Here is a 176,438-nt window from a genome sequence, read left to right as displayed (position 1 = left end):
GGGCAAATCCCTACAAGCAGGCCTTCGAGCGCGGCGTGAAGCTGATCGGTGCCACGGCGCACTACGTCACCGAGGATCTCGACGAAGGTCCGATCATCGAGCAGGACGTCGCGCGCATCACCCATGCGCAGTCGGCGGAGGATTATGTCTCGATCGGCCGCGACGTGGAGAGCCAGGTTCTGGCCCGCGCGGTGCACGCCCATATCCATCACCGTGTGTTCATGAACGGCAACAAGACCATCGTCTTCCCGCCGAGCCCCGGTTCCTACGCGTCCGAGCGCATGGGCTGATATCCGCCTCCGCATGGCCGTCCTTCCGCGCATGGCGGGACGGCCCGCAGGAGTGCCCACCGGGTTGATGAAAGTATCCAGTCCGGAGAACCGCGCAAAAGCGTTGCCTCTGGAAATTGGTTTGTGGTGGCTTCGCTTTCGCGCGGCCCCAGGCGTTCTTCGGAGGTGGTCTCGCCTCCTTCAGGCGTGGTGAGAGCTTCGCTGCACATTGTCCTCGCATGCGCCTTGTCCGAAAACCGCTGACGCACTTTTCGGGGGCATGCGCCGGCAATGCTTGCATGGCGGACCCAAACCGACCCCGCGACCCGGGGAAGGGGAAAGCCTTTCACGCCACAGGGTGATTATCCCCACAGCGCGTCCCACGCCTCTTCCGCTTGCTGCCGCACGTACCGGCCATCCACGAAAGCGCCTCCTCCCGCCCGCATCGACACGTTACGCGATCCGTCCGGCGGCGGAAGGATGCTCAGGATAGGGGAGGTTTTGGGGGTGGGGAAAATGGGGAGGGTAAATTTTTCGGAATGGTGCGGAGAACCCCCCTCTTGCCTGCCGGCCATCTCCCCCACAAGGGGGGAGATTGGATGGAGCAACGTCCCGCCCATCACAGAGGGTAGAGTTTGGGCGCTGTTCAGGCCTCTTGCCGATCTCCCCCCTTGTGGGGGAGATGCCCGGCAGGGCAGAGGGGGTATCTACGCTGACTACAGCCCGAAGGCATCCTTGAACTGATACCACCACGAGCCAATCGTGGAGTACTGGGCACGGAACATGCGGCCGCCGGGGAAGGGGATCCACGGCAACTTTTCGAACTGGCTGAAGCGGGAGAGGTCGCCGTGGATGGCTTCCGAGAGGATGCGGCCGAAGAGGTGGGAGCCGGTAACGCCGTGGCCGCTGTAGCCGTGGGCGAAATAGGTGTTCTTGCCGATCTTGCCCATCTGCGGCACACGGGAGAAGGACAGTGCGAAATTGCCGCTCCAGGCGTAATCGATCTTCACGCCCTTCAGCGAGGGGAAGACCTTTTCGAGGTTCGGGCGGATTTTTGCGCGCACGTCGGCCGGATCAGTGCCGCCGTAGACGGTGCCGCCGCCGAAGATCATGCGTTTGTCGGCGGACAGGCGGAAATAATCGAGGATGTAGCGCACGTCCTCGACGCACATGTCGGAGGGGATGAGCGCGTCGGCGCGATCGCCGAGCGGCTCGGTCGCGACCATCTGGGTGGAGACCGGCATGACGCGCGAGACGAGTTTCGGCACGACATGGCCGAGATAGGCATTGCCGCAGAGCACGGCGACATTGGCGGTGACGCTGCCCTTCGCCGTGTGGATCACCGGCTTTTCGGCCTCGTGCTCGACGCGGGTGACGGGCGACTGTTCGTAGATCACGCCGCCGAGCGATTCCAGCGCCTTGGCCTCGCCGAGCGTGAGGTTCAGCGGGTGCATGTGGCCGCCGGTCGTGTCCAGCATGCCGCCGACATAGGCGTCCGTGTTGACGAGCTTGCCGATCGCCGCCTTGTCGAGCATCTGGTGGTCGTCCATGCCATAGCTCTTCCAGAGCGCCTTCTTGTGCTCCAGGTCCTTCATATGGGCGGGCGTATAGGCGGCGTAGATGTTGCCGACCTTCATGTCGCAATCGATGTCATATTGCGAGACGATGCGGCGGATGATCTTGCCACCTTCCTGCACGAGGCCGCCGACGAAGGCGCCGGCCTGGTCGCCGTAACGGCGCTTGATGGTGTCGAGGCTGGCATTGAGGCCGTTGACGATCTGGCCGCCATTGCGGCCCGACGCGCCCCAGCCGATGCCCGCACCTTCGACGACCACGACCTTGTAGCCCTTTTCGGCAAGGTGGATGGCGGTCGAGAGGCCGGAATAACCGGCGCCGAGCACGGCGACATCGGCCGTCACCGCGCCTTCGAGCACTTTCGGCATGCGCACGATGTTGCGGGAGGCGGCGTAGTAGCTGTCGGGATAGGTGCCGTTGCCGGCATAGGATTCATTCGTGGCCATCAGACGATTTCCAGGTAGGCGCTGAATTCGAAGTCGGTCACCTGTTCGGCGAAACCGGCGATTTCCTGCCGCTTGCAGGCGATCAACATGGAGCGAAGGTCCGCGTCAAAAATTTCCGAGACGATCGAGCCGTTTTCGAAGGCGGTGACGGCGGAACCCCATTCCGAGGGGATGCGCGGCAATTGCGAGAGATAGGCGCGGCCCGAGACCGGTGCCGGCGGCTCCCACTTGTTGCGGATGCCGACGAGGGCGGCGCCGAGAATGCCGGCCATGACGAGATAGGGGTTGGCGTCGGCGCCGGCGACGCGGTGCTCGATGCGGCGCGCCTTGTTGCTGCCGCCGGGAATGCGGATGGCGGCGGTGCGGTTCTCGTAGCCCCAGGAGACGGAGGTCGGTGCGTGGGTATCGGGGCGCAGGCGGCGGTAGGAGTTGAAATGCGGTGCGAAGAGCAGGGTCGATTCCGCCATGCCGCGCGTGAGCCCCGCGACGGCGTGTTTCATGATGTCGGAGCCTTCCGCGCTGCCGTCGTCGAAGACATTGTTGCCGTCGGCGTCGATCAGGCTGAAATGCATGTGCATGCCGGAGCCGGAGCGCATGCCGTAGGGTTTTGCCATGAAGGTGGCGGCAAAGCCGTGCTTGCGCGCGATGCCCTTGACGATGCGCTTGAAGAACAGCGCGTCGTCGGCGGCCTTCAACGGATCGTCGGAATGCATGAGGTTGATTTCGAACTGGCCGATGCCGTTTTCCGCGACGGCCGAATCCGCCGGCACGTTCTGGCGCTCGCATTCCGCATAGACATCGGAGAAGAACTGGCCGAAATCGTCGAGCTCGTCGATCGACAGGATGGCGTCGGAATCGAGCCGCTTGCCGGTATAGGGCGAGATCGGCGGCTGCGCGTGGTCGGGCTCGGCGTCGATCAGGTAGAATTCCATCTCGGAGGCGACGACGGGGCGAAGGCCGAGTTCGTGATATTGCCGGACGATGTTGGCGAGCGCCTGGCGCGGATCGGCGAGGAAGGGTTCGCCGTTCTCCTTGAACAGCCAGAGCGGCACGACGGCGGAGGGTTTCAGCGTCCAGCTTACCGGTAGAGCCCCGCGGCCGGTGGCGGCGCAGATGCCGTCCATGTCGCCCGAGGCGAAGACGTGGCTGGAGCCGACGATGTCCTCGCCCCAGACGTCGACGCCGACGATGGACAGCGGCATGCGGATGCCGCCCTTCAGCACCTTTTCCGCCTGGCCGACGGGCACGCGCTTGCCGCGCAGGATGCCGTTCAGGTCGCAGACGACGGCTTGAATGCTCTCCACGCCGTCGGCGGTGATCAGCCAATTGGATTCTTCGCTCGGGGTCATCGTTTTTTCCATATCACATAATTATTTTTGTGATCACATTTCGAAAATATGCACACTTTCTTGTCGCCGGTCAAGCTGCTAGAACCTGTTTCGGGGGATAGGATAACATCCGCAAGCCGGTGACAGGAGGGATGGATTGGGCAATTTGGCGCTTGAGCCGCTGGACCGGCCGGACGGCATGACGACGCATGAATATGCGCATCGTCGGCTTCGTCAGGCGATCATGGTGGGCTCGATCCGGCCGGGCGAATCGCTCACCATCCGCGGCATTGCCGAAGCCATGGAAAGCAGTCCGACGCCGGTGCGCGAGGCGCTGCGCCGGCTGAGCTCCGAAGGGGCGCTCCGGGTGCTCGACAATCGCCGCATCATGGTGCCGCGCATGACGGCGGACCGGTTCGGCGAGCTCGTTTCGCTGCGTTCCGTTCTGGAGCAGCATGCGGCGCGGCGCGCCGTGCCTCATATCACCGAGCGCCGCATCGACCGGCTGGCCGAGATCGACAAGGCGCAGGACGAGGCGATCCGGCGCAAGGACAATGCGACGGCGCTGCTGTTGAACCAGGAATTCCATCGCACGCTCTACAGCGCCAATCCCGAGCAGGTGATCATGCCGATGGTGGAGAGCATCTGGCTCCAGCTCGGTCCCTTCCTCGGCATCGCCATGGAACATGTGGCACAGCTCTATTTCGTCGATCGCCATGTGGAAGCCATCGAGGCGCTGCGCAAGCGCGACGAGGATGCCGTGGCGGCGGCAATCAAGGCCGATATTTCCGAGGGCATCGGCGGCTTCGAGCGCGCGGCGATCGAAAACCTGCTCAGGCTTGCCGGGCAGTCGGTCACTTAGTCGACGGTCACGGCATCGCCGCGGCTTATGCGGCCCGGGCCGACCACCTTCGCCAGAACCCCGAAACCGCCGCCGCCATGTTTGGCGATCGTGTGAAGCACGTCCTTGTCGAAGGGGATGCCGGGCTGTCCGAGCGCCGTGAAGGCGCAGCGGGTGCAGGGTTCGGTGATTTCGACGGTCGCACCGCCGATGCGCAACGCTTTGCCGATCAGACCCTGTTCGACGAAATCGATGTCGTTGTCGTCGGTTTGCACCAGGATGTTCGGGCGGAAGCGCTTGGTGTCGATGATTGCTGTCGGCAGCAGGGCCTGCAGGCGCGCGAGCGATGCGGTGGTGAGGATGTGCAGGTGGCCGCGGTCGTAACGGGGTGCGGCGTCCGCCTCGCCGAAGGGCCGGAAGCGGACGGGAAAGCCGAGATGATCCGACGCCGCTTTGTCGGCGGGCGGCGAGGGGACGGGATGCCATGTCGTGCCATTCTGGGTGATCTCGGGGCCGTCAGCGCCTATCCGGGATCGAAGGCCCGGGACGGCTCGCCAGCGCCGTTCGCTTTCCGGTGCGGCCACCGCGGCGCTGTCCGCGTCGAAGAGGCCCCATTGCCGGTCGCCGGCAATGCCGGTGTCGTCGAGGTTGGCGGTTTCGAGCCTTTCGCCCGTCAGCGAACTGACCGGGTAGCGCCAGAGTTCGCTTGCCGTGCCAAAGCGCATGCCGTGTCCTTTCCGGTCTCTCGTCGTGGCGCGAGGCTATCGTCCCGGCCGCCTGCGTCAAGGCGCTTTGCCGCAAGCAAGCGGCTTGCATCCCGCATTCGGGCCATGCAATGGATCAGGGACGTGAATGTGGACTAGGGGCAGCACATGAAGACGGATGTCATTGTTCTCGGCGCAGGCGTGATCGGCATTTCGACCGCGATCCATCTGGCACGGCGCGGCAAGTCGGTGGTGCTCGTCGATCGGCGTGGTGCCGCGGAAGAGACCTCCTACGGCAATGCCGGCCTCATCCAGCGCGAGGGTGTCTTCCCCTATGGTTTCCCGCACGATTTTGGCGCGCTCTTTCGTTATGCGCTGAACAACACGATCGATGCGCATTACCACCCGTCGGCCATTCCCGGCATCATTCCGTTCCTGGCGCGCTACTGGTGGCATTCCGGCTTCCGCCAGCACCAGAGCATCGCCCATCTCTATGCGCCGCTGATCGAGAACTCGATTTCCGAACATGCCGACCTGATCGCCGCCTCCGGTGCGGACGATCTCATCCGCAAGGACGGCTGGATGAAGGTGTTTCGCACGGAAAAGGCGCGTGACGCGGCCTATGCGGATGCGGAAAAGCTGTCCGCCAATTTCGGCGTCAACCACCAGAAGCTGACGACGGCGGAGGTGGCTGCGGCCGAACCCTCCATCCGCGCGGAGCTCACCGGCGGCCTGCGCTGGACCGACCCCTGGTCGATCCTCGATCCGCAGAGCCTGATGAAGCGCTACCTCGCCTATTTCCAGTCGCTTGGCGGCACGCTGCAGTCGGGCGATGCGGCGACGATCGAACATGTGCTGGAAGGCGAGGGCTGGCGCATCGCGACGCCCGAAGGCCCGCTCGAAGGCAAGGAAGTGGTGGTGGCGCTCGGCCCCTGGGCCGATACGGTGACGCGCAAGCTCGGCTACCGCTTCCCGCTCGCCGTCAAGCGCGGTTACCACATGCATTACGGGGCGGAAGAGGGCGCGCATCTCAACAACTGGGTGCTCGATGCCGAACGCGGCTATTTCCTGGCGCCCATGCAGCGCGGCATTCGCCTCACCACCGGCGCCGAATTCGCCAAGCGCGACACGCGCAAGACGCCGGTGCAGCTGCGCCGGGCGGAAAAGGTGGCGCGTGAATTCTTCCCGCTCGCCGAGCGGCGCGACGAGGAACCGTGGATGGGCTGCCGCCCCTGCACGCCGGACATGATGCCGATTATCGGCAAGGCCCCGCGCCATTCCGGCCTCTGGTTCGCCTTCGGCCACGCCCATCACGGCATGACGCTCGGGCCGATCACCGGGCGCGTGCTGGCGGAAAAGATGCTGGGCGAGCGCACGGTCATCAATATCGGGCCGTACCGGCCGGAGCGGTTCATCGCCTGATGGCGGTGATGTGAGGGCAACGCACTCCACCCTCCGTCATCCTCGGGCTTGACCCGAGGATCCACGTTTCACGGCACGCCTGGAGTTTGTGGCATGGATCCTCGGGTCAAGCCCGAGGATGACGGAGGAGAGGTTGCGGGTCGTGGTTGTAGGTCGTTGAGGCCGCAGGCAATCACCTACCGCCTGATCCGCGTCGACAGGATGATCGACGACAGCGTGCGTTCCACGCCCTCGATTTCGCCGATGCGGTCGATCAGGTGGTCGAGTTCGGCGATGGATGTTGCTTCCACGATGGCGATCAGATCGAAGCTGCCGCTGACGGAATGCAGCGTGCGCACGGCGGAGATGGCGTGCAGTTCGGTGGTGATGCGGGCAAGCGTCTTTGGCGCGATGGTGATCAGCACATGGGCTTTCACCATGCCGCTCTCATAGGCGTCCGAAAGCTTGACGCCGTAGCCGGCGATCACGCCGTCGCGCTCCAGCCGGTCGATCTTTGCCTGAACGGTCGTGCGCGACAGCCCGAGCTTGCGGGCGATGGTCGCGGTCTGTTCGCGGGCGTTTTCGCTGAGGATGGCGAGAAGCTCGCGATCCTTGGCGGCTAGCGTCGTTATGCTCATATCTGTCGTCATTCTGCCGATATCGATGATGTATTATGCCAGATATGGCGCTTTAAATCGACACCGCCCGCCGGCAAAATAAGTGCATCAATTCATGCCGGAGGGAAATCACATGAAGGACATCGTCGTCATCGGCGCAGGCAAGATCGGCTCGACCATCGCGCGCATGCTGGCTCACAGCGGGGATTACAGCGTCACCGTCGCGGACCGTTCGGACGAGCAGCTCGCCGCCGTCGAGCGCCACGCCGCCGTCTCCACCAAGGTCGTCGACATTGCCGACGCTGCCGCCATGAAGGACCTGCTGACCGGCAAGTTCGCCGTGCTTTCCGCCGCGCCGTATCACCTGACGGTCGCGATCGCCGAAGCGGCAGCCGCTGCCGGCGTGCACTATCTCGACCTCACGGAAGACGTCGAATCCACCCGCCAGGTCAAGCGTATCGCAGAGACCGCCAAGACCGCCTTCATCCCGCAGTGCGGCCTGGCACCGGGCTTCATCTCCATCGTCGCCAACGACCTCGCCAGCCGCTTCGATTCGCTCGAAAGCGTGCGCATGCGCGTCGGCGCGCTGCCGCAGTACCCCTCCAATGCTCTGAACTACAACCTCACCTGGAGCACGGACGGCGTCATCAACGAATATATCGAGCCCTGCGAGGCGATCGTCGAAAGCGCGCTGATCGAGGTTCCCGCACTCGAAGAGCGGGAAGAATTCTCGCTCGACGGCGTCACCTATGAGGCCTTCAACACGTCGGGCGGCCTCGGCACGCTCTGCGAATCGCTGAAGGGCAAGGTGCGCACGCTGAACTACAAGACGATCCGCTATCCCGGCCACGCCGCCATCATGAAGGCGCTCTTGAACGACCTCGGCCTGCGCCATCGCCGCGAAGTGCTCAAGGACATTTTTGAGAACGCCCTGCCGACCACCACGCAGGACGTCGTCATCGTCTTCGTGACCGTTTCGGGCCGCAAGGGTGGCCGCCTGATCCAGGAAACCTACGCCAACAAGGTCTACAGCGCGCCGATCGCCGGCGTCCTGCATTCCGCGATCCAGATCACGACGGCCGGCTCGATCTGCGCCGTGCTCGACATGCTCGCCGACGGCACGCTGCGCGCCGAGGGTTTTGTCCGCCAGGAGGAAATTGCGCTGGAAGCCTTCCTCGCCAACCGTTTCGGCCACTATTACGCCCAGGAAAACCACGGCGCCCGCGCTGCCTGAGCCGAAAAACCTCTTTCAGACGCCCCGGCATCGTCCGGGGCGTTTTGTCATCTGCGGCATACTCCGCGGGGAAGAGAGACGCCCGGCAAGGGCGCGAACCATAAAAATGGGGCCTCACAAGAGGCCCTTTTTCTTTTGCGGTCAGGCGACATTCGGCCGCCAGGCGATGACGCCTTCCGTGCGCGATCGAACGGCGGGTGTTGCGAGGCAGGTGGCCACGGCCTCGTAGCCGCGTGCGCCGGCATGGGGCACGACGAGGAAGGGCACGTCGTGGTTGGCCGGGCAGAACAGGATGCTTTCATCGGCCGTCATATCGTCGAGATCGAGCATCGAGGACGACCGGGTGAGCAGGAAAAGCGGCGGTCCGTCAAAACGCCGGTTGCGCAGATGGGATCGTACCGCCTCCTGCGTGGCCTGATCCAGCCCCTGCTCGACCATGTCGATGACAAGCGTTGCGGTTCTGGCGGCCTCCAGGGTGACGAGCAGTGCCGTCAGGGCCGGTGACGCGGTCGCGCCCTCCTCGGCGAGCCAGAGGAGGATCGGTTCGAGTCGGGCTTTCAGCGCCGGCTCGGCCTCAAGCCGCGCCATCGCCGCCGCGCAGCCATTGTCCAGCCGATCGAGGCTGATGAAGGCGGCGTGCGGGATCGTTTCGGCCAGCGCATGCGCCAGCCGGGTCTTGCCGCTTCCGAGCGGGCCAGTGATGTAGGTGATCGGCTTGGGGTGCGGGAGCTCGAACCGCTCGCCGCCCCAGGGCCAGGGAAGATCCAGTGCAATCGTCGCCTTGGGCAGCAAGCCGGCGATCGTTATGGCGGGCGCTGTGCCGGCGGCAAGGCTTGCGCGCGTCGCCTGCACGGTCCTGACGGTTTCGGCGATCTGGTGAAGCTGGCGTTCCAAATGGGCCTGATGCGTTGCAAGCGCCAGGTCGAGGCTGTCGGCATCGCCCTTGAGGGCACGCTTGACCTGGGCGAGGCTGAGGCCGAGCTTCCGCAGGGCGACAATTTCGTCGGCCCGGGCCATTTCCTGTGGGCCATAGGCGCGCCAGCCGGCAGCGGTGCGCGGCGTCGCGAGCAGCCCGTGGCGCTCGTAGAGCCGCAGGGCCTTTGCCGATATGCCGAGCCGTCTTGCCGCCTCGGAGGGGGTCAGGTGGGGAGCGGAATTGCGCACGAATCACCTCGCTTGTCATGAACCGCCCTTCTATGGGGCCGGCCCCAGGGCCCGGGTCAAGGGAACGGGTCAAGCGGGATGGTTCGGCGCAAGGAAAAACCCGCCGCAGACGGGCTGCTGGCGGGTTTTTGTTTGCGTGGGTCGCGGCTCAGGCGAGCTTTGCGCAGGCGTCCGCGATGCGCTTCAGCGCTTCCGTCAGTTCCGCTTCCGACGTGGCGTAGGAGATGCGGAAGAAGGGGGAGAGGCCGAAGGCGGAGCCGGGGACGACGGCGACGTGGGCGTCTTCCAGGAGATAATCCGTGAAGTCGCTGTCGGCTTCGATGCGTTTGCCCTTGGGCGTCGTCTTGCCGATCACGCCGGCGCAGCCGGAGAAGGTATAGAAGGCGCCTTCCGGGGTGCGGCAGGCGAGGCCGGGGATGGCGTTCAGCGCCGAGACGACGAGGTCGCGGCGGTGCTTGAAGCTCGCCTGGCGGTCCTTCAGAAAATCCTGCGGGCCGTTCAGCGCTTCGACCGAGGCAGCCTGGCTGACGGAGGAGGGGCAGGAGGTCGCCTGGCTCTGGATCACGGCCATGGCCTTGATCAGCGCCTTCGGGCCGCCGGCATAGCCGATGCGCCAGCCGGTCATGGCATAGGCCTTCGAGACGCCGTTGATCGTCAGCGTGCGGCTCTTCAAGCGCGGTTCGATGGCGACGGGGGTGACGAATTTAAAGCCGTCATAGACGATGTGCTCGTACATGTCGTCGACCATCAGCCAGACATGCGGATGGCGGAGCAGCACGTCGAGCAGCGGGCGGTAGTCGGCCTCGCTGTAGGCGGCGCCCGAGGGGTTGGATGGCGAGTTCAGCAGCACCCAGCGGGTTTTGGGCGTGATCGCCTTTTCGAGCTGGTCGGCCTTCAGACGGAAGCCCGCTTCGGCATCGCAGGGGATCAGCACCGGCACGCCGCCGCAGATTTCCACAATGTCGGAATAGGAGGTCCAGTAGGGCGTCGGGATGATCACCTCGTCGCCCGGATTGATCGTCGCCATGAAGGCGTTGAACAGGATCTGCTTGGCGCCGGTCGCGACGGTGATTTCGTCGAGCGCGTAGTCGACGTTGTTTTCGCGCCGGAATTTTTCGGCGATCGCTGTCTTGAGGTCCGGCGTGCCGTCGAGCGCGGTGTATTTCGTCTCGCCGCGGTCGATGGCGGCCTTGGCGGCTTCCTTGACATTGTCCGGCGTGTCGAAATCGGGTTCGCCGGCGCCGAGGATGATGACCGGCAGGCCGTCCTTCTTCATGGCGCTCGCGCGGGCGCCGATCTGCAGGATCTTGGAGACTCCGATGGCGGCGATGCGCGAGGCGGGCGTAAAGCCCGCCTCCTCGGTTTTGGATTGGCTATCCATGGCTGCTTACTCGATATCGAAGGAGACGCCCTGGGCGAGCGGCAGGGCCTTCGAATAGTTCACCGTGTTGGTGGCGCGGCGCATATAGGCCTTCCAGGCGTCGGAGCCGGATTCGCGGCCGCCGCCGGTTTCCTTCTCGCCGCCGAAGGCGCCGCCGATTTCCGCACCCGACGTGCCGATGTTGACATTGGCGATGCCGCAATCCGAACCGTCGACCGAAAGGAAGCGCTCGGCTTCCTGGACGTTCAGCGTGAAGATCGACGAGGAGAGGCCGGCGGCGACCGCGTTATGGTCTTCCAGCGCCTTGTCGAAGTCGGAATATTTCATGACGTAGAGGATCGGCGCGAAGGTCTCTTCGAGAACCGGGCCGGCCTGCTTCGGCATTTCGACGATGGCGGGCTTCACGTAATAGGCCGTTTCCTTGCCGGCTTCGGTGACGCGTTCGCCGCCGGTGACGGAACCGCCTTCGGCCTTGGCGGCTGCGAGAGCCTTCTGCATGCCGTCGAAGGCCTGCTTGTCGACGAGCGGGCCGACCAACGCCGAGGTTTCCAGCGGGTTGCCGACGGAAACGCTGGTATAGGCCTTCTTCAGGCGCGGCACCAGCTGGTCGTAGACGCTGTCATGCACGAAGAGGCGGCGCAGCGTCGTGCAGCGCTGGCCGGCGGTGCCCATGGCGCCGAAGGCAATGGCGCGCAACGCCATGTCGAGATCGGCGGAGGGGCAGACGATGCCGGCATTGTTGCCGCCGAGTTCGAGGATCGAGCGGGCGAAACGCTTTGCGAGACGCGGGCCGACTTCCTTGCCCATGCGGGTGGAGCCGGTGGCCGAGACGAGCGCGACCTTGGTGTGGTCGACGAGGACTTCGCCGATGGCGCGGTCGCCGATGAGGACCTGGGAGAGGTTCGCCGGGGCTTCGCCGAAGCGGGCGAGCGCACGCTCGAAGATCGCCTGCGATGCAAGCGCGGTGAGCGGGGTCTTTTCAGAGGGCTTCCAGACGGTGGAATTGCCGGCGACGAGCGCCAGCGCGGTGTTCCACGACCAGACGGCGACCGGGAAGTTGAAAGCGGAGATGATGCCGACGACGCCGAGCGGGTGCCAGGTTTCCATCATGCGGTGGCCAGGGCGCTCGGTAGCGATCGTCAGGCCGTAGAGCTGGCGGGAGAGGCCGACGGCGAAATCGCAGATGTCGATCATTTCCTGAACTTCGCCGAGGCCTTCCGACGTGATCTTGCCGGCTTCGATGGAAACGAGGCGGCCGAGATCGGCCTTGGCGGCGCGCAGTTCCTCGCCGAGCAGGCGCACGAGCTCGCCACGCTTGGGGGCGGGCACGAGGCGCCATTCCTTGAAGGCGTCATGAGCGGCTTCGATCGCCTTGGCGGCGTCGCCGGCCGAGACGGTCTTCAGCCTGGCGATCTCCTCGCCGGTGACCGGGCTGTAGGAGGCCATGTCGCCGCCTTCCCAGGCGCTGCGCGGCACGCCGAGCTTGTCGAGAAGGGCGGCAGTTTCCTGTTTCACGTCGACTTTTGTCATGGGTATTCTCCCTGGTGTCTTATTAAAAGGTCATGGCGCCGAGCGGGCCCGGCGAGGTGATGGTCTTCAGCCCGGCCGCCAGCTTGCGCAGGTCGTCCGGGGTGTATTTGTCGTAGAAGGCCTGGTTCTTGCGGCCGATCGCGTGTTCCGCGCTGAAGCTGCCGCCGAACTGTTCGACCGCGACGGTGAAGACCCAGTCGCGCAGGTCCATCTCGAAATCGGGATCGGTGAGCCGCGCATCGTCCTTGGCGACGACGAGGTTGAAGTGCACGCCGCCATCGCCGATATGGCCGAAATCGCAGATCGTCACGTCCTCGAAGTGATCCGGCATCTCCGCCTTCATATGGGCAAGGAAGGGCATGATGTCACCCCGGCGGAAGGACAGATCGAAGGCGATCAATCGCCCGCTATGTTTCACGCCTTCCGACAGCGCATGGCGCAGCGCCCAGATCTCGTGCGGCGGGCCGACGAAGGCATCGGCGAGCGGCGCGTCCTCGCGCTCCCAGATGGCGGCGAGCACCTCTTCCAGCACGGCGTCGAGCGGCTGTTCGCCCTCGCGCGGGGGAGTGGAGCGGGAGATTTCGGCGAGGATGACGAAATCCGGCACGATGCCGCCCTGGAAGGGATTGCGCAGGGACGGCATATGGTCGAGCGCGGCGCGCACCGCATTACCGGACATGCCCTCGAAAGCGGAGAGGTAGCTGCCGAGCGCATCTTCCATGGCGACGAGCAGGGTTGCGACCTGTTCGTTCGAGGCGGGGACGAGCAGGGCGGTGGCGGACTGTTTTGGCGCGGGCTCCAAGTTCAGCACGCATTCGGTGACGATGCCGAAGGCGCCGGAGGTGCCGATGAAGAGCTGCTTCCAGTCGACGCCGGTGTTGTTCTTGCGCAGGCCGGAAGAGAGGTCGAGCACGGTGCCGGCTTCGTCGGCGAGCACGATCGTCAGGCCCAGCGTGTTGCGGCGCACGTCGCCGTAGCGCAGGAACCGCGAGCCGCCGGTGTTGGTCGCGATCATGCCGCCGAGGCGGGGGTCGGCGCCGAGGTCGATCGGGAAGAACAGGCCGCTTTCTTCCAGCTTGCCGTTGAGGTCGGAGAGGCGCAGGCCGGCGCCGGCCTTCACCGTGCGGTTCACGCGGTCGAGCGCGAAGGGGGCAGTGAGGCGGTCGAGGCTCAGCACGCCCTGGCCGCCGCTCGTGTCGGGCGTGGAGCCGGAGACGAGGCCGGTATTGCCGGATTGTGGGATGAGCGCGATGCCGTTTTTCACGCAATAGGAAACCGTGGCGGAAACTTCCTGCGTCGAGGCCGGGCGGGCGACGAAGGCGGCGCGGCCCTTGTCGTAGCGCGCGCCGGTCTCGTAGGCGGCCATGTCGCCGGGCGCGGTGAGAAGACCCTTCTCGCCGAGCAGGCTTTTCAACGTTTCGATATGGCGTGCCTCGACCATCTGCTTGTCCCTTACTCCGCAGCGGCCGCCATGTTGACGATGCCGAGGCACATTTCAAGCGAGGCGCGCTGGATGCCGGCATAGTGGGCGAATTCGTCGAGTACCGTCGCGCCCAGGTCGCGCTCGAACATCACCTGGTTGGGGCTTGCAACGAAATCCTGCGCCGCGTCGTCGCCGAGGTTCGACTGGAAAATGCCGGCGGCGCTGACCGGCAAAAAGTCTTCGTAGACGATCGGGTCGAAGCGGATGAGGCCGGCTTCGATGGCGGTTTCGAGATCGGCTCGGCGGCCGGAGACGTTTCTGCCCTTTTCGGTCAGCGAGTAGCTGAAATAGCCGAGGCCGGCCTTGCGGATGCCGTCCCAATCGTCCGGGAAAGCCTTGAAGACATCGGCAAGGGCTGCCTCGTATTCGGCTGCGTTGGAGCCATCGGCGGCTGGGCGCACGCGGGCGCGGGTGTCGTTCAAAAGTTTGTCGTAGAGGGCGCGGCCCTTCGGCGTCAGCGCTATGCCGCGCTGTTCGATCTCGCCGAAGCGGGCCGTGTGCGAACCCTTCTGCCAGCTGCCGTCGGCGCCGATGAAGGAGACGGCCTCTTCCAGCGCCTTGAACGAGGTCTGGCGCAGCAGGATCGGGCATGCGCGGGTGGGCGGGCCTTCGACGATGGCCTTGGGCGCGATGCCCTCTTCCGGCATGCGGGCCTGCACCTTGTCGATGTCGAGCGTGCGCGGCGTCAGGTGGTTGATATGCGGGCCCTTGAAGGAGACGACATCGGCGATGAGGCGGTGCGCATCGTGCAGGCGCTTGTACATGTCGGTGCTGACGATGGCGTGGTCGTGCCAGCGGAAGGTTTCGAGCACTTCGCTCACAAGGCGGGCGGCATCGGCGGCATCGAGGCCACCTTCATACTCCGCCCTTTCGACGAGCGCGACGGCTTCGTTGGTGAAGATTTTTCGCGCTGCAAGCACCTCGGCGGCCTCATGGCGCAGCGCTTCGTCGGCGATCAGATCGAGACGGAGCAGCGAGGTGAAGACGCGGAACGGGTTGCGGCTCAGGCTTTCCGCGCCGACCGGGCGGAAGGCGGTGGAGTGGACGGGAACGCCGGCCGTCGAGAGGTCATAATAGCCGACCGGATACATGCCCATGACGGCGAAGACGCGGCGCATCATGGACAGCTCTTCGCGCGTGCCGAGGCGGATGGCGCCGTGGCGCTCTTCGGAGATGCGGTCGAGCGAGTCGGTCGCTTCTAGGCGATCCTTCAGATGGGGATCGGCGGCGAGCGTTTCCGCGTTCACCGTGGCGACCAGGGACATCAGCGTGCCATAGGCCGGAACCTCGTCCCGGTACATGGCGGACATGGCGGCGGAGAAATCCGAGCGGATCTTGTCGGCGGAAACGTGCGAATTTGCTTTCATGGGAAGCGGTCTCATCTGTTTAAACGCAATTCCGGATGGAAAACCGTTTCACACTTTTCCTCGAATTGCTTTACAAGGGGGGAGGCCCTGTTCATTCTCAAAACGGATCATACCGGATCGTTTTCTTGAGCGATTGCGACCGTTCTGACTATGTTGATGCGAGGAAAGAATGAAGCTCAGTCGAAGGCTGATCCCGGACGTCACCACGCTGCAGGCGTTCGAATGCGCCGCGCGTCATGGCAGCTTCACGCAGGCCGCCCACGAGCTGAACCTTACCCAGAGCGCCGTCAGCCGGCAGATCAAGGACCTGGAGGAACAGCTCGGCGTGCTGCTGTTCGAGCGCGTGCGCCAGCGCGTCGTGCTGTCGGAGGACGGGCGACGCTTCCTGCCGGAGGTGCGCAAGCTCTTGCACCAGACGGAAGAGACCATGCTGCGCGCCATGGCGTCGGCCTCCTCCGAACACAGCCTCTCCATCGCGACGCTGCCGACCTTCGGCAGCCGCTGGCTGACACCGCGCATTCCGGCCTTCCTCGCCCAGCATCCCGGCACGATCGTCAACATCGCCTCGCGTTCCGCGCCGTTCGATTTCGACGAGGAGAATTTCGATCTCGCGATCCACTATGGCCAGCCGGTCTGGGCGCGGGCGGCCTGTTCCTATCTGTGCAGCGAGGTCATCCTGCCGGCGGCGAGCCCGGAGCTGCTGGAGTCCTGGAACCTTTCCGAGCCGAAGGACCTGGAGGCCGCGCCGCTGCTGCATCTCGCGACACGGCCGAAATTATGGGCGCAGTGGTTCGAGCTGAATGGCGGCGCGTCGGACACGGCCTATCGCGGCCACCGCTTCGACCAGTTCGCCATGGTGATCGAATCGGCCGTTGCAGGCCTCGGCTTCGCGCTGCTGCCGCGCTACCTCATCGAGCAGGAACTGGCGAGCGGCCGGCTCGCGGTGGTCTTCGACCGGCCGATGGAGACGCAGAACAGCTATTACCTCGTCCTGCCGGAGGGAAAACTGGAAAACCCGCTGAGCCAGGCTTTTCGCGCGTGGATTGCCAAGGAAGTTCCCTGAACGCGCGTGTCATGCGGGCGGGGCATGACCCCGTTCGCAATTTTTGCTTTAGTCCCGGTGCCGCATCGCCGATGGTGCGGCCAGAAAATTCTCCTCCGGAAAAGACAGACGCCCATGCTCAACGACCCGCGCTCCCATGGCCTTTGGGAGATGACCGCTCCGCCCGCACCCGAAACCGTCGCCTTTTCCGGAAAGGCGGAGGCGGATGTGGTGATCGTCGGCGGCGGTTACACCGGCTTTTCGACGGCGCTGCACCTGGCGGAGCGCGGCACGCGGGTCGTGCTGCTCGAAGGGGCGGAGATCGGTTATGGCGGCTCGGGGCGCAATGTCGGCCTCGTCAATGCCGGCATGTGGGTGATGCCGGACGAACTGCCCGGCGTGCTGGGCGAGCTGCATGGCGGCCGGCTGCTGGAGCTTCTCGGCAATGCGCCGCGCGCGGTGTTCGACCTCGTCGAGAAACACGGCATCGACTGCGAGATCAACCCGGTCGGCACGCTGCATTGCGCCGTCGGCCAGTCGGGCCTCGACGAACTGAAGCAGCGCGCCGAACAATGGGCGCGCCGTGGTGCGCCGGTGCGGCTGCTCGATGCGGCCGAGACGGCGGTGAAGGTCGGCACGGACGCCTATGCCGGCTCGCTGCTCGACCTGCGCGCCGGCACGATCCAGCCGCTCGCCTATGCGCGCGGCCTGGCACGGGCGGCGATTGCGGCCGGGGCACAGGTTTTCACCGCAAGTCCGGTGACGGGCGCGGAGCGGACGGGCAAGCGCTGGACGGTCAACACCGCGCGCGGCTCGGTGACGGCGGACTGGGTGGTCGTCGCCACCAACGCCTATACGGTGGCGCCGTGGAACGAGGTGCGCGCCGAACTGCTGCACCTGCCCTATTTCAACTTCGCCACGGTGCCGCTTTCGCCCGAGATGCAGGCGAAGATTTTGCCGGAAAAGCAGGGTGCATGGGATACGAAGGAGATCCTCTCCTCCTTCCGCTTCGACAAGCGCGGCCGGCTGGTGTTCGGCAGCGTCGGCGCCCTGCGCGGCACCGGCACCGGCATCCACAAGGCCTGGGCGCGGCGCGCGCTGAAAAAGCTGTTTCCGGAGATCGGCGACATTGCCTTCGAGGCGGAATGGTACGGCAAGATCGGCATGACCGCCGACAACCTGCCGCGCTTCCACCGCCTTGCCGAGAATGTCATCGGCTTTTCCGGCTATAACGGCCGCGGCATCGCGCCTGGCACCGTCTTCGGCCGCACGCTGGCGCAGCTCGTTTCCGGCGAGATCGCGGAAAAGGACCTGCCCCTGCCGGTGAGCGAACCGGAGGCGCAGTCTTTCCGCTCGGTGCGCGAGGGCTATTACGAGCTCGGCGCGCAGATCGCGCATTTTGCCGGGGCGCGGATCTGAGATTTTCCTGCAATGAAAAACGCCCGGTCTAAGCCGGGCGTTTTTTTTGTGTCTCAGTGCTTGCCGGGCAGGCGTGGCAGCAGGATCGTCAGGATGCCGAGCAGCGGCATGTAGGAGCAGATCTTGTAGATGAAGTTGATGCCGTGCGTGTCGGCGAAGCCGCCGAGCACGGCGGCGCCGAGGCCGCCTGCGCCGAAGGCGAAGCCGAAGAAGATGCCGGCGATCATGCCGACGCGGCCCGGCACCAGCTCCTGCGCGAAGACGACGATGGCGGAGAACGCCGAGGAGAAGATCAGGCCGATCAGCACCGTCAGCACGCCCGTCCAGAAGAGGTTGGCATAGGGCAGCAGCAGCGCGAAGGGGATGACGCCGAGGATCGAGAACCAGATGACGAAGCGCGTGCCGAAGCGGTCGCCGATCGGGCCGCCCATGAAGACGCCGACGGCCGACGCGCCGAGGAAGAGGAATAGCATGAGCTGGGCATCGCGCACGCCGAGGCCGAAATTCTCGATCGTGTAGAAGGTGAAGTAGCTGGAAAGGCTGGAGAGGTAGACGTTCTTCGTGGTCGTCAGCAGCACGAGCACGGCGAAGGCCCACATGACGCGGCCGCGCGCCAGCGGCAGTTCGCGGCTGACGGCCGGGCGGCCGGCGGCAAGCCGGCGTTCACCGGCATACCAGTTGCCGACCCAGGTGAGCAGGACCATGCCGACCAGTGCGACGGCGGAGAACCAGGCGACGCTCGTCTGGCCGAAGGGCAGCACGATGAAGGCGGCGAGCAGCGGGCCGATCGCCGTGCCGGCATTGCCGCCCACCTGGAACATCGACTGCGCGAGACCGTGGCGGCCGCCCGAGGCAAGGCGCGCGACTCGCGAGGATTCCGGATGGAAGATCGCCGAGCCGAGGCCGATCAGGCAGGCGCCGAAGACCAGCATGGGGAAGGAATGCGCATAGGCGAGCAGGATGAGGCCGACAAAGGTGCTTCCCATGCCGACCGGCAGCGAGAAGGGCATCGGCCAGCGGTCCGTGACGATGCCGACGGCCGGCTGCAGGAGCGAGGCCGTGACCTGGAAAGCCATGGTGAGCAGGCCGATCTGCACGAAGTCGAGCGCGTAGTTTTCTTTCAGGAGCGGATAGAGCGACGTCAGCAGCGACTGCATGATGTCGTTCAGCATGTGGCAGACGCTGACGGCGACGATGATGGAATAGGTGGTGCTGGCAGCGGCCCGGGGCGCTGCGGGAACGACAGTGGACATAATGGCCTCGAATGATCCGCCCGGTATGGCGTCTTTTGCCGCTCTCATACAAGGATTGCCTGCGGCCTGCTTTTGTGCTGAGGTCCATTTCTTACGCGAGTGGGCCAAAGATGGAAAAACTCACCCAGGAGCGCCTGCGGGCGCTCGACGACGATCACATCCGCACGCATTCGCAGATGGAACAGTCCAACGAGGATGTTCTCATCCGCAGTTCGGAGATTCCGGGCGGGTATGTCGTGCCGCCGCACCGCCACCGGCGCACGCAGTTTCTCTGCGTCTTTGCCGGCGTCGTGCTGGTCGGCACGGAGCGCGGCCGCTGGATGATCCCGCCCGGCCATGCCCTGCTCATTCCGCGCGGGCTGGAACATTCCGTCGAGATGTACAGCGATGTCAGCATGCGCTCGGTCTATATCTATTCGCCGGAAGGGCTGGCGGCCTCGCTGGAGCCGGCCGTGCTGGAGGTAACGGATCTTGCCCGCCAGCTTATCACCGAGGCGGTGCGGCAGGGGCCGGTTCCCGAAGAGCGCGGGCGGGCGGAACTGGTGATGGCGCTGCTGCTCGACGAGATCGGCCGCCTGCCGGAACGCCGGCTCGGCCTGCCCTTTCCGGCAAGCGGGCGGCTGGCCGAGCTTTGCCGCGATTTCGTCGAGCAGCCGTCGCCGACGGCGAAGATCGACGACTGGGCAAGACACCTCAACATGAGCCGGCGCACCTTCACGCGGTTCTTTCGCGAGGAGATGGGCGTGAGCTTCGTCACCTGGCGGCAACAGGCGTGTCTGTTCGCCTGCCTGCCGCGGCTTGCCGCCGGCGAGCCGGTGACGCGGGTGGCGCTCGACACGGGTTATGAAAGCGTGCCGGCCTTCACCACTATGTTCAAGCGCATGCTGGGCGCCTCGCCCCGCGCGTACCTCACGAGCCGCGCAGCGGCTTAGGTCTCAAAAAGACCGGCAAAGGACGCGTTTCGGGGACTGTTTTCCGCCGGCTTTTGGGATTAGGAAGGGGTGCGGGACCCAAATCGGGCCGCAAACCGGGAGCGGATGCCGCACGGGAGACGGAATTTGAGAAAACTACTGGTCATCGGGATCGGCGCGGGCAATCCCGAGCACATGACAGTTCAGGCGATCAATGCGCTGAACCGGGCGGATGTGCTCCTTATACCGACCAAAGGCGACGAGAAGGCCTTTCTCGCCGACGCGCGCCGCGAGATCTGCGACCGGTTCCTGACCAATCCTGCCTGCCGCATCCATGACTATGCCGTGCCGGTGCGCCGCGCCGACGGTTCCTATGAGGACGGCGTGCAGGACTGGCACCGCGCCATCGCTGCGGTCTACGAACGCACGCTCGTCAACGAGGTTGGCGAGGACGAGACACTCGGCCTGCTCGTCTGGGGCGATCCGATGCTCTACGACAGCACGCTGCGCATCGTTGAGCATGTCCGCGCCGCCGGCCGCGTCGCCTTCGAGACGGAGGTCATTCCCGGCATTACGAGCGTGCAGGCGCTGTGCGCCAGCCACGGCATCGCGCTGAACCGCATCGGCCTGCCGGTGCAAATCACCACTGGCCGCAGGCTTTCCGAAGGCTGGCCGGAGGGCACGCGCGACGCGCTGGTCATGCTGGATGGCGTGCAGGCCTTTCGCACGGTGGAGGATGCGGAGGCGGATATCTGGTGGGGCGCCTATCTCGGCACGCCGCACGAAATCCTGCTCTCCGGCAAGCTTGCCGAGATAGCGCAAACCATCAGCGACACCCGTCGCGATGCGCGTGAAAAACACGGCTGGATCATGGACACCTACCTGATCCGCCGCCCGGCGACCGAGAGCGAGGAGGGCGCGGCATGACGGCGACCCTCGCCCTTGAGCGCACCGCCCTCCGCCGCGGTGCCTGTCCGTCCATTGCGACGCCGATGCAGACAGGGGACGGCCTGCTGGTGCGCCTGCGGCCCGTCGCGACAGCGCTCACCGCGCAAGACCTGCATGCGCTTACCGATCTCGCGCGCGAACACGGCAACGGGCTGATCGAGATCACCGCCCGCGGCAATGTCCAGCTTCGGGGCCTGAGCGCGGATACGGTGCCGCGCCTCGCCGCGGGCCTTGCCGCCGCCGGCATCGTGCCGCAAACGGGTGTCGCGATCGAGGTGCCGCCGCTTGCGGGCATCGACCCATCTGAAATCGCCGATGCGACTCTGGTTGCCGAAGCGCTTCGTCGCGCCATCGTGGATGCGGGGCTCCGGCTTGCGCCGAAACTCGCCATTGTCGTCGATGGTGGTGGTCAGCTTAATCTTGCCGACATGGTTGCCGATATCCGGCTCGATGCCGTTGTGCAGCCGGAGGGATTTGCCTGGCGGCTCTCGGTGGGCGGAGACCGGACGACCGCGACGGCCGTGGCCCTGCTCTCTCGTGAAGCGGTCATCGATGGCACCATGACGGTGGTCAAGGCTCTTGCCGCTATCGGCCCTGCCGCGCGGGGCCGTGATCTTGACCCGGAGGCGCTGGATGCGGGTCAGGTGCCGCTTGCTCTTCCCGCCGCATCGTCGCGGCATCCGCTCGGCCTTCACGACATCGGTGGCGAAACCGTGCTCGGCCTTGCGCCCGCCTATGGCCAGATGCATGCAGACCATCTGGCTGCCCTTCTGGACGGGCTTTCCGCCTGCGGTGCCGTCGAATTCCGCCTTGCACCCCACCGCACACTTCTGGTCCGCGGCCTCTCCGAGGCGACGCTTGCCGCTGCGCGGGCGCATGCGGATCGCGAAGGGTTCTGGAGCTCGGCCGATGCGCCGGGGCGCGCGATCTCGATCTGCGCCGGGGCCGCCGGCTGCGCTTCCGGCACCTTCGACACCCATGCGGCGGCCGACGCTATGGTGGCCCATGCGGGTGCCCTGCTGGATGGTTCCGTCGACGTGCACATTTCCGGCTGCGCGAAGGGCTGCGCCCATCCGGCCGTCGCCGCCGTCACGCTTTGCGGCACGGTAACCGGCATCGGTCTCGTCGCGCATGGCCGGGCTGGCGACATGCCCGCGGCAACGGTTTCGCCCGATACGCTGGAGTCTGCCATCCAGCGTATCGGCACCCTCCTGCGCGCGCGCCGCGCGGAAAACGAGACGGCCAAGAGCCTGCTCGACCGCACCGCGCCCGCGACCCTCGCTTCCGCATATCAAGGCCTCACATGACCGAGTACGACTACATCAAGGATGGCAACGCCATCTATGAAAAATCCTTCGCCATCATCCGTGCGGAGGCCGATTTGTCGCGCTTCTCCGAGGCGGAAGCCGATGTGGCGGTGCGCATGATCCATGCCGCCGGCTTGGTCGAGGCGGCACCGCATTTCGTCTTCTCGCCGGATTTCGTCGCCTCCGCACGCGCAGCCCTTCAGGCCGGCGCGCCGATCTTCTGCGATGCCGAAATGGTCGCGCGCGGCGTGACGGCGGCGCGTTTGCCGGCGAACAATGACGTCATCTGCACGCTGCGCGATCCGCGCACGCCAGAACTTGCCGCGGAAAGCGGCAACACACGCTCGGCGGCCGCCATCCGGCTCTGGCTCGATCGCATGGCGGGCTCCGTGGTGGCGATCGGCAATGCGCCGACGGCGCTGTTCTACCTGCTCGAACTGCTGCGCGACGGCGCGCCGAAACCGGCTGCGATCCTCGGCATGCCGGTCGGTTTCGTGGGGGCTGCGGAATCCAAGGATGCGCTGGCGGAAAATTCCTATGGCGTGCCCTATGCCATCGTGCGCGGCCGCCTCGGCGGCAGCGCCATGACAGCGGCCGCCCTCAATTCGCTGGCGAGGCCGGGACTATGAACATGGTGGCGACGGTGACGGGACGACTTTTTGGCGTGGGCACGGGGCCGGGCGATCCGGAACTGCTGACATTGAAGGCGGTGCGGGCGATCGGCGAGGCGGATGTGCTCGCCTATTTCGCCAAGGCCGGCCGCACGGGCAATGGGCGGGCGATCGTCGAGGGGCTGTTGAAGCCCGGCATGGTGGAGCTGCCGCTCTACTATCCGGTGACGACCGAAATTCACAAGGACCACGACGACTACAAGAGCCAGATCACGGCCTTCTACGATGCCTCCGCGGCGGCGGTCTCCGAGCATCTCGCAGCCGGGCGAACGGTGGCGATCCTGTCGGAAGGCGACCCGATGTTCTATGGCTCCTACATGCACCTGCATGTGCGGCTTGCCGATCGGTTTCCGACAGAGGTCATCCCCGGCATCACGGCGATGTCCGGCTGCTGGTCGCTTTCGGGCCTGCCGATCGTGCAGGGCGATGACGTGCTGTCCGTGCTGCCGGGCACGATGGGCGAGGAGGAGCTGTCGCGCCGGCTCGTCGATACCGAGGCCGCCGTCATCATGAAGGTCGGCCGCAACCTTCCGAAAATCCGCCGGGCGCTGTCGAATGCCGGCCGGCTCGGCGAGGCCGTCTATGTCGAGCGCGGCACCACGCCGGTGGGCAAATCCATGCGGCTTTCGGAAAAGCTCGACGATACGGCGCCCTATTTTTCGCTGGTGCTCGTGCCGGGCTGGAGCGGGCGCGAATGACCGGAAAACTCTTCGTCATCGGCACCGGCCCGGGCAATCCGGACCAGATGACGCCGGAAGCCCTGCGCGCCGTCGAGGCTTCGACGGAATTCTTCGGCTACTTCCCCTATATCGACCGGCTCAATCTTCGGCCGGACCAGATCAAGGTCGCCTCCGACAACCGCGAGGAGCTGAACCGCGCGCAGGCAGCACTTGAGCGGGCGGCGGCGGGGGGCAATGTCTGCGTCGTCTCGGGCGGCGATCCCGGTGTTTTTGCGATGGCGGCGGCGGTCTGCGAGGCGATCGATGCCGGGCCGGAGACGTGGAAGACGGTCGATCTCGTCGTCGTGCCGGGCGTTACGGCCATGCTGGCGGTCGCAGCCCGCATTGGCGCGCCGCTTGGCCATGATTTCTGCGCGATCTCGCTTTCCGACAATCTGAAACCCTGGGAGATCATCGAGAAGCGGTTGCGGATGGTGTCGGAAGCCGGCCTCGTTATCGCGCTCTACAATCCGATCAGCAAGGCGAGGCCCTGGCAGCTCGGCCGGGCCTTTGAAATCCTGCGCGAGGTGCTGCCGGCGGAAACGCCGGTGATCTTCGGCCGCGCCGCGGGCCGGCCGGATGAGCGAATGCTGGTCATGCCGATCGGCGAGGCGGAGGCGGAGCGCGCCGACATGGCGACCTGCGTGGTCATCGGCTCGCCGGAAACGCGGGTCATTGCGCGGCCCTCGCTGCCGGCTCTCGTCTATACGCCGCGGTTCCTGAAGGATGCCAGCAGATGATCGGCGAGCCGCAGCGCGTCCTCGACCGTTTCGGCACGGTGGCCTTTGCCGTCTTCGGCTCGATCGACGAGCACGACGGGCAGGCCGAGAATGCGCGCGGCGACGATCTTGCCATGGGTGGCGTCGCCGCCGGAATTCTTGCTGACGATCACGTCGATGCGGTGGTCTCGCAGAAGCGCAACCTCCGCCTCCACGGCGAAGGGGCCGCGGGCGAGCAGGTATTCGACATGTGGCGCGTCCAGCGGCGGATCGACCGGATCGACGCTGCGCACGAGATAATGGTGCTGCGGGGCGGCATCGAAGGTTTTGGCCTCCTGCCGGCCGATCGCCAGCAGCACGCGGCGCGGTTCGTCACCCACGGCCGCCACGGCCGCATCGGTCGAGGGGACGCGGGTCCAGCGGTCGCCTTCGGTCTCGTCCCAGCCGAGGCGTTCCAGCCGCAGCAGCGGCACGCCGGTCGTGTGGCTCGCCGCGTGGGCATTGGCGGAAATCTGCCGGGCGAAGGGATGCGTGGCGTCGATCAGGAGGTCGATGGCCTCATCGTCGAGATAGGCGGCAAGTCCCTCGACGCCGCCGAAACCGCCGCTGCGCACGGGCACGGGCTGCGGGGCGGGATCGAGCGTGCGGCCGGCGAGCGACAGCGTGACGGCAAGGTCGGGTCTTCCGGCAAGCCGGCTTGCGAGATCGCGGGCCTCGGTCGTGCCGCCCAATATGAGGATGCGTCGCTTGTCCACGCCTGATCAGTCCCTTTCGGCCGCCCCGTGGCTTTCCATCGTCGGGATCGGCGAGGATGGTCTAGCGGGTCTGGGTGACGAGGCCAAGACTGCGATCGGTGCGGCCGAGATCGTTTTCGGCGGCGCGCGGCATCTGGAGCTTGCCGATGCGGCGATCCGCGGGGAGCGGCAGGTGTGGCTCAGCCCGTTCGAGCGCTCCGTCGAGGCGGTGCTTGCCGCTCGGGGCCGGCCCATCGTCGTGCTCGCGTCCGGTGATCCGTTCTTCTACGGCGTCGGCGTTACGCTGTCCCGGCGTATTGCGCGGGCGGAGATGCGCGTTTTCCCCGCACCCTCGGCCTTCAGCCTTGCGGCATCGCGTCTGGGCTGGGCCTTGCAGGAGACGGTCTGCGTCTCGCTGCATGGCCGGCCGATCGATCTCATTCGCCCGCATCTGCATCCCGGTAGCCGGATTCTGGCGCTGACCTCGGACAGCGACGGGCCGGCGGCGCTGGCTGGCCTGCTGGCGGAAAGCGGTTTTGGCGGCTCGACGATGACCGTTCTCGAAGCGCTCGGTGGTGCGCGGGAGCGGGTGAGCAGCCATCGGGGGGACCGGTTTGCCCTCGTGGGTGCGGATATGCTGAATGTCTGTGCGGTCGAGGTCGCGGCCGGGGCTGACGCGCGGGTGCTGGCCTTTACGCCGGGGCTCGACGAGGGGCTTTTCGAGCATGACGGCCAGATCACCAAGCATGAGGTGCGGGCGCTGACGCTCTCCGCCCTTGCGCCGAAGCGTGGGGAACTGCTGTGGGATATCGGTGCCGGTTCGGGCTCGATCGGTATTGAGTGGATGCTGGCAGATCCGTCGCTGCGCGCCATTGCGATCGAGGGTCATGCGGAGCGTGCCGCCCGCATCCGGCGGAATGCGCAGAATTTTGGTGTGCCGGGCCTGTCGGTCGTCGAGGGGGTGGCGCCGGGGGCGCTTGCCGGATTGGCGGCGCCGGATGCCGTCTTCATCGGCGGCGGCGGCAGCGAGGCTGGGGTGATGGAGGCGGCGCTGGCTGGGGTGAAACCCGGCGGCCGGCTCGTTGCCAATGCGGTGACGACGGAGATGGAGGCGGTGCTTCTTGCGCATCACGCGCGGCTCGGCGGCTCGTTGATCCGCATCGATATCGCGCGGGCATCGCCCGTAGGAACCATGACGGGTTGGCGGCCGGCCATGCCGGTCACGCAATGGCGCTGGGTGAAGCCGGCTAAACATATTGAGGATTGAGACATGACCGTCCATTTCATCGGCGCCGGACCGGGTGCCGCCGATCTCATCACTGTGCGCGGGCGCGACCTTATCGGCAAATGCCCGGTCTGCCTCTATGCCGGCTCGATCGTCTCGCCGGAGCTTTTGCAATATTGCCCGCCCGGTGCGCGCATCGTCGATACGGCGCCGCTCTCGCTCGACGAGATCGAGGCGGAGTTTTTGCGCGCGGCGGAGGCGGGGGAGGATGTGGCGCGGCTGCATTCCGGCGATCTTTCCGTCTGGAGCGCCGTCGCCGAGCAGATCCGGCGGCTGGAAAAGCATGGGCTGACCTACACGATGACGCCGGGCGTGCCCTCCTTTGCGGCGGCGGCGGCGGCGCTTGGCCGGGAACTCACCATTCCCGCGGTGGCGCAGAGCCTGGTGCTCACCCGCGTTTCCGGCCGCGCCTCGCCCATGCCGAACCGCGAGACGCTGGAAAATTTCGGCGCGACGGGGGCGACGCTTGCCATTCATCTGGCGATCCATGCGCTGGACAAGGTCGTCGAGGACCTGACGCCGCTCTATGGCGCGGATTGCCCGGTGGCGATCGTCGTCAAGGCGTCGTGGCCGGACGAGCGCGTGGTGCGCGGCACGCTCTCGGACATTGCGGCGAAGGTTGCCGAGGAGCCGATCGAGCGCACGGCGCTGATCTTCGTCGGCCGCACGCTCGCGGCGGCGGATTTTCGCGAGAGCTCGCTCTACGATCCCGCCTACCAGCGCCGTTTCCGCGGCCGGGGCGAGTGATTATTCGGCGGCGGCCATCGACGGTGCGGGCACGTAGTTGAGCACCGGGCCGAGCCAGCGCTCGACCTCCATCACGGACATGCCCTTGCGCCGCGCATAATCCTCCACCTGGTCGCGCTCCACTTTGGCGACGCCGAAATAGTAGCTCTCGGGCGAGGCGATGTAGAGGCCGGAGACGGAGGAGCCGGGCCACATGGCGAAGCTTTCCGTCAGCGTCACGCCGATTTCCTTCTCCGCATCGAGCAGGCGGAAGAGCGCCGTCTTTTCGGTGTGGTCGGGCTGGGCGGGGTAGCCGGGTGCGGGGCGGATGCCGGCATAGGGCTCGCCGATGAGGTCGGTGGGGGCGAAGGTCTCGTCTGGCGCGTAGCCCCAGAGTTCCTTGCGCACCACTTCGTGCATGCGCTCGGCGAAGGCTTCGGCGAAACGGTCGGCGAGCGCTTTGACGAGGATCGAGTTGTAGTCGTCGTTCGCCCGCTCGAAACGTTCCGCGATGGCGATCTCGCCGATGCCGGCGGTGACGACGAAGCCGCCGAGATAATCCTGTTTGCCGCTGTCAACCGGGGCGACGAAGTCGGAGAGCGCGACGTTCGGGCGGCCGTCGCGCTTGGAAAGCTGCTGGCGGAGCGTGAAGAAGGTGGCGAGTTCCTTGTTGCGCGCTTCGTCGGTGAAGAGGCGGATGTCGTCGCCCACGCTGTTTGCCGACCAGAAGCCGATGACGGCTTTCGGCGTGAACCATTTTTCGGCGATGATCTTTTCGAGCATTGCCTGCGCATCGGCGAAGAGCTGGCGGGCCGCCGGTCCCTGCTTTTCGTCGTCGAGGATTTTCGGGTAGACGCCCTTCAGCTCCCAGGTCTGGAAGAAGGGGGTCCAGTCGATATAGCGGGCGAGGTCGGCGAGGTCCCAGTCCTGCCAGACGCGGGTGCCGAGGAAGGACGGCGTCTTCGGCTGGTAGGCGGACCAGTCGGCCTTGAAGGCGTTGTCTCGGGCCTTGCCGATCGGCAGGCGCTGCTTTTCCGCTTCGCTGCGGGCGTGCGCGTCGGCGACCTTGCGGTATTCCGCCTTCAGCGTCTCGACGTAGCCGGGCTTCATGTCGGCCGACAGCAGGCTGCCGACCACGCCGACGGCGCGGCTGGCATCGGTGACGTAGACGGTCTGGCCGCGGTCGTAGCGCGGGTGGATCTTGACGGCGGTGTGCACGCGGCTCGTCGTGGCGCCGCCGATGAGGAGGGGGATGTCGAAGCCTTCGCGTTCCATTTCGGTGGCGACATGCACCATCTCGTCGAGCGATGGGGTGATGAGGCCGGACAGGCCGATGATGTCGACTTTTTCGGCCTTCGCCGTCTCAAGAATCTTCGTTGCCGGCACCATGACGCCGAGGTCGATGATCTCGTAATTGTTGCAGGCGAGCACGACGCCGACGATGTTCTTGCCGATATCGTGCACGTCGCCCTTGACGGTCGCCATCAGGATCTTGCCCGCACTCTGGCGTTCGCCGCTGCCGCCGTTCGCGCGCTTTTCGGCCTCCATGTAGGGCAGCAGCACGGCGACGGCCTGTTTCATCACGCGGGCGGATTTCACCACCTGCGGCAAAAACATCTTACCCGCGCCAAAAAGGTCGCCAACGACGTTCATGCCGGCCATCAGCGGGCCTTCGATGACGTGAAGCGGGCGCTCGGCGTTCTGGCGGGCTTCCTCCGTGTCGGCCTCGACGAATTCGGTGATGCCGTTGACCAGCGCGTGCTCCAGCCGCTTTTCGACGCCCCAGTCGCGCCAGGCGAGGTCGCGCTCCTTGGCTTCCTTGCCGGCCGCACCCTTGAAGCGTTCGGCGATCTCCAGCAGGCGTTCGGTGGCGGTGCCGCCGCCCTTGGGCGCGCGGTTCAGCACCACGTCCTCGCAGGCTTCGCGCAGGTCCGGTTCGATCGTGTCGTAGACGGCGAGCTGGCCGGCGTTCACGATGCCCATGTCCATGCCCGCCTGGATGGCGTGGTAGAGGAAGACGGCGTGCATGGCTTCGCGCACCGGCTCGTTGCCGCGGAAGGAGAAGGAAAGGTTGGAGACGCCACCGGAAATGTGGACATGCGGCAGGGTGGAGGTGATTTCGCCGGTCGCCTCGATGAAGTCGACGCCGTAATTGTCGTGTTCCTCGATGCCGGTGGCCACCGCAAAGATGTTCGGATCGAAGACGATGTCTTCCGGCGCGAGGCCGGCGACTTCGGTGAGCAGCTTGTAGGCGCGGGTGCAGATATCCACCTTGCGCGCCTTCGTGTCGGCCTGGCCGGTCTCGTCGAAGGCCATGACGACGACGGCGGCGCCATAGGCGCGCACCAGTTTCGCATGGTGCAGGAAAGCCTCTTCGCCTTCCTTCAACGAGATCGAGTTGACCAGCGGCTTGCCCTGCACGCATTTCAGGCCGGCCTCGATCACCTCCCATTTCGAACTGTCGATCATCAGGGGAACGCGGGCGATATCCGGCTCGGCGGCGATGAGGTTGACATATTCCGTCATGGCCCGGGCGGAATCGATCAGGCCCTCGTCCATGTTGATGTCGATGATCTGCGCGCCATTCGCCACCTGGTCGCGCGCGACGTCGAGGGCGGCGGCATAGTCGCCGGCGGTGATCAGCTTGCGGAATTTCGCCGAGCCCGTGACGTTGGTGCGCTCGCCGACATTCACGAAGGGAATGGCGTCGGTCAGCGTGAAAGGTTCGAGACCGGACAGGCGCATATGGCGCGGGATGTCCGGGATTTCGCGGGGCGCATGGCGCGAAGCGGCCGCGGCGATGGCGCGGATATGGTCCGGCGTCGAGCCGCAGCAGCCGCCGACGATGTTGACCAAGCCATCGCGCATAAAACCTTCGATCTGGGCGGCCATCTCGTCCGGCGTCTCGTCATACTGGCCGAAGGCGTTCGGCAGGCCGGCATTGGGATAGGCGCAGACGAAGGTTTGCGCGACCGAGGAGATTTCGGCGAGGTGGGCGCGCATGGCGTTGGCGCCGAGCGCGCAGTTGAGGCCGATGGAGAAGGGATCGGCGTGGCGCACCGAGTTCCAGAAGGCTTCTGGCGTCTGGCCGGACAGCGTGCGGCCGGAGAGGTCGGTGATGGTGCCGGAGATCATGACCGGCAGGTGGATGTCCTTTTCCTCGAAGACTTCGCGGGTGGCGAAGATCGCGGCCTTGGCGTTCAGCGTGTCGAAGATCGTCTCGATCAGGATGATATCGGCGCCGCCGTCGATGAGGCCGCGGACCTGCTCGGCATAGGCGGTGCGCAGGTCGTCGAAGGTGACGGCGCGGTAGCCGGGATTGTTGACGTCCGGCGAAATGGAGGCGGTGCGGTTCGTCGGGCCGAGCGCGCCGGCGACGAAGCGGCGGCGGCCGTCCTTTTCCTGCGCGCGCAGGCCGGCGCGGCGTGCAAGGCGCGCGCCGTCGCGGTTCAGTTCATAGACCATGTCCTCCATGCCGTAATCGGCCTGGGCGATGGTGGTGGAGGAGAAGGTGTTGGTTTCGAGGATATCGGCGCCGGCGAGCGCGTAGCGATAGTGGATGTCCTCGATCGCGCCGGGCTGGGTCAGCGTCAGCAGGTCGTTGTTGCCCTGCTGGTGGCAGGCGCAGTCGCCGAAGCGGTCGCCGCGAAAATCGTCTTCCACCAGCTTCAGCGTCTGGATTTCCGTGCCCATGGCGCCGTCGAGCACCAGGATGCGCTCGCGGGCGGCAGCCTGCAGGGCGGCGAGGACCTCGCTTCCGTCGCGGCGTGGCAGTTCGGGGCCGAACAGGGTGTCCAGGTGCGAATTGGCCATGGCAAAGCCCTCCGGTGTCATCATACTACACCGGAGATCACATAAAGATATCTTTATGTCAATATGTCTTTATGCGTTAAGCCGTCAGTGCACCGCCCCGCGCGCGCCGGCAAGCGAGGCGAACAGCGCCCTCAGACGCACGATATCGGGATCGATGCCCTCGTAGCGCGCGAGCTTGCGCACTTCCTTCAGCGCTTCGACGGCAAGATCGGCGCCGCGCGGTTGCCAGAGCAGCCAGGAGATGAAGATGAATTCCGGCTTTCCGGTGCCGGAGAGGCCGTGGTCGGTATTGGCAAGCATTGTTTCCCCAATCGGTGAATTGGGGGATGACCGGACGCACGCATGCGGGAGCAGGCGCACCCTTGGGACACCCCGCCCATGGACGTTACAGCTGTCAGGGCAGGTCTCCTGGCTTGCGGGTCGTCGCTCCTGTCTCGCCTTCCCGGTGTAAAAACCAGTGGCATCCTTCGACAGAAACTCGCCGTTCACAGTTGCGGGGGCAGCGCCGGTCTTGATGCTCGATCTGGAGCATCGCACCGGCTTCCCTCTTAGCCTCCGAGCCGTTTCGACTCGGAAGACCCTGACGGCGCCAAGCTGGCGTGGCGGCGCCGCCGAGTCAATGGCGGGATCGGGCTTCGCACGAGGTCCGGAACTTTTCCCCATGTCATGCATTTGGCATCCGCCTGTCCTATGCGCTCGTGCGGCCCCATCCGGGTCGTGCGATTCACCAAAACCACAAATGAGGGTCGATGCTGCGCCATCCGGTCATGTTGACATGTTGCAAGTCTCTGTCCTTGCGGCTAAAAAATGCCGTTTTCATGCACCACGCGGCCAGGATGCCAAGCAGCGTGTCGCCTGAGCCATGTCCATTCCATTCGCGCCATCCGGGCGCCGTATGGTCTCATGGCTGATCGCGGCACCGAGATGAAGCCTGCCCGCAACAAACCGTTCGGCGCAAAGGCCGTTGCCGGATGGTTCCATATGGCCGGATCCAGAATCAGAAACATGCCCCTTCACAATACGCCGCAAGCCCCTTCGCGCGACGCCGACGCCAAGCAGATCGATTATAACGATTCGATCCGCGCCACCTATCTGTCGCTCGAGGAGCTCGCCGATTGCGGTGAAGCGCTGGCGCGCGACAAGACCGCGGCGCTGCCCGGCTTCCAGCCCTTCGAATTCCGTGCCCGGCACAAGGAAAACGAGAAGGAAATCTTTCGCGTCTACCAGGCGACGGCCAAGGATGTCGAAGCGGGCGCCCAGATCACGCCTGCCGCCGAATGGCTGCTCGACAACTATTATGTCGTCGAAGAGGCGATCCAGGAGGTCCGGCGCGACTTCCCGCGGCGGTTCTACCGCCAGCTGCCGACCATCCAGATCGAAGGGCAGGTGGTGCCGCGCACGCTGGCGCTCGCGTGGCTCTATGTCGCGCATACCCATAGCGGCGTCTCCCATGAGGGCCTGACATCCTTCGTGCAGGGCTTCCAGAAGCTCGACGCGCTGAAGATCGGCGAACTCTGGGCGCTGCCGTCCTTCATTCGCTTCGTGCTGCTCGAAAACCTGCGGCGCATATCAAGCCGCGTCGAGCGCTCGCGAAAAATGCGCTTCAAGGCCAACGAGGTGGCCGACGAGCTGATCCGCCTCAACGATCCGGAAAAGTGCATCGCGCATCTCCAGTCGATGGAGAGCTTCGTCGAGGACAACACCTTCGTCATCCAGCTGCTCTATCGCCTGCGCGACGGCCTCCAGGCCTCCGGCGCGGTGATCCAGTGGCTGGAGCGCAAGATCGAAAGCCGCGGCACGGATCTCGAAGAACTGATCGTCGCGGAGAACAACCGGCTTTCCTCCGGCAACGTGACGATGAGCTCGCTCATCAAGAGCCTGCGTTCGGTCGACGACACGGAATGGCCGGTCTGGTTCGAAAGCGTCAGCCGTCTCGACGAGGCGCTGCGGCAGGGTTCGGACTATAGCGACCTCGATTTCGGCTCGCGCAACAAATACCGCAACACGATCGAGCGTTTTGCCCGCCGTTCCGGCAAGACCGAGCTGGAAGTCACCGAGATCGCGCTGGCCATGACGGCGGAAGACGCCGCGGCCCATGCGGACGATCCGGAATATCAGGCCAATGTCGCCTCCTTCCTCGTCGGCAAGAAGCGCAAGCTGCTCGAAAAACGCATCGACTACAGCCCCTCGATCGTCCAGCGCGTCGTGCGCTTCGGGCGCCGGCTCGACTGGTTCGCCATTGCCGGGCCGAACATCATCCTGACGCTGCTCGCGATGATCGCGGTCTATTATTTCCTCGATCAGCTCGACATTCCGGACGGCGCCTGGCTGATCATGCTGATCCTCTTCGCGCTGCCGGCCTCCGAAGGGGCGACGGGCCTGTTCAACACGCTCGTCACCTTCTTCGTGACGCCGTCGCGCCTCGTCGGCTATGAATTCAAGGACGGGATTCCGGAGGATGCGCGCACGCTCGTCGTGGTGCCCTGTCTGATTTCCAAGCGCGACCATGTCGACGAGCTGGTGCGCAATCTGGAAGTCCACTATCTCGCCAATCCGCGCGGCGAGATCTATTTCTCGCTGCTCAGCGACTGGGCCGACAGTTCGTCCGAGGAATCTCCCGCCGATCTCGACGTGCTCGACTATGCCAAGCGCGAGATCGCCACCCTTTCGGCACGCTATGCCTATGACGGCCGCACGCGCTTCTACCTGCTGCACCGCCGCCGCCTGTTCAACCCGTCCGAAGGCTGCTGGATGGGCTGGGAGCGCAAGCGCGGCAAGCTGCACGAGCTGAATCTGCTTTTGCGCGGTGATGGCGACACGACCTTCCTGCCGGGCGCCAACATCGTGCCGGCGGACGTGAAATACGTCATGACGCTCGATTCCGACACGCGCCTGATGCGCGATGCGGTGACGAAGCTCGTCGGCAAGCTGCACCACCCGATCAACCGCCCGGTCGTCGACGCGGACAAGGGCGAAGTCACCGCCGGCTACAGCATCCTGCAGCCGCGCGTGACCCCTTCGCTGACGACGGGCAAGGAAGCCTCGACCTTCCAGCGCATCTTCTCCGCCGACCGCGGCATCGACCCCTATGTCTTCACCGTGTCCGACGTCTACCAGGACTTCGTCGGCGAAGGCACCTTCACAGGCAAGGGCCTCTATCACGTCGACGCTTTCGAGGCGTCGGTGAAGGGCCGCATCGAGGAGAACTCTGTTCTCAGCCACGACCTTCTCGAAGGCTCGCTGGCGCGCTGCGCGCTGGTGACGGATGTCGAGCTGGTGGAGGATTTCCCGACCCGCTACGGCGTCGAAACCTCGCGCCAGCATCGCTGGGCGCGCGGCGACTGGCAGCTTCTGCCCTATATTTTCGGCCCGTCGAGCGGCATTTCCATGCTTGGCCGCTGGAAGATGTACGATAACCTGCGCCGCAGCCTCATCCCGATCGGCTGGCTCGTCGCCTCCGTCATGGGCTGGTACTATATGGAGCCGCGCCAGGCACTGATCTGGCAGCTCGTGCTGATCTTCCTGCTCTTCGTCGCCCCGACGCTGTCGCTGATCTCCGGCGTCATGCCGCGCCGCAACGACATCGTCGCGCGCGCCCATGTGCACCGCGTCTTCTCCGATATCCGCGCGGCCAATGCGCAGGTGGCGCTGCGCATCGCCTTCATCGCCCATTCGGCGGCGCTGATGGCGGATGCGATCGTGCGCTCGCTCTATCGCACCATGGTCAGCCGCAAGCTGATGCTGGAATGGCGCACGGCCGCGCAGGCCGACAGTGCTGCGCGCGGTGGCATCCTCGCCCATTACAAGTCCATGTGGCAGGCGCCGGCGCTGGCGGTGCTGTCCGTGGCGCTCGCCATGATCTCGGATACCGGGCTTCCCTATATCGGCATTCCCTTCGCGCTCGTCTGGGCGCTCTCGCCGATGATCGCCTGGTATGTCAGCCAGACGGCGGAGACCGAGGACCAGCTCGTCGTCTCCGACTATGTGGCGAGCGAGCTGCGCAAGATCGCGCGGCGCACCTGGCGCTATTTCGAGGAATTCGTCACCGCCGAGCAGCACTACCTGCCGCCGGACAACTTCCAGGAAACGCCGCAGCCGGTGCTTGCCGAACGCACCTCGCCGACCAATGTCGGCGTCTATCTGCTCTCGGTGATTTCCGCGCGCGATTTCGGCTGGATCTCGTTTGAAGAGACGGTGCGCCGTCTCGAACAGACGATCGCCACCATCGACGGCATGCCGAAATATCGTGGCCATCTCTACAACTGGTATCGCACCAACACGCTGGAAACGCTGGGCCCGCGCTATGTCTCGGCGGTCGACAGCGGCAACCTTGCCGGCCACCTCATCGCCATCTCCTCCATGTGCCGCGAATGGGCGGAGGCGCCGTCGGCGCATCTGCAGGGCAGCCTGGACGGCATCGGCGACGTCGCCTCGATCCTTTCCGAAACGCTGGCGCAACTGCCGGACGACCGCAAGACCGTGCGGCCGCTGCGCCGACTCATCGAGGAGCGCATCGCCGGCTTCCAGAATGCGCTCGCCGCCGTCAAGCGCGAGCACGAATTCGCCTCCATCCGTGTCATCAACCTCTCGGTGCTGGCGCGCGACGTCAACAAGCTGATCGTCAACCTCGACCACGAGATCAAGTCGGCCGAGAGCGGCGAGCTCGTCAAATGGGCGGGTGCGCTGGTTGCGACCTGCGAGGCGCATATTGCCGATAGCGTCTTCGACCTCGGCAGCATCGAGCCGTTGCGCGACCGCCTGGTCGTGCTGCGCGACCGTTCACGCGACATCGCCTTCTCGATGGATTTCGGCTTCCTGTTCCGGCCGGAGCGCCGGCTGCTGTCGATCGGCTACCGCGTCGAGACCAACGAGCTCGATGAGGCCTGCTACGACCTGCTCGCCTCGGAAGCGCGCCTGACGAGCCTCTTCGCCATCGCCAAGGGCGATCTTCCGACCGAGCACTGGTACAAGCTCGGCCGTCCGGTGGTGCCGGTCGGTTCGCGCGGCGCGCTGGTCTCCTGGTCCGGCTCGATGTTCGAGTACCTGATGCCGCCGCTCGTCATGCAGGAGCGCCAGGGCGGCATCTTGAACCAGACGAACAATCTCGTCGTGGTGGAGCAGATGAACCATGGCCGCCGGCTCGGCACGCCCTGGGGCATTTCGGAAGCGGCCTTCAACGCCCGCGACCATGAGCTGACCTACCAGTACACCAATTTCGGCGTGCCGACGCTCGGCCTGAAGCGCGGCCTCGGCCAGAATGCGGTGATCGCGCCCTATGCCTCGCTGCTCGCGGCGCAATATGCGCCGAAGGAGGCGCTGGAAAACCTCGAACGTCTGCGCAAGCTCGGCGCCCTCGGCGTCTACGGCTTCCACGATGCGGTCGACTTCACGCCGACCCGCGTGCCGGAGGGCAAGACCTGCGCCGTCGTGCGCAACTACATGGCGCACCATCACGGCATGTCGATCGCCGCCGTCGCCAACGTCGTCTTCAACGGCGCGCTGCGCGAGCGTTTCCATGCCGACCCCGTCATCGAGGCGGCCGAGCTGCTGCTCCAGGAAAAGGCGCCGCGCGACATTCCGGTCATCAACGCCAAGCGCGAGCCGGAAACCGTCGGCAGCACGCAGGCCGACCTGCTGCGGCCGGAAATCCGCATCATCAAGGAGCCGTTCAACAAGGAACGCGAGACCGTCTTCCTGTCGAACGGCCACTATGCGGTGATGCTGACGGCGACCGGTGCCGGCTATTCGCGCTGGAACGGCCAGTCCGTGACGCGCTGGAAGCCCGATCCTACCGAGGACCGCTGGGGTTCCTTCCTCTTCCTGCGCGATACCGCGACGAACGAGTGGTGGTCCGCTACCGCCGAGCCGAAGCGTATCGATGGCGAGGTGACGAAGACCCAGTTCGGCGACGACAAGGCGGAGTTCATCAAGACCGTCGGCACGCTGACGAGCGAGGTCGAATGCATCGTCGCCACCGAGCACGATGCCGAAGGCCGCCGCCTGACGCTGCTCAACACCGGCACGGAAGACCGCTTCATCGAGGTGACCTCCTATATGGAGCCCGTCATCTCGACGGATGATGCCGACAGCGCCCATCCGATGTTCTCGAAAATGTTCATCAAGACGGAGATCGGCAAGCGCGGCGACGTCATCCGCGCCGAGCGCCAGAAGCGCAATCCGAACGAACCGGACATGGTGATCGCCCATCTCATCGTGGACAATGCCGGCCCGTCGCGCCGCACCGAGATCGAGACCGATCGCCGCCGCTTCATCGGCCGCGGCCGTTCGCTGACGACGGCCGCCGCTTTTGATGCCGGCGCGCAGCTCTCCGGCACGGACGGCTTCACGCTCGATCCGGTCATGGCGCTGCGCCGCGTCGTGCGCGTGCCGGCGGGCAAGAAGGTCAAGGTCATTTTCTGGACCATCGCGGCGCCCAGCCGCGCCGAAGCGGACGCCGCGATCGACCGTTACCGCCATCCGGACGTGTTCAACCACGAAATGATCCATGCCTGGACGCGCTCGCAGGTTCACATGCGTCATGTCGGCGTGACCTCGCAGGAGGCTGCAAGCTTCCAGATGCTCGGCCGCTACCTGATCTATCCGGACATGCATCTGCGTGCCGATACCGGCACCATCCAGACGGGGCTTACCGCCCAGTCGGCGCTCTGGCCGCTGGCGATCTCGGGCGACTTCCCGATCTTCGTTCTGCGCATCAACGACGATATCGACCTCGATGTCGCCCGCGAGGCGCTGCGCGCGCAGGAATATCTGCGCCACCGCGGCGTGACCGCCGACCTGGTGATCCTCAACGAACGCGCCTCCTCCTATGCGCAGGACATGCAGCACGCGCTCGACCAGATGTGCGAGAACCTGCGCATGCGCGGGCAGTCCGATGGCGTGCGCCAGCATATCTTCGCGGTCCGCCGCGACCTGATGGAGGTTTCCACCTGGCAGGCGCTGCTTGCCACGGCGCGCGCCGTCTTCCATGCCCGCAACGGCTCCCTTTCGGACCAGATCGCCCGCACGGTCGCTCTGTTCTCCACGCCGCGCGGCGACGAGGAGACGAAGGCCGATCCGACCTTGCCGAAGCCTGCTGCACCACCGGCCGGCGAGCCGGTGACGATCGATGGCGAGGGCCTGACCTTCTGGAACGGCTTTGGCGGTTTCAACGGCGAGCGCCGGGAATATGCCATGCGGCTGCGCGGCGGCGAAGCGACGCCGCAGCCGTGGATCAACGTCATCTCCAACCAGCATTTCGGCTTCCACGTCTCGGGCGAGGGCGCCGGCTTCACCTGGAGCCGCAATTCGCGTGATTTCCAGCTGACGGCCTGGACCAACGACCCGGTGATCAACCGCCCGGGCGAGGCCTTCTATGTGCGTGATCGCGATCGCGGTACGGTGATGACGCCGTTCGCGGCGCTGTCGCGCAAGCCGACGGTGAAGTTCGAGACCTGGCATGGCCTCGGCTACAGCGCCTTCCGCAGCTGGGAGGACGGCATCGAGCTCGATCTCGTGCAGACGGTCGACGCCGAGGAACCGGTCAAATATTCCCGCCTCGTCGTGAAAAACACCGGCGAGACGGAGCGCAGCCTCACGGTCTACGGCTATGTCGAATGGGTGATGGGCAACAACGCGGCAAAGACCGCGCCCTTCGTGCTGACCAGCCATGACGAGGAGGGCGGCGCGCTCTTTGCGACCAACCCCTACAGCTTCGATTTCGCCGGCCGGACCAGCTTCTTCGCCGTCGATGCGCCGCTTGCGGGCTTTACCGCCAAGCGCCGCGAATTCATCGGCCGCGGCGGCGATATCGTGCTGCCGGGGGCGGTGGTGAGCGGACAGGCGCTCTCCGGCTCCGCCGACGGCATCGGCGATCCCTGCGCGGCGCTCGCCGTCGACATCACGCTGAAGCCGGGCGAGAAGCGCGAACTGATCTTCGTGCTCGGCGACACCGAGGATGCGGACGGTGCGCGAACGCTTGCGGACAAGAGCCGGACGGCCGATTTCAACACGGTCATGAAGGCGATTCGCGGCTATTGGGACGATTTCACCGGCACGCTTCAGGTCAAGACACCGGATGCCGCCCTCGACCGCATGGTCAACGACTGGCTGCCCTACCAGGCGCTCGGTTGCCGTATCCTGGCGCGCACCGCCTTCTACCAGGCGAGCGGCGCCTATGGCTTCCGCGACCAGTTGCAGGACACGCTGGCCTTCATCCTGCATCGTCCGGAACTCGCCCGCGGGCAAATCCTCAACGCCGCCGCGCGGCAGTTCGTCGAAGGCGACGTGCAGCATTGGTGGCTGCCGGACAGCGGCGCCGGCGTGCGCACCGCGATCTCCGACGACGTGGTGTGGCTGGCCCATGCGGTCGAATATTATTGCCGGGTCACCGGGGATAATACGGTGCTCGACGAAAGGCTCGCCTTCATCGAAGGCCAGCCGCTCGCCGAAGGGCAGCACGATGCCTTCTTCAAGCCGGGCCGCTCGGCGGAAGAGGCGCCTCTCTACGACCATTGCGCTCGTGCCCTCGATCTGGCGCTTCAGCGCACCGGGGAGAACGGCCTGCCGCTGATGCTCGGCGGCGACTGGAACGACGGCATGAACCGGGTCGGCGAAGCCGGCCGCGGCACGAGCGTCTGGCTCGGCTGGTTCCTGGCCGGCACGCTGCGCGGCTTCATCCCGATCGCCCGCACGCGTGGCGATCACGGCCGCGCCGATCTCTGGGAAGGCCATCTCGGCCGCCTCCGGCAGGCGCTGGAAACAGTCGGCTGGGACGGCGCCTATTATCGCCGCGGCTATTTCGACGACGGCACGCCGCTCGGCTCGGCCGGAAATGCCGAATGCCGCATCGATTCCATCGCGCAGAGCTGGAGCGTGCTCTCCGGCGAGGGCGATGCGGACCGCGCGCGCCAGGCGATGGATGCGGTCATGGCTGATCTCGTCGACCGGGAAAACGGCATCATCCGCCTGTTCACCCCGCCCTTCATCGAGACCCCGCAGGAGCCCGGCTATATCAAGGCCTATCCACCGGGCGTGCGGGAAAACGGCGGGCAATATACCCATGCCGCGACCTGGGTCGTGCTGGCGCTGGCCCGCCAGGGCCGGGCCGAAGACGCCTGGACCTGCTTCAACCTCCTGAACCCCGTCAACCATGCCAAGAACCCGGAGGCGGCCGAGCTCTACCGCGTCGAGCCCTATGTCGTCGCAGCCGACGTCTATGGCGAAGGCGAGCGGACGGGGCGCGGCGGCTGGACCTGGTATACGGGCTCGGCCGGCTGGCTCTACCGGGCCGCCGTCGAGGGCATTCTCGGCATCCGCCGGGAGGGCGGCCGTCTCTTTATCGAGCCGGTGCTGCCCGCAGCCTGGAACGGCTACGAGGCGACGCTCGTTCTCGATGGCCGCACGCTGGAAATCCGCGTCGAGCGTGGCGGCGACGGTGGATGGCAAGCAAGTGTGAACGGAACTGTCATCAAATCTTCAAACGAGGGTTATTTGGTCTGATCCACCCCCATCGTGGACCAGAGCAGACATGACTGACAGACATGGACCGGGGGGCGTCGTGCCGCAGACACGCGACACGCGCCTCGACGTCTTCCGGGCGCTTGCCCTCCTGACGATCTTCGTCAACCACGTTCCCGGCCAGTACCTGGAACACCTGACGCACAAGAATTTCGGCTTTTCCGATTCGGCGGAAGCCTTCGTGCTGATTTCCGGCATGTCGGTCGGGCTTGCCTATGGCGGGCGTTTTGCCGTCGGCGAGCGGCTGGCGGTGACCCTTCGCATCCTGCGCCGCGCGCTGACGCTCTATGTCGCGCATATCATGACGAGCGTCATCACCTTCGCGATCTTCGCCGGCGGCGCGCTGTGGTTCTCGCGGCCGGACCTCTTGTCGGAAATCAACCTGCGCGCCGTCGTCGACCGCACGGAACAGGGCGTCGTCAGCATGGTGCTGCTCGGCCACCAGTTCGGCTACAACAACATCCTCTCCATGTATGCCATGCTGTTCCTGATGCTGCCGGGCTTCCTGTGGCTCTACCAGCGTAGCGTACGCCTGCTGATCGCCGTCTCGGGCACGATCTGGCTTTGCGCCGGGATCTGGCGGATCGCGCCGTCGAATTTTCTCGACGACGGCTACTGGTTCCTCAACCCGCTGTCCTGGCAGTTCCTCTTCGTCATCGGCTTCGTCGGCGTGCTGCGCGCCAAGGGCAAGGGCTTTTCGCGCAATCCCGTGCTGCTGGCGCTCTCGGCCACCTATCTCGTGGTCTCGATGCTGTGGGTCGTGCTCGCCTGGTGGAACATCGACTTCTCCTATGGCCTGCCGGCGGTGCTGACGGGCTTCGACAAGACGTTCCTGTCGACGACGCGGCTGCTGCATGTGCTGGCCGGCGCCTATCTGGTGGCGACGATCCCCGTTCTGTCGAACTGGGCGGCCCTGCCGATCAGCCATCCGCTGGTGGCGGTCGGTCGGCATTCGCTGGCGGTCTTCATCTTCGGTACGATCCTCGCCATGGCGGGGCAGGTGCTGATGTTCGTGACCGGCAAGAACCCGGTCCTCGGCACTCTCTATACGCTTGCCGGCATCGCGCTGCATTTCGCTTATGCGCGCTACCTCGACTGGCAGGCCTCCATCACCGGCCCCAACGCAAAACGGCAGGGCATGCGTGCCCTGCCGGTTGAAGGGGGCGACGCCCCGAAGTGATGACGTCGATCAGGCGGCGGTGTGGCTCTTGCGCACGTCGTCGTCCGTCAGGATGCCGCTTGCCCGGAGCAGCGCGGCAAAACGGCCGTTGCTCTGGCTGAGATCGTTGAACGTGCCCATCTCTGCAATCTGGCCGTGATCCATGAACACGACGAGGTCGGCCTCGCGCACCGTCGACAGGCGGTGGGCGATGATGAAGGTCGTGCGGTTGCGGCGAAGCTGGTCGATCGCCGACTTCACACGGGCCTCGGTCTCCACGTCGAGCGCGCTGGTTGCCTCGTCGAGCACGAGGATCGGCGCGTTCTTGAGGATCGCGCGGGCGATCGCGATGCGCTGGCGCTCGCCGCCCGACAGACGGTTGCCGCGCTCGCCGACATGGGTCTCGTAGCCGCTCTGGCGCGAGGTGATGAAGTCGTTCGCCGCTGCCGCCTCGGCCGCCGCCTCGATTTCCTCCTGCGTCGCGCCCTCGCGGCCGAGACGGATATTGTCTGAGATCGAGCGGTTGAGCAGGCCCGCATCCTGGAACACGGTGGCGATCGACCGGCGCAGCGACTTGCGCGTCACCGTGCCGATATCGACGCCGTCGATGAGGATCTGGCCGGAACGCGGCTCGTAGACGCGCTGCAGCAGGTTGACCAGCGTGGTCTTGCCGGCGCCCGTCGGGCCGACGATGGCGACGGTCTGGCCGGCTTCGACGGTGAAGGAGACGTCGCGCACGCCCTGGGTGGCATTGGCGAAGTCGAAGCAGACATTGCGGTATTCGACCCTGCCTTTGACGTCGCCGAGTTCGCCGGCCGTCGACGGCTCTTCGCGGTCCTTGACGGCATCTTCCAGCGTGAAGAAGTCTTCAAGCTTGGCGCGGGCCTCGAAAATCTGCGTGGCAAAGGCTTTCATCTGGTCCAGGCGGCCGATGAGCAGGCCGGCAAAACCGATGAAGGCGATGACGTCGCCGACGCGGATTTCGCCGCGCTGCACCAGCACCGTGCCGATGACGAGGATGGTCATCATCGAAATGGTCGACGCGATGCGGTTGAGCGCGCTGGCAATCGCCCACCAGTCGAGCACCGGGAACTGCGCATTGATCAGCCGTTCGGCAAAGCGCTTCAGTTCGCGCGTCTCGGCCTCGATGCGGTTGTAGCTGTGCACGACCGAAACGTTGCTGATGGAGTCCGACACATGGGAGAAGACGGTGTGGTAGTGGTTTTCCACCGAGGCCTGGCCCTCGCGGGTGCGGTTCATCACCACCTTGCCGATGATGACATAGAGCACACCGAGCACGACCAGCACCAGCGACAGGCGATAATCCATCACGAAGGCGGTGGGGATGAGCAGCACCAGCGCGATGGCGGTGGCCAGGTGCGTGCGCATGAATTCGAGCCAGAGGCCGAACAGCGTTTCGCAGGCGCGCAGCAGCGTGTGCAGGGCATTGGAGGTGCCGCGCTGGCTGTGCCAGGAGAGCGGCATGGAGATGATGCGGCCGAAGGCTTCCGTCAGGAGGCTCGCGCGCCGGCCATGGGCCAGGCGGTCCGCCTCGCGGGCGACGAGCACATAGGCGAAGGTGTTGAACAGGCCGAAGCCTGCCCACATCAGGAGCATCGGCGTTACGTCGCCCTTGGAGGAAATGGCGTCGATGATGCGACCGAAGAGGATCGGCTCGGCAATGGTGATGACCGCGAGCACGATATTGGCGACAACCACCGAACCCACACGAATCTTGTAGACCCCCAGATAACTGAGAGCTCTTGCATAGACCTGAAACAAAGACACGGAATAAGGCCTTTCCGGCGATACCTGTTGTGCGGTGCAGCGAAAGCACCCGTTTTCTTTGCAGTGCGCTGTTAATCAGCGGAAGGGGCAAAAGTTCGTGGACGACGTGCAAATTTCATGACTCACATGAAATGTTGCGTGATTTTCAGTTTTGCGCGTCACGACGTCCCTTAGCCGATTGATTTTCATCATGCGATCCTGCCAATTGTATGCGGGGCAACATGAATGGGACATGACTGGTCAAAAGAGGGCCAGCTTCATTTCTTCTGGATATGGAATGGGCGCATAAAGTGCAGGGCATATGAAAATCAACCTGCTGGTACAGTTTCTTGCGCTGATCGACGAATTGCGGGGCCGGGAGGAGACGACGGCCGAGTTCGAACGTCTGCTGACGCATTACGGCTTCGACTATTACGGTCTCATCCAGGCGCCGAAGCCGGTGGAGAGCCCGTCGAGCCTGCTGCTGGCCGGCCGCTGGCCCAAGGGCTGGCCGGAAACCTATCTGCGCAAGCGCTACATGCAGGTCGATCCGACCGTGCGTTACCTCGGCCATGCGCAGGCGGGGTTTCGCTGGCGCGATACGCTCGGCGCCTTCCGCCTCAGCCCGCACCGCAAGCGCATGGAGCGCATGATGGTGGATGCGCGCCAGAACGGGCTGGAGGACGGCTACATGCTCCCGGTGCACGGCCGGCGCGGCCTGCTCGGCAGCCTCAGCCTCGGCGGCCGGCCGGTCGAGCTGGAAAGCGTCGAGATCGGGCTTTTCGACAGCATCGCCCGGCAACTCTACTGGAAACTGCTGCTGGCGGCCGATCCGGAAGCGGCGGCGCGGCTTTCCGCCATCGTCGATGTCGAATTGACGCGGCGCGAAATGGAGGCGCTGAGCCTGCTTGCCGAGGGCATGACCTCGCATGACATCGGCCGCGTGCTCGGTATTTCCAGCCACACGGTCGACTGGTACATGAACGGCATCCAGGAGAAGCTCGGCGCGCGCAACCGGCACCACGCGGTCGCCATCGCCTTCCGGCTCGGGCTCGTTTCCTGAGCCTCGACGGCGCAATTCTTTTGCCGGATGACGACTCCAAAATTGAACTTTGAAAATAACCCGCTAATAATTCTCTTCGCGGGTGCAGCAATTCCCGTTTTCAAGTCATGAGGAGTCCGACTTGCCCATTTCTAAGATCCTTGTCGCCAACCGGTCCGAAATCGCCATTCGCGTGTTCCGCGCAGCCAACGAACTCGGCATAAAAACGGTGGCGATCTGGGCGGAAGAGGACAAATTGGCACTGCACCGCTTCAAGGCGGATGAAAGCTACCAGATCGGCCGCGGCTCGCATCTTTCCCGTGACCTCGGGCCGATCGAAAGCTACCTGTCGATCGAAGAGGTGATCCGCGTTGCCAAGCTTTCGGGCGCCGACGCCATCCATCCGGGTTACGGCCTGTTGTCGGAAAGCCCGGAGTTCGTCGATGCCTGTGACGCCGCCGGCATCATCTTCATCGGACCGCGGCCCGATACGATGCGCCAGCTCGGCAACAAGGTGGCCGCGCGCAATCTTGCGATTTCCGTCGGCGTGCCGGTCGTGCCGGCGACCGATCCGCTGCCGGACGATGCCGATGAAATCCATCGGCTTGCCGAAAGCATCGGCTATCCCGTTATGCTGAAGGCCTCCTGGGGCGGCGGCGGGCGCGGCATGCGCGCCATCCGCGACCCGAAGGACCTGCTGCGCGAGGTGACGGAAGCCAAGCGCGAGGCGAAGGCCGCCTTCGGCAAGGACGAGGTCTATCTCGAAAAGCTCGTCGAGCGCGCCCGCCACGTCGAAAGCCAGGTGCTGGGCGATACGCACGGCAATGTCGTGCACCTCTTCGAGCGCGACTGCTCCATCCAGCGGCGTAACCAGAAGGTCGTCGAGCGCGCGCCGGCACCCTACCTCAACGAGGCGCAGCGCAAGGAACTTGCCGACTATTCGCTGAAGATCGCGCGTGCCACCAATTACATCGGCGCCGGCACGGTCGAGTACCTGATGGATGCCGATACCGGCAAATTCTACTTCATCGAGGTCAACCCGCGCATCCAGGTCGAGCACACCGTTACGGAAGTCGTGACCGGCATCGACATCGTGAAGGCGCAGATCCACATCCTCGACGGCGAGGCGATCGGCACGCCGGAATCGGGCGTGCCTGATCAGGCGGACATCCGCCTCAACGGCCACGCCCTCCAGTGCCGCATCACCACGGAAGACCCGGAGCAGAACTTCATTCCCGACTATGGCCGCATCACCGGCTATCGCTCGGCCTCGGGCTTCGGCATCCGCCTCGATGGCGGCACGGCCTATCCGGGGGCGGTCATCACCCGCTTCTACGATCCGCTGCTCGTGAAGGTCACGGCCTGGGCGCCGAACCCGGTGGAAGCGATCACCCGCATGGACCGCGCGCTGCGCGAATTCCGCATCCGCGGCGTGGCAACGAACCTCACCTTCCTTGAAGCGATCATCAGCCACGAGCAGTTCCGCAACAACACCTACACGACCCGCTTCATCGACACGACGCCGGAGCTGTTCCAGCAGGTGAAGCGCCAGGACCGCGCGACGAAGCTGCTGACCTACCTCGCCGACGTCACCGTCAACGGCCATCCGGAGGCCAAGGGCCGCCCGAAGCCGCCGGCGGATGTCGCCAAGCCCGTCGTGCCCTTCATCGAAGGCACGGTCCAGGCCGGCACCAAGCAGAAGCTCGACGAACTCGGCCCGAAGAAATTCGCCGAATGGGTGCGCGGCGAAACGCGCGTCTTGATGACCGACACGACGATGCGCGACGGCCACCAGTCGCTGCTCGCCACCCGCATGCGCACGCATGACATCGCCCGCGTCGCCGGCACTTATGCCCGCGCGCTGCCGCAGCTCTTCTCGCTGGAATGCTGGGGCGGGGCGACCTTCGACGTCTCCATGCGCTTCCTGACGGAAGACCCGTGGGATCGTCTCGCCCGTGTGCGCGAAGGCGCGCCGAACCTGCTGCTCCAGATGCTGCTGCGCGGCGCGAACGGCGTCGGCTACAAGAACTATCCCGACAATGTCGTGAAATACTTCGTGCGCCAGGCGGCCAAGGGCGGCATCGACGTGTTCCGGGTGTTCGACTGCCTGAACTGGGTCGACAACATGCGCGTCTCGATGGAGGCGGTGGCGGAAGAGAACCGGATCTGCGAGGCGGCGATCTGCTACACCGGCGATCTCCTGAATTCGGCCCGTCCGAAATACGATCTCAAATATTACACCGCGCTCGCCGCCGACCTCGAAAAGGCCGGTGCGCATATGATCGCGCTGAAGGACATGGCGGGCCTGTTGAAGCCGGCGGCGGCGCGCGTGCTGTTCAAGGCGCTGCGCGAATCGACCGACCTGCCGATCCATTTCCACACGCATGATACGTCGGGCATTGCGGCCGCGACCGTGCTTGCCGCGGTCGAATCCGGCGTCGACGTGGTGGATGCGGCGATGGATGCGCTCTCCGGCAACACCTCGCAGCCCTGCCTCGGCTCGATCGTCGAGGCGCTGAAGGGCACCGACCGCGATCCGGGCCTCGATCCGGAATGGATCCGCCGCATCTCCTTCTACTGGGAGGCCGTGCGCTTCCAATACGCCGCCTTCGAAAGCGACCTCAAGGGGCCGGCCTCCGAAGTCTACCTGCATGAAATGCCGGGCGGCCAGTTCACCAACCTCAAGGAACAGGCCCGCTCGCTCGGGCTTGAGACCAAGTGGCACAAGGTGGCCCAGGCCTATGCCGACGCCAACCAGATGTTCGGCGATATCGTCAAGGTGACGCCGTCCTCCAAGGTGGTGGGCGACATGGCGCTGATGATGGTTTCGCAGGACCTCACCGTCGCCGACGTGGAAAACCCGGCCAAGGACGTCTCCTTCCCGGAATCGGTCGTCTCCATGCTCAAGGGCGATCTCGGCCAGCCTCCGGGCGGCTGGCCGGCAGCACTCCAGAAGAAGGCGCTGAAGGGCGAGGAGCCCTATACCGCGGTGCCGGGCTCGCTGCTGCCGCCGGCCGATCTCGACGCCGAACGCAAGGCAGTCGAGGAGAAGCTGGAGCGCAAGGTCGACGACTTCGAGTTCGCCTCCTACCTGATGTATCCGAAGGTCTTCACCGACTATGCGCTCGCCGCCGATACCTATGGTCCGGTGAGCGTTCTGCCGACGCCGGCCTATTTCTACGGTCTGTCGCCGGGTGAGGAGCTGTCGCCCGAGCTGGAAAAGGGCGTCTCGCTCGTCATCCTGCATCAGGCGCAGAGCGAGCCGGATGCGCAGGGCATGGTGAAGGTGTTCTTCGAGTTGAACGGCCAGCCGCGCCTCATCAAGGTACCGGACCGCAACCGCGCGGCGACGTCCACGGCGCGGCGCAAGGCGGATATCGGCAATGCCGCCCATCTCGGCGCGCCGATGCCGGGCGTCATTTCGACGGTCTCGGTCTCGGCCGGCCAGGCGGTCAAGGCCGGCGACGTGCTGCTCTCCATCGAGGCGATGAAGATGGAAACGGCGCTGCATGCGGAGAAGGACGGCACGGTCTCGGAGGTGCTGGTCAAGGCCGGCGACCAGATCGACGCCAAGGACCTGCTCATCGTTTACGGCGCCTGATACGTCAAACGTCGCTTGAAAGCCAAACTAGGATATGGGATGGGACGACCCATCCCATATCCGGAATATTCAGGCTTTCCATGAGCTTCGTCATTCGCACCGCCGACCTCGGCGACATTGCCGCCTTCACCGAAATCTATCGCGAATCCGTGCTGAACGGGGTGGCGAGCTACGAAATCGACCCGCCCTCGCTCGACGAGATGGCGGCGCGCTTCCAGGCGATCACCGACAAAGGTTATCCCTATATCGTCGCCATCGAGCAGACCGGGCTCATCCTCGGCTACGCCTATGCGTCCGCCTTCCGCACGCGGCCGGCCTATCGCTGGCTCGTCGAGGATTCGGTCTATCTGGCGCCGGAAGCGCGCGGCAAGGGCGTCGGCAAGGCGCTGCTGGCGGAGCTCATTCGCCGCTCGACGGAGCTCGGCTTCCGCCAGATGGTCGCCGTCATCGGCGGCGCCCATCCGGCCTCGATCGCCGTGCACGCGGCTGCGGGTTTCGAACATTCGGGCCGCATGACCGCCACCGGCTTCAAGCACGGCCGCTGGCTCGATACGGTCTTCATGCAGCGCGCGCTGGGTGACGGCGCCGAAACGGAGCCGTCTTCGGCGACCTATCCGGGGACGATGGCCTGAATCAGGTCTCGATCAGCCGCAGCACCTTGTCGAACACCTTGAGCACCTGGTTGAGCTCATGGCCGCGCTTCAAAATGGTGCCGTGCTGGTTGACGACGCTGTAGGCGCCCTGTTTGGCGGCGAGTTTGGGGTTTTTCTCGATGCGGTAGAGCGGCATTTCGCCCGAACGCTTGAAGACGGAGAACACTGCCTTGTCGCGCATATGGTCGATTGCGTAGTCGCGCCATTCCCCTTCGCCGACCATCCGGCCGTAGACCCAGAGGATTGCATCGAGCTCCCGTCGATGGAAGGTTACAGGCAGCGGATCCCGGCTGCTCTTATATTCCTTAAGGTCGACCACGACATTGGAAGCCTGCAAATCCGGCTGATCAGTCATCGAATCTCCGCACCTCGTCTGTGACGGCTGGGTGACAGTGTGCCTGAGCAAAACGGAAATGCAAGGCGGATGGGCGAAGACTTGCGTTTTCGCAAAAATCCTTCTCGCCGCAATTCAGACAAACAGACGCCCAATTTACGGGAGAAAGTCCGCCAGTCGCAGCCTCTACCTGCCTGCTGCCTTGTGCGGGAAGCAGGTATTGTCGGGGTGCGTCTGTCGAAGTTGCCCAGTATTCCGTTGCCGGTAGCTTCGTCTCGGTCCGGTCCGTCTTTCTTCGAACCCTCAAGCCCCAGCCCCTCGAAGAAGCCGGACCGGACCTCCCCCAAAAAAGGGGGAAAGACGTTCATCGCGAAGCTTTATCACCCGTCAGAACGGTCGCGCCCAAAATGGCGCCCGGCGTATCGGCGGTGCGCATGCGCTGCAAAAGCACGGCGCAACCGCCGGATTTCTTTTTCTTCTTCAGCATGTCGGCCGGCAGGACCAGGTTGGTCTCCTTGCCTTCCCACATGCCGATCGTTTCCATGTCGGTGACGGCGTGCCAGTAATTGACGCGCTTGCCGCGGTTTTCGCCCTTGTCGATGTCGATCGTGCGTTCGCGCTCGAAATAGGCGATGACGATATTGGCCTTGCCCTCGCCGGGGCCGACGCGGATGCGCAGCTCGTCGTTCTTCACCTCGACATCGACCGGTACGTTGAGCCCCTTGCCCTCGTTCGGCATGGCGCCGATGCGCGAGCGGATGCCGGAAATATCGGCGCCGTTGATATGTTCGCGGCCGTTCAGCACGGCTTGCGGCGTGTAGACGCCGCTGCGGCCGAACATGCGGGCATAGGCATATTGCCGGTCGGTATTGTCCTTGGAGGCGAGCGTGTCGGCCCAGCCGAGATAGTTCCAGTAGTCGACATGGTAGGAGAGGGCGACGACCTCGCCTTCCTGCGCCAGTGCGGCGAGCGCCTTGTCGGCCGGCGGGCAGGAAGAGCAGCCCTGGCTGGTGAAGAGCTCGACGACACCCTTGGGCTTGATGGATTGCTTGGTAGTGGATTCCTGGGCATGTGCAGCCCCTGCGCCGGCTCCGAGCGCAAGCAGGATCGCCAGACATTCCAGTATGTGCGGTCTCGGCATGATCATTTCCAATGGAGTGGCGGCGGGTAGCCAGCCATTTGAGCCCGTCATACGCGCTTGCCGGTTCAACAGGAAGTCACGATGGAGTGAGACTCATAGCTGAGAAAAACGCTCCGGAAAACGAAAAATGCCGGGGTTTTGGCCCCGGCATTTCGCATTTTGACGCTAAAAACGATCAGGCGGCGAGATCGCGCAGAACGGTCTGGAGAATGCCGCCATTGTTCATGTAGGTCACCTCGTCGAGCGTATCGATGCGGCAAAGGAGCGGAACCTCCTTCACCGTGCCGTCGGCATAGGTGATCTTGGCGATCTTCTTCTCGCGCGGCTTGATGTCGCCTTCGAGGCCGTCGATCGTGACGACTTCGTCGCCCTTCAGGTCGAGCGTCGCCCAGGTCGTGCCGTCCTCGAAGACGAAGGGCACGATGCCCATGCCGACGAGGTTGGAACGGTGGATGCGCTCGAAGGACTGCGCCACCACGGCCTTCACGCCGAGGAGGTTGGTGCCCTTGGCCGCCCAGTCGCGCGACGAGCCGTTGCCATATTCGACGCCGGCGAAGATGACGAGCGGAACGCCCTCGGCCTTGTACTTCATGGCCGCGTCGTAGATCGACATCTCTTCCTTGGTCGGATAGTGGATCGTGTAGCCACCTTCCTTGCCGTTCGGGCCGAGCATATGGTTGCGGATGCGGATATTGGCGAAGGTGCCGCGCATCATCACTTCATGGTTGCCGCGGCGCGTGCCGTACTGATTGAAGTCGGCGACGGCGACACCGTTGCCCGTGAGGTACGCACCGGCAGGCGATGCCGCCTTGATCGAACCGGCCGGGGAAATGTGGTCGGTGGTGATCTTGTCGCCGAAGAGACCGAGGACGCGGGCACCCTCGATGTTCTTGAGGCCCGAGCCGGTCTTGCCCATGCCGACGAAGTAGGGCGGGTTCTGCACATAGGTCGACTGGTCGTCCCAGGCATAGGTCTGGCCCGCCGGCACCTGCACGGCCTGCCAGTTCTCGTCGCCCTTGAACACGTCGGCATATTTCGCGGCATAGAGCGCGCGGGTGACGTATTTCAGGATGAATTCCTGGATTTCCTGCGAGGTCGGCCAGATGTCCTTGAGGTAGACCGGGTTGCCGTCCTGATCGTCGCCGATCGGCTCCTTGGTGAGGTCCTTCTGGACGGAACCGGCCAGCGCATAGGCCACCACCAGCGGCGGCGAGGCGAGGTAGTTCGCCTGCACGTCCGGCGAGATGCGGCCTTCGAAGTTGCGGTTGCCGGAGAGAACGCCGGCGGCAATCAGGCCCTTGTCGTTGATCGTCTTGGAGATCGGCGCCGGCAGCGGGCCGGAATTGCCGATGCAGGTCGTGCAGCCGAAGCCGACGAGGTTGAAGCCGAGCTTGTCGAGATCTTCCTGCAGGCCGGACTTGGCGAGATATTCGCCGACGACCTGAGATCCCGGTGCGAGCGACGTCTTCACCCACGGCTTGGTCTTCAGGCCCTTGGCGACCGCGTTGCGGGCGAGCAGGCCGGCAGCGATGAGCACCGACGGGTTGGAGGTGTTGGTGCAGGAGGTGATGGCGGCAATGGCGACGTCGCCGTGGCCGATATCATAGTCGGTGCCTTCGACGGCATAACGGTTCGAAAGCTGGCCGGGCTTCTTGTAGTCGGTGTCCATCGAGCCGGCGAAGCCGGAGGCGATGTTTTCCAGCGGGATGCGGCCTTCCGGGCGCTTCGGGCCGGCCATGGCGGGCACGACGTCGCCGAGGTCGAGTTCCAGCGTGTCGCTGAAGACGAGGTCGGCGCCGTCGCCGTCACGCCACATGCCCTGGGCCTTGGAATAGGCTTCGACCAGCGCGATGCGCTGTTCTTCGCGGCCGGACATGGTGAGGTAGTTGACGGTTTCGCCGTCGACCGGGAAGAAGCCGCAGGTGGCGCCGTATTCCGGGCCCATATTGCCGATCGTCGCGCGGTCGGCGAGCGTCATGTTGTCGAGGCCGGGGCCGAAGAATTCGACGAACTTGGAGACGACGCCCTTCTTGCGCAGCATCTGCACGACCATCAGCACGAGGTCGGTCGCGGTGACGCCTTCCTTGAGCTTGCCGGTCAGCTTGAAGCCGATGACCTCGGGCAGAAGCATGGAGACCGGCTGGCCGAGCATGGCGGCTTCCGCCTCGATGCCGCCCACGCCCCAGCCGAGAACGCCGAGACCGTTGATCATGGTCGTGTGGCTGTCGGTGCCGACGCAGGTATCCGGGTAGGCGATGATCTCGCCGTCTTCTTCCTTGGTCCAGACCGTCTGGCCCAGATACTCCAGATTGACCTGATGACAGATGCCGGTGCCCGGAGGAACGACGCGGAAATTCTTGAACGCCTGCTGGCCCCATTTCAGGAAGCGGTAGCGCTCGCCGTTGCGCTCGTATTCGAGCTCGACGTTGCGGGCGAAGGCGGTCGGCGTGCCGAATTCGTCGACGATGACGGAGTGGTCGATGACGAGGTCGACGGGAACGAGCGGGTTGATCTTTTCCGGATCGCCGCCGAGCGACACCATCGCGTCACGCATGGCCGCAAGGTCGACCACGGCCGGAACGCCGGTGAAGTCCTGCATCAGCACGCGGGCCGGGCGATAGGCGATCTCGTTTTCGACCGTGCCCTTGTTCGTGAGCCATTCGGCGACGGAAAGGATGTGCTCCTTCGTAACCGACCGGCCGTCCTCGAAGCGCAGCAGGTTCTCCAGAAGCACCTTCATCGAGTAGGGGAGCTTCGAGACGCCCGCGAGGCCGTTCGCCTCGGCCTTGGGCAGGCTGTAATACACATAGTCGGTGTCGCCCACCGTAAGGGTCGAACGACAATTGAAGCTGTCTAGGGATTTGGACACTGTATACCCCGTTCCGTCTGGTCGCCAGAAAACTGACGTACGAACGCCCGTGCGCGTTTAGCGCGAATGGGATGCGGGTGCGGCCATTTCCGCTGTCCGTACGCGAGAATCATTCCCGTGTTCGGCGCTTGGATGAAATTCACGCCGACCGCTGGCGTGTTGCGGGCGTTATAGATAATTTCCACCAAACGTTCCAGAGCGCTTATAGGCAAATCGGGACAATTTTTTTGCGTTGCGACCAAGGTCGTAAAGGGAAAGTGAACAGCCATGCGGCTCGTGGCCGAGGGATTGAGCGCCACGCGCGGCGAGGACCTGATTTTCCAAGATATTTCCTTCGAAATCGCCGGCGGCGAGGCGCTTGTCGTCAAGGGGCCGAACGGGTCCGGCAAGTCGACGCTGTTGCGGGTCCTGGCGGGTCTGCTTCCAGCGGAATCCGGCACGGCGAAGCTGCTTGCTGCACCGCACCCGGTGGAACGTCTCGGCGAGGCCTGCCACTATCTCGGCCATCGCAATGCGATGAAGCGCGAGCTTACGGTCGACGAGAATCTGGCCTTCTGGAAGGACTTCTTCGGCGATTTTCCCGGCGATGCGGGCGTGGATGTCGATGAGGCGGTCGAATCAGTCGGCCTCGGTGGCATTGCGCATCTTCCCTTCGGCTATCTCTCCGCCGGCCAGCAGCGCCGCATGGCTATGGCCAAACTGCTGGTCGCCTGGCGGCCGGTGTGGATCCTCGACGAGCCGACGGCGGCACTGGATGTGGCGGCCGAGACGATGTTTGCGGGGTTGGTGATGGCGCATCTCGGCCGCGGCGGCATTGCGATTGCTGCGACGCATCAGCCGCTGGGGCTGGATGGGGTGAAGGAGTTGCGGATGACGGGGTTTGCGGGCGTGGCGGAGACAGTGTGGTGATGCCTATGCGCTTCGCGCCCCCCCTCTGCCCTGCCGGGCATCTCCCCCTCAAGGGGGGAGATTGGCAAGAAGCGCGCTGGTTGCCTGGTTTTCCTCGCCTGAGTTTGGCGAGACGTTGCAACGATTCGATCTCCCCCCTTGAGGGGGAGATGCCCGGCAGGGCAGAGGGGGGTGAGCCACGCCCACCCCGTACGAGGATGCAGGCATGATCGCCCTCCTCGCCCGCGACCTCAAACTCTCCGTCCGCGCCGGCGGCGGCGCGCTCATCGGCGTCCTCTTCTTCATGACGGTGGTCGCCGTCATCCCCTTCGGCGTCGGCCCGGACCTCAATCTCCTCGCCCGCATCGGCCCGGCCATCCTCTGGATTGGCGCCCTGCTCGCCTCGCTGCTCGGCCTCGACCGGCTGTTCCAGGCCGAGCGCGAGGACGGCTCGCTCGACCTGCTCCTGATGCAGGAAACGCCGCTGGTGCTCACGGTGTTCGTCAAATGCATCGCCCATTGGCTCGCGACCGGCCTGCCGCTCGTCATTGCCGCGCCGCTGCTCGGCCTGTTCATGAACATGGACGAGACCGCGATCGCGGCCACCACGTTGACGCTGCTTGCGGGCACGCCGGCCATCACGTTCATCGGCGCGGCGGGGGCGGCGATCGCCGTGGCGCTGCCGCGCGGCGGGCTGCTTGTCTCCATCCTCGTGCTGCCTCTTGCCATCCCGGTGCTGATTTTCGGCGTCAGCGCGGTCTATGCGGCGATCCAGGAGCCGGCGCCCTTCCTGCCGCCGTTCCTCATTCTCGTGGCCCTCAACCTGCTCTTCGCCGTCATCGGGCCGGTTGCCGCGGCGGCGGCGTTGCGGCTTTCGAGCGACTGACACGAATGTGATTGCGGCAGATCAATTGAAGATGCCGGTCTGACACGTTAAAGAACCATCATGAGCGAACCGAGCCTTGCCATCCGCAAATTCAGCGATCTCGCCAACCCGACGCGGTTCCTGGCGCTGGTCGCCATCGTCTGGCCCTGGCTTGCCGGGCTGACGCTCTGTCTGTTCGCGGTCGGGCTCTACCTTGCCTTCACCACGGTGGGCGATTACCAGCAGGGCGAGACGGTGCGCATCATGTATGTGCATGTGCCGGCCGCCTGGCTTGCCATGATGTGCTACACGGTGATGGCGCTTTCCGCGCTCGGCACGCTGGTCTGGCGCCATCCGTTGGCCGATGTCTCCGCCAAGGCCGCCGCTCCCATCGGCGCCTGCTTTACGCTCGTCGCCCTTATAACCGGCTCGCTTTGGGGCAAGCCGATGTGGGGGACGTGGTGGGTGTGGGACGCCCGGCTCACCTCCGTCTTCGTGCTGTTCCTGATGTATCTCGGCATGATCGCGCTCAACCGCGCCATGGACGACCCGACGCGGGCCGCCAAGGTCAGCGCCGTTCTGATCCTCGTCGGTTTCGTCAACATCCCGATCATCAAGTTTTCCGTGGAATGGTGGAACACGCTGCACCAGCCGGCGAGCGTCATCCGCCTGGATGGCCCGACGATCTCGGCCGAGTTCCTTCGTCCGCTGCTCGTCATGGCTATCGCCTTCACGCTGCTGTTCTTCACGCTGCACATTCTCGCCATGCGCAACGAAATCCTGCGCCGCCGCATCGCCGTGCTGCGCCGCCATGCCGCGCGCGCCGCCGGCCGCGAGGGAGATGCCGCATGAGCCACGCCTTTTACGTCACCGCATCCTATATTGCCGCCTTCTCCGTCAGCATCGGCCTGATCCTCTGGGTCTGGCTCGATCACCGCGGCCGCCATCGCGAACTGGAGCGGCTGGAAGCAGCCGGTGTGCGGCGCCGCTCGGCGCGCACCGAGGACGCCCGATGAGCGAGACGGAAAGCAATGCCGAAGGCACGGGCACCCGCACGCGCGTCGTTCTCGCCGCATTGCCGCTGGCGATTTTCCTCGGCCTGGCGCTGATCTTCTGGACGCAGCTCAATTCCGGCCGCGACATTTCCGAGATCCCCTCCGCGCTGATCGGTACCAAGGCGCCGTGGCGTGATCTCGAACCGCTCGCCGGCGCCGTGAAGGATGGTCTGCCGATGCCGGCGCTGACGGCGGAGGGTGCCAAGGGCAAGCTGACGCTGGTCAATTTCTGGGCGTCCTGGTGCGTGCCCTGCCGGCAGGAGCACCCGGTCATCCTGTCGCTCTCGAAGGACCCGCGCCTCAATGTCGTGGGGGTCAACTACAAGGATGGCAGCGAGAACGCGCTGCGCTTCCTCGGCGAGCTTGGCAATCCGTTCTCCGCCATCGGCCTCGATCCCGTCGGCAAGATGGCGATCGACTGGGGCGTCTACGGCATTCCGGAATCCTATCTCGTCGGCCCGGACGGCACGATCCTCTACAAGAAGGTCGGCCCGTTCGACGAGAACAGCCTCAAGAACGGGCTCTTTCCGGCCATCGAGAAGGCGCTCGGCGCGCCTGCAAGCTGACGCTCAGGGCGCCTTGCCCTCTTCCGGCGGCTCGATTGAGTGGCGCATGATCAGCGGCATCTGCGAGAGCGTGAAGAGGATGGTGATGGGCATGGTGCCCCAGACCTTGAAGGCGACCCAGAAATCATTGGCCGCCTTGGCATCGGGAAAATACCAGGCACCGGCGCCGCGCCAGACGATCTCGTTGAGAACGGCGAGAAAAAGGAAGAAAACACCCCAGCGGATCGTCAGCTTGCGCCACCCGGCTTCGTCGAGATTGAAGGCGGCGTTGAAAACATAGCCGAGCAGCGACTTGCCGAAGAAGATTCCGCCCAGCAGAACGATACCGAACAGCGTGTTGACGATAGTCGGCTTCATCTTGAAGAACAGGTCGTCCTGCAGCCAGATACCAAGCACTCCGAAGACGATGACGACGATGCCGGAGACGAAAGGCATGAGAGGCAAATGCCCGAGGATGATCTTAGAGACAACGAGTGAGACGACGGTAGCGACCATGAAAAGGCCGCTCGCTATGAACAGCGGACCACCAAGTACTGACAGAACCGGGAACGTATTCGCCAGCCACTCGCCGCGCAAGTTCGCGAAAAAGAAGACGAGAAGAGGGCCGAGTTCGAGTGCCATCTTGAGGAGGGGGCTGACCTTCTCCTCGGCCTTGGCCGGCACTTCCAGCGTTGCCTTGCTCATGCTTCAACTCCTGCGATCGCCTGCGCGAAATCCTTGGCCTCGAAGGGTTCGAGATCGTCGATCCCTTCGCCGACACCGATGAAATAGACCGGCAGCTTGTGTTTGGCGGCAATCGCCACAAGGATGCCGCCGCGGGCCGTACCGTCCAATTTTGTCATGATCAGGCCCGTGACGCCCGCGACGTTGCGGAAAATCTCGACCTGGTTCATCGCGTTCTGCCCGGTGGTGGCGTCGAGCGTCTGGAGAACGGTGTGCGGCGCGTCCGGATCGAGCTTGCCGAGCACGCGCACGATCTTTTCCAGCTCCGCCATCAGCTCCGTCTTGTTCTGCAAACGGCCGGCCGTATCGACGATCAGCACGTCGCTCTGCTTCAGCTTCGCCTGTTCGTAGGCCTCGTAGGCAAGCCCTGCGGCATCGGCGCCGAGTTTGGAGGAGACGATGTCGGAGCCGGTGCGCTCCGCCCAGATTTTCAGCTGCTCGATGGCGGCCGCGCGAAAAGTGTCGCCGGCGGCGAGCATGACCTTCAGGCCGGCACCCGAGAGTTTGGCGGCGAGCTTGCCGATCGTCGTCGTCTTGCCGGTGCCGTTGACGCCGACGACGAGGATGACGTGCGGCTTGTGGTTGAGGTCGAGTTCCAGCGGCTTGGCGACCGGCGACAAAACCTTGGTGATCTCGCTTGCCATGATGCGCGAGACGTCGGTGCCGGTCACGTCCTTGCCGTAGCGCTCGGAGGCGAGCGTATCGGTGATGCGCAGCGCCGTCTCCACGCCGAGATCGGCCTGGATCAGCAGGTCTTCGAGGTCCTGCAACGTCGCGTCATCGAGCTTGCGCTTGGTGAAGAGGCTGGTGATCTGGCCCGTCAGCTGAGAGGAGGTGCGCGACAGGCCTTCGCGCAGGCGCTGGAACCAGGTGCGCTTCGGCTGCTGTGCGACGACTGCCTCGACCGGCGTGCGCTCGGCGGTGGCAAAACCCTTCGGCAGGACCGGCGTTTCGGCCTTCGGTTCGATGCGGGCCGCTTCTTCGAGCACGGGGTCCTCAGCTTCGGCGGGCGCTTCCTCCACCGGGGCGATCTCGTCTTGCGCTGCCGCGGGTTCTTCCTCGACGATTTCTGCGATCGGCTCCGCGGCCGCGTCTTCCGGCGCCGCAGGCTCTTCCTCAATGACCTCTTCTACCGGCGCGGCAGCCTGTTCCTCGATCGCCTCGGCTTGCGGAGCGACGTCGTCATCGGCCGGCCCACCGGCCGTCTCGATTTCAGCCGGCGAGACGGGGTCTTCTGCGACCGGCAGTGCGGGGGCGTGCGGCAGCGGATAGATATCCGGCTCGGCTTCGGCCGGGACGTGATGGGGCGCCTCTGGATTGGCGGCTTCCGCTTCTTCGAGCAGAGCATCGCGCTCTTCGGCGATGGCTGTCTTCGGCGTCTCGATAACCGGTTCCGGCACCGTCTCGACGACCTGCGGCTCGGCAAGCGGCGCCTCCGTCTCGGGTTCGGCGGCGGTGTCTTTTCCGAATGTAAAAATCTTCTTGATGAAGCCGAAGGCCATGAAATGTGTCCGCTAGTTGCGAAGGGAGGCGGTGCCGGCAAGGATCGCTGGCCGCATCGTCAGGTGTTTTCCATTGTGGCCGGTGATGGTCACCGGCACAAGCGCACGGGGCTTGAGACCCGCGGCGTCGACGAGCGTAAAATTCTCGGTATGGGCGAGGCCATTGTTCTCGACCAGGATTTCCTGCGTGCTGCCGACCATCCCGTCGAGATGGGCCTCGTGCAGGCGTTTTCCCGTGTCGCGCAGGCGGCCGGCGCGCTCCTTGACCAGCGCCCGGTCGAGCTGCGGCATGCGGGCGGCGGGGGTGCCGTCGCGTGGGCTGTAGGGGAAGACGTGCAGGTGCGCGATGCCGCAATCCTCAGCGTGCCGCGCGGCGTTGGCGAACATCTCTTCCGTCTCCGTCGGGAAGCCGGCGATCATGTCGGCGCCGAAGCTTGTCTCCGGACGCAGGGTTTTCACGCGCTCGCAGAAGGCAACGGCGTCGGCGCTGGAATGGCGGCGCTTCATGCGCTTCAGGATCATGTCGTCGCCGTGCTGGAGCGAGAGATGCAGGTGCGGCATGAAGCGCGGCTCGTCGGCGATCAGGTCCCAGAGGTGGTCGTCCGCCTCGATGCTGTCGATCGAGGAGAGGCGCAGGCGGCTGATTTCCGGCACCTGCTTTAGCAGCGTCTTTGCGAGCTGGCCGAGGCTGGGCTTGCCCGGCAGGTCGCCGCCATAGCTTGTGGCGTCCACGCCGGTCAGCACGATTTCGGAATAACCGCCCTCGACGAGTTTTCGCGCCTGCTCGACGACGGCGCCCATCGGCACGGAGCGGGAATTGCCGCGGCCATAGGGGATGATGCAGAAGGTGCAGCGGTGGTCGCAGCCATTCTGCACCTGTACGAAGGCGCGCACATGGCCGTCGATGAGTTTTACCATCTGCGGCGCGGTCTCGCGCACGCTCATGATGTCGTTGACGCGCAGCTTTTCTTCCGCCGAGACGCCGAAATCCGGCAGCGCGCGATAGGCGGCGCTTTTCAGCTTCTCCTCGTTGCCGAGCACGGCGTCGACTTCCGGCATTTCGGCAAAGGTGTGCTTCTCCGTCTGCGCGGCGCAGCCGGTGACGATGATGCGGGCATGCGGATTGTTGCGGCGCGCGCGGCGGATCGCCTGGCGGGCCTGGCGCACGGCCTCGCCGGTGACGGCGCAGGTGTTCACCAGCACGGCATTGTTGAGCCCCGCCTTTTCGGCTTCCGCGCGCATCACTTCCGATTCGTAGGTGTTGAGCCGACAGCCGAAGGTTATGACCTCGACGCCGCTCAAAGGGCGGCCGCCTCGGCGTCGTCCCGGCGGAAGGCGCCGGTCGCGGGGTCGAGCGTGCCGGACCATTCCCATTCGGCGGGCCCGGTCATGATGACGTGGTCGTCGTCGCGCCATTCGATCTGCAACGTGCCGCGGTTCGGGCTGCTGGCCACGGTGATGGCCACCTTGCGGCCGGTGCGGCCGGTGCGCGCGCCACTGACACCGGAAGCGCAGGCGGCGGAACCGCAGGCGAGCGTCAGCCCGGCGCCGCGCTCCCAGGTGCGGGTCGTCATCGCGGTGGGCGAGGTGACCTGCGCCAGCGTGATGTTGGCGCGTTCGGGGAACATCGGGTGGTTTTCGAGGAGCGGGCCGAAACGTTCGAGATCGTAGGACATCACGTCGCGGTCGACCCAGAAGACCGCATGCGGGTTGCCCATCGAGGCGACGGAGGGCGAATGCAGGATCGGCGCGTCGATCGGGCCGATCTGCAATTCGATGCGGCTGGTGTCGTAGAATTCCTCGGCGAGCGGAATCCGGTTCCACTCGAAGATCGGCTTGCCCATGTCCACCGAGATCGTGCCGTCCTCATGCTCGACGGCGTTGAGGATGCCGGCGACGGTCTGGAAGGTGAAAATTTTCTTGCCCGTCTCGGCGGCGAGCGCCTGCACGACACAGCGCGTGCCGTTGCCGCAGGCCTGCGCCTTCGAACCGTCCGAATTCAGGATGTCGATCCAGGCATCGGTGCCGTCGACCTTGGGGTCGTGGACCGCCATGATCTGGTCGAAGCGGGTGGCGGGATCGGCGTTGAGGGCGATGGCCGCGGCGGGCGTCACGACATCGGCGCGGCCACGCATGTCCACGACCAGAATCTTGTTTCCCAGCCCGTTCATCTTCGCGAAATCGACCGTCTCTGTCATCACGTCTGCCCGTCTCGGGCCGAAAGGCCCCTTTGGGGGCTATATGGCGGAAAAGCCCGCGGATTTCCAGTGTCTTGCATCAGGCCGTGGCGGCGGGAACCTCGAAGACCTCGCCGGGCCGCAGCGCGCGGAAGCGCTCGCGGGCGATGCCGGCTGCGTCGAGGGCGGTTTCGAGTGCTGCCAGCGGTTCGTCCACGCCTTCGTTGGTCAGCCGGAACGTGCCCCAATGGTGGCCTGCCACATAGGCGGCGCCCGATGCCGCCATGCCCTGCACCGCCTCGTCGGGGTTCTGGTGCTGCGGGCGCATGAACCAGCGTGGCTCGTAGGCGCCGAAGGGCAGGTTGGCTAGGCGGATTTGCCCGTGTTTCTCGCGGACCGCCCGGTAATTGATGCCCTGGTGAAAGCCGGTATCGCCGATATGGTAGATCTTTCCGCCCGGCGTTTCGATGAGGAAGGCGGACCATAGCGCCATGCGGCGATCGCCGAGGCCGCGGGCCGACCAGTGGTGGCAGGGCTCGCAATGGAGGGTGACGTCAGTCGTCAGGGGCGTGCTGCCGCCCCAGTCCATGGTCGTGATGCGCCCTTCGCCGACGACCGGTCCCATGATCCTGTCATTGCCGAGCGGCGTGAAGATCAGGCAATTGTCACGCTCGGCCAGCGCCTTCAGCGTCGCGAGGTCGAGATGGTCGTAATGATTGTGCGTGACGAGCACCACGTCGATCTTCGGCAGGTCGGCGAGCTTGATGCCCGGCGGATTGACGCGCTTCGGCCCGGCAAAGGAGAAGGGGCTTGCCCGGTCGCTCCAGACGGGATCGGTCAGGATGTTGAGCCCGGCCGTCTGGATCAGCAGGGCCGCATGGCCCGCCATGGTCACGACCAGGCGTTCGCCCTCGACACGCGCTTCCGGCACGGCCGGCGGAAACGGGCTCGGCCAATCGGCGGGCCAGGCCGCGCGCCCGCCGCCGAACTGCCAGCGCATCAGCTCGAAGAAATTGTTCGGCTCCTCACCGTTCGGATTGAAGAAATGCGTGCCGTTGAAATGGTCGCTGACCGGGCCGTCATAATACCGGTTCGCCGCCAGGCTGCGGCTCGCAAACGCACCACCCGCGAGCATCGTGAGGGCGCCTATACCGGACCATTTGAGAAACTTGCGACGGTTCATTGACGGAAGATAAGCGTCCACACCCTTTGCTGCAACGGGTCGCCGCGGGCTCGCGGAAATGTGACGAGAGGCGGGATTTGCCCGATGTCCTTGACTTTCCGGCCCCGATGGGGTTTAAGCCGCGCCATCTGTGACAAGTGAGACGACTTGAAGCCACCGACCGGGACCCAAAGCGGTATAAACAGATCCCGGAGGTCAACACCCGACAGCGCGATGCGCCCTCGGGTGCTTTTTGGCTTTGCGTCTTGTTTTTGTCACCGATGGCACCGACGTTTCCGCTACTTGCGGAAACAAGAAGGATGACGTGATGTTTGAAACACTCCAGGACCGCCTTGGCTCCATTCTGAATGGACTGACAGGCCGTGGCGCGCTTTCCGAGGCCGATGTCTCGGCGGCGCTGCGCGAGGTCCGCCGTGCGCTGCTCGAAGCGGACGTGGCGCTGGAAGTGGTGCGCTCCTTCACCGATGCGGTGCGCGAAAAGGCCGTCGGCGCGGAAATCCTGAAGTCGATCAAGCCCGGCCAGATGGTCGTCAAGCTCGTGCATGACGAGCTGATCTCGATGCTCGGCTCGGAGGGCGTGTCGATCGATCTCAATGCGGCCGCCCCCGTGGTCATCATGATGGTCGGCCTCCAGGGCTCGGGCAAGACCACCACCTCGGGCAAGATCGCCAACCGGCTGAAGACGCGCGACAAGAAGAAGGTCCTGATGGCCTCGCTCGACACGCGCCGTCCGGCCGCGCAGGAGCAGTTGCGCCAGTTGGGCGTCCAGGCGGGCATCGATACGCTGCCGATCATCGCCGGCCAGTCGCCGACCGATATCGCCTCGCGCGCCGTGCAGGCCGCAAAACTCGGCGGCCATGACGTCGTCATCCTCGATACCGCCGGCCGTACCCATATCGACGAGCCGCTGATGATCGAGATGGCGGAGATCAAGCGGAAGTCCAATCCGCATGAAATCCTGCTCGTCGCCGATGCGCTGACCGGCCAGGACGCCGTCAACCTCGCCCGCAATTTCGACGACCGCGTCGGCATTACCGGCCTCGTGCTCACCCGCATGGACGGCGACGGCCGCGGCGGTGCGGCCCTTTCCATGCGCGCCGTCACCGGCAAGCCGATCAAGCTGATCGGCGTCGGCGAAAAGATGGGCGAGCTGGAAGAGTTCCATCCCCGCCGCGTCGCCGACCGCATCCTCGGCATGGGCGACATCGTTTCGCTCGTCGAGAAGGCGGCGGAAAATATCGACGCCGAAAAGGCGGCTGCCATGGCCGCCAAGATGGCCAAGGGCAAGTTCGACCTGAACGACCTCGCAGACCAGCTGCGCCAGATGCAGAAGATGGGCGGCATGGGTGGCATCATGGGGCTGATGCCCGGCATGGCCGGCATGAAGGACAAGATGTCCGCCGCCGGCCTCGACGACAAGCTTTTCGGCCGCCAGATCGCCATCATCAATTCGATGACCAAGGCCGAGCGCGCCAATCCGGACCTGCTCAAGCATTCCCGCAAGAAGCGCATCGCGGCCGGTTCCGGCACCGATGCGGCCGACATCAACAAGCTTCTGAAGATGCACCGCCAGATGGCGGACATGATGAAGATGATGGGCGGCAAGAAGGGCGGCGGCATGATGAAGCAGATGATGGGCGGCCTTGCCGGCAAGATGGGCCTCGGCGGCCTTGGCGGCGGCATGGGCGGCATGCCCGATCTGTCGAAGATGGATCCGAAGCAGCTCGAAGCGCTCGCCAAGCAGGCGGAAGCGGCCGGCATCAAGCCTGGCAGCATGCCGGGCCTGGGTGGCGGCGGTCTTCCGGGCCTCGGCGGCGGGCGTCTTCCGGGTCTTGGTGGCCTGCCGGGCCTTCCCGGCCTGCCGAAGAAGAAGTGAGGGGTTGAGGCATGACGATCGATCCGAAGGTCAAGCAGCAATTGGGAGAATACCGGCAGTCGATCGACAATATCGATGCTGCCCTTGTGCATATGCTCGCCGAGCGCTTCCGCTGCACCCAGGCGGTGGGCGTGCTGAAGGCGACGCATGAACTGCCGCCGGCCGACCCGGCGCGCGAGGAATACCAGATCGAGCGCCTTCGCCGCCTGGCGAAGGATGCCAATCTGGATCCGGATTTCGCGGAGAAGTTTCTGAACTTCATCATCCACGAGGTGATCCGGCACCACGAAGCCATTGCCGCTGAACACAGCGGCGCAAACCAGAATACCGCCTGAAACAGGCGGTCACCCACATCCAAGGAGAAATGACATGGCACTGAAAATTCGTCTCGCCCGCGGTGGCTCCAAGAAGCGTCCGTACTACCAGATCGTCGTTGCCGACGCCCGTTCGCCGCGTGACGGCCGCTTCCTCGAAAAGGTCGGTTCGTGGAACCCGATGCTCGGCAAGGACGACGCCAACCGCGTGCAACTCGACGCCGACCGCATCAAGGAATGGCTCTCCAAGGGCGCCCAGGCGACCGACCGCGTCGCGCGCTTCCTGGACGAAGCCGGCGTCGTGAAGCGCGAAGCCCGCAGCAACCCGGAAAAGGCAAAGCCCGGCAAGAAGGCGCTCGAGCGCGCTGCCGAGAAGAAGCAGAAGGAAGAAGACGCCGCTGCTGCTGCCGCCGAATAATCGACGGCGACATTCTTTTGAAGCGGGCGGCGTGTTTCATGCCGCCCGTTTTCGTTTGGAGCGGGACGCGGAACATCGTAAAGCGATTTCGCGCAGCTGAAGTTTCAAGGAACGCACGGAAGCAACCATGGTGAAACTGGAAAATCCCGTCCTCATGGGCACTGTCGGTGCGGCCCAGGGCCTGCGCGGCGAAGTCCGTGTGAAATCCTACACCATCGACCCGACGGCGATCGGCGATTACGGCCATCTCCACACGGATGACGGCCGCGCCTTCGAGGTGCTGGAGGTGCGCGAGGCGAAGAACGTCGTCGTCGTGCGCTTCCGCGGCATCAACGACCGCAACGCCGCCGAAGCGCTGAACGGCACCGACCTCTATATCGAGCGCGACAACCTGCCGGACGAGGAGCTCGACGAAGACGAGTTCTTCTACGCCGACCTCGAGGGTCTGGAGGCCGTCGATGCCGAGGGCCGCAGCCATGGCACGGTGACGGGCATCTTCGATTTTGGCGCTGGCGACCTGCTGGAACTCAAGGGCCCCGGCAAGCGGCCGGTGCTCATTCCCTTCTCCGAGGCAGCCGTGCTGGAAATCGACGTTGATGGCGGGCGCCTGGTGATCGATCCGATCGCGGCCGGCCTCGAAGAAGAGGAAAAGGACGGGCCGGGCAGCCGGCGCCGCCGTCCGCCTGAAGAAGACGGCGGGGAATGACGTGGCTTTCCGCGCCACCATATTGACGCTCTATCCGGAAATGTTTCCGGGCCTGCTCGGCCAGTCGCTCTCCGGCAAGGCTTTGGCGCGCGGGGACTGGGCGCTGGATTGCGTGCAGATCCGCGATTTCACCACCGACCGCCACCGCACTGTCGACGATACGCCGGCGGGCGGCGGCGCGGGCATGGTGTTGAAGCCCGATGTTTTGGCGCGCGCCATCGATCACGCTTCCGAGGGGGACAATCGCCCGCGCCTGCTGATGAGCCCGCGGGGCCGGCCGCTGACGCAGGCGCGCGTGCGCGAGCTTGCGGCCGGCGAGGGCGCCATCGTGGTCTGCGGCCGGTTCGAGGGTGTCGACCAGCGGGTCATCGACGGGCGGCAGCTCGAAGAGGTTTCGATCGGCGACTATATTCTTTCCGGCGGCGAACCCGCGGCGATGATCCTGCTCGATGCGATCGTGCGCATCCTGCCCGGCGTCATGGGCAATGCGCTGTCCGGCGAGCATGAGAGCTTCGAGGGCGGCTTGCTGGAGCATCCGCATTATACGCGGCCGCAGGTCTGGGAAGCGCAGGAAATCCCCGGCGTGCTGACCTCCGGCAACCACGCGGCCATCGACCGATGGCGGCGCGAGGAGGCGGAAAAGCTGACGCGCGAGCGCCGGCCGGACTTACTCGACGCTCAGCCCGTCACGAAATAATAGACCGTCAGCGCCGCACCGACCGCGACCACCAGGCCGCGGATCACCGGTTGCGGCACGCGCCGCGCCGCCCACACGCCGGACCAGCCGCCAAGCGCGCCGGCCGGCACCATGACGGCGGCCTGCGGCCAGCCGACCACGTCGCCGCTGGCGAAGACGATGATCGCGACCGCGGCGATCACCACGGCCAGGAAATTCTTCAGCGCATTGAGGCGGTGGTAGTCGCCGCCCTTGGTGAGGCCCAGCACGGCGAGCATCATGATGCCCATGCCGGCGCCGAAGAAGCCGCCATAGATCGAGGTCAGGAATTGCCCGACGAAGCCGAGCGGCGAGACCGGCGTTTCGGCGTGCAGCGTCTTCGGCTTGAGATAGGGGCCGGCGGCGAAGATGATGGTGGCGGCAAGCAGCAGCCACGGCACCAGCGCGCGGAAGGACGGGTTGTCGAGCGAGAGCAGCAGCAGCGCGCCGGCAAGGCCGCCGACGAGCGAGATGCCACCGAGCAGCGCTGCCTCGCGCCAGTCCGCCCGGATCTCCTTGGCATAGGCGAGCGAGGAGGTGACGTAGCCCGGAAACTGGGTGATCGAGGAGGTGGCGTTGGCGACGATCGGCGGCAGGCCGGTCAGCGTCATCGCGCCGAAGGTGAGGAAGGTGCCGCCGCCGGCAATGGCATTGACCACGCCGGACAGGAATCCGGCGACGAAAAGCAGTATGGCATCGGCTATGGACATGATACTCCCGGCGGCAATGGTCGTGCCGCTTCTCCCTGTCCCGCGTGATAGCGTGGCGGTGAAAGGCGGGCAAGGGCCGAAAACCGGCTCTTTCGGGCGGATTCTTTCGGCCTTGGGGATGACAAGCAGGTTCGATTGGTGTATTGGCCCGCACGGATTTGGGATTACCCAGCCGACCTGCAAGCAAAGAATGGCGAATCCGCTCCGCCCGGTAACGGGCTAACCTTAGAGGCATGACCTTGTAAGGTGACCGTCGAGCGCTCTGGCTGTTTCAGAAAAACCAGAAGGTTAGACCGATGAACATCATCCAGCAGCTCGAAGCCGAACAGGCAGCGAAGATCGAAGCCAAGCGCCAGCTTCCGGAATTCTCCCCGGGCGACACCGTCCGCGTCAACGTCCGCGTGACGGAAGGTTCGCGTACCCGCGTACAGGCCTATGAAGGCGTGTGCATCGCCCGTTCGGGTGGCGGCATCAACGAGAGCTTCACCGTTCGCAAGATCTCCTACGGCGAAGGTGTCGAGCGCGTATTCCCGGTTTACTCGCCGCTCGTCGAAGGCGTCGAAGTCGTCCGCCGCGGTAAGGTCCGTCGCGCCAAGCTCTACTACCTGCGCGATCGTCGCGGCAAGTCGGCTCGTATCGTCGAGAACACCGGCACGCGCGCCCGCAACCTGAACGACGCCGAGCGCGCCGCCGTTGCCGAGGAAAAGGCCCGTCTCGAAGCCGAGAAGGTCGCAGCCGCACAGGCGCTCGCCGCTGAAAAGGCCGCAGCAGAAGCCGCCGAGAAGGCCGCTGCAGCAGAAGCTGCCGAAGCCGCAAAGGCTGCAGAAGCCGCCGCCGAATAATCCGGCAGCTGCACGCATTGATCGAAGCCGTCGGCCCTGGCCGGCGGCTTTTTGTTTTCGGGAAAGGCGGTTGCGCACAAGCGCCGTGCTTGCCTCGCTGCCCGCTCCTGTGACAGTGTTCCGCCGCCACAATCCAGGAGCTTGAAGCCGATGTTTTCCCGCCGCGCCGTCCTTGCAGGCCTTGCCGCCGCTGCCCTCATGCCCGCCGCCGCCTTCGCCGCGGACCTGCCCGATCTCGGCGGCAAGTCCGTCGTCGTCGTGACGGAGAACGCCTATCCGCCGCTGCAATTCGTCGATCCGAAGACCGGCGAGCAGATCGGCTGGGAATATGACGCGATGAACGAGATCGCCAAGCGGCTGAACTTCAAGGTCGAGTACCAGAACACCAGCTGGGACGCGATGATCCAGGCGGTCTCCGACAACCAGTACAACATCGGCATGACCGGCATCACCATCAAGGACGACCGCAAGGAGAAGGTGGACTTCTCCGCGCCCTACATGCGCTCGCAGCAGTTCATGCTGGTGCGTGGCGACGAGGCCCGCTTCGAGGATGCCAAATCCTTCGCGGCGCTGACGGACGGCCTGGTCGCCGCCCAGCCCGGCACCTCGCCCTTCTACACCGCCGTCTACGAAATCCTCGACGGCAACGAGCAGAATCCGCGCATCAAGCTGTTCGAGACTTTTGGCGCGACCGTGCAGGCGCTCCAGGCCGGCGACGTCGATCTGGTTTTGACCGACGGCGTTGCGGCCAAGGGCTATGTCGATGCCTCGGGCGGCAAGCTCAAGGTCGTCGGCGAGCCGCTCGGCACGGAGGATTTCGGCTTCATCTTCCCGAAGGGCTCCGATCTCGTCGCACCAGTCAATGCCGCGATTGCCGCGATGACGGCCGACGGCACGCTGGAGGCGCTCAACAAGAAGTGGTTCCTGGACTACAAGATGGGTCAGTAGCGGGCGCATGGCTCCCGTTTCCTCTGACGCGGCAAAGGGCGACTATCCCTGGTGGCTGGTCGTTCTTGCCGTGATCGCGCTGGCGCTTGCCGGCGTGATCGTCGCCAATGATCTCTACGCCCAGGTCTTCGGCATCGTGCTGAAGGGGCTCTGGGTCACGATCTTCGTCACTCTCGTCGCCTTCCTGCTCGCCACGCTGGCCGGCCTCGGCCTTGCGCTCATGGCGCTGTCGGACAGCAAGGTGCTGCGCCAGGTCGCGCGCTTCTACACGGAGGTGATCCGTGGCGTGCCGATCCTCGTGCTGCTGTTCTACATCGCGTTCGTCGGCGCGCCGGCGCTGGTGGCGCTGGTCAATCTGGTGATCTCGCCGCTTGTCAGTGCCGGGTTCATCGAGCCGATGCAGGTGCGCGACGTGTCGCTGATGTGGCGGGCGATCATCGCGCTGATGATCGGCTATTCCGCCTTCATCGGCGAGGTGTTTCGCGCCGGCATCCAGTCCGTCGACAAGGGGCAGATCGAGGCGGCCAAGGCGCTCGGCCTGTCGCGCTTCCAGCGCTTCCGGCTCGTCGTCTTCCCGCAGGCGGTGCGCGTCATCCTGCCGCCGCTCGGCAATGATTTCGTGGCGATGGTCAAGGATTCCTCGCTCGTCTCCGTGCTCGGCGTCGCCGACATCACGCAGATGGGCAAGGTCTATGCCTCCGGCTCCTTCCGGTTCTTCGAGACCTATTCCATCGTCGCCTATGTCTATCTCATCCTGACGATCGGTCTTTCGCTCGGCCTGCGCGGCCTGGAAAAGCGGCTGCGGCGGACGTGAGGCTTTACGTGCGCGAAAGGATGATCAGGCGGTCGGAGGGATCGAAAGTCACCTTTTCCGACTTCGCCGGATTGACCACGACGCCGCCCATGTTGCGCGGGTCGTGGCCCGCCCGTTTCGCGTGGCTGTAGCCGAGCGCCACCTCGCCGCGGATGAGGGCCGCGAGGTTGACGGTGTAGAAATTCACCGGCCGGTCGATGGCGATATAGTCGGTCACCGGGCGCATGTAGATTTCCGAGCCGTCCTCGTCGAGCAGTTCGTCGAAGATCTGCGCCATCAGCTCGTTTTCCGAGGCCTGCGCCAGCATGAGGCTCACCAGCTTGTTGCTGACGACGAAATCGTCGGCGCGGGTGACGGCGGCGAGGTTGCGGTTGCGCACGTCGATCATCTCGCTGACGATGCCGATATGCTGGTTGGCGGCGTCGGCGATCTTGCGAAGCTGCAACAGTGTCACGAGCGTTGCCGTATCGGCCGGCTGGGCGGCCATGTGGTCGCTGTAGCCGAGCACCAGCACATGATCGTAGGCGGGCACGTCGAGCGCATCGAGGGCCGCGCGGTTCGACGTATCGATGACGGTGCAACGAACGGAGAGGTTTTCCTTGATAAATTGGAGCTTGGCGACATCCGCCTCGAATTCCGGCGTGTCGGCGGCGATCGTCAGCTCCGAGCCGGGCGCGACGTAGCGCGACAGTTCCTGCGTGATGATCGGCCCGCGCCGGTTCCAGCCGAGCAATAGCGTGCGCTCCGGCCCCGGCTCGCGGTTGACGCGCGGGCGCACGATCTCGCGGTCGACCTCGAACTCGGCCGTGCGGAGCTTGATCGTCGCGTCGTCCTCGGCAATCAGGATCGCCCGTTCGCCGGCCAGCATGATGCGGTTCGTCGGCGGGTTGAGATGCACGACGCCGTCGGTGTCGCAGATGCCGATCAGCGTCGACGTGTCATAGGCCATGACCGCATTGCCGAAGGATTTTCCGGTGAGTGCCGGCTGCTCGACGGCGTAGATTTCCGAGCCGTCGAAATCGAGCAGTTCGGTATAGACGGCCGAAAGGCCGGCCTGCCGGCTGGAGCTGACGACGATGCGCGAGATCAGCTCGTCGGCGAGCACCAGTTGCAGCTCGGAGCCGCCGACGATGCGGGCGACCTCGGCATTCTTGGCATCGCGGATCTCGGCGGCGATCCGGTAGGGCTCCTTGCGCCGCTCCGGGTCGTTGACCAGGGCCAGCACGGTCTTGATGACCTGCGAATCCGCATAGTCGCTCTCCGGCGAGAGCACGATGATCGAGCGGGAGGCCTGCGGGTTGACGATGTTGACGTCGTAGAGGTCGGTCGGGTCGCCGCTGCGGCAGATGATGCGGGTGTTGCCGAGGTCCGCGATCTTGTCGGCGATCTCGTCCTCCATCTCCACCTTGTCCTTGGAGGCCATGATGACGATGCGCGGGTTGCGGCGGCTCTGGTTGGCGATCACCAGCTCGGAAATCACGTCGAAGATCGAGGGCGACCAGTTGAAGATGATCGTGTGGTCCTTTTCCAGCACATGCGAGCGGCCCTTGCGCAGCTCGTCGAGCTTCTCGTCGAGGCCGGAGCTCAAGACGCCGATCAGCGCGGAGAAGACGAAGATGCCCGCGACGGTGACGGCGAGCGAGACGCCGCGGAAGCTCCAGCCCACATCGCCGCCCATCGTGCCGGCATCCATGGTGCGCATCAGCGATTCCCAGGCGCCTTCGATGAAGGACACGGGCTCGCCGCCATCCGGCTTGATGCCGGTCAGGGCGAGGAACAGGCCGGCGACGAGGATGACGACCAGCGAGATGACCGCAAGCCAGCCGATCAGCGCGATTGGCCCCGCCGCCATGCTCTTGTCGAACTGGTAGCGCGCGCGGTCGCGCCAGGTAATCGTCTTCATGTAAGTCCCCTCAAGCCGACGCTTAGCCGGATACGTATACCGAGTGTCAAAAATTCGGGGCTGCGGCAAGGAGGCGCACGGGAAATTTTAGGAAGAGCGTAAACGGCGGTGCCGGCCGGCAACTTGCCGAGCGCCGCAAAAATCGTTATATGCGGGCCATGGAATCCAAGTTCGGATGCACGGAAAAGCATGTCGTCGTGCTGCAGGATCATAAGCGCCTGCCGGCACGCTTCTTTGCGCGCGTCTTCGGGGCGCTCACCAGCCGCCTAGCCTGATCGCTTGCGATCCTTGCGAGCGTTGCGCTCGCCGATTTCCAGTACCCCAACACATGCCAAGCGGATGAAGAGCCATGAGTGCACCCCGTACCCTCTATGACAAGATTTTCGACGATCACATCGTCAGCCGCCAGGAAGACGGAACCTGTCTTCTCTACATCGATCGTCACCTGGTTCACGAGGTGACGAGCCCGCAGGCCTTCGAAGGCTTGCGCATGGCCGGCCGCAAGGTCCGCGCGCCGGAAAAGACGCTCGCCGTCGTCGACCACAACGTGCCGACCTCGCCGGATCGCGCCCAGGGCATCAAGAACGAGGAAAGCCGCATCCAGGTCGAGGCGCTCGCCAACAATGCGGCGGAATTCGGCGTCGAATATTACTCCGAAAAGGACGTGCGCCAGGGCATCGTGCACATCGTCGGCCCGGAGCAGGGCTTTACGCTGCCGGGCATGACCATCGTCTGCGGTGACAGCCACACCTCCACGCACGGCGCCTTCGGCGCGCTGGCGCACGGCATCGGCACGTCGGAAGTGGAACACGTTCTGGCCACCCAGACGCTGATCCAGAAGAAGGCGAAGAACATGCTGGTGCGCGTCGACGGGACGCTTCCGCCGGGCGTCACTGCAAAGGACATCATCCTCGCCATCATCGGCGAGATCGGCACCGCCGGCGGCACCGGTCACGTCATCGAGTTTGCGGGCGAGGCGATCCGTGCGCTGTCGATGGAAGGCCGCATGACGATCTGCAACATGACGATCGAAGGCGGCGCGCGCGCCGGCCTCATCGCCCCGGACGAAAAGACCTTCGAATACATCAAGGGCAAGCCGCGCGCGCCGAAGGGCAAGGCGCTGGACATGGCGCTGGAATACTGGAAGACGCTCTACACCGAGGAAGGCGCGCATTTCGACCGCGTCGTCGTGCTCGATGCCGCCAACCTGCCGCCGATCGTTTCCTGGGGTTCCTCGCCGGAAGATGTCGTCTCCGTGCAGGGCGTCGTTCCGAACCCGGACGAGATTGAGGACGAGACGAAGCGCTCCTCCAAGTGGCGTGCGCTCGACTATATGGGCCTGAAGCCGGAAACCAAGATCACCGACATCGCCATCGACCGCGTCTTCATCGGCTCCTGCACCAATGGCCGCATCGAGGACCTGCGCGCCGTCGCTGCCGTCGTCGAGGGCCGCAAGGTCGCCTCCACCGTCGACGCCATGATCGTTCCGGGCTCCGGCCTCGTGAAGGAACAGGCGGAGCGCGAAGGTCTCGACAAGATCTTCAAGGAAGCCGGCTTCGACTGGCGCGAGCCGGGCTGCTCCATGTGCCTCGCCATGAACGACGACCGCCTGAAGCCGGGCGAACGCTGCGCCTCAACCTCGAACCGCAACTTCGAGGGCCGCCAGGGCTTCAAGGGCCGCACGCATCTCGTGTCGCCGGCCATGGCCGCTGCCGCCGCGATCGCCGGCCACTTCGTCGATATCCGCGAATGGAAATGATCACGGCCGCATTGGCGTTGTGATAAAAGGCCGGGAGCATGCTCCCGGCCTTTTCTTTTGAAGGAGATTTCCATGAAACGCCTTCTCCTCCTGCGTCATGCAAAATCGGCCTGGCCGGATGGGGTCGAGGATCACGACCGGCCGCTCGGCGACCGGGGCCGCCGCGATGCCCCGCGCATGGGTATCCATATGGCCACCGCGGGCCTTGAGCCGGATTTCGCGCTGGTATCATCCGCCCGCCGCACGCAGGAGACCTGGGCGCTGGTCGCGCCGGCCTTTGCGAGGCCCTGCCCATCGCGCACCGTGCCGTCGATCTACGAGGCGGCGGCGTCGGCCATTCTGGATGCCATTCACGCGGCGCCGGACGAGAGCGGGACGCTTCTGGTCATCGGGCACAATCCGGGTTTTGAGGAATTGGCGACGCTTCTGGCGCCGCAGGGCGAGGCGGAGGCGCTCGGCCGATTGCGCACGAAATATCCGACGGCGGGGCTGGCGGTCATCGCCTTCGATAGCGAGCGCTGGGCGGATATCGCACCCGGCTCAGGCCGGCTTGAAGCCTTCGTCACGCCGAAGACGCTGGCTTAAAGAGGACGGGCGGCTAAAGCCGCCCGCCGTAAGGGTCAGAAGCTCGCCGTCATCGGGTCCGGGCCGATGCGCTTGCCGCCTTTTTCGAGGCCGGCAAAGGTCTGCATGTCCTCGTCGTCGAGCTTGAAGTCGAAGATCTTGACGTTTTCCGCGATGCGCGAGGGCGTCACCGATTTCGGGATGACCACCAGGCCGTTGTCGATGTGCCAGCGGGTGATGACCTGGGCCGGCGTGCGGTCGTGTTTTGCCGCGATGCCGGCAACGACGGGGTTTGTCAGCAGCGTGCCCTGGCCGAGCGGGCTCCAGGACTCCGTGATGATGCGGTGTTTCTCGTGGTAGGCGCGGGTTTCCTTTTGGGGGAAATCCGGGTGCAGCTCGATCTGGTTGATGACCGGGGTGATGCCGGTCTCGTCGATCAGGCGCTGCAGGTGTTCGGGATAGAAGTTGGACACGCCGATCGAGCGGGCGCGGCCTTCCTTCTGCAGCTGGATGAAGGCCTTCCAGGTGTCGACGAACTGGCCGCGCTTGGGCGCCGGCCAGTGGATGAGATAGAGGTCGACATAGTCGGTGCCGAGGCGCTTCAGGCTGGCGTCGAAGGCCTTCAGCGTCGCATCGTGGCCCTGGTCGCCGTTCCACAGCTTCGTGGTGAGGAAGATTTCGGCGCGGTCGACGCCGGAGGCGCGGATGCCCTCGCCGACGCCCTGCTCGTTCTCGTAGATCGCCGCCGTATCGACATGGCGGTACCCGCTGTCGAGCGCCGCCTTGACCGCGGTCACGGCCGTGTCGTTCGGGGTCTGCCAGACACCGAGGCCGATCTGGGGAATGCTGTTGCCATCATGAAACAGTATTGTTGGTTGATCGCTCATCAGAATCTCTCCGTGAAAAAGGTTTGGCGTGCTTGAACCCGGACGGGTTTCCCGTGGCGCCTTGCAGCCCGGCGACGGTCGAGGCTGATATAGGTCCCGCAGCGCAGCATTTCAGCCCGCCCGCCGCCAAAATCGTCAGAGCACGCGCACGACCGTGCCGCGGCGCAGATGCGGCAGGATGCGCAGCATGTCGCGCTTCGCAATGGCGACGCAGCCGGCCGTCGGCTCGTAACCGGGGCGGATCAGGTGGAAGAAGATCGCCGAGCCCTTGTTGCGGCGGCGCGAGGTGACGTTCCAGTCGAGCACGAGGCAGATGTCGTAAAGTTCGTCCGCGCGCCGCATCTCTTCGTGGCTCGGTTTGAACGGCGCGCGCACGAGGCGGTTGTAGCTCGGGTGGCTCGGCGAGTCGCACCAGAGCATGGAGGGCCGGATGCGGCGGAAGGGCAGGGTGGTCCCCGGCAAGGCCACGCGGTCGCCGCGCACAAAGCCGGAGAGCAGCGGCATGGCGGCGATGGGGGTTGCGCCGTCGCCTTCGCGTTTGACGCTGGTACGTCCGGTGCGGCCGATCGCGGCGGGGATGCGCAACGAACCGACCTGCACGATGGCGCGGGTCTTCCGGCCTGGTGCGGGGCGCACGAGGATGGTCTTCACGCAATGTTTAGGAGATGTGATCCGGCTCATGTCATTCCGCCATATTCGCGCCTTGTGGCAACTTGACTGGCTAAGCCATGGACGGGCTTGCCAAAAGCGCCAGTTCCCTTACTTTCAGAGGAATGCCGAGAGGTAAAGCATGACATCCCGCACCATCCTTCTTGTCGATGACGACAACGACCTTCGCGAGACGCTCGTCGAGCAGCTTTCGCTTTACGAGGAATTCTCCACGCTCGAGGAAATGACCGCCGGCAAGGGCATCCAGACGGCGCGCGCCAACCAGATCGACCTGCTTATCATGGATGTCGGCCTGCCGGATATGGACGGGCGCGAAGCCGTAAAACTGCTGCGCAAGGGCGGATTCAAGGCGCCGATCATCATGTTGACCGGGCACGACACCGATTCGGACACGATTTTGGGTCTCGAAGCCGGCGCCAATGACTATGTGACGAAGCCGTTCCGCTTCGCCGTGCTGCTCGCGCGCATCCGCGCGCAGCTGCGCCAGCACGAGAGCAGCGAGGACGCCACCTTCACCGTCGGCCCCTATACATTCAAGCCGGGCCAGAAACTGTTGACGCTCGAAAACGGCCAGAAGATCCGGTTGACGGAAAAGGAGGCAGCGATCATCCGCTACCTCTACCGCGCCGATCAGAAGGTGGTGACGCGCGACGTGCTGCTCGAAGAGGTCTGGGGCTACAATTCCGGTGTCACGACCCACACGCTGGAGACCCATGTCTATCGTCTGCGCCAGAAGATCGAGCGGGACCCTTCCAATGCGGAGATTCTCGTGACAGAGAACGGCGGCTACAAGATCGTACCGTAAGGTTTTTACCGTCCCGGAATTGCTTTTGGAGGGATGCCCACCGTGGCTCTCAGCGACGACATCGCCCTGCTTTCCCGCGTGCCGCTCTTTGCAGGGCTCGCCGACGACAAGCTACGGCTGATGGCCTTTGGCGCGGAGCGTCGCCGGCTGGTCGAGGGGCAGACGCTGTTTCGCGAGGGTACGTCCGCCGATTGCGGCTTCGTCGTCGCCTCGGGCGCGTTCGGCCTCACCTCGACACTTCGCGACGGCTCGACGCGTGACGAAGGCACGGCGCAAGCCGGCACGCTGCTCTCCGAACTCGCGATGATTTCCGCCGTCGAGCGCAAATATACGGCGGTGGCGACCGAAGACAGCGAGGTCATCCGCATCAACCGCCCGCTCTTCCGGCGCATGCTGGAGGAATACCCGGACGTCGCCGTGCTCGTCGACGCCCGCATCCGCGAAAACCTCGCGGCGATGATCAGCGAGATGCGCAGCCTCGCGGGGCGCTTCGCCTGAGGCGACGCCCCTCATCCGGCCTGCCGGCCACCTTCTCCTCGTAAACGGGGCGAAGGAGATGTGCCGCGCCGGCTTGCTCAACCAATGACCGTTTTCGGGGCACGTCCCCTCTCCCCGCTTGCGGGGAGAGGGTTAGGGTGAGGGGCAAACCTCAATCAGAAATCAAATTCCGCGATCACCGGCACATGGTCGGACGGCCGTTCCCAGCCGCGGGCTTCGCGGATCACCTTGATATCGGTGAGGTGCGGTTCGAGGTCGGCGGAGGACCAGATGTGGTCGAGGCGGCGGCCCTTGTCGGCGGCGACCCAGTCGGCCGAGCGGTAGCTCCACCACGTATAGAGCTTTTCGTGCGCGGGCACCTTGCGGCGCATCAGGTCGATCCAGGCACCTTTGGTCATCACGTCGATCAGGCCTTCGGTCTCGATGGGCGTATGGCTGACGATCTTCAGGAGCTGCTTGTGCGACCAGACGTCGTGCTCCAGCGGCGCGATGTTGAGGTCGCCGACGAGGATCGACGAGATGCCGGCCTCGGCTTCGGCGTGCAGCAGCTTCATTTCCTCGATGAAATCGAGCTTGTGGCCGAATTTCTGGTTGATCGTGCGGTCCGGCTCGTCGCCGCCCGCCGGCACATAGAAATTGTGCAGGCGGATCGACTTGCCCCGGTGATGGAAGACGACCGAGATATGGCGCGCGTCACCCACGCCGCAATAGTCACGCCGCTCGACGATCTCGGTCAGCGGCAGGCGGGAAATGGTCGCCACGCCGTGATAGCCCTTCTGGCCGTGAAAGACGATGTGCTCGTAGCCGAGCGCCTTCAGCGGCTTCAAGGGGAAGAGGTCGTTCGGACATTTGGTTTCCTGCAGGCACAGGATATCCGGTGAGAAGGTCGTCAGGAAATGTTCGACGAGCGGCATGCGCAGCCGCACGGAATTGATGTTCCACGTCGCAATCGAAAGTGCCATGCCTGCCCCCGGAAATCTGTCCGGGGCGTCTTAGCGCATGCATGACGAAACGGAAACGGCTTTCTCAGTTCGCGCCCTTGTTGCGGACCTCGTCATAGGGGATCGAGAAGACCTTCTCGTCGAGGGCGACGCCCGTCTTGACGTTGAAGATCATCACGGACGTGTCCTTGCCCTGCGCGTCGGTGATGGTCCACTGGCGCAGGTCATAGGTCTTCGGATCGAACATCATGGTGATGGTCGAATCGCCGAACATATTGCGGTCACCGAGCACGATGGTGGTCAGATCCGCCTCTTCCTTGACGTTGCGCACCATCTTGGCGGAGAGGTCGATCTTCTCGCCGAGCAGCAGGTTGAGCGGGGTCTTGGAGAGCGGGTAGATATCCCAGGTCTTGAGCTTGCGGTTGCCGATGACGACGGACTTGCCGTCGGCGATCACGCGCATCGGCGAAGGCTCTTCATAGTTGAAGCGGATCTTGCCCGGACGGTTGATGTAGAACTTGCCGCCGGTCTGTTCGCCGCGCGGGCCGAACTGCACGAATTCGCCGATCATCGTCTTCACGGAGGCGAAGTGGTCGGCGATCTTCTGGGCGGCGCCGCTTGCCTGCGCCGAGGCATCGGCGGGCGCCAGCGCCGAAAGGCCGGTTGCGAGCGTGAAGGCCATCAGGCAGGTGAAGCCACGGCGGGTCAGCATGCCGGTCGCGTGGCCTTTCTCGGATGGGATCATGTTGGTCTCCTTCATCTGCGTGTCATGCGGGCCAAACACGGCGCCATAATGGCATCCGGCCCTGACGCGGAACTTGCGGGCGGAACGCCGCAGACGGCGCCCCGTTCCCGGTCGTCGTTCCGAAATTTACTCTTCCGTCGGCACGAGGATCTCGCGCTTGCCGGCGTGGTTGGCGGGGCCGATCAGGCCCTCCTTCTCCATGCGCTCGATCAGCGAGGCGGCGCGGTTGTAGCCGATGCCGAGGCGGCGCTGGATATAGGAGGTCGAGGCCTTGCCATCGCGCAACACCACGGCCACGGCCTGGTCGTAGGGATCGTCCGAATCCTCGAGGTTTGCGGTGCCGGCCGGGCCGCTGCCGCCCTCGCCATCCTCGTCGTCGTCCTGGGTGATCGCGTCGAGATATTGCGGCGAGCCCTGCGTCTTCAGATGCGCGACGACGGCCTCCACTTCGCCATCCGAGACGAAGGGGCCGTGCACGCGCTGGATGCGCCCGCCGCCGGCCATGTAGAGCATGTCGCCCATGCCGAGGAGCTGTTCGGCGCCCTGTTCGCCCAGGATGGTGCGGCTGTCGATCTTCGAGGTCACCTGGAAGGAGATGCGGGTCGGGAAGTTGGCCTTGATCGTGCCGGTGATGACGTCGACCGAGGGGCGCTGCGTTGCCATGATGACATGGATGCCGGCGGCGCGCGCCATCTGGGCGAGACGCTGGACCGCGCCTTCGATGTCCTTGCCGGCGACCATCATCAGGTCGGCCATTTCGTCGATGATGACGACGATATAGGGCATCGGCTGGAGATCGAATTCCTCCGTCTCGTACATCGCCTCGCCGGTCTGCCGGTCGAAGCCGGTCTGCACGGTGCGGCTGATCTGCTCGCCCTTGGCCAGCGCCTGCTCTACGCGGCTGTTGAAGCCGTCGATGTTGCGCACGCCGATCTTCGACATCTTCTTGTAGCGCTCCTCCATCTCGCGCACCGTCCATTTGAGGGCGACGACCGCCTTCTTCGGATCGGTGACGACGGGGGAGAGCAGGTGCGGGATGCCGTCATAGACGGAGAGTTCCAGCATCTTGGGGTCGATCATGATCAGGCGGCACTGTTCCGGCTTCAGCCGGTAGAGCAGCGAAAGGATCATGGTGTTGATGGCGACCGACTTGCCCGAGCCGGTGGTGCCGGCCACCAGCAGGTGGGGCATCTTGGCGATGTCGGAAATGACCGGCTCGCCGCCGATCGTCTTGCCGAGCGCCATGGCGAGCTTGGCCTTTGAGGTCTCGAAATCGCGGCTGGCGATGAGTTCGCGCAGGTAGACGGTCTCGCGGCTCTGGTTCGGCAGCTCGATGCCGATGGCGTTGCGGCCGGGCACGACGGCGACGCGGGCGGCGATCGCGCTCATCGAGCGGGCGATGTCGTCGGCAAGGCCGATGACGCGCGAGGACTTGATGCCGGGTGCCGGCTCGAGTTCGTAGAGCGTGACCACCGGGCCGGGGCGGACATGGATGATCTCGCCCTTGACGCCGAAATCCTCCAGCACGCCTTCCAGCATACGGGCGTTCTGCTCCAGCGCGTCGGCCGACAGCGTGGTGTCGCGCACCTGGCCTTTCGGCTCGGCGAGCAGGTGGATCGGCGGCAGCGCAAAACCGTCCGGGCCGACGAAGGAGGTCTGCGCCTCGCGCTCGATGCGCTGGCCGGGTTTGGGCCGGGCGGCGGGCGGCACGACGCGGGCTGTTGTGGCGGGCAGCGGCTGGCGGGCCGGTGCACGGCGCGGCGCCCAGTCGGCGGCGACGTCGTCGGCATCGTCGTCCGGCAGGATGCCGCTCGGGCGGCGCATCGGTTCGTCGTCCCTGTCGAAGGGCAGGTCGTCGTCCTCGTCGCCTGCCATCGGCGGGGCGACGACGACGCGGCGGCCGTCGAGCGACGGTTCGACGCGCTCGGAGGCGCCGCGGGAAGGGGTGCGGGCGCGCACCGGCTCGTTCAGCGTGCCGAACTCATCCTCGTTGAAATCATAGGGCTGCTCGATGCCGCGCGCCTTGCGGCGCTGGTTGGCGAGGCCGAAGAGGCGGCGCATGCGGGCATGGCCGGTGTACCAGGCATGCGTCATGGCGCCGGCGAAGACCGTGAGCGGGCCTTCCCGGTCGTCGTCGTCCTCGTTTTCCTCGGCGATGGTGCGCGCGCGGCTCGGTGTGGGGACGGGAGCGAAATCCTCTTCGTCCTCGATCGTGACGGAGCCGATGAGACCGGCGGCGAAAACCATCAGCCAGGCGGCGGGGATGGCGATGATGCCGCCGAGGATGCTGGCGAAGAGGCCGGTCGGGTAGGCGCCGGTGAAGAGGGCGGGGAAGCGCAGGATCATGTCGCCGAAGACGCCGCCAAGCCCGGTCGGCAGCGGCCAGGTGACGGGTGCGGGCACGCAGGCGAGCGCCGCGGAGGCGAGAATGGCGCCGCCGAGCCAGGCGCCGGCGCGCTGCGGCACGCGGTTGAAGCGCCGGCCGCTGATCAGCGCCAGTCCCCAGGCGACGACGGGCAGCAGCGCGATGACGCTGGCAATGCCGAAGAACTGCATGAAGATATCGGCGAAGACGGCGCCGGGATAACCGAGGATGTTGGCCGGCGCGCCGCTCGAGGCATAGGAGAGGCTCGGGTCGGAGACGTTCCAGGTGGAGAGTGCGGCGACCGCGAAGGCAAGGCCGAGGAAGGTGCAGAGCCCGAACAGGATTTGCAACTGTCGCCAGACGAATGCCGACAGAACGAAGCGGTCGTGACGGTTATCCAGTCCTGCCGAGATGCTTCTGCTCATGGTTACAGCCTATAGTCCGTCCAAGGAAAACCGCACCGATTCCGCGCGATTCGCGGATGTGCCTGACTGTGAACCCTACGAAGGAAGCCTTAATGGCATGTTAACCATGCCGCTTTCGTGGCCCCGGTTTCGGCCTGGGACACGAAAAAGGCCCGGACTTTTTAGGTCCGGGCCAAGGGCGGCATAGTTTCCTATGACCGCGACGGGACGTTTTGCGGCGGCTGCTGGAGCCGCCACGAAGCCCTTAGGAGTGGTAGGCCGCTTCGCCGTGCGAGGAGAGGTCGAGGCCTTCGCGCTCGGCTTCGACGGTGACGCGCAGGCCGACGATCATGTCGACCACCTTGTAGAGGATCGCCGAGACGATGCCGCACCAGGCAATGGTGATGACGACGGCGGTGAGCTGCGTCATGAACTGCGAGGCGATCGAGAAATCCGCGCCGCCCGTGCCGCCGAGCGACGGGGCGGTGAAGATGCCGGTGCCGAGCGCGCCGATGAGGCCGCCGATGCCGTGCACGCCGAAGACGTCCGCCGTGTCGTCGTAGCCGAACTTGTTCTTCACGACGGCGACGAAGAAGTAGCAGACCGGCGAGACGATGAGGCCGAGCACGATGGCGCCGAACGGACCGACGGAGCCAGCAGCCGGGGTAACGGCGACGAGGCCGGCGATCATGCCGGAAGCCGCACCCAGCAGCGAAGCCTTGCCGCGGGTGAACGTCTCGACGAGCGACCAGGCGAGGATTGCGGCGGCCGTTGCGACGAAGGTGTTGACGGTGGCGAGAACCGCGCCGCCCGAAGCTTCAAGGTTGGAGCCGGCATTGAAGCCGAACCAGCCGAACCACAGCATGGCGGCACCGACGAGGGTGAGCGTCATGGAGTGGGGAGCCATCATGTCCTTGCCGAAGCCGGTGCGCTTGCCGACCATGATCGCGCCGATGAGGCCTGCCACGCCGGCATTGATGTGCACGACGGTGCCGCCGGCGAAGTCGAGGGCGCCCATGCCGAAGATCAGGCCGTTGGCGTCCCAGACCATGTGGGCGATCGGGAAGTAGACGAAGGTGGCCCAGAGCGCCGTGAAGAGCAGGACGGCCGAGAACTTGATGCGCTCGGCGAAGGCGCCGATGATGAGCGCCGGGGTCAGCGCGGCAAAGGTCATCTGGAACAGGATGAAGATATATTCCGGAATGACGACGCCGTCGGAGAAGGTTGCGGCCGTGCTATCGACGGTCACGCCCGACAGGAACATCTTGGCGAAGCCGCCGAAATAGGCGCTGGTCGAGCCGCCAAAGGCGAAGGAATAGCCGTAGACGACCCAGATGATCATCATCATGGCGCCGATCACGGTGCACTGCATGAGCACCGACAGCATGTTCTTAGCGCGCACCAGGCCGCCGTAGAAGAGTGCGAGACCCGGGATCAGCATGAAGAAGACGAGCAGCGTCGACAGGAACATGAAGACGGTATCCGCCTTGTCCGGAACGGGGGCTGCGGCGACGGCTTCGGTGGCGGCGGGCGCGGTTTCCTGCGCGAAAGCGACAACCGGCGCAAGCATGGCCGTGGTGGCAGCAGCCACGCGGGCGAGGGTATGAGAAGGCTTGAATGACGACATTTTGAAAATGCTCCCTGAATATGCCGGTTGCTTAGAGCGCTTCGGAATCGGTTTCGCCGGTGCGGATGCGCACGGCATGGTCGATGGAGTAGACAAAGATCTTGCCGTCGCCGATCTGGCCGGTCTTGGCGGCAGACGCGATCGCCTCGACCGCCTTGTCGACGAGGTCGGCAGGCACGGCGATCTCGATCTTCAGTTTCGGCAGGAAGCTGACGGCATATTCGGTGCCGCGGTAGATTTCCGTATGCCCCTTCTGGCGCCCGTAACCCTTCACTTCCGTCACGGTCAGGCCCTGGATGCCAACGGTGGTGAGGGCCTCGCGCACCTCATCGAGTTTGAACGGCTTGATAATGGCCATCACAATTTTCATCTGGTTTCCCATCCTTCGTGCTTGTTCCCCCAGCCGGGGCCATCTCTCCTTGCCGTTGGCAACCTTCGCCGCAACGACTGAGAGCTACACATTCAAGGGGCGTGCCAGATTCGAACGGCGTCTCTAATCAACTGAAATGATTGCAATAAAAATACACGCCATGCTGCGGCGCAAAATTTCACCAGCGCATATGGTCAAAAAATAGGCGCTATTGGAATAATGGGCAAAATTTAGTCAGTTGCCTTTTTCCGAATCAGCCCTTCCTGGGCCACGGAGGCAATGAGGGTGCCGGTACGGGTGAAAATTGCGCCACGGGTCATGCCGCGCCCGCCGAAGGCCGAGGGGCTGTCCTGGCTGTAGAGCAGCCAGTCGTCGAGCACCGGCGGGCGGTGGAACCACATGGCATGGTCGAGGCTCGCCACTTGCAGCGTGCGGTCGAGCACCGAGGTGCCATGCGCGAAGAGCGATGTGTCGAGCAGCGTCATGTCGGAGAGATAGGCGAGCACCGCGGCTTGCAGGTGGCGCTCGGCCGGCACCGGGCCGGTGGTGCGCACCCAGATGTTCTGGCGCGGTTCCAGCTTGTCACGCGAGAAATAATGGTCCAGCGAGACGGGACGCAGCTCGATCGGCCGCGGGCGCTGCCAGTAGGCGCGGATATGGTCCGGCGCCTCGGTCATGAAGCGTTCCTTGAGGTCCGCTTCGCCGAGCAGGTTTTCCGGCTGCGGCACGTCCGGCATTTGTGCCTGGTGCTCGAAACCGTCCTCGTCGTCCTGGAAGGAGGCGGTCATGAAGTAGATCGGCTTGTCGTGCTGGATGGCGACGACCCGGCGCGTGGCGAAGGAGCCGCCGTCGCGGATGTTTTCCACGTCGTAGATGATCGGCACGGAAGGATCGCCCGGCCGCACGAAATAGGCGTGCAGGGAATGCACGAAGCGGCCTTCCTTCTCCACCGTGCGCGTCGCCGCAACCAGCGCCTGGCCGATCACCTGCCCGCCGAAGACCCGCTGCCAGCCGACCTGCGGGCTCTTGCCGCGAAACAGCCGGGTTTCCAGCCGTTCGAGGTCGAGCGTCTCCAGCAGGAGGTCCATGGCGGGGTTTTTTGCGGGCTGGCGCGACATTTGGACGTGGCTCCCCAAGGTAGGAATACGGTACTTCCTCCTCTATATAGAGGGGCAGGAGACCTCAAGCGGCCAGGAGAAGACCATGTCTGAAGGCACCATGCTCGACGTGCTTGTCGCCGGCGGCGGTTATGTCGGCCTGTCGCTCGCCGTCGCCATCAAGAAAGCCGCGCCGCATCTCGCCGTCGAAGTCGTCGACGGCGCGCCGGACCATGTCTGGCAGAAGGACGAGCGCGCCTCGGCGATTGTGGCCGCCGCGCGCAACCTGCTCGACGTGCTCGGCGTGTGGAGCGAGATCGAGCCCGAGGCGGAGCCGATCCGCCGCATGGTCATCACCGATTCGCGCACGGCCGATCCGGTGCGCCCCGTCTTCCTCACGTTCGAAGGTGCCGGCTCCGGCGACGATGGCCAGCCCTTCGCCCATATGGTGCCGAACCGCGCCATGACGGGCAGCCTGCTGCGCCAGGCCGAGGTCCTCGGCATTGCCGTGCGCTGGTCGACCTCGGCGGAGGGTTTTGCCACCGGCCTGCACGCGACGACCGTGCGCCTCTCCGACGGTTCCGAGCGCCAGACCCGCCTGCTCGTCGCCTGCGACGGCGTGCGCTCGAAGCTGCGCGACATGGCCGGCATCAAGACCGTGCATTTCGACTACGGCCAGTCCGGCATCGTCACGACGGTCGAGCACGAGCGCCCGCATGACGGCACCGCGGAAGAACACTTTTTGCCCGCCGGCCCCTTCGCCACCCTGCCGCTCACCGGCAACCGCTCCTCGCTGGTCTGGACCGAGCGCACGGAGGATGCCCGTCGCCTCGTGGAAAGCGACGACCTGGTCTTCGAGGAAGAGCTGGAGCGCCGCTTCGGCCACAAGCTCGGCCCGCTCAAGGTCGCCGGCGGCCGCCGCGCCTTCCCGCTCGGCCTGACGCTGGCGCGCGCCTTCGTCGGCCCACGCTTCGCGCTTGCCGGCGACGCCGCGCACGGCATCCACCCGATTTCCGGCCAGGGCCTCAATCTCGGCTTCAAGGATGTGGCGGCACTCGCCGAAACGATCGTCGAGGCCGACCGTCTCGGCCTTGATATCGGCGCGACGTCGGTGCTGGAGCGCTACGAGACCTGGCGCCGCTTCGATACGGTGCGCATGGGCATCACCACCGATGTGCTGAACCGTCTGTTCTCCAACGACGTGACGCCGCTGCGCGTGCTGCGCGATGTCGGCCTCGGCGTCGTCGATCGCCTTCCGGGCCTTAAATCCTTCTTCATCCGCCAGGCCGAAGGCACCTCCGGCGGCGGGCATCCGCGCATGCTGATTGGCCAAAGAATCTGATTCACGGCTTATTGCTCAAGCCCGCTATCTATCGCCGTCATCCTCGGGCTTGACCCGAGGATCCACCCGGCACTCGCGGCATGGATGGTCGGGTCAAGCCCGACCATGACGGAGGAGAGCTGACGAGCGACACTCAATCCTTGATTTCGCGGGCTTCCGATATCAGCATGATCGGAATGCCGTCGCGGATCGGATAGGCGAGTTTCGCTTTTTCGGAGATGAGTTCGCCGGTCTTGGCATCGTAGCTCAGCCGGCCCTTGGTCAGCGGGCAGACGAGAAGTTCGAGCAGCTTGGGATCGACCCGGCTGGTGCTAGCATTCATCGCGGGCACCCTATTGCAGCATCGTGTCGACGTCGCCGTATTCGCGCGCCAGCACGATCTCGGTGATGGCGATCAGGGTTTCCGCGCGCGTCTTCAGGTCCGGCGCTTCCAGCAGCGCCTGTTTTTCCGCCGGGCCATAGGGCGACATCATCGCCATGGAATTGACCAGCGTGGTGTTGCTGGCGCGCTCCACGCTCTCCCAGTCCGCCTCCAGCTTGTTGGCGTCAAGATAGGCCTTGAAGGCGGCCAGCAGCGCGTCGCGGTCGACGCTCTGTTCGTCGTCGCTTGCCGTCAGGTCGGTAATGAAGGGAGCGATGTGGAAGCTGCGATAGGATTTGTCGTCGCGCCGCTCTTCCAGGAGCCGGTAACGGCACACGCCGGTGAGCGAGACGATGTAGCGCCCGTCGCCCGTTTCGGCAAAGGAGGTGATGCGGCCGATGCAGCCGACCTGGCAGAGCGCTGGCGTCTCGCTCGAGGCATCGTCCACCTTGTCGGCGCCGAAGACCGGCTGCACCATGCCGATCAGCCGGTGCGAGGCGAGCGCGTCGTCGAACATGGAGAGGTAGCGCGGCTCGAAGACATTGAGCGGCAGCTGCCCGCCGGGCAGCAGCAGGGCACCCGTCAACGGAAAGACGGGGATGGCCTCAGGCAGGTCCGCCGGCTTCAGATAACGCGCATTTCCCACATGCATGGCATTGCCTTCCCATTCCGCGGCCCATTCCGCAGCACGGCGAAACATCGCCCGCCCTTCGCCATGGCGCCTCCCCGCAATGTGGGGTAGGCGCGACGTTTCTCAAGGGACCCGTGCCATTCCGCGGCAAAAAAGCCTCAGGAAAACAGGATCGACGACAGCTTGCGCCGGGCGGCGATCGTCGCCGGATCCTTCGGTCCCCAGACCTCGAAGAATTGCAGCAGCTCGCGGCGCCCGCCATCGTCGTCGAAGGTGCGGTCGTGTTTCATGATGTAGAGCAGGTGATCGGCCGCCGCCTGGCGGTCGCCCTCGACATTGCGGATCTTGGCAAGCTTCAGCCGCGCCGCATGGTCGTCCGCGTTCAGCGCCAGCGCCTGTTCGAGCGCGGCCGGATCGCCGAGCTTGCGCGCCTCCTCGATCTGGTCGAGCTTCTTGAGGACCGCCGCGACGGCCGGATCGGCGGCAACCGCCTCCGGTGCATTGGCGAGGATCTGGCGGGCGTTTTCCGGCTGGCCGGCGGCGATCATGCATTCGGCGATGCCGGCCAGCGCCAGCGGGTTCTCCGGATCGGCCTGAAGCAGCGCACCGTAGAGATCAGCAGCACCGGCAAGGTCGCCTGCGTCGAACAGGGTTTTGGTTTCGGCAAGCAGCGCCTCGATCTCGGCCTTCTCGTCGGCGCCCGCGGGGCCGGCGACTTTGTCGATGAATTCGCGCACCTGGCTTTCCGGCACGGCGCCCATGAAGCCATCGACCGGCCGCCCGCCGACGAAGGCGATGACGGCGGGGATGGACTGGATGCCGAGCTGGCCGGGAATGGAGGGATGGTCGTCGATGTTGAGCTTGACGAGCTTCACCCGGCCGGCACTCTCGCGCACGACCTTTTCGATGATCGGCTGGAGCTGCTTGCACGGGCCGCACCAGGGCGCCCAGAAATCGACGAGCACGGGCTGCTGGCGCGAGGCCTCCAGAACGTCACGGGAAAAATTCGCCGTTGTCGTGTCCTTGACGCTGTCGTCCACCGCCGGTGCCGCGCCGCCGCCATAGCTCGCCGAAACGTTCATCTGCCCGCCATAGGACGATGCATAGGGGTTGTCGCTTGCACTCATGGTCTGCTCCTGTGGCGCGCGCGTCGCGCCTTCGATCCTCATGTCCGGCCCGGAAAGTACCGCCCCTCAAATCGTATGTCAGGACGTGACTTTCAAGACAAGCGGCTCGTGTCCCGTCGCCTCGATGAAGCGCAGAAGATCCTTCGAACCGATCGAGGTCGTCGCGTCGTTGCGCAGCGGATGGCCGTTGATCGTATCATAGGCCATCAAGTCGGCGTCGATGATGATCTTCACCTGGCCTCCCGCATCGTTGATCACGCCGAAGGCGGTGACGGCGCCCGGAATGACGCCGAGATATTCCATCAGCTTCTCCGGCCTGCCGAAGGAAACGCGGCTCGACGCGCCGATGATCGTGTGCACCGTCTTCAGGTCGACAGTCGCATGTTCCTCGACGGTCATCAGGAAATAGTTGTCCTTCTTGTCCTTCACGAAGAGGTTCTTTGTATGGCCGCCGGGGATCTCGTCGCGCAGCGCCACTGATTCGGCGACGGTGAAGACCGGCGCGTGCTCCTTGGTGCTGTGGGCGATGCCGAGCCCATCGAGAAACTGGAAAAGATCCTTGTCGGTCTTCGGCTGCGTGTCGGTCATTTGGCGCGTCCCGGCATGATTTGGTCCTGCCCGCTGATAGGACGTCCGCCGCCCGCGCGCAACCGCCTGAAAATCCGCGACTTTGAAAGTCATCGCGATTTTTTCTGCAAAAACTGACATTTCCCTGTTGCATTTGGAAAGGGCTTGAGCGATATAGCGCCCGTCGCCGCAACGCAGCGACCTTCGGCCACCGACTACCCCAGGCCGTCGACGATGAGCGGGTGTAGCTCAGGGGTAGAGCACAACCTTGCCAAGGTTGGGGTCGGGCGTTCGAATCGCCTCACCCGCTCCATTCTTCCAAGACGTGTAAGCCTCGGTTCGCCGGGGCTTTTGTGCGTTTTGGCCTTCGGTGCGGCTGGCGTCAAGGCGACCCGCTTGACTTCGATGTTGTTTCGGGCATATACCCGCATTATGTCGGCACCGTGTTATTGCAATCGTTTGAGGATGGCCAATCGGAAGTTGAGTGCGCTCTATGATGATGCGCTTGAGCCGATGGGGATCAATATTGCGCAGTTTTCGCTGCTCCGGAATGTCGAGCGGCGGCAGCCGGTGAGTTTGACGGAGCTGGGGCGGCAGCTGGAGCTGGATCGCTCGACACTGGGACGCAATGTGCGGGTTCTTGAGCGGATGGGGCTGGTCCGGTTCGGGCAGGGGGACGATCATCGCGAGGCGCTGGTGCTGTTGAGCGAACGGGGGGTGGAGACGCTTCGGGCTTCGGTGCCGCTGTGGGAGGCTTGCCAGGACGATGTGGCGGGGCGTCTGGGGCCGGAAAAACTGGCGCTTCTGACGGAATTGAATAGCCTGCTGTGATTTTTTGGCGTTGAAGCGGGTATCTACCCGTAGATTGGATGTTTCATGCAGAACGACATGTCTTTCGCCGGGACGACGGCGCTTTCGCGCTTTTGCGCCCGGCGCGGCATTCACTATGGCTGGGTGGTGGCGGCGGTCACCTTCCTGACGATGCTGGTGACGGCGGGGGCGGTTGGTACGCCGGGCGTGCTGATCGGTCCGCTGCAGCAGGAATTCGGCTGGAGCACGTCGGAGATATCCTCCGCGCTTGCCATTCGCCTCGTGCTGTTCGGGCTGATGGGGCCGTTTGCGGCGGCGTTCATCAACCGGTTCGGGGTTCGGCAGGTGGCGAGCGCCGCACTCCTTCTAATCGGCGCGGGCATTCTCGGTTCCTTCGCCATGACGGAGCTCTGGCAGCTCATGCTGCTGTGGGGCGTCGTCGTCGGGTTCGGCACGGGGCTTACGGCGCTGGTTCTCGGGGCGACGATCGCCACGCGCTGGTTTGCCACCCGTCGCGGTCTCGTCGTCGGCCTGTTGACGGCGAGCACGGCGACCGGGCAGCTGGTCTTCCTGCCGATGATGGCGTCGCTGACGGAAAGCCTTGGCTGGCGGGAGGCGCTCACCGTCATTCTCGCGATGCTGTTCCTGGCGATGATCGCGGTGCTCGTCTTCATGCGCGACTATCCGGCCGATGTCGGCCTTGTGCCCAATGGCGCAACAGGCGGGCTACCGACGGCGCCTCCGCCGCGCCAGACGTTTTCGGCGATGCTGGCCTCTCCCATCACGGCGCTGATGGAGGCGGCGCAGACGCGCACCTTCTGGGTGCTGTTCGGAACCTTCTTCATCTGCGGCGCCAGCACGAACGGGCTGGTTCAGACGCATTTCATTTCGCTGTGCAGCGATTTCGGCATGGCGGCGGTGGCGGCGGCCGGCATGCTGGCGATCATCGGCATTTTCGACATTGCCGGCACGATCGGCTCCGGCTGGCTCTCCGACCGCTTCGACAGCCGCTCCCTGCTGTTCTGGTATTATGGCCTGCGCGGGCTGTCGCTGGTCTACCTGCCGTTCACCAGCTTCAGCTACTTCGAATTGTCGATCTTCGCGGTGTTCTACGGGCTGGATTGGGTCGCGACCGTGCCGCCCACCATCAAGCTCACCATCGATCGCTTCGGGTCTCGGGCGCCCATCATCTTCGGCTGGGTCTTCGCCGGCCACCAGCTGGGCGCCGCCTTCGCCGCCTGGGGCGCCGGGTTCACCCGGACGGCCTATGAAACCTACCTGCCAGCCTTCTTCATCGCCGGCCTGCTCTGCCTGATCGGCGCGCTCGCCGTGGTGACGATCCGCGAACCCAAGGTGCCGGAAGCACAGCCGCAGCCGGCCTGAACGCGAAAGGGCCAGCGAAGAACTGGCCCTTTTTCTTGCCTCAGCCCTTGCGGAATATGTAGTCGGTTTCTTGCCGCAGCGTCTCGCCGGGCCTGAGCACGGCGTTCGGGAAGTTTTCGTGATTGATGGCGTCGGGCCAGGTCTGGGTTTCCAGGCAGAAGCCGGCGAACGGGCCGTAACGGCGGCCGTCGAGGCCGGGTACGGGCGGGGCGACCTTCGCGCCGGTGTAGAGTTGCACGCCGGGCTCGGTCGTCAGCACGGAAAGCGTGATGCCGGAGAGGGGGCTGCGGACCTCGGCCACCGGGCGTTTTGCCTGCCGCGCGGTCGAGAGGCAGAAATTGTGGTCGAAGGCCACGCTGCCTTCTTCGGTCTGCCGGCGGAGCGGGGTCCAGTCGCGCAGGTCGAATGGCGTGCCGGCGACGGGGCGGATCTCTCCGGTCGGGATCAGGTTTTCGTCGACGGGCAGGTAATGCTCGGCCTGGAGGCGGATCTCGTGGCCGAGCGCGTCAAGGCTGGCGTCGAGGATGAAATAGCTGTGCTGGCAGAGATTGACGGGCGTCGGCGCATCCGTCGTCGCTTCGTAGGTGACGGCGAGCACGCCATCGCCCGAGAGCCGGTAGGTGCAGCTGAGGGCGCAGGTGCCGGGATAACCGGCGCGGCCGGCGGGATCGGTCAGCGTCAGCGTGACGAAGTCGGCGCCCTGGCCGGCGACGTGCCAGTTCTGTCGGCCGGTGCCATCGCTGCCGCCATGCAGGTGCGTGACGCCGCGCTCATTGCGTTCGAGCTGGAAATCCTGGCCGTCGATCGAGAACCGGCCGCCGGCGATGCGATTGGCGCAGCGTCCGGGCGTCGCGCCGAAATAGGGGGAATGCTCGCGGTAGGCGACGAGGTCTTCGAAGCCGAGGACGAGCGGTGCGTCGTGGCCTTCGAGCCGGAGGTCCTGGATGACCGCGCCCCAGGTGAGCACATGGGCGGTGAGCCCGCCGCCTTTGATCGTGATGCGCTCGACCGTCTCGCCATTTTCCAGGCGGCAGAAGATTTCATTGCCTGCACCCACGCTTGCCTCTCCTCCGCCGGCTTTCAACGCGCGGCAACCTGCTGCAATTCCCTGTCGCCCGCAACCGAAAAAATCATACTTTTCGGAGGGGCCTTCAGAAGGATTTCTGGTAGATGATGAAGGGCGTCTTGTCGGCGATGCGGTCGTAAAGCTGGCGCGCCGTCGCGTTGAATTCCTGCGTCATCCAGTAGACTTCCGGCGAACCCGCTTCCTTCGCCTTGGCATAGACGCCTTCGATCAAAGCCCGGCCGATGCCGGAGCCGCGCACTTCCGGGTCGGCATAGAGGTCCTGCAGATAGCAGACATTGCCGACCGTCCAGCACGAGCGGTGGAAGAGGTAATGGGCCAGGCCGACCGGCTTGCCATCCAGCGTGGCGATGAGGCCGCGGAACTCGCCGTCGGCCGTCTCGCCGGTCAGCCGGGCGAAGGTGGTGGCGAAAATCTCTTCCGGCAGCACCATCTCGTAGAAGGAGAGATAGGCGGTCCAAAGGCGCCGCCATTCGCCTTCATCGTCGGTGTGCAGGGGGCGAATGACGACACGACTCATGATCGGGCTCCTGTTCCGATGTTTTCCAGATCATAGGGCGTGGTCTGGTAGATTTCATTGATCCAGTTGCCGAAGAGCAGATGCGCATGGCCGCGCCAGCGGTTCTGCGGCGGCAGCGACGGGTCGTTGTGCGGAAAATAGTTCTTCGGCAGCTTGATCGGCACGCCAGCCGAGACATCACGGAAATATTCGTCGGCAAGCGAGGTCGAATCATATTCGACATGGTTGAAGATGTAGAGGCGGTTTCCGGCCTTCTCCTGCACGAAGCAGACGCCCGTCTCATCGGAATCGAGCAGGATGTTGAGCCCGGGCACCGCATGGATGTCCTCGATGCGGACTTCCGTCCAGCGCGAGACCGGCACCTCGAAATTGTCGGAGAAGCCGTTCAGATAGACGGAGGACGGTTTTCTGTTGTGGTGGCGATACACGCCAAAAGCCTTTTCCTCCAGCGTGTGCTTGGGCACGCCGTGGAAATGGTAGATCGCCGCCATCGCGCCCCAGCAGACATTGAGCGTCGAATGCACGTTGGTCTCGGTCCAGTCGAGGATGCGCTTCATCTCGTCCCAATAGGTGACGTCCTCGTAGTCGAGCGTCTCCACTGGCGCGCCGGTGATGATGAAACCGTCGAACTTGCGGTGCCGCACCTCTTCCCACGTATCGTAGAAGGCGAGCAGGTGGTCTTCCGAAGTGTTCTTCGCGCGGTGGCCGCCGACGCGCACCAGCGACAGCTCCACCTGGAGCGGCGAGGCGCCGACGAGGCGCGCCATCTGCACTTCGGTCTTGATCTTGTTCGGCATGAGGTTGAGCAGCCCGATCTGCAAGGGGCGGATATCCTGGCGGATCGCCACCGTCTCGGTCATCACCCGCACGCCCTCGTTGACGAGGGTTTCGAAGGCGGGAAGCGTATCGGGAATCTTGATGGGCATGGGTCACTCGATCGAAAAACAAAAACCGGCCGCAACAGTGTCGCAACCGGTCCACGTAAGGTCTTCCTCGCGCGGCCCTTTAGCAACTTGTTTAACGTGGCTGCAAGCCGGCCGGCCAAATCACCACGAGCGTTTTAGATAGCGCTAGTTTCCGTGCGAATCAATCCGTCCCCGGAAACGGGCAAGGCCCGGATGCGGTCGGCATCCGGGCCTTGCTCCTTCAAAGCGTCAAGCGCTTAGTAGTAATTGTAGTGGCGCTTCTTGTAGTAGACCTTGCCGCCCCAGTGGCCGCCCCAACGGTGGCCGTAGTAGCCGCCGTAGTGACGCTTGACGCGGTAGTGCCGGTTGTAGCCATGGTGGCCGTAGCCGTGGCTCTTCCAGCCGTAGCTCTTGTGACCGTAACCGTAGTAGCCGGCCTCGGACGGGGCGGCGAAGGAAACAGCAGCGACGACGGCGACGACTGCAGACATAATGAACTTGCGCATGGGACTCTCCTGATCTCTTTCGGGTTACAGGATGAGCTCCTCTCATCCAGTGATCAGACTTTCCCACATCGCCCTTATCTGCGCTGTTTCGAATGGAACAGGCCTATATCAGCCCTCCAGCTCCTCGCGCAGCATCTCCAGTTCCAGCCATTCCTCTTCCATCTTCGTGAGGGACGCGCGCAGTTTTTCCATCTCGGCGGCAAGCTTGTTGAAGGTGGCGGGGTCCTTGGTGAAGAGCGCGGGATCGGCCATCTTCGCCTCGCGGGCGGCGATTTCCTTTTCCGTCTTCTCCATCTCCTTCGGCAGGTTTTCGAGCGCGAATTTCTGCTTGTAGGAGAGTTTCGCCTTGCCCCTGGCTTCCGCAGGCGCCGCGGTGTCGACCGTTTTCGCCTTCTCGGCCTTGTCCGCCCGGCGCTTCTCCTCGATTGCGCCGCGGCGCTGCGCCATCATGTCGGTATAGCCGCCGGCATATTCGATCCAGCGGCCGTCCGGGTTTTCCGGATCGGCAGGCGCGATGGTCGATGTCACGGTGCGGTCAAGGAAGTCACGATCGTGGCTGACGAGCAGCACGGTGCCGGCAAAGCACGCGACGATCTCCTGCAACAGGTCGAGCGTCTCGATGTCGAGGTCGTTGGTCGGTTCGTCGAGGATCAAGAGGTTGGTCGGGCGTGACAGGATGCGCGCCAGCATGAGGCGGGCGCGCTCGCCGCCGGACAGGTTGCGGATCGGCGTGCGGGACTGTTCGGGCTGGAACAGGAATTCCTTCATGTAGCCGGTGACATGGCGCTGCTCGCCGTTGACGAGCAGCGTCTCGCCGCGGCCGTCGGTAAGATAATGGCCGAGCGTGTCGTCGAGGTTCAGGTCCTCGCGGCGCTGGTCGAGCGTGGCGATTTCCAGGTTGGTGCCGAGTTTCACCGTGCCGCTGTCGGGCGCGAGCTGGCCGGTCAGCATCTTGAGCAGCGTCGTCTTGCCGGCGCCGTTCGGGCCGACGAGGCCGATGCAATCGCCGCGATGCACGCGGATCGAGAAGGGCGCGACGATGGTGCGCTCGCCGTAATTCTTGGTGATCTTTTCCGCCTCGATCACCAGCTTGCCGGATTCCTGGGCGTCGGAGGCGCTCGCTTGCACGCTGCCCTGTGGCCCCTTGTGGCCGCGATAGCGCGAGCGCAGGTCGTGCAGCGCACCGAGGCGGCGCATGTTGCGCTTGCGGCGCGCCGTCACGCCGTAACGCAGCCAGTGCTCCTCGCGCTCGATCGCCTTGCCGAGCTTGTGCTGTTCCAGCTCTTCGGCTTCCAGCACCTCGTCGCGCCAGGCTTCGAAATGGCCGAAACCGCGGTTCAGCCGCCGCGACTGGCCGCGATCGAGCCAGACGGTGGCGTTGGAGACCTTTTCGAGGAAACGGCGGTCGTGCGAGATGACGACGAGGGCCGAGCGGGTCGATTGCAGCTCGCCTTCCAGCCATTCGATGGTCGGCAGGTCCAGATGGTTGGTCGGCTCGTCGAGCAGAAGGATGTCCGGCTCCGGGGCCATGACGCGGGCGAGTGCGGCGCGGCGCGCCTCGCCGCCCGAAAGCGATGCCGGGTGCTCGGCGCCGGTGAGCCCCAGATGTTCGAGCAGGTAGGTGACGCGGTAGGGATCGTCGCTCGGGCCGAGGCCCGCTTCGGCATAGGCGGCGACCGTCTCGTAGCCGTCGAAATCCGGCGCCTGGTGCAGGTAGCGGATGGTGGCGGACGGGTGGCGGAACACCTCGCCGGACTGCGCTTCCGCCAGGCCGGCGGCGATCTTCATCAGCGTCGACTTGCCCGAGCCGTTGCGGCCGACAAGGGAGATGCGGTCGCCGGGCTCCACTTGCAGGCTGGCGCCGGCTAGCAGCGGCGTGCCGCCGAAGCTCAGGAAGATATCGTCGAGTTTGAGGATGGGCGGTGCCAAGGGTCAGGCTCCTGAAAGGTCATAGGGCCGGGCGATGAAGATCGCGCGGCCGGAGGCGAGCGAAAGGCGAACCGGGCCTTCCGCGACGTTGGAAATGGTGCGCGACGAGCCGAAGGGCAAGGAAAAGTCCTTCAGCGGATAACGCACGTTGCCGATATCGAGGCCGGCAAGCGGCGAGAGGCCGAGTACGGAAAACAGGCTGCCCTTCGGCAGGTCGATCTCGCGCGTGCCGGGCAGGAGAGGCCAGGCCTCCTCCGTGCCGGAGGTGAGCTTGATGGCAAAACCCTGCTCTTCCAGCGAGACGGCATGGATGAGGTGCATCAGCGCATGGTCGGAGCGCTCGCCGCCCAGCGCGCCGGCCAGCACGATCTTCCTGGCGCCGCGCTCGATGGCGACGGAGACGGCGATGGCGCCATCGGTCTCGTTCTTGGCGACGGGATAGGGCTGGCGCTCGATATCCGGCCAGGCGTCGAGCAGTTCCGGCGGGGTGGAATCGAAATCGCCGACCCAGATTTCCGGCCTCACGCCGAGTGCTGCCGCATGGCGCATGCCGCCATCGGCGGCCACGAAACGCGCGCCCGCAACATCCGCGGCAACGCGCGGCGTCGCCTGGAGCGCGCCTCCCAGGAGGACGACGAAGAACGGGTCTGTCGGTGCGGGCATGGTCATGGTTGATGCCCTTAGCGCATGTTCTCCAGAAAGGGAAAGATTTTGGCGGTATCCTGTCGTAACCGCAAACGGCAAAGGACCCGGATGCAGGGGACATCCGGGCCTTCGGGGAGGTCAGCGGCGTAAGAAGGCTTACTTGCAGACCTTGATCTTCTTGATGATGACGTTGCCGTAGTAGTCGTAAGACTTCACCTTCTTGATGAAGCAGTGCGGCTTGTAGCCGTAGCTGTAATAGCCGGCCTGGGACGGGGCGGCGAAGGAGATGGCGGCGACGGCTGCGATGGCGGCGGAAATGATGAACTTGCGCATGGGGTTTCTCCTGATCTCTCTAGGGATGAGCCTCTCTCATCCAGTGATCAGACTTTCCCACATCGCCCCGCCGCCCGCTGTTCCGCATGGAACAGGGCCTTGCCTCTTGCGCCGCGCTGAAAGCGGGATTATGCCTTGCCTTGCTCTAACGGGGTGCCACGCGGGTTTTCGACCCACTGGCTGAGAGGCGGTTTCGCCAACCCGAAGAACCTGATCCGGCTCGTACCGGCGGAGGGATTAGACGGCACATTCCAGCGCCCTATTCCCGTTTTGTGAACAGAAGTTTTGTGAACAGACTAGGGAGGCGCCGATGCGCAAGACATTCCTCACCTCGATTGCGGCCCTTGCCGTTTCCTTCGCCTTGCCCGCGCTGGCGCAGGAAAAGACGCTGACCGTCTATACCTATGAGAGCTTCGTTTCCGAATGGGGACCGGGGCCGAAGGTTGCCGAAGCCTTCGCCAAGACCTGCGGCTGCAAGGTCGAATGGGTCGGCGTCGCCGATGGCGTCGAGCTGCTGACGCGCCTCAAGCTCGAAGGCGACGGCACCGAGGCCGACGTGGTGCTCGGCCTCGACACCAACCTCATCACCGAGGCGAAGGCGACGGGGCTCTTCGAAGCGCATAACCTGAAGCCGGAAGGCCTGACGGTGCCGGGCGGCTTTTCCGACGACACGTTCCTGCCCTACGACTACGGCCATTTCGCCGTCATCTACGACACCGAGACGATAAAGACGCCGCCCACGAGCCTGAAAGAACTGGTCGAGGGCGATCCGGCGCAGAAAATCGTCATCGAGGATCCGCGCACGTCCACGCCGGGGCTCGGCCTGCTGCTCTGGGTGAAGTCGGTCTATGGCGACAAGGCGGGCGAGGCCTGGGGCAAGCTCAAGGATCGCGTGCTGACGGTCACGCCCGGCTGGTCGGAGGCCTACGGGCTCTTCACCAAGGGCGAGGCGCCGATGGTGCTGTCCTATACGACGTCGCCGGCCTATCACGTCATCGCCGAAAACACCGAGCGCTACAAGGCGGCCGCCTTCTCCGAGGGGCACTATGTACAAATCGAGGTGGCGGGCCTGACGCGTACCTCCGACGACAAGGATCTTGCGCGGCAGTTCCTGACCTTCATGACCGGACCGGATTTCCAGTCGATCATTCCGGAGACCAACTGGATGATGCCGGCCGGCAAGACCAAGGACCCGCTGCCCGCCGCCTTCGACACGCTGGTGAAGCCGGAAAAGACCTTCCTGATGTCGTCGGACGAGGTGGCGGCCAACCGCAAGGCCTGGATCGACGAATGGCTCGCCGCCATGAGCGCCAAATAAGGTGATGTTCTTCGCCCGCGCCGAACGCCGGACGTTGCGTGCCGCCGGGGGGCTTGCCCTCGGCGTCGTGCTCGTCTTCGTCGGCGCGGCGACGGCCATGCTTCTGGCGCATGCGGGTGGCGGGGGCGGTGCGACGCTCTTCGACGCCTATATCTGGCGGGTCGCGCAGTTCACGCTGCTGCAGGCGACGCTGTCGACCCTGCTCTCCATCGTGCTCGCCATTCCGGTCGCCCGGTCGCTCGCCCGGCAGCGCACCTTCCGGGGGCGGGTCTGGATCATCCGGCTCTCGGTCGTGCCGCTCGGCCTGCCGGCGCTGGTGGCAGCACTCGGCGTCATCGAGATCTGGGGGCGGCAGGGCGTCGTCAACGATCTTTTGCGGCTCGCCGGGCTGCAAAATCCGGTCAGCGTCTATGGCCTCACCGGCATCCTGATCGCCCATGTCTTCTTCAACCTGCCGCTCGCCGCGCGCTTCCTGCTCGCCGCCCTCGATCGTATTCCGCCGGAATACTGGCTGAGCTCGGCCAATCTCGGCATGGGCAACGGCGCGGTCTTCCGGCTGATCGAATGGCCGGTCATCCGGCGCGTGCTGCCGGGCATAGCGGGCCTCGTCTTCATGCTCTGCGCGACGAGTTTCACGATCGTGTTGACGCTCGGCGGGGGGCCTGCGGCCACCACCATCGAGGTGGCGATCTACCAGGCGCTGCGCTTCGATTTCGATCCCCAGCGCGCCGTGCTGCTCGCCTTCCTGCAAATCCTGGTCACGGCGGCGCTGCTCTGGCTGATCTCGCTGTTCGGCCGGCCGCCGGACGAGGGGGTGACCGCAGGCCGCGCGATCCGCCGTTTCGATGGCCGCCGCCGGCGTCTTTCCGATGGTTTCGTCATCCTCGCCTTCACGCTGTTCACCGCGGCGCCGCTCGCCGCCACCCTCGCCTCCGGCCTTGCCGCGGATTTCGGCCGGCTGGCGGTCGATCCGCTGCTGCACAGGGCGCTGTTCACCAGCCTCGCCATCTCCTTTGCCTCGGCCAGCCTCAGCCTTGCGATCGCGCTGCCCATCGTGCTTGTGCCGCGCCTAGCCGAGACCGGCGATGCCGGCATCGCGACGCGGCTGATCGGCCGGGCGCTGCCGGCCACGGGCTCGCTGATCTTGCTCGTGCCGCCGGTCGTCGTCGCGACGGGCTGGTTCCTGGTGCTGCGCCTGTTCGGCGAGACCGGGCGTTTCGCGCCGGCCGTCATCACCGTCATCAACGCGCTGATGGCGCTGCCCTTCGTCGTGCGCGTGCTGGAGCCTGCCTATCGCACACACCTGTCACGCACCGCGCGGCTGGCGCTGAGCCTCGGCGTCACCGGCATGCATCGCCTGCGATGGATCGACTGGCCGGCGCTGAAGAAGCCCTTCCTTACCGCCTTCGCCTTCGCCATGGCGCTGTCGCTCGGCGATCTCGGCGCCGTCGCCATTTTCGGTGCGGATGGTTTCGTGACGCTGCCCTGGCTACTCTTTTCCCGCATGGCGAGCTATCGCACGGCGGATGCCGCGGGCATCGCACTGATCCTCGGCGTGATATGCCTTCTGCTGACGCTGCCTTCGACCGCAGCGGACCGAACGACCGAAAGACCTGCCGCCGATGCCTGATACCGCGATCCGCCTTTCCGACGTCACCGTGCGTTTCGACGAGAAGCGGCTCGCCTTCGATTGCGCCATTCCCGCCGGTGCCGCGGTCGCCGTCGCAGGCCCGTCGGGTGCGGGAAAGTCCACCCTGTTCAACGTGATCGCCGGCTTCCAGAAACCGGCGACGGGCACGGTCGCGCTGCTCGGTCAGGACATGGCGGCGCGCGATCCCGCGGAGCGGCCGGTCTCGATCATCTTCCAGGACAACAATCTCTTCGCGCATCTGAGCGTTGCCGAAAATGTCGGGCTCGGCATCGATCCGGGGCTGAAGCTCGATACGGCGGCGCGCCAGCGCGTGTTTTCGGCGCTGTCGCGCGTCGGGCTCGGCGGTTACGAGCGGCGCATGCCGGGCTCGCTTTCCGGCGGCGAGCGGCAGCGGGTGGCGCTTGCCCGCGCGCTGGTGCGGCGCCGGCCGATCCTGCTGCTTGACGAGCCTTTCGCGGCCCTCGACCCGGCCATGCGGGCGGACATGGCAAAACTTCTCTCGGAGCTGCGCGCCGAGACGAAGAGCACCCTGCTCTTCATCACCCACCAGCCGGAGGATATCCGCCGGCTTGCCGACCGGGTGATGTTCCTGGAGGCGGGCGCGATCCTGCTCGATGCGCCGGTAGATGAATTCCTCGTGAGCCGGCATCCACCAGCCGTTGCAAAATTCCTCGGTCATTCCGCGATTTAGCGGGCTGGGGCTGTTTTTGCCCCGCCACCCCGCCACAATTTGGACGCCCCCCTGTGTCACCGGAGCCACAAGGGAACCGTTTGTCGAATTGGGGAGTTGCCGGCCGGGTATGGTGCGTCTATCTCATCCATTCGAAGGCGCGAACATGGGTGTTTCGACTGCACCTAAAGGTTGCGGTTCGGGCGTGGACCCTTTAGGGCTGTGGGCAGAAGAGATGGCGAAAGCAACGCAGGAAGCTGCAATGGTATCCGGGCGCGGGGTTTTGAGACCTGTCGCGGCGCTGGTGCTTGCCGGCATGCTGCTGTCCGGCTGCCAGTCGATCATCGAGCAGACCTATGAGCCGACGATCTCGCCGTCCTCCAATCCGCAGATCGTCGAAGAGGTGCAGAAGAACGATCCGCGCGCCCAGATGGGTGCGCGCGAGCATCCGCGCATCGTCGCCAGCTATGGCGGCGAATACAAGGACGCCAAGACCGAGCGGCTCGTCGCGCGCATTGCCGGCGCGCTGACGCTCGTCTCGGAAAACCCGAACCAGTCCTATCGCATCACCATCCTGAATTCGCCGGCGATCAACGCCTTCGCGCTGCCGGGCGGTTATCTTTACGTGACGCGCGGCCTCTTGGCGCTCGCCAACGATGCCTCGGAAGTGGCGGCCGTGCTGTCGCACGAGATGGCGCACGTTACCGCCAATCACGGCATCGAGCGGCAGAAGAAGGAAGAGGCGGAAGTCATCGCGAGCCGCGTGGTGGCCGAGGTGCTTTCCAGCAACATTGCCGGCAAGCAGGCGCTGGCGCGCGGGAAACTGCGGCTTGCCGCCTTCTCGCGCAACCAGGAACTCCAGGCCGATGTCATCGGCGTGCGCATGCTGGGCGAGGCGGGCTACGATCCCTATGCGGCGGCTCGGTTCCTTGACTCCATGGCCGCCTATGCGCGCTTCACCGCGGTCGATCCCGATTCCGACCAGAGCTTGGACTTCCTGTCGAGCCATCCGAACGCGCCGCAGCGTGTGGAGCTTGCGCGGTTGCATGCGCGCGCTTTCGGCGCGGAAGGCACGAACGGCGATCGCGGCCGTGACTATTACCTCGCCGGTATCGATGGCCTGCTCTACGGCGATGCGCCGGAAGAGGGCTATGTGCGCGGCCAGACCTTCCTGCACGGCAAGCTCGGCATCCGCTTCGACGTGCCGGCCGGGTTCCAGATCGACAACAAGGCCGATGCGGTGCTGGCGACGGGACCGGGCGACGTGGCGATCCGCTTCGACGGTGTGGCCGACAGCCGCAAGCAGGACCTGGTCAACTATATTTCGAGCGGCTGGGTGACGGGCCTGCGGCCGGAAACCATCCAGCCGATCATGATCAACGGGCTGGAGGGCGCCACCGCCAAGGCCGCCGCCGACCGTTGGGACTTCGATGTCACGGTGGTGCGCATCGACGACCAGATCTACCGCTTCCTGACGGCCGTGCCGGCGGGTTCGAAATCGCTGGAGCCGACGGCTGCCACCCTCAGGGCCTCGTTCCGCAAGCTGACGGCGCCGGAAGTCGCTTCGCTGAAGCCGCTCAGGGTGCGCGTCATCTCGGCGCGCGCCGGCGACACCGTCGCCTCGCTTGCCGGGCGCATGATGGGCACGGACCGCAAGCTCGACCTGTTCCGGCTGATCAACGCGATGACGGTGACCAGCACGGTGCGGCCGGGCGAAAAGTTCAAGATTATCAGCGAGTAGTTGGCGCGCGCGGATGGCGCCAGACCGTGGATCCTCGGGTCAAGCCCGAGGATGACGGAGTTTTCTGAGATGTTTGGGAATGACGGATAGAGTGCTGCTCACGGAGCCGCTAACCGACCTTGCCTTACGGAGAGCCTCGCCAGACTTGCTGGGCAATCCTCCCCTCCGTCATCCTCGGGCTTGACCCGAGGACCCATCGGCAACGCGGCTCAAGCGTAGGCGAAATCCGTGGTCTTGCTTATCAGCACGGCCTTCAGCTTTTCCAGCGCCCGGTTCTCGATCTGGCGCACGCGCTCCTTGGAAATGCCGAGCAGGGAGCCCAGTTCCTCCAGCGTCGCGCCATTCTCCGCCAGGCGGCGGGCGCGGATGATCTTCATCTCGCGCTCGTTGAGCTGGCCGAGTGCTGCGTGCAGCCAGTGATGGCGGCGTTCGCCGTCGATGCTGTCGAGGGCCTGTTCATCGGGAAGGGGCGCGTCGCTGGTGAGGAAATCCATGCGGTTCGAGCCTTCGCCCTCTGCGGACGAGATCGGCGCCTGGAGCGAGACGTCGGAGGCGGAGAGGCGGGCGTCCATGGTGCGAACGTCGGCGGTGCTGACGCCCAGCGCCATGGCGATCTCCTGGTGCATGGCTTCGCTGGTCAGGTGCGTGTCGCCGCGGGCGAGCCGGGCGCGCAGCCGCCGCAGATTGAAGAACAGCGCCTTCTGCGCCGAACTGGTGCCGCCGCGCACGATCGACCAGTTGCGCAGCACGTAATCCTGGATCGAGGCGCGGATCCACCAGCTTGCATAGGTGGAGAAGCGCACCTGGCGCTCCGGCTCGAAGCGCGCGGCGGCTTCGAGCAGGCCGATATAGCCTTCCTGCACGAGATCGCCGAGCGGCAGGCCGAAATTGCGGAACTTGCCCGCCATGGAGACGACCAAGCGCATATGCGCCATGGCGATGCGGTTGCGGGCTTCCTGATCCTTGTCGTACTTCCAGGCCTGGGCCAGCGCCTGTTCCTCGTCCCTTTCAAGATAGGGGGCGGACATGGCGAGCTTGATCATGCGGCGGTCTGCGGTTGTCGTAGCCATGGCGAGTGTCTCCACGTGAACCGAACCGGCGTGAAGAGGCGTAATCTCCTCGACGCCTGATATGACGATGACGTTTCAGGTGGACCGACGGATTGCCCGAAAGCGGCTTTCGAGAAAATAAAGTGGTTTGCGCCACCCCCGCGGCCGCCGGAAGAGCCGGTCGTCCTCGGTCTACGAAACGGGTGCGCTGCAAAAAAGTTCCACAAAAAAACCCGGCCGTTTCCAGCCGGGCTTTAAAAAAGCGAAGGGTGCCCTAAATCAGGCCGCTTCGTCCTGCGAGTCGTCCTCTTCGATGGCCTTGCCACGCTTCGGACCCTTGCTCAGGTTGGTTTCGACAAGGCGAACGGCCTCGGTTTCCGACATCTTGTTGACGGCGGCGATTTCGCGGGCCATGCGGTCGAGGGCAGCTTCATAGAGCTGGCGCTCGGAATAGGACTGTTCCGGCTGGTTTTCGGCACGGTACAGGTCGCGGACCACTTCGGCGATCGAGATCAGGTCGCCCGAATTGATCTTGGCATCATATTCCTGTGCGCGGCGCGACCACATGGTGCGCTTCACGCGAGCCTTGCCCTGGACAACCTTCAGCGCGCGCTCGACGAAATCGGTCTCCGACAGCTTGCGCATGCCGATGGAAACGGCCTTGGCAACCGGCACCTTGAGACGCATCTTGTCCTTTTCGAAATCGATGACAAAAAGCTCGAGCTTCATGCCGGCGACTTCCTGCTCCTCGATGGCGACGATCTGGCCGACGCCGTGAGCGGGATAAACGATGGATTCACCGGTCTTGAAGCCGTGGCGCGTGGAAGATTTCTTCTGCGGGGTCGTCATTCTGTTCAAATACTCCCTGTTACGCTCCCGGCCCATGGGCCGGGTGGGTCTGGGGACCCGGGAAAGACGGGGGGCACCTCTCGGTGTCACCACTGGTCCGTCCGCCATGCGCAAAAAAAGTCCCTGCGACGCGTTCACATTTGAGCAACCGGAGCTGCCTATGGGAGGTGAGCGGCGTTGAGGGATCGTTTGCTTTCGTGGTGGTGTTCGGGCACGCAAAATGCCGCGATGTGGATCAGTAAGAAGACCCTATCACAAAAAAGTGCCGAAATCAATAATTTGCTTCGCATGGGTCATCAAGCCTGTCCCATCGCCTTTTGATGAGAGCAGGCTTTTTTCCCCAGCTTCGGTTGCCGCCTTACGCGGCGATCAATCGCCCTGGCCCGGTTCGGCCGAGAAGTACTTCTCGTACTTGCCCTCTTCGCCGTCCATCTCCTTGGCTTCCGGCATGGCATCACGCTTGATCGTGATATTGGGCCAGACGGTGGCGAAATCAGCGTTTATCTTCAACCATTTGTCGAGCCCCGGCTCGGTATCCGGCTTGATCGCCTCGGCGGGACATTCCGGTTCGCAGACGCCGCAATCGATGCACTCGTCGGGGTGGATGACCAGAAAATTCTCGCCCTCGTAGAAACAGTCGACGGGGCATACCTCGACACAGTCCGTGTACTTGCAGCGGATGCAATTGTCGGTCACGACATACGTCATGAGTTACTCCAGAATCGTCATAAGACGGCGACAGCGGGACGGTCCGTCACCGCAGAACCCATGACGCGATCGGCTTGCCGGACAGGAGGCCGCCCGCACATCGAGGGCCGTCCGGTGGCTGAGGTAAAGGCTTTAGAGGCGCTTTGCAAGCGTAATACATGCGCCGCCAGGCGCTTGCGAGGTATAGAATTCTAATCGACGTCGTCGCCGGGAAAACCTTGCAAACGGTCGGTTTCGCGGCGCTCCCGTTTGGTCGGCCGGCCGGTGCCGCGCTCGCGCGTCGCCTGCTCGAAAAGCGAGCGTTCCTCGCGCGGCAGGGGCGGCGGCGTCATGTCGTGGTAGAGAAGGCGGGCTTCCTCGTACGGCCCGCGGCGCTCGCCGGGCTGGAGCACCTTGACCACCATGTCGTGGCGGTCGAGCGAGACCGTGACGACGTCGCCGATGCGCAGCGCGTGGGACGGCTGGCGGACGGGGGCGCCGTTGACGCGGACATCGCCGGCTTCCACGGACTTTGCCGCGAGCGACCGGGATTTCCGCAGCCGCGCGAAGAACAGCCACTTGTCGATGCGCTGTCGCGCCTGACCTGCCGGCTGTTCCTCGTCGCGTGCCATAGGCTTACTTCTTCATCTGCTCCTTGAGCGCTGCCAGCTTGGCGAAGGGTGAATCCGGGTCGATCGGCTTTTCCTTGCGGGGCGGCCGGGCCTCGAATTTCGCCTGCTGCGGCTTTCCGCCGCGCTCGTTACGGTCGTTGCGCTCGCCGCGGTCCGGACGGTTGCCGCCCTGCGGCTTTCCGTCGCGGGGGCCCTTGGCCTGGTCGGGACGGCCGCCGCGGCCGCCTTCGCGCCGTTCGCCGCGCTCGCCACCGGCCGGCTGGCCGCGATGACGGTCGCCGCCGCGGCGCTCACCCTGGTTCTGCCGGTCGCCCTGGTTCTGACGATCGCCCTGGCGTTCGCTGTTTCGCTCGCCGCCGTGGCGATGGCCGCCCTGGCGCTGGTTGTCGTGGCGCGAGCCCGGACGCCAGAGCAGGACGGGCTTGGTTTCGACCGGTTCGCCGTCAACGACGGCGGTTTCTTCCGCGGTCGCTTCCACAGCGGCCGGTGCCTCGGCGGTTTCGGCTGCCGGTGCTTCCGCGGCTGCGGCCGGGGCTTCGCCCTCGGCATCCGCCGCGTCGGCGTCGTGCTCGTCGGACGTTTCGGCAGGCGCGTCGGCCGCTGCCTCGACGGCCGTCGCGGCAGCGGGTGCCTGCGCGGTGAGGAAGGCTGCGACCTCTTCCGCCTTCAGGCTGTCGGCACGGTAGCCGAGGCCTTTCAGGATTTCTTCCATGTCGTCCGGCGTGGCGCCGAGGATGGAGAGCATGGCGGTTGTCGCCATGAAGCGGCGGCCGTCATAGGCGCCGTCCGGACGCGTCGTGCCGGGCTTCCACTGGAGCAGCGGGCGGATGAGGTCGGCCAGGCGCTCCAGGATGTCGATGCGCACAGCGCGCTTGCCGAGGAACCGGAAGCCGGCCAGCTTGTAGAAGGCGCGCTCGTAGCTCGGATCGGTGACGACCGAGGTGCGGCCGGCGGCCAGCACCGGGATGAGATCGCCATAGCCCGGCTTGTCGAGGCCGTCGTTCTTCAGCGCCCAGAGCAGCGTGATGAGTTCGGCCGGTGCGGGCTTCAAGAGCGCCGGCATGAAGATGTGGTAGGCGCCGAAGCGGATGCCGTGTTTGCGGATCGAGGCGCGGGCTTCCTGGTCGAGCGACTTCACGTCTTCCGCGACGTCACGGCGGAAGAGCACGCCGAGGTTCTCGACGAGCTGGAAGGCGAGACCCTTGGCGAGGCCCTGGAGATCTTCCGCGCGCGAAAGATCGTCGAGCGGCTTCAGCACGGTCGCGATGTGGTGGTTCACGAAACGCTCGATGCGGGCGGCGACATGGTCGCGCGCATTGCCGGTCAGCTGCTCGTCGGAGAGCAGGATGACGCGCGGGCGCATGACATGGTCGCTCGGCGACAGTCGCGCGACGGGATCGCCGAGCCAGCGCACGGTGCCGTCGGAGCCGAGCGCGAGATCGGCATTGCCGGCGGCATGCAGGCGCGCGGCGCGAGCCTCGAACTCCAGCGCAAGCGCCTTCTGCGCAGCCGTCTGCACGGCCTTCGCATCGGGACCTTCCGTTCCGGAGACGAGCGTGAACCGGAAACCGGCCAACTGCCCGACATGATGTCCTTCTACGAAGACATCGCCATTCACACTGATTTCAGCTTCCAGCATCGCATTCTCTCTCAGGCGCTTCATGAGCACAGATGTCCTGCGATCAACAAAGCGTTTCGTCAACCTATCATGTAACGCATCGGACAATCGGTCTTCGATTTCCCGCGTCTTTTCCTGCCAGTGTGTCGGATCGGCAAGCCATCCGGGCCGATTCGACACATAGGTCCATGTCCTTATCTGGGCGATTCGCGCCGAAAGCGTGTCGATTTCGCCATCGGTTCTGTCGGCGCGGCGCACCTGATCGGCCATGAAGTCTTCGTTAACCGTGCCACGTCTTACCAGATCCGCATAGAGGGTGGAAATGAGGTCTGCGTGCTGGGCGGGCGCGATGCGGCGATAGTCGGGAAGCGCGCAGGCCTCCCAGAGTTTTTGCACGCGCTCGGGCGCCGTCGCGAGCTCGCGGACGTCCGGGTAGCGGCTCAGATGTTCCAGCGCCTGCTGGTCGACGGCCGGCAGTGCGCGCGTCAGCCCGCCGATCGGCGGCGGCGCGTCGAGCGACTGGCGCAGCGCCTGCAAGGAGGAATAGTCGAAGCGGGTGGTGCGCCATTGCAGCACGCGGACCGGATCGAACTGGTGTGTCTCGATGCGCTTCACCAGCTCGTCGTCGAACGGATCGACGCGACCCGTCACGCCAAAGGTGCCATCGCGAAGATGCCGGCCGGCGCGGCCGGCGATCTGGGCCAGTTCGGCCGGGTTGAGGTTGCGGAACTGGTAGCCGTCGAACTTGCGGTCCTGCGCGAAGGCGACATGGTCGACGTCGAGGTTGAGCCCCATGCCGATCGCGTCGGTGGCGACCAAATATTCGACGTCGCCTTCCTGGTAGAGCGCCACCTGGGCATTGCGGGTGCGTGGGCTAAGCGCACCGAGCACGACGGCGGCACCGCCGCGCTGGCGGCGGATGAGCTCGGCGATCGCATAGACCTCGTCGGCCGAGAAGGCGACGATGGCGGTGCGTTGCGGCAGGCGTGTGATCTTCTTCGAGCCGGCATAAAAGAGCTGCGACAGGCGCGGGCGCTCGATCACATGGATGCCGGGCAGGAGCTGCTCGAGGATGGGTTTCATGGTGGCCGCACCCAGCAGCAGCGTCTCGTCGCGGCCCCTCAGATGCAGCACCCGGTCGGTGAAGATGTGGCCGCGTTCGAGATCGCCGGCAAGCTGCACCTCGTCGATCGCCACGAAGGAGGCGCGCGTCTCGCGCGGCATGGCCTCCACCGTGCAGACCGAATAACGCGCCATATGCGGCGTGATCTTCTCCTCGCCGGTGACGAGCGCCACATTGTGCTGCCCGACCTTGTCGACAAGACGCGTATAGACTTCGCGCGCGAGCAGGCGCAGAGGCAGGCCGATAACGCCCGTCTCATGTGCCACCATGCGCTCGATTGCGTAGTGGGTCTTGCCCGTATTGGTCGGGCCGAGCACCGCGGTGACCCCGCGGCCGCTCAAGATCATGGGTGCTTGCGACAAGTCACGTCCCGGCTGTTTCAACGCTCGCCAGACGCATCCGGCAGGCAACAGATGCCCATCAGGGGCGGCAATGGCAAGGGGCAAGGCGAAAGTGAGCGCTTTTCCGGTCGTTTGCCGGCTTATTGGAACAGTCGCGGAACGAATCGGCGACGAATCGCTGACTCGGGCGGATTCAGGATTTGTTCACCACAACGGGTAGATGGATTTTTTGCGGTAGACGCGAAATGTTGAATCGGATCAACGCGATACGCGCGGGCGGTTACGAGGCAGCTTGTGGGTTTTGTAGGTTCGTCCGAAATTGGCCATTTGGCCATGCAATTTCGGCAGCGCCGGCAGCACATGCCAAACCCTTTGTGCCAAAGGAGCATCGTGAAGGCTGATGTCGACCGATGATGAGAATGAACTCTACCAAGCATTTCTCGAAAGCGGCGAGACTCGTTTGATCGCTCCGGCGGAAAACAATGTTCCGAGTGTCGAATTTCGGCACGGTGGCGGATGGCGAGAATGTCGAATATGGGAGGGCTATCTCGACGCGAGTTCTTTCCTTCTACGGGAGGTTCTTCGGGAGTACCCTCGCGCCAATAATTTAATATTCCCAGCGATGTTTAATCTTCGCCATGGAATAGAGGTATCATTAAAGTGGCACATTAAGTACGCCGGAGGGGTTGTTCCCGCACGCGCTGGGCATAACCTTCGCGTATTGTTAAAAACCTTACAGGAAGCGGTAAATGATGAGGGTGGCGGGGACGATGAGAAAGGTTATCTATTGTTTTATTTTTCAAAAATAGTTTTCGAGTTGGATCCAGTTGATCCTAGAGCTACCGCATTTCGATATTCCACAGAATTGGATGGCTCTCCTATCGAAATCGAGCCCAGTGAATGGGATCTCCGGCACCTTTACTTTGTGGTTTCCGATCTACCTGTATATCTCGATAACTTGTCGTCCATGATCGATCGGAATAACACCGAGGAAAATTAATCAGGCTTCGGTGGCACCGAATACGTTCCGAGCGTTTTAACTCGGCTCACTTGCGATTAGGCAATCACAGATGGTCGTGCAGTTCCGCCCCATCCCAATTCCCGCCCGATTCGTACAGCGGGAAGATTTCTTCCGTGAGGTAAGGCCCGCCGCCGACGGATTCCTTGGAGGACATCAGCACGAAGCGGTTCACGGTGAAGGCGCTGGTGTGGAAGTTGCCGCGGCCGGTGAGGTAGTGGGCGACCTCTTCGGGGCGGGAGTTTCGCAGGCGCGCGAGCGTGACGTGCGGCGTGAACTTGCGCGGATCGGCAGGCAGGCCGAGGCGCTGGCAGATGCGCTCGATTTCCCCCTGGAGGGCGTACATTTCCGGTGCCTGTGTGACGCCGGCGAAGACCGAATGGGGCTTCTTCGAGCCGAAGGAGCCGATGCCGGAAAGCGCAAGCTGGAATTCCGGGCGCTCGATGCGGTCGAGCCTGTCGACCACCTCATCGGCGGTGCGGCCGTCGATATCGCCGATGAAACGCAGGGTTATGTGGAAGTTCTCGACGTCTATCCAGCGGGCTCCGGGAAGGCCGCCTCTCAGAAGCGAGAGGCTCATGGCCGCGTTGCGCGGCACTTCGAGGGCTACGAAAAGTCTCGGCATGCGACTTCTCCCTACTGGAATGTGACATCAGCGAATCACGCAACCGTTTTTTGCGCAACCCTTATTTCGCACCCGCGAAAACTACTCCCCTGCCGTGATGGATTTAAGGAAAGTCTCCGCTGTCGGAAGCATCGTCTGGACCATGACGTCCACGCCCTCGGTATTGGGATGCATGCCGTCTTCCAATTGCAGGTTCGCCTTGGTCACGACCCCGTCGAGGAAGAACGGATAGAGCGTCGCGCCATGTTTTTGCGCCAGCCGCTGGTAGATGCCGTTGAAGCGCTCGCCATATTCGGGACCCATGTTCGGCGGCGCCATCATGCCGGCGAGCAGCACCGCGATGCCGCGCTCCTTGAGGCGGGTCAGCATGGCGTCGAGGTTCTTTTCCGTCTCTTCCGGCGCAATGCCGCGCAGCGCATCATTTGCGCCGAGTTCGAGAATGACGCCCCTGGTGCCGTCGGGGATCGACCAGTCGAGCCGGGCGAGCCCGCCCGAGCTGGTGTCGCCGGAGACGCCGGCATTGGCGATCTCGACCTCGTAGCCCTTTTCGCGCAGCGCCGCCTGCAGCTTCACCGGAAAGGCGTCCGCGGCGGGGAGCTGGTAGCCGGCCATCAGGCTGTCGCCGAAACCCACGAGCTTGACCGGCTCGGCCCGCGCGGCGCCCGCGGATAACAAAGCTGTGATCGCAAGCGCGGCGAAAAATCCGAGAGTCGCTTTAAACGCCATATTGGTGTTCCTAGATTGCTGGCATTCCAGTTGTTAGAAGAACATATAGGGCAGAATTCCTTGGCCAAAACCATCATCGATCTCAAAAATGCCGATCTCACCCTCGGCCGGGCGGCCGCCTCCGTCCATGTGCTGAAGGGAATCGGCCTTGCCATCGATGCAGGTGAATCGGTCGGCATCGTCGGCCCGTCCGGTTCCGGCAAGTCGACATTGCTGATGGTGCTCGCCGGTCTCGAACGGCTGGACGGCGGCGAGATCCATATCGATGGCGCCCCCCTGCACCGGATGAACGAGGACCAGGTGGCCGATTTCCGCGGCCGCAATATCGGCATCGTCTTCCAGTCCTTCCACCTCATTCCCAACATGACGGCGCTGGAAAACGTCGCGGTGCCGCTGGAACTCGCCAATGTGCGCGATGCGTTCGAGATTGCCCGGCAGGAATTGACGGCGGTGGGGCTCGGCGAGCGCCTGTCGCACTATCCCGGCCAGCTTTCCGGCGGCGAGCAGCAGCGCGTGGCGATCGCCCGTGCGCTCGCCCCCTCGCCAAAACTGCTGATCGCCGACGAGCCGACCGGCAATCTCGACACCGAGACCGGCCGGCAGATCGCCGACCTGCTGTTCTCCAAACAGGCCGAGCGCGGCATGACGCTGCTGCTGGTGACGCATGATCCGTCGCTCGCCGCCCGCTGCGGCCGCCAGGTCGCCATGCGCTCCGGCGAGATCGTGTCCGGCGCCGCACCCGCCCGCGCAGCCGTTGCCGCGGCGGTGCCGGCATGAGGATCGGCAAGGTCCTCCGGCAGGTCCCGCTGGCGCTGCGGCTGGCGACGCGTGAAATGCGCGGCGGTCTCAAGGGTTTCTACATCTTCCTCGCCTGCATCGCGCTCGGAACGGCGGCGATCGCCGGCGTCAATTCGGTATCGAGCGCCATCACCCAGGCGATCGCCTCGCAGGGGCAGAGCCTGCTTGCCGGCGACGTGCGCTTCGAATTCAACAATCGCTTCGCCGCGCCGGAAGAGCTGAAACACTTTCAGGGGCTTGGCGACGTCTCGCTGTCATCGGCACTGCGCTCCATGGCGCGCCTGCCGGATGGCTCCGACCAGACGCTGGTCGAGGCGAAGGGCGTCGATGGCGCCTATCCGCTCTACGGCACGCTGGAAACCAGCCCGCAGCAGCCATCCTCCGCGCTCTTTGCCAAGGAGGGCGAGGCCTATGGCGCCGTGGTGGCGCCCCTGCTGCTCGACCGGCTCGGCATCGCCGTCGGCGACGAGATTTTGCTCGGCACGGCGCGGCTGAAGGTGACGGCGACGCTGGTGCGCGAGCCCGATGCCGTCTCGGAAGGTTTTGGTTTCGCGCCGCGCCTGATGCTGTCCGAAGAGGCCTTGCAGGCGAGCGGCCTGGTGCAGACCGGCAGCCTCGTCGAAAACGCCTATCGCGTGCGGCTTGCCGATGCCGATCTGTCCCTCGCGAAGGTCCGGACGGACGCCAACAAGGCCTTCCCGACGGCGGGTTGGTCGATCCGTACTTCGAACAGTGCGGCCCCATCGCTCACCGCCAACATCACCCGTTTCTCGCAGTTCCTGACGCTCGTCGGCCTGACGGCGCTGATCGTCGGCGGCGTCGGCGTGGCGAATGCGGTGCGCGCCTATCTCGATTCCAAGCGTTCGGTCATCGCGACCTTCAAGTGCCTCGGCGCGCCAGCCTCGCTGGTGGCGCTGGTCTATCTCATGCAGATCGCGCTGATCGCCCTGGTCGGCATCCTGATCGGCCTTGTCGCAGGCGCCTTGATGCCGATGGTGGCGATGCAGTTCCTCGAAGGCGTGCTGCCGGTGCCGGCGGAGGCGACGCTTTATCCTTCGGCGCTGTTGCTCGCCGCCGTCTTCGGCCTGCTGACGGCGCTCGCCTTCGCGATCATGCCGCTCGGCCACGCCCGCGAAGTGCCGGCGACGGCGCTGTTCCGCGAGCAGGGTTTCGAGGCCGGCCGCCTGCCGAGCTGGCCCTATGTGCTGGGCGCGGCCGTTTTCCTCGTGGCACTCGCGGGGCTGGCGATCTTCACGGCTTACGACCGTTATATCGCGGTCGTCTTCCTCGGCGCGATCGCCTTCGCCTTCGTCGTACTGCGTCTCGTCGCCATGTTGATCACCGACCTGGCGAAACGCAGCCCGCGGGTCAATTCGCCGGCCTTACGGCTCGCGGTCGGCAATATCCATCGACCGGGGGCGCTCACGTCCTCCGTCGTGCTATCGCTCGGCCTCGGCCTGGCGCTGCTCGTCACGCTGACGCTGATCGACGGCAACCTGCGCCGCGAACTCACCGGCAACCTGCCGGAGCGGGCGCCGAACTTCTTCTTCGTCGACATCCAGGGCACCGAGCTCGACGGGTTCCGCGACGTGCTCAAGGCGAACATGCCGGATGGCAAGATCGTCGAAGTGCCGATGCTGCGCGGCCGCGTCATGGAGCTGAACGGCGTCGACGTGGCGAAGGTCAAGGTGCCGCCGGAAGGTCAATGGGTGCTGCGCGGCGACCGCGGCATCACCTATGCCAAGCGCACGCCCGAAAATTCGACGCTGTCGGAGGGGCAATGGTGGGCGGAGGATTATTCCGGCGAGCCGCTCGTCTCCTTCGCAGCCGAGGAGGGCCGCGAACTCGGCCTCAAGATCGGCGACAAGATCACCGTCAACGTGCTCGGCCGCAACATCACGGCGCGCATCGCCAATTTCCGCAATGTCGAGTGGGAATCGCTGTCGATCAACTTCGTCATGGTCTTCTCGCCGAACACCTTTGCCGGCGCGCCGCATGCGTGGCTGGCGACGATGATCGATCCGGGCGCCACCGCCGAACAGGAATCCGCAACGCTGAAGGCGGTCACCAACGCCTTCCCGACCATCACCAGCGTGCGCGTCAAGGATGCGCTCGACGTGGTCAACGAGCTGGTCGGCCAGCTCGCGACGGCGATCCGGGCGGCCGCGGCCGTGGCGCTCATCGCCTCGATCCTCGTGCTTGCCGGCGCGCTTGCGGCCGGCAACCGGGCGCGCGTGCACGATGCCGTGGTGCTGAAGACGCTGGGCGCCACGCGCGCGACGCTGATCCGCGCCTTCAGCTACGAATATCTGATGCTGGGGCTTGCCACCGCGGTCTTCGCCCTCTTTGCAGGCGGGGTGGCGGCCTGGTTCGTCGTGAGCCGCATCATGACGCTGCCGTCGAGCTTCCTGCCGGATGTCGCCGTCATGACGGTGGTGACCGCGCTGGTGATGACCGTCGGCATCGGCCTTGCCGGCACCTGGCGCATTCTGGGACAGAAGGCGGCACCGGTCCTGCGCGAACTTTGACGCTGGCAGGACCCGCGCTCCCGTTGGGGTCGCGGGTCTTGTGCGAGACACAATTCATGCTCATATTTACCACAGGCAAGCTGGAGCCCCGCAGCGGTTGCCTGGACCCCGGAAGCGCGCCCCGAACGATCGGAGCGAATAACCGTGAGACCGACACCGTATAGGACATGGGGCTTGAACCAAGAGGACAACATGGCTGATCTCCGCAACTACCAGACCCGAACGGCGAATGCCGGTGCCCAGGCCGGCGCCGTCATCGACCAGGGCCTGCGCACCTATATGCTCCGGGTCTACAACCTGATGGCGCTGGGTCTCGCGATCACCGGCCTCGTGGCGTTCGGCGCCTCGCAGGCAGCCTTCGCCGATGGCCAGCTGACTGCCTTCGGCCAGGCGATCTATGTGAGCCCGCTGAAGTGGGTCGTGATGCTGGCGCCGCTCGCGCTGGTGTTCTTCCTGAGCTTCCGCATCCACACGATGAGCGTCAGCGCCGCGCAGACGACCTTCTGGATCTATGCCGGCCTGATGGGCCTGTCGCTGTCGTCGATCTTCCTGATCTACACCGGCGCCAGCATCGCGCAGACCTTCTTCGTCTCCGCAGCCGCTTTCGGCGCACTGTCGCTGTTCGGCTACACGACGAAGCGGGACCTTTCCGCGATGGGCTCGTTCCTGATCATGGGCCTGTTCGGCCTGATCATCGCCTCGCTCGTCAACCTGTTCCTGCAGTCGTCCGCGCTCGACTTCGCGATCTCCGCGATCGGCGTGCTGGTCTTCGCCGGCCTCACGGCCTGGGATACCCAGAAGATCAAGGAAATGTACTTTGACGCTGACGATGACGTCGTGGCCGGCCGCAAGGCCATCATGGGTGCGCTGACACTCTACCTCGACTTCATCAACCTCTTCCTGTTCCTGCTGCGCTTCCTGGGCAACCGCGAATAAAGCAGGCTGGATAAGCTGATCGACAAAACCCCGCCGGAAACGGCGGGGTTTTTGTTTGTGCCGGTCATCAAACGTGAACGCCTCTTTCTTGAATGTCTTGCCGAGTTGTGCGCATTGTCACGCAATCATGCATGATTTGGACGGATGATGTCAGGACAGGAACTACTCCTCGGGGAACGGCAGGACCTCATCCGCACGCGGCTCGACCTTTCGGGGCGGGTGATCGCGGCGGAGCTGGCGCTGGAGCTCGGCGTGTCGGAAGATACGATCCGGCGGGACCTGCGCGAGATGGCCGCGTCCGGCCTCTGCCGCCGCGTCTATGGCGGGGCGCTGCGCATTTCCCAGTCGCTGACCTCGATGAGCGAGCGCATCGGGATTGCGGGCGACAGCAAGGCCGCGCTGGCGCGCACCGCCGCCGGGCTCCTTCCCGCGGGATCGAATGTTTTCCTCGACGCCGGCAGCACCAATCTCGCCCTCGCGCGTGCGCTGCCCGCCGGGGCCGCCCTGACGGTCGCCACCAATGCGCCGGCCATCGCCGCCGCCCTCCTCGAACGCGACATCCCCACCATCCAGCTCGGCGGCCTGGTCGATCCGCGCGTCGGCGGTGTCGTCGGCGCCAAGGCGATGCGTGACGCCGAGGCGCTGCGGCCGGACATCCTCGTTCTGGGCGTCTGCGGCATCGAGCGGGAGGCGGGTGTCACCTGCCATTCGTTCGAGGATGCCGAGTTCAAGCGCTTCCTCGCCTCGCGCAGCAGAACGGTGATGATCTCCGTCACGAACGACAAGCTTTCCACCGCAGCCCCCTATTCGGTCGTGCCGCTGTCGCGGGTGGCGCGCGCCATCATCGAGGCGGATGCGGACGAGACGGAGGCCGCAGCCTTTGCCGCGGCCGGCATCGACATCATACGGGCCGGCTGAGCGCCGCCCACCCAGCTTCCCTGAAATGGAATTCCCATGACGACGCCCGAAAGTGCCCTCCAGGGCAAATCCTTCGCCAAGACCTATTTCCCGCCCGTGCGGCTCGCCGTTTCCGGCCTTTTCCTCTTGAACGGCACCTTTGCCGGTGCCTGGGCGACGAAGATTCCGGAATTCGCCACCCGCCTGGGGCTCTCCGAATCCGGGCTCGGCCTGATGATCATGTTCTTCGGCATCGGCTCGCTCGTCCTGATGCCGATCGCCGGCTTCCTGATCGCCCATTTCGGCACGACGCGCACCGTGAAGGGCGCGACGATCCTGTTTCTCTCGACCATGCTGCTGCTCTCGATCGCCCCGAACATCCCCGTCGGCGCTGTCGCCATTTTCTTCTTCGGCGGGCTGATGGGGGCGATGGACGTGGCGATGAACGGCAACGCCGTGGAGGTCGAGAAGTCGATGCGGCGCGCCATCATGTCGTCCTGCCACGCCTTCTGGAGCCTCGGCGCCTTCATCGGCGCGGCGACCGGCGGTTTCCTCATCGAGGCGCTCGGCGTCATGGGGCATGCGGGCCTGCTCACCGTGATCGGCGCCGCGGCCCTTCTCGTCATCTGGCCGTTCGTGCTGCACGATGCGCCGCATCCGAACGACGAGCGCCAGAAGGTGCGCCTGCCGACGACGCTTCTGCCCTGGCTGATCGGCCTGATGGCACTGTTTTCCATGGTGCCGGAAGGTGCGATCCTCGATTGGGGCGCGCTCTACATGCGCGACGAGCTCGGCGCGACGCTGGGGCTCTCCGGCTTCGCCTTCGGTGCCTTCTCGCTGACCATGGCCGTCATGCGTTTTGCCGGCGACCATGTGCGCGATCGTTTTGGCGCGGTGAAGACCCTGCGCTTCTGCACGATCATGGCGATGATCGGCATGGTCATCGCCGGCACGGCGCCGAATGCCTATGTGGCGATGGCGGGCTTTGCGATCTGCGGCGTCGGCATTTCCAACATGGTGCCGATCGCCTTTTCTGCCGCCGGCAACCTGCCGGGCTTCGCTCAGGGCGTGGCGCTCTCCGTCGCGACGGTGATGGGCTATTCCGGTTCGCTTTTCGCGCCCTCCGTCATCGGCTTCATCGCCGAGCATACGAGTTTTGCGATCATCTTCGCCATGATGCCGGTGCTGTTCATCGTCGTGCTGCTGCTCGCGCACCATGCGGTGCATGCGGATGTGCGCGATCATCGCTGAGGCCGGGAGGGCGCGGGGCGATCAAATCGTCGCGCGTCCCGGCCCTGACGGTTGACAAGGCCCGTTTCCTGATCCACCTGAGGGCAAAGGCCGCGCGTTCCCAAGCCGATCGCGGCCACGTTTCGAGCAAGAGGCTCTCCCATGTCCTTTTCCTTCGATTTTGAACCGAAGCCGCGGCGCCAGTCCGTCGGCGTCGATGTCGGCGGCGTGCTCGTCGGCGGCGGCGCGCCGGTCGTCGTGCAGTCGATGACCAACACCGATACGGCCGATATCGACGGTACGGTGGCCCAGGTGGCGGCGCTGCATCGCGCCGGTTCGGAGATCGTGCGCATCACCGTCGACCGCGACGAGAGTGCGGCCGCAGTGCCGAAAATCCGCGAGCGCCTGTTGCGCCTCGGCCTGGACGTGCCGCTCGTCGGCGATTTTCACTATATCGGCCACAAGCTGCTGGCCGACCATCCGGCCTGCGCGGAGGCGCTGGCGAAGTACCGCATCAATCCCGGCAATGTCGGCTTCAAGGACAAGAAGGACCGGCAGTTCGGTGCGATCGTCGAGACGGCGATCCGCTATGACAAGCCGGTGCGCATCGGCGTCAACTGGGGATCGCTCGACCAGGAACTGCTGACCCGGCTGATGGACGACAACCAGGCGAAGGGCTTTCCGCTGACCGCCCAGCAGGTCATGCGCGAGGCGATCTGCCAATCGGCGCTGCTTTCGGCGGAGCTTGCCGAGGAGATCGGCCTGGCGCGCGACCACATTATCCTGTCGGCCAAGGTTTCCAACGTGCAGGACCTCATCGCCGTCTATGCGATGCTCTCTTCGCGCTCCGACCATGCGCTGCATCTCGGCCTCACGGAGGCCGGCATGGGCACCAAGGGCGTGGTCGCCTCGTCGGCCTCGCTCGCCATCCTCATGCAGCAAGGCATCGGCGATACGATCCGCATCTCGCTGACGCCGGAGCCCGGCGGCGATCGTACGCGTGAAGTGCAGGTGGCGCAGGAATTGCTGCAGGTCATGGGCTTCCGCCAGTTCCTGCCGGTCGTCGCCGCCTGTCCGGGTTGCGGGCGCACCACGTCGACGGTGTTCCAGGAACTCGCCCAGAAGATCCAGGACGACATCCGCAAGAACATGCCGGTCTGGCGGGAAAAATATCCGGGCGTCGAGGGCCTCAAGGTCGCGGTCATGGGCTGCATCGTCAACGGCCCGGGCGAGAGCAAACATGCCGATATCGGCATCTCGCTGCCCGGCACCGGCGAACTGCCGATCGCGCCCGTCTATGTCGACGGCAAGAAGGCGATGACGCTGCGCGGCACCAACATCGCCGGCGACTTCGAGACGCTCGTCGGCGACTACATCGAGAAGCGCTACGGGCAGGGGCAGGCCGCGGCTGAATAATCAGAGCCGAGTCGTCAGTAGCTTGAAGCCGGCGAAGGCGAAGAAGGCGGCCATGATGCCTTCGATGGCGCGGCGCGACTTCAGGTAGGCCCGGTGCACGGGGCCGAGCGAGAAGACCAGCGCGAAGCCGAGGAAGACGGCGATCCCGATCACCATGCAGCCGGCGATGAAGCTCGCCAGAACGCCGCCCGGCGCGCCCGGCGGCATGCCGAGCGACGTCAGCATGATCCAGTTGAAGATCGCCTTCGGATTGGTGATGTGGATGCCGAGGCCCTTGAGGTATTGTCGGCGCGGCGACAGGGCCGGAAGCGCCGCCATCTGCGCGCGATAGACTTCCTCGCTCCTGCGCGCGGCGCGAAACGCGTTCCAGGCGAGCCAGAGCAGGTAACAGCCGCCGACGACCTTCAGCACGATGAGCGCCTGCCCATAGGTGCGGATCAGTGCGGAAAGGCCGGAGACCGTCAGGATCGCCCAGACATAGGAGCCCGTCAGCACGCCGGAAGCGAGCGCCAGCCCCGCCCGCCGGCCCTGGCTGATCGAGGTCGCGATGATGGCAATGATCGCCGGCCCCGGCGAGGCCGTGGCGATGAAATAGGCCGTCCAGGCGACGGCGAGTTGGGGAAGATAGGGCGTGAGATCGGTCATGGTTCACCGGTGGATTTCGATGGACGATAACCGATCGTCTTTAGCTCTCCAAGCCGCGGAATTGCACCACATGACCCCCTCATCCGGTAAGGAAGAGGGGTTTTCGCGGGCTTAGACGATTTCCTCGACCGCGGCGATCAGGCGGTCGCATTCCTCCGGCGTGCCGATGGTGATGCGCAGGAAATCCGAGATGCGGGGCTTGGCGAAGTGGCGCACCAGCACGGCGCGCTCGCGCAGGCCCTTGGCGAGCGCTTCGCCGCTGTGGGCCGGGTGGCGGGCGAAGACGAAGTTTGCCTGCGACGGCAGGACCTCGAAGCCGCGCTGGCGCAGGGCGCCGCTGACGCGTTCGCGCGTTTCGATGACCTTGCCCCGCGTCTCGTCGAACCATGCGCGGTCGTCGATGGCGGCAGCGGCGCCGGCCTGGGCGATGCGGTCGAGCGGATAGGAGTTGAAACTGTCCTTGACCCGTTCCAGCGCGTCGATCAGCGGGCGCTGGCCGATGGCGTAGCCGACGCGGAGACCCGCGAGCGAGCGCGATTTCGACAGCGTGTGCACGACGAGCAGGTTGTCGTATTTTTTCGTCAGCGGGATCGCGCTTTCGCCGCCGAAGTCGATATAGGCCTCGTCGACCACCACGGGCTGGTCGGGGTGTTCGGCCACCAGCTTCTCGATGGCCGCGAGCGGCAGCCCGATGCCGGTGGGGGCGTTGGGGTTCGGCAGGACGATGGCGCCGCAGGGGCGGTCGTAGTCGGCAAGGTCGATGGTGAAATCGTCCTTCAGCGGGATTTCCACGGCCTCGATGCCGAACAGGCGGCAATAGGTCGGATAGAAGCTGTAGGTGATATCCGGATAGAGCAGCGGCTTCTCATGCTTGAGCAGCGCCACGAAGGCATGCGCCAGCACCTCGTCCGAGCCGTTGCCGACGAAGACCTGGTCCGCGTCGACACCGTAGAAGCGGGCGATCGACTGGCGCAGCGCCAGCGCGGACGGGTCCGGATAGAGCTTCAGGCTGTCGGCCACGGCGGCCTGCATGGCGGCAATCGCCTTGGGCGAGGGGCCGTAGGGGTTTTCGTTGGTGTTGAGCTTGGTGAGGTTTTGAATGCGCGGCTGCTCGCCTGCGACATAGGGCTTGAGCGTGGCGACGATCGGCGACCAGAATTTGCTCATGAGGTCAATTCCTGCGATTTGCGATGAAATGGGCGGTTTCGATCAGGATGTCGGCCCGATGGCTGAACGGCGCAAGCAGCGCCTCGGCCTCCGTTACAAGCTCGCGAAGACGGTTTTCCGCCCAGGCCTGGCCGCGGCGCGACACGAGCGTCGCCTTGCCGCGCTCGGCATCCTTGCCGGTCGCCTTGCCCATGGTCTGCGCATCGGCGGTGAGGTCGAGGAGATCGTCGGCGATCTGGAAGGCGAGGCCGACTGTTTCGCCGTAGCGGCGCAGTGTCAGCCGGTCGCGGTCCGGGGCGCCGGCGATGATTGCGCCGGCCTCGCAGGCAAAGCGCAGCAGCGCGCCGGTCTTCATCGCCTGGAGCGTGACGATGCCGTCCTCGTCCGGTGCCACCGTCTCCGCCGCAAGATCGAGCGCTTGGCCACCGGCCATGCCGCCGATGCCGGCGGCACGCGCCAGCGCAAGCACCAGAGCGGTCTTGGTGGCATCGGGCAGGCGGGTTTCGGGGGCCGCGACGATATCGAAGGCGAGCGTCAGCAGGCTGTCGCCGGCAAGGATGGCGGCGGCCTCGTCGAAGGCGACGTGCACAGTCGGCTGTCCGCGGCGCAGGTCGTCGTCGTCCATGGCGGGCAGGTCGTCATGCACGAGCGAATAACAGTGGATGCATTCGAGCGCCGCACCGATGCGCAGCGCCGTCTCGCGCTCGACATTCGCAAAGAGGGCGGCGGTCTCGATGACCAGGAAGGGGCGCAGGCGCTTGCCGCCGTTGAGGACAGCATGGCGCATGGCGGCGAGCAGGCGTTCCGGCCGCGCGATCTCGTCCGTCTGCACGGCGCCGGAGAGCAGCGCCGCCAGCAGCGCCTCCACCGCTTCGGCATTGGTTCTGAGGTGCGACTGGAATTCCTGGTAACGTTCGCTCATCGCCGCTCTTTGGCATGGGCTCCCGGTCGACGCAACGGCAATGCCCGGGGTGCTTCAAAGAATCGCGGCGCGCACTGGTTTTTGGCGAGCCGGGACGGTATGAAGGCGCAACGACGGAAGGACGGACGCCGGCTCTTGGACATCGTACCGGAAACACGCGCAGACACGGTCAATACGGAGGCGGAAGCCGGTGAGAGGGACGGTTGGATGAGCCGGCTGCGCCGGAACTGGCGACGTATCGTCCTTGCCGTGCTGGCCTTCATTGCGCTGCCCTATGTGCTGATCCTGCTTTACACGATCGAATTCGTCCGCCCTGTCTCGACGCTGATGCTGCGCGATCTGGCGCTCCTGCGCGGCTATGACCGGCAATGGGTGGAGTTCGACGCGATCTCGCCCAATCTGGTGCAGGCGGTCATGATGTCCGAGGACGGGCAGTTCTGCCGTCATGGCGGCGTCGACTGGGGCGAGATGCGTGCGGTCGTCAACGAGGCGCTGGCCGGCGAACAGACCCGCGGCGCCAGCACCATCCCGATGCAGACGGCAAAGAACCTGTTTCTCTGGAACGGCCGCTCGTTCCTGCGCAAGGCGATGGAACTGCCGCTGGCGGTCGCCGCGGATTTCATCTGGAGCAAGCGGCGGCTGATGGAGATCTATCTCAACATCGCCGAATGGGGGCCGGGCATCTACGGCATCGAGGCGGCGGCGCAGCATCATTTCAACGTGCCGGCCGCAAAACTCTCGCGCCGGCAGGCGGCGCTGCTGGCGGTTTCGTTGCCAAACCCTTACGAGCGCAATGCCGGTAAACCGGGGCGCGGCCTGCAACGGCTTGCGCGTTTGATCGAGCGGCGCGCCACCCGCTCCGGCGAATATATCAAGTGCCTTTATGAGTGACTTCAGGCCTTTTCATTGGCGCTTGCCTGCCTGAATGCTTACGGTCCGCCGCACCTGAACGGAGTGCCACAAGACCATGTCCGACCTCGTCCTCTATCTCGGCAACAAGAACTATTCCTCCTGGTCCTTCCGGCCGTGGATCGCCATGGAAGCGGCGGGCATCGCCTTCACGGATCATGTGATCCCCTTCGATTATCCCGCCGGCAATCCCGAATTCAAGCCGATCTCGCCGACGGGCCGCGTGCCGGTGCTGCACCACGGCGACGTGCGGGTGTGGGAATCGCTGGCGATCATCGAATATGTCGCCGAACTCTTTCCCGAGGCCGGGATCTGGCCGAAGGACCGCGCGGCGCGAGCCGAGGCGCGGTCGATCTCGATGGAAATGCTTTCCGGTTTTCGCGCGCTGCGCGGCGCCTGCCCGATGAACATCCGCCGCACGCCGGCGGAAATCGACCTGCCCGAGGGCGTCATGGACGACGTTGCGCGCATCGAGACGATCTGGAAGGGGCTTCTGGCGCGCTCCGGCGGGCCGTTCCTGTTCGGCGATTTTTCCGCGGCGGATGCGATGTATGCGCCGGTCGTCAATCGCTTCGAAATCTATCGCCTGACAGCGGACGAAACGGTACAGGGCTACATGGCGCGCATGAAGGCGCACCCCGCCTGGCAGAAGTGGCAGGCGGCGGCACTGGCCGAACCGTGGATCGTGCCGGAAGACGAAGCCTGAGCGAGAGAATCGAAAAAATCAGGCCGGGGTCTGGTCAAGCAGGGTTTTGCTGTGTATAAGCCGGCCCAATTTCCGAGATAAAGACATGTCCCTGTCGCCCGTCCGGTGGCCTGAGGATGTGTTTGCCCGATAAGTGGAGTTAGTGAAATGGCTGTACCGAAAAGAAAAACGAGCCCGTCCAAGCGCGGTATGCGCCGTTCCGCAGACGCTCTGAAGGGTTCGACCTACGTCGAAGACAAGAACTCGGGCGAACTGCGCCGTCCGCACCACATCGACCTGAAGACCGGCATGTACCGCGGTCGCCAGGTTCTGACGCCGAAGGAAAGCGCATAATCTGCGTTTTCGGCATCAGCTGAGATCAGGGGCCGGCTCGTCCGGCCTTTTTCTTTTCGGGCATTTGCTCCGTTCCGTCCCGCACGACATTTTCTTGTGCCGAAACTTCGGCTAAGAGGGCCGGAAGGCTTGCTCGTCAGGGAGCGGCCAGAGGAGAGCGTCGCCTATGCTTTTTGCCATCCCGCTGCTGATCATTCCGTTCGCCCTCTATAACGTCGCCATGGCTGGCCTGTTCGGCGGGGGCGGTGTCGCCGTGCTCGAAAGCGAGGTGCTGGCGGTCAATATGCTGTCCGGCACGACCTGGACGATGGCCTTCGGCGATCTGCTCATCTTCATCGCGCTGGTGCTGCTCTTCGTGGAAATCCTGAAGGCTACGCGGCCGGGCTCGCGCGCACTGCTCGATCACATGCTGTCGATGGTGCTGTTCGTGGTTTTCCTCGTCGAGTTCCTGCTGGTGCAGGGGGCTGCGACGCAGATCTTCTTCATCCTGATGACGATCACCTTCATCGATGTCATCGCAGGCTTTGCCGTGTCGATCCGCACGGCCGGCCGGGACGTCTCGATCGGGCTTTGACGCGGCGCGGGGCAACCCCGCGCCAGCCCGTTTTTTCTTAGCTTAGATTGTCGAGCTTCGTCTGGAGCGCGCGCAGCTGTTCCTTCAGTTCGTCGAGATCCTTGGGCTCGGCCTTGCGGGTCTCCTTTGCCGGCGCGGCATTGGCGAAGGGCGAGAACATCTTCATCGCCTGCTGGAACAGCTCCGTGTTGCGCCGCGTCGTCTCCTCGATCAGCGCCATCGGCACCTGCAGGTTCTTGCCGAGCGGGGTATCGCCGAAGGTCTTGTTGATCTGCTCGCGCATCTGCGACTGCTGATCGGTGAAGGCCTGCATGGAGTGCTCGAGATAGCTCGGCACCACCATCTGCATCTGGTCGCCGTAATAGGAGATGAGCTGGCGCAGGAACGAGATCGGCAGGAGCGTGTTGCCGGTCTTCGATTCCTGCTCGAAGATGATCTGCGTCAGCACGGAATGGGTGATGTCGTCGCCGGACTTCGCATCCTGCACGGTGAATTCCTCGCCCTTCTTCACCATGACCGCGAGATCGTCGAGCGTCACATAGGTGCTCGTGCCGGTGTTGTAGAGGCGGCGGTTCGCATATTTCTTGATGACGATCTGACCGTCGTTGCGGGCCATTAGGGTCTCCTCATCCCCGTGTTCCTGTTTCTTTTTTGATCCTGTCGAGTATCCGCAAAAAGTCGCGACCTGACAATCGAATTGTGCGATGCGGCGAGGAATGCTGCGCAACATGGATTTTTATGCTGCGCGTCGCTTTGATGAAATTTTAGCGGCGCCGGATATCCCGTTTGACTCTCCCCTCCCGCTTTGCCAGTTTTGATACCGGGAGAACCGCCGGGCTCGCGTCGTTCGCGCGTTGAGCCCGGTTCCAAGGCCGACCACCGGTCGATAGAACTGAGGACGTACCACCATGAGCACCCCATCCATCGTCATCGCCAGCGCCGCCCGCACCGCGGTCGGGTCCTTCAACGGCTCCTTCGCCAATACGCCTGCCCACGAACTCGGGGCGACGGTCGTTTCGGCAGTTCTGGAGCGCGCGGGCGTGGCGGCTGGCGAAGTGAACGAGGTGATCCTCGGCCAGGTGCTGCAGGCCGGCGAAGGCCAGAATCCGGCCCGCCAGGCCGCCATGAAGGCCGGCATTCCGCAGGAAGCGACCGCCTGGACCATGAACCAGCTCTGCGGTTCGGGGCTTCGCGCCGTCGCGCTCGGCATGCAGCAGATCGCGACGGGCGACGCCAGCATTATCGTCGCCGGCGGGATGGAATCCATGTCGATGGCGCCGCACTGCGCGCATCTGCGCGGCGGCGTGAAGATGGGCGATTTCAAGATGATCGACACGATGATCAAGGACGGCCTGACCGACGCCTTCTACGGCTACCACATGGGCATCACCGCCGAGAACGTCGCCAAGCAGTGGCAGCTTTCGCGCGAGGAGCAGGACGTCTTCGCCGTCGGCTCGCAGAACAAGGCCGAGGCCGCCCAGAAGGAAGGCCGCTTCAAGGACGAGATCGTTCCCTTCATCGTCAAGGGCCGCAAGGGCGACGTGTCGGTCGATTCCGACGAATATATCCGCCATGGCGCGACGCTCGATTCGATGGGCAAGCTGCGCCCCGCCTTCGACAAGGAAGGCACCGTGACCGCCGCCAACGCCTCCGGCCTCAATGACGGCGCCGCCGCAGCCCTTCTGATGTCCGAAGCCGAAGCCTCGCGCCGTGGCATCCAGCCGCTCGCCCGCATCGTTTCCTGGGCGACCGCCGGCGTCGATCCGAAGATCATGGGCACCGGCCCCATCCCGGCATCCCGCAAGGCGCTGGAGCGCGCCGGCTGGAAGATCGGCGACGTCGACCTCGTCGAGGCCAACGAAGCCTTCGCCGCCCAGGCCTGCGCCGTCAACAAGGACCTCGGCTGGGATCCCTCGATCGTCAACGTCAACGGCGGTGCGATCGCCATCGGCCACCCGATCGGCGCGTCGGGCGCCCGCATCCTCAACACGCTGCTGTTCGAGATGAAGCGCCGCGGCGCCTCGAAGGGTCTTGCCACGCTGTGCATCGGCGGCGGCATGGGCGTGGCGATGTGCGTAGAGAGCATGTAAGCATCAGCTTACAATCTGCTTTGCCATGACCCGCCGCCTGCACGGCAACGGGGCGACGGGTCTATACGAAAACAAACTAAGGGGAGTGAGCCACATGAGCAGGGTAGCATTGGTAACGGGTGGATCGCGGGGCATCGGTGCCGCCATTTCGGTGGCGCTGAAGGCAGCCGGGTACAAGGTGGCTGCAAGCTATGCCGGCAATGACGACGCCGCCAACGCCTTCAAGGCGGAAACCGGCATCCCGGTCTACAAGTGGGATGTTGCGAGCTACGAGGCCTGCGTCGAGGGCATCGGCAAGGTGGAGGCCGATCTCGGTCCCGTGGACATTCTCGTCAACAACGCCGGCATCACCAAGGACGCGATGTTCCACAAGATGACGCCCGACCAGTGGGGCGCCGTCATCAACACCAACCTCACCGGCCTCTTCAACATGACCCACCCGGTCTGGACCGGCATGCGCGACCGCAGCTTCGGCCGCGTCATCAACATCTCCTCCATCAACGGCCAGAAGGGCCAGATGGGCCAGGCGAACTATTCCGCCGCCAAGGCCGGCGACCTCGGTTTCACCAAGGCGCTCGCCCAGGAGGGTGCCGCCAAGGGCATCACCGTCAACGCCATCTGCCCCGGCTATATCGGCACGGAAATGGTGCGCGCCATCCCGGAAAAGGTGCTGAACGAGCGCATCATCCCGCAGATCCCGGTCGGCCGCCTCGGCGAGCCGGAGGAGATCGCCCGCATCGTCGTCTTCCTCGCCTCGGACGATGCCGGTTTCATCACCGGCTCCACCGTTTCGGCAAACGGCGGCCAGTTCTTCGTCTGAGCTTTTCCAACGATAAGGAACACGGCGCCTTCGGGCGCCGTTTTCATATGGTAGGATCGGAAAAAGGAGAGGGCGCCATGAAACAGGAAAAACTGAGCGAAGAGGCGATTTCCGAAGCGCTGGCGGGTCTCGACGGCTGGACCCGCTCGGACGACGGCATCGCCATCGAGAAGAAATACAAGTTCAAGACCTTTCGCGAGGCGTTCGGCTTCATGACCGAGGGGGCGCTGGCCGCGGAAAAATTCAACCACCACCCCGAATGGTTCAACGTCTATAACCGCGTCGAGGTGCGGCTCACCAACCATGATGCGGGCGGGTTGACCGAGCTCGACATGAAGCTCGCGACCGCAATGGACAAGGCTGCGGGCGAACGCACGAAGAGTTGAAGGCGCGTGAAGGCATTCCCATATGATTCCCGCCGGGCTTTTCCGGCATCGCCACCTGAAGGAGGCCATGCATGGATGATGTGAAGATCGGCGAGATCCTTCTGCCGGGAGACGAGGACGAGCAGGAGCGCCAGGAAAGCCGCGTGAAACGGCGGTTCTGGCCGGTCCTGAAGCGCGCGATGCGCCAGGTTCCCTTCTCCCGCGATCTCGTGGCCGCCTACTACTGCGCGCTGGATTCCCGCACGCCGACGCGGGTTCGCGGCATTCTGCTGGCCGCGCTCGCCTATTTCGTGCTGCCGCTCGATGGCGTGCCGGATTTCTTCGCGCTTGTCGGCTTTTCCGACGATATTGCCGTGCTGACGGCCGCCTTCGCGGCGATCCGCGGGCATATCCGCGAGGACCATTATGTGGCCGCCGACAAGGCCATGGCGGACGAGCCGGACGGGCAGCCCGCTCGGTAAATCCGGCTGCCTGCCGATCGTCGTTCCACCCGCGGTAGCGCAAGTCAAATTCTTGCCCTATTCCTTGTGCCTTAAATGATTTCGACGGGTTTCTATCTCACCAAAAGGGGACTGGGGACGCCCGCCTTTCTTCTGAAGGCAGCGGCGGGATTTCGACGCAAATTTGTCCCGGTGCGGCGCGGTAACCCTGAGTAAAATGGCCCCTGTTGACGGTTTGGTAACCTGAATTAAGTCAAAATGAATTAAATCGTCATCATGCATGGCCGACACCGGCATCGAAGGCGCCGCCTTCGGTCGGCAAACCACAGGCAAGACAACCGGCAGGAAAACATGTTCGTAAGAAAGCTCGCAACCGCACTCGCCCTCGTTCTCGCGACCGCAGGCGTTGCCTCCGCCCAATCGCCGACGCGCATTCAGCAGTTCAACGCCTGGGGCGCCTATTCCTACCAGGCGAACGGCGGCAAGGTCTGCTACGTGCTCTCCGTGCCGAAGGAAAAGAACCCGGCCGGCGTCGATCACGGCGACGTGTTCTTCCTCGTCTCGCAGCGCCCGGGCCAGAACATCAGCTACGAGCCGCAGGCGATGATGGGCTATCCGCTGCAGGAAAACTCCAAGGTCAACGTCGTCATCGATGGCCGCACCTTCGTGATGTTCACCAAGGGCAATTCGGCCTGGGTGGAAAACGCCGCGGAAGAGCCCGCCCTCGTCAATGCCATGAAGAGCGGCAAGGACATGCAGGTCCAGGCGAAATCGCGCCGCGGCACGGGCACGGCCTATTCCTATTCGCTCTCCGGCATTTCGGCGGCGCTGAAGCAGATCGAAGGCTGCCGCTGAGGCATTCACTCGTTAAAACAAAAAGGGCCGGCATCACGCCGGCCCTTTTTGTTTGTGCGGTTGTCAGGCGGCGGCGCGCTTCAGGCCGGGTGCGGCGAGCGCCAGCGCCGCGAGCAGCAGGGCGGCGGCCACTGCGAAGGTGACATGCATGCCCGTCTCCACGGCCGGGCCGTTCGCGCCCGCGACGTCCTTCGTGCCGACGGCCAGCGTGAAGACCGTTCCCATCAGCGAGGCGCCGGTGATCAGGCCGAGATTGCGCGACAGGTTGAGCAGGCCCGAGGTGACGCCCCGTTCATCCGCGGCAATGCCCGTCATGACGGCGGCGTTGTTGGCGGCCTGGAAGAGCTGGTAGCCGGGCGTCAGCACGACGATCGCCGCGATATAGCCGGCAAGGCCGACGAGCGCGGAAAGCACCGGCATGGCCACGGCACCCGTCGCCATGCTGGCAAGCCCGGCGGCGACCATGGGGGCCGCGCCGAAACGGTCGACCAGGCGGCCGGCCAGAAAGCCGGTCAGCACGGAAACCACGGGACCGATCGCCAGCACGAAGCCGACCTGCGCCGGACCGAGGCCGAGCGTGCGGGACAGGTAGAACGGTCCCACGACCAGCGTCACCATGATCACCGTTGCGACGAGCACGTTGGCGGCAAGGCTCGCGGGAAAACCCTCCCGGCGAAAGGCGGCCGGCCGGATCAGCGGAAAGGCGGCGCGGCGCTGCCGAAGAACGAAGAGCGCTGCGCCGACGGCCGATGCGGCGAGGAGCGCGGCATTCACGCCGCCAAGCCGGCCTTGGCCCGCCGTCATCGCCAGCGCATAAGCTGAGAGGGTGGCGGCCAGCAGGCCGGTGCCGAGGAGGTCGAAACGACCGACCGTGGCAGCGCCGCGATCGGCGGGCAGGAAGCGCTGGACCAGCACGAAGGCGAGAAGGCCGAAGGGTACGGCGACGAGGAAGATGGCCGACCAGCCGAAGCCGCTGATCAGCAATCCACCCAGCGAGGGGCCAAGCGCCGTGCCGACGGCGGACATGGTGCCGAGCAGGCCCATGACACTGCCGATGCGCTCCTTCGGCACGGTTTCGCTGACGAAGGCCATGGCGAGCGCCATCATGGCGGCGGCGCCGAGCCCCTGGGCGGCGCGGGCGGCAATCAAGAGCGGCAGCGAGGACGCGAGGCCGCAGAGCGCCGAGGCGGCGGAAAACAGCGCCAGGCCGGCCAGAAGCAGCCGGCGGCGGCCGAGAAGATCGCCGAGGCGGCCTATGCTGGCGATCAGCACGGTGCTGGCCAGAAGATAGGCGAGCACCACCCATTGGACCTGCTGGAACGGGGCGGAAAACACATCCGCCAGCGTCGGCAGCGCGACATTGGCGATGCTGGTGCCGAGCGAGGACAAAAGGATGCAGAGCGAGAGGCCGGCGAGCGCACCCGCCCTGCTGCGTTTTGCCATTGTGGTTTGTGGGTCGTTCATCGTCTGCTCCTTACGGTTTCCTGAGAAGCAGATAGGCCGTCGCGAAAGATGGCGGAACGCGCATCATTTGCATTCTATTCGTGCGTCTGACGCCATGTCATCTTTCCGCGGGCGTGTTAGGATCACACCATGTCGCGACCCGATCTCAACCTTCTCGTCACGCTCGACGTGCTGCTGGCCGAGGGCAATGTCGCGCGCGCCGCGCAGCGGCTGCGGCTCAGCCCCTCGGCGATGAGCCGCGCGCTGGCGCGCCTGCGGGATGTGACCGGCGATCCGCTGCTCGTGCGCGCCGGGCGCGGCCTCGTGCCGACGCCACGGGCGCTGGAGCTGCGCGAAGAGGTCGGCCGGGTCGTCGCGGAGGCCGAAATGCTGCTGCGGCCGGCCAAAATCCTCGACCTCGGGAGCCTTGAGCGCACCTTCACGCTGCGCAACCGCGAGGGTTTCGTCGATACGTTCGGGCCGGCGCTGCTGGCGCGCGTCTTGCGGGAGGCGCCCGGGGTCAAGCTCCGCTTCGTGCCGAAACCCGACAAGGAGAGCACGCCGCTGCGCGACGGCGTGGTGGACATCGAAACGGGCGTGATCGGCGGCACGACGGGACCGGAGGTCCGGGCGCAGGCGCTTCTTCGCGACCGTTTCATCGGTGTCGTGCGGCAGGGGCATCCGCTGCTGGACGGCCCGATGACCCCGGAACGTTTTGCGCAGGGCGACCATATCGTGGTGTCGCGGGGGCGGCGCGAGCGCGGCCCGGTGGACGAGGCCCTGGAGCGTATCGGCCTCAAGCGCAGCATTGCCGTCACCGTCGCAAGCTTTTCCGAGGCCGTGACGCTGGCGAGAAGCTCCGACCTGATCGCGCAGGTGTCGGACCGCTCGACGACGCGGTTTCGCGAGGGCATGGCAAGCTTCGCCCTTCCGGTCGACGTGCCGGAATTCACCGTCTCCATGCTCTGGCATCCGCGCATGGATGCCGACCCGGCGCATCGCTGGCTGCGGGCCTGCCTGCGCGAGGTCTGCGCCGACCGGCAAGGCAGGTGACTTTCTGTCGGAACAATGCTAAAGGGCCGGCAACTGGGCTTCGCGCTGCATCGAGCGGCGCTGAGCGGCCCGCAATGAACTTCTTGTCGAGCATGAACCGTTTGCGGCGCAAAAGCCTGCGCCGGCGCTTCCTGTTCCTGAGGATGAGCCGATGGCAAGCATGGATTTTCTGAACACGGCCGAGCCGGTCAAGGCACCGGTGGTCCGCACCCTTCCGGCCGCCGAAAAGCCGTCGCTGATCGGCCTTTCGCGCGAGGATATGGGTCGTGCGCTTGCCGAAAAGGGCATTCCCGAGCGTCAGGTGAAGATGCGCGTCAGCCAGCTCTGGCACTGGCTCTATGTGCGCGGCGTTTCCGATTTCGACGATATGGCCAATATCTCCAAGGACATGCGCGAGATGCTGAAGAAGCATTTCACCATCGCCCGTCCGGAAATCGTCGAGGAACAGGTTTCGGCCGATGGCACGCGCAAGTGGCTCTTACGCTTCCCGCCGCGCGGCGCCGGCCGTCCGGTCGAGATCGAGACCGTCTACATTCCCGAAGAGGGCCGCGGCACGCTGTGCATTTCCAGTCAGGTCGGCTGCACGCTCACCTGCTCCTTCTGTCACACCGGCACGCAGAAGCTGGTGCGCAACCTGACCGCCGAGGAAATCCTCGCCCAGCTGCTGCTTGCCCGCGACCGGCTCGGCGATTTTCCGGACCGCGACACGCCGGCCGGCATGATCGCGCCCGCCGAAGGCCGGAAGGTCTCCAACATCGTCATGATGGGCATGGGCGAGCCGCTCTACAATTTCGAGAGCGTCAAGACGGCGCTGCTGATCGCCACCGACGGCGACGGCCTGTCGCTCTCGCGCCGCCGCGTCACGCTGTCGACCTCCGGCATCGTGCCGGAAATCTATCGCACCGGCTCGGAAATCGGCGTCATGCTGGCGATCTCGCTGCACGCGGTGCGCGATGACCTGCGCGACATGCTGGTGCCGATCAACAAGAAGTACCCGCTGAAGGAACTGCTCGACGCCTGCCGCGCCTATCCGAGCCTGTCGAACGCCCGCCGCATCACCTTCGAATATGTGATGCTGAAGGACGTGAACGACTCGCTGGAAGACGCCAAGCTGCTCATCCAGCTCCTCAAGGGCATTCCGGCGAAGATCAACCTGATCCCATTCAACCCCTGGCCGGGCACCAACTACCAGTGTTCGGACTGGGAGCAGATCGAGCGTTTCGCCGATTTCATCAACCAGGCCGGTTACGCCTCGCCGATCCGCACCCCGCGCGGCCGCGACATCCTGGCCGCCTGCGGCCAGTTGAAATCGGAATCCGAGCGCATGCGCAAGGTCGACCGCATGGCCTTCGAGGCGATGATGATCGTCGGTCATGGCGAGGACGACTGAGGCCGTTTTGCCGCAGCTTCCTATCAGAAATTGTGATCGAAGAAGCGGATTCCGAGAATTGATTTGAAGGCCCGTTTTGCCTAGAAACTGGCCAAAATCATTCTAGGGAGATCCTCCATGCGTCAACTTTTGCTCGCTTTTGCGGCCACGCTCGCGATTTCGCTGCCTGCGAAGGCCGAAGACGTCACGGTTGCCGTGACTGCCATCGTCGAACATCCGGCCCTCGATGCCGCCCGGGACGGCGTCAAGGAAGCGCTGGAAGCGGCCGGCTACAAGGAAGGCGAGAACCTGACCTTCCTCTACGAATCGGCGCAGGGCAACCCCGCGACGGCAGCGCAGATCGCCCGCCAGTTCGCCGGCGAAGAGCCGAGCGTCATTGTGCCCATCTCCACCCCGTCCGCGCAGGCCGTCGTCTCCTCGACGCGCGACATCCCAGTCGTCTTCACGGCCGTCTCCGATCCGCTGGGCGCGCAGCTCGTCAAGGACATGGACAAGCCGGGCGGCAATGTCACGGGCCTCTCCGACATGTCGCCGGTCGCCGAACATCTGGCGCTGATCAAGGAAATCCTGCCCAACGCCAAGACGATCGGCTTCCTCTACAATTCGGGTGAGGCGAACTCCGTGTCGCTGCTCGCCGTCTTGAAGACGGAAGCGGAAAAGGCCGGCCTGACGGTCGTCGAATCCGCCGCCACCAAGTCGGCCGAAGTGCAGGGTGCCGCGCGTGCGCTCGTCGGCCGTGCCGACGCGATCTACATCCCGACGGACAACACGATCATCTCGGCGCTCGAAGGTGCCGTCGCCGTTGCCGAAGAAGCCAAGCTTCCGCTCTTCACCGCCGATACGGATTCCGTCTCGCGTGGCGCCATTGCGGCGCTCGGCTTCAACTACAAGGACGTCGGCCGCCAGACGGGTGAGATCGTCGTGCGCATCCTCAAGGGTGAAAACCCGGGCGATATCGCCGTGAAGGTTGCCGCCGGCACCGACCTCGTCGTCAACAAGGCTGCCGCGACCAAGATGGGCGTGACGCTGCCGGAAGCCGTCGTCGGCCGCGCGACCCGCGTCATCGAATAATCCGCCGTCCACCGGACAGCTAAAATCGCAGCCAACCGCTGCCGGATCGCCCGGCAGCGGTTGATCTGTTAAAAAAGACCCCTCCCGCAAGACCCGCGGAAAGGGTGAAGAGAGAAAGCGTAAGAGCCGTGAGCCTGATTGCCTTCTGGGGTGCCGTCGAACTGGGGCTGGTCTATGCCTTCGTCGCGATCGGCGTTTACCTTGCCTTCCGCGTGCTGGATTTTCCGGACCTGACCGTGGACGGGTCCTTCCCGCTCGGCGCGGCCGTCACGGCGGTGCTGATCATCGCGGGCGTCAATCCCTGGCTTTCGGCCGCGGTCGCCATGCTGGCCGGTGCCGGCGCGGGCCTCGTGACGGCGATGCTGAACGTGCGCTTCCGCATCCTCAACCTGCTCGCCTCGATCCTCACGATGATCGCGCTCTTCTCGGTCAACCTGCGTGTCATGGGCAAGCCGAACGTTGCGCTGATCAATGCGGACACGATGATCAGCCCGTTCTTCGGCCTCGGCCTTCGTGATTTCTACGTCCGTCCGCTCTTCGTCGGCATACTCGTGCTCGTCGCCGTCGTGGTGGTCTGGCGCTTCCTCGAAAGTGATGCCGGCCTGTCGATGCGCGCGACCGGGGCGAATGCCCGCATGGCCCGCGCGCAGGGCGTCGATACCAACCGCCAGATCTATCTCGGCATCGCGCTCTCCAATGCGCTGGTGGCGCTCGGCGGGGCGCTCTTTGCCCAGACGAACGGCTTTGCCGATGTCACCTCCGGTGTCGGCACCATCGTCGTCGGCCTTGCCGCCGTCATCATCGGCGAGACGCTGTTTGGCACCCGTGGCCTGCTGATGGCCTTGATCGGCTGCGTGCTGGGGTCGATCCTCTACCGCATCGCCATCCAGCTTGCGCTCTCTTCCGATATACTGGGGCTCCAGGCCTCCGACCTCAATTTCGTGACGGCGCTGCTCGTCACCGTGGCGCTCGTGCTGCCGCGCCTTCGCCGCGGGGGAGCCGCCTGATGATCTCCGTTTCCGACATCAAGGTCACCTTCGGCAAGGGCACGCCGTTGCAGAAACAGGCGCTGAACGGTGTCAGCCTCACCATCGAAGAAGGCCAGTTCGTCACCGTCATCGGCTCGAACGGCGCCGGCAAATCGACGCTGCTCGGCGTGCTCGCCGGCGACGTGATCGCCACCGAGGGCCAGGTGAACATCGGCACGACAGATGTCACCCGCCAGGGCACGGCCGCCCGCGCTGGCCGCGTTGCCCGCGTCTTCCAGGATCCGCTGACGGGAAGCTGCGGAGCGCTGTCCATCGAGGAGAACCTGGCGCTCGCCGCCCGCCGTGGCGAACGGCGCGGCCTTTCCTCGGCGCTTGGCCCACAGCGCCGCGCGCATTTCCGCGAGCGCATTGCCGAGTTGAACCTCGGCCTTGAAAACCGCATGCGCGACCGGATGGACCTGCTTTCCGGCGGCCAGCGGCAGGCCGTTTCGCTGGTCATGGCGACGCTTGCCGGCTCCGACGTGTTGTTGCTCGACGAGCATACCGCGGCGCTCGATCCGGGCATGGCGGAATTCATCATGACCCTTACGCAGAAGATCGTTTCCGAGCGCAAGCTGACCACCCTCATGGTGACGCATTCGATGCGCCAGGCGCTCGATTACGGCCACCGCACCGTCATGTTGCATGGCGGAGAGATCGTGCTCGACGTCTCGGGCGACAGCCGCAAGACGCTGCAGGTCGAGGACCTGATCGCGATGTTCCGCAAGATGCGCGGCCAGACGCTCGACGACGACGCGCTGCTGATCGGCTGACGCCCACAAAGCGCCCGAATCCGGCAGCAGCTTTTGTCTGTCGGATTTTGGGGATGTTCATGCTGTTTCGCCGTACGCTGCTGGCCGGTGGCCTGTCTTCCGGGTTCGTGCTCGCCCTGCCGGCTCTCTTGCGGGCAGAGGCTGCCGCGGCGGATCGGCTCGTTGCGGCTGCGCGAAAACAGGTCGGCGTCACGCTGACCTATGATGCGGCCTATTCGAGGCTCGATTATCCCGGCGGCGACGTGCCAAGGGAGCGCGGCGTGTGCACGGATGTGCTGGTCCGGGCGTACCGGGACGGGCTTGGCATCGACCTTCAGGTGCTGGTGCACGAGGACATGCGGCGGGCCTTCTCCGCCTATCCGGCCCTCTGGGGCCTGAAGAAGACCGACCGCAACATCGATCATCGCCGGGTGCCCAACCTCCAGACGTTCTTCAAACGGGCGGGTGCGGGACTGGCGGTGAGCGCTGATGGCGCGGACTATCTGCCGGGCGATATCGTCTCGCAGATGCTGCCGGGCAATCTTCCTCATATCGGGATCGTGGCGGATGCGCGTTCGTCCGACGGCGCCCGGCCGCTCGTCGTGCACAATGTCGGTGCCGGCGCGCGTCTTGAGGATGTGCTCTTTGCCTACAAGATCACCGGGCACTACCGCTACGGGGTATGACCGCCCTCACTTCGCCTGCGTGAGAAAAATCTTCATCGCGAAAACCGAAAAGACGCCGGCGAAGGTGTAGTCGATGCCGCGCAGCACCTTCGGGTTCCGCTGGAGCCAGGTCGAGAGCCGGTCGGCGGCGAAGATCACGAGGATGTTGACCGGAATGCCGACGACGATGAAGAACAGGCCGAGGAAGATCAGCTTGCCGGTGACATCCGGATCGCCGGCCGAGATGAACTGCGGCAGGAAGGTCATGAAGAAGATGATGACCTTCGGGTTGAGCAGGTTCACCCAGAAGCCGCTGGAAATGTTCGAGAATGCGGTGCCCCGCGGGCCGGCGGCGGTCTTGACCGAAAAATTCGAGCCGTAGCGGATTGCCTGGATGGCGAGCCAGAGCAGATAGGCGGCACCGCCGGTCTTCAGGATCATGAAGGCGGTCGGCGAGGCTGTGATGAGCGCCGAAATGCCGAAGGCGACGAGCAGCGTGTGCACCACGATGCCGAGGCTGGTGCCGACCACCACGAAGAGCGCCGGGCCGCGGCCCTGCGACAGCGCCCGGCTGATCGAGAGCGTCATGTCCGGGCCGGGCGTGGCGGCGAGAAGCAGGCTCGCGGCCGTGAAGGCGAGAAGCGTCGGGAGAGTGGGCAGGACATCCATGAGGGTGCGTCTCGAAAGCCGGAGGGGATGCGAAATCCCTAGTCCGGCTTCCGGCAAAATACCAATCAAGCTTTGTGATGGGCGTTATTCGCCCTCGACGAACGCCCTGAAAGGCTCTGCATAGTCCTTGTGCCAGCGCGAGAGCGGCGGGCGGTTTTCGATGACATCGCCGATCGCCCAGGCCATGCGGCGCTCGTCGAGCGCACGGGGCACGTCATTGTCGGGGCAAAGGATGTAGAAATCGCCGCGCTCCAGGCTGTCCATCATGAAGTCGACGGTCTGCGCCGCCGTCCAGGCGGCATCCGGCTTTTCCGTGCGGTCGCCCTTGGTGAGGCCGGTGAAGACGAAGCCGGGGATCAGCAGGTGGGCGGAGATCTTTGCGCCCTCGGTGTTGCGCAGTTCGTGCTGGAGCGCCTCGGTGAAGACTTTCACGCCGGCCTTGGAGACATTATAGGCGGGGTTGCCGGGCGGCGTGGTGATGCCCTGCTTGGAGCCGGTATTGATGATGAGACCCGGCTCGCCATGGGCCAGCATGTTGGGGCCGAAGGTCTGCGTGCCGTGGATCACGCCCATCAGGTTGACGGTGAGGATATGGTCCCAGTTCGCCTCGGCGCTGAAGATCGACGTGCCCGGCTGGATGCCGGCATTGTTCATCAGCACATGCACGCGCCCGAAGCGCTGGAGAACGGCGCGTTCCAGCGCCTCCAGCTCATGGCGGTGCGCGACGTTCGTCTCCACCGCCATGACATTCGCCTCGCCGGCAATGGCTTCCAGTTCGGCGCGCGCCTCACCCAGCCGGTCGGCGTCGAGATCGGCGATGGCGACGCACATGCCGGCCTCGGCGAAGCGCCGGGCAGCGGCCAGCCCGATACCGGAAGCGCCGCCGGTGATGACGGCGACATTGGACTCCTGGATGATGTCTTGGATGTTCGTCATGGGTCACCCCTTCCATGGTTCACTGAGGCGAATATGGGTTGCGATGGCGCGCTGTCAAATTTGGCTTGCGTCACGACGCGTCGGGCGCCACCCTTGCGTCACGCGCCAATCTCGCTAAAAGTGCCGCGACACCGGGCCTTGCGGGTTGCCGCAGTTCCTTTCCATGCAACGGACCTCATCATCATGGCATCATACAAAGACGTGAAGAAAGTCGTGCTCGCCTATTCCGGCGGCCTCGATACCTCGATCATCCTGAAGTGGCTTCAGACTGAACTCAACGCTGAGGTCGTGACGTTTACGGCCGACCTCGGCCAGGGCGAAGAGCTGGAGCCGGCGCGCAAGAAAGCCGAGATGCTCGGCATCAAGGAGATCTTCATCGAGGACGTGCGCGAGGAATTCGTGCGCGATTTCGTCTTCCCGATGTTCCGTGCCAATGCGGTCTATGAGGGCGTCTACCTGCTCGGCACCTCGATCGCCCGTCCGCTGATCTCCAAGCACCTGATCGAGATCGCCGCCAAGACCGGTGCCGATGCCATCGCGCATGGCGCGACCGGCAAGGGCAACGACCAGGTCCGCTTCGAGCTTTCGGCCTATGCGCTGAACCCGGATATCAAGATCATCGCGCCGTGGCGCGACTGGTCGTTCAAGAGCCGCACGCACCTGCTCGAATTCGCCGAGCAGCACCAGATTCCGGTCGCCAAGGACAAGAAGGGCGAAGCGCCGTTCTCCGTCGATGCGAACCTGCTGCACTCCTCTTCCGAGGGCAAGGTGCTGGAAGATCCGGCCGTGGAAGCGCCGGAATATGTGCACATGCGCACCATTTCGCCGGAAGCGGCTCCCGACAAGGCGACCACGATCAAGGTCGGCTTCGAGCGCGGCGATGCCGTCTCGATCAACGGCGTGCGCATGTCGCCGGCCACCCTGCTGGCGACGCTCAACAACTATGGCCGCGACAACGGCATCGGCCGCCTCGACCTCGTGGAAAACCGCTTCGTCGGCATGAAGTCGCGCGGCGTCTACGAGACGCCCGGCGGCACGATCCTGCTGGCCGCGCACCGCGCGATCGAGTCGATCACGCTCGACCGGGGTGCCGCCCACCTCAAGGACGACCTGATGCCGCGGTATGCGGAGCTTATCTATTACGGCTTCTGGTTCTCGCCGGAGCGCGAGATGTTGCAGGCGCTGATCGACCGGAGCCAGGAGCATGTCGAGGGTGAAGTGACGCTGAAGCTCTACAAAGGCAATGTCATGGTTACCGGCCGTGAATCGCCGAAGTCGCTCTATTCCGACAAGCTCGTCACCTTCGAGGACGACCAGGGCGCCTACGACCAGAAGGACGCCGCTGGCTTCATCAAGCTGAACGCGCTGCGCCTGCGCACGCTCGCCGCCCGCAACCGCCGCGGCTGATCGGACGAGCAATCAACGAAAAGGCCCGCTGCCGGGGACGGTAGCGGGCCTTTTGTTATTCAGCCGGTTCCGTCGCGAGCTGGCCGTCGCGCAGGCAGACGGCGCGATACCAGGCGTAGGCGAGCAGGGCCATGAGGCCCATGACCGGGATGATGGTGCCGAAGGCGAAGAGGGGAAGGCCGATGACGGCGGCGACGAGGCCGGCGATGAAGCCGGCGCCCATCTGGATGAAACCCATGGCGGCCGAGGCCGAGCCGGCAATGTGCGGGAAGGGCTCCATCGCGGCGGTCATCATGTAGGGCATGACGAAAGCGATGCCGAAGGCGTAGATGCCGACAGGCCCCATGACGCTGAGGAAGCTCGGCACCATCAGGTGCGAGGTGCCGGCGATCAGGATGCTGGCAATGCCGATGAAGCAGAGGCCGGGGAAGACGAGGCGGGCCGGCGCCGTGCTGCGCATGAGAACGCGCACGCAGATCGTGCCGGCGAAGAAGAAGCCCGACTGCATGAGCATGCCGACGCCGAACTGGGTGGGCGTCAGGCCGACCTTGCCGATCAGCACGAAGGGCAGCATGGTCGCCTGGCCGTAGAGCGCGCCGACGGCACCCGCCATGACGAGCGTGGCGGAGACGAAGCGGCTGCTCGTCGCAAGCTCGCGATAGCCGCGCAGGATGGGGCCGATATGGCCCTTGGCCCGGTCCGGCACGGTGGTTTCTGCCATGAAGCCATAAACGGCGCCGCAGGCGATGAGCGCGAAGCCGACCATCAGGAAGAAGATCGACTGCCAGCCGAACAGGCCGAGCGCGAAGCCGCCGAGCGTCGGCGAGACGGCGGGGCCGATGGCGAGCATCATGCCGACCATGTTCATGATGCGGGCCGCCTCGGTGCCGGTGAACTGGTCGCGCACGATGGCGCGCGCGACGGTCATGCCGACGGAGGCGCCGATGCCCTGGATGAGGCGACCGGCCAGCAGCACGTCGACGCTGGGCGCGAAGGCGGCCATCAGGCTGCCGGCGAGGTAGATGACCATGAAGATCAGCGTCGTCTTGCGGCGGCCGAGCACGTCCGACATGGTGCCGGAGACGAGCTGCGACAGCGCGAAGCCGGCGAAATAGACCGAGAGCGTCAGCTTGATTGCGGATTCCGTCGAGGTGAAGGCGTGCACCAGCTCCGGCATGGCCGGCGTGTAGAGCGCCATGGAGACGGGGCCGAGGGCCACGAGGAAGGCGGCGATGATGCTCGTGCGCCGTTCGCTCATGCGTGGCGCAGTCACAGGATCGGTTCCTTGACGAGCGCCAGCGCGGAACTGTCTTCCTCCAGCGCCACCAGATTGGCCCGCAGCCGCTTTAGCTGGCCGCGCATGATGTCGAGTTCCGCCTCGCCGATGCCGCTCGTCACATGCTGCATCAGCTCGATCTGCTCGATGCGGATATTGGCGATGGGCTCGCCGGCGGTCGGCGTGGTGAAGATCAGCTTGGCGCGGCGGTCGGCCGGGTCCGGGCGGCGCTCGATGAAGCCGAGGCTCTGCAACCGGTCGAGATAGGTGGAGAGCGTCATCGGCTCGATGCCCATGCGCTGGGCGATGTCGAGTTGGCGGCTGCCCTCCAGCGTCGCGATGCGCACGAGGGTGCGCGCCTCTCCGGGCGTGAGGCCGAGGCCGGCGGTGGCGATGCGGCGCTCGAAGGCACTGCGCAACATACGGGCAACGTCAATAAGGACGAAACCGAGGGCGTCGGGATCGGGACGAGGGGACATGATCGCTTTCTGGCTATTGTAAGTTTAACTTACTATGCATTGTCGCGGCGGACAACAGCCCAGCCCCGGCCGCAATGCATGGCTGCCTTGCGAAATGACAAATTCCTGGGCAGCCGATCTTGACGAAAGGCGCGACGCAGACTGAAGTGCCTGGAGATTCAAGGGGATTTTCGCATGACCGGTTCGATGCTGTTCGGCGCTTTCATAGCTGCCCTGCTTTACGTGCTCATCCCCGGGCCGGCCTTCCTCGCCCTTCTCGGCATCGGCGCCGGGCAGGGGCGCAAGGCGGGCGCGCTTTTCATGGGCGGGCATCTTGTCGGCGATCTCATCTGGTCGTCGCTGGCGCTGGTTGCGATCGTCGGCGCCAAGACGATCGGCACGATGGTGTTCGACGTGCTGGGGCTGCTCTGCGGCTTCTACCTCGCCTGGATCGGCTGGTCGGCGCTTCGGGCACGGCCGCGCACCGACGGCGCCGCGCTGATGACGGTCGAGCGGCCGCTGCGTCGTGGGCTGATCTTCGGCCTCACCAATCCGAAGGGTTATCCGGTGGCGCTCGCGACCTTCACGGCGCTGCTCGCCAGCTCCTCGAATGCGCTCGATTTCGATGCCCTGCCGGCCCTGCTCGCCGTCTCGTTCTTCGGCTTTGTGCTGGCGGATGTCATCATGGTCGCGATCATCGGCGCCAGCCTGGTGCGCCGCTTCTACCGCCGCCATGAACTGGCGATCGTGCGCATGTCCGGCCTGCTCTTCATGGGGTTTGCCGTGCAGGCGGTCTGGCACGCGGCGCCGGGCCTTCTCGGCTGGCGCCGGCCCTAAAGGTTCGTTGCCGGAAAGCGGATCGTCACCTTGAGGCCCCGACCGTCCGCGCCGTCGTCGAGCACCATCGACGCATCGAACAGCGCCGCGATCTCCTCGACGATCGGCAGGCCGAGGCCCATGCCGGGCGCATCACGGTGTTCGCCGCGCGAAAAGCGCTGGCGCACGAGGCCGCGGCGCTCAGGCGCGATGCCGGGCCCGTTGTCCTCCACGGTGAGCAGCACGGCATCCGCGGCCTCGCGCACGCTGACCGTCACCTCCGCGCCGCGGCCGGCATAGGCGATGGCGTTTTCCATGAGGTTTCGCAGCAGTTCGCCGAAGAGCAACGGCTCGGCGCGGGCGAGCGCCGGTCCTTCGCCCTCGTAGCCGAGGTCGATGCCGGCCTCGGCGGCGGCCGGCACGCGGTCGGCGGTAAGCTGCTGGGCGAGGGCCGCGATGTCGATCGGCGGCGGCTTTTGCGGCTCGTTCGAGCCGGCGGCGTCGATTTTCGCCATCAGCAGGAGCTGGGCGAGGATGCGTTCGGCATGGGCCACGGCGGCATCGCCCTTGCGGGCGGCATCCTGTGCCTCCTCCAGCGTCGCGGCCCGGCTGGCGAGCGCCAGCTGGGTGCGGATGATGGCGAGCGGCGTGCGCAGCTGGTGGCTGGCATTGCCGGAAAAGTGGCGCAACGCATCGAGTGCGGATTGCAGGCGCACCATGAAGGAATTGACCGTATCGACGACGCCCTGCACCTCGCTCGGCACGCGCTGCTCGATCGGGTGCAGGTCGTTCGGATTGCGCTCGGAAATGGCGTCGCTGAGGCGGTAGAGCGGGCGCAGCGACACGGTGACGGCGATCCAGACGATGGTGGCGGCGCCGGCGATCATGAAGGCGAGGCGCAGCGCCGAGCGCAGCAGGATGGCCTGGGCCAGCTGCCGGCGCGCGATGGTGGTTTCCGCCACCGTGACGGCGAAGGGCACGGAGTTGATGCCGGTGGAGGCCGAGCGTTGCAGCACGGCGATGCGGATCGGCTCGCCGCGGAAGGTTGCGTCCTCGAAGCCGATCGACTGGCCCTGCATGTCCGGGATGGTCGGCAGGGTCTGGTAACCGGTGATGAACTGGCCGGGCGGCCCGTCGACGCGGTAGAAGACGCGGTCCTGCGCGGCAGACGTCAGCATTTCCAGCGCGACATAGGGGATGTCGACCTCCAGGCTGCCGTTCTCCGTCACCACGACGCGTTCGGCAATGGCGAGCGCGGAGCCGGCGAGCACGCGGTCGGAGACGGTGTTGGCGGTCTTCACCGCCTCGCGATACGTGTCGATGAGCGCGACGATGCCGATCACTGCCGTCGAGACGAGCAGCCATAGGAGCAGGCGCCGGCGGAGCGAGGAGGCCGGGAAGAGGGTCAAGCGGCGGGCGCCTTGTCGAGGTAGTAGCCGATGCCGCGGGCGGTGCGCACCGTCAGGCCGTGCGGCGCGAGGCGTTTGCGAAGCCGACTGACATATTGTTCGATGGCATTGGCGGAAAGATCGTCGTCGAAGGCGGCGAGCGATTGCATGATCGCCTCCTTGGCCACCACCTTTCCGGCGCGCATGAAGAGGATTTCGAGCAGGCCGAGCTCGCGGGCCGGGATGTCGAGCGGCGCACCCTCGGCGGAGAAGGTGCGCGAATTGAGGTCGAGCGCCACGCCGCCATAGGTGATCGCCGAGGATCGCAGGCCCGCCTGGCGGCGCAGCAGCATGCGCACCCGCGCCTCGAATTCCGAAATGTCGAAGGGTTTGATCATGTAGTCGTCCGCGCCGAGATCGAGGCCGCGCACCCGCTCCTCCGGGGCGCCGCGCGCGGTCAGGATCAACACGGATGCCTTGTCTTTCCGGGCGCGCATGGCGCGCAGCACATCGAGGCCGTCCATTTCCGGCAGCGTCAGGTCGAGAATGACGAGGTCGAAGTTTTCCGATGCGATTGCCGCGTCCGCCGACGCGCCGTCGCGCACCACGTCCACGGCATGGCCGGTGCCCTTGAGGATAGCGGACAGGCCATCCGCGAGCGCTTCGTTGTCCTCGACCAGTAGAATGCGCACGTCGTTTCGTCCTCCTGCGCCAAGTCTAACGGCGGCGGGTGCACTTGTGAACGGGCGTCCGCTTTGGCAAGGTCATCTCATGCGTCTTGTCCTCACCCTTCTTGCGCTGCTTGCGGCCCCCCTTTCCGCTCTTGCCGAGCCGACCTTCTTTCCGGCGCATGACGGCAATGCGGATGCGCCGGTGCTCGTCGTCTATTCCTCGCTCGACGAGCCGCTCGCCCGGCCGATGATCAAGGGGTTCCAGGAGGCCAACCCCGACGTCGCGGTGCGCTATGACGAGATGCTGACCGGCGAGGTGCACGACCGCATCGTGCGCGAGACGGATGCCGGCCAGAAGACCGCCGACTTCGCCTTCTCCTCGGCGATGGACCTGCAGGTGAAGCTCAGCAATGACGGTTACGCCCAGCGCAGCGACCTGCCGATGAGCGACCGCTGGCCGCAATGGGCGAACTGGCGCAACACCGCCTATGCGCTGACCTTCGAGCCCGCCGTCTTCGTCTACCACAAGCCGAGCTTCAAGGACGAGAAGCCGCCGGCATCGCGTGCCGAATTCGTCGAATACCTGAAGCGCCAGGGCGAGAAGGTCTATGGCCGCATCGGCACCTATGACATCGAGCGTTCCGGCGTCGGCTTCCTCTTCATGGCGCGCGACCAGGAGCAGTTCGGCGATATCTGGACGGTGATCCAGGCAATGGGCGCAGCCGGGGTGAAACTCTATTCGACGAGTTCGGCGATCCTGGAGCGCGTCGCCGACGGGCGTTTCGTGCTCGGCTACAACATTCTCGGCTCCTACGCGGCGGACTGGGCGTCGCGCCATCCGGATGTCGGCATCGTGCTGCCGAAGGACTATACCGTCGTCATGTCGCGCATCGGCCTCGTGCCGCAGGCGGCGGCGTCCCCCGAGCTCGGCCGGCGCTACCTCGCCTTCTTCATGTCGAAGGAGGGCCAGACGATCATGGCGCGCGAATTGCAGATCGCCGCCGTCAGCCCGGAGGTCTCCGGTTCCAACACGGCGCGCACGATGAGCGCGCTGCTCGGCGCGCAGCTGAAGCCCGTGCCGGTGAGCCCGGGCCTCATGGTCTATCTCGACCAGGTGAAGCGGGCGCGGCTGATTGCGCGCTGGAACGAGGTCCTGCGCACGCAATAATGGCCTTGGCGCTCGACAATGCCGGTTCGTGCGCTACCATGTCAGGTAGATGTCAGCTTCTTGTGCTGGTTTAGGGCTCTTATCGTCCGTGGAGGCGGACGGAAGACCTGGGAGGAGACTTCAGCCGAAATCGCGCCCGCGAACCCTGTTCGCGTTGCCCGCGGCCGATCCGTTCCTCCCCCCATAAGCAACGACGCGCGGATTTCAGCCGCGCCTGATGGAGGACACACTCTTGAAACATTTCTTCCTGGCATCCCTTATCGCCGGCGCCATGGCGCTGCCGGCCTTCGCCGCAGATTATTCGATCATCGCACCGGCCGGCCCCGGCGGCGGCTGGGACCAGACGGCCCGCTCGCTGCAGACGGTCCTGCAGGATGAAAAGATTTCCGGCAGCGTGCAGGTCATCAACGTTCCGGGCGCCGGCGGCACGATCGGCCTTGCCCAGTTCGCCAGCCAGAATTCCGGCAATGCCAACGCCCTCATCATCGGCGGCTACGTCATGGTCGGCGCGATCCTCACCAACCAGTCGCCGGTCACCCTCAAGGATGTCACGCCGATCGCCCGCCTCACCGGCGAGTATGAAGCGATCGTCGTTCCGGCCGCTTCGCCGATCCAGAACATGCAGGACCTCGTCACCGCGCTCAAGGCGGATCCGGGCGCGGTTTCCTGGGCTGGCGGCTCGGCCGGCGGCACGGACCACATCGCCGTCGGCCTGATCGCCAAGGCGGCCGGCGTCGACCCGACCAAGATCAACTACATTGCCTATGCGGGCGGTGGTGAAGCGCTCGCCGCGATCCTCGGCAACCAGGTGACGGCCGGCATTTCCGGCTATGGCGAGTTCGAAGCCCAGGTGAAGGCTGGCACGCTGCGCCTGATCGCCATCTCCAGCGCCGAGCGTGTCGAAGGCATCGACGCGCCGACCATCAAGGAAGGCGGCCTCGACGTCGTCGTCGAAAACTGGCGCATGGTTGCTGCCGCTCCCGGCCTTTCGGCCGAGCAGGTGGCTGCGATCAACGCCGACATCGAGAAGGTGGTCAATTCCGACTCCTGGAAGGAAATCCTGAAGACCAAGGGTTGGCAGAACACCTATCTCGCCGGCGACGCCTTCAAGGCGCAGCTCGACAAGGATGTCGCCTCGACGGAAGCCATCCTCAAGGACATCGGGCTCGTCAAATGAGCGAGGTCCCGTCCTCACACGGAAAGCGCCGCCCTGATCGGGCGGCGCTGGTCATCGCACCGGTCCTCTTCATCCTCGCCGCCGTGATCTGGTGGGATGCCGGACGCCTTGCGGAGATGAGCAACTACTCCCGAATCGGGCCTGCCACGGTGCCGCATGTCGTGGCCATCGGCCTGGCACTGCTTGCCATCTGGACCGGTTTCGAAGCCTGGCGCGGTGATTTTCCCGAGCGCGAGCCCATTGAGATCCAGCCGGTCGTGATGATCGTCGCCGGCCTTGCCGGGCAGATGCTGCTGCTCAAGACCGCGGGCTTTTCCATCGCGACAGGCGTGCTCTTTGCGCTCACCGCCTTCGGCTTCGGCCGGCGCAAGCTCTGGATATCGCTGCCGATCGGCATCGCGCTGAGCTTCGTCGTCTTCATCATCTTCGGCCGCTTCCTGCAACTCTCGCTGCCCGCCGGGCCGCTCGAGCACCTGTTCTTCTGAGGGCCTGACCGATGGGTACTTTCGAATTCCTGTTGCAGGGCGTCGCCATTGCCGCCCAGCCGATGAACCTGCTCTACGCACTGATCGGCGTCACGCTCGGCACCGCCGTCGGCGTTCTGCCCGGCATCGGCCCGGCGCTCACCGTGGCGCTGCTGCTGCCCGTCACCTACAAGCTCGATCCGGCAGGCTCGCTGATCATGTTCGCCGGCATCTACTACGGCGGCATGTATGGCGGCTCGACGACGTCGATCCTGCTCAACACGCCGGGCGAAAGCGCCTCGGTCGTCACCGCGCTCGAAGGCAACAAGATGGCGCGCGCCGGGCGCGGCGGACCGGCGCTTGCGACGGCGGCGATCGGCTCCTTCGTTGCCGGCCTCATCGCGACGCTCGGCCTCGCCTTCATCGCGCCCTTCGTGGTGAAGTTCGCGCTCTCCTTCGGCCCGCGCGAATATTTCGCGCTGATGGTGCTCGCCTTCGTCACCGTGTCGGCCGCCTTCGGCGATTCGACGCTGCGCGGCCTCACCGCCCTCTTCGTCGGCCTCGGCCTTGCCGTCATCGGCATCGACCAGCAGACCGGCCAGGCGCGGCTTTCCTTCGGCATTCCGGACCTGCTCGACGGCATCGAGGTGACGACGCTCGCCGTCGCCATGTTCGCCATCGGCGAGACGCTTTACGTCGCCTGTCAGGGCGACCGCATCCCCGAGAAGGTGGAGGCGGTCAAGGGCTCGGTCTGGATGAGCAAGGAGGACTGGGCGCGCTCCTGGAAACCCTGGCTGCGCGGCACCTTCATCGGCTTCCCGATCGGCGCCATGCCGGCGGGCGGCGCCTCCATCGCGAGCTTCCTGTCCTATTCGACGGAAAAGCAGTTCTCCAAGCACAAGGACGAGTTCGGCAAGGGCGCCATCGAGGGCGTCGCCGGTCCGGAAGCGGCGAACAATGCGTCCGCCGCCGGTACGCTCGTGCCACTGCTGTCCCTCGGCCTGCCGACGACGGCGACAGCGGCGATCATGCTCGCCGGCTTCCAGCAATACGGGCTCCAGCCCGGCCCGCTCTTGTTTGCGACCAATCCGCAACTCGTCTGGGGCCTCATCGCCAGCCTGCTCATTGCCAATTTCATGCTGCTGGTGCTGAACCTGCCGTTGATCGGCCTCTGGGTAAAGCTGCTGACCATCCCCAAGCCCTGGCTCTATGCGGGCATCCTGCTGTTTGCGACCCTCGGCACGATCGGCGCCAATCCGTCGGTGTTCGAGCTCGGCATGCTGCTGACCTTCGGCCTGCTCGGTTTCGCCATGCGCATCTTCGGCTATCCGATCGCGCCCGTCGTCGTCGGCCTCATTCTCGGGCCGATGGCGGAACAGCAGCTGCGCCGCGCATTGGCGATCAGCCAGGGCGACGTCACCTCGCTCTTCATGTCGCCGATCGCGGCCGTGCTCTTTGCGGTCGCGGTTCTCGCCGTCGTCGTGCCGCTCATCCTGCGCGCGCGGGGCAAGGGCGAAGTTCTCTCGCAGTTTGCGGCGAACGAAGACTGATACTGTTCTTTAACGATTGAAAACATGCAGGCCGGAAATCTCGTTTCCGGCCTGCATCATTTGCATGGCTGGCCTGACAATCCGTCTGTTGTTCTTTCGGGCCTGAAGCATCATCTTCTGCTCGTAAGCTAAAACAGAAAGCGAGCAATCCAAATGACCACCCTCCGCAACTCCTTCGCCCAGGGCTTCTTCGGCCGGGCCTTCTGTATTTCGGGTCGCTTCTTCCTGGAAGAAGAAGCCGGCCGTCGAAACGGCCGGCTCGGTTTCTTAGGCTTTCTCGCCGAGCTGTGCCGCGACGCGGTCGCCGGCATGCGGGGCGCTGTGATGCCCCGTTTCCTTCTCGCGCCTGTTGTAGCGGATAGAGGACCAGAGCGAGATGCCGATGAGCGTGGCGCCGCCAAGGCCGGTAATGACCTCCGGAATGTGCACTAGCGTCTGGCAATACATGACCACCGAGAGGATCAAGATCGCGTAGAACGCGCCGTGCTCCAGGTAGCGGTATTCGGCCAGCATGCCCTTTTCCACCAGCATAATGGTCATCGAGCGCACATACATGGCGCCGATGCCGAGGCCGATGGCGATGACGAAGAGGTTCTGCGTCAGCGCAAAGGCGCCGATGACGCCATCGAAGGAGAAGCTGGCGTCGAGCACTTCCAGATAGATGAAGGCGCCGAGGCCGCCCTTGGCCGCTTCCGACATCGCCTTCTGCGACGCATCAAGCAGGCCACCGATCACTTCCACTGCCAGGAAGGTGAGAAGGCCGTAGACCGCCGCATGCACGAAGGTGTTGGCCTCCGCCGGTTCCAGAAGCTTCGAGAAACCGATGATGAGCGCGAGAACGAAGGCGATCTCGATGCCCTTGACGGTCGCAGACCGAGCCATGTGCTTCTCGATGAAGCCGATCCAGTGCACGTCCTTCTCATGGTTGAAGAAGTAGGTGAGGCCGACCATCATGAGGAAGGTGCCGCCGAAGGCAGCGATCGGCAGGTGCGCGTCATTCATGATGCGGGCATATTCCGCAGGCTCGCGGGCTGCGAGGATGAGCGCATCGATCGGGCCGATACCGGCGGCGATGACGACGATCAGCAGCGGGAAGACGATGCGCATGCCGAAGACGGCAATCAGGATGCCCCAGGTCAGGAACCGGCGTTGCCAGACCGGCGTCATGTCCTTGAGCTTGTTGGCATTCACAATGGCATTGTCGAAGGAGAGCGAAATCTCCAGCACCGCGAGAACGGCGCAGATGAAGAAGACGGTCGCCATGCCGGAGATCGTTCCGGTCGTCTGCCAGCCGAGCCAGGCGCCGAGCGCCAGGCCGATGCCGGTCGAGATTAATGCCCATTTGAGATAGGAGAGGGTGGTCTTGCCTTCGCCGTTGCCGATCATGACAGCGCCTCCATTCTGGAAGCCACGGTGAGGGAAGAAACGAGTTTGCGCATACCACAACGGGCATGCGGGTAAGGCATGGTCAGGATGTTCATGTGCGTATGAATCCGCCGGCTAATTGCTGGCGGTACCGACATCACGAGAGCGCCGTAAAAACTCTCGCCAGAGGGGCCCGGCACCAGGGTTCCCGCGGCAACCCAAGTCAAAGGCCGCGGATGGGGCTGTTCTCTCCGAAGTTGCCTTCCGCGTCAAGAGGCAGGGCGCCACATCGTCCAAACGCGGACAGGCGCGTCCGGTTCCCGTATTTTCTGGTGGGCGCCCTGTACCAATGCCCCTGTCCCTTCCTATATTCGCCGCACGATGATTTGCCAGGAAGGACCAGCCCCATGACCGAAACGCGCATCGATCCCGCCCTCGTCGAATGGACCGGCCTCAACGGCCTGCCGCGTTTCGATCTCGTCAAGGACGAGGCCTTCGCGGCGAGCTTCGATGTGGCGCTGGCGTCGCACGAGGCGGAGATCGACGCTATCGCCGGCAATCCGGAGCCCGCGACCTTCGAGAACACCATCGTCGCGCTCGAAACCGCCGGCGATGAGCTTTCCCGCGTCTCGGCGCTGTTCTGGAGCCGGGCGGGCGCCAACACCAACGACGTGATCCAGGCGCTGGAACGCGAGATCGCGCCAAAAATGTCGCGGCACTATTCGAAGATCGGCACCAACGCCGCGCTCTTCCAGCGCATCGATGCGCTGTGGGAAGGCCGGGAGGCCCTAGGGCTCTCGCTGGAGCAGACCCGGGTGCTGGAACGGCACTGGAAGGGTTTCGTTAAATCCGGCGCCAAGCTCGAAAAGCCCGAGCAGGAACGGCTCTCCTCGATCAACGAGACGCTGGCCGGTCTCGGCGCGAAATTCGGCCAGAACGTGCTCGCCGACGAGAAGGAGTGGGCGCTCTATCTCGACGAGGGCGATGTGCTCGATGGCCTGCCGGATTTCCTGAAAGACGCCATGGCGGCGGCGGCGCGGGAACGCGGCCATGACGGGCGCTATGCGGTGACGCTGTCGCGCTCGATCATCGAGCCGTTCCTCACCGCCTCAGCACGGCGCGACCTGCGCGAGCAGGCCTTCAGGGCCTGGGTGGCGCGCGGCGAAAACGAGGGGGCTACGGACAATCGCGGCATCGTCAAGGAGACGCTGACGCTGCGCGCCGAAAAGGCCGGCCTGCTCGGCTACGAGAATTTCGCGGCGCTGAAGCTCGACAACACGATGGCGAAGACGCCGCAGGCGGTGAACGGCCTCTTGATGCAGGTCTGGGAAAAGGCTGTGGCTCGGGCGCGCGAGGAGGAGGCGGAACTTGCCGCCCTTGTCGCGGAGGAAGGGCGCAACCACGAGGTCATGCCCTGGGACTGGCGCTATTATGCGGAAAAGCAGCGCTCCCGGAAATTCAACTTCTCCGAGGCCGAACTGAAACCCTACCTCCAGCTCGAAAAGATCATCGAGGCCTGCTTCGATGTCGCCGAACGCCTGTTCGATATCCACGCGATCGAGAAGAAGGATGTGCCGGCCTATCATCCCGACGTGCGGGTCTTCGAGATCCGCGATCGCAACGACAAACTCGTCGCCATGTTTCTCGGCGATTATTTCGCCCGCTCGTCAAAACGCTCCGGCGCCTGGATGAGCTCCTACCAGAGCCAGCACCGCCTGCCGCTCAAGAATGGCACCGTCGGCGAAATCCCGATCATCTACAACGTCTGCAATTTCGCGAAGCCCGCGGAAGGCAAGCCGGCGCTGCTTTCGCTCGACGATGCACGCACGCTGTTCCACGAATTCGGTCATGCGCTGCACGGTATGCTGTCCGACGTCACCTATCCCTCCGTCTCGGGCACCGGCGTGTCGCGCGATTTCGTCGAGCTGCCCTCGCAACTCTACGAACATTGGCTGACCGTGCCGGAAATTTTGACGCGTTATGCGGTGCATTACCAGACGGGCGAGGCGATGCCGCAGGCGCTGCTCGACAAGGTTCTCGCTGCCCGCACCTTCAATTCCGGCTTTGCGACGGTGGAGTTCACCTCCTCCGCGCTGGTCGACATGGCGTTTCATACGCGCGGTCCGGTGGACGATCCGATGACGGTGCAGGCGGAGGTACTGGAAAAGATCGGCCTGCCGAAATCCATCGTCATGCGCCACGCGACGCCGCACTTCCAGCACGTCTTCTCCGGTGACGGCTATTCGGCCGGCTACTATTCCTACATGTGGTCGGAGGTGCTGGATGCCGACGCCTTCGCCGCCTTCACCGAGACGGGCGACGCCTTCAACCCCGCCATGGCCGAACGGCTGAAGACCTACATCTACGCCGTCGGCGGCTCCGTCGACCCGGAAGACGCCTACAAGGCCTTCCGCGGCAAGCTGCCGAGCCCGGAGGCGATGCTGGAGAAAAAGGGGCTGGCGGCCTGACGGGCCGCCTTCTCTTTCGAAGGTCGTCCCCACCCACCAACGTCATCCTCGGGCTTGACCCGAGGATCCACATCCACGGCGTGCCGGTGGGTGGATGGTCGGGTCAGGCCCGACCATGACGGAGGAGAGGTTGCGGCTGTGGCCAGAAACCTCCGGTATAGGGGCGGTGGCTTCGGCTGGCAACTGCTCGCGCCGCCTCGTGCCGTCATCCTCCCGTCACCGAACTTTCGGCGAAACGTCATGCTCCCGTTACCGGACTGACATGGCGAAGACTCATGGTCTGCCCGCCTGGCGTTTCGATTCGCGGGTCAGGCCGGAGGTGGCATGGCGATTGTTCCCGAGACGCTGACGCGGCGCTCGTTTCTTCTGACTGCGGGGGCCGGCGCGCTGGCCACATCCTCGGCGCTGGCGGTTCCCTATTATGCGCGACGACATGGCAGTCCGGTCTTCTCCCATGGCGTGCAGTCCGGCGATGTCGATTGTTCCTCCGGCGTGGTCTGGGCGCGAACCGACCGGCCGGCGGAGGTGATGCTCGAATATTCGACCACCGACAGTTTCACCAATGCAGCCCGGATGCCGGTGCAGAAGGCGCTGGGGACGTCCGACAACACGGTCAAGGCCATGCTGCAAGGCCTGCTGCCGGACCAGGACATTTTTTACCGCTTCACGGCCAAGGACCCCTATTCCAGCCATCTCGTCTCCGAGCCGATCGTCGGGCGCTTCCGCACGGCGCCGATGCGCAATCGGTCGGTGCGCTTCGTCTGGTCGGGGGATACCGCCGGGCAGGGCTGGGGCATCGACGATGTCGGCATGAAGACCTATTCGACCATGCTGCGCCACGAGCCGGATTTCTTCATCCACTCGGGCGATACGGTCTATGCGGACGGCCCGATCCCGGACGAAATCCCCTTGCGCGATGGTGGGGTCTGGAAGAACCGCATCGTCACCGACGAGAAGCGCAATGTGGCGCGCACGCTGGAAGAATTCCGGGGGCAGTGGAAATACAATCTGCTGGACGACCACCTGCTCGCCTTCAACAGCCAGTGCCCGACCTTCTTCCAGTGGGACGACCACGAGGTGCTGAACAACTGGTCGGAATCGAGCGACCTCACCGGCGACCGGCGTTATCCGGACAAGGAGATCGGCGTCTACGAGGCGCGCGCGCGGCGCGCCTTCCACGAGATGACGTCGATCCGCTATTTCCCCACCGAGCCCGGCCGCATCTTCCGCAAGGTCGCCTATGGCCCGCTGCTCGACGTGTTCTTCGTCGACCTGCGCTCCTATCGCAGCCCCAACCAGGGCGGCACGGAGAACAGCCTGTTCGGGTGGCGGCAGGCGGACTGGTTGCGGCGCGAGCTTGCGGCTTCACAGGCGGTCTGGAAGGTCATCGCCTGCGACATGCCGCTCGGCCTCGTCATCTGGGACGATTATTCCAACAGCCTCGGCTACGAGGGCGTGGCGGACGGGTTGAACGGGCCGCCCGCGGCGCGCGAGCGGGAAATCGCCGAGCTGCTCTCCTTCATGCGCGACAATGCCATCCACAATGTCGTCTGGCTGACGGCGGACGTCCACTATACCGCGGCGCACCATTACGATCCGTCGCGCGCGAAATTCCAGGAGTTCAATCCGTTCTGGGAATTCGTCTCCGGCCCGCTGCATTCCGGCACCTATGGGCCAAAGCCGCTCGACAGCACTTTCGGCCCCGAAGTCCGCTTCATCAAATCGTCGAAGGGCGGCATCGACAGCAATCTTCCGCCGTCCGCCGGCCTGCAATTCTTCGGCCTGGTCGACATCCACGGGGCGAGCGAAGAGATGACCGTGCGGCTGATGGACCGGGAGGATCAGGAGCTCTGGCGGGTCACGCTGCCGCCGGTGCGCACGTCGTGAGGTGTGGCATCCGAGCGAGCCTTGAGCCGGAAGGATAACAGAGTTGCGTCCCGCCCCTTTCGCAATTGCGGAAAAACATGTAAGAGCCCGGCCATTGAAGACGGCGCCCTCATACCCTGCGCGCCCCGAACCTCAGAGATTATACCATGTCCATCCGCAATATCGCGATCATCGCGCACGTCGACCATGGCAAGACCACGCTCGTTGACGAGCTTCTGAAGCAGTCCGGCTCGTTCCGTGAAAACCAGCGCGTCGCCGAACGCGTGATGGACTCGAACGACCTCGAAAAGGAACGCGGCATCACCATTCTCGCCAAGGCGACCTCGGTGGACTGGAAGGGCGTTCGCATCAACATCGTCGACACCCCCGGCCACGCCGACTTCGGCGGCGAAGTGGAGCGCATCCTCTCGATGGTGGACGGCGCGATCGTTCTCGTCGATAGCTCGGAAGGCCCGATGCCGCAGACCAAGTTCGTGGTCGGCAAGGCGCTGAAGGTCGGTCTGAAGCCGATCGTCGCGATCAACAAGATCGACCGTCCGGACGGCCGCCACGAGGAAGTGCTGAACGAGGTCTTCGACCTCTTCGCCAATCTCGACGCCACCGACGAGCAGCTCGACTTCCCGATCCTCTACGGTTCGGGCCGCAATGGCTGGATGAACGTCAACCCGGAAGGCCCGAAGGACGAAGGCATGGCGCCGCTGCTCGACCTCGTGCTGAAGCACGTGCCGGAGCCGACGGTCGCCGAAGGCCCGTTCCGCCTGATCGGCACGATTCTGGAAGCCAACCCCTTCCTCGGCCGCATCATCACCGGCCGCATCCATTCCGGCTCGATCAAGCCGAACCAGGCCGTCAAGGTTCTCGGCCAGGACGGCAAGCTCATCGAAACCGGCCGCATCTCGAAAATCCTCGCCTTCCGCGGCATCGAGCGAACGGCGATCGACGAAGCGCATGCGGGCGACATCGTCGCGATCGCCGGTCTCTCCAAGGGCACCGTCGCCGACACGTTCTGCGATCCTTCGGTCACCGAAGCCATGAAAGCGCAGCCGATCGACCCGCCGACCGTCACGATGTCCTTCATCGTCAATGACAGCCCGCTCGCCGGCACCGAAGGCGACAAGGTGACGAGCCGCGTCATCCGGGACCGCCTGTTCAAGGAAGCCGAAGGCAATGTCGCGCTGAAGATCGAAGAGGCCGAAGGCAAGGATTCGTTCTACGTCTCCGGCCGCGGCGAACTTCAGCTCGCCGTCCTGATCGAGACCATGCGCCGCGAAGGCTTCGAACTGGCCGTGTCGCGTCCGCGCGTCGTCATGCACAAGGACGAGAACGGCACCACGATGGAGCCGATCGAAGAAGTCGTCATCGACGTTGACGAAGAGCATTCGGGCGTCGTCGTGCAGAAGATGTCCGAGCGCAAGGCCGAGATGACGGAGCTTCGCCCGTCGGGCGGCAACCGTATTCGCCTGAAGTTCCTGGCGCCGACCCGCGGCCTGATCGGCTACCAGTCGGAACTCCTGACCGACACGCGCGGCACGGCTGTGATGAACCGCCTGTTCCACGACTACCAGCCCTACAAGGGTGCAATCGGCGGCCGCGTCAACGGCGTGCTGCTGTCGAACGCGTCGGGCGAAGCCGTTGCCTATGCCATGTTCAACCTCGAAGACCGCGGCCCGATGATCATCGAGCCGGGCGAAAAGGTCTATGCGGGCATGATCATCGGCATCCACACCCGTGACAACGACCTCGAGGTCAACGTGCTCAAGGGCAAGCAGCTCACCAACATCCGCGCTGCCGGCAAGGATGAAGCCGTGAAGCTGACCCCGCCGATCCGCATGACGCTCGACCGCGCCCTGTCGTGGATCCAGGACGACGAGCTGATGGAAGTGACGCCGAAGTCGATCCGTCTGCGCAAGATGTTCCTCGACGCCAACGACCGCAAGCGATTCGACAAGCAGCGTGCCGCCGGCGCGGCATAAGCGCTTCTTCCCGAAATGAGACATTTTGAACCCCGGTGCCTGCACCGGGGTTTTTCATGTGTGTGCCATCGTTTTACGACTTGTGACGTTTGTTAAAAAAGCGTTAACTTTTCCGTGTGCCATACGGAACTCGCCTGTGGGGAAAGAGAGACTTCTCCTGCCGCGGGATTCCGGTGGAATCGGTGCCGGAATAAGAGTCGTGTTATGAAAACACTGTCGATCGATGTGCGGCGCGCCGAGCCGCAGGACGCGCGCGCGATATCCGAAACGCATCGGGTGTCGTGGCTGCAGGCCTATGGCGGCCTCATTCCGCACAAACCGCTGATCCAGATGGTCGACCGCCGGAACGAGACCTGGTGGCGCAAGGCGACACGCGGTCCAGCGACGCTTCTGGTGCTCGATGTCGCCGGCACCGTGGCCGGTTACGCCACGCTCGGCCTCAACCGCGCCCGTGCGCTGCCGCAGGAAGGCGAGATCTACGAGCTTTACCTTCGCCCGGAATACCAGGGCATCGGCCTTGGCCGGCTGCTGTTCGGCGAGGCGCAGCGGCTTTTGAAGTCGCTCGGCTGCAACGGCATGATCGTCTGGTGCCTGGAAGACAGCGAGCACGCCGACCGCTTCTTCCGCTCCGCCGGCGGGCGCGACATTGCCGAAGGCATGGAGAATTTCGGCGAGAAGGAACTGAAGAAGGTCGGTTTCGTCTGGTCCTGAAGCCTGCCGATAACGACAGGCGCTAGCCAAAAACCTATTCGGTTTTTTCCGGCAGATAGCGCATCGGCTCCCCGGCAAGCTTTCCGCGCGTGCCGTGCCATTGCGGCTCGCTCTTGTTGCAGATGAAGCTGGATGCCTCTTCGTCCGCCACCGTGCGGGCAAGCGTGTTGGCATCCTTGTTCTCCAGTGCATCGACATAACCGACGACGCAGCTCGTCGGATCTTCCGCCGTCGCCACCGTCGAGACGACCAGGACCTGGCCGTAGCGCGTGGTGGTGTCGCTCGTCGTTTCCGGATCGGAGACGAACCAGCGCACGATGGTGGCGATGGGCGCACCCTCCGCGCCAAGCCGCCATTCGACCTTTGCATTGGTGTGGTTGAACGGCCCGAAGCTCTCGAAAGCCTCATCCAGCCAGACCTTGCCGATCGGCCCATAGGCCTGGCTTTGGCGGAGGTCGCCTTCCTTGAAATAGACGGCCAGATCCTTGTAGCCGGCGCATTTCATCGTGATGCTCGGGCCTTCGTCGGTTTGCGACAGGGTCTCGCAGGCGTCGAGATTGCGCTCGGTATAGGCGCTTTCATTGGCCGAGGCAGCCGTGGCCGAGACGGCGGCAAGGGCGGCGGCGAGAACGAGGTGTATCGGGCGCATCTGTAATCCTCCGGGTCCTTTTGGAGACGGCGGACCGGGTCGGTCTATTCGGCCCCCGGCGAAAGTCATGTTGCGCTGCAACGGGATTCGCATTAGGAAGCCCGCAAACAAACCACCGCAGTTCAGGGAGCCCCTCCATGCGTATCGATGCGATTTCCGTTGGCAAGAACCCGCCGGACGACGTGAACGTCATTGTCGAGGTGCCGGTCGGCGGCCACCCGATCAAGTACGAGATGGACAAGGAAGCCGGCGCGCTCGTCGTCGACCGTTTCCTCTACACGCCGATGACCTATCCGGGCAATTACGGCTTCGTGCCGCACACGCTGTCGGAAGACGGCGACCCGATCGACGTGCTCATCGCCAACACCCGCCCGCTCGTTCCGGGCTGCGTGATCAATGTGCGCCCGATCGGCGTTCTGGTCATGGAAGACGATGGCGGTAAGGACGAAAAGATCATCGCCGTGCCGGTGCCGAAGCTGACGCGCCGCTACGACAAGGTCGCCAACTACACCGACCTGCCGGAAATCACGCTCAAGCAGATCGAGCACTTCTTCACGCATTACAAGGATCTGGAGCCCGGCAAGTGGGTGAAGATCGCCGGCTGGCAGGATGTCGACGTCGCCAAGAGGATGATCCTCGAAGCGGTCGCCCGCTACAACGAAGGCAAGTAAGCGCTCCCAGCGCTTCGTTCCGTTCGACAAAATCCTCCGGGTCGCCAGCGATCCGGAGGATTTTCTTTTTCTGGCTACTGCTGCTGGCTCAGGAGAGCAGCGCCGGCGCCAGCACGGTGCGGATCACCTGTTCCAGGAAGAACAGGATGACGAGCACGACGAGCGGCGACAGGTCCACGCCGCCGAAATTCGGCAGGATGCGGCGGATCGGGCGGTAGATCGGCTCAGTCAGCTGGTAGAGCGAGCGGCCGATGGTCGCGATCACCTGATTGTTTGCGTTGATGACGTTGAAGGCGTAGAGCCAGGAGAAGATCGCCGAGGCGATCACCAGGAACCACGCTATGTTGATGATGAACAATAGGGTGTTGATGACCGCTATCATTGATGTCTCCAATTGGTTTCGTGCTGACATGTAGCCATTGCGGGCGCAGCCAGCAAGGCCGCGCGCCGGATGCGCCGCCAACATGTTTAATTGCCGTCAGTCTTCGTGGAAGATGCGGTCGAGGAAGGACGTCATCCAGAGGCGCAGCGCCGCATCATGCAGCAGGCGGCCATCGAGATGGGCGCGGCCCATCTGGGCGCCCGGCAGCTCGAAGCGGTGTGCGCCGCGCACGACCCAGCGATGCATCATGGCGAGCGTCAGCTCGCCGTGGAACTGGATGCCCCAGGCCTTGTCGCCATAGCGGAAGGCCTGGTTTTCATAGTGATGGCCGGTCGCGAGCAATGTTGCGCCGGAGGGCAGGTCGAAACCTTCGCGGTGGAACTGGTAGACCATTTCCGGCCAGGGCAGCAGCGCGGTGCCCGCTTCCGTCGCCTTCAGCGGATACCAGCCGATCTCCGTCCAGCCTTCCTCATGGCCGAACACCCTGCCGCCGAGATTCTTGACCAGCATCTGCGCGCCGAGGCAGATGCCGAGGAAGGGGCGGTTCTCTTTCAGCGGCACCGACAGCCAGTCGATTTCCTCGCGCACATAGGGCTCGTCGTCATTGGCGCTCATCGGCCCGCCGAAGACGACGGCGCCGGCATGGTGCTCCAGCGTGGCGGGCAGGGGATCGCCGAGCACGGGGCGGCGGATATCCAGCGCATGGCCCATCTGCTGCAGGATCTGGCCGACGCGGCCGGGGCTGGAGGTCTCCTGGTGCAGCACGACCAGCACGGGCGGCCTGCGGCGCGGTTTACGGGGGAAATCGAGCATGGCTCAGGCTTCGTCCTCTCCTTCTTTCTCCCCCACGGCTCCCACCCGTTCGGCCACTTGCTGCCGCTTCATGATGCGTTCGCGGCCCGAGACGGCAAGCAGGTCGGCAATGCGCCAGATCGCGTGATCCTCCATCTCGCTCCTCTCGCCATCCGCATAGACGATTTCCCAGAGCAGGCCGATCAGGTCGACGCGCTGGTCCTCCGAAAGCTGGCGCTTCAGTTCCGATGTGAAGCGGAAGAAGTCGATCGCCTCGCTTTCGGCATCGGTGCCGGCGGCGACGAGCGCATCGAGCTCGGCCTCGTCGACGCCGTAGAGCTCCTTGAAGCGGGCGCGCAGCGCCTTCTTCTCGATCTCCAACACCTTGCCATCCGCCTCCATCACCTGGATGCAGAGCGCGATGACGGCGACCCGCGGGTCGTCGGCGGCAAAGGCCGGTTTGCTCTCGCCACCGGAAAGGCTCGCCAGAAACTGCTGCAAGCGTTCGAACATCGATTGTCGCCCCGTTTACCCTCAAGCCCTTTGAGCATGCCCATCACGTCCAGCAAACCGTTGCTTTGCCGGACGTGCCTTCAGAACAAGCGGAAACCGCTCGTGCCGTCCCGTTTGACGGCGCCTTCCTTGACGCCCGGATCGTCCGGCAAGCCGAAGAAGGGTCGTTCCTCCTCCCCGGCCACCGCGGGTTCCGGCTTCGCCTTCGCCTTTTCCGCGACGATGATTTCCTTCACCGGGGCCGCTTCGACGACACTCGCGACGACCACCGGCTTTTCGGCTTCCTTCGTCTCGACCGGTTCGATCTTGACGGCTGGCTTTGCCTCGATGGCGAGCGGCGGCAGGGTGCGGATCGCCTCGTCGACGCTGTCGGTGGAGCCTTCCTCGATCGGTCCCTGGAGCTCGCTCACCGGGGTCTTCCATTCGAAGGCGTCGAGGCGGCCGGTGACGGGCGAGATGGCGCGCCATTCCGGCGCGGTGATGCCGTCAGCGGTCCAGGCCGGATCGCGCGGCGCCTTCAGCGCCTGGTTCATCCAGTGGCGAATGCGGCCCTGGTCGCCGGTCTCGGCGTCCTCGATATCGGCGAGGAGCAGGAAGGCGCTTTCGCGCGGCGAGAGGCGCGCGGCGGCTTCGGCCTTGGTGCGGGCAAGGGTGAAGTCGCGGGTCTCCAACGCTGCCTCGGCGACGGCATAGAGCGCCTCGGCATTGTTCGGCCGGATGGATTCGAGCTTCTCCGCCCGCTTCAGCCGGTCGGTCGCCGAATCGCCGCTGCGGGCGCGCACGTAAAGTTTCGCGACATCGCCATGGGCCGTGGCCTTCCAGAGCTTTTCGAGAATGGAGGCGGCCTTGCGCAGGTTGTCTTCGCGCAGATAGGCCTTGGCGGCGATCAGGCCGGCCGGCACGAAATTCTCGTCGAGTTTCAGCGCGTGCTGGGCGTCGTCGCGCGCACCCTTCGGGTCGGCATCGAGTTTGGCGGAGGCACGCGCTGTGAGCAGCACGGCCCGGCGGCGGGCATGCGCCTTCTTCTCCTCGGCCGAGCCGGAGCGGCCGTCGCCGAGCAGCCGCAACGCCTCGTCCCAGTCGCCGGCTTCGGAGCGGTATTCGAGGGCCGCCTCCGTCGCCCAGGGAAGCTGCGGTGCCTTTTCGGCGGCACGCTCGGCATATTGCCTTGCGGCCTCGTTGGCACCGAGGCGGCGGGCTTCCAGATAGAGACCGCGCAGGCCGAGCTCGCGGGTTTCCGGATCGTCGGCCATCAGCTCGAATTTTTTGCGGGCGTCGTCGTAGCGGCCTTCGATCATCGCGGCCTGCGCTTCGAGCAGGTGGATGAGCGGCTCCTGGTCGGCGCTCAGCAGGCCCTTGGTGCGGCCCAGCATTTTCCGGGCGCCGGCGGCGTCCCCCGCGCCGGCGGCGATCAGGCCGGTGGAAAGCGCCTGGTAGCCACGGTCGCGCTTGCGGGCACGGAAGAAGCGCTGGATCGAGTGCGGCGAGGTCCAGACCACGCGCACGATCCACCAGGTAAACATGACGGCGGCGATGAGCGAGACGACGAGCGTGGCGGCGACCATCAGGCTCATATCGGCCCGCTGGCCCTGCCAGATGATGGAGAGTTCGCCGGGACGGTCGGCAAGCCAGGCAAAGCCTGCCGCAAGAGCCAGTACAAAGAGGGCGAAGACCAGAATGCGAATCATGAAGTCTTTCTCCTCAGCCCTGGTTGCCGGTGGTCGTGGTGCCGTTCATGGCGCCGGAAACGACGGCGCCGATCAGGCCTTCGACGGCCACACGCTGGTCAAGCGTGCGCTTGTAGTCTGCTGCCGCGGTCTGGCCCACCTCCGGCAGGGTCTGCCATTCGATCTGCGCGCCCTTGAAGTCGCCGTTCTGCAATTTGGTCTCGATGCGCGCGACGATCGCCTCGGGTGAATCCCCCTCGACGGTGCCGACCGGACGCACGCGGATCGCCGAGGCGGCGCTCGACATCAGGCGGTTGAAGACGCCCTGGTCGCCGTCCGGCTGGTGCACGGCGTCCAGAATGGCATCCGCCGTCTTCTGGAAGTCACGCACCAGATCCGAACGGGACGGCACGCCGATGGCGGCCTGTTCGCGCAGGCCCGCAACGGACGGGTCGTCCGGTGAGATGCTGGCGAAGGCTTCCAGTTCGGCAAGATAGGGACCGCCGCGGTCGATCGCGGTCTTGAGGGCGCTTGCGGCGACGGCGCGCGCCATCGCGATGTCGCTGCGCGGTTCGTCGAGTTTCTGCTCGGCGGCGGCGATGCGCTCGGTCAGCTGGCTTTCGGTCGAGCTTACGGCCGCAATGGCTTCGCGCAGGGCCGCAAGTTCCGTCGTCAGCCGCGTCACGTCGCCTTCGAGCTTGGTGACGGTTTCGGGGGCGGCGGCAGTCGCGCCCGTGCCTTCGGCCGTCGATTTTTCGAGCGCGGCGATCCGCGTTTCGATCGGCTGGAGATCGACCGGGCTTGCCGTGCCGGCCTCGGAAAGGCGGGTCTTCAGCGCCTCGACCTCGTTGGAAAGGGCGGAGACGGCGCTGGCATCGCCGGCACGGTCGGGGCCGAGTGCGGGCAGGTAGCCGCCATATTGCAGGCTGCCGGCGCCCAGAAGCGCGATCAGGCCGCCGAGAATGCTGGCGGCAAGCGTGCCGGCATTGCTTTTCTGCGGGGGCGGCGGCGTTTGCGCGCGCACGGGCTCCTCATAGGTCGAGCGGGCCGGCTCCACCGGGTCCTGCTTTTCCTCGACGATGGGTTCGGGCTCGGCGGCGACGGTCTCTTCGGTCACGGTTTCCGTGGTTTCCGTCTCGGTCGTCGTCGTTTCCGCGGGCTCGGCGTCCGGTGCCGCGGCGTCGGCTTCCGGCTTTTCCTCGGCGGCCAATGCTTCGTTACTGACGGACGCTGGAACGGCTTCGAGGTCGATCGTCACGGGTTCGTCGCCGGCTTTCTTGCGACGGGACGGGGTTTCCGGTTCCATGGCGACCTCCTGCTATTCATGTGCACTGCACTAAACCTAGACAGGGAAGGCGGCGAGGGAAAGACCCCGGCGGCAGATTCATCCGCCGGCACTTGCGGCTATAGCAGGTCGAGCAGGCTTTCCTCGTTGGGCGAGGAGGCGACGACCGTCAGCGCCGCGAAACGCTGCGGCACGGCCTTTGCGACATTTGCGCTCATGCAGAGCATCAGCGTCGAGAGGAACCGTTCCGGGATTTCGGCAAGCGGCGGCAGTTCGAAGAAGGCGCGCGCACTTTCGCGCGAATAGAACAGCACGGCATCCGGCACCGGGCGCAGCAGGGCTGTCTCCGTTGCCGTGCGCCTGGGGATGATCGGCACCATGCGGTAGGCTTCGACGGTGCGGAACGGGATGCCCGCTTCCGTCAGCCGGGTTTCGAAGCTGCGGGCGCGGGGCAAGCCGGCGAGGTAGAGAATCGGCTCGGCGGGCATGCCGAAATCCCGGCAATGGGCGACGATCATTTCCGCGAGGTCCTTGCCGTCGCCGCCGGGGGTGAGCACGGTGCGGAAGCCCGCCTCTTCCGCTGCATGGGCCGAAGCCTGGCCGACGGAAAAGATGGTTGTCAGCAGGTGGCGGTCGAGGTCGTCGCCGATCGTGCCGAAGAGGCGCGCCACTTCCGCGCTGGTGATGGCGATGGCGGAATGGCGCTCGGCAAGCGCTGCCTTCACTGCGTCGATGTCGTGTTCCGGCTTGGACAGCGACAGCAGGACCGTCTCGTGCCCCAGCGCCACGAGCTTGCGCGCCGTGCGGGTGGCCGCGGGCTCCGGGCGAAGAACGAGGACGCGCACGGATCAGCCCCAGCTTTCGAAGAAATCCGCTCTCGCCTTGTCGCGGATAGCCTGCCCCGCCGCTGAGCCGAGCCGCTCGGCGTCGCTCACCGGCCCGCTCGTTTCGATTTCATGGAACTGGCTGCCGTCGGGCGTGAGAATCATGCCGCGGAACTGGAGGTCGTCGCCCTCGACGGTCGCGTAACCGGCAATCGGCGTGCGACAGGAGCCGTCGAGCGTGCCGAGGAAACCGCGCTCGCAGGAGACGGCGGCGCGGGTCGGTCGGTCGTCGATGGCCGACAGCAGCGCGTCGATGCGCGCGTCGCCGATGCGGCTTTCGATGCCGATCGCGCCCTGCGCCGGGGCCGGCGGGAAGGACACGGGATCGAGGATTTCCGTCGGCACATCGAGCTTGCCGAGTCGCTTCAGGCCGGCATAGGCGAGCAGCGTCGCATCCGCCTGACCTTCGGCAAGCTTGGCCAGACGGGTCTCGACCTGGCCGCGGAAGACGATGACGTTGAGGTCCGGCCGCAGACGCTTGATAAGCGCCTGGCGGCGCAGCGACGCCGAGCCGACGGTGGCGCCCTCGGGCAGATCGAGCAGGCGGGCGGCGGAGCGGCCGATGAAGGCGTCGCGCATGTCCTCGCGGGGCAGGAAGGCGGAGAGATAGAGGCCGTCCGGCAGCTTCGTCGGCATGTCCTTGGAGGAGTGCACGGCGAAATCGAGTTCGCCCGAGGAAAGCTGCGCCTCGATCTCTTCCGTGAACAGGCCCTTGCCGCCGATCAGCGCCAGCGAACGGTCGGTGATACGGTCGCCCTTCGTCGAGAGCACGACGATCTCGAACATGTCTTCCGGCAGGCCATGGGCGGCCATCAGGCGTGCGCGGGTCTCGTGGGCCTGGGCGAGCGCCAGCGGGCTGCCGCGCGTGCCGATCCTGAAAGGTTTTGTTTGCATCCGCCTTGATCCGTTGTTACCGGGATGTCTCGTAACCGGCTTTAAAGCCGCCCGCAATCAATCCTAGTGCTTCATGTCGTCCCAATTGACCATTCTCGGCATCGAAACGAGCTGCGACGAGACCGCCGCGGCCGTCGTGCTGCGCGATGCGAATGGCAGGGGCGAAATCCTCGGCGAGGTGGTGCTGAGCCAATTGGAAGAGCACAGCGCCTATGGCGGCGTGGTGCCGGAAATCGCGGCGCGCGCCCATGTGGAAGCGCTCGACAGCCTGATTTCCGAGGCGCTTCTGCGCTCCGGTCGATCGCTGAAGGATGTCGACGCGATTGCCGCGACCAGCGGGCCGGGGCTGATCGGCGGGCTCATCGTCGGGCTGATGACGGGCAAGGCGATCGCCCGCGCGACGGGAAAGCCGCTCTATGCCGTCAACCATCTGGAAGGCCATGCGCTGACGGCGCGGCTGACCGACGGGCTCGCCTTTCCCTATCTCATGCTGCTTGTCTCCGGCGGCCATACCCAGCTCGTGCTGGTGCGCGGCGTCGATGATTACGAGCGCTGGGGCACGACGATCGACGACGCGCTGGGCGAAGCCTTCGACAAAACGGCCAAGCTGCTCGGCCTGCCCTATCCCGGTGGGCCGGCGGTGGAGCGCATGGCGAAGACGGGCAATCCGGAACGTTTCACCTTCCCGCGGCCGCTCGTCGGCGAGGCGCGGCTCGATTTCTCCTTTTCCGGGCTGAAGACCGCGGTGCGCCAGGCGGCGCAGTCGATCGAGCCCGTCACGGAGCAGGACATCGCGGATATCTGCGCCTCGTTCCAGCGCGCCGTGTCGCGCACGCTGAAGGATCGCATCGGCCGCGGGCTGGAACGGTTCCGCACGCTCCATCCGACTGTCGAGACTCCGGCGCTGGTCGTCGCCGGCGGGGTTGCGGCGAATGCCGAGCTGCGCGCGACCTTGCAGGCGCTCTGCGACAAGAACAAATTCCGCTTCATCGCGCCGCCGCTGGCGCTCTGCACCGACAATGCCGCGATGATCGCCTGGGCGGGGCTGGAGCGCATGGCGGCCGGTTTCGCGCCGGATGATCTTGCCGTCGCACCGCGCTCGCGCTGGCCGCTCGACCGCGAGGCGGCGACGATGCTCGGTTCCGGCAAGCGGGGAGCCAAGGCATGAGTTCGACACCGAAGATCGCGGTCATCGGCGCTGGCGCCTTCGGCACGGCGCTGGCGAGTGTCGCTGCGGCAAGCGGCGGTGATGTCACGTTGATCGGCCGCAATGCCGAGGCCGTCGATGCCATGCGCGCTTCGCGGCGCAACGAAAAAGTTCTGCCGGGCATCGACCTGCCGCCCGCACTCGCCTTCAGCGCGGATGTCGAGGCCGTTCGTGGCGCCGGCATCGTGCTCTTCGCCATGCCCTCGCAGGCGCAGCGCGAGGCGGCGCGGGCCTTTGCCCATCTGCTGGCGCCCGGCACGGCGGTCGTCATCTGCGCCAAGGGCATGGAGAAGGGCACCGGCCGCCTCCTGACCGAGGTGCTGGAAGAGGAATTGCCTGGCCGCGAGATCGCGGTGCTGTCCGGTCCCGGTTTTGCCGCCGATATCGCCAAGGGCCTGCCGACGGCGATGGTCGTTGCCGCGCGCACGGCGGAGATCGGTGCAATGCTGGCGCAGGCGCTGTCCGGGCCGACCTTCCGGCTCTATCCCTCGACCGACCGGATCGGCGTGCAGCTTGGCGGCGCACTGAAGAACGTGCTGGCGATCGCCTGCGGCATCGTCGAGGGCGCGGGGCTCGGCGATTCGGCGCGCGCGGCCTTGATTTCGCGCGGGCTTGCGGAGCTGTCGCGTTTCGTCGCGGCGCATGGCGGCGAGGGCACCACGGTGACCGGTCTTTCCGGCCTTGGCGATCTCGTGCTTACCGGCACCAGCCACCAGTCGCGCAACCTGCGCTTCGGCATCGCGCTCGGTCGTCATGGCACGGCCGCCGGCTGGTCCGGCGATCTTGTGGAAGGCGCCTTTGCCGCCTCCGTCGCCTCCGGCGTTGCCGCGGACAAGGGCATCGACATGCCGATCACCGACGCGGTCGCCCGCATCATCGACGGCACGCTCGACGTGAAGACCGCCATCGGGCAGCTGATGACGCGCCCGATCACCCAGGAATAGAAGGAAGGATCGTTTCATGCTTTTCGCATTCATCTGCGCAGACAAGCCCGGCGCGCTCCAGGTGCGTCTCGATACGCGCCCGGAACACGTCGCCTACCTGAACGAGCTCAATGCGGGCGGCAAGCTCGCCTTTGCCGGCCCGTTCCTGGGCGAGGACGGCAAGCCGACCGGCAGCCTCGTCGTGGTCAAGGCCGAGACCATCGAGGACGCGCGGCAGATCGCCGACAACGACCCCTATGCCAAGGCGGGCCTCTTCGCCTCCGTCGAGGTGAAGGCCTGGAACTGGGTCTTCAACAATCCGGAGGCCTGAGACGCATGTCATACTGGCTCTACAAGTCCGAACCCTTCAAATGGTCCTGGCAGATGCAGAAGGATGCCGGCGCTGCGGGCACCGAATGGACCGGCGTGCGCAACTATCTGGCGCGCAACCACATGCGGGCGATGAAGATCGGCGACAAGGGCTTCTTCTACCATTCCAACGAGGGGCTGGAGATCGTCGGCTTCACCGAGGTCTGCGCGCTGTCGCACCCCGATTCGACGGCCGGCGAGGATCCGCGCTGGGACTGCGTCGATATCCGCGCGGTGCAGGACATGCCGAAGCCGGTGTCGCTGAAGGCCATCAAGGCCAATCCGAAACTCTCCAACATGGCGCTCGTCACCTCCATGCGCCTTTCGGTACAGCCGGTGACCGAGGAGGAGTGGATCGAGGTCTGCCGCATGGGCGGCCTCTCCAAGCCGCCGCGCTGAAGCTCTTTGTTTTCCGCATCGTTTTTTCCGAAAAGCGGTGCCCACTTTTCGGAACGATGCTCCGGTGAAAACAGACCCCAAAGTCTTCATCCGCGACAATACCGGCGTGCTCTCGCCGCCGCATGTGCCGGAGGTGACACTGAGGCTTGCCACCGAGGCGCATGACCTGTGGCTGAAGACGGAGGAGGAGCTGGAGGCGATCGGCCTGCCGCCGCCGTTTTGGGCCTTCGCCTGGGCCGGTGGGCAGGGACTGGCGCGCCATGTCCTCGATTATTCCGCATTGGTCGCCGGCAAATCGGTGCTCGACTTTGCGAGCGGTTCCGGCCTCGTCGGCATTGCGGCGCGTCTCTCCGGCGCGTCGAGCGTGCTGGCGGCGGATATCGATCCCTGGAGCGAGACGGCGATCCGGCTGAACGCCGCCCTCAACGGCGTCAGGCTCGCCTCTACCGTTGAAAACATGATCGGCCGGGACGAGGGCTGGGACGTCGTGCTCGCGGGCGATGTCTTCTACGACCGCGGCTTTGCCGATGTGCTGATCCCGTGGTTTTCAGCGCTTGCCGCCCGCGGCGCCACCGTGCTCGTCGGCGATCCCGGCCGCGCCTATTGTCCGCGTGAACGCATGGAAGCGCTCGCCACCTATACGGTGCCGGTGACGCGGGCGCTGGAGGACAGCGAAGTCAAGAAAACGACGGTCTGGCGCTTCTTGGCCTAGAGCAATTTCGCTTTTCTTCGAATCGCGAAAACGCTCTATCTCTTTGTTTTTACGCAATTCCGGACGCAAAACCGCGTGCCGCACTTTTGCTGGAATTGCTCTAGGGCCGGACGACGCAGACGCCGGATTCCCAGGAGCAGGCGCTCACGCCCGGCACGACATGGATGACCTTCGGGCCGCGGCTTTCGGCATAGGGTCGCTCGATGATGCGCGGATAGGAATCGCCGTCGAAGTAGAAATAGATGCCGTTGCCGGGATCGTTATAGGCAGCAACGCTGCCGCCGTAGAAATTCCGGTCCTTGTTGCGCCAGTGGCGGTCGCGATGCCGCTCGGTGCGCCGATCGTCGAATGACCGGCGATCGCGCTGGCGCCAGCCGTCGCGGCCATGCCGGTCGCGGCGCGTCACCATGTAGCCGCTGACGTTGCCGTTCGACCAGCCGGAGTTGAAATTGCCGTCGCCGGCCTTTGCGGTCGTCATGCCGCCTGCCACAAGGGCGACCGCAAGCACTAGCACTTTGGTCGCATGGGGCGCTGAAAACAGAGTCATTCTGTCCTGCCTTCCGGATTACGCTTAACAGATCCTTAACGGCAGGATGGCGCAGCGAGGGGCAAAAGTCACGGATTTGGTTATGGATTCCGTCGATATCGTTAACGCTGGAAATGCGTCCCAAAATGGCGCAATTTCAGGCATGCTGTCTAATCGATTAAATTCATTTTGCACTGCAATGAGGCTTGTGGTTCCGCACGCTGGTGATTAAACGTCGCAATCACTACATTGTGCACAACATACTGCAATTCCGGAGAAAATTTGTCCAGTTTTTGGCTCTCCGGGGTTCCGTGAGGTTCAGATGGCGAATGTCACTCGAAGCCGGCCACTCTCGCCGCATCTCCAAGTCTACAAGCCTATCCCGACGATGGTCATGTCCATCGTGCATCGCATAACCGGCGCTGCACTTTATTTCGGCACCGTGCTCGTCGCCTTCTGGCTGATCGCGGCGGCGTCCGGGCAAGCCTATTTCGACTGGGCCAATTGGCTCTTCGGCTCGCTGATCGGCCGCGTCGTGCTGTTCGGCTATACCTGGGCGCTGATGCAGCACATGCTGGGCGGCCTTCGCCACTTCATGTGGGACCTCGGCCATGGCTACGAGAAGAATTTTTCCACCAAACTTGCCATCGTGACCCCGGTCGTCGCCGTCGCCCTGACGGTGCTGATCTGGATCATCGGCACACTGGCCCGCTGAGGAGAGCCCCATGGACATGCGCACGCCCCTCGGCAAGGTTCGCGGCCTCGGCTCGGCAAAGGACGGCACGGAGCACTTCTGGCGCCAGCGCCTGACGGCCGTCGCCAACGTTCCGCTCATTCTCTTCTTCATCGGCTTCCTGATCTGCTACAACGGCGCGTCCTACGCCGAAGTGACCGCGGCGCTCTCGAACCCGATCGTCGCCGTCCTCATGGGCCTTGTCGTCGTCTCCGGCCTCATCCACATGAAGCTCGGCATGCAGGTCATCATCGAGGACTACGTGCATGCAGAGGGCATCAAGATCGGCCTTCTCATGCTCAACACCTTCTTCGCGATCCTGGTCGGCGGGCTCTGTCTTTTCGCCGTCCTCAAAATCGCCTTCGCAGGATAATCCATCATGGCAGCGATCTCCTCCCCGGCGGCCAACGGCAAGGCCTATAACTATGTGGACCATTCCTTCGATGTGATCGTCGTCGGCGCCGGCGGTGCGGGCCTCCGCGCCACGCTCGGCATGGCCGAACAGGGCCTCAAGACGGCCTGCATCACCAAGGTTTTCCCGACGCGTTCGCACACGGTCGCAGCCCAAGGCGGCATCGCGGCCTCGCTGCAGAACATGACGCCGGACTCGTGGCAGTGGCACCTCTACGACACCGTCAAGGGCTCCGACTGGCTCGGCGACGTCGATGCCATGCAGTATCTCGCCATGGAAGCGCCCAAGGCGGTCTATGAGCTTGAGCATTACGGCGTGCCCTTCTCGCGCAACGAGGAAGGCAAGATCTACCAGCGGCCGTTCGGCGGCCACATGCAGAACTATGGCGAAGGCCCGCCGGTGCAGCGCACCTGTGCCGCCGCCGACCGGACCGGCCACGCCATCCTGCACACGCTCTATGGCCAGTCGCTGCGCAACAATGCGGAATTCTTCATCGAATATTTCGCGCTCGACCTGATCATGTCGGCCGATGGCCGCTGCACCGGCGTCGTCGCCTGGAACCTCGATGACGGCACGATCCACCGCTTCGCCGCCAAGATGGTGGTGCTGGCGACCGGCGGCTACGGCCGCGCCTACTTCTCCGCCACCTCGGCGCATACCTGCACGGGCGACGGCGGCGGCATGATCGCACGCGCCGGCCTGCCCCTCCAGGACATGGAATTCGTCCAGTTCCACCCGACCGGCATCTACGGCGCGGGCTGCCTCATCACCGAGGGCGCGCGCGGCGAGGGCGGCTACCTTGTCAATTCGGAAGGCGAGCGCTTCATGGAGCGTTATGCACCGTCGGCGAAGGATCTGGCGTCCCGCGACGTCGTTTCGCGCTGCATGACGATGGAAATCCGCGAGGGCCGTGGCGTCGGCAAGAACAAGGACCACATCTACCTGCATCTCGACCATCTCGACCCGGCCGTGCTGCACGAGCGCCTGCCGGGCATTTCCGAGAGCGCCAAGATCTTTGCCGGCGTCGATGTGACGCGCGAGCCGATCCCCGTCCTGCCGACCGTGCACTACAATATGGGTGGCGTGCCGACGAACTACTGGGGCGAGGTGCTGAACGCCAACAGCGAGAACCCGGAGCGCATCGCGCCCGGCCTGATGGCGGTCGGCGAAGCCGGCTGTGCCTCGGTGCACGGCGCCAACCGCCTCGGCTCCAACTCGCTGATCGACCTCGTGGTCTTCGGCCGCGCCGCCGCCATCCGCGCCGGCCAGGTGATCGACCGCGTTGGCTCCGTGCCGGCACTCGACATCGCCGCCTGCGACAGGATCATGGACCGCTTCGATCGTCTCAGGAACGCCAATGGCGGCACGCCGACGGCCATCCTGCGCGACAAGATGCAGCGCACCATGCAGGACGACGCCGCCGTGTTCCGCACGCAGGAATCGCTCGAAAGCGGCTGCAAGCGCATGACGGCGATCTGGAAGGAAATGCCGGACATCAAGGTCACCGACCGTTCGATGATCTGGAACTCCGACCTCGTCGAGACGCTGGAACTGGAAAACCTGATGGCGAACGCCATCACGACCGTCTACGGTGCCGAAGCGCGCAAGGAAAGCCGCGGCTCGCATGCCCGCGAAGACTATGTCGACGGCCCCTTCGGCGGCCGCGACGACGTCAACTGGCGCAAGCACACGCTGTCCTGGGTGAACGAGGCGGGCGACGTGACGCTCGACTATCGCCCGGTGCACACCGACCTCATCGCGGACGGGATCGATCCCAAGAAGATCGAGCCCAAGGCCCGCGTCTACTGATCCCGAGGAGAACAGGACATGGTTGAACTCGCTCTCCCGAAAAACTCGCAGATGACCGAAGGCAAGGTCTGGCCGAAGCCGGACGGCGCCACGAACACCCGCGAGTTCCGCATCTACCGCTGGAACCCGGACGACGGGAAGAACCCGTCGATCGACACGTTCTACATCGACGTCGACGATTGCGGCCCGATGGTGCTGGACGCGCTGCTCTACATCAAGAACAAGATCGACCCGACGCTGACGCTGCGCCGCTCCTGCCGCGAAGGCATTTGCGGCTCCTGCGCCATGAACATCGATGGCACCAACACGCTCGCCTGCACCAAGGGCATGGACGAGGTGAAGGGCACGGTGAAGGTCTACCCGCTGCCGCACATGCCTGTGGTCAAGGACCTCATTCCGGATCTCACCAACTTTTACGCCCAGCACCGTTCGATCGAACCGTGGCTGAAGACCGTGTCGCCGGCGCCGGCCAAGGAATGGAAGCAGAGCCATGAGGACCGCCTCAAGCTCGACGGCCTCTACGAATGCATCCTGTGCGCCTGCTGCTCGACCTCCTGTCCGAGCTACTGGTGGAACGGCGACCGCTATCTCGGTCCCGCCGTCCTCCTCCAGGCCTACCGCTGGCTGATCGACAGCCGCGACGAGGCAACGGGCGAGCGTCTCGACAATCTGGAAGATCCTTTCCGCCTTTATCGCTGCCATACGATCATGAATTGCGCCCAGGCCTGCCCGAAAGGCCTTAATCCGGCCAAGGCAATCGGCGAGATCAAGAAGATGATGGTCGAGCGTCGGCTCTGACATATGACCGACCGTTCACGAAACGTGAAAGACGGCCCGATCAATCGGGCCGTTTCATCTTGATTCGTACGGGCGATTCACGTTAATTCGGCGGAAATTGCTGCATGGCAGCAGTATCGGGCAGATATCGGGAGTATCGACATGCGGATTGTACATGTGGCAGGCGGGCTGATGATGGCGCTTGCTCTGGCCGGGTGCCAGCGGACCTCCTCGTCCATGGACAGCGTCAATACGCAGCAGAACATCACGCCGCTCGAAGCCGCACCCGTCGGCACCGTTTCGTCGAGCCAGCTTCCCGATCCGACGACCGATACCTCGCAGTTCCCGGAAAAGCCGACGACCGAGACGGCGATGGCGACGGGCACCGGTACGGGTGATGCGGCAGCCGCGACGGCGCTTGATGTCACCAAGGAATCCATGGTCGGCAACTGGCGCGTGGCAAGCGGCCCGTCCTCGTGCGACATGTTCCTGACGCTCACCAATCTCGGCAGCGGTTCGCGCGGCGGTACGCGCGGTTGCGCCGGCGAACTGACGGCGATGGGCTCCTGGGAAGTGGCCGGCAAGCAGGTCGTGCTGAAGGACCGCGCCGGCAATGCGATTGCCCGCCTCTACAAGTCGGCGGATGCACGCTTCGATGGTTCGACCAATTCCGGCCAGCCCGTCAGCCTCTCGCGCTGATCCTTGTCCTCCGACACGAAACGGTAGCCTCCGCCCATGGGCAAGGACTGGGACAGCGGGTCGACACATCCGGACCATGGCGTTTCGGATAGGCTGAAGGCCCTTGTCGCGAGCGGCGAACTGAAGCCCGACCCGGCGCAGAAGGCGATGGCGGCGCGGTTCGACCGGCTGCTGCTCGACCTGCATGCCCAGCGTCCGGCACGCAAATCCAGCGCGCTCGGCTGGCTCTTCGCCTCCCGCAAGCCCGAGACCGTCAGCGCCCCCAAGGGGCTCTACCTCTACGGTGGCGTCGGGCGCGGCAAGACCATGTTGATGGACATGTTCTTCGAGCAGGCGCGGGTGAAGCGCAAGCGCCGGGCGCACTTCCATGAATTCATGGCCGATGTGCACGACCGCATCCACAAGCACCGCCAGAAGCTGAAGGCCGGCGAGACGAAGCAGGCCGATCCCGTGCCGCCGGTGGCGGAGAGCCTGATCGAGGAGGCGCGCCTTCTCTGCTTCGACGAGTTTTCGGTGACGGACATTGCCGATGCGATGATCCTGTCCCGCCTCTTCGGCGAGCTCTTTCAACGCGGCTGCATCCTGGTGGCGACGTCCAATGTCGAGCCGGACAATCTCTACAAGGATGGCCTCAATCGCGGCCTGTTCCTGCCCTTCGTCGATCTCCTGAAACAATATGTCGAGATCGTTCCGCTGGATTCCCTGACGGATTATCGTCTGGAGAAGGACAGCGGCCTGCCGGTCTTCCGCTATCCGCTGACGCCGGAAGCCGACATGGCGATGGATGCGGCCTGGCGGCGTGAGGTGGCGGGCAAGCAGGTCGATGCCGAGACGATCGCCTTCCGCGGCCGCAGCATAACGGTGCCGCAGGCGGCGGGCCGGGCGGCGCGCTTTTCCTTTACCGATCTCTGCCAGCGCCCGCTGGGTGCCGCCGACTATCTCGAAATCCTCTCGCACTACGACACGCTGTTCGTCGACCACATTCCCTTGCTCGGCGCCGACAAGCGCAACGAGACCAAGCGCTTCATCAACCTCGTCGACACGGTCTACGATCATCGCGTCCGGCTCTTCGCCTCCGCGGCGGCCGCCCCGGAAGAGCTTCTGGTGACCCGCAAGGGCACCGAAGGTTTCGAGTTCGACCGCACCGTCTCGCGCCTCATCGAGATCCGCAGCACGGAATATCTCGAAGATCACACCGCCCGATATGGCGATGACGTGACGAAAGCGTGACAGAATTTCTTACGTTTACGTAAGTATTTTTGCATCTAACCGATTGAAAATCTTCGATGCAAAAGTATGTGTTGAATTTTTAACCTGACAAGCGTAAGCCCTTGCGCCGAAAGGTCCCGCAATTGCGACATTGGGGGCCTGTTGATCGGAGCAAGAGGAAGCTTTCATGGCCCGCAAGAAGATCGCACTTATTGGTTCTGGAATGATCGGTGGCACGCTGGCGCATCTCGCCGGCCTGAAGGAGCTGGGCGACATCGTCCTCTTCGACATCGCCGACGGCATTCCGCAGGGTAAGGGCCTCGACATTGCCCAGTCCTCGCCGGTCGAAGGCTTCAATGCCTCGCTGACGGGCGCCAGCGACTACGCGGCCATCGAAGGCGCGGACGTCTGCATCGTCACCGCCGGCGTTGCCCGCAAGCCCGGCATGAGCCGCGACGACCTGCTCGGCATCAACCTCAAGGTCATGGAACAGGTCGGCGCCGGCATCAAGAAGTACGCCCCGAACGCCTTCGTCATCTGCATCACCAACCCGCTCGACGCGATGGTCTGGGCGCTGCAGAAGTTCTCCGGCCTGCCGAAGAACATGGTCGTCGGCATGGCCGGCGTGCTCGACTCGGCCCGCTTCCGCCTCTTCCTCTCGGAAGAGTTCAAGGTTTCCGTGCAGGACGTCACCGCCTTCGTTCTCGGTGGCCATGGCGACACGATGGTGCCGCTTGCCCGCTACTCCACCGTTGGCGGCATTCCGCTGACCGACCTCGTCAAGATGGGCTGGGTCACCAAGGAACGCCTCGAAGAAATCATCCAGCGGACCCGTGACGGCGGCGCCGAAATCGTCGGCCTGCTGAAGACCGGTTCGGCCTACTACGCTCCGGCCGCTTCGGCGATCGAAATGGCCGAATCCTTCCTCAAGGACAAGAAGCGCGTCCTGCCCTGCGCGGCCTATCTCTCCGGCCAGTACGGCGTGAAGGACATGTATGTCGGCGTGCCCACCATCATCGGCGAGGGTGGTGTCGAGCGCATCATCGAAGTCGAGTTCAACAAGGCCGAACAGGAAGCCTTCGAAAAGTCGGTCGCGGCCGTCGCCGGCCTTTGCGAAGCCTGCATCAACATCGCGCCTTCGCTGAAGTAATCCCGGCATCAGGACAGGATTTTCCCCATGAACATTCATGAATATCAGGGCAAGGCTCTGCTGAAGAGCTTTGGCGCACCGGTTGCCGAAGGCGTTGCCATCTTCTCCGCCGACGAGGCGGAAGCGGCTGCGAAGTCGCTTCCCGGCCCGCTCTATGTGGTCAAGAGCCAGATCCACGCCGGCGGCCGCGGCAAGGGCAAGTTCAAGGAACTCGGCCCCGACGCCAAGGGCGGCGTGCGCCTCGCCTTCTCGATCGAGGAGGCCAAGGCCCATGCCAAGGAAATGCTCGGCAACACGCTCGTCACCGCGCAGACCGGCCCCGCCGGCAAGCAGGTGAACCGCCTCTATATCGAGGATGGCGCCGACATCGACCGCGAACTCTACCTGTCGCTGCTCGTCGACCGCTCCGTCGGCCAGGTCGCCTTCGTCGTTTCGACCGAAGGCGGCATGGACATCGAGGCTGTCGCCCATGACACGCCGGAAAAGATCCTCACCGTCGCGATCAACCCGGAAGCCGGCGTCACCGCCGACGACCTGGCGAAGCTCACCTCGGCGCTGAAGCTCGACGGCGAAGCCAAGGCGGACGCCGAAAAGCTCTTCCCGATCCTCTACAAGGCCTTTGTCGAGAAGGACATGAGCCTCTTGGAGATCAACCCGCTGATCGTCATGAAGAACGGCCGCATGCGCGTTCTCGACGCCAAGGTGTCCTTCGACGGCAACGCGCTGTTCCGCCACGACGACATCAAGGCGCTGCGCGACGAGACCGAAGAGGACGCCAAGGAAATCGAGGCCTCCAAGTGGGATCTCGCCTATGTGGCGCTCGACGGCAATATCGGCTGCATGGTCAACGGTGCCGGCCTCGCCATGGCGACGATGGACATCATCAAGCTCTACGGCAAGGAGCCGGCGAACTTCTGCGACGTCGGCGGCGGCGCTGGCAAGGAGAAGGTCGCGGCAGCCTTCAAGATCATCACGGCCGACCCGAAGGTCGAGGGCATCCTCGTCAACATCTTCGGCGGCATCATGAAGTGCGATGTCATCGCCGAGGGTGTCGTTGCGGCCGTGCAGGAAGTCGGCCTCAAGGTTCCGCTGGTCGTTCGTCTCGAAGGCACGAATGTCGAGCTTGGCAAGAAGATCCTGAACGAATCCGGCCTGGCGATCACCGCCGCCGACGATCTGGATGATGCTGCCAAGAAGATCGTCGCCGCGATCAACGGCTAATTGAAGGACCTGACCTCATGTCGATTCTCGTCAACAAGAACACCAAGGTCCTCGTTCAGGGCCTGACCGGCAAGACCGGCACCTTCCACACCGAACAGGCGCTCGCCTATTACGGCACGCAGATGGTCGGCGGCATCCACCCGAAGAAGGGCGGCGAAACCTGGACCGGCTCGAAGGGCGAAAGCCTGCCGATCTTCGCCTCGGTTGCCGAAGGCAAGGAAAAGACCGGCGCGGACGCCTCCGTGATCTACGTTCCGCCGGCAGGTGCCGCGGACGCGATCATCGAGGCGATCGAAGCGGAAATTCCCTTCATCACCTGCATCACCGAAGGCATTCCGGTGGCCGACATGGTGCGCGTCAAGGCCCGCCTCGACCGCTCCTCCTCGCGCCTGCTCGGCCCGAACTGCCCGGGCATCCTGACGCCGGAAGAATGCAAGATCGGCATCATGCCGGGCTCGATCTTCCGCAAGGGTTCGGTCGGTATTGTTTCGCGCTCCGGCACGCTTACCTATGAAGCAGTGTTCCAGACCTCCAACGAAGGCCTCGGGCAGACCACGGCCGTCGGCATCGGCGGCGACCCGGTCAAGGGCACCGAATTCATCGACGTGCTGGAAATGTTCCTGGCGGACGACGCCACGACCTCCATCATCATGATCGGCGAAATCGGCGGCTCGGCGGAAGAAGATGCGGCACAGTTCCTCATCGACGAAGCCAAGAAGGGCCGCAAGAAGCCGATGGCCGGCTTCATCGCGGGCCGCACCGCTCCGAAGGGCCGTACCATGGGCCACGCCGGCGCTGTCGTCTCCGGCGGCAAGGGTGACGCGGAATCCAAGATCGCGGCGATGGAATCCGCGGGCATCCGCGTTTCGCCATCGCCGGCCCGCCTCGGCAAGACGCTCGTCGAAGTCCTGAAGGGCTGAAACATCAAAACTGGGTGGGCCGGCTGAAAATGCCGGCCGATCCGTCTCTTCCCGGCGCGCGGCGGACAGGCCTGCGGCGGGCGGCAATCCGGGGAAAGCCC

At 64.9% G+C, this 176,438-nt stretch carries 161 protein-coding genes, 1 tRNA gene and 3 riboswitches; of the genes, 91 read left to right on the top strand and 71 right to left on the bottom strand.

What is annotated here, in order from left to right; genetic code table 11:
• A partial coding sequence (locus tag GB927_RS23130; protein ID WP_305110499.1) for a formyltransferase family protein occupies positions 1-290 on the top strand: 290 nt, incomplete at its 5' end.
• A 695-nt stretch (positions 291-985) separates the two neighbouring features.
• Here GB927_RS23130 and GB927_RS23125 read toward each other — a convergent pair.
• Positions 986-2,290 (bottom strand): NAD(P)/FAD-dependent oxidoreductase, encoded by a 1,305-nt coding sequence (locus tag GB927_RS23125; protein ID WP_256119575.1) that lies wholly within the window; start codon positions 2,288-2,290, stop codon positions 986-988.
• Positions 2,290-3,639, bottom strand: coding sequence for a glutamine synthetase family protein (locus GB927_RS23120; protein WP_256119574.1), 1,350 nt, complete (start codon positions 3,637-3,639; stop codon positions 2,290-2,292). Before GB927_RS23120 ends, GB927_RS23125 begins: the two co-directional genes overlap by 1 nt.
• 178 nt (positions 3,640-3,817) lie before the next feature.
• On the opposite strand from GB927_RS23120, the gene GB927_RS23115 reads away from it, so the two are divergent.
• On the top strand, positions 3,818-4,480 hold the full coding sequence (locus GB927_RS23115; protein WP_256119583.1) for a GntR family transcriptional regulator: 663 nt from the start codon (positions 3,818-3,820) through the stop codon (positions 4,478-4,480).
• Here the strand turns inward: GB927_RS23115 and GB927_RS23110 are convergent.
• Positions 4,477-5,184, bottom strand: coding sequence for an MOSC domain-containing protein (locus GB927_RS23110; RefSeq protein WP_256119573.1), 708 nt, complete (start codon positions 5,182-5,184; stop codon positions 4,477-4,479). The two genes, GB927_RS23115 and GB927_RS23110, sit on opposite strands and share 4 nt — an antisense overlap.
• Positions 5,185-5,331: 147 nt before the next feature.
• Between GB927_RS23110 and GB927_RS23105 the strand changes: the two genes are divergently transcribed.
• Positions 5,332-6,585, top strand: a complete 1,254-nt coding sequence (locus GB927_RS23105; RefSeq protein ID WP_256119572.1) for an NAD(P)/FAD-dependent oxidoreductase — start codon at positions 5,332-5,334, stop codon at positions 6,583-6,585.
• A gap of 176 nt (positions 6,586-6,761) precedes the next feature.
• On the opposite strand, the gene GB927_RS23100 is transcribed toward GB927_RS23105, so the two are convergent.
• Positions 6,762-7,202: an Lrp/AsnC family transcriptional regulator gene (locus GB927_RS23100; protein WP_256119571.1), complete on the bottom strand. Its 441-nt coding sequence runs from the start codon at positions 7,200-7,202 to the stop codon at positions 6,762-6,764.
• A gap of 112 nt (positions 7,203-7,314) precedes the next feature.
• On the opposite strand from GB927_RS23100, the gene GB927_RS23095 reads away from it, so the two are divergent.
• Entirely contained in the window at positions 7,315-8,415 is a 1,101-nt protein-coding gene (locus GB927_RS23095; RefSeq protein WP_256119570.1) for a saccharopine dehydrogenase family protein, read from the top strand.
• 141 nt (positions 8,416-8,556) lie between these two features.
• Here the strand turns inward: GB927_RS23095 and GB927_RS23090 are convergent, their stop codons facing one another.
• The 5 genes from GB927_RS23090 to hglS all read right to left on the bottom strand — a co-directional run bounded on the left by GB927_RS23090 (position 8,557) and on the right by hglS (position 15,340).
• Positions 8,557-9,579 (bottom strand): MerR family transcriptional regulator, encoded by a 1,023-nt coding sequence (locus GB927_RS23090; RefSeq protein ID WP_256119569.1) that lies wholly within the window; start codon positions 9,577-9,579, stop codon positions 8,557-8,559.
• 148 nt (positions 9,580-9,727) lie between these two features.
• The gene (locus tag GB927_RS23085) at positions 9,728-10,960 is read right to left on the bottom strand and encodes a pyridoxal phosphate-dependent aminotransferase (RefSeq protein WP_256119568.1); all 1,233 of its coding nucleotides are present in this window, start codon (positions 10,958-10,960) and stop codon (positions 9,728-9,730) included.
• A 6-nt stretch (positions 10,961-10,966) separates the two neighbouring features.
• Entirely contained in the window at positions 10,967-12,490 is a 1,524-nt protein-coding gene (amaB, locus tag GB927_RS23080) for an L-piperidine-6-carboxylate dehydrogenase (RefSeq protein WP_256119567.1), read from the bottom strand.
• A 22-nt stretch (positions 12,491-12,512) separates the two neighbouring features.
• Positions 12,513-13,931: an FAD-binding oxidoreductase gene (locus GB927_RS23075; RefSeq protein ID WP_256119566.1), complete on the bottom strand. Its 1,419-nt coding sequence runs from the start codon at positions 13,929-13,931 to the stop codon at positions 12,513-12,515.
• Positions 13,932-13,942: 11 nt separating this feature from the next.
• Positions 13,943-15,340, bottom strand: a complete 1,398-nt coding sequence (gene hglS, locus GB927_RS23070; RefSeq protein ID WP_256119565.1) for a 2-oxoadipate dioxygenase/decarboxylase HglS — start codon at positions 15,338-15,340, stop codon at positions 13,943-13,945.
• Between the two features lie 169 nt (positions 15,341-15,509).
• Here hglS and GB927_RS23065 point away from each other — a divergent pair, with 169 nt between their 5' ends.
• On the top strand, positions 15,510-16,403 hold the full coding sequence (locus GB927_RS23065; RefSeq protein ID WP_256119564.1) for a LysR family transcriptional regulator: 894 nt from the start codon (positions 15,510-15,512) through the stop codon (positions 16,401-16,403).
• Positions 16,404-16,517: 114 nt separating this feature from the next.
• Entirely contained in the window at positions 16,518-17,801 is a 1,284-nt protein-coding gene (locus tag GB927_RS23060; protein WP_256119563.1) for an NAD(P)/FAD-dependent oxidoreductase, read from the top strand.
• Between the two features lie 53 nt (positions 17,802-17,854).
• Here the strand turns inward: GB927_RS23060 and GB927_RS23055 are convergent, their stop codons facing one another.
• Positions 17,855-19,054, bottom strand: coding sequence for an MFS transporter (locus tag GB927_RS23055; protein WP_256119562.1), 1,200 nt, complete (start codon positions 19,052-19,054; stop codon positions 17,855-17,857).
• Between the two features lie 110 nt (positions 19,055-19,164).
• Here GB927_RS23055 and GB927_RS23050 point away from each other — a divergent pair, with 110 nt between their 5' ends.
• The 6 genes from GB927_RS23050 (at position 19,165) to GB927_RS23025 (ending at position 24,350) form a co-directional block, all read left to right on the top strand.
• On the top strand, positions 19,165-19,986 hold the full coding sequence (locus tag GB927_RS23050; RefSeq protein WP_256119561.1) for an AraC family transcriptional regulator: 822 nt from the start codon (positions 19,165-19,167) through the stop codon (positions 19,984-19,986).
• A 126-nt stretch (positions 19,987-20,112) separates the two neighbouring features.
• Positions 20,113-20,892 carry a precorrin-6A synthase (deacetylating) gene (cobF, locus tag GB927_RS23045; RefSeq protein WP_256119560.1) on the top strand — a complete coding sequence of 260 codons (780 nt, stop codon included), beginning with the start codon at positions 20,113-20,115 and terminating at the stop codon, positions 20,890-20,892.
• On the top strand, positions 20,889-22,220 hold the full coding sequence (gene cobG, locus GB927_RS23040) for a precorrin-3B synthase (protein WP_256119559.1): 1,332 nt from the start codon (positions 20,889-20,891) through the stop codon (positions 22,218-22,220). The genes cobF and cobG overlap by 4 nt, the downstream gene beginning before the upstream one ends.
• A complete protein-coding gene (locus tag GB927_RS23035; RefSeq protein ID WP_256119558.1) occupies positions 22,217-22,849 on the top strand; it encodes a precorrin-8X methylmutase in 633 nt (210 codons plus the stop codon). Before cobG ends, GB927_RS23035 begins: the two co-directional genes overlap by 4 nt.
• 2 nt (positions 22,850-22,851) lie before the next feature.
• The gene (locus tag GB927_RS23030) at positions 22,852-23,589 is read left to right on the top strand and encodes a precorrin-2 C(20)-methyltransferase (protein ID WP_256119557.1); all 738 of its coding nucleotides are present in this window, start codon (positions 22,852-22,854) and stop codon (positions 23,587-23,589) included.
• Positions 23,586-24,350: a precorrin-3B C(17)-methyltransferase gene (locus GB927_RS23025; protein ID WP_256119556.1), complete on the top strand. Its 765-nt coding sequence runs from the start codon at positions 23,586-23,588 to the stop codon at positions 24,348-24,350. The genes GB927_RS23030 and GB927_RS23025 overlap by 4 nt, the downstream gene beginning before the upstream one ends.
• Here GB927_RS23025 and GB927_RS23020 read toward each other — a convergent pair.
• Positions 24,314-25,084, bottom strand: coding sequence for a cobalt-precorrin-6A reductase (locus GB927_RS23020; protein WP_256119555.1), 771 nt, complete (start codon positions 25,082-25,084; stop codon positions 24,314-24,316). The genes GB927_RS23025 and GB927_RS23020 overlap by 37 nt on opposite strands.
• On the opposite strand from GB927_RS23020, the gene cbiE reads away from it, so the two are divergent.
• A complete protein-coding gene (cbiE, locus tag GB927_RS23015) occupies positions 25,068-26,330 on the top strand; it encodes a precorrin-6y C5,15-methyltransferase (decarboxylating) subunit CbiE (protein ID WP_439655522.1) in 1,263 nt (420 codons plus the stop codon). The two genes, GB927_RS23020 and cbiE, sit on opposite strands and share 17 nt — an antisense overlap.
• 3 nt (positions 26,331-26,333) lie before the next feature.
• On the top strand, positions 26,334-27,095 hold the full coding sequence (gene cobM / locus GB927_RS23010) for a precorrin-4 C(11)-methyltransferase (protein WP_256119553.1): 762 nt from the start codon (positions 26,334-26,336) through the stop codon (positions 27,093-27,095).
• Here cobM and metH read toward each other — a convergent pair whose 3' ends face one another.
• Together metH and GB927_RS23000 are read right to left on the bottom strand one after the other, a co-directional pair.
• On the bottom strand, positions 27,096-30,887 hold the full coding sequence (gene metH, locus GB927_RS23005; RefSeq protein WP_256119552.1) for a methionine synthase: 3,792 nt from the start codon (positions 30,885-30,887) through the stop codon (positions 27,096-27,098).
• An 84-nt stretch (positions 30,888-30,971) separates the two neighbouring features.
• Entirely contained in the window at positions 30,972-31,187 is a 216-nt protein-coding gene (locus GB927_RS23000) for a hypothetical protein (RefSeq protein ID WP_256119551.1), read from the bottom strand.
• Between the two features lie 81 nt (positions 31,188-31,268).
• Positions 31,269-31,485: riboswitch (cobalamin riboswitch) on the bottom strand.
• Positions 31,486-31,892: 407 nt separating this feature from the next.
• Between GB927_RS23000 and GB927_RS22995 the strand changes: the two genes are divergently transcribed.
• Together GB927_RS22995 and GB927_RS22990 are read left to right on the top strand one after the other, a co-directional pair.
• The gene (locus GB927_RS22995; protein WP_256119550.1) at positions 31,893-40,385 is read left to right on the top strand and encodes a glycoside hydrolase family 94 protein; all 8,493 of its coding nucleotides are present in this window, start codon (positions 31,893-31,895) and stop codon (positions 40,383-40,385) included.
• Between the two features lie 28 nt (positions 40,386-40,413).
• Positions 40,414-41,583, top strand: a complete 1,170-nt coding sequence (locus GB927_RS22990) for an OpgC family protein (RefSeq protein ID WP_256119549.1) — start codon at positions 40,414-40,416, stop codon at positions 41,581-41,583.
• A gap of 9 nt (positions 41,584-41,592) precedes the next feature.
• Here the strand turns inward: GB927_RS22990 and GB927_RS22985 are convergent, their stop codons facing one another.
• Positions 41,593-43,350 (bottom strand): glucan ABC transporter ATP-binding protein/ permease, encoded by a 1,758-nt coding sequence (locus GB927_RS22985; protein WP_256119548.1) that lies wholly within the window; start codon positions 43,348-43,350, stop codon positions 41,593-41,595.
• A 301-nt stretch (positions 43,351-43,651) separates the two neighbouring features.
• Between GB927_RS22985 and GB927_RS22980 the strand changes: the two genes are divergently transcribed.
• From GB927_RS22980 to GB927_RS22970, 3 genes are all read left to right on the top strand, one after another.
• The gene (locus GB927_RS22980; protein WP_256119547.1) at positions 43,652-44,392 is read left to right on the top strand and encodes a helix-turn-helix transcriptional regulator; all 741 of its coding nucleotides are present in this window, start codon (positions 43,652-43,654) and stop codon (positions 44,390-44,392) included.
• A gap of 121 nt (positions 44,393-44,513) precedes the next feature.
• The gene (gene pyc / locus GB927_RS22975) at positions 44,514-47,972 is read left to right on the top strand and encodes a pyruvate carboxylase (RefSeq protein WP_256119546.1); all 3,459 of its coding nucleotides are present in this window, start codon (positions 44,514-44,516) and stop codon (positions 47,970-47,972) included.
• A gap of 80 nt (positions 47,973-48,052) precedes the next feature.
• Positions 48,053-48,604, top strand: a complete 552-nt coding sequence (locus GB927_RS22970; RefSeq protein WP_256119545.1) for a GNAT family N-acetyltransferase — start codon at positions 48,053-48,055, stop codon at positions 48,602-48,604.
• Position 48,605: 1 nt separating this feature from the next.
• Here GB927_RS22970 and GB927_RS22965 read toward each other — a convergent pair whose 3' ends face one another.
• From GB927_RS22965 to acnA, 3 genes are all read right to left on the bottom strand, one after another.
• Positions 48,606-48,980, bottom strand: a complete 375-nt coding sequence (locus GB927_RS22965; RefSeq protein WP_256119544.1) for a DUF2794 domain-containing protein — start codon at positions 48,978-48,980, stop codon at positions 48,606-48,608.
• Positions 48,981-49,323: 343 nt separating this feature from the next.
• Positions 49,324-50,106 (bottom strand): DUF1223 domain-containing protein, encoded by a 783-nt coding sequence (locus GB927_RS22960; protein WP_439655525.1) that lies wholly within the window; start codon positions 50,104-50,106, stop codon positions 49,324-49,326.
• A 169-nt stretch (positions 50,107-50,275) separates the two neighbouring features.
• A complete protein-coding gene (gene acnA, locus GB927_RS22955; protein WP_256119542.1) occupies positions 50,276-52,969 on the bottom strand; it encodes an aconitate hydratase AcnA in 2,694 nt (897 codons plus the stop codon).
• 267 nt (positions 52,970-53,236) lie between these two features.
• Here acnA and ccmA point away from each other — a divergent pair, with 267 nt between their 5' ends.
• From ccmA to GB927_RS22930, 5 genes are all read left to right on the top strand, one after another.
• Positions 53,237-53,878, top strand: a complete 642-nt coding sequence (gene ccmA / locus GB927_RS22950; protein WP_256119541.1) for a heme ABC exporter ATP-binding protein CcmA — start codon at positions 53,237-53,239, stop codon at positions 53,876-53,878.
• 205 nt (positions 53,879-54,083) lie between these two features.
• A complete protein-coding gene (gene ccmB, locus GB927_RS22945) occupies positions 54,084-54,743 on the top strand; it encodes a heme exporter protein CcmB (RefSeq protein WP_256119540.1) in 660 nt (219 codons plus the stop codon).
• A 60-nt stretch (positions 54,744-54,803) separates the two neighbouring features.
• A complete protein-coding gene (locus GB927_RS22940; protein ID WP_256119539.1) occupies positions 54,804-55,574 on the top strand; it encodes a heme ABC transporter permease in 771 nt (256 codons plus the stop codon).
• A complete protein-coding gene (ccmD, locus tag GB927_RS22935) occupies positions 55,571-55,738 on the top strand; it encodes a heme exporter protein CcmD (protein WP_256119538.1) in 168 nt (55 codons plus the stop codon). The genes GB927_RS22940 and ccmD overlap by 4 nt, the downstream gene beginning before the upstream one ends.
• The gene (locus GB927_RS22930; protein ID WP_256119537.1) at positions 55,735-56,343 is read left to right on the top strand and encodes a DsbE family thiol:disulfide interchange protein; all 609 of its coding nucleotides are present in this window, start codon (positions 55,735-55,737) and stop codon (positions 56,341-56,343) included. Before ccmD ends, GB927_RS22930 begins: the two co-directional genes overlap by 4 nt.
• Before the next feature lie 3 nt (positions 56,344-56,346).
• On the opposite strand, the gene GB927_RS22925 is transcribed toward GB927_RS22930, so the two are convergent.
• The 5 genes from GB927_RS22925 to GB927_RS22905 all read right to left on the bottom strand — a co-directional run bounded on the left by GB927_RS22925 (position 56,347) and on the right by GB927_RS22905 (position 61,928).
• A complete protein-coding gene (locus GB927_RS22925; protein ID WP_256119536.1) occupies positions 56,347-57,027 on the bottom strand; it encodes a septation protein A in 681 nt (226 codons plus the stop codon).
• Entirely contained in the window at positions 57,024-58,568 is a 1,545-nt protein-coding gene (gene ftsY / locus GB927_RS22920; protein ID WP_256119535.1) for a signal recognition particle-docking protein FtsY, read from the bottom strand. The genes GB927_RS22925 and ftsY overlap by 4 nt, the downstream gene beginning before the upstream one ends.
• A gap of 12 nt (positions 58,569-58,580) precedes the next feature.
• The gene (gene mtaB / locus GB927_RS22915; RefSeq protein WP_256119534.1) at positions 58,581-59,870 is read right to left on the bottom strand and encodes a tRNA (N(6)-L-threonylcarbamoyladenosine(37)-C(2))-methylthiotransferase MtaB; all 1,290 of its coding nucleotides are present in this window, start codon (positions 59,868-59,870) and stop codon (positions 58,581-58,583) included.
• On the bottom strand, positions 59,867-60,766 hold the full coding sequence (gene dapF / locus GB927_RS22910) for a diaminopimelate epimerase (protein ID WP_256119533.1): 900 nt from the start codon (positions 60,764-60,766) through the stop codon (positions 59,867-59,869). The genes mtaB and dapF overlap by 4 nt, the downstream gene beginning before the upstream one ends.
• 79 nt (positions 60,767-60,845) lie before the next feature.
• Entirely contained in the window at positions 60,846-61,928 is a 1,083-nt protein-coding gene (locus tag GB927_RS22905) for an MBL fold metallo-hydrolase (RefSeq protein ID WP_256119532.1), read from the bottom strand.
• Between the two features lie 307 nt (positions 61,929-62,235).
• Between GB927_RS22905 and ffh the strand changes: the two genes are divergently transcribed.
• The 5 genes from ffh to trmD all read left to right on the top strand — a co-directional run bounded on the left by ffh (position 62,236) and on the right by trmD (position 65,939).
• Positions 62,236-63,804, top strand: a complete 1,569-nt coding sequence (gene ffh / locus GB927_RS22900; RefSeq protein ID WP_256119531.1) for a signal recognition particle protein — start codon at positions 62,236-62,238, stop codon at positions 63,802-63,804.
• Between the two features lie 11 nt (positions 63,805-63,815).
• Positions 63,816-64,139, top strand: a complete 324-nt coding sequence (locus GB927_RS22895) for a chorismate mutase (RefSeq protein ID WP_133034523.1) — start codon at positions 63,816-63,818, stop codon at positions 64,137-64,139.
• Between the two features lie 34 nt (positions 64,140-64,173).
• A complete protein-coding gene (gene rpsP, locus GB927_RS22890; RefSeq protein WP_256119530.1) occupies positions 64,174-64,536 on the top strand; it encodes a 30S ribosomal protein S16 in 363 nt (120 codons plus the stop codon).
• 127 nt (positions 64,537-64,663) lie between these two features.
• On the top strand, positions 64,664-65,242 hold the full coding sequence (rimM, locus tag GB927_RS22885) for a ribosome maturation factor RimM (RefSeq protein WP_256119529.1): 579 nt from the start codon (positions 64,664-64,666) through the stop codon (positions 65,240-65,242).
• A gap of 1 nt (position 65,243) precedes the next feature.
• Positions 65,244-65,939 carry a tRNA (guanosine(37)-N1)-methyltransferase TrmD gene (gene trmD, locus GB927_RS22880; RefSeq protein WP_256119528.1) on the top strand — a complete coding sequence of 232 codons (696 nt, stop codon included), beginning with the start codon at positions 65,244-65,246 and terminating at the stop codon, positions 65,937-65,939.
• Here the strand turns inward: trmD and GB927_RS22875 are convergent.
• Entirely contained in the window at positions 65,921-66,667 is a 747-nt protein-coding gene (locus GB927_RS22875; protein ID WP_256119527.1) for a sulfite exporter TauE/SafE family protein, read from the bottom strand. The two genes, trmD and GB927_RS22875, sit on opposite strands and share 19 nt — an antisense overlap.
• Positions 66,668-66,963: 296 nt before the next feature.
• Between GB927_RS22875 and rplS the strand changes: the two genes are divergently transcribed.
• The 3 genes from rplS (at position 66,964) to GB927_RS22860 (ending at position 69,271) form a co-directional block, all read left to right on the top strand.
• Positions 66,964-67,509, top strand: coding sequence for a 50S ribosomal protein L19 (gene rplS / locus GB927_RS22870; protein WP_256119526.1), 546 nt, complete (start codon positions 66,964-66,966; stop codon positions 67,507-67,509).
• Between the two features lie 150 nt (positions 67,510-67,659).
• Positions 67,660-68,457 (top strand): transporter substrate-binding domain-containing protein, encoded by a 798-nt coding sequence (locus GB927_RS22865; protein WP_256119525.1) that lies wholly within the window; start codon positions 67,660-67,662, stop codon positions 68,455-68,457.
• Positions 68,458-68,464: 7 nt separating this feature from the next.
• Positions 68,465-69,271, top strand: a complete 807-nt coding sequence (locus tag GB927_RS22860; RefSeq protein ID WP_256119524.1) for an amino acid ABC transporter permease — start codon at positions 68,465-68,467, stop codon at positions 69,269-69,271.
• 4 nt (positions 69,272-69,275) lie between these two features.
• Here the strand turns inward: GB927_RS22860 and GB927_RS22855 are convergent, their stop codons facing one another.
• Positions 69,276-71,174 (bottom strand): CASTOR/POLLUX-related putative ion channel, encoded by a 1,899-nt coding sequence (locus tag GB927_RS22855; protein ID WP_256119523.1) that lies wholly within the window; start codon positions 71,172-71,174, stop codon positions 69,276-69,278.
• Positions 71,175-71,523: 349 nt separating this feature from the next.
• On the opposite strand from GB927_RS22855, the gene leuC reads away from it, so the two are divergent.
• Together leuC and GB927_RS22845 are read left to right on the top strand one after the other, a co-directional pair.
• The gene (leuC, locus tag GB927_RS22850) at positions 71,524-72,933 is read left to right on the top strand and encodes a 3-isopropylmalate dehydratase large subunit (RefSeq protein ID WP_256119522.1); all 1,410 of its coding nucleotides are present in this window, start codon (positions 71,524-71,526) and stop codon (positions 72,931-72,933) included.
• Positions 72,934-73,005: 72 nt separating this feature from the next.
• The gene (locus tag GB927_RS22845; RefSeq protein WP_256119521.1) at positions 73,006-73,518 is read left to right on the top strand and encodes a SixA phosphatase family protein; all 513 of its coding nucleotides are present in this window, start codon (positions 73,006-73,008) and stop codon (positions 73,516-73,518) included.
• A 35-nt stretch (positions 73,519-73,553) separates the two neighbouring features.
• On the opposite strand, the gene GB927_RS22840 is transcribed toward GB927_RS22845, so the two are convergent.
• Positions 73,554-74,384, bottom strand: coding sequence for an aldo/keto reductase (locus GB927_RS22840; protein ID WP_256119520.1), 831 nt, complete (start codon positions 74,382-74,384; stop codon positions 73,554-73,556).
• Positions 74,385-74,519: 135 nt separating this feature from the next.
• Positions 74,520-75,065, bottom strand: a complete 546-nt coding sequence (locus GB927_RS22835) for a L,D-transpeptidase family protein (RefSeq protein WP_256119519.1) — start codon at positions 75,063-75,065, stop codon at positions 74,520-74,522.
• A 109-nt stretch (positions 75,066-75,174) separates the two neighbouring features.
• Between GB927_RS22835 and GB927_RS22830 the strand changes: the two genes are divergently transcribed.
• Both GB927_RS22830 and GB927_RS22825 read left to right on the top strand, forming a co-directional pair.
• A complete protein-coding gene (locus tag GB927_RS22830; protein WP_256119518.1) occupies positions 75,175-75,858 on the top strand; it encodes a response regulator transcription factor in 684 nt (227 codons plus the stop codon).
• 42 nt (positions 75,859-75,900) lie between these two features.
• Positions 75,901-76,356, top strand: coding sequence for a cyclic nucleotide-binding domain-containing protein (locus GB927_RS22825; protein WP_256119517.1), 456 nt, complete (start codon positions 75,901-75,903; stop codon positions 76,354-76,356).
• A gap of 155 nt (positions 76,357-76,511) precedes the next feature.
• Here the strand turns inward: GB927_RS22825 and GB927_RS22820 are convergent, their stop codons facing one another.
• From GB927_RS22820 to tesB, 6 genes are all read right to left on the bottom strand, one after another.
• Complete coding sequence (locus tag GB927_RS22820; protein ID WP_256119516.1) at positions 76,512-77,318, bottom strand: exodeoxyribonuclease III; 807 nt, start codon at positions 77,316-77,318, stop codon at positions 76,512-76,514.
• 64 nt (positions 77,319-77,382) lie between these two features.
• Positions 77,383-78,057, bottom strand: coding sequence for an outer membrane lipoprotein carrier protein LolA (locus GB927_RS22815; protein WP_256119515.1), 675 nt, complete (start codon positions 78,055-78,057; stop codon positions 77,383-77,385).
• A 111-nt stretch (positions 78,058-78,168) separates the two neighbouring features.
• The gene (locus tag GB927_RS22810; protein WP_256119514.1) at positions 78,169-80,832 is read right to left on the bottom strand and encodes a DNA translocase FtsK; all 2,664 of its coding nucleotides are present in this window, start codon (positions 80,830-80,832) and stop codon (positions 78,169-78,171) included.
• Positions 80,833-81,076: 244 nt separating this feature from the next.
• Positions 81,077-82,438, bottom strand: coding sequence for an ammonium transporter (locus tag GB927_RS22805; protein ID WP_256119513.1), 1,362 nt, complete (start codon positions 82,436-82,438; stop codon positions 81,077-81,079).
• 31 nt (positions 82,439-82,469) lie between these two features.
• Positions 82,470-82,820, bottom strand: coding sequence for a P-II family nitrogen regulator (locus GB927_RS22800; protein ID WP_305112267.1), 351 nt, complete (start codon positions 82,818-82,820; stop codon positions 82,470-82,472).
• A 218-nt stretch (positions 82,821-83,038) separates the two neighbouring features.
• Positions 83,039-83,926 (bottom strand): acyl-CoA thioesterase II, encoded by an 888-nt coding sequence (gene tesB, locus GB927_RS22795; RefSeq protein ID WP_256119511.1) that lies wholly within the window; start codon positions 83,924-83,926, stop codon positions 83,039-83,041.
• Positions 83,927-84,026: 100 nt separating this feature from the next.
• On the opposite strand from tesB, the gene GB927_RS22790 reads away from it, so the two are divergent.
• Positions 84,027-85,247 (top strand): ubiquinone biosynthesis hydroxylase, encoded by a 1,221-nt coding sequence (locus GB927_RS22790; protein WP_439655524.1) that lies wholly within the window; start codon positions 84,027-84,029, stop codon positions 85,245-85,247.
• A 133-nt stretch (positions 85,248-85,380) separates the two neighbouring features.
• Here the strand turns inward: GB927_RS22790 and GB927_RS22785 are convergent, their stop codons facing one another.
• From GB927_RS22785 to GB927_RS22770, 4 genes are all read right to left on the bottom strand, one after another.
• Entirely contained in the window at positions 85,381-85,569 is a 189-nt protein-coding gene (locus tag GB927_RS22785) for a Trm112 family protein (protein ID WP_256119510.1), read from the bottom strand.
• Between the two features lie 10 nt (positions 85,570-85,579).
• Positions 85,580-86,260, bottom strand: coding sequence for an LON peptidase substrate-binding domain-containing protein (locus GB927_RS22780; protein WP_256119582.1), 681 nt, complete (start codon positions 86,258-86,260; stop codon positions 85,580-85,582).
• A gap of 137 nt (positions 86,261-86,397) precedes the next feature.
• Positions 86,398-87,366, bottom strand: coding sequence for a thioredoxin (trxA, locus tag GB927_RS22775; protein WP_256119509.1), 969 nt, complete (start codon positions 87,364-87,366; stop codon positions 86,398-86,400).
• A 78-nt stretch (positions 87,367-87,444) separates the two neighbouring features.
• Positions 87,445-87,954, bottom strand: a complete 510-nt coding sequence (locus GB927_RS22770) for a prolyl-tRNA synthetase associated domain-containing protein (RefSeq protein WP_256119508.1) — start codon at positions 87,952-87,954, stop codon at positions 87,445-87,447.
• Between the two features lie 217 nt (positions 87,955-88,171).
• Between GB927_RS22770 and GB927_RS22765 the strand changes: the two genes are divergently transcribed.
• The 3 genes from GB927_RS22765 (at position 88,172) to GB927_RS22755 (ending at position 90,126) form a co-directional block, all read left to right on the top strand.
• Positions 88,172-88,246: transfer RNA gene (locus GB927_RS22765), tRNA-Gly, on the top strand.
• Between the two features lie 116 nt (positions 88,247-88,362).
• Positions 88,363-88,764 carry a MarR family winged helix-turn-helix transcriptional regulator gene (locus tag GB927_RS22760; RefSeq protein WP_439655523.1) on the top strand — a complete coding sequence of 134 codons (402 nt, stop codon included), beginning with the start codon at positions 88,363-88,365 and terminating at the stop codon, positions 88,762-88,764.
• Between the two features lie 45 nt (positions 88,765-88,809).
• Positions 88,810-90,126: an MFS transporter gene (locus tag GB927_RS22755; RefSeq protein WP_256119507.1), complete on the top strand. Its 1,317-nt coding sequence runs from the start codon at positions 88,810-88,812 to the stop codon at positions 90,124-90,126.
• A gap of 40 nt (positions 90,127-90,166) precedes the next feature.
• Here the strand turns inward: GB927_RS22755 and GB927_RS22750 are convergent, their stop codons facing one another.
• The 7 genes from GB927_RS22750 to GB927_RS22720 form a co-directional block, all read right to left on the bottom strand.
• Positions 90,167-91,183 carry an aldose epimerase family protein gene (locus GB927_RS22750; RefSeq protein WP_256119506.1) on the bottom strand — a complete coding sequence of 339 codons (1,017 nt, stop codon included), beginning with the start codon at positions 91,181-91,183 and terminating at the stop codon, positions 90,167-90,169.
• Positions 91,184-91,277: 94 nt separating this feature from the next.
• Positions 91,278-91,730 (bottom strand): GNAT family N-acetyltransferase, encoded by a 453-nt coding sequence (locus GB927_RS22745; protein ID WP_256119505.1) that lies wholly within the window; start codon positions 91,728-91,730, stop codon positions 91,278-91,280.
• Positions 91,727-92,656 (bottom strand): homoserine O-acetyltransferase MetA, encoded by a 930-nt coding sequence (metA, locus tag GB927_RS22740; protein ID WP_256119504.1) that lies wholly within the window; start codon positions 92,654-92,656, stop codon positions 91,727-91,729. Before metA ends, GB927_RS22745 begins: the two co-directional genes overlap by 4 nt.
• Positions 92,657-92,715: 59 nt before the next feature.
• Positions 92,716-92,793, bottom strand: a riboswitch (SAM riboswitch).
• A gap of 99 nt (positions 92,794-92,892) precedes the next feature.
• Positions 92,893-93,141 (bottom strand): hypothetical protein, encoded by a 249-nt coding sequence (locus tag GB927_RS22735; protein ID WP_256119503.1) that lies wholly within the window; start codon positions 93,139-93,141, stop codon positions 92,893-92,895.
• A gap of 108 nt (positions 93,142-93,249) precedes the next feature.
• A complete protein-coding gene (locus GB927_RS22730; protein ID WP_256119502.1) occupies positions 93,250-95,070 on the bottom strand; it encodes an ABC-F family ATP-binding cassette domain-containing protein in 1,821 nt (606 codons plus the stop codon).
• A 3-nt stretch (positions 95,071-95,073) separates the two neighbouring features.
• Positions 95,074-95,733, bottom strand: a complete 660-nt coding sequence (locus GB927_RS22725; protein WP_256119580.1) for a thiamine diphosphokinase — start codon at positions 95,731-95,733, stop codon at positions 95,074-95,076.
• Between the two features lie 138 nt (positions 95,734-95,871).
• The gene (locus tag GB927_RS22720; protein ID WP_256119501.1) at positions 95,872-96,048 is read right to left on the bottom strand and encodes a hypothetical protein; all 177 of its coding nucleotides are present in this window, start codon (positions 96,046-96,048) and stop codon (positions 95,872-95,874) included.
• 139 nt (positions 96,049-96,187) lie between these two features.
• Positions 96,188-96,302: riboswitch (TPP riboswitch) on the top strand.
• 56 nt (positions 96,303-96,358) lie between these two features.
• On the opposite strand from GB927_RS22720, the gene thiB reads away from it, so the two are divergent.
• The 4 genes from thiB to GB927_RS22700 all read left to right on the top strand — a co-directional run bounded on the left by thiB (position 96,359) and on the right by GB927_RS22700 (position 101,428).
• Positions 96,359-97,366, top strand: coding sequence for a thiamine ABC transporter substrate binding subunit (gene thiB / locus GB927_RS22715; RefSeq protein WP_256119500.1), 1,008 nt, complete (start codon positions 96,359-96,361; stop codon positions 97,364-97,366).
• 4 nt (positions 97,367-97,370) lie between these two features.
• Complete coding sequence (gene thiP, locus GB927_RS22710) at positions 97,371-98,996, top strand: thiamine/thiamine pyrophosphate ABC transporter permease (RefSeq protein WP_256119499.1); 1,626 nt, start codon at positions 97,371-97,373, stop codon at positions 98,994-98,996.
• Entirely contained in the window at positions 98,989-99,708 is a 720-nt protein-coding gene (gene thiQ / locus GB927_RS22705; protein WP_256119498.1) for a thiamine ABC transporter ATP-binding protein, read from the top strand. The genes thiP and thiQ overlap by 8 nt, the downstream gene beginning before the upstream one ends.
• 241 nt (positions 99,709-99,949) lie before the next feature.
• Positions 99,950-101,428, top strand: a complete 1,479-nt coding sequence (locus GB927_RS22700) for a M48 family metalloprotease (RefSeq protein ID WP_256119497.1) — start codon at positions 99,950-99,952, stop codon at positions 101,426-101,428.
• Between the two features lie 209 nt (positions 101,429-101,637).
• On the opposite strand, the gene GB927_RS22695 is transcribed toward GB927_RS22700, so the two are convergent.
• From GB927_RS22695 to GB927_RS22675, 5 genes are all read right to left on the bottom strand, one after another.
• Positions 101,638-102,498 carry an RNA polymerase factor sigma-32 gene (locus GB927_RS22695; protein ID WP_256119496.1) on the bottom strand — a complete coding sequence of 287 codons (861 nt, stop codon included), beginning with the start codon at positions 102,496-102,498 and terminating at the stop codon, positions 101,638-101,640.
• 258 nt (positions 102,499-102,756) lie between these two features.
• On the bottom strand, positions 102,757-103,326 hold the full coding sequence (locus tag GB927_RS22690; RefSeq protein ID WP_256119495.1) for a CarD family transcriptional regulator: 570 nt from the start codon (positions 103,324-103,326) through the stop codon (positions 102,757-102,759).
• Positions 103,327-103,695: 369 nt separating this feature from the next.
• Positions 103,696-104,034 (bottom strand): ferredoxin FdxA, encoded by a 339-nt coding sequence (gene fdxA, locus GB927_RS22685; RefSeq protein ID WP_256119494.1) that lies wholly within the window; start codon positions 104,032-104,034, stop codon positions 103,696-103,698.
• A gap of 191 nt (positions 104,035-104,225) precedes the next feature.
• The gene (locus GB927_RS22680) at positions 104,226-104,645 is read right to left on the bottom strand and encodes an RNA-binding S4 domain-containing protein (protein ID WP_256119493.1); all 420 of its coding nucleotides are present in this window, start codon (positions 104,643-104,645) and stop codon (positions 104,226-104,228) included.
• A gap of 4 nt (positions 104,646-104,649) precedes the next feature.
• Positions 104,650-107,733, bottom strand: a complete 3,084-nt coding sequence (locus tag GB927_RS22675; protein WP_256119579.1) for a helicase-related protein — start codon at positions 107,731-107,733, stop codon at positions 104,650-104,652.
• A 394-nt stretch (positions 107,734-108,127) separates the two neighbouring features.
• On the opposite strand from GB927_RS22675, the gene GB927_RS22670 reads away from it, so the two are divergent.
• The gene (locus GB927_RS22670) at positions 108,128-108,727 is read left to right on the top strand and encodes a hypothetical protein (RefSeq protein WP_256119492.1); all 600 of its coding nucleotides are present in this window, start codon (positions 108,128-108,130) and stop codon (positions 108,725-108,727) included.
• 64 nt (positions 108,728-108,791) lie between these two features.
• Here the strand turns inward: GB927_RS22670 and thpR are convergent, their stop codons facing one another.
• Complete coding sequence (thpR, locus tag GB927_RS22665) at positions 108,792-109,370, bottom strand: RNA 2',3'-cyclic phosphodiesterase (protein WP_256119491.1); 579 nt, start codon at positions 109,368-109,370, stop codon at positions 108,792-108,794.
• Between the two features lie 81 nt (positions 109,371-109,451).
• Positions 109,452-110,096, bottom strand: coding sequence for an arylesterase (locus GB927_RS22660; protein ID WP_256119490.1), 645 nt, complete (start codon positions 110,094-110,096; stop codon positions 109,452-109,454).
• A 60-nt stretch (positions 110,097-110,156) separates the two neighbouring features.
• Here GB927_RS22660 and GB927_RS22655 point away from each other — a divergent pair, with 60 nt between their 5' ends.
• The 6 genes from GB927_RS22655 to ispG all read left to right on the top strand — a co-directional run bounded on the left by GB927_RS22655 (position 110,157) and on the right by ispG (position 117,901).
• Positions 110,157-110,873, top strand: a complete 717-nt coding sequence (locus GB927_RS22655; RefSeq protein WP_256119489.1) for an ABC transporter ATP-binding protein — start codon at positions 110,157-110,159, stop codon at positions 110,871-110,873.
• A complete protein-coding gene (locus tag GB927_RS22650) occupies positions 110,870-113,422 on the top strand; it encodes an ABC transporter permease (RefSeq protein ID WP_256119488.1) in 2,553 nt (850 codons plus the stop codon). The genes GB927_RS22655 and GB927_RS22650 overlap by 4 nt, the downstream gene beginning before the upstream one ends.
• A gap of 192 nt (positions 113,423-113,614) precedes the next feature.
• A complete protein-coding gene (locus tag GB927_RS22645; protein ID WP_256119487.1) occupies positions 113,615-114,358 on the top strand; it encodes a Bax inhibitor-1/YccA family protein in 744 nt (247 codons plus the stop codon).
• Between the two features lie 147 nt (positions 114,359-114,505).
• Positions 114,506-115,276 (top strand): DeoR/GlpR family DNA-binding transcription regulator, encoded by a 771-nt coding sequence (locus GB927_RS22640; RefSeq protein WP_256119486.1) that lies wholly within the window; start codon positions 114,506-114,508, stop codon positions 115,274-115,276.
• A gap of 36 nt (positions 115,277-115,312) precedes the next feature.
• A complete protein-coding gene (locus GB927_RS22635) occupies positions 115,313-116,506 on the top strand; it encodes an MFS transporter (RefSeq protein ID WP_256119485.1) in 1,194 nt (397 codons plus the stop codon).
• A 141-nt stretch (positions 116,507-116,647) separates the two neighbouring features.
• The gene (ispG, locus tag GB927_RS22630) at positions 116,648-117,901 is read left to right on the top strand and encodes a flavodoxin-dependent (E)-4-hydroxy-3-methylbut-2-enyl-diphosphate synthase (protein ID WP_256119484.1); all 1,254 of its coding nucleotides are present in this window, start codon (positions 116,648-116,650) and stop codon (positions 117,899-117,901) included.
• Here the strand turns inward: ispG and GB927_RS22625 are convergent, their stop codons facing one another.
• From GB927_RS22625 to GB927_RS22615, 3 genes are all read right to left on the bottom strand, one after another.
• On the bottom strand, positions 117,902-118,546 hold the full coding sequence (locus tag GB927_RS22625) for a LysE family translocator (protein ID WP_256119483.1): 645 nt from the start codon (positions 118,544-118,546) through the stop codon (positions 117,902-117,904).
• Between the two features lie 111 nt (positions 118,547-118,657).
• Positions 118,658-119,713, bottom strand: a complete 1,056-nt coding sequence (gene hisC, locus GB927_RS22620; RefSeq protein WP_256119482.1) for a histidinol-phosphate transaminase — start codon at positions 119,711-119,713, stop codon at positions 118,658-118,660.
• Positions 119,714-119,717: 4 nt separating this feature from the next.
• Positions 119,718-120,635, bottom strand: coding sequence for a polyprenyl synthetase family protein (locus GB927_RS22615; RefSeq protein WP_256119481.1), 918 nt, complete (start codon positions 120,633-120,635; stop codon positions 119,718-119,720).
• Between the two features lie 135 nt (positions 120,636-120,770).
• Here GB927_RS22615 and mtgA point away from each other — a divergent pair, with 135 nt between their 5' ends.
• From mtgA to GB927_RS22595, 4 genes are all read left to right on the top strand, one after another.
• Complete coding sequence (gene mtgA, locus GB927_RS22610; RefSeq protein WP_439626551.1) at positions 120,771-121,526, top strand: monofunctional biosynthetic peptidoglycan transglycosylase; 756 nt, start codon at positions 120,771-120,773, stop codon at positions 121,524-121,526.
• 76 nt (positions 121,527-121,602) lie between these two features.
• Positions 121,603-122,250, top strand: coding sequence for a glutathione S-transferase family protein (locus GB927_RS22605; protein WP_256119479.1), 648 nt, complete (start codon positions 121,603-121,605; stop codon positions 122,248-122,250).
• Between the two features lie 147 nt (positions 122,251-122,397).
• Positions 122,398-122,583 carry a 50S ribosomal protein L32 gene (rpmF, locus tag GB927_RS22600; RefSeq protein ID WP_024271259.1) on the top strand — a complete coding sequence of 62 codons (186 nt, stop codon included), beginning with the start codon at positions 122,398-122,400 and terminating at the stop codon, positions 122,581-122,583.
• 166 nt (positions 122,584-122,749) lie between these two features.
• The gene (locus tag GB927_RS22595; RefSeq protein ID WP_256119478.1) at positions 122,750-123,157 is read left to right on the top strand and encodes a hypothetical protein; all 408 of its coding nucleotides are present in this window, start codon (positions 122,750-122,752) and stop codon (positions 123,155-123,157) included.
• Positions 123,158-123,194: 37 nt separating this feature from the next.
• Here the strand turns inward: GB927_RS22595 and phaR are convergent, their stop codons facing one another.
• Positions 123,195-123,773: a polyhydroxyalkanoate synthesis repressor PhaR gene (gene phaR, locus GB927_RS22590; RefSeq protein WP_256119477.1), complete on the bottom strand. Its 579-nt coding sequence runs from the start codon at positions 123,771-123,773 to the stop codon at positions 123,195-123,197.
• Between the two features lie 292 nt (positions 123,774-124,065).
• Here phaR and GB927_RS22585 point away from each other — a divergent pair, with 292 nt between their 5' ends.
• From GB927_RS22585 to GB927_RS22565, 5 genes are all read left to right on the top strand, one after another.
• On the top strand, positions 124,066-125,247 hold the full coding sequence (locus tag GB927_RS22585; RefSeq protein ID WP_256119476.1) for an acetyl-CoA C-acetyltransferase: 1,182 nt from the start codon (positions 124,066-124,068) through the stop codon (positions 125,245-125,247).
• A gap of 94 nt (positions 125,248-125,341) precedes the next feature.
• Entirely contained in the window at positions 125,342-126,067 is a 726-nt protein-coding gene (locus tag GB927_RS22580) for a beta-ketoacyl-ACP reductase (RefSeq protein ID WP_256119475.1), read from the top strand.
• A 77-nt stretch (positions 126,068-126,144) separates the two neighbouring features.
• Positions 126,145-126,453 carry a 4a-hydroxytetrahydrobiopterin dehydratase gene (locus GB927_RS22575; protein ID WP_256119474.1) on the top strand — a complete coding sequence of 103 codons (309 nt, stop codon included), beginning with the start codon at positions 126,145-126,147 and terminating at the stop codon, positions 126,451-126,453.
• A gap of 71 nt (positions 126,454-126,524) precedes the next feature.
• Positions 126,525-126,914: a YkvA family protein gene (locus tag GB927_RS22570; protein WP_256119473.1), complete on the top strand. Its 390-nt coding sequence runs from the start codon at positions 126,525-126,527 to the stop codon at positions 126,912-126,914.
• A 330-nt stretch (positions 126,915-127,244) separates the two neighbouring features.
• Positions 127,245-127,748 (top strand): invasion associated locus B family protein, encoded by a 504-nt coding sequence (locus tag GB927_RS22565; RefSeq protein ID WP_256119472.1) that lies wholly within the window; start codon positions 127,245-127,247, stop codon positions 127,746-127,748.
• A gap of 63 nt (positions 127,749-127,811) precedes the next feature.
• Here the strand turns inward: GB927_RS22565 and GB927_RS22560 are convergent, their stop codons facing one another.
• Complete coding sequence (locus tag GB927_RS22560; protein ID WP_256119471.1) at positions 127,812-129,212, bottom strand: MFS transporter; 1,401 nt, start codon at positions 129,210-129,212, stop codon at positions 127,812-127,814.
• 129 nt (positions 129,213-129,341) lie between these two features.
• Here GB927_RS22560 and GB927_RS22555 point away from each other — a divergent pair, with 129 nt between their 5' ends.
• From GB927_RS22555 to GB927_RS22530, 6 genes are all read left to right on the top strand, one after another.
• Positions 129,342-130,244, top strand: coding sequence for a LysR family transcriptional regulator (locus GB927_RS22555; RefSeq protein ID WP_256119470.1), 903 nt, complete (start codon positions 129,342-129,344; stop codon positions 130,242-130,244).
• 151 nt (positions 130,245-130,395) lie between these two features.
• Positions 130,396-131,634, top strand: coding sequence for a dual-specificity RNA methyltransferase RlmN (rlmN, locus tag GB927_RS22550; protein WP_256119469.1), 1,239 nt, complete (start codon positions 130,396-130,398; stop codon positions 131,632-131,634).
• A gap of 117 nt (positions 131,635-131,751) precedes the next feature.
• Positions 131,752-132,705, top strand: coding sequence for an ABC transporter substrate-binding protein (locus tag GB927_RS22545; protein ID WP_256119468.1), 954 nt, complete (start codon positions 131,752-131,754; stop codon positions 132,703-132,705).
• Between the two features lie 128 nt (positions 132,706-132,833).
• Complete coding sequence (locus GB927_RS22540; RefSeq protein ID WP_256119467.1) at positions 132,834-133,712, top strand: ABC transporter permease; 879 nt, start codon at positions 132,834-132,836, stop codon at positions 133,710-133,712.
• Entirely contained in the window at positions 133,712-134,506 is a 795-nt protein-coding gene (locus tag GB927_RS22535; RefSeq protein WP_256119466.1) for an ABC transporter ATP-binding protein, read from the top strand. Before GB927_RS22540 ends, GB927_RS22535 begins: the two co-directional genes overlap by 1 nt.
• 59 nt (positions 134,507-134,565) lie before the next feature.
• Positions 134,566-135,171: a DUF1287 domain-containing protein gene (locus GB927_RS22530; RefSeq protein ID WP_256119465.1), complete on the top strand. Its 606-nt coding sequence runs from the start codon at positions 134,566-134,568 to the stop codon at positions 135,169-135,171.
• 6 nt (positions 135,172-135,177) lie between these two features.
• On the opposite strand, the gene GB927_RS22525 is transcribed toward GB927_RS22530, so the two are convergent.
• Together GB927_RS22525 and GB927_RS22520 are read right to left on the bottom strand one after the other, a co-directional pair.
• Positions 135,178-135,819: a LysE family translocator gene (locus GB927_RS22525; protein WP_256119464.1), complete on the bottom strand. Its 642-nt coding sequence runs from the start codon at positions 135,817-135,819 to the stop codon at positions 135,178-135,180.
• Positions 135,820-135,903: 84 nt separating this feature from the next.
• Positions 135,904-136,755, bottom strand: a complete 852-nt coding sequence (locus GB927_RS22520) for an SDR family NAD(P)-dependent oxidoreductase (RefSeq protein WP_256119463.1) — start codon at positions 136,753-136,755, stop codon at positions 135,904-135,906.
• 183 nt (positions 136,756-136,938) lie between these two features.
• On the opposite strand from GB927_RS22520, the gene GB927_RS22515 reads away from it, so the two are divergent.
• A complete protein-coding gene (locus GB927_RS22515; protein ID WP_256119462.1) occupies positions 136,939-138,162 on the top strand; it encodes an argininosuccinate synthase in 1,224 nt (407 codons plus the stop codon).
• 55 nt (positions 138,163-138,217) lie between these two features.
• On the opposite strand, the gene GB927_RS22510 is transcribed toward GB927_RS22515, so the two are convergent.
• Positions 138,218-139,420 carry a multidrug effflux MFS transporter gene (locus GB927_RS22510; protein WP_256119578.1) on the bottom strand — a complete coding sequence of 401 codons (1,203 nt, stop codon included), beginning with the start codon at positions 139,418-139,420 and terminating at the stop codon, positions 138,218-138,220.
• A gap of 11 nt (positions 139,421-139,431) precedes the next feature.
• The gene (locus GB927_RS22505; RefSeq protein ID WP_256119461.1) at positions 139,432-139,917 is read right to left on the bottom strand and encodes a MarR family winged helix-turn-helix transcriptional regulator; all 486 of its coding nucleotides are present in this window, start codon (positions 139,915-139,917) and stop codon (positions 139,432-139,434) included.
• A 174-nt stretch (positions 139,918-140,091) separates the two neighbouring features.
• On the opposite strand from GB927_RS22505, the gene GB927_RS22500 reads away from it, so the two are divergent.
• Positions 140,092-140,733: a LysE family translocator gene (locus GB927_RS22500; protein ID WP_256119460.1), complete on the top strand. Its 642-nt coding sequence runs from the start codon at positions 140,092-140,094 to the stop codon at positions 140,731-140,733.
• Here GB927_RS22500 and GB927_RS22495 read toward each other — a convergent pair.
• Complete coding sequence (locus GB927_RS22495) at positions 140,730-142,121, bottom strand: sensor histidine kinase (protein ID WP_256119459.1); 1,392 nt, start codon at positions 142,119-142,121, stop codon at positions 140,730-140,732. The two genes, GB927_RS22500 and GB927_RS22495, sit on opposite strands and share 4 nt — an antisense overlap.
• Positions 142,118-142,792 carry a response regulator gene (locus GB927_RS22490; protein ID WP_256119458.1) on the bottom strand — a complete coding sequence of 225 codons (675 nt, stop codon included), beginning with the start codon at positions 142,790-142,792 and terminating at the stop codon, positions 142,118-142,120. The genes GB927_RS22495 and GB927_RS22490 overlap by 4 nt, the downstream gene beginning before the upstream one ends.
• Positions 142,793-142,871: 79 nt before the next feature.
• Here GB927_RS22490 and GB927_RS22485 point away from each other — a divergent pair, with 79 nt between their 5' ends.
• From GB927_RS22485 to GB927_RS22470, 4 genes are all read left to right on the top strand, one after another.
• Positions 142,872-143,939, top strand: coding sequence for an ABC transporter substrate-binding protein (locus tag GB927_RS22485; protein WP_256119457.1), 1,068 nt, complete (start codon positions 142,872-142,874; stop codon positions 143,937-143,939).
• Positions 143,940-144,171: 232 nt separating this feature from the next.
• Positions 144,172-145,116, top strand: coding sequence for a Bug family tripartite tricarboxylate transporter substrate binding protein (locus GB927_RS22480; protein WP_256119456.1), 945 nt, complete (start codon positions 144,172-144,174; stop codon positions 145,114-145,116).
• Positions 145,113-145,601, top strand: a complete 489-nt coding sequence (locus GB927_RS22475) for a tripartite tricarboxylate transporter TctB family protein (protein ID WP_256119455.1) — start codon at positions 145,113-145,115, stop codon at positions 145,599-145,601. The genes GB927_RS22480 and GB927_RS22475 overlap by 4 nt, the downstream gene beginning before the upstream one ends.
• Before the next feature lie 11 nt (positions 145,602-145,612).
• Entirely contained in the window at positions 145,613-147,130 is a 1,518-nt protein-coding gene (locus GB927_RS22470) for a tripartite tricarboxylate transporter permease (RefSeq protein WP_256119454.1), read from the top strand.
• Positions 147,131-147,397: 267 nt separating this feature from the next.
• On the opposite strand, the gene GB927_RS22465 is transcribed toward GB927_RS22470, so the two are convergent.
• Positions 147,398-148,516 carry a DUF475 domain-containing protein gene (locus GB927_RS22465; protein WP_256119453.1) on the bottom strand — a complete coding sequence of 373 codons (1,119 nt, stop codon included), beginning with the start codon at positions 148,514-148,516 and terminating at the stop codon, positions 147,398-147,400.
• A gap of 386 nt (positions 148,517-148,902) precedes the next feature.
• On the opposite strand from GB927_RS22465, the gene GB927_RS22460 reads away from it, so the two are divergent.
• From GB927_RS22460 to GB927_RS22445, 4 genes are all read left to right on the top strand, one after another.
• On the top strand, positions 148,903-150,963 hold the full coding sequence (locus GB927_RS22460) for a M3 family metallopeptidase (protein ID WP_256119452.1): 2,061 nt from the start codon (positions 148,903-148,905) through the stop codon (positions 150,961-150,963).
• Positions 150,964-151,287: 324 nt separating this feature from the next.
• A complete protein-coding gene (locus GB927_RS22455; protein WP_256119451.1) occupies positions 151,288-152,850 on the top strand; it encodes an alkaline phosphatase D family protein in 1,563 nt (520 codons plus the stop codon).
• Positions 152,851-152,996: 146 nt separating this feature from the next.
• Entirely contained in the window at positions 152,997-154,823 is a 1,827-nt protein-coding gene (gene typA, locus GB927_RS22450) for a translational GTPase TypA (protein ID WP_256119450.1), read from the top strand.
• A 204-nt stretch (positions 154,824-155,027) separates the two neighbouring features.
• Positions 155,028-155,534, top strand: a complete 507-nt coding sequence (locus tag GB927_RS22445) for a GNAT family N-acetyltransferase (RefSeq protein ID WP_256119449.1) — start codon at positions 155,028-155,030, stop codon at positions 155,532-155,534.
• A 34-nt stretch (positions 155,535-155,568) separates the two neighbouring features.
• On the opposite strand, the gene GB927_RS22440 is transcribed toward GB927_RS22445, so the two are convergent.
• Positions 155,569-156,183: a hypothetical protein gene (locus GB927_RS22440; protein ID WP_256119448.1), complete on the bottom strand. Its 615-nt coding sequence runs from the start codon at positions 156,181-156,183 to the stop codon at positions 155,569-155,571.
• Between the two features lie 137 nt (positions 156,184-156,320).
• Between GB927_RS22440 and ppa the strand changes: the two genes are divergently transcribed.
• Positions 156,321-156,854 (top strand): inorganic diphosphatase, encoded by a 534-nt coding sequence (gene ppa, locus GB927_RS22435; protein WP_256119447.1) that lies wholly within the window; start codon positions 156,321-156,323, stop codon positions 156,852-156,854.
• A gap of 88 nt (positions 156,855-156,942) precedes the next feature.
• Here the strand turns inward: ppa and GB927_RS22430 are convergent, their stop codons facing one another.
• From GB927_RS22430 to hemC, 7 genes are all read right to left on the bottom strand, one after another.
• Complete coding sequence (locus tag GB927_RS22430; protein ID WP_256119446.1) at positions 156,943-157,236, bottom strand: YggT family protein; 294 nt, start codon at positions 157,234-157,236, stop codon at positions 156,943-156,945.
• A gap of 96 nt (positions 157,237-157,332) precedes the next feature.
• The gene (locus GB927_RS22425) at positions 157,333-158,049 is read right to left on the bottom strand and encodes a glutamine amidotransferase (protein WP_256119445.1); all 717 of its coding nucleotides are present in this window, start codon (positions 158,047-158,049) and stop codon (positions 157,333-157,335) included.
• Positions 158,050-158,052: 3 nt separating this feature from the next.
• Positions 158,053-158,541, bottom strand: coding sequence for a tellurite resistance TerB family protein (locus GB927_RS22420; RefSeq protein WP_256119444.1), 489 nt, complete (start codon positions 158,539-158,541; stop codon positions 158,053-158,055).
• Between the two features lie 80 nt (positions 158,542-158,621).
• On the bottom strand, positions 158,622-160,229 hold the full coding sequence (locus tag GB927_RS22415) for a heme biosynthesis protein HemY (protein ID WP_256119443.1): 1,608 nt from the start codon (positions 160,227-160,229) through the stop codon (positions 158,622-158,624).
• Between the two features lie 13 nt (positions 160,230-160,242).
• Positions 160,243-161,514, bottom strand: a complete 1,272-nt coding sequence (locus GB927_RS22410) for a COG4223 family protein (protein WP_256119442.1) — start codon at positions 161,512-161,514, stop codon at positions 160,243-160,245.
• Between the two features lie 98 nt (positions 161,515-161,612).
• Positions 161,613-162,338: a uroporphyrinogen-III synthase gene (locus GB927_RS22405; protein ID WP_256119441.1), complete on the bottom strand. Its 726-nt coding sequence runs from the start codon at positions 162,336-162,338 to the stop codon at positions 161,613-161,615.
• 3 nt (positions 162,339-162,341) lie between these two features.
• Positions 162,342-163,271, bottom strand: coding sequence for a hydroxymethylbilane synthase (hemC, locus tag GB927_RS22400; protein ID WP_256119440.1), 930 nt, complete (start codon positions 163,269-163,271; stop codon positions 162,342-162,344).
• Positions 163,272-163,344: 73 nt separating this feature from the next.
• Here hemC and tsaD point away from each other — a divergent pair, with 73 nt between their 5' ends.
• From tsaD to GB927_RS22375, 5 genes are all read left to right on the top strand, one after another.
• Positions 163,345-164,439: a tRNA (adenosine(37)-N6)-threonylcarbamoyltransferase complex transferase subunit TsaD gene (gene tsaD / locus GB927_RS22395; protein ID WP_256119439.1), complete on the top strand. Its 1,095-nt coding sequence runs from the start codon at positions 163,345-163,347 to the stop codon at positions 164,437-164,439.
• Entirely contained in the window at positions 164,436-165,422 is a 987-nt protein-coding gene (locus GB927_RS22390; protein WP_256119438.1) for an NAD(P)H-dependent glycerol-3-phosphate dehydrogenase, read from the top strand. Before tsaD ends, GB927_RS22390 begins: the two co-directional genes overlap by 4 nt.
• A 16-nt stretch (positions 165,423-165,438) precedes the next feature.
• Positions 165,439-165,732, top strand: coding sequence for a YciI-like protein (locus GB927_RS22385; protein ID WP_256119437.1), 294 nt, complete (start codon positions 165,439-165,441; stop codon positions 165,730-165,732).
• A gap of 5 nt (positions 165,733-165,737) precedes the next feature.
• Positions 165,738-166,169: an EVE domain-containing protein gene (locus tag GB927_RS22380; RefSeq protein WP_256119436.1), complete on the top strand. Its 432-nt coding sequence runs from the start codon at positions 165,738-165,740 to the stop codon at positions 166,167-166,169.
• A gap of 64 nt (positions 166,170-166,233) precedes the next feature.
• Positions 166,234-166,881, top strand: coding sequence for a class I SAM-dependent methyltransferase (locus tag GB927_RS22375; protein ID WP_256119435.1), 648 nt, complete (start codon positions 166,234-166,236; stop codon positions 166,879-166,881).
• 100 nt (positions 166,882-166,981) lie between these two features.
• Here the strand turns inward: GB927_RS22375 and GB927_RS22370 are convergent, their stop codons facing one another.
• Positions 166,982-167,428, bottom strand: coding sequence for a hypothetical protein (locus GB927_RS22370; RefSeq protein ID WP_256119434.1), 447 nt, complete (start codon positions 167,426-167,428; stop codon positions 166,982-166,984).
• Between the two features lie 301 nt (positions 167,429-167,729).
• Between GB927_RS22370 and sdhC the strand changes: the two genes are divergently transcribed.
• From sdhC to sucD, 9 genes are all read left to right on the top strand, one after another.
• Positions 167,730-168,122: a succinate dehydrogenase, cytochrome b556 subunit gene (gene sdhC, locus GB927_RS22365; protein ID WP_256119433.1), complete on the top strand. Its 393-nt coding sequence runs from the start codon at positions 167,730-167,732 to the stop codon at positions 168,120-168,122.
• Between the two features lie 10 nt (positions 168,123-168,132).
• Positions 168,133-168,513: a succinate dehydrogenase, hydrophobic membrane anchor protein gene (gene sdhD, locus GB927_RS22360; RefSeq protein WP_256119432.1), complete on the top strand. Its 381-nt coding sequence runs from the start codon at positions 168,133-168,135 to the stop codon at positions 168,511-168,513.
• Positions 168,514-168,519: 6 nt separating this feature from the next.
• Positions 168,520-170,361, top strand: a complete 1,842-nt coding sequence (gene sdhA, locus GB927_RS22355; RefSeq protein WP_256119431.1) for a succinate dehydrogenase flavoprotein subunit — start codon at positions 168,520-168,522, stop codon at positions 170,359-170,361.
• A gap of 18 nt (positions 170,362-170,379) precedes the next feature.
• The gene (locus GB927_RS22350) at positions 170,380-171,159 is read left to right on the top strand and encodes a succinate dehydrogenase iron-sulfur subunit (RefSeq protein ID WP_256119430.1); all 780 of its coding nucleotides are present in this window, start codon (positions 170,380-170,382) and stop codon (positions 171,157-171,159) included.
• Between the two features lie 141 nt (positions 171,160-171,300).
• The gene (locus GB927_RS22345; RefSeq protein WP_256119429.1) at positions 171,301-171,837 is read left to right on the top strand and encodes a protease inhibitor Inh/omp19 family protein; all 537 of its coding nucleotides are present in this window, start codon (positions 171,301-171,303) and stop codon (positions 171,835-171,837) included.
• 36 nt (positions 171,838-171,873) lie between these two features.
• Positions 171,874-173,067 (top strand): cell division protein ZapE, encoded by a 1,194-nt coding sequence (zapE, locus tag GB927_RS22340; protein WP_256119428.1) that lies wholly within the window; start codon positions 171,874-171,876, stop codon positions 173,065-173,067.
• Between the two features lie 166 nt (positions 173,068-173,233).
• A complete protein-coding gene (gene mdh, locus GB927_RS22335) occupies positions 173,234-174,196 on the top strand; it encodes a malate dehydrogenase (RefSeq protein ID WP_256119427.1) in 963 nt (320 codons plus the stop codon).
• Positions 174,197-174,223: 27 nt separating this feature from the next.
• Positions 174,224-175,417, top strand: a complete 1,194-nt coding sequence (gene sucC / locus GB927_RS22330) for an ADP-forming succinate--CoA ligase subunit beta (protein ID WP_160861139.1) — start codon at positions 174,224-174,226, stop codon at positions 175,415-175,417.
• A 17-nt stretch (positions 175,418-175,434) separates the two neighbouring features.
• Positions 175,435-176,337, top strand: coding sequence for a succinate--CoA ligase subunit alpha (gene sucD / locus GB927_RS22325; protein WP_256119426.1), 903 nt, complete (start codon positions 175,435-175,437; stop codon positions 176,335-176,337).
• The last annotated feature ends 101 nt before the right edge of the window (positions 176,338-176,438 follow it).

It is taken from the genome of Shinella lacus, from assembly GCF_010994755.1.
Lineage (GTDB): Bacteria > Pseudomonadota > Alphaproteobacteria > Rhizobiales > Rhizobiaceae > Shinella > Shinella lacus.
This window is presented reverse-complemented; position numbering and strand designations above follow the sequence as displayed.

Bases quoted from the DNA above. Each gene is read 5' to 3' on its own strand.
- GB927_RS22445 (WP_256119449.1), top strand. From the start codon at position 155,028: ATGAAAACACTGTCGATCGATGTGCGGCGCGCCGAGCCGCAGGACGCG.
- GB927_RS22790 (WP_439655524.1), top strand. From the start codon at position 84,027: ATGCTCGACGTGCTTGTCGCCGGCGGCGGTTATGTCGGCCTGTCGCTC.
- GB927_RS22660 (WP_256119490.1), bottom strand. From the start codon at position 110,096: ATGGCGTTTAAAGCGACTCTCGGATTTTTCGCCGCGCTTGCGATCACA.
- GB927_RS22515 (WP_256119462.1), top strand. From the start codon at position 136,939: ATGGCATCATACAAAGACGTGAAGAAAGTCGTGCTCGCCTATTCCGGC.
- GB927_RS22745 (WP_256119505.1), bottom strand. From the start codon at position 91,730: ATGAGTCGTGTCGTCATTCGCCCCCTGCACACCGACGATGAAGGCGAA.
- GB927_RS23025 (WP_256119556.1), top strand. From the start codon at position 23,586: ATGACCGGAAAACTCTTCGTCATCGGCACCGGCCCGGGCAATCCGGAC.
- GB927_RS22605 (WP_256119479.1), top strand. From the start codon at position 121,603: ATGTCCGACCTCGTCCTCTATCTCGGCAACAAGAACTATTCCTCCTGG.
- thiP (WP_256119499.1), top strand. From the start codon at position 97,371: ATGTTCTTCGCCCGCGCCGAACGCCGGACGTTGCGTGCCGCCGGGGGG.
- GB927_RS22755 (WP_256119507.1), top strand. From the start codon at position 88,810: ATGCAGAACGACATGTCTTTCGCCGGGACGACGGCGCTTTCGCGCTTT.
- GB927_RS22675 (WP_256119579.1), bottom strand. From the start codon at position 107,733: ATGATCTTGAGCGGCCGCGGGGTCACCGCGGTGCTCGGCCCGACCAAT.
- cbiE (WP_439655522.1), top strand. From the start codon at position 25,068: ATGCGTCGCTTGTCCACGCCTGATCAGTCCCTTTCGGCCGCCCCGTGG.
- GB927_RS22420 (WP_256119444.1), bottom strand. From the start codon at position 158,541: ATGTTCGAACGCTTGCAGCAGTTTCTGGCGAGCCTTTCCGGTGGCGAG.
- GB927_RS22350 (WP_256119430.1), top strand. From the start codon at position 170,380: ATGGTTGAACTCGCTCTCCCGAAAAACTCGCAGATGACCGAAGGCAAG.
- GB927_RS22810 (WP_256119514.1), bottom strand. From the start codon at position 80,832: ATGAGCAGAAGCATCTCGGCAGGACTGGATAACCGTCACGACCGCTTC.
- hglS (WP_256119565.1), bottom strand. From the start codon at position 15,340: ATGAAAGCAAATTCGCACGTTTCCGCCGACAAGATCCGCTCGGATTTC.
- cobG (WP_256119559.1), top strand. From the start codon at position 20,889: ATGACGGCGACCCTCGCCCTTGAGCGCACCGCCCTCCGCCGCGGTGCC.
- GB927_RS23075 (WP_256119566.1), bottom strand. From the start codon at position 13,931: ATGGTCGAGGCACGCCATATCGAAACGTTGAAAAGCCTGCTCGGCGAG.
- GB927_RS22535 (WP_256119466.1), top strand. From the start codon at position 133,712: ATGATCTCCGTTTCCGACATCAAGGTCACCTTCGGCAAGGGCACGCCG.
- tsaD (WP_256119439.1), top strand. From the start codon at position 163,345: ATGTCGTCCCAATTGACCATTCTCGGCATCGAAACGAGCTGCGACGAG.
- GB927_RS22390 (WP_256119438.1), top strand. From the start codon at position 164,436: ATGAGTTCGACACCGAAGATCGCGGTCATCGGCGCTGGCGCCTTCGGC.
- GB927_RS22595 (WP_256119478.1), top strand. From the start codon at position 122,750: ATGCTTTTTGCCATCCCGCTGCTGATCATTCCGTTCGCCCTCTATAAC.
- rlmN (WP_256119469.1), top strand. From the start codon at position 130,396: ATGGCAAGCATGGATTTTCTGAACACGGCCGAGCCGGTCAAGGCACCG.
- GB927_RS22545 (WP_256119468.1), top strand. From the start codon at position 131,752: ATGCGTCAACTTTTGCTCGCTTTTGCGGCCACGCTCGCGATTTCGCTG.
- GB927_RS22615 (WP_256119481.1), bottom strand. From the start codon at position 120,635: ATGAGCGAACGTTACCAGGAATTCCAGTCGCACCTCAGAACCAATGCC.
- cobM (WP_256119553.1), top strand. From the start codon at position 26,334: ATGACCGTCCATTTCATCGGCGCCGGACCGGGTGCCGCCGATCTCATC.
- GB927_RS22470 (WP_256119454.1), top strand. From the start codon at position 145,613: ATGGGTACTTTCGAATTCCTGTTGCAGGGCGTCGCCATTGCCGCCCAG.
- ppa (WP_256119447.1), top strand. From the start codon at position 156,321: ATGCGTATCGATGCGATTTCCGTTGGCAAGAACCCGCCGGACGACGTG.
- GB927_RS23055 (WP_256119562.1), bottom strand. From the start codon at position 19,054: ATGTCCACTGTCGTTCCCGCAGCGCCCCGGGCCGCTGCCAGCACCACC.
- GB927_RS22990 (WP_256119549.1), top strand. From the start codon at position 40,414: ATGACTGACAGACATGGACCGGGGGGCGTCGTGCCGCAGACACGCGAC.
- GB927_RS22820 (WP_256119516.1), bottom strand. From the start codon at position 77,318: ATGGCACTTTCGATTGCGACGTGGAACATCAATTCCGTGCGGCTGCGC.
- GB927_RS22905 (WP_256119532.1), bottom strand. From the start codon at position 61,928: ATGAACCGTCGCAAGTTTCTCAAATGGTCCGGTATAGGCGCCCTCACG.
- GB927_RS22500 (WP_256119460.1), top strand. From the start codon at position 140,092: ATGACCGGTTCGATGCTGTTCGGCGCTTTCATAGCTGCCCTGCTTTAC.
- zapE (WP_256119428.1), top strand. From the start codon at position 171,874: ATGGGCAAGGACTGGGACAGCGGGTCGACACATCCGGACCATGGCGTT.
- GB927_RS22440 (WP_256119448.1), bottom strand. From the start codon at position 156,183: ATGCGCCCGATACACCTCGTTCTCGCCGCCGCCCTTGCCGCCGTCTCG.
- ftsY (WP_256119535.1), bottom strand. From the start codon at position 58,568: ATGGCCTTCGGCTTCATCAAGAAGATTTTTACATTCGGAAAAGACACC.
- sdhA (WP_256119431.1), top strand. From the start codon at position 168,520: ATGGCAGCGATCTCCTCCCCGGCGGCCAACGGCAAGGCCTATAACTAT.
- GB927_RS23065 (WP_256119564.1), top strand. From the start codon at position 15,510: ATGAAGCTCAGTCGAAGGCTGATCCCGGACGTCACCACGCTGCAGGCG.
- GB927_RS23030 (WP_256119557.1), top strand. From the start codon at position 22,852: ATGGTGGCGACGGTGACGGGACGACTTTTTGGCGTGGGCACGGGGCCG.
- GB927_RS22995 (WP_256119550.1), top strand. From the start codon at position 31,893: ATGCCCCTTCACAATACGCCGCAAGCCCCTTCGCGCGACGCCGACGCC.
- GB927_RS23105 (WP_256119572.1), top strand. From the start codon at position 5,332: ATGAAGACGGATGTCATTGTTCTCGGCGCAGGCGTGATCGGCATTTCG.
- GB927_RS22875 (WP_256119527.1), bottom strand. From the start codon at position 66,667: ATGTCCATAGCCGATGCCATACTGCTTTTCGTCGCCGGATTCCTGTCC.
- GB927_RS22555 (WP_256119470.1), top strand. From the start codon at position 129,342: ATGTCGCGACCCGATCTCAACCTTCTCGTCACGCTCGACGTGCTGCTG.
- GB927_RS22530 (WP_256119465.1), top strand. From the start codon at position 134,566: ATGCTGTTTCGCCGTACGCTGCTGGCCGGTGGCCTGTCTTCCGGGTTC.
- GB927_RS22725 (WP_256119580.1), bottom strand. From the start codon at position 95,733: ATGCCCGCACCGACAGACCCGTTCTTCGTCGTCCTCCTGGGAGGCGCG.
- thiB (WP_256119500.1), top strand. From the start codon at position 96,359: ATGCGCAAGACATTCCTCACCTCGATTGCGGCCCTTGCCGTTTCCTTC.
- GB927_RS22720 (WP_256119501.1), bottom strand. From the start codon at position 96,048: ATGCGCAAGTTCATCATTTCCGCCGCCATCGCAGCCGTCGCCGCCATC.
- GB927_RS22735 (WP_256119503.1), bottom strand. From the start codon at position 93,141: ATGCGCAAGTTCATTATGTCTGCAGTCGTCGCCGTCGTCGCTGCTGTT.
- GB927_RS22465 (WP_256119453.1), bottom strand. From the start codon at position 148,516: ATGATCGGCAACGGCGAAGGCAAGACCACCCTCTCCTATCTCAAATGG.
- phaR (WP_256119477.1), bottom strand. From the start codon at position 123,773: ATGGCCCGCAACGACGGTCAGATCGTCATCAAGAAATATGCGAACCGC.
- tesB (WP_256119511.1), bottom strand. From the start codon at position 83,926: ATGTCGCGCCAGCCCGCAAAAAACCCCGCCATGGACCTCCTGCTGGAG.
- rpmF (WP_024271259.1), top strand. From the start codon at position 122,398: ATGGCTGTACCGAAAAGAAAAACGAGCCCGTCCAAGCGCGGTATGCGC.
- GB927_RS22695 (WP_256119496.1), bottom strand. From the start codon at position 102,498: ATGGCTACGACAACCGCAGACCGCCGCATGATCAAGCTCGCCATGTCC.
- GB927_RS22690 (WP_256119495.1), bottom strand. From the start codon at position 103,326: ATGACGACCCCGCAGAAGAAATCTTCCACGCGCCACGGCTTCAAGACC.
- GB927_RS22770 (WP_256119508.1), bottom strand. From the start codon at position 87,954: ATGACCGACACGCAGCCGAAGACCGACAAGGATCTTTTCCAGTTTCTC.
- GB927_RS22510 (WP_256119578.1), bottom strand. From the start codon at position 139,420: ATGAGCGAACGGCGCACGAGCATCATCGCCGCCTTCCTCGTGGCCCTC.
- dapF (WP_256119533.1), bottom strand. From the start codon at position 60,766: ATGACAGAGACGGTCGATTTCGCGAAGATGAACGGGCTGGGAAACAAG.
- GB927_RS22370 (WP_256119434.1), bottom strand. From the start codon at position 167,428: ATGACTCTGTTTTCAGCGCCCCATGCGACCAAAGTGCTAGTGCTTGCG.
- sdhC (WP_256119433.1), top strand. From the start codon at position 167,730: ATGGCGAATGTCACTCGAAGCCGGCCACTCTCGCCGCATCTCCAAGTC.
- GB927_RS23120 (WP_256119574.1), bottom strand. From the start codon at position 3,639: ATGACCCCGAGCGAAGAATCCAATTGGCTGATCACCGCCGACGGCGTG.
- GB927_RS22575 (WP_256119474.1), top strand. From the start codon at position 126,145: ATGAAACAGGAAAAACTGAGCGAAGAGGCGATTTCCGAAGCGCTGGCG.
- GB927_RS22835 (WP_256119519.1), bottom strand. From the start codon at position 75,065: ATGAGCCGGATCACATCTCCTAAACATTGCGTGAAGACCATCCTCGTG.
- GB927_RS23115 (WP_256119583.1), top strand. From the start codon at position 3,818: ATGACGACGCATGAATATGCGCATCGTCGGCTTCGTCAGGCGATCATG.
- GB927_RS23035 (WP_256119558.1), top strand. From the start codon at position 22,217: ATGACCGAGTACGACTACATCAAGGATGGCAACGCCATCTATGAAAAA.
- GB927_RS22635 (WP_256119485.1), top strand. From the start codon at position 115,313: ATGACGACGCCCGAAAGTGCCCTCCAGGGCAAATCCTTCGCCAAGACC.
- hisC (WP_256119482.1), bottom strand. From the start codon at position 119,713: ATGAGCAAATTCTGGTCGCCGATCGTCGCCACGCTCAAGCCCTATGTC.
- GB927_RS22505 (WP_256119461.1), bottom strand. From the start codon at position 139,917: ATGTCCCCTCGTCCCGATCCCGACGCCCTCGGTTTCGTCCTTATTGAC.
- GB927_RS22560 (WP_256119471.1), bottom strand. From the start codon at position 129,212: ATGAACGACCCACAAACCACAATGGCAAAACGCAGCAGGGCGGGTGCG.
- GB927_RS23125 (WP_256119575.1), bottom strand. From the start codon at position 2,290: ATGGCCACGAATGAATCCTATGCCGGCAACGGCACCTATCCCGACAGC.
- leuC (WP_256119522.1), top strand. From the start codon at position 71,524: ATGAGTGCACCCCGTACCCTCTATGACAAGATTTTCGACGATCACATC.
- GB927_RS22970 (WP_256119545.1), top strand. From the start codon at position 48,053: ATGAGCTTCGTCATTCGCACCGCCGACCTCGGCGACATTGCCGCCTTC.
- GB927_RS22570 (WP_256119473.1), top strand. From the start codon at position 126,525: ATGGATGATGTGAAGATCGGCGAGATCCTTCTGCCGGGAGACGAGGAC.
- GB927_RS22785 (WP_256119510.1), bottom strand. From the start codon at position 85,569: ATGAATGCTAGCACCAGCCGGGTCGATCCCAAGCTGCTCGAACTTCTC.
- metA (WP_256119504.1), bottom strand. From the start codon at position 92,656: ATGCCCATCAAGATTCCCGATACGCTTCCCGCCTTCGAAACCCTCGTC.
- GB927_RS22625 (WP_256119483.1), bottom strand. From the start codon at position 118,546: ATGACCGATCTCACGCCCTATCTTCCCCAACTCGCCGTCGCCTGGACG.
- GB927_RS22930 (WP_256119537.1), top strand. From the start codon at position 55,735: ATGAGCGAGACGGAAAGCAATGCCGAAGGCACGGGCACCCGCACGCGC.
- GB927_RS22855 (WP_256119523.1), bottom strand. From the start codon at position 71,174: ATGAAGACGATTACCTGGCGCGACCGCGCGCGCTACCAGTTCGACAAG.
- GB927_RS22805 (WP_256119513.1), bottom strand. From the start codon at position 82,438: ATGTCGTCATTCAAGCCTTCTCATACCCTCGCCCGCGTGGCTGCTGCC.
- metH (WP_256119552.1), bottom strand. From the start codon at position 30,887: ATGGCCAATTCGCACCTGGACACCCTGTTCGGCCCCGAACTGCCACGC.
- GB927_RS22525 (WP_256119464.1), bottom strand. From the start codon at position 135,819: ATGGATGTCCTGCCCACTCTCCCGACGCTTCTCGCCTTCACGGCCGCG.
- GB927_RS22865 (WP_256119525.1), top strand. From the start codon at position 67,660: ATGTTTTCCCGCCGCGCCGTCCTTGCAGGCCTTGCCGCCGCTGCCCTC.
- GB927_RS22815 (WP_256119515.1), bottom strand. From the start codon at position 78,057: ATGAAGGAGACCAACATGATCCCATCCGAGAAAGGCCACGCGACCGGC.
- GB927_RS22645 (WP_256119487.1), top strand. From the start codon at position 113,615: ATGGCTGATCTCCGCAACTACCAGACCCGAACGGCGAATGCCGGTGCC.
- GB927_RS23060 (WP_256119563.1), top strand. From the start codon at position 16,518: ATGCTCAACGACCCGCGCTCCCATGGCCTTTGGGAGATGACCGCTCCG.
- GB927_RS22840 (WP_256119520.1), bottom strand. From the start codon at position 74,384: ATGAGCGATCAACCAACAATACTGTTTCATGATGGCAACAGCATTCCC.
- GB927_RS22780 (WP_256119582.1), bottom strand. From the start codon at position 86,260: ATGCATGTGGGAAATGCGCGTTATCTGAAGCCGGCGGACCTGCCTGAG.
- GB927_RS23000 (WP_256119551.1), bottom strand. From the start codon at position 31,187: ATGCTTGCCAATACCGACCACGGCCTCTCCGGCACCGGAAAGCCGGAA.
- GB927_RS22475 (WP_256119455.1), top strand. From the start codon at position 145,113: ATGAGCGAGGTCCCGTCCTCACACGGAAAGCGCCGCCCTGATCGGGCG.
- GB927_RS22425 (WP_256119445.1), bottom strand. From the start codon at position 158,049: ATGCTCGATTTCCCCCGTAAACCGCGCCGCAGGCCGCCCGTGCTGGTC.
- GB927_RS22585 (WP_256119476.1), top strand. From the start codon at position 124,066: ATGAGCACCCCATCCATCGTCATCGCCAGCGCCGCCCGCACCGCGGTC.
- ffh (WP_256119531.1), top strand. From the start codon at position 62,236: ATGTTTGAAACACTCCAGGACCGCCTTGGCTCCATTCTGAATGGACTG.
- GB927_RS22650 (WP_256119488.1), top strand. From the start codon at position 110,870: ATGAGGATCGGCAAGGTCCTCCGGCAGGTCCCGCTGGCGCTGCGGCTG.
- GB927_RS22565 (WP_256119472.1), top strand. From the start codon at position 127,245: ATGTTCGTAAGAAAGCTCGCAACCGCACTCGCCCTCGTTCTCGCGACC.
- GB927_RS22520 (WP_256119463.1), bottom strand. From the start codon at position 136,755: ATGACGAACATCCAAGACATCATCCAGGAGTCCAATGTCGCCGTCATC.
- GB927_RS23095 (WP_256119570.1), top strand. From the start codon at position 7,315: ATGAAGGACATCGTCGTCATCGGCGCAGGCAAGATCGGCTCGACCATC.
- thpR (WP_256119491.1), bottom strand. From the start codon at position 109,370: ATGCCGAGACTTTTCGTAGCCCTCGAAGTGCCGCGCAACGCGGCCATG.
- GB927_RS22460 (WP_256119452.1), top strand. From the start codon at position 148,903: ATGACCGAAACGCGCATCGATCCCGCCCTCGTCGAATGGACCGGCCTC.
- GB927_RS22385 (WP_256119437.1), top strand. From the start codon at position 165,439: ATGCTTTTCGCATTCATCTGCGCAGACAAGCCCGGCGCGCTCCAGGTG.
- GB927_RS22895 (WP_133034523.1), top strand. From the start codon at position 63,816: ATGACGATCGATCCGAAGGTCAAGCAGCAATTGGGAGAATACCGGCAG.
- GB927_RS22345 (WP_256119429.1), top strand. From the start codon at position 171,301: ATGCGGATTGTACATGTGGCAGGCGGGCTGATGATGGCGCTTGCTCTG.
- GB927_RS22380 (WP_256119436.1), top strand. From the start codon at position 165,738: ATGTCATACTGGCTCTACAAGTCCGAACCCTTCAAATGGTCCTGGCAG.
- GB927_RS22965 (WP_256119544.1), bottom strand. From the start codon at position 48,980: ATGACTGATCAGCCGGATTTGCAGGCTTCCAATGTCGTGGTCGACCTT.
- GB927_RS22860 (WP_256119524.1), top strand. From the start codon at position 68,465: ATGGCTCCCGTTTCCTCTGACGCGGCAAAGGGCGACTATCCCTGGTGG.
- GB927_RS22680 (WP_256119493.1), bottom strand. From the start codon at position 104,645: ATGGCACGCGACGAGGAACAGCCGGCAGGTCAGGCGCGACAGCGCATC.
- sdhD (WP_256119432.1), top strand. From the start codon at position 168,133: ATGGACATGCGCACGCCCCTCGGCAAGGTTCGCGGCCTCGGCTCGGCA.
- GB927_RS22940 (WP_256119539.1), top strand. From the start codon at position 54,804: ATGAGCGAACCGAGCCTTGCCATCCGCAAATTCAGCGATCTCGCCAAC.
- sucD (WP_256119426.1), top strand. From the start codon at position 175,435: ATGTCGATTCTCGTCAACAAGAACACCAAGGTCCTCGTTCAGGGCCTG.
- GB927_RS22580 (WP_256119475.1), top strand. From the start codon at position 125,342: ATGAGCAGGGTAGCATTGGTAACGGGTGGATCGCGGGGCATCGGTGCC.
- GB927_RS22485 (WP_256119457.1), top strand. From the start codon at position 142,872: ATGCGTCTTGTCCTCACCCTTCTTGCGCTGCTTGCGGCCCCCCTTTCC.
- GB927_RS22925 (WP_256119536.1), bottom strand. From the start codon at position 57,027: ATGAGCAAGGCAACGCTGGAAGTGCCGGCCAAGGCCGAGGAGAAGGTC.
- GB927_RS22800 (WP_305112267.1), bottom strand. From the start codon at position 82,820: ATGGGAAACCAGATGAAAATTGTGATGGCCATTATCAAGCCGTTCAAA.
- trxA (WP_256119509.1), bottom strand. From the start codon at position 87,366: ATGAGTGCAAGCGACAACCCCTATGCATCGTCCTATGGCGGGCAGATG.
- sucC (WP_160861139.1), top strand. From the start codon at position 174,224: ATGAACATTCATGAATATCAGGGCAAGGCTCTGCTGAAGAGCTTTGGC.
- GB927_RS22415 (WP_256119443.1), bottom strand. From the start codon at position 160,229: ATGATTCGCATTCTGGTCTTCGCCCTCTTTGTACTGGCTCTTGCGGCA.
- rpsP (WP_256119530.1), top strand. From the start codon at position 64,174: ATGGCACTGAAAATTCGTCTCGCCCGCGGTGGCTCCAAGAAGCGTCCG.
- GB927_RS22455 (WP_256119451.1), top strand. From the start codon at position 151,288: ATGGCGATTGTTCCCGAGACGCTGACGCGGCGCTCGTTTCTTCTGACT.
- typA (WP_256119450.1), top strand. From the start codon at position 152,997: ATGTCCATCCGCAATATCGCGATCATCGCGCACGTCGACCATGGCAAG.
- GB927_RS22845 (WP_256119521.1), top strand. From the start codon at position 73,006: ATGAAACGCCTTCTCCTCCTGCGTCATGCAAAATCGGCCTGGCCGGAT.
- GB927_RS22640 (WP_256119486.1), top strand. From the start codon at position 114,506: ATGTCAGGACAGGAACTACTCCTCGGGGAACGGCAGGACCTCATCCGC.
- thiQ (WP_256119498.1), top strand. From the start codon at position 98,989: ATGCCTGATACCGCGATCCGCCTTTCCGACGTCACCGTGCGTTTCGAC.
- GB927_RS23100 (WP_256119571.1), bottom strand. From the start codon at position 7,202: ATGAGCATAACGACGCTAGCCGCCAAGGATCGCGAGCTTCTCGCCATC.
- fdxA (WP_256119494.1), bottom strand. From the start codon at position 104,034: ATGACGTATGTCGTGACCGACAATTGCATCCGCTGCAAGTACACGGAC.
- GB927_RS22670 (WP_256119492.1), top strand. From the start codon at position 108,128: ATGTCGACCGATGATGAGAATGAACTCTACCAAGCATTTCTCGAAAGC.
- GB927_RS23085 (WP_256119568.1), bottom strand. From the start codon at position 10,960: ATGGATAGCCAATCCAAAACCGAGGAGGCGGGCTTTACGCCCGCCTCG.
- GB927_RS23110 (WP_256119573.1), bottom strand. From the start codon at position 5,184: ATGCGCTTTGGCACGGCAAGCGAACTCTGGCGCTACCCGGTCAGTTCG.
- mdh (WP_256119427.1), top strand. From the start codon at position 173,234: ATGGCCCGCAAGAAGATCGCACTTATTGGTTCTGGAATGATCGGTGGC.
- ccmD (WP_256119538.1), top strand. From the start codon at position 55,571: ATGAGCCACGCCTTTTACGTCACCGCATCCTATATTGCCGCCTTCTCC.
- amaB (WP_256119567.1), bottom strand. From the start codon at position 12,490: ATGACAAAAGTCGACGTGAAACAGGAAACTGCCGCCCTTCTCGACAAG.
- rplS (WP_256119526.1), top strand. From the start codon at position 66,964: ATGAACATCATCCAGCAGCTCGAAGCCGAACAGGCAGCGAAGATCGAA.
- ccmA (WP_256119541.1), top strand. From the start codon at position 53,237: ATGCGGCTCGTGGCCGAGGGATTGAGCGCCACGCGCGGCGAGGACCTG.
- rimM (WP_256119529.1), top strand. From the start codon at position 64,664: ATGGTGAAACTGGAAAATCCCGTCCTCATGGGCACTGTCGGTGCGGCC.
- GB927_RS22960 (WP_439655525.1), bottom strand. From the start codon at position 50,106: ATGATCATGCCGAGACCGCACATACTGGAATGTCTGGCGATCCTGCTT.
- GB927_RS22830 (WP_256119518.1), top strand. From the start codon at position 75,175: ATGACATCCCGCACCATCCTTCTTGTCGATGACGACAACGACCTTCGC.
- hemC (WP_256119440.1), bottom strand. From the start codon at position 163,271: ATGCAAACAAAACCTTTCAGGATCGGCACGCGCGGCAGCCCGCTGGCG.
- ispG (WP_256119484.1), top strand. From the start codon at position 116,648: ATGTCCTTTTCCTTCGATTTTGAACCGAAGCCGCGGCGCCAGTCCGTC.
- GB927_RS22700 (WP_256119497.1), top strand. From the start codon at position 99,950: ATGGTATCCGGGCGCGGGGTTTTGAGACCTGTCGCGGCGCTGGTGCTT.
- GB927_RS22430 (WP_256119446.1), bottom strand. From the start codon at position 157,236: ATGATAGCGGTCATCAACACCCTATTGTTCATCATCAACATAGCGTGG.
- GB927_RS22980 (WP_256119547.1), top strand. From the start codon at position 43,652: ATGAAAATCAACCTGCTGGTACAGTTTCTTGCGCTGATCGACGAATTG.
- GB927_RS22410 (WP_256119442.1), bottom strand. From the start codon at position 161,514: ATGGAACCGGAAACCCCGTCCCGTCGCAAGAAAGCCGGCGACGAACCC.
- ccmB (WP_256119540.1), top strand. From the start codon at position 54,084: ATGATCGCCCTCCTCGCCCGCGACCTCAAACTCTCCGTCCGCGCCGGC.
- GB927_RS23050 (WP_256119561.1), top strand. From the start codon at position 19,165: ATGGAAAAACTCACCCAGGAGCGCCTGCGGGCGCTCGACGACGATCAC.